The following is a 228,857-nucleotide window of genomic DNA, read 5'->3' as shown; positions in this document are numbered from 1 at the left end:
TCGACGACCGCTTCTGGATAAACATCCAGATCGACTACGACCTCGAAACCGAGCGAGACCTCCACGCCGACGACTTAGCCAGGGTCATCACCCTCGTAGCCAACTGAAGTCGGGGCATTCCCCGGGAGTGTCCGATTAACGGTGGATCCGATATCGGCTTCGGTGAGTTACCGTTCGGGGTGATACGTCCTTCGAAGGTACGTGGCCCGCGGAAGACACACGCAACTTCCTCGCGGCGTACTTCACCTCAAAGAATGCGCAGCGCGAGGAGCTCGCTGTCCTTCTGACGCGTTGTCGCTGGCGAAATGTGTTCGATTACTTGATCTCCCACGAAAACGTGCCCACCGACGCGCGAGTGACGCTCGTCAACGCCGCCCTGGTAGCTTCGACTCCAGCGCTTCTTACGAACTCGGTGAGGATGTATGCGACTTCCTGACCGCGAATTACCGAATCATGTCCGTTTTCACTGGCGAGTCTGAAACAGCGAATACTCCACCTGCGCCTGAAATTGTCGCCGAAGGCAGCGACCTGTTCGCACTTCTGATCGACGAGGGCCTCGTCAGTGACGACGCAGAGACCTTCACGCACCTACGTGCCGGAGGCTGGGCCGCGCTGCGCCCCGCCATCGTCGCTTCTGCAGGAGTGGGTTCCTTCCTCAGCGCTACTCTCCTCGACGGCATGGTCGACAACGCGCTGGCTGACGGCGCTACGTCGGTCGAGGTTGCGCAGAAGGACCTCGCGAACCTGACCGAATACGTCCCCGAGGACGACTGGGCGTCGTTGCAGGCGTCGACGTCTACGCCGACCGGCACCGACTATGGGCGTGCGTCACCTCACCGCACTTCAGAAATGGAATATCCGTACTTGCCCCTGAGATGGCGAAGCACTCGCACCGTTAGCATAGGTGTTCGATTCGCGTTAGCGTGGAGTACGCGAGTCGCGGTGAGGAAGGAAAGCCTGGATCGCGTCCCGCGACTACGTTCAGGAGGGTTTGTGGAGCTGTCCCGTCGCGGGGACCGGTGCTCGCAGCGTGGATTTCGACACCAGTCCTGGCCAGGCATGTCCGGGTGTGTCATTCTATGGCCGTGACCGTCACAAGCCTTCTCGACCGCCAGATCTACCTCTACAGCGAGGTCGATCACCTTGTCGGGCTTCGGTCAGGTACGGCTCGACGGTGGATCAATGGCTACACCAGGTCGGGACGGGACTATGCACCCATCTTGCGTGAGCAACCGCAGACAACGGAATGGGTGACCTGGGGCGAGTTCGTTGAGACCAGAATCCTGGCCGAATACCGCGATCAGAAGTCCGTTCCGACAGCGCACCTGCGAGCGGCTGTGTTTACCCTGCGTGAGCAGTTCGGGCTGGAATACCCGCTCGCAACGATGCGGCCGTACCTCGTCGCGGGCAGCGAGGGCCTCGAAATGGATCGCCAAGCCGTAGAAGGTGTCGACGGCCGACTCGTCGTGCACACTGGCCAACTGATTCTCAGTGACGGCTTGCCCGTAATGGAGCGTGCAGTGCTCGCCGAGACCGAGTCCGGTGACCAGATCGCCGAACAGCTGACCGACGGAGAATTCCCGGGAATCGTGATGCATCCCGCCCGGTTCGGTGGCCAACCGACATTCCTCGGGCGACGGGTGTCCGTGGCGACCATCGCGGGCATGGTTGCCGATGGAGATCCAGCGGAAGCGGTGGCTGCGGACTACGGGCTCAGTATCGCCGAGGTTCGCTCGGCGATAGCGTACGCAGCTCAACACCGTCTCTCGGCGTAGTCGAGAACGACGGTGCCGGCCAGATCGATCGAGGCTGTCCGGATAGTCCTCGACGAGAATTTGATTGGCCTTGCAAAAGGTCTGATGCCGCTCCGCAGTGATGCGACCGTGTTTGGGCACCCACTGATCGAGTCAATCATTCCGACAGGGACCCTCGACGTCGACTGGATCACCGAGGTCGGTCAGCGCGGTTGGGTCCTGGTCACCAACGACCGTCGGTTGCGAACCCGACCCGACGAGGCCGCCGCAGCGGTCGCCACAAGCTGAAAGTGGTTCACCTCCACGGTTCGGCCGGCACCGCAAAGGCGTGGAGTCAAGCCGAGCGAGTTTTCCAGAGGTGGGCAGCAATCGAGCAGCAGATCAACACAGCACAAGTCGGTCCCTGGTGGCTCTCGATCGAGTCGACACGCCATCGGCTGCTCAACTTCCAGCCCGGTTTCCCCCAGCGGTAAGCAAACGCAGGTGGTACACAAGCCCGAAAAATATTCGCAGCTCAAACAGTATTGAGCCCAGGATGCAACACTCCCCCAAGACCTTGCGCAAGACGAAAAGTCTGTCGAGTTTCCACACCCGATTGTCGCCCGCGCTACACACGGCCCCGACGTCAGACTGAACCGCACCGGCGAGCACGTCAGGTCGGTCAGTGCATGGATCTTCGTGGTGAATCCTCCGCGAGATCGACCCAACGCGTGGTCAGCGGGTTCGTCGACGGATTTCTTGTAATTCGACAAGGCCCCCTGTGAGAGTGTCGGCTCGCGCACCGGCCGCATGCTGATGCGCCCGGACGCTGGTCGAGTCGATCGAGAGCACCGCCCCGATATCGCCGCCGAGTTCTTCCGGGTCGAGACCGAACGCCTCGGCCACCGCGGCAAGCATCTCGTCGTAGGTGCCATCGAAGGACCATCGGTGGTGGCGTTTCCACACCGTCTGCCACGGACCGAAGTCCTCCGGCAGATCTCGCCACGGACACCCGGTACGGAATCGGTATGCGATGCCCTCCAGAATTCGCCGGTGCTCGGCGAACCGCCGCCCACGTTTTCCCACGTCGGTGGGTATCACTGGCTCGACGATCTCCCAGAACTCGTCACTGATCACTCCCACGCGCGTCATCGAAATATCATCGCTGACAGCACCTCTCAAATTTGGGAGACACGCTCTAATCGCTCAGCCCGGACGGACTTCGCCGCTCACCCAGCTCGATAGCATGCCACCTAAGTGGCAACGACTCTGCATTCATGATCCAAATCCAGAGAATCCTCAACCGCGGACCGTCGCCGCTCTCGGTCGTCCCTACATGATGACTTGTGCGATGCCTTTGGCGCGTGAGTGAATCACCCCGGCGTGTCCGGAGACTTCGTTCTTTGGGAAGGATGGAGTCATGTCGTCAGGATCGCAGAAGAGGTACCCGCCGGAGTTGCGTGAGCGTGCGGTGCGGATGGTCGCCGAAATCCAGCACGAACACACCTCGGAGTGGGCGGCGATCGAGTCGGTCGCGGGCAAGCTCGGCATCGGGACCGCGCAGACCTTGCACAACTGGATCCGGAAGGCTCAGACCGATACCGGCCAGCGCCCCGGCGTGACCAGTGAGATGGCGGCGGAGATGAAGAAGCTCCGTGCAGAGAACCGAGAACTCAAGCGCGCCAACGAAATACTGAAGTCGGCGTCGGTTTTCTTTGCGGCGGAGCTCGACCGCAACAACAAGTGATCATCGACTACATCGAAAACAACAAACAGGAGTACGGCGTCGAGCCGATCTGCAGGGTGCTCACCGAGCACGGCTGCCCGATCGCGCCGTCCACCTACTACGAGGCCCGCAGTCGTGCAGCATCGAAACGAGCCGTACGTGATGAACAGCTGAAGGTCGAAATCAGCCGGATCCATGACGAGAACTACTCGGTCTACGGCGCACGCAAAGTCTGGCTGCAATTACGACGAGAGGACGTCGATGTGGCCCGCTGCACCGTTGAACGACTGATGAGCATGCTCGGCCTCGAAGGGGCGCGACGTGGCAAGAAGAAGCGCACCACCATCGCTGACCCACAGGGGCAGCGGGCGGATGATCTGGTGCAACGCAAGTTCAACCCAATCGGACCAAATGTGTTGTGGGTAGCGGACTTTACGTATGTCTCGACGTGGTCGGGGTGGGTGTATGTGGCGTTCGTGATCGATGCCTACTCCCGGCGAATCCTCGGGTGGCGGACTTCGACCAGGATGACCACCCCTCTGGTTCTCGATGCGATCGAACACGCGATCTGGACGAGACGACGGGACGGCATCACAGACCTGTCGGGACTGATTCACCACCACGACCGCGGCTCGCAATATGCCCCCGCGAGCGGGAGGGACCCCCACTCGATTGCCTTCACCGAGCGGCTGACTGAGGCCGGCATCGATGCCTCGATCGGAACGACCGGGGACAGCTACGACAACGCCCTCGCGGAGACGATAAACGGCCTGTACAAGACCGAACTGATCAAGCCGCAGGGACCGTGGCGAACGGTCGAACACGTAGAAATCGCCACGTTGGAATGGGTGGACTGGTTCAACCACCGCAGACTGTACGAGCATTGCGGAGACATCCCACCAGCGGAACTCGAGGCCCTCTACTACGGTGAACACGGAACTCAGCGCATCGCGGAGTTCTCAAACTAGAAAGTCTCCGGACACGCCGGGGTGATTCAGTTGCTTTGCGACCTGTTTGGGTGCTTGATCGCCTTTGTGGCTCGCAGCTGTACTGGCAAACCTTCTTTGCTTTCGGCACCGAAAAGGATCCGCGTGGCGAGCAGTTCAGCCTGGCCTCGAACTATGTCTTTGAAGACACCATCGGATACCTTCTTCGTCGAGCGACTCGAAGAGCTCGGCCGACGATCAAACTGATTACCGAGCGGGAGATGCAGCAAGCATGGAAACAGAGGGGCGACAAGCCGTCCGTCTGCGACTGGGTACTGGCTTCCGGCAAGTACTGCCTCTTGGTCGACGCCACCAATCACTGGCTGGACGAGAAAGCAGCGCAGGGCTTCGCTGATGCCGAGGACTACACCGCGGATCTCGAAGACACATTCGTCAGGAGGAAGTTTCTACAGCTGAGGTCAACAATCGAGCTGCTTGCTCAGCATGGCTGGGAGGGCCGCACCTTCGACGAGCAGACGGTATTCGTACCCATGGTCGTTGTGCCGAACGGAGGTATTCCGCCGAATGTGCTCTCTGATGTTGACCTCAAGCTGCGGTCGCACTCCGTCCTCGGGGAGCTCGGCAGGTTCGTAACATCGCCTGGAATCTTGACTTACAGCGAACTTCAAGTCTTCGAGGGAGTGTGCGAACATCGCGGGCCGCAGCTATTCGTCGAAATCCTCGCACGCTGGCGTCTGATGTGCACTGGGGGGATGCCAGTTCGGCCTCAAACCTTCCTCGATGTTTCTGGTGTTGATCGACCGATGGGCAAGTACCCGACGATTGCGCGATCGATGCTTATGCAAAGGCTGTAGACGCACAGGCAGGCACCATTATTCTGGTGCCAAACCACTTAGCGTGCTCGAAGAAGCTAGGAACCGCTTCGCAGGTAGCGGGCGAACCCGAAGACGTAGACGTCCTCAAACCGACTCCTGGTCTACAGACCGATTTCGTTGACGGCGTTCCCGACGCGGGGTGCATGTTCGCGACGGTAGACCTCCACCGGAGTCGAGGCTGGCGTGTCCGGTTTGGCGGGCGATGGCTGGACCGCCAGCGCCGTTGCGGGTGCCTTGGGCGACGAAACCAGCTCGTAAAGAGTGTCCGCCGAGTTTGGCCAGGCGTGGTCATAGCCGGCGTACTCGGCGCGGCGTCGGATGGTTCGGTGGATCGCCGCCCCGCACAGCACTGTGGCGCCGAGGTTGCCGTTCTTCGCGATCGCCCTCAGCAGCGGTGCGCGGGCGGCGGTCCGGGGAATTCCCCATGGCAGACGCGGTCGGTGAACGGTGCCGGCTTCCGTAGCGGCCGGGTGATCGAGGGGCGGCCACCGGTGTCGAACGCGGCGAAGATCTGTGTACATCGAACACCGGACATACGCGCAGAGCGGGAAGGTCTCGTGGGAGTCGGTGAACGGCAGCGCCTTGACCGCTTCCCCTGCCTTCTTGGTCGGCCTTCGACTTTCGTAGCTGCATGTGCAATCCGTCGTGCCGATGCACGGTCACGTCCCCGCATGAAAGTTCCGAGAGCTCGCTGCGCCGGAAGGACCCGGCGAACTCCGTAGCAGAATCGCCGAGTCGCGGCGTTCGAGGACATCGTCGGCATGTAGCGATCCGATGTGAACGAATCGAAGGTCTGGCAAGTCCACGCACGTCGATTCACGACCATCTGGATGCTCACGAGGCAGTTGTGACAACGTTGTGACACCGAGACCGAACGCCACAGAGCTCGAAGCCTCTGACCTGCGGAAACGAAATTCTTGGCCTGCGGAAATGTCGATTACCGCGGATCTGAAATCCGCTGTCTCGGTTGTCCACTCAGATCCGTGGGAAGCCACCAAAGTCCACGCTACCACCCCAAAAGCACTGTCCTGGTCCAGAAATCTGGATCCATATGGACTCCGGTGCCCCCAGTCGGACTCGAACCGACACTGTGCGGATTTTAAGTCCGCTGCCTCTGCCAATTGGGCTATAGGGGCCACCACTGGAGCTGGGCTCCGGCGGTGACGATCATATCGGTCTCCTACTGCCCCGGGATCACCGGCGGCACGAACTCGAAGGTCATACCGAGCAACCAGACGAGCAGCAGGACCACGGGAAAGTGGAAGATGAACTGCAGGAACGTGAATCCGATCAGATCACGGGCTCGCAGACCCAGAACCGCCAGCAGGGGAAGCATGAAGAACGGGTTGCTCAGGTTCGGCAGAGCTTCGGCGACGTTGTAGATCTGGACGGTCCAGCCGAGGTTCATCTGCACATCTGTCGCCGACTGCATGACGTACGGCGCCTCGACGAGCCACTTGCCGCCACCGGAAGGCACGAACAGCCCCAGAATCACGGTATAGACGGCGATGACCACGGCGAATCCCCCTCCACTGCCGATGTCGGTGAAGAAGTTCGCCAGATGCTCGGAGATCGTGACGCCTCCCCTACCTTCCGCCTTGGTCAGGATGGCGGCCATCGACGCATACAACGGAAACTGCACCAGAATGCCCGCCGTCGCCGGAACAGCCCTGGTGACCGCATCCAGGAATCGCCTCGGCGTTCCGTGCAGCACCAGACCGAGCATGAGGAACACCAACAGGTAACCGTTCAGCGAACTGACCACGGACAGCACAGGCAACGTCAACAGTTGCGAGACAAGCCAACCCAGCGTCATGGCACCGGCGAGGAGCGGCAGAATTCGGCTGTACTCCAACCACTCGCCCGGCCTGGTACGTGGAGCAGGCGCCTTGATGGTGTCGTCGAGATCGACCTCCATACTTTCCGCGGTCTTGATCGCTGCACCCTTGGGCGCCGACAGGTGCGCTATGACGACGGTGATCACGGTGATGATCAGGCACGTCAGCAGCGACTGCCACGTGAAGATGGTCTTGCCGAAGTCGAGTACACCGGTGACCGACAGCAACGTCGGAGGCAGCGACGCGGCGGTGGCCTGCAACTGTGCTGCGGACGAGGACATTCCGAGCGCCCACACGGCGCCGAGGCCCATGAACGCGGCTGCACCCAACGCGCGGTAGTCGACGCGAAGATCGTCGCGACGCGCAATCGCACGAGCGAGTAGACCACTGAAGACGAGACTCAGTCCCCAATTGAGAAACGACACCGAACACGACAGCAGCGCTACGAAACTCACGGCACTGCTGGGGCTATTCGGCATCAGAGCCAAGCGGGTGATCAGCCGAGCAACGGGCGGCGACGTCGCGACCACGTACCCGGTCAACACCACCATCGCCATCTGCAGCGTGAACGCCGTCAGATCCCAGAAGCCGTTGCCGAAGGCGTCCACCACGTTCTGCGGCGACGATCCGTTCGCGAACGCGGCAACCGCAACGACGATGACGCCTACCAGCGCGAAGATATAGGCGTCGGGAAACCATTTCTCGGTTGCTCGGGCCAGGGCCTGCGCGGCGCGCGCGAGCCCCTTCTCCGGTGGTGCCTGCGTATCACTTGTCGTCATCGGTGATCCTTACCTCGCGCGAGAGCTGTGATGCCAGCCACAACGAGTAAGGCTTCACCGATCTGCGCTGTGATGCAAGGCGCATCACCGCAGGCGCGACCTGCAGATCTGCAGGATCATTCGGTTGCGGCTACTTCACCGACAGTGCAATCCCGTCGAGAATGTCGTGCTCGCTGACCACCAGGGTGCTCACAGCACCGCGCCGCTCGAACTCCTCGGCGAGTACGCTGCACACGATCGATCCACCGCCGATGACGTCGACCCGCCCAGGATGCATGGGGCCCAACGCCGCTCGTTCTGCGCGCGTCATATTGACCAGTCGGTCGCAGACCTCGAACAGCTCACTGAACGGCACCCGCGTCAGGTGCACCTTCTCCGCGTCGTACTCCTGCAGTCCCGACGCGATCGCGGCAATCGTCGTCATGGTGCCGGCGACCCCGACCCAGCTCGACGCATCCCCGATCGGCACATCCTCGAACGCCTCGTACAGCTTCTCCCGCGCATACGCTCTCGCTCCCGCGATCTCCTCGGCGGTGGGCGGATCGCTGTGCAGGAATCGTTCGGTCAACCGGACGCAACCGATGTTCGCCGAGAATGCGGCACGAACACCTTTCGTATCACCGAGCACGAGCTCGGTAGAACCGCCACCGAGGTCGACGACCACGAAAGGCGCACCAGCAGCATCGAGTTCGCCGACAGCACCCGTAAACGACAACCGCGCCTCCTCGTCGCCGGTGATGACCTCCGCCACCGAACCGGGCACGATCGGATCGAGAATCGCGCGCGTCATCGCGAAGAAATCCTCGCGGTTCGACGCATCCCGCGTGGCGGAGGTTGCAACCATCCGCAGCGCAGATGCACCACTCTCACGGATCATGCCGGCGTACTCCTCGAGCGCCACGCGCGTGCGCTCGATCGCCTCTGGTGCAAAGGAACCCGTCGCATCGACGCCCTGCCCGAGACGTACCACCCGCATCTCGCGAACCACGTCGGTGAGCACACCGTCCTTGATGTCGGCGATCAACAGCCTGATCGAGTTGGTACCGCAGTCGATGGCAGCTACCCGAGTCATGAAGTCTCTCCGCGAAGTTCAGCGATGGTAGGCCAGTCGGCCGGAATTGCGGTGCCGCGCAACGAGGTTTCAGCGGCGAGCGCCACCGACTCATCGCCGAGGGGGTTGAGTCCAGGCCCCTTGGCGAGTGAATGCGCGATGAGAACATGCAGGCACTTGACGCGATCGGGCATGCCTCCACCGGTGAAATCGGTGTCGAGGGATTCGATTTCGTTGCGTTCGGCGAGGTAGGACTCGTGGGCGCGGCGATAGCCGGCAGCCAACTCCGAATCGGTCCCCAAGCGCTCGGTCATCTCACGCATGACCCCAGCGGATTCCTGACGGCTCGCCTCGGCCGTCAACCGGGGATCCGTCAGATAGAACAGTGTCGGGAACGGAGTGCCGTCGGGCAGCTTGGGAGCGGTTTTCACGACGCCGGGGCGACCGTCGGGAGATCGGTACGCAATCTCCAGTACACCGCGAGGCTCACGTCCGAGTTGAGCCGCTACGGCGTCGAGATCTTCTTTCGAGACTGCCGAGCTCACCCGACCGGTCCTCCTTCGATTTCGGGGGCCGGCTCGGGAAGTACAGCCCGGTCCGGCACCAATTCTGGTTCTTCCACTGATCCCTGCGGTTGGACCGCAGATTCCCACAGGTCCCGGTACCAGGGACCCTCGGACTTCTTGGCGTCGTCGGCCTCTTCTTCGGTCGGTCCGACGTCACCCGGCAGCTGGACCGTGTACGGCGTCTCCCCCGGCATGACCCATCGCAGACGAGTTCGAGCCTCGGCTGCGATGCGCGTCGGGTCGTTGAGTTGAGCTTTCTCGAGTTCGAGAGCCGCTACCTCTTCGACGAGGTCGTCGTGCTCCGCTGCCACCTGTTCGAGCTCGGCGCGCTGCGAGAAATACGTCCGCAAGGGCATGGCGAGTGTCAACGCCAGCGCGCACACCACGACAGCGAGGATGACCGCTCGTGCCGTCGACAGTCCGAAGAACGTCCGCTCGCCACCGCCCGAGGAGGCGCGAGCACTGACCCGCCGGGGCGCCGCGCGTCCAGCGACGACCGCGTCACGCGCCTGGTCCGACGGTTCGGGCGCCGGCTGACCGGAGCTGCGTTGGTCTCCCGACGCAGCTCCCGTCGACCGACTGCGAGATGACTTACGGCCACGAGGCCCGGGATCACGTCCGTTCGGACTTGTCCCAGGTCGTCCTCGTCGTGCCGCCATGTCCCACCTTCACAAAAGAGCTCGAAACTATCCCTCGTAATTGAACCGGGGGAAAGCCAGCTCGCCCGCGTAACGCGCCGCGTCACCGAGAGCTTCTTCGATTCTCAGCAACTGGTTGTACTTGGCGACGCGCTCGCTACGAGCCGGGGCACCGGTCTTGATCTGGCCGCTGCCGACGGCAACTGCCAGGTCAGCGATGGTGGTGTCCTCGGTCTCGCCGGAACGGTGGCTCATCATCGTCTTGTAACCGTTGCGATGCGCGAGCTCGACCGCGTCGAGGGTCTCGGTGAGCGTGCCGATCTGGTTGACCTTCACCAGCAGCGCATTGGCAGCACCCTTGACGATGCCGTCTTCGAGACGCTCCGGGTTGGTGACGAAGAGATCGTCGCCGACGAGCTGCACCTTGTCACCGATTGCCTCGGTGAGCGCGACCCATCCGTCCCAGTCGTTCTCGTCGAGCGGATCCTCGATGGAGACGAGCGGGTAAGCGTCGACGAGTTCGCCGTAGAACGCCGACATCTGCTCGGCCGACTTGGTCTCACGCTCGAAGGCGTAGCCGGTACCCGCGGTGTAGAACTCGGTGGCCGCAACGTCGAGCGCAAGCGCGATGTCCTGACCGGGCTTGAGACCGGTCTTCTCGATGGCTTCGAGGATGAGGTCGAGCGCAGCCTTGGTTCCGGCCAGGTCGGGAGCGAAGCCGCCCTCGTCGCCGAGACCCGTCGACAGGCCCTTTGCCTTGAGGACGCCCTTGAGCGAGTGGTACACCTCGGCGCCCCAGCGCAGGGACTCCTTGAACGTCGGTGCACCGATCGGAGCGATCATGAATTCCTGCACGTCGACGCCACTGTCTGCGTGGGCGCCACCGTTGATGATGTTCATCATCGGGACGGGCAGGATGTGTGCGTTCGGGCCACCGAGGTAGCGGAAGAGCTCGAGGCCTGCGGACTCGGCTGCAGCCTTGGCAACAGCAAGCGACACGCCCAGCAGGGAGTTCGCGCCGAGGCGGGACTTGCTCGGGGTGCCGTCGAGATCGAGCAGAACCTGGTCGACAGCGCGCTGCTCGATGGCGTCGAGGCCGATGACGGCCGGGGCGATCTCGTCGAGAACTGCGTTGACTGCCTTCTCGACGCCCTTGCCGCCGTAGCGCTCGCCGCCGTCACGAAGCTCGACGGCTTCGTGCTCTCCGGTGGATGCGCCGGAGGGGACTGCCGCACGGGTCAGGGTTCCGTCGTCCAATGCGACCTCGACCTCGACCGTGGGGTTGCCACGGGAGTCGAGGATCTCGCGAGCTCCGACCTGCTCAATGATGGCCACGAATGCTTCTCCTAGTAACGGGGACGGGCGGATTGTGCCGGGTGTCAGACTAGCCGCTCGGGGCATGTCCCCGCAGACGAGGCAGGAGCGGAGCCTGCGGAGTGACCAGACGAGGCAGGAGCGGAGCCTGCGGAGTGACCAAAAGGAGCTTCCCGACGTTAGGCGCTGGTTCCGACGGAGTAGGCCGCGGCGGCGTCGCGAACATCCCGGAGGTAGACGCCGGATTGGTTGTACGCCATCAGCGCTCGTTCCCAGCCCTCGGCGGTGGCCAGATCGCCGCCGCGCGCGCACAGGTATCGAGCGGCAGTGAGGGCCGCGTCGTCGAGATTGTCCGGGTCGGCGATTGCGTCGCCGTTGGCGTCGACGCCCCACTTCTTCCAGGTCTCGGGGATGAACTGCATCGGTCCCATCGCACGATCGTGGACGGTGTCGCCGTCGAGTACACCGCCATCCGTGTCCGGGATTTCGGCGATTCCGGGACCGCCGTCGAGTGGTATTCCGCGGATCACGGGGAACACGGTGCCATCGGGCGCGACCGTCGAACCCTGGTAAGTGCCGTGCCTGCTCTCGATGTATCCGATGCCGGCGAGGGTCGTCCAGGCGATGCCGCATCCCGGCGAGGTATCGGACATGATTGCCGCAGCGTGGGCGTATGCGGCGAGTGCCGGTGCCGAGATGTTCAGGGCGTCCGCCTGCGGATCGGCCCAGGCGAGCAGCAGATCGGCCGTTCGGCCTTGCGCGTTGAAATCTATTTCCGGGACGGGTGTGCCGGCCCCGGGAGGGATGCCCTCGGGAATGTCGCGCGGCGGTTCCGTCGAGCCGCACGCCGCCACGATCAGTCCCGCGGACAGCACGGTGAGCACCCAGCCCAGACGACTCTTCACTCTTCCCATCCTGCACATCAAAAGTAATAAAAACCTAAAGCGTGACATATGCGCAGGTCAATGCGGTCATTGCTCTGAGTAGAGGGTGTATGTTCTCCTCATCCACATGAGGGTCGCCTACCCTTGTTTTCACCGCCCAGGAGCATTTCTCGTGTCCGTACTCGCCGCCGGTTCGGCACCTTCGATCGCCACACAGATGTTCGGCAGTGGTTTGATCGGGCTTCGCGAAGGGCTCGAGACCGGCATCGTCGTCATGATCCTGGTGGCGTTTCTCGTCAAGGCCGACCGCCGCGACGCCCTGAAGTGGGTGTGGCTGGGCGTCGGAATCGCCGTCGCGATGGTTGCCCTGATCTTCTTCGTCATCCACTACGGCACCTCGACGGTCACCGGCCTCACCGCCGAGATCATCGCCGGACTCGCCTCCCTCGTGGCCGTCGCCATCGTCACGGCGATGGTGCTGTGGATGCGCACTGCAGCCAAGGACATGTCGGGCGAGCTGCGTTCCGGGATGGAGCGGGCACTCACCGTCGGGCCGATCGCCGTTCTGACGTTGTCCTTCTTCGCCGTGGGTCGCGAAGGCGTCGAGACCGCATTGCTGATGGTCGGCTACGCGGAGAACACGAACGGAAGTCTCTGGCCGCTGCTCGGGTTGCTCGTGGGCATCGTCGTCGCTGCAGTACTAACGGTGTTCCTGTACTTCGGCGCCATTCGAATCGACTTCGCCGTGTTCTTCAAATACACGGGCATCTTTCTCATCGTCGTCGCCGCAGGAATTCTGGCGTACGGCATTCGGGCGCTCCAGATCGGCGGTCTGCTTCCAGGCGGCAGTTCCATCGCATTCGACATCACCGCTCACTACGACGCCTCGAGCTGGTACGGGACCGTACTGGCCGGCATCTTCAACTTCCGACCCGAACCCACTGTCCTTCAGGCCGTCGGTTGGCTGCTCTACCTCGTCATCGTTCTGTTCCTGTTTCTCCGGCCGGTTCGCGTTCCCGAGCCTGCACTCACCTCATGAAAGGCGTCGTCTCGATGCGTCGTACCACGTTCGCTTTGGCCGCAGTCGCGGTTCTACCCCTGGCCCTGGCCGGCTGTACGGAGAAGTCCTCGTCCGAGGCCAGCGCCGAAGACATCGCCGTGACGGCCACCGACACCACGTGTGAGGTCGGGAGCGCAGAGGGAACCACCGGCAACTCCACGTTCCAGATCACCAACAACGGCAGCAAGGTCACCGAGTTCTACGTCTACGGCGAAGGCGACCGCGTCATGGGCGAGGTCGAGAACATCGGACCGGGCCTGACGCGTCAGCTCATCGTTGCCCTCCCCGACCCCGGCACCTACCAAACCGCCTGCAAGGCAGGAATGGTCGGCGACGGTATTCGCGCAGACTTCGTCGTCACCGGCGACGCCGTGCGTCAGGCCGACGAGAACGGACTCCTCACAGAAGCTGCGACGGGTTACAAGCGCTACGTCGTCAGCCAGGTCGACGCGCTGCAGGAGACCACCGCGTCGTTCGTCGCCGCGGTCAAGAGTGGCGATATCGAGTCCGCCAAGGCTCAATTCCCCATCACCCGTAGCTACTACGAGCGCATCGAGCCTGTCGCCGAAAGCTTCCCCGACGATCTCGACCCGCGCATCGACCTGCGTGAACCCGACGTAGAGCCCGGCGCCGAGTGGACCGGCTTCCACCGCATCGAGAAAGACCTGTGGACGCAGGGACTTCAGCCCGACACCAATGCAATGGCCGATCAGCTGCAGGCCGACATCGCCGAACTCGCCGAGAAGGTCAAGGCCGACGACTTCACCATCGACCCGATCCAGGTCGCCGGTGGCGCTCAGGGACTGCTCGACGAGGTCGCGAAGACCAAGATCAGTGGTGAGGAAGATTTCTTCTCGCACACCGACCTGTGGGACTTCCAGGCCAACGTCGACGGCTCTCAAGCTGCCGTCGCAGCCGTCCGCCCGATCATCGACCAGAACGACGCCGAACTCGGCACTGCGATCGACGCCCGGTTCGCCGAGCTCGACGCCGAACTGGCCAAGTACCGTAGCGGCGACGGCTTCGTGTTCTACGACACCGTGACCGAACCACAGCGCCAAGAACTTTCGAACAAGATCGACGCGCTGTCTGCCGAAGTGAGCCAGGTACAAGGTGTCGTTGCAGGACAGTAATCCCCCACAGAACTCGGGCTTCTCCCGACGGCGCCTCTTCGGTGCCGTCGGGGCCGGAGCTGCCCTCGTCGGCGCGGGCGCCGTCGGTGGGTACGCGGCAGGTTCTTCGTCCTCCGATGCGGTATCGGACGTCGTGGACTTCCGCGGCGATCACCAAGCCGGCATCGTCACGCCAGCTCAGGACCGTATGCACTTCGTCGCATTCGACATCACCACCGATTCGCGGGACGACTTCGTCGCGTTGCTTCGGGAGTGGACCGAGATGGCCGAGCGAATGGTCCGCGGCGAAGAGACGTTCCCCGACGGCGCCATCGGGGCTGGTGAATACAAGCCACCCTCCGATACCGGTGAGGCACTGGGCTTGTCGGCGTCGTCGCTGACGCTGACGATCGGATTCGGGCCGGGTCTGTTCGACCGCTTCGGTCTCTCGGAGTTTCGTCCGGCATCGTTGGCCGATCTACAGCATTTCCCGGCCGACAACCTCGACGCTCGTCGCTCCGGCGGCGATCTGTGCATCCAGGCGTGCGCCAACGACCCGCAGGTCGCTGTCCACGCCATCCGCAATCTGGCGCGCGTCGGCTTCGGAACCGTGTCCGTCAAGTGGTCGCAACTCGGCTTCGGACGCACGTCGTCGACGTCGACAACCCAGGCGACACCACGAAACCTGTTCGGCTTCAAAGACGGAACGGCGAACTTGAAGGCCGAGGACCCCGCGATGCTCGACGAGCACGTATGGGTCTCACCGACCGACGACCAGGAATGGATGGGCGGCGGCTCCTACCTCGTCGCCCGGCGGATCCGAATGCTGATCGAATCCTGGGATCGCACAGTGCTCAACGAACAGGAACGAGTCATCGGGCGCAGCAAGGGCTCCGGCGCACCGATGGGCCTGAAGGACGAATTCGATCCGCTCGACCTGGACTCGAAAGGGCCCAAGGGATTGCTCATCGACGAAGCAGCCCACGTGCGCTTGGCGTCGAAGGAAGAGCTCGGCGGTATCCAGATCCTCCGTCGGGGATACAACTTCACCGACGGCTCCGACGGCTTCGGCCACCTCGACGCCGGACTGTTCTTCATCGCGTACTGCCGGGATCCGCTGACCCAGTTCGTGCCCATGCAGCTCGCCCTCGCCCGCAAGGATCTGCTGAACGAGTACATCCAGCACGTCGGGTCGGCGGTCTTCGCCTGTCCCCCGGGGTTGGGTGAATCGGATTACTGGGGTTCGACGTTGTTTGGTTGAGGGTGTGTTTCCCGTCCCCCTCATCGCTTGCCCCCTGATCGCTGGCCCCCTCATCGCTTGAATGGTCCATCCATACGATCAGATGGCGTGGGTGCGACATCCAAGCGATGGGCCCCCGGTCCCCTGATCGCTTGAATGGTCCATCCATACGATCAGATGGCGTGGGTGCGACATCCAAGCGATGGCCGCCGGGCCCCCGATGAGTTTCCGAGCTCGGCCCGGTCTACACCCCGTACGATATCGACGACGGCGGGAGCACACATGACACAGCTACTACGAGTTCAGAACTTCAGCATCGCCAGCGACGGAGTTGCGGCGGGTGTCGACCAGAGCTTCGAGAGTCCGTTCGGGTTCGACCATCGTGACCTGTTCGCGTGGTCCGGCGCCACCGCAAGCTGGCCCAACCGGACCGAGCCCGGCGGTACGCGTGGACTGGACGACTACTTCACCCGCGACTTCACCCACAACATCGGCGCCGAAATCATGGGCCGAAACAAATTCGGATTTCAGCGCGGCCCCTGGGTCGATCACGAATGGCAAGGCTGGTGGGGTGACGAGCCGCCGTTCCACACGCCGGTTTTCGTGCTCACCCACCACGAGCGCCCATCGATCACGCTCAGCGACACCACCTTCCACTTCGTCGACGGTAGTCCTGCCGAGGTGCTGAGCAAGGCGAAACAAGCTGCGCTCGGGAAGGACGTCCGGCTCGGCGGTGGTGTCACCACAATCCGAGAATTCCTCGACGCCGACCTCGTCGACACCATGCACATCGCGGTCGCACCCGTCGAAATCGGGTCTGGACTGAAGCTGTGGGAATCTCCCGACGAGCTCGAGGACCGTTTCGAACACGAGGTCGTCCCCAGCCCGAGCGGCGTCGCGCACCACCTCTTCTGGCGGAAGTAGAAACCCTCGGAGTCACATACCAACCATGGTGACCGAATGTCTCATTCGGTCACCATGGGGCAGCGCCCCAGCACCGCTCGGATGGTCCATCCATACGATCAGATAGCTCCGAAGGTCCATTCAAGCGGAAGGAGGGGGGAGGCCAAACTACCCCCGACCCCAGTTCTCTATCCACTCGATGGCCGTGAGCTTGCCCGGCTGAGCGCCGTGGACCTGGGCGGATGTTTCGGCCCCACGGATGCGCCGGGCGAAGTCCAACACGTTCCGCCGCAGCAGGTCTTCCGCGCTCTCGCCGCCGTGGCTGTGGTCGTCGCCGATGTGCACGACGCGCAACTCTTCGGGGACGAGTTCGTCCGGCAGACCTGCCTTTTTCGCGCGGGAGACGATTTTCTGCGTCAGGGCGAGGGCGGGCTGGGCGAGCGCGATTCCGTCGAGGCAGGAGCCCCGCGCCTTTTCCGAGGCCTTCTTCTCTTCCCATGCCTTCTCTTGCGCTGCAACGTCGATCGGGCCGGTTGAACCGTCCGTCAGGTGCGGGGTCCGGTGGGTCAGCTTCGCAACGAGACCCGCTGCCACGTCGTCGACATCGAACGAATTCTCTGCCGCATCCTGAGCGATCCGCGAGTGGAACAGCACCTGCAACAGGATGTCGCCGAGCTCTTCCTCGAGGTCGACGAGGTTGCCACTGTGAATGGCATCGAGAAGCTCGTACGTCTCCTCCAACAGATAGCCGCTCAAGGATGCGTGCGTCTGCTGCGCTTCCCACCCGCCGATCGTCCGCAGCCGATCCATCAGGACAACCGCCGCAATGAGGTCGTCGCCTGGCAACTTCGGCGACGCGATGACGCGCTCGCCGCGCCGGACCCTCTCCTGCACATCGAGGTTCGACGGATCGGTACTGACCAGAACCTCGGCCGAACCATCCCCGTGTGCGGTCCCCGAGAACAACCACCGCGTGCGCACCGGTACCTCTTCGGTGAACTGCACGACACCGCTGAGGAATTCGATCGCTTCGGCCGGAACCATCGTCGGCCGCACGGGATCGAGCAGAACAACCGTCATCACACCCCCACAGTCTGCTCCAGCAACACCGAACGCGACGGCTTTCCATCGAGTGAGAGCATGAGATCGGCGATGTACTGGATCAGTTCGACGTCGCGAACTCGTGCCGCACCGACACCGCCACCTTCGACACGCGGAAGCGGTAGTTGCACCACACCGGTCGTCGCACGGTAAGCGGCATTCGGGTACAGACGCTTGAGGCGGATCTGCTTCGAATCCGGCAGCTCCATCGGAGCCAATTTGATCTGAGTTCCGGAGACGTTGACGTCGGTGAGGCCGTACTCCTTGGCGATGAGACGCAACTTCGCGACCGACACGAGACGTCCCACTTCTTCCGGCAGCGGACCGTAACGGTCGACCATCTCGTCGATGACAGCAGCGATGCCCTCGGAATCGGCTGCAGCAGCGAGCTTCCGGTATGCCTCGAGACGAAGTCGATCACTGGTGACGTAGTCGGGCGGGATGTGCGCGTCGACCGGAAGATCGATGCGCACTTCCTTCGGCGCCTCGTCCGTCGTGATCGGCTTTCCATCCATCACTGCCCGGTACGCCTCGACCGCTTCACCGACGAGCCTGACGTACAGATCGAATCCGACGCCCGCGACGTGACCGGACTGCTCGGCACCCAGAACGTTGCCTGCACCGCGGATTTCGAGGTCCTTCATCGCGACGGCCATGCCCGCACCGAGATCGGAGTTCTGCGAGATGGTCGCCAGCCTGTCGTAGGCCGTTTCGGTGAGCGGCTTCTCGGTGGGGTACAGGAAGTATGCGTATCCACGTTCGCGGCTGCGCCCGACGCGGCCACGCAACTGATGCAGCTGCGACAGTCCGAGCGAATCACTTCGCTCGACGATCAACGTGTTCGCATTGGAAATGTCGAGACCCGTTTCGATGATGGTCGTACACACCAGAACGTCGGTCTCACGCTCCCAGAATCCTTGCACCGTCCGCTCGAGTGTCTCCTCGTTCATCTGGCCGTGCGCGGTGGCGACACGGGCCTCGGGAACCAGATCGCGAATCTTCTTGGCAGCCTTGTCGATCGAGCTGACTCGATTGTGCACGAAGAAGACCTGACCGTCACGAAGCAACTCACGGCGAATGGCCGCGGCAACCTGCTTGTCGTTGTAGGCACCGACGTAGGTCAGGACCGGGTGCCGCTCTTCGGGCGGAGTGAGAATGGTCGACAACTCACGGATACCCGCGAGGCTCATCTCCAGAGTACGAGGAATAGGCGTCGCCGACATCGTCAGAACATCGACGTGAGTTCGAAGCGACTTGATGTGCTCCTTGTGCTCGACGCCGAAGCGCTGCTCCTCGTCGACGATGACCAACCCGAGGTCCTTCCACGTGACACCGGTCTGCAGCAGCCGGTGAGTACCGACGACGATGTCGACGGTGCCGTCGGCAAGGCCTGCCATGACCGCCTTCGAGTCGGCCCCGTGTGTGAAGCGCGAGAGCCCTCGGACCGTGACCGGGAACGCAGCCATTCGAGCGGTGAACGTCTGCAGATGTTGCTGAGCCAGCAGGGTTGTCGGCACCAACACGGCGACCTGCTTACCGTCCTGGACAGCCTTGAATGCCGCACGAACAGCGATCTCGGTCTTGCCGTAGCCGACGTCGCCGAGAATGACGCGGTCCATCGGGACCGGCTTCTCCATGTCCGCTTTGACCTCGGTGATCGCGGTCATCTGGTCCATCGTCTCGGTGAATCCGAACGCGTCTTCCATCTCGCGTTGCCATGGCGTGTCGGGGCCGAAAGCATGACCGGGCGCTGCCTGGCGCGCCGCGTATAGCTGCACCAGTTCGCCGGCGATCTCTCGAACTGCCTTGCGCGCTTTGCGTTTGGTGTTTGCCCAATCCGATCCGCCGAGCTTGCTGAGCGAAGGGAGCTCGCCTCCCACGTAGCGAGACAACTGGTCGAGCGAGTCCATCGGTACGAACAGACGGTCACCCGGCTGCCCACGTTTGCTCGGTGCGTACTCGATGACCAGGTACTCACGACGAGCACCTCCGACTGTCCGTTCGATCATCTCGACGAACCTGCCGATCCCGTGTTGATCGTGTACGACGCTGTCGCCGGCGACCAATGCAAGCGGGTCGACCTGGTTCCGCCTCTTGGCGGGCATCTTTCGGCCTTCGGTTGCTGCGACCCGGTTGCCGGTGAGGTCGCTCTCGGTGACGACCACCAGCTTGGCGTCGGGAAGAATCAACCCTTCGTGCAACGAACCGCATAGAACGCTGACGACGTCGGGAGCCGGCTCTGCGCCCGATTCGATATGCACTGCAGGCACTTCGGCTTCGCCGAGTCGCTCGATGATCCGCGTCGCCGTGCCTGCACCGGCAACCGCGATCACAGCGCGACCTCCGGTGGCGACATGCGCCCGCAGCATCGCGTAGACACCCGTCAGCAGCTCCTCGGAGCCGCGGACCTCGGGGACCGTCTCGACGGCCAGTTCCACTTCCTCGCCGCTGCCCGACGACAGTGGGCTGATGGTCCACCACGGCCGCCCCAGCGATTGGGCCGATTCGCGGATCTGCCGCAACGACCGGTATGCCGACGCGCCGAGGTCGAGGCTCACGCCGCCCAGACTCTCCGTGTTGACAGTCGACGTGTCGAGCGGAGCGGCGCCTCCGACCGACGCCGCCGTCCACGACGCCTCCAGGAACTCCTGTCCGGTTCGAACCAAATCTGTTGCGCGCGTCCGGATCCTTTCAGGATCGCAGAGTAGAACGTGTGATCCGTCGGGAAGAACGTCGGCGAGCAGCTGCAACTCCCCCGGCTGCAGCAGGGGAAGCAACGCCTCCATTCCCTCGACAGGGATGCCCGCGGACAGCTTGTCCAGCATCTCGACGAGAGCGGCGTCGGCTTGATTGTCGGCGGCGAGGACAGCCGCACGATCGCGGACCGTCTGCGTGAGAATCAGCTCGCGGCACGGAGGCGCGATGACGGAGACGATCTCTATGTCGGGGATCGAACGCTGATCGGAGACCGAGAACGCACGCAACTCGGTGACCTCGTCGCCCCAGAATTCGACGCGCACCGGATGGTCTGCCGTCGGGGAGAAGATATCGAGGATGCCGCCTCGGACCGCGAACTCACCGCGTTTGCCGACCATGTCGACCCGCGTGTAGGCGAGTTCGACCAGACGGTGGATCAACCCGTCGAAGTCGATTTCGACTCCCACCTTCAACCCGATCGGTTCGATCTCGCCGAGGCCGGGCGCCATGGGTTGAACCAGCGAACGGACGGTGGTGACGATGACCTGCAGCGTCGGACCGTAGTCCTTGTCATCCGGGCGAGCCAACCTACGCAAGACCTCGAGCCGACGGCCCACGGTGTCCGCACTGGGTGAGAGGCGCTCGTGCGGCAACGTCTCCCACGACGGGAATTGGACGACGGCGTCGCCGAGGATCTGTTGCAGCTCGGTCGTCAGGTCGTCGGCTTCGCGACCGGTGGCCGTGACGACGAGTACCTGCGCTCGCTGCGCGATCGCGGCGGCAACGAACGGCCGTGAGGAGTTCGGCGCGACCAGGATGCGCTCGGGGGCACCGACCGCGTCGGCGACGGCCACCATCGACGAATCCGTCAGCGCGACACTGGCCAGACCCGAGAGTTGCAGAGCCGCGTCGGGAACGACCGGGGCCGACCGAGAACTGGAAGCGGCAGGCAAAGAATCGGAAGACAACAGCAATGCTCCTGAACGTGTCGTGGGCGACGGCTGCGCGCGGACAATCGTGGTCGAGTCTATGGGAGCACACCGACACAGGGGCAGGCGGGAGAGTCGATGACCTCCAGGTCACCTCAGAGCGGCGTCGAGCATCTCGACAAGCGTTTCTGCTGCGGCAGCCGAATCATATGGGGGGTCGTGCAGGCACTCGGTGACGATGGCGTCGATGGCGCCGCCGATGATGATCGCGAGCGAGCGTGAGTCGACGGCGTGCGAGCCGCGCGCTGCGACCGCCGAGTCGATGACGTCGGCAAGAGGTCGCCACCTCTGATCCGGGGTGTGACCGTGGGCGGGGTTTCCGAGGGCCTCGATCATCATGCGCGTGTGCCGAGGGTTCTCGCGCAGATGGCCGATCATCGACCTCACGTACGCCTGGGGACCGTTCTGTGCGTCGACCGACTCGACCGCCCGGGCAACATCGTCGACCAGAGCGGTGAGAACGAACTGGTACGCGGCGTCCATCAGTGCATCCTTGGTCCGAAAGTAGTACAGCACAGCGGCTTTGGTGATGCCGACACTCTCTGCAATGCGGGCGAGCGAGACCTTGGCGTACCCATGCTCGGCCACCGCGTCGATCGTGACGTCGATCAGCTGAGCGCGTCGGGCCTGTTCGATGAAGCTCGGTTTCTCGGTTGCCACACTCGAAACCTTACCGTACGGTCAAATTACTTACCGCGTGGTTAGGAGTGGCATGAGCGACCAGCCCAGCAAGCCCCGACGCAGATACCTACGCATCGCCGCAGGCGCTGTGATCATCGGCGCGGTCGCCGTCGCGTTCGTCATGCGGTCGCCGTCACCCGTCGGACACTGGAACAGCGCGGACGACCAAGATCGATTCCTCACCGCATACGACCGGGCTTTCCAGGACCTTCCCGCTCCGGCCGAGACACTGGACATCCGCACCGACTACGGAGTCGTCCGCGTGTATCGGTTCGACGGAACCGGGACGTCGACGCACCCGCTGTTTCTGCTGCCCGGCCGCTCCTCGGCCACTCCGGTGTGGGCAGACAACCTTCCTGGCTTGCTGACGATCGGAGACGTGTACACCGTCGATCTGCTCGGTGAACCGGGGCGCAGCATCCAGGAGCGTCCGATCTCGGGCGACGACGACCAGGCTGCCTGGCTCGACCAAACGCTGACGGCCCTGCCCATCAGCAAGGTTCACCTGGTCGGACTGTCCATCGGCGGGTGGACTGCGGCTAATCTCGCGCTCCACGACGACTCGCGCATCGCCACTCTGACCCTGATCGATCCTGTGCAGGTGTTCGCCGACATCCCGTGGAGCACCGCGATCCGCGCACTACCCGCCGCTGTGCCGTGGCTTCCCAAATCGTGGCGGGACAGCTTCAACTCGTACACCGCCGGTGGCGCAGAGGTCGAGAACGTCCCCATCGCTGACATGATCGAAGCCGGCATGCATGCGTACTCGCTGAAGTTGCCGCAACCGACGCGGATTACCGAAGACCGCCTCGCGGCACTCGACGTGCCGGTTCTGGCCGTCATCGCCGGACGGTCGGTGATGCACGACGCACAGGAAGCCGTCGACACCGCAGAGCGGGCGCTGCCCAACGGAACTGTGCAGCTCTACCCGGACGCGTCACACGCCGTCAGCGGTGAATACCCTGACCGGCTGCGGGACGACATCGCCGAACTGGTCGACGACAACAACGACAGGTGACGCTAGTGCCGGATGACGCGCCGGGCCGCGAACTCGCGGAAGTACTCGACCTTGCCCGCCGTGACGAGAGAAGGCAGCAGGTAATACCAGAGCCGTTCCATCCGTGATGGCAACTCGTCGGTAGTGCCGGTGGCGACGGCCACCATGTGCACTCCGGTCAGGATTTCGAGGACCAACGCCCCGATGGTGTTGGGATCTGCATCGGCGGCGAGGTCACCTTGCTTGATCGCTTTGGCCGCCAGTGCGTTGAACGACTCGCTCCACCCCGCCATGACGTTGCCCTGGGTTCCGCGGTAGTCGCCGATCTGGTGGCTCAAGCGCAGCATCGCTGACACCATGGGGTCGCTGACCGCCATGTCGACGACGATGTACGAAATACCGATGGCAGCTTCGAGGGCCGGAATTCGACCGTCGTTGAACTGCTGGCACGCCGACGTGAGCCTGGCATTGCCCTCGTCGATGACCGCCCGCGCCAGCTCTTCCTTCGAGCCGAAGTGGAAGTACAGAGCACCCTTGGTGACCTGTGACTGGGAGATGATTTCACTGAGGCTCGCGTTCGCGTAGCCAAGGCGCAGGAAAACATTCGCGGCACCCGACAGCACGGTGTCGCGCGTGATTTCGGCGCGTGCCTGTCTGACCATTGGATCCGCCTTCGCAATACTGGACTGCCACTGCGCAAATTACGAGCGAACGGTACCACCCAGTGGCATTCTTACCTCGGCCAACGTGCTTATGGTCCGAACCGGTTGTTCATGGACCCTGTGAAGTTGCTCTCAACGTCCAAAGCAAACGCTACCCCCTCTTTCCCCCACAGGTGCGCAAAACGTCGGCTCATTCGCGACCCAATTTCGGCGCTGCCTCCAGATTGGTCAATCCGTTCCAACACAAGTTGACAACGTGAGCGGCAACCACCTCCTTCGGCGGCTCTCGCACGTCAAGCCACCACTGCGCCGTCATTGACACCATTCCGACGAGCGCTTGCGCGTACAGCGGCGCGAAGCCGGCGTCGAAACCTCGGCGAGTGAAATCACTCGCCAGAATGTGCCCGACCTGACCGACTGCGTCGTTCAACAACGACGAGTATTTGCCGTCGGGAGCGGCGACGGGCGAGTCGCGCACGAGGATTCGAAACCCGTCGGTACGTTCCTCCACATAGGTCAGCAGCGCGAGGGCGACACGCTCGACCCGGATCCTGGATCTGTTCTGCGACAGCGAGGACGTGATCATCTGCAACAGAGTGGACATCTCGCGGTCGACGATGACCGCGTACAGGCCCTCCTTGCCGCCGAAGTGCTCGTAGACGACGGGTTTCGACACATTCGCGCGCCCGGCGATCTCCTCCACCGACGTCGCCTCGTATCCCCGTTCCGCGAACAGAGACCTGCCGATCTCGATCAATTGCTCACGGCGCTGCGTACCCGTCATGCGGACGCGCGGCGCCCGCTCGGGTTCGGACATCGATGTACCTCCCACTAGATAGGCCGTTCAGCTCAGGTCCCCGCCGACCGGCGACGAACGGTCTCACCACCCGAGCCTAATGGGACGAATGACACCGATCGGAGGGAGCGGTTCGACCTACGGCCACATCTCATGCGAGACTCGTTGCGCTCGGCGGGAGACCCGTGGCCGTAGTCTGTTCGTTGCAGGCACCGGCCATCGGTGAAACCGCTGGTCCATGATCCGCCGTGGTGTAATGGCAGCACCTCTGATTTTGGTTCAGATAGTTCAGGTTCGAGTCCTGGCGGCGGAGCGAGAAACATCTGCCTTTCACGTTGTAGTCAAGCGAAATGTCGCCGAGGAGCTCAGTTGCCATTGCACACCGCCGTGGTCGTTCTCGCAGCTGGTGCAGGCACCCGGATGCGCTCGAAGACCCCGAAGGTTCTGCATCCTCTGGCCGGTCGCACGATGCTCGCCCACGCCCTACATGCAGCTGCCGACCTGGGACCCGACCATCTCGTCACCGTCGTCGGCCATGATCGCGAGCGGGTCACCGAATCCGTCGCCGAATTGAGCGCCGAACTCGGTCGAGATATCTCCACCGCCGTTCAGAACGAACAGCTCGGCACCGGCCACGCAGTGCAGTGCGGTCTTCGCGCATTGCCGGACGACTTCGAAGGCACCATCCTCGTCACGGCGGCAGACGTCCCGCTGCTCGACGGGCACACCCTGAAGGCCCTGCTCGACGAGCACCTCAGCGCCCCACTGCCTGCGGCTGCGACGGTCCTCACCTTCGTACCCGAGGACGCCAACGGGTACGGCCGCATCGTTCGGACGTCGGACGATCAGGTGGCCGAAATCGTCGAGCACGCCGACGCCACCCCGGCGCAGATTCTCATCGACGAGGTCAACTCCGGCGTCTACGCCTTCGACGCCGCAGCGCTGCGCTCGGCGCTCGGCAAGCTGAGCACGGCCAACGCTCAGCACGAGCTCTACCTCACCGACGTCGTCAAGATCAGCAAAGTCGACGGTCTTCCCGTGTACGGCACGCAGCTCGCAGACCCTGATCTGGTGATGGGCGTCAACGACCGCGTGCAGCTCGCGCACGTGACGAGGGTGCTCAACCGCCACATCGTCGAGCGGCACATGCGCGCCGGGGTGACGGTCGTCGACCCGGCAACCACGTGGATCGACATCGACGTAACCCTTGGATCCGACGTTCGTCTCGAACCCGGCGTCCAGCTGCTCGGCAGTACCCACATCGGCGAGGACGCGGTCGTCGGACCGGAGACGACGCTGCGCGACGTCGTCGTCGGTGATCGCGCGTCGGTCGTGCGCACCCAGGCAGACAAAGCCACCATCGGGCCCGGCGCTTCCGTCGGGCCGTTCGCATATCTGCGTCCAGGATCCCAGATCGGCGTCAGCGCCAAGATCGGCACGTTCGTGGAGACGAAGAACTCCACGATCGGCGACCATTCCAAGGTCCCGCATCTGACGTACGTCGGGGACGCGACGATCGGCGAGCATTCCAACATCGGAGCGTCCAGCGTCTTCGTCAACTACGACGGTGTGAACAAGAGTCGGACCATCGTCGGCTCGCACGTACGGACGGGATCGGACAACATGTTCGTGGCCCCCGTCCGAGTGGGCGACGGCGCCTACACCGGAGCCGGAACCGTGCTCCGCAACGATGTACCACCGGGGACGCTCGCCGTCTCCGCTGGGGCCCAGCGCAACATCGACGGCTGGGTCGAGAAAAAGCGTCCAGGCACCGCAGCAGCGGAGGCTGCCGCGCGTGCCCTGGCAGCCGAGTCGGCACAAGCGCACGAATCAAAGGACGGCGAACAGCAGTGAGCACCCCGAATTGGATCGACAACCAGAAGAACCTCATGCTCTTCTCGGGTCGAGCACATCCCGAACTCGCCAAGCAGGTGGCGAAGGAACTGGGAATCGAGGTAACCCCACAGACCGCGCGCGACTTCGCCAACGGAGAGATCTTCGTTCGCTTCGAGGAATCGGTTCGAGGCTCCGACGCCTTCGTACTGCAGAGCCACCCGTTCCCGCTCAACACCTGGCTGATGGAACAGCTCATCATGATCGACGCGCTCAAGCGCGGATCAGCCAAGCGGATCACCGCGATCCTGCCGTTCTACCCCTACGCCCGCCAGGACAAGAAGCACCGCGGCCGTGAGCCGATCTCGGCACGCCTCGTCGCCGACCTCCTCAAGACCGCAGGCGCCGACCGCATCATCACCGTCGACCTGCACACCGATCAGATTCAAGGCTTCTTCGACGGCCCGGTCGATCACATGCACGCGCACAGCCAGTTGGCCGATCACATCCGCGGCAAGTACAGCCTCGAGCACATCACCGTCGTCTCCCCCGACTCGGGCCGCGTACGCGTCGCCGAGAAGTGGGCCGACAGCTTCGGTGGCGCACCGCTGGCGTTCATCCACAAGACTCGTGATCCCCTGGTGCCCAACCAGGTCAAGTCGAACCGGGTCGTCGGTGAAGTCGAAGGCCGCACCTGCATCCTGATCGACGACATGATCGACACCGGTGGCACCATCGCCGGCGCAGTGAAGGTCCTCAAGGAAGCAGGCGCAGGAGACGTCGTCATCGCCGCCACCCACGGCGTGCTGTCCGACCCCGCTGCCGACCGCCTCGCCAACTGCGGAGCCAAGGAAGTCGTCGTCACCAACACCCTCCCGATCACCGACGAGAAGCGCTTCGAGACACTCACCGAGCTGTCCATCGCACCGCTCCTCGCCCGCACCATCCGCGAGGTATTCGAAAACGGCTCGGTGACAAGCCTGTTCAACGGATCTGCATAGGTCGTTCCGCGGGCTCCACTCCCACGGATCTGCATAGGTCGTTCCGCGGGCTCCACTCCCACGGATCTGCATAGGTTCTGCATAGCCCTTACAGTCTGTTCGGTTTCTTTACACCCGCTCCGCCACCGCCTCCCCGCTGCAATGAACTTGGTCACTACCACGGCCGATAACCGCAGTTCACCGGGGAGGGGGTGTGCGGAGCGGGTTGCGTTGTACCCTAAGATGACTCGTCGTGATCGACGCGCAAACATTGGACAGTCCTGCAGCAACTTCTACCGTCCGTATCGCACGTTGGACCCCGGGTGGGTGCGTCTGGTGCGGGAGCACCGATTCGATCGAGACCTATCGCAACGAACCGCGCTGCGGCCTCTGCCGCGAAAAAGAATCCATCATCGACGATGCGAAGCACTTCATCGGAATGTACGGTCTGCGTCCACTCGGCGGCACTCTCGCATCCGAGGACGAGGAAGAGCGCGAGTTCCGCGTCAGCGCCCGTGATGCGCGTGAGGTCCTCAACCGCATCCGCCTGGAAAAGCTGCCCGACCCGGCGGCCGTCCGCAAAGCGTTGCGCCCGAGGGCCGCTGCGGCTGTAGCTGCTCCCCCGGCCACCCGTCCCGGATCTACCGGTGCGACAACGGCAAAGGCCGCACCGAAGAAGTCCCAGGCCGGTGTCAGTGGGATCGACATGATCGAACTGGAGTCCCGGGTCCGCAAACTCCTCGACCAGCTTCAGAGCGTCGACGAGCAGATCTCAGCTCTCGATGGCCAGCAGGGCCTCCCCGCCCGCGCCCGCATGAAGGATCTGGACAGGCAGCGCACCACCGTGCTGAGCACGTTGGCCGCCCTGGAGAAGGCGCGCCGCCGGGGCTGACTATAGATCGTGGGCAGGGAGGCACAGTTGCGCTCCGTAGAGCTGGGATCCCGCTCAATTTTCGCGCAACTGTGCCTTCACGCCCACACTCACTAGTGGTCGACGGTCGATCCGTAGTCTGGTCGAGTGCTGCGCAAACGACTGACGTCACCTCAGGCGGTCGACATCGTCTACGCGGTCGTGTTCGTGCTGGTCCTGTTCCAGGCCGCTGTTCGAGGGGTGTCCGGCACGGCAGGACTCTTCGTTCTCCTCGGATTCGGTGTCGCCCTCGCCATCCGTCGACGATCACCCCGATGGTCGCTGGCCCTCGCCTGGATTTTGGCCCTGGTGCAGATGGCCGGTTCCGTACTCGTTCTGGCCAGCAACGTCGCGATCTTCGGCATCCTCTACTGCTCCGCGGCGTACGGGAGCAAGCTGCTCCGGCAGGTCGGACTCGGATCTGCCGTCGTGGGCGGCATCATCGCTGCGTGGTATCTCACGTATGTCAGCGAGGACCCGTTCGCCAGCGGAACCGAACCCTTCCGCGATCTGCAGCAGTTTCTCGTCATTCTCGCGGCCCTGTGGGCAGTCCTCGGGTTGTCGTGGGCACTCGGCAGACTGTCCTATGCCCGACGCAGCGCGATCGAGGCCGCACATGCCCAGGAACTCGCCGAGCTCCAACAGGCCCGAGCCCAGAACGACATCGCAATCGAGCAGGAACGCAACAGAATTGCCCGTGACATGCACGACATCGTGGCGCACTCGTTGGCCGTGGTCATCGCGCAGGCCGATGGCGCGCGGTACGTTCGCGCCGTCGACCCGGACGCTGTCGACTCGGCGTTGACGACAATTTCCGCGACTGCCCGTGAGGCGCTCGGGGACGTCAGAGTTCTCCTGGCTCAACTGCGACACAGCGAAGACGATCTACCCACGCCCGCGGTCACCGACATCGGACGACTGATCGAACGAATGCGGGCCGCAGGGTTGCGCATCGATGCCACGATCGCTGATCCTCCGGCTGCCGTCGGTGCCGCTGCCGGGCTCGCTCTGTATCGCATCGCGCAGGAATCGTTGACCAACGCACTGCGTCACGGCGACGTAGCCCAGGATGTCACCGTCACACTCGTCAGTGACTCGGCCGGGGCGGAACTCGTCGTAGCCAACGCACTTTCCTCGTCGAGCCAGACGGCGAGCCACCACGGTCATGGGGTCGTCGGGATGCGCGAGCGGGCTGCCCTGTCCGGCGGTGTGTGTACCGCAGGCGGCGCCGACGGACGATGGACAGTCCGGGCATGGATTCCCACAACGAAGGGAACGTGAGTGAACGACTCCCCCATCCGGGTGGCACTCGTCGACGATCAGCAGCTGTTCCGAGCCGGAATCAGAATGTTGGTGTCCTCGCAGGCCGATCTCGAATTCGTCGGCGAGGCCGGCAACGGCCGTGAAGGTGTCGAATTGGCGGCGGCCACGTCGCCGGACGTCATACTGATGGACATCCGAATGCCCGTGCTCGACGGCATCTCTGCGACGACCGAAATCGTGACGGCCATGGCGAGCCCACCGAAAATTCTCGTGCTGACGACGTTCGATCTCGACGAGAGCGCGGCCCGGGCGATCAAGGCCGGTGCCAGCGGGTTCGTGCTCAAGGACGCTGATCCCGAGTTCCTACTGGCGGCGATTCGGACCGTCCACGCGGGCAATTCGGTCATCGCCGCATCAGCGACGACTGCGCTGCTCGGTCACTACACCGACACACCCGCCGAGCCGGTGATCCCGGAGCGGTTCACTCGCCTGACCTCCCGCGAGCAGGAGATCTTTCGGCTCGCCGCGACCGGCATGAGCAACTCTGAGATCGCGGCGAGCGAATACCTCAGTGAAGCAACGGTGAAGACACATCTCAGTCGGATCTTCACCAAGCTCGACCTGCGCGACCGGGTCCAGTTGGTGGTGTTCGCCTTCGAGCACGGCCTGGCACGCTGACGTCGGTCAGGGGACGAGGTTCGATTCGTAGCATGCGGTGATCGCGGCAGCACGGTCGTACAGTGCGGCCCGAAGCGACTGCGGTTCGAGCACGTGCGCATCGGTGGCGAGTTGCCACAGAGCCCATTCGGCGTGGCGTGCATCTTGGAAGGTGACTTCCAGCCGCAGCCAACCGTCTGCGTCCGATTCCTCGGCTAGGACCGCCAACGCGGTGTTGATCAGCTCGTCCCGTCGCCTCGGATTCACGCGGACCACTGCGCTCACTCCTGTGCCCTCGCTCCTAAACCGCGTGCTGCGTTCCCGCCACAGTCGTTCGAGATGGATCCGATCCGGGCGCTGTGCCGGTTCGGACAGCGCTTCGGCGTCCAGCAGCCTCGACAACCGGTAGGTGCGGTCCGCCCCGTCTCTCGTGGCCAGGAGGTAGCCGCGGTCGCGAACAGTGACCAGTCCAATCGGATCCACCGTTCGCCACTGCGCGTCTTTCCCTTCCGGTGCGTAGTGGATGCGCAACTTGTGTCCAGCGAGCACTGCGCGCCGCACCTCGACCATGACGGCGGCAGGTACGAGCTCGATGTCCGATCGACGCGACAGGAGATCGAACTCCGGCTCGATCAGAAAGCGATCGGCCGCATCGCTCGCGGTGTTTCGGTTCCCGTCGGGCAGCGCGTCCATCACTTTGCGCAACGCCGACGCGAGCGCCGATCCGAGGCCGAAGACCTGCTGACCGCTCCCCGACCCTGCGGCCGCAAGCAGCGCGAGTGCCTCGTCGTGATTGAGTCCGGTCAGTTCGGTGCGGAAACCGGGCAACAGCGCGAACCCGCCGTGGCGACCACGCTCGGCAGACACCGGAACACCTGCCACCGAGAGCGCCTCGACGTCGCGGAGAACGGTGCGGGTCGACACTTCCAGCTCGCGGGCAAGGGCATCCGCCGTCATTCGCCCGCGCTGGCGCAACAGCAGTACCAGCGAGACCAACCTGTCGGCGCGCATGCCGCGAAGAGTACCGAAATACATGACCAAGGATGTCGTGAATTGTTGCGAGGCTGTTGTGCGTACTCGAATTGCACGCGAGATGAATGGAGCACACTTTCGATGGAACGAACTGCGATCAATCCGGTGACGTGGTCGGTGGACATGGGATTCAACCAAGCCGAGTTGGTATCCGGGCACACCAAAACCCTGTATTGCTCCGGCCAGACCGCGACCGACACCGACGGCGCACCCCGGCACGACGGGGACATGGCGGCCCAGCTCGCGCTGTGTCTGGACAACGTCGAAGCCGTACTCGTCGACGCCGGAATGACCCTCGCGCATCTGGTCCGGCTGAACGTCTACACCACAGACGTCGATCAGCTGTTTCAGCACTACGGCGTCCTCGCAGCAAGATTGGGTGCTGCCGGAGCGGCCCCGGCGACCACGATGCTCGGAGTGACGCGGCTCGCACTAGCCGGTCAGATGGTCGAACTCGAGGGGACTGCGGTCGCCTGAGCCGCTGACCTGCCCGTGCGCCAAACGAATACGACCCATGTCATCATTTGCGCGCGGACAGGTCATCCTCGGGATGTACGAACCGACTACTCCAGCCTGATTCTTTGCCGAGCCGACGCTCATAACGTCGTAGCCATGACGAACACAACTTCCCCCGTCGCTCGCGTACACCGAGTACGTAAGAGCTACGGTGACACCACGAACATCGTGCACGCACTCGACGACGTGTCCTTGGACGTGCATCGAGGCCAATTCACTGCCATCATGGGCCCGTCCGGCTCCGGCAAATCCACGCTCATGCACATCATGGCCGGTCTGGATTCCGTCACCTCCGGCCAAGTCGTGCTCGCGGACACCGACATCACTCGCCTCGGCGACGACGCCCTCACCGAACTTCGACGACGCCAGATCGGCTTCATCTTCCAGGCCTTCAATCTCGTTCCGACGCTCGATGTCCGCGCCAACATCATGCTTCCGTTCGAGCTCGACGGACATGCACCTACCGAATCGGAATCGGCATGGGTGGCGCAGCTCATCCAGACGCTCGGTCTGAGCGAACGGACCGGTCATCTACCGCACCAACTGTCCGGCGGGCAGCAGCAACGAGTCGCCATCGCCCGAGCGCTCGGCTCCACGCCACACCTGATCTTCGCCGACGAACCGACGGGCAACCTCGATTCCCGCACCGGCCGAGAGGTTCTCGCACTCCTGGCCGCTGCTGCCGAGGAATACGGGCAGTCGATCGTCATGGTCACCCACGACCCGATCGCCGCCAGTTACGCCGACCGTATTGTTTTCCTCGCCGACGGACGCATCGTCGACGAGCGGCGCCGGTCGACTCCAGAGCAGATCTCGGGTTACATGCTCGCGATGGAGAAGGTCGCGTGAGGGCCGCGACCGGTTCGACCGCACGCAACGACCACGGTTCGAGCATCCTGGTGACGGCACTGGCGTCGTTCTTCGGTGTGGTACTGATCCAGGCGACTGCGTTCCTGCTCGACATCTTCGGCGAGGACGGTCAAGGCGCCGTCGCCGTCGCGCTGTACTGCGTGGCGATGGTGTTCATCCTGCTGGCGCTCTACGTAGCGTCGGTCGTCACTGCCAACACGTTCTCCACTATCGTCGCGGGTCGCACGAAAACAATTGCGCTGCTGCGGCTTCTCGGCGCCTCCGGTCGCGAACTGCGACGCTCTGTCTCCCGCGAAGGTCTGTCGGTGGGGTTGTTCGGCGCCGCCGTCGGGCTTGTGGTCGGCGTCGCGCTGAGCCACCTCGCGCGAGCTGTCGCGGTCTCCGCCGGCAAACTCCCCGACGTTGCCTACACGACGGTTCAGCCGCTGGTTGCGTTGCCGGTCGTCATCGTCGTCGGGACCACGTGGGTAGCGTCCTACGTCGGGGCAAAGCGAGTCCTCGACGTGACGCCCATTCAGGCCACCGGCGCGATCGTCGAAACCCACGACGGCGGTGCTCGTCGGCGCAGAGCCCGAACGACGTTCGCCATCGTCCTGATCGCGGGCGGGGCGATGCTGCTCGGACTCGGAGTCATCGTGGGAACCATGACGCCCGCAGGTGTTCTGGTCGCATTCGCCGGTGGCGCAGCGTCCTTCACCGGAATCATGGTGGGTGCCCACCGGATCGTTCCGTGGATCCTCCGCCATGTCGGACGCCTGTTCGGCAATGCACCCGCGGCACGCTTGGCCTCCGCAAATGCAACGAGATACCCGGAGCGCAGCACTCGAACGGCGCTCGGTTTGTTGATCGGCGTCACCCTCGTCGTGACCTTCGCGGTGGCGATGTACAGCTACCGGTCGATGCTGCAGAACGAGTTCAGCGAGGAATCTCTCGATCAGGTACTGACCGTCACCGTCGGCATCATGACCGGTCTCATCGGCTTCTCCGGCGTCATCGCCGCAGTCGGGATGGTCAACAATCTCTCGCTCAGCATCATGCAGCGCACCCGCGAACTGGGATTGCTACGCGCACTCGGGTTCACCCGCAGACAGATTCGAGGAATGATCGTGTCCGAAAGCGCCCAGATGGTGATTGCGTCGATGGGATTCGGGCTTCTCCTCGGCATCGTCTACGGGTGGGCTGCCGCGCAATCGCTGCTGGGATCGATTGCCCAGTCAGGTATTCAGTTGCCGACGCTACCGTGGGCCGTCATCGTAGGAACCGTTCTGTGCGCCGCGCTTCTCGCACTCGGCGCGTCGCTGATTCCGTCGCGGCGAGCGAACGCCATAGCGCCGGTGGTCGCTCTCGCCGACGCATGAGCGAGGTGACCTCAATGACGCTCAGCGAGTGTCGCTGCGCCGAGCCAGGATGAGGGCGAACCGTTCCTGCGGATCCGTCCAGAACTCGTCGATGCGGAATCCCGCGTCGACGAGTTCTCGTTGGATCCCCTCGCGCCGGAACTTGGCCGAGATCTCGGTGCGGAGTTCTTCGCCCTCGTCGAAGGTGACGTCGAGATCGAGGTCCTCGATACGAACCTGCTGAGTCCGCGTGGCGCGCAACCGCATCTCGATCCACTCCGCGTCGGCGTTCCACAACGCGACGTGTTCGAAGTTCTCGCTGTCGAAGTCGGCGCCGAGTCGGTCGTTGAGCACGGACAGCACGTTCGCGTTGAACTGCGCGGTAACCCCTGCCGCGTCGTCGTACGCGGGAACCACGACATCCTCGTCGATGACGAGCCCGACACCGAGCAGCAAAAACTCACCCGCGATGAGAGCCTGTGCGACGTCGGCCAGGAAGACGGCTCGCTCGTCGGGAATGAGATTGCCGAGAGTGCCGCCCAAGAAGGCGATGGTACGGCTCCCGTCGGCAGGCAGATTCTGGAGCGTATCGGTGAAATCGCTGACGATTCCCTGCACTTCGAGCGACGGAAACTCTTGCGTGAGCTGGCCTATCGCCCCTTCCAAAGCCGACGGTGACACATCCTGCGGTACGTACTTGCGCAGCGACCCGTGCTTGGTCCCGGCGGCGATCAGCAGCCGTGTCTTCTCCGAGGATCCCGAACCGAGTTCGACGAGAATAGCTGCGTCGGTCCGTTCGGCGATGTCGTAGGCATGCGCCTCGATCAGCGCCCGCTCGGTGCGCGTCGGATAGTACTCGGGCAGCTCGGTGATCTGTTCGAACAGCGCACTGCCTGTTGCGTCGTAGAACCATTTGGGCGAGAGCCACTTCGGTGACGCCGTCAGGCCCTGCCGCACGTCTGTGCGGAGGTCCTCCAGGAGCCTCTCCGGTGAAATGTGCACATCGAGTGCGATGTCCGACACGGTTTCTCCTTCAATCGAGGTCGGTGATGTCGACGTGGCCGGGGCGAGCGACAACGAACTTGCGGTCGCCGATCGCCTCCCACCCGGGGCTGTCGTCGAGAGGTTCGGATGCGACGGTGACCGAGTCCTCGGTCCGCAGAACGGACAACGCGTGGTGCCGCGTGGTGGCGTACAACGTGGAGCCGTCACCGAGGAGAAGGTTCAGACGTGGCCCAGGAGAAGACTGCTCGACGCGTGCGACGAGCATCCGCAGCGCCTTCTCCGGCTCGTGTTCGGCCAACAGGTGCCGGAGCACCACCCACAGCGCCGCGGAATCCGTCGGCGCGGGGAGGGTCAAGAGGTCTTTCGTGGGCACCTCCGACACCAGATCAACCATGGCGTCGGGCCACCCGAAAACGACGCCGTTGTGGCTGAAGGCCCAGGTGTCGTCGATGAACGGCGCACAAGCACTCCGCTCGACCGGCATCCCGACCGTGGCCGAACGGACGGCGGCTACGACGGCAGTCGACGAGAGTCCGGTGAGCACATCGTCCACGGCCGGATCCGACCAGATCGGCATCGAATTGCGATAGCTCGACAACCCGGTCGTTCCGCTGGTCCACCACGCGGCACCGAAGCCGTCTGCATTGATGGTCCCGCCGCCGCGCATGTCCTTCGGCGCCCAGGACTGCACACGCAGTGAGTTGGACCCCTGTGTCAGGACCTCACCCACGCTGCGTGCCGGACCGAGATAGCCCAGGTGTCTACACATCTCGTGCGCACCTGAAGCCAGCGAAGATCTGCCTCCGAATCGGGTGGTCCCAGTTGCGGAATGTCCCGCGGCACGCAACCTCGTCGGTACCGAAGGATCCGCCGCGCAAAACCCGGTAGTCACCGCGCAGAAACACCTCGGAGTACTCCGCGTACGGGAACGGAGCGAAGCCCGGATACGGCCCGAACTCCGAGGATGTCCACTCCCACACGTCGCCGATCAACTGGTGCACGCCGTGCGGTGACGCGCCTGCCGGGTATGCGCCGACATCGGCGGGTTCGAGGTGGCGTTGCCCCAGGTTGGCGTGCAGTTCGGTCGGTTCGGCGTCGCCCCACGGGTACTTGCGAACACTCCCGGTGGACGGATCGAACCGTGCCGCCTTCTCCCATTCTGCTTCCGTCGGAAGACGTTTGCCTGCCCAGTTGGCGTACGCCTCGGCCTCGAAGAAGCACACATGCACCACGGGCTGGTTCGGCTTCACCGGTTCCGTCACCCCGAATGCCCGACGCCACCAGCTTCCGTCTGCATCGACCTCCCAGAACTGTGGTGCGCGGAGACCTTCGCTTGTGCGGTGGGCCCAACCGCGCTCGCTCCACAGTTCGGGCCGGTCGTACCCGTCATGTGCGATGAACTCCGCGTACTGACCGTTGGTGACGGGCGCGACGTCGATCGCAAACGTCGGAACGTACGTTGCATGAGCGGGGCGTTCGTTGTCGAGTGCCCATGGGTCGAGGGTGGTTCCCATGGTGAATTCGCCACCTTCGATGATCGCTTCACCGGTTGCACTGACGCGTGATCGCGGCGGCTGCGGGGCGTGCAGAACAGCAGGGCCGGTGCGGAGTTGGTGGGTAGCGAGCATCGTCTCGTCGTGCTGTTGTTCGTGCTGCGCGACCATCCCGAAGGCGAAGCCGTCCCGTTCGAGCCTGCGGCCGTCGAGCGGGCTGTTACCGAGGACGTCCCACACCTTCTCCCGGACCGTCGACACGTACTTGCGTGCCTCATCGGGAGACAGCAAGGGCAGCGCGCGCCTGCTGGACCGGGAATGCTTGAAGGCGTCGTACAGTTCGTCGATGTCCTGGCGCACCGGTTCTCGGCCGCCGACGTCGCGAACGAGCCAGAGTTCTTCTTGGTTTCCGATGTGCGCCAGATCCCAGACGAGAGGGCTCATCAGTGGAGAATGCTGCGCAGTGAGGTCGGTCTCGTCGACGCACTCGGTGAGGGCAGCGCTCCGTGCCCGGCTGCGCGTCAGAACGGTCTCGACCTTGCTCCTGAGGTCTTCGATGCTGGTCACACCGACTCCTTTGTCGTAGCCGCGTTGTTGCTGAATGTGGGCGGTTCACCGGTGCGACATCGTTCGGCGGCTTGTGCCACGACGTCGCCGTACGCGTCGGAATTGGCTGCGGCCAGGTGCAGCAGGTCCTCGGCAGCCGAGCGCAGGCAGTGATCGGCCAGTCCGTGCCGTGCCGCGTCGACCCAGCGGCCCGCAGATCTCCGCGCAAGGTCGGTGGCGTGCGAGGTGATCGCTGGATCGGACAACAACGCGTCGAAAACCGCAGTGGGGACGACCCACTGACCGTCGGGTTGCGCGTCGAGGTATCTGACCTCGAGATGCCCGCAGGCCCGCACGTGGGGAAACAGCGTCGTCAAGTGGTAGCCGAGATCGGCAGTGGTCGGCGACCGGCCGACGAGTTCCTCGTCCTCGATCCACTGCGCGAACGTCGTTCCCGCCGGTGCATCCCAGCTCTCACCGTCGCTGCGGATGCACAGCAGAGGTACATCCAGGGCCCAGCGCGCGTAGTCGGTCACCGGGTCAGCGGTGGCCGGGACTTCGGTTCTGCTGTCATCCAATTCGAGCCAGGTGCGCATGCGTTGCGACGCCCAGTGCCCGGCGGGAGCACCGCGAAGCGTCGGTGAGCACGCGAACGCTGCTACGAGCGCCGGCCCGACGGTCTCGAGCATGGTCCACCGCCGCGCGACGTCGGCGCGATCGGTTCCGGCGTCGACGCTCACCTGCGCGGCCGCGGTATTGCACATCATGAGCTTGCCGAACGGCCCGATGGTGGTGAACCGGTTCTCCATCGCGCAGTACCGCGGCAGAACCAGCAGGCGCTGAGGGTCCCTGTCTTGATCGGCCGGAGCCGACGCCATGCCGAGGTGGCCGGCGTCCATCAGCGACGCCAGCATTTCGGCGTCGGCATCCAATGCCCGTTGAAGTTCCTGCACGGAGGCGTGCGGTGCGCTGGACAGTTCGATCTGGCCACCGGGTTCGATGGTGACAGCACTACCGCCCGGCAACGTCAGGGCGGGTGAATTCGGTGCGATGCTGCGCGGTGCGTACTCGCCCAGCGCAGTGGCAATATTGTCGAGCGACGGCCTGTCGCCGTTCTTCGTGTAGGTCAACCATTCGAGTTCGGCACCGATGAGTTGCGGTGGTCCGAGCTTGAAACACACTTTGGACACGTACGCCTCGGCGGCCGGCCGCGAGCTCAGATTCAGTGACTTCTCGTTGGACGACACATCCGCCTCCTTGTGTTCCGAGCACATCTACCCTGACCGGTTCGCGCCGAAACGCCGCGCTTGTGGCAGCCTTGCTTCGACAGTAGCCACGAGTCCACCACAGCGCACCGACAATTCTTCGTCCAGGAAGGCGCCCACATGTTCGACCTCGACCGGATCCGTCGCGATACTCCCGCTGCCGCCAGTGCAGTATTCCTGGACAGCGCCGGATCATCGCTCCCACCGGATCCCGTCGTCGAGACCGCCGTCGCGCACCTTCGTCGGGAAGCGGTTGTCGGTGGCTACCGGGCCGCGAACGAAAGGATGGCCGATCTCGCGGCCGTCAAGAGTTCGATCGCGAAGTTGATCGGCGCGCAGGCGTCGGACATCGCGTTGAGCGACAGTGCAACTCGATCGTGGAGCGACTTCTTCTATTCGGTCCCCCTGTCCCCGGGTGATCGGATTCTCCTGTGCGAAGTCGAATACGCGTCCAATGCGATCGCGGCGCTGCAACGAGCTGCCACGGTCGGCGCAATCGTGGAGTTCGTGCCGAGCGATCCCTCGGGGCAGATCGACTTGAATGCGTTGGAACGAATGCTCGACGATCGTGTCCGAATAGTCTCACTTGTTCACGCCCCCACCAACGGTGGCCTGATCAACCCGGCACGCGAGGTCGCTGAACTCGCGCACCGCCACGGCGCGTTGGTGCTGCTCGACGCATGCCAGTCGATCGGACAGGTGCGCGTGGACGTCGGCGAGCTCGGCGTCGATGCACTCAGCGCGACGGGCCGCAAGTGGTTGCGCGGACCACGTGGAACCGGCTTCCTCTATCTGCGTCCGGAATTGGCGGCGTCACTGGAACCCCCTGCGCTCGATCTGCACAGCGCGCAATGGATAGCCAAGTCGGAGTTCCAACTTGCTGCCGACGTCACGCGGTTCGAGTTCTGGGAATGCGATGTCGCGGCTCGCCTCGCACTCGGTAGGGCTGTCGACTATCTGCTGGACATCGGAATCGACGCCGTCGAGGAAGCGGTCCGGGAACGGGCCACATACCTGCGCGCGCAATTGCGGGGAGTCGACGGGGTGACCGTGCACGACCTGGGCGAGCGCAAGAGCGGCATCGTGTCCTTCACTGCGGACGGCAAGATCCCCACCGACGTGCGCGACGCCTTGGCCGAGCGGGGCATCACCGTGACGGTCAGTCATCGTCGGTCGACTCTTGTCGATATGAACCAACGGGGACTGGACGCGGTGATTCGGGCGTCGCCGCACTACTTCGTGACGTTCGAGCAACTCGACGAGATGGTCGCGGCCCTTCGTTCGTTGTAGGCGCTCCGCGCGGTGGCCGGGGCGCTCCGCGCCAGTGGCACGAAAGAGCGTCCCAGAGTGCACTTAACCATGCCACTGCGGCGGAGCCGCCCAGCCATCCAACTGCGGCGGAGCCGCCCAGTCCGGCGAGGGTGACGGCGAGGCCCGCCACTGCCAGCCACGTGATGCGGTCGTCGAACATCATCCATGCCCACAGCATCGTGGTCGCCGGGGTCAGTTACAGCAGCGCACTGACCCGCGTGGCGCCGCTGCGGCGCAGGACGAACAGGTACGTCCCGTACGCACCGAAGGTCGAGAACACCACCACCCACGCAACCGCCGCCCAGAATCCCGTCGTGAGCGGAGGCGTCGCGTCGCCGGCGATCAGGCTCCACGCCATGAACAGCACCCCGGACACGGCAGCTTGGATGCACAACGCAAGCGGGATGGGCTCGGTCGTCCCGAGCTTGCGTTCGAGGACCGTGCCTGCGGACAGAGCCAACGTTCCGAGCAGCGGAAGTAGATATACCGGCCACGCTGCCGCGCCGCCGAGATCTCCCGCGACGACGAGCACGACTCCGGTGAATCCCACCGCGAGCCCGATCCGTCGACTCGCCGGGAACTCCTCGCCGAGAAATCGACTCGACAGGGCCGCGACGACAAGCGGCTGCAGGGCGGCGATCAGAGCGGCTGTTCCGGCCGGAACTCCGAGGCCGACGCCGGTGACGAGACAACCGAGGTAGAGGAACTGACAGAAGAACCCGAGCACTGCCTGACGCTTGACACCGCGCAATGTGGGTCGCAGCCGGCGATACCAGCACCACGCAGCCAGAATCACGACAGCGACGACGTACCGCCACGCGAGCAAGGTGTGCGCAGGGGCCTGGGCGGTGCCGAGGTCGGCACCGATGAATCCCGAGCTCCACAGAATCACCAGGGATACAGCTGCAAGATTGTCCACTCGGGTCATGAGATCGAGGTAACCATACAGGTCTGTATACTTGCAGTAGACCTGTGATCGGAGACACACATGAGTATCGCGACGAAACCGCTGACCCCCGCGGGCGAACGCATCCTGACCGTGGCCAGCGCGCTGTTCTACGACCGCGGAATACGCGCCGTCGGTGTCGACCTCATCGCCGAGGAAGCCGGAACGACGAAAAAGACGCTGTACGACCGGTTCGGCTCGAAGGACGGCCTCGTCCTGCGCTATCTGGAACGACGCTTCGAGCGCTGGTGCGCGTTCGTCCTGGCACATCTCGAGAATTACCCCGACGACATAGAGCGGATCCTCGGCGTCTACGACGCCTTGGAGGCATGGATGCGGGCGAACGACCGCGGCTGTGGATTCGTCAACGCCTACGCAGAATTCGGCGGCACCGACCATCCCGCGCTCGACATCATCCGCACAGAAAAAGAGTGGACGCGGTCGCTGTTCGTACGCCTCGCGACCGAAGCTCGGTTCTCCGACGCCGAGGCACTCGGGTCCGAGCTGTCCGTGATCCACGAGGGCGCAGTGATCATGAAAACGGCCGGTGGCCGCGGTGACGCCATCGACGTGGCTCGGTCGATTGCTCGCTCCCTAGTGGCACGGTAAAGCGCACCAGGGTGCACATAGTCGTGCCACTGGCGGCGAAGCCGCCTCCTCCGATGGTGTAAAGTCTCCTAGGTTGTCTCGGCGAGGGTAGATCCGAACAGGATCTACCGTGATCGACGCGGCTCGGCCCCTGGCCCTGCTCGTACGTGTCCGCCCCGACGAGTCTTGTCCACAATTGATCCAGGAGCTGAAGAGTCACATGGCAAACGAAGTAAACAAACTCGAGGCGATCGTCCGCACCGAATTCGGCAAGGGCGCTGCTCGCCGCACACGTCGCGACGGCCAGGTTCCTGCCGTTCTCTACGGACACGGCACCGACCCCCAGCACCTCGCGCTCGACTCGCGCGCCTTCGCGGCTGTTCTGCGTAACCACGGCACCAACGCCGTTCTGACGCTCGACATCGAAGGTGCGGAGCAGGTCGCACTGACCAAGTCCGTCGTGGTCCACCCGATCAAGCGCAGCATCGAGCACGCCGACCTCCTCGTCCTCAAGAAGGGTGAGCGCGTCACCGTCGAGGTCAACGTCATCGTCGAAGGCGATGCTGCGGCCGGAACGCTCGTCTACACCGACTCGACCTACGTCGAGATCGAGGCCGACGCGCTGTCGATCCCCGAGCAGATCGAGGTCTCGATCGAGGGCGCCGAGATCGGCACCCAGATCCTGGCAGGCACGCTGGCATTGCCGGAGGGCGTCACGCTGATCTCCGATCCCGAGCTGCTGCTCGTCAACGTCGTCGAGGCTCCGTCCGAGGAAGACCTCGAGGCCGAGGGCACCGAGACCGGCGACGCCGAAACTCAGGCAGAGGCCGCATCGGACGAGGGCAGCTCCGACGAGAGCTAGTCTCCACCTCAGCACTCCCCTTCGGCGCGTCGTTCCCTTCCCAGGGAGCGGCGCGCCGAAGGCGTCTCACTCGAATGGGAGCATGAACACTGTGACTGCGCTGATCGTCGGCCTCGGCAACCCGGGGTCGCAGTACGAGACGACTCGCCACAACGCTGGCTTCATGGTCGCCGACGTGCTCGCAGATCGGATCGGTGCGAAGTTCTCCTCGCACAAGAAGTCGAACTCCGATATCGTGACGGCCCGACTCGGCGACCAGTCGGTGATCGTAGCCAAGCCCCGCACGTTCATGAACCTCTCCGGTCAACCGGTTGCATCACTGGCGCGCTTCTACTCCGTGGAACCGGCAAATATCGTGGTGATACACGACGAACTCGACATCGACTTCGGCACGATCCGACTGAAACTCGGCGGCGGCGAGGGCGGACACAACGGATTGCGTTCCATCACACAGCATCTCGGAACCAAGGACTATCTCCGAGTCCGAGTCGGCGTCGGGCGGCCACCGGGGCGAATGGATCCGGCGTCGTACGTGCTCAAGCCGTTTTCGTCGGCCGAACGCAAGGACCTCGGAGTGATCTGCGAGGAGGCTGCCGACGCCGCAGAACTGGTCCTCCGTGTCGGCTTGGAGGCCGCACAGAATCAGGTGCACCCGCGGTAGCTGGCGACCATCCTGAGACCCGCTAGCCCAGCAGCGAGGCCGAATTCGACCGGCGCAGCTTCCCGGACGACGTCTTGGGGATCGAGCCGGGCCCGAGGACGGCGACGGTTCGCGGACGGACGCCGACCTCGGAGTGCACCGCATGCACCACCTCGTGCTCGATTCGTTTGACCTCGTCGGGATTCTGGAAGTCGTTGGTCTCGACGGCAACGGCGAAGCTCTCGCGCTTGTCGCCCGCATCGAGCCGGATAGCGACGGCATTGCCCGGGCGCACACCGCGTACCGACCCGGCGGCGCGTTCGATATCCGTCGGATAGATGTTGCGGCCGCCCATGATGATGACGTCCTTGATGCGCCCGCAGACGACCACGAGCCCTTCCTCGGTGAAGTAGCCGACGTCGCCGGTGTCGAGCCAGCCGTCGGCATTCTGCGTGACGACCGGACCTTCGACGGTGATGTAGCCCGGTGTCACCGCTCTACCGCGTACCTCGATGATCCCGACGCCACGCGCGTTCAGGACTTGACCTTCCTTGTCGACCACGCGCCCTTCGAGATTGGGCACCATCTTGCCCAACGTCGCGAGCCTGCGGAGATTGCCTTTGGTCGCGGGCACCGCGCGGCCCATCGCCTCGAGCAGATCGGCGTCGACGACGTCGAGTACCTGACCTTGATTCGGGTCCGGAATAGATACGGCGAGCGTCGTTTCCGCCATGCCGTATACCGGGGCGAGCGCCAACGGATCCAACTTGTACGGTCTGCCGGCCTCGGCAAGCGACGTCATCGTGTCGGGGTCGACCGGCTCGGCGCCGTTCCAGGCGTACCGCAGCGAGCTCAGATCGAGATCGAGATCGTCCTCGGCTTGCGACAACCGCCGCGCCAGCAGTGAGTACGCGAAATTCGGTGCTGCCGTAACGGTTCCGCGATACTTGTGAATGAGCTTGGCCCACAACAACGGTGACCGAAGGAAGTCGAGCGGAGTGATGCTGACGACCTCGGCGCCGACCTGCATCGGAACGGTCAGGAAGCCCACCATGCCCATGTCGTGGAACAGTGGCAGCCACGACACCATCACGTCCGAATCGACGTCGAACTTGATGCGGTCGATCATCGCGTAGGCGTTGACGTAGAAGTTCTCGTGCGTGATCCGCACGGCCTTCGGGGACCCGGTGGAACCGGACGTCAACTGCTGCAACGCGATGTCGGATTCGTCGGTGTCGACGGGGTCGATGTCGCGTCCGCCCCGCATGTCCTCGATTTTCAACACGGTGATCCCGCGTTCCTCGAGAATCGGAGCGGCGATATCGAACGGTGCACCCAGAATGACGGCTTTGGCCTCGATCATCCGCACGACCGTCTCGGTGTCGGTGCCCCATACAGCCAGATCGGTCCGCGGCGTCGGTTGGTGCAACATCGTGACCGAACCGCCGCGCATCCAGGTCGCCTGGCAGGCCGGCGCGATGTCGACGGGCTGGCCTGCCAGGATGCCGATGGCATCGCCACGATCGATTCCCGCGTCGGCGAGTGCCCCGGCCATGGACCTGGCCACCCGGTGGATTTCTCCCCAGGACTGACGCAGCGCCTCATCGGGCTCGCCGGTGACCAGCCCACGCTCGCTGGTGCGAGCCGTCGCGAACATCTCTTCGGTGAACTTGCTCAATGCTCATCTCCTGTGAGGAAAATCCCGACCCCCTCCACGCTATTGAATCCGCACCCGGACGGTAACCGTTACCGCCGAATACGTCCGAGTACCCTGGTACCGGCAACACGCCCACATTGAAGTAGAAGAGGTTCGCTTGAGTACGCCCGATTCGGTAGACACCGGCACTACCCCCACCGAGTCGGCCCCCAAAAGCGTTCACAAGGAGCTTGCCGGCGAGGTCACGCGTCGCCGCACGTTCGCCGTCATCTCGCATCCCGACGCCGGTAAGTCCACGCTGACCGAGGCGCTCGCGCTGCATGCTCGCGTCATTTCCGAGGCCGGCGCAATCCATGGCAAGGCAGGCCGACGCTCCACCGTCTCGGACTGGATGGAAATGGAAAAGGCTCGCGGCATCTCGGTGAGCTCCACGGCGTTGCAGTTCAACTACCAGGTGGACCCGACGGTCGACGAGATCAACGTCATCAACCTCGTCGACACCCCTGGCCACGCGGACTTCTCGGAAGACACGTACCGGGTGCTGACGGCCGTCGACGCCGCGGTGATGCTCATCGACGCAGCCAAGGGCCTCGAACCCCAAACACTCAAGCTGTTCCAGGTGTGCCGCCAGTTCGGCATTCCGGTCATCACCGTCATCAACAAGTGGGATCGCCCGGGTCAGTCGCCGCTGGAACTCCTCGACGAGATCGAGACGCGCATCGGACTGACGCCGACGCCGCTGTACTGGCCGGTCGGCATCGCGGGCGACTTCCGTGGACTGCTCGACGTCCGGGAAGGCAACTACATCCGCTTCACCCGTACCGCAGGCGGGGCCACCATCGCCCCCGAGGAACTCATGGACGCCGACGCCGCTGCCGCGCGCGAAGGCGCGGACTGGGAGACTGCGCTGGAGGAGAGCGAGCTGCTCGTTTCGAGTGGCCAGGGACACGACCAGGAAATGTTCCTCGCAGGCCAAACGTCGCCGGTTATCTTCGGATCTGCGATGCTGAATTTCGGCGTCCGACAGATACTCGACACACTCGTCGCATTGGCGCCGGCTCCGGGCCCTCGCGACGACGTCACGGGCGGTGTTCGCGAGGTCACCGATCCGTTCAGCGCCGTCGTGTTCAAGGTCCAGGCCGGGATGGACACCGCGCATCGTGACCGATTGGCCTTCATGCGCGTAGTATCCGGTGTATTCGAACGCGGCATGGTGGTCACGCACGCCCAGACCGGAAAACCGTTCACGACGAAGTATGCGCTCACGGTCTTCGGCCGCGAGCGGACCACAGTCGAGAACGCGTACCCGGGAGATGTCGTCGGCCTCGTCAACGCGACGACCCTCGCTCCCGGACATACGTTGTTCAGCGAGAAGAAGGTCGAGTACCCACCCATTCCGTCCTTCGCCCCTGAACACTTCGCCGCATTGCGCGTCGACAGCGCGGACAAGTACAAGAAGTTCCGGCGCGCAGTGGAACAGATGGACTCCGAAGGCGTTGTCCAGGTGTTGCGCAACGATATTCGCGGCGACGCCTCCCCTGTGCTCGCCGCCGTCGGACCGATGCAGTTCGAGGTCGTCACAGCCAGGATGAAGACCGAGTTCGGCGTCGACGCCCGGCTCGAGCCCCTCGGTTACTCGGTGGCCAGGCGTACCGACGCAGACTCGGCTGTCGAGCTCGGCCGTCAGCGCGGCGTGGAAGTCTTCACGCGCACCGATGGGGCGCTGCTCGCTCTCGTCAGCGACAAGTGGCGACTGCAATATTTGGAGAAAGAGATGCCCGAGCTGACGTTGGAGCCGCTCGTCGCCGCAGGCGAATAGCTCTGATCCAACTGCTCGACGCTCAGGTTCATGGGGTGTGGCTGTGCGATGCCTGTCCGCGTGCAAAACGGACACAATATTCCCAAGATATCCCCATAAACCGGTGAAGTGTTATTCTTCGGTGGTCCGAACGGACTTCGAGTATGTTTCTCGGCAGTCGCGGGGTTCACGTATCCGAAGAGCTTCAAACATCCGATGTGGGGTTGGCAATGACACAGGGTTCGCTATGACGCAGGGATCCAGCTATCCGCTGGCGGGAATCAAGATCGGTCAGGCACCGGCTCATCGTTTGAGCACGCCTACGCCGAAGTTGGCCGTCGGAGTGTCACCGTCGAAGTCGGACGCACCCGAGGAGAAGGCGGAGGCCGCAGCCACCGAACCGACCGACGATGCGACAGCAGTTCCACCCGAGACCGGCGAGAAGACCGCATCGAAGACCGTGACGAAGCACGACCCCAGCACGACGCCAAAGCAGCCCTCCAAGGATTCGAACGAGGTTGAAGTGACTACTAGCGATCAGATCTCCGAGCACGGCCTGCCTACAAACGGCCGTTCCACTCATTCGTCCGCCGCCAACGCAAGCGCCACCCCCACGGGCACCGGACGCGGCGGCGCTCCGGACCGTCGTACTGCGATGGGCGTTGCATCGGTGCGAATCGCCGGCCGCCTGACGCAGAACGAGCTGGGCAGCCGCACCGGCGACATCCGTACCCCCGACACCTCGGTCGGACCTGACGAGCTCCTGCAGCTTCTGGGCGAATACCTCGTCTCCGGTGGCCTTCAGAACCCGGAGATCCACGTCCGGTCCAACGGTCAGACCATCGTCCTCGATCTGCTCAACCCTGCCAAGGGCTACCGCTGATCCTGTAAGACTTGGCGTCGGAACGCCTCTGGCTGGGCTAGTTCCAGTACCAGAGGGTTCCTTGCTGTGCCCGAATCATTCTCGCTCGACGAGCCGGGACGGCACTGCATCTTCGGGGATCTCCGACGCTGTGCACGAGCGGTCTTCTGCCGTGAACCACCCGTGATAATGGAACAGCGTGCCGAGTGTCTTGCTCGTCACGTCGATTCGAATGCGGTGGCGCTGCTCGCTCTCGTCCCACCATTCGCGAGCCGACGTCAGCGCCGAAGCGAATTGCGGGATACGAACACCGAGGACTCGCGGCGCGTCACTGTCGAGCACCAGACTGCCGTCGCTGTCGACGCTGCACTGTGTGTGGACGATCATGTCCGAGGAGTACCCGAGGTAGTCGAGCGCGAAGTCAGGTGTCGCTGTGCGAGCAGGAGTCACCATGATCGAGTTCATTCCCTGCGGCTTGCCGGCGAAGGCGAACCTGCGTACGAACGCGAGCGTCTCCCGGCCGATGTCGTCGACGTAGGCGTAGTTCGCGATGGTGAACGGGACGTCGTTCGCCTTCCCTGCCGGGAACAGGCCGCGTCGGGCTCCGAGCCACAGAACCGGGGGCGGCACCAGTGCGGAGTGCCGCATCTCTTCCATGACCCCGACGCCCAGCTGGCACCTGTTGTCCGCGGAGGACAAACCGAAACGCCACTGAACCTTCGGGTGCAACTTGTCGAAGTCGGATCCGAGCGCTGTTCTGACGACGGAACTTGCCGTCGTGTGCGATCCAGTTCCCATCCTCACACCGTACGTATCGATCGCAACCGGCGGCGCTAATCCAGCTCAGCGGCCAATTCCATCCAGCGCTCTTCTGCGACATGCTTATCGGCGAGCACCTTCTTGAGCTCGGTATCGAGTTCGAGTAGCTTGCCCGAATCCGACGCAGCCGTCACCAGTTCGGCATGCAGCGCGATCTCGCGATCGGACAACCGGACGACGAGCTTCTCGAGCTTGCTCAGCTCCTTGCGTGCCGCCCGCTCCGAGGCCGCGTCGCGCACGGCCTTCTTTGCGGTTCCGCCCGTAGTGAGTGAATCGGGGGTTGCATCGGCCGCGATGACGGAACGCCGACGCAGGTACTCCTCGATGCCACCGGGCAGGTTGGTCAGTTTTCCGTCACCGAACAAGGCCCACGTCGAGTCGCAGATGCGCTCGATCAGATACCGGTCGTGGCTGATGACGACGAGAGTGCCCGCCCAACCGTCGAGGATGTCCTCGAGCTGCTGCAGGGTGTCGATGTCCAAATCATTGGTGGGCTCGTCGAGCAGCAGCACGTTCGGCTCGGCCATCAACACGCGAGTCAGCTGCAGCCGACGACGCTCACCGCCGGAGAGATCTCCGACCGGGGTGCGCTGACGCGCCGGGGTGAAGCCGAGCCGCTCCGCGAGTTGCCCAGCAGAAATCTCTTTGTCGCCCAGGGTGATCCGCTCGGCCACTTCCTTGACCGCATCGAGAACACGCAGCTTCTTGGGAAGGTCGTCCAACTCCTGCTTCAGCCAACCGATCTTGACCGTCTGGCCCTGGATGCGCTTACCGGCAGCGGGCTGCAGTTCACCGGCGAGCGTGCGGAGCATCGTCGTCTTACCGGACCCGTTGACGCCGACGAGACCGACGCGCTCACCGGGAGCCAGACGCCAGGTGAAGTCCTTGACCAATTCGCGGCCGTCAGGGGTCTCCAGGCGCGCGTCCTCGAGCTCGATGACGACCTTACCCAGCCGGCGCTGAGCAAACGAGGACAGCGCGACGGAGTCACGCGGGGCGGGAACGTCGGCGATCAGAGCCTCGGCCGCCTCGATGCGGTACTTCGGCTTGGAGGTACGCGCCGGAGCGCCACGGCGCAGCCAGGCCAGTTCCTTGCGCGCGAGGTTGCGTCGCCGCTCCTCGGATGCGTCGGCCTGGCGGGACCGCTCGGCCCGCGCGAACACCCAGTCGTTGTAGCCACCCTCGTAGGCCTCGACACCGCCGCCGACCACTTCCCACGTGCGATTGGCGACGGTGTCGAGGAACCATCGATCGTGAGTGACGACGACGAGCGCGCTGCGACGCGACACCAGGTGCGCGGCAAGCCATTGCACACCCTCGACGTCGAGATGGTTGGTCGGCTCGTCGAGTACGAGCAGATCGAGATCCTGAACCAGCGCGGCTGCCAGAGCGACACGGCGACGCTCGCCGCCGGACAGGTTGTCGATCGGGGCGTCGAGACCCGAACTGCCTGCCGGTCCGAGGTCAGCGATTCCGATGCCCGTCAGGATGTTTCGGACGCGCGAGTCCCCGGCCCACTCGTGCTCGGCCATGTCGAGCGGGTCGAGCACTACCTGCCCGACGGTCGACCCGGGCGGCAATACCCCGCGCTGCGTCACGACCGCCATGCGGAGTCCGCCCACGCGGCTCACGCGACCGGAATCGGGTGGTTCGATGCCCGCGAGCACTTCGAGTGTCGTCGTCTTGCCGCCGCCGTTGAGGCCGACCATGCCGATGCGTTCGCCCTCCTGGACGCCGAGGGACACGCCGTCGAGCAGCGGCTTCACGCCGAAGGACTTGGAGACGTTTTCGAGATTGACGAGATTGACCATCAGGGGAAACCAATCGATTCACTAGTAACAACGCGAGCACCGGGAACGGGACCGCTCGCGACACGCACCGTGCGGCAGACACCCGCACCGGACAGTTCAGCGCTGACCGACACAGCGGTGTCGGCGTCGGCGCACAGGAATGCACACGTAGGACCGGAGCCGGACACGATTCCGGCCAGCGCCCCCGCAGCCACGCCCGCGCGCAGCGTTCGGCGCAATTGCGGAAGCAGCGATGTCGCCGCGGCCTGAAGGTCGTTGCCCAGCAATGGCGCAAGTGCGTGCGCATCACCGCTGGCGAGCGCCTGCATCAGCGCGTCGGGCGCGCCGATGCGAGGCGGGCTGCCCTTGGACCTGAGTTCGTCCAACTCGCCGAACACCGCCGGAGTCTGCAATCCGCCCTTGGCCAGCGCAAGAACCCAATGGAACGTGTTGCGGGACAACACCGGGAGCAGCTTCTCGCCGCGCCCGGTTCCGACCGCGGTGCCGCCGTGCAGAACGAACGGGACGTCGCTTCCCAGCTTCGCGGCGAGGTCGGTCAGTTCGCTACGGGATAAATCCAACTTCCACATCGCGTCGAGTGCGACGAGAGTGGCGGCCGCATCGGAGCTACCACCGGCCATGCCACCCGCAACCGGAATGCCCTTGTCGATGGTGATCTCGACGAGTGGTTCACGACCGACCGAGTCGGCCAGGAGCACGGCGGCCTTCCATACGAGGTTTCGCTCGTCCGTCGGGACCTTCGTGGCATCGGCGCCCTTGACGTTGACGCGCAGACCCTGCGACGGCACCACCGAGATCTCGTCGGACAGCGACAGGGCCTGGAACACCGTCGTGAGTTCGTGATAGCCGTCGTCACGCAGATCACCCACCGACAGGTGCAGGTTGACCTTCGATGGAGCCCGGACAACGACGGGGCTGTGGACGACTGATAGCACGGTAGTCAACAGTATCGGAGAAACAGGGTCGGCAAGAACCAGCATCGAGGACAGGAACAGTCCGCAATCGATGTCAGTATCTATGTATGCGGGAAACATCGGCGCGATTGCTCAAGTTGTTGTCTCTGCTCCAGACACGTCGAGACTGGGCGGGTGCGGACTTGGCCGAACGGCTTGCGGTGACACCTCGGACGGTGCGGCGCGACGTCGACAAGCTGCGCGAGATCGGGTACCCGGTCAACGCGACGGCAGGAGTCGGAGGCGGCTATCAACTCGGAGCGGGCGCCGAGATGCCGCCGCTGCTGCTCGACGACGACGAGGCCCTCGCGGTGGCGTTCGGGCTGCAGTCCGCGGCAACCGACTCGGTCGCAGGCATCGGAGAGGCTTCGTTGCGGGCTCTGACGAAGCTACGTCAGGTCATGCCGTCGCGCATCCGGCACCGGCTCGACGCCCTACGTATCGATGTCGTCGAAAGGCCCCCACGATCTGCGGTGGACGCGTCGGTCCTGTCGGTCGTCGCCGGTGTCTGTCACAACCACGAACGTCTGCGATTCGACTACCGCACGCACGACGGAACCGAAGCCCGCCGCGAGGTGGAGCCGTACAGCCTCGTTCGGGCTGGTGCCCGCTGGTACCTGCTCGGATGGGATCTTATGCGCGAGGACTGGCGATCCTTCCGCGTCGACCGACTGCAACCGAAGATCCCGACGGGCCCTCGCTTTTCCCCGCGGGAACTTCCGACCGGCGGCGCCGCGGCATTCGTCGCCGCCGGAATCGACCGCGCATTCAGCCAGGTGCAGGCGAGAATAAAGCTGCACGCCTCGATCCAGACCATCGCGCCGATGGTCGACGAGGAGTGGGGAACCCTCGAATCGAGCGGCGACGACGCCTGCACCATCATCTTGTCCGGGGATTCGCTGCCGTCGATCGCGCGGTGGTTGTCCGCTTTCGACACCGACTTCACCGTCCTCGATCCGCCGGAGCTGCGTGAGGAATGTGCTCGGATGGCGGAAAGGCATGCGCTGCTCAGTCGGCGGTACAGCTCTGCCCTCGAGCTGCCCGCTTGAATGAACCACGGAAGCTATCTAACCGTATGAATGGACCATTCAAGCGATCAGGGGCCGGCCAAGGCGATCAGAAGGCCGGCGGCCAAGGCGATCAGGGGCGCGTTCCCGCCAACCTGACGAACGCGGCGGCGTCGAGTGTCTCCCCGCGTGCCGAGGGGTCGATGTCTGCCTCCCGAAGACGCCGCTCCGCCTCGACGGGCGATCCGGCCCAGCCAGCGAGTGCGGCACGCAGTGTCTTGCGGCGCTGCGCGAAGGCAGCGTCGACCACGGCGAAGACCTTCCGTCGATGGGCGTCGTCCATCGACCATGGTGGCTCGGCGTACCGATCGATCCGAACGAGCCCCGACTCCACTTTCGGCACCGGCCAGAACACCGAACGGCCTACCGAACCTGCGCGTTTCACGGTTCCGAAGAAGTTCGCCTTGACGCTGGGGATGCCGTAGATCTTGCTACCCGGATCGGCGGCCAACCGGTCGGCTACCTCTGCCTGGACCATCACCATGGCTGTGCGCAGGGAGGGCAGTTCGGAGAAGAGGTGAAGCAGAACTGGGACGGCCACGTTGTACGGCAGGTTCGCCACCAGCGCCGTCGGCTCACCCGGGATGTCCGACGCGGTCACTCGGAGGGCGTCGAACTCGACCACCGTGAGTTGCTCGGTATGCGAGGGGGCACGCTCGGCTACGGTCTGCGGGAGCCGCCCGGCGAGCTTGGGATCGATCTCGACGGCGATGACGGCGTCGGCGACGTCGAGAAGCGCGAGCGTCAGCGATCCGAGACCCGGGCCGACTTCGAGAACGGTGTCCGCTCCCCCGACGCCGGCGGAGACGACGATGCGGCGCACGGTGTTGGCGTCGTGGACGAAGTTCTGTCCGAGCGACTTGGTGGGCCGTACGTCCAACTCGGCGGCGAGAGATCGTACTTCTGCGGGACCGAGCAGCGCCGCAGGTTCCCTCACATGTTCAAGCACTGTGAAAACTCTACGCACCTGTTCCAGACCCGGGGCCCGCGGAGTGAGTGGGTCATCGGTAGCCGAGGCGAGCGGTGCATGCGGGCCATGCACCCCAGCCCTGGGACTTCTGCGTCACCGATGCGATGGCGATCTGCTCCTCGCGGGTGGCGAGGTCGGCGCGTGGTGCGTACTTGAGGCCGCCTTGGCGCTCCCAGGTGTTCTGATCGAACTGCACGCCACCGTAGAAGCCGTTGCCGGTGTTGATCGCCCAGTTGCCAGTTGCCTCGCACTGAGCGAGCGCATCCCACGTCGCACCGTTCTCGACGGGCGGGACCTCTGTACCCGGCTTCGCACCGACGCGGACGACCTTCGGTTGCGCCGGAACCTTGACGTCCTCGTCGACCTTCTCGCGGCCGACCTCGGCGCCGTTGACGGTGTTGATCTCCCAGGTGATGTCGGAGAGTCCGGGGGCACCGGGGTTCTCGACGACGGTTCGGCTCATGTTCATCGTCGGATCCTCGATGCGCTGCTCCGGCGGGTCGACATCGGTGGTCTCGGTCTTCGTTTCGGTGCGGTCACGGGTGACGACGATCTCGACGCCGTCGGCAACCTTCTCGTCAGGGCCCGGTGTGACCGAGTCGGCCTGTTCGAGCGGCGTGCCTGCTTCTTCGAGCAATTCGCGCACGGTAGGCGCAGCCAGCGTCACGGGAGTGGCCGGAGCGGCGCCGTCGACGAGCGAGACCTGCTTGGGGAGCGCGACGTCGAGTTCGGTGCCTTCGAGTGGAAGCCGCTCGCCACGCGAGGCCGACACGTGCACGTCCTCGGCGAGGTTCATCTGCTGAAGTGCCTCGTCGACGGTCAATGCCGTCGTCCAGATCTGTTGAGGCTGGCCGTCCACCGTCACGTTCAATTCGCGAGCGCGCCGGTAGACGACCGTCTCACCATCCGACAGAGGTTCTTTGCCCGAGGGCGCTACGAGATCCTTGTCACTTGCTTCGTATCCGGCTGCCTGCAGCGCGCCGTCGACGTCCGAAGTCATCGTGCTGAGCGTGATCATTTCGCCATCGACGTCGATCGTCACCGTTTTGTGACGAGCGACTGCGGTGGCGCCCCCGACAATCAGCGTTACCAGCAGCGCGGCCACCACCAGGTACAACGTGAGCGACCTGGTGGAGTTGAGGCGGGCGATACTAGACACAAGTGATTCCTGAGATCGTCGGCGTTACCTTTGCGCGGAACGTTTGCCGGCTGGATCACGGTACGGTAACGAATCGGTGGACATCCCGCAACTCTGCGCCGCACTACGCAGACGATCACCTCAGGCAGTCACTGCTTACTCAGGGCCTGCGACCTGCACGGCGGTGAGCGCGTACACCCTCTCCGCGTTCGCCGTTACCTTCGCCGCCAACTCCACCGGATCTCGATCACGAATCGCCGCGAGTGCACGCGCGGTGTATGGCAAGCAGTAGGGCTCGTTCGGCGCACCGCGGAAAGGATGCGGCGTCAGGAACGGCGCATCGGTCTCCACCAGCAACTGGTCGTCGGGAATCAACGCAGCGGCTTCGCGGAGCGCATGCGCATTCTTGAAGCTGACCGTCCCCGACAGGCTGAGCACGTACCCGGCGTCGATACACGCACGCGCCATGTCCGGACCGGACGAGAAGCAATGGAAGATGACGGTCTCCGGCGCTCCCTCGGCTCGGAGCACCGCCAGCAGATCGTCGTCGGCCTCGCGGTTGTGAATCATCAGCGGCTTCTGGAGCCGCTTGGCCAAGTCGATGTGCCAGCGAAAGCCGTCGTGCTGCTCCGACACGCTCGCGCACCCGTCGAGCTTCCCCGGCCAGTAATAGTCGAGCCCGGTCTCCCCGACTGCGACCACCCGGGGATCCGACGACAGTGCCTCGATCTCGGCCTTGACATCGTCGGTGAGCACGTTGGCGCGCGTCGGGTGAATCGCGGTAGCTGCCCAGACGCGAGAGTCCCAGTGCGCCGCGTTCACAGCGAAACGTGCAGCCTCCAGGTCGTCGGCAACGGTGACGACTCTCCCGACACCGACGGACTCGGCCCGGTCGAGGATCGCAGTGACACTCGCGGCGTCGGAGGCACCACAAGCGTCGAGATGGGTATGGGCGTCGACGAGGCTGTCGAGACGTTCGGGCAATGGTGGTGCAGGACGATCTTTGGTCACGTCGTTAGAGTAGGCGCACCATGACTGCGCCAGCTGATGCCTCACGGCCCCCCTTCTATGTCACGACCGCGATCGCGTACCCGAACGGCGTGCCGCACATCGGACACGCCTACGAGTACATCTCGACGGATGTGATCGCCCGATTCAAACGACTCGACGGCTACGACGTCATGTTCCTGACGGGAACCGACGAGCATGGGCTGAAGATGCAGCAGACGGCCGTCAAGGAAGACATCGACGTCCGAGACCTCGCTGCCCGCAACTCGGACGTGTTCAAGAAGCTCGACGAGACTCTCGGGATTTCCTACGACCGGTTCATTCGCACCACCGACGCCGATCACCACGAGGCCAGCAAGGCCATCTGGGCCAAGATGGTCGAGCGCGGCGACATCTACCTCGACGCGTTCGCGGGTTGGTACTCGGTTCGCGACGAGGCGTTCTACACCGAGGGTGAGACGACCCTGGCCGAGGACGGCACCCGAATCGCGACCGAAACCAGCACGCCCGTCGAGTGGACCGAGGAGGCGTCGTATTTCTTCAGGTTGTCCGCCTATCAGGACAAGCTGCTGGAGCTGTACGACAGCAACCCAGGCTTCATCGCACCGAATACCCGTCGCAACGAGATCGTCAACTTCGTCAAGAGCGGTCTGCGGGACCTGTCGATCTCGCGAACGACATTCGACTGGGGTGTCCAGGTCCCGAACGATGCCGACCACGTCATGTACGTCTGGGTCGATGCGCTGACCAACTACCTCACCGGCGTCGGCTACCCCGACACCGATTCGGAGAAGTTCCAGAAGTATTGGCCCGCAAGCCTGCACATCATCGGCAAGGACATCACCCGCTTCCACACGGTCTTCTGGCCCGCATTCCTGATGTCCGCCGGAATCGAACTGCCCCAGCGCGTGTTCGTGCACGGATTCCTGAACAACAAGGGCGAGAAGATGTCCAAGTCGCTCGGCAACGTCGTCGACCCCTTCGCACTCGTCGACGAGTTCGGTCTCGATCCGCTGCGCTTCTTCCTGCTGCGCGAGGTCTCCTACGGCCAGGACGGCAGCTACAGCGCCGAAGCAATCGTGACGCGCATGAACGCCGACCTGTCCAACGAGCTCGGCAACCTCGCGCAGCGCTCACTGACGATGGTCGCCAAGAACCTCGACGGAAAGGTCCCGACGCCAGGCCCGTTCACACCCGACGACGAGGCTCTGCTCGCGCGCGCCGACGCTCTGCTCGACATCTGCCGCAAGGAATTCGACGTGCAGGCACTGCATACTGCGCTCGAAGCGATCTGGTCGGTGCTCGGCGAAACGAACCGCTACTTCTCGCAGCAGGAGCCATGGGTGCTGCGCAAGACCGATCCGGATCGGATGGCGACAGTGCTGTACGTGACGCTCGAGGTCCTGCGCATCGTCGGCATCCTGGTGCAGCCCGTCATGCCCGGTTCAGCAGCCCGGATCCTCGAACTGCTCGGCGATCCAGCCCACGAGTTCGTCGACATCGCCACACGCATGGTGCCGGGCGAGGCGCTGCCCGCGCCGTCTCCGGTGTTTCCGAAGTACGAGGTCAAGACCGCTTGAATGGTCCATCCATACGGTCAGATAGCTAGCGAGGCGCATTCAAGCGAACAGAACCATCGCTTGAATGCGCCATCCATACGATCAGATAGCTAGCTGGGTCCATTCAAGCGGAAGCAGCAACCGCCTTCTCCAACTCACCGAGCGAATTCTCGAGGTGCGTCAGGATCCGCTGCAGGTGCGGAACGCTTCGTCGACACCCGATGAGCCCGAAATTCATCGAGTCTCCGTTGCTGGCGACGGTGATGTTGAGCGCCATACCGTCGGCCACGATGGAGGCCGGGTAGACGCCGTCGAGACGCGCTCCGTTCCAATACAATTCATCCTTCGCGCCGGGCACGTTGGAGATGATCACGTTGAACGGCGGCGGCGTGTTGTTGACGAATCCTGGGACCGGCCCGAACAGCAGGGGCAACATCGTCGCGGCCCCGAACACCAAGGACTCGAGAGTGTTGAACTCCCGCATCATGTCCTTGCCTTTGACGGTGGAGTCGGTGATACACGCCAGCCGATCGAGCGGATCCGATTCGTGCGTACCGAGATTGCACAGGATGGTCGACACCGAGTTACCCGCGCCTCTGTCTTCCCCAGGCTTGCGAAGAGACACGGGAACCATTGCGATCAAAGGTGATTCGGGGAGCTCATCCTGATCGATGAGGTATCCGCGCAAGGCACCGGCACACATGGCGAGGACGACGTCGTTCAGGGTCACATCCAATGCCTTGGCCACCTTGGTCATTCGCGTGATCGACCAACTCTCGGCGGCGAACCGTCGAGCGCCGCCGATCGGCACATTGAACATCGTTCGAGGTGCGCGCAGCGGCAGCTGGGCGCCCTCGTTCTTCAACGCGCGCACACCCAGGCGCGCAGCGGCCGGTACGAAGTCCGCCAAGTCGCCGACAAGCTTGCGCCCCAACGACAGGCTGCCCGCCACCGTCTCGAGGGCGGTCGAGGGCTTGGGGGCCGGTTTCGCACGGAACAATGACGGATCCCACGTTGCGACGCCGCCCCGATCGTCGGGATCGGTCGTCAGAGTGTTCATCATGAGTTTCAACGCCGAAACACCGTCGACGAGCGAGTGGTGCACTTTGGTGTACAGCGCGATTCGCCCGTCCGCGAGCCCCTCGATGATGTGCAGTTCCCACATCGGCCGGTAGCGGTCCAGCGGGGTGCTGTGATTGAGGGAGATGAACTGAAATAGCTCGCGGATACGTCCGGGCGCAGGCAGGACCACGCGTCGAACATGATATTCGAAGTCGATATCGTCCTCGCGTGACCAGGCGAGCGAGCCCATGACGTTGACGGGCCGCCCAGGACGCTTGCGAAACAGCTCGTGCACCTCGCCCGTTGTGAACTGTGTGTGGATCAGCTCGGCAAGGTCGTGAGGTTCCCCAGCAGGTACGAATAACTGCAGTCCGCCGACGTGCATCGGGTGTTCTCTGGACTCAGCGATCAGAAACACGGATTCAGTAACGGGCATGAGCGCCATGTGCGATCACCTTTGCGCCTAGTTTCGATCACGGTGTGACATCGAACACGATCTCACGTTTAGACAACCTAGGTCACAGGATATTGTCTGTTACAGAGGGTCCCAAGAAAGTTGACGAGAGGAGGCGAGGACGATGAACACCGTGCTCTCCGCACTGAAACAGCCTAATTCGTCGCCGATCGGTGCCTCCACCAGGGTCGATGTCCGCGGCCGCAGCGTGAGCTCACGCGCTCTCGCGATCTACCTGCAGCTCACGGTCCGGCCCTTCCTGACCGTGTGGTCGAAGGCGCCTGGACTCCCCTGGCCCATGGGACTCGTCGACTACGCGGGAATGCTGGTCCCGCCGTTGAAGGGCACCGAATATCGGTCCGTGATGTTGGCCGAGTGCGAGGCGGAATGGATCCGCGCCGAGGGCGTCGGGAACGACCGAGTCGTGTTGTACCTGCACGGCGGCGCGTTCGTCTGCTGCGGCCTGAACACGCACCGACGGCTCACCTCTCGCGTCTCCCAGAGCGTCGATGCGCCCGTGTTGTCCGTGGACTACCGCATGATGCCGCGCAACCCGATCTCGCACGCAGTGGAAGACGGAGTCGAGGGCTACCGGTACCTCCTCGATTCCGGGTATCGGTCGGACCAGATCTTCATCGCAGGCGATTCAGCAGGAGGCTACCTGGCCTTCATGGTCGCTCTGATGCTGCGCGATCTCGGCTTTCCGACGCCGGCGGGCATCTTCACGATGTCCCCACTGACCAACATGGATCCGACGGGCAAGCTGGAGCACGACAACGCCTCCCGATGCGCCGTGTTCCCCGCAGGTGCAGTCCCCGCGCTCACGGTGTTGGCCGACCGCGTCGAAGCCCGAATCGTCGTCGAGGGCACCCGCGGCCCACGGGTGTCGCCGGTCGACGCCGATCTGACGGGCCTTCCGCCAGTTCTCATTCAGGCAGGCTCGACCGAAATCGTGCTCGCCGACGCAGAACTCATGGCCGACCGACTGGTGGCCGCAGGCGTCGATTGCGAACTACAAGTCTGGCAAGACCAGGTCCACGTGTTCCAGGCCGCCGACTTTCTCCCCGAAGCGCAGCGCGCTTTACACACCATCGGCCAGTTCGTTCGGTCGCGTAGCGCGATTCGGGTTGCGCAGGACTCCGCCTGAGTTACGTTGTCCCCATGGCAGTCACAGCAGACAAACAGGTCGACATCGAGGCCGATGCGGCAGCAGTACTCGAAGTGCTCGCAGATGTCGAAGGAATACCGTCGTGGTCACCCGTCCACAAAAAGGTGGAGGTCGTCGACCGATTCGACGACGGAAAGCCCCATCACGTGAAGATGGAGGTCTCGATCCTCGGAATCAACGACGAGCAGACCGTCGAGTACACATGGTCGGACAACAAGGTGATCTGGGCTCTCGTCGAGAGCACCCAGCAGAAGGCTCAGCACGGTGAGTACACACTCACCCCGACGGCCAAAGGCACGCACGTGAAATTCTCGCTGACCGTCGACCCGAAGATCCCGATCCCGGGGTTCCTCGTGAAGAAGGGCACCAAGACAATTCTCGAGGCCGCAACCGAAGGACTACGACAGCAGGTCCTCGGCTAGTCACTCCACTCACCATCCGTGTCATTCCGCTTCGCTACACTCCTGCCGACCTGGATGCGAGAACAGCCTCGTAGAGCTCCCTCTTACTGACGCCGCCGACAGCCAGCTGCGCGCATGCATCCTTCAACCGCATGCCCGACGCCACGAGCTGTTCGACGTCGTCGATGAGATCTTCCGGTTCCGATGCCACCGCTACGGCACCGGCAAGAACGACGGTGATCTCGCCGCGCACGCCGTCTTCGGCCCACGCGGCGAGTTCCCCGAGGGTTCCACGCTTCACCTCTTCGTATGTCTTGGTGAGCTCCCTGCAGACCGCGGCCCGCCGATCGGGACCGAGAACTGCGACGGCGTCGGCGAGGCACGCAGCGAGGCGGTGGGGGGCTTCGAAGAAGACGCATGCGCGCGACTCGGACTTCAGCGACTCGAAGAACTTGCTTCGCTGGCCCTGTTTGCGCGGCGGGAACCCGTCGAAGCAGAAACGCTCGACGGGCAGGCCGGACAACGCCAGCGCCGTCGTCACCGCCGACGGGCCGGGCAGACACGTCACCGGGAGGTCGGCGTCGACGCATGCAGCGACAAGACGGTATCCAGGATCACTGACCGACGGCATGCCCGCATCCGTGACCAGTAGGACCGACTTGCCGTCTCGGACGGCGTCGACCAGACCTGGAAGGCGCGCCGTCTCGACCTGGTCGTAGAAGCTGACCACCTTTCCGGTGATCGTCACCCCGAGTCCCGACGCCAGGTGTTTGGTCCGGCGGGTGTCTTCAGCTGCGACGACATCAGCTGTGGCCAGCGCGTCGCGTAGTCGCTGGGACGCGTCACCCACGTCGCCCATCGGGGTAGCGGCAAGGATCAGCATCCTCCCAGTCTCTCGCACTTCCCACCGCCCCCTACGATCGGTACGTGGCCTTGTTGACCGAGCGGTTCGTCGTCAGTCCCGGCCCGAGCGCACCCGCGGCCGACTTCTATCGCGACACCGACCGTCGACGGGGTTGGATCGTGACGCTCGTCATCACGGCGATCGCGGCGATCACCCGGTTCTCGATGCTGCGCTACCCGACCGATGCGGGCACTCCGGTGTTCGACGAGAAGCACTACGCCCCGCAGGCTTGGCAGGTATGGACCGGAAGCGGGATCGAGGACAACCCCGGCTACGGTCTGGTCGTCCATCCACCGGTCGGCAAGCAGCTCATCGCGGTCGGCGAAGCAATCTTCGGCTACAACGGGTGGGGCTGGCGTTTTTCCGCTGCGCTTGCCGGAACCATGCTGGTGCTGATCGTGATTCGCATCGTCAGGCGCTTGGCCAGATCGACGCTCGTCGGGGCCATCGCGGGAATCCTGTTGATCGCCGACGGAGTCACGTTCGTCTCCTCGCGGATCGGGATGCTCGACATCTTCCTCGCGTTCTTCGTCACCGCCGCACTCGGTTGCCTCGTGGTCGACCGCGACGACGTCCGACGACGCATGGCAACGGTCCGCAGCGAAGGCCGAATGCACGCAAGTCGATTCGGACCTCGAATGGGCGTGCGCTGGTGGCGGTTCGGTGCCGGAATACTGCTCGGCCTCGCCTGCGGAACCAAGTGGTCCGGCCTCTACTTCATCGCGTTCTTCGGACTGCTCTCCGTCGCCTTCGACGTCGCGGCCCGTCGCGCGAACGGCGTCCAGCGTCCCTGGATCGGCACAGCCGTCCGGGACATCGGCCCCGCGCTCTACGCGCTCGTCGTCATCCCCGTCATCGTCTACCTGTGCACGTACGCAGGGTGGTTCGCAAGCGAGACCAGCGTCGACCGCCACGCCGTCGGCAATCAGATCGGCACCGACGGACCGTTCTCGTTCGTGCCGGGGGCGTTGCGATCGCTCTGGTACTACAGCGGCAACGTTCTCACCTTCCACGAGGGTCTCACCAACTCGGCAGGCAACATTCACCCATGGGAGTCGAAGCCGTGGAGTTGGCCGATGGGCCTGCGGCCGATGCTCTACTACTTCGCCGAGGGTGACACCGTTCAGGGCTGCTCGACGACCTCGTGTGTCAAGGCGATCATGCTCATCGGAACACCGGCGATGTGGTGGCTCGCAGTCCCCATGCTGCTGTGGTCGCTGTGGATGATGCTCGTGCGTAGAGACTGGCGATTCGCGGTGGTTCTGACCGGCTACGGCGCGGCCTACCTCCCCTGGTTCGCGACGCTCGACCGGCAGATGTACTACTTCTACGCCGTCGCGCTAGCGCCGTTCATGGTCATGGGATTCGCGCTCGTTCTCGGCCAGATCATCGGCCGAGCCCGAGCGTCGGCCGAACGTAGAGGCACCGGCTTGATGCTCGTATGCCTCTACCTCGGCCTCGTGATCGCGAACTTCATCTGGCTGTGGCCGATTCTGACGGGCATGCCGATCACGCCTGAGATGTGGCAGCGGCAGCTGTGGCTACCCAGCTGGCGCTAGCGTGCTACGCGCGCGCCTTCACAAAACTGGTCTTGCCACCGAACACGCCGTCGAGGCTGAATCGTCCCGCGCCGGTTGCGGCGAGGAGAAGTGCGCCGACGCCCAGTGCGACAACCAGTTCGTAGCCGCCTTCGGAGACGAACACGCCCAGGTCGTAGTGCACGAACAAGAATGCGCCGAGCATGTTCAGAAACAGCAGGATGCCGACGATCGGGGTGAAGATGCCCAGAACGAGAGCCACGCCGCCTACCAGTTCGACGAACGTTGCGAAGTAGGCGGATATCGCCGGAAGCGGGACGCCCATTCCTTCGAAGCCTGCCTTGGTGGCGTCGATTCCGTTGGTGTTCAGCTTCTGCCAGCCATGGGCGATGAATACGATCCCGAGGCCGACACGGGCCACAAGGGTTGCGATGTCGCGGAAGATGGACGAGTTCATGTAAGGATCCTTCGGGCACGGCAACAGGACGGCACAACCCTGACACAGTTCGGTTGAAGCGTCAACCTAACTGCGCAAGGCCGTCTCCAGCAAGGCCCGGGCCTTGTCGTCCGTGAGCCCGAGCGAGCGGAGCTCTGCTACGTACGCCATCGCGGCACGGGCGGCGTTGTCCTCGGTGGGATCGCCGCCCGAGGCGATGAACGTGCCGAGCCGTCCACGAGCTTCGATGACACCCTGCGCTTCGAGTTCCTTGTACGCCTTTGCCACTGTGTGCGGGGCAATACCCAGCTCCTCCGCCAGCCCTCGGACGGTCGGAATCTTCGTTTCCGCGATCAACTCGCCGCTGCGAACCTGGTCGAGTATTCCAACACGTACCTGCTCGAACAAAGGAACCTTCGATGCTGCATCGATGTGAACACGCATCCGCAGTGTCTATCAGACGCCGGCGACAGCGTCCTCGATACTCGCCTTGCCTGACGTCAACATCAACGTCTTCCCAACCGCCGAGGGCGTCTCGATCAACGCAGCGATCACTGCAGCGACGTCGGCGCGAGGCACCGTTCCCCGATCGAGGGGAGGCGCGGACAGCGTGACCCGTCCCGTCGGTTCGTCGTCGGTCAGACCACCAGGGCGCAGAATCGTCCACTCGAGCGCGGTCCGGCCCTTCAGGTCCTCCTCCGCTGCAGTCTTGGCCGATATGTACGCCTTCCAGGTGCCCTCGGCGTCGTCGTCGACAGCCTCACCGGCGCCGAACGAGCTGATCTGAACGAACCTCGTCACACCCGCCTTTTCCGCAGCGTCGGCCAACAGCACCGAAGCTGCGCGGTCGACGGTGTCCTTCCGTTCGATTCCGCCGGAAGGACCTGCCCCTGCGGCGAAGACGGCCGCATCGGCGTCGTGCAGAAGCGCCGCGACGTCGTCCACCGACGCGCTCTCCAGATCCACGACCTCCGGCAACGCACCCAGGGCGGTAACGGCGTTGGTGTGCTCCGGATTTCGAATCAACGCAACGGCGCGGTCACCCTGCGCAGTCAGTATCTGAATCAGGTGCTGGGCAATTTTTCCGTGCCCTCCGGCAATCACTACTCGTCGATCAGTCATTGCTTTCGCCTACCCGACACACTCGGTTCACAAACAATGGCACTATCTACGACCATGACTTCCACTGCGACGATTTATCACAACCCTCGGTGCAACACTTCCCGAACTGTGCTGAAAATGATTCAGGAAGCCGGGATCGAGCCCACGGTCGTCAAGTATCTCGAGACGCCCCCCAGCAAGGACGGACTTCGAAAACTGCTCGACGACGCGGGTATGACTGCGTCGCAGGCTATTCGAAAGAGGGAAGCCGTATACAAGGAGCTTGGCCTGAAAGACGCTACCGAGGACGAATTGATCGCAGCAATGGTCGACAATCCGATCCTCATCGAGCGGCCGATCGTGGTGACGGACAAGGGGACCGTTCTCGCGAGGCCCGCGGACAAGGTACGCGAGGTCCTCTGACATCCCCGTGCGCGCGGTCACCATCACGATCGCACAGGCTCCATCGCCGCACTGTCCCTGGCAACCGGACACGACATGCACCTGGGGCCACCTCGGCCAGAGCCGAGTTCCGATCCGCTGATCCGCAACACCTCTATTCCCGACGCCTCGAGCCGTGCGTTCGTCTCGACGTTGCGCTCATAGGCGACGACGACGCCCGGGGCGAGTGCGAGAGTGTTGTTGCCGTCGTCCCATTGCTCGCGTTCTGCGGTGACAGTGTCGAGACCCGTGTCGATGACGCGGAGCTTGCCGATGCCCATCGCGTCCGCGGCGGCTTCGAGGAACGGGTCGGCGCCGCGGATGGTGACCCCGGCATCACCCTTGTGGATAGTGAACGCGGACAACGTATCCTGAATCGCCGGATACATCACGACCGCATCGACGTCGACCATCGTGCACACGGTGTCCAGGTGCATCGACGCCCGCTCCTGCGCGATGGGAACGACCAGCACAGTGTGTGCAAGTCCATCCTCGAACAGGCTGCGAGCCAGAGCTTCCGCTCCTGCGGGCGTCGTACGCTCACCGACACCGACCGCCACGACCCCGGGGGCGAGCAACAGCACATCCCCGCCCTCGACCGGCGCCGTGCGCGATTCGTATGCACGTCGAACTCCGAGAAAACGCGGATGAAACGCGTAGATCAGATCCGTCAACGTCGTCTCTCGCAGTCTCGCCGGCAATGCCAGCGACGTGATCGCCACCCGGTTGCCGATCCAGAACGAGGAGTCGCGGGTGAACAGCAGGTTCGGCAAGGGGTCGATGACGAAGTCGCCTCCGTGATGCATGCGCCGAACCAGGGACGCACCAGGCAGTTCCGGCTCGCCGGACTCCGCAGCGAGGAGCTCGTCGAAGGTCATACCGGCCATCAATATCGATGCCAACTGCGGCGCGGGCACACCGCGCAGGTGGGCAGCCAGATCACGGGCCAGGGCACGGCCGAGGCGTCGCTCGTTCACGGCCGCGGAGATACCCTGCATGCGCGCCGCACCGCTGACCGTCATCGCCTCGGTAAGCAGATCGGCCAGCAGAAGCACCTCGACGCCGCGGCTGCGCAGGAGTTCGGCGAACGCGTCGTGCTCCTGCTGCGCTCGGTCGACCCACGGCACCCCGTCGAACAGCAGTTGGTCGTTGTTGCGCGGCGTGAGGCGCCTCAGCTCGTCACCAGGTCGGTGCAGCATCACCGTACGCAGGGTTCCGACCTCCGAGTCGGCGCCAAGTTCCGCAGTCATCGCTCAACCGTATGCGCTCAGAGCCCGGTGCGCGCGTGGTTGCTGCAGGCCGTAGCCCTTCACTCGCCGGGCCAAGCTGAAGTAATGTCGAGCTATGCCGATGCCCGACTGGAAAGTCCGCGAACTCACTCCCGCGCAGCTTTCCGAACGCAGCGGAGTTGCCGTGTCCGCTTTGCACTTTTACGAGAAGCAGGGCCTCATCACGAGCAGACGCACGTCCGGGAACCAACGTCGGTATCACCGTGACACGCTGCGGCGAGTCGCGTTCATTCGCATCTCGCAGAAAGTCGGCATACCTCTTGCCCGGATCCGCGACGCCTTGGCCGACTTGCCGGAGGAACGAACCCCGACGAAACGCGACTGGGCCAAACTGTCGCAGCACTGGCACACCGACCTCGACCATCGCATTGCCCAACTGGTCCGCCTGCGCGACGACCTGACCGGGTGCATCGGCTGTGGATGCCTGTCACTGTCCAGCTGCGCACTGGCCAATCCGGGAGACGAACTCGCCGGGGCAGGCCCGGGCGCTCGCAGACTGGACGTCGATCTATGACGGCTTCTTCAACAGCCTGCTGAACTGGTCGTTGGCTTTCTGCAGGACGAACTCGTACGGCGGGGCGAACTTTCGTGCCCACCAGTACGCGAACCGAATGTCGTTGGACGAATACACGAGGTAGCGATTCTTCTGTATTCCGACAATGATGGCGTCGGCGACGGTCTCGGGTTCGACAGCGCGCTGCTCGAAACGATGCTGCAACTTCTGCACTCGCGGATCGTCGCGGTCGACGCCCGCGATTTCCAGGGTGTTCACCAAACCCGTCTTCACGCCCCCCGGTACGACGAGGCTGACACCGATGCCGTGCCGCTTCAGGTCGTAGCGCAGCACTTCCGATGCGCCACGAAGGCCGTATTTGCTCGCGCTGTACGCCGCATGCCAGGGCAGCGGAATCAGACCCGCCGCAGAGGACACGTTGACGAGATGGCCACCGCGACCGGCTTTCACCATCGGGGGCAGGAAATTCTCGATCACGTGGATCGGTCCCATGAGATTGACGTCGATCATCGACTTCCAGTGTCGATGCTCGAGATTCTCGACGGTTCCCCACGCAGAGATTCCGGCGACATTCATGACGATGTCGAGACTGTCGACCGATTCGTGTACCTCGGTGGCGAATGCAGTGACGGCGTCGTAGTCGGACACATCGAAGGCAGCGGACTTCACCACCGCCGAACCTGCAGCCGCGACGGTCTCTTTCAGACCCACTTCGTTGATATCCGTCAAATACAGCTCGGCGCCTTCTCGTGCAGCAGCGAGGGCGGTTGCGCGTCCGATACCGCTCCCGGCGCCGGTGATGAACGTCCTCTTCCCCCGAAGGTCCTTGATTGCCATCTCGCGCCGTTCTCCCCCACAGTCGAAGAAACTTCCGTTTCTCGCACTTTACGCGCCGGTCGAGTTGTCGCTGGTGGTCCGGCCGGAGCACACTGTATCGATGGCGATCGTCTCGAAAGGGTTCACCGGCAAGCGCCGAGGCAACGAGTCCCGCACTCCGCCCGGCCAATATCTGACGGACGACTTCCCAGTGCTGTCTGCAGGTCCTACTCCCCAGGTGCACACCGAGCGATGGCAATTCAGCATCGTCACGGAAATGGGCGACAAGCGTCAGTGGAATTGGAACGAGATGCTCGCGCTCCCTGCAGAGAAGCCGACCGTCGACATCCATTGCGTCACCAAGTGGTCCAAGCTGGATACGACTTGGCGCGGCGTCTCACTCGACACGTTGCTGAGTGACGTCGACACGACAGCCACGCACGTGATGGCCCACGGTTTCGACGGGTACACCACCAATCTGCCTCTCGACGAACTTCGTCAGGGAAAAGCCTGGCTGGCATACGAATTCGACGGAAAGCCACTGCACCCCGAGCACGGCGGACCTGCCAGGTTGCTGGTTCCGAACCTGTACTTCTGGAAATCGGCCAAGTGGGTGGAAAAACTCACCCTCCTGGTCCGTGACGAGCCGGGATTCTGGGAGAGAAACGGCTATCACGACTATGGCGATCCTTGGCAAGAACAGAGGTATCAGGGAGATTGAAGTGGCGTGTTGCGACCCTCACCGACAAACGAGCGGAAACATCGACTGCGACGACGCTGACCTTCGAGGTGGACGAGTGGCCCGGTCACAAGCCCGGACAACACGTCGACCTTCGTCTGACGGCCGAGGACGGCTACAGCGCGCAGCGTAGCTACTCGATGGCAACTCCGGCGGACGGAAACAAAGTCGTCCTGACGATTCAGACCGTGAACGACGGTGAAGTGTCGCCCTACCTCACAGAGATGCTCGAAGTGGGCGATCGGATCGAACTTCGCGGACCGATCGGTGGCTGGTTCGTATGGGATGCCTCCAATCCCGCACCCGTACTTCTACTCGCAGGCGGATCGGGCATCGTGCCGTTGATGGCCATGGTTCGCGCCCGAGTACGCGGTGAGCGCCGAACTCCGTTCCGGCTCATCTATTCGATACGTTCATCCGAGGAGCTGATGTACGGTTCCGAGCTGAGAATGCTCCCCGGTGGGATCGATGTCAGCTACCGCTACACACGTCGGGCCCCCGACGGCTACCGAGGACGGGTAGGCAGGCTCACTCCACGAGATCTCGTCGAGGACGGGTGGCCGGCCGACTTCGCACCGGCGTGTTTCGTGTGTGGGCCGACCGGCTTCGTCGAGGCAGCCGCGGACATGCTGGTCGCCGACGGGCATCTGCCGCCGCGCATCAAGACCGAACGGTTCGGACCGACCGGTACCGCCTGATCTAGTGTCTCCGCGACATTTCGTCGCGATAGTCCGCAACCGTGCGCTCGATCCGTGTGGCGTCGTCGTCGTCGCCCCGACGGCGCGCGTCGTCTGCTCGACTCTGCAGAGTCTTGATCGCCTTGCGGAGCTCGGCGTCGGACATCCTGTGCTCTGTAGCAATGTGGTTCATATCACACAGTGTCCGCTCGGGGCCGAGACTCCGCAAGCCTGGACTCAGACGTGTACGGACTCTCCGACGAGATCGGCAGACGGAACGAAGCTGGAAAGGCTGCGAGCCGCGAATTCGCGGAAGTAACCGAGTTTGCTCGGAGGTACCAGCGACGGCAGGACGGTGTTCCACACCTTTTCCATGCGTGCCGGTGCACTGTCGAGGGTGGATTGCGCCTCGGAGACCATCAAGACTCCGGCGAGCATCTCGCAGACGAGCAGCGCAGCGTTTCCCGAATCCAAATGGTCGGCGACGTCACCGTGCTCGATCGCACGATCGAAGAGATGCTCGAAGATGTTGCCCCAAGTCCCGAACACGCTTCCGCGCGCAGTCTCGGAGCCGTCGATCTCCATCTGCAGGCGGTACATCACCCGCACGAGCGGGTCGGATGCTGCTAGTTCGAGCACCGAGTACGAGATGCCGATGACCGATTCGAGGGCCGGCGACCTACTGTCGACCAGGCCTGCGCAGGCGGTGGACACTCGCTCGTGACCCTCGTCGACGATCGCTCGCGCCAGCTCCTCCTTGGAGGCGAAGTGGAAGTACAGCGCGCCTTTGGTGACGCCGGACTGCGCGGAGACCTGACTCAGCGTTGCATTCGCATGCCCTACCTCGAGAAAAAGATCTGCAGCCGCGCGCAGTGCAGCTGCACGTGTAGCTTCTGCTCGCAATTGTCTAACCATGAACGATCACCCCTGACCAGTTGCCTACGATGACTCCGACGCCGCCTTAGCTCCAGACCGCAAAAGGCCTGTTTGAATCCGTTTTCTCGAATTCACGAACCCCGCCGACGGTCCGGTACGCAGGATAATACTAACCACAAACGTATCTAAATTGTGATTTTCGAGTGACAACTAGGTGACACGTTGCCCGATTAGATAACGATCGAAATATAAAGTTCCACTTCGCCGGAATTTGTAACGACTTCGATGTCCTCTTTATAAGCGCGGAACAGTTCACCATTCGAGGTGGCGTCGTCGACCTGCGTCCATACGTCTTCGACGGGATCTCTGATCAGTCCGTCGGGGACGAATACGGCGTATACCCCGCTCGGAACCTGCACGAAAACGTCTCCGACAGGAACCTCGCTCGGCGACACGTACGGCATCGCTACCACTGCGTTGTAGTCACCTGCAGAGTCCGGCACGAACACAGTCGTGACGTCCACCTCACGGCCGGGGTGACGGTCTCGGATTCGTTCGCGAAGAAACCTGAAGAGCTCACTGGTGCTCGCGTCGGCTCCTGGCACTATGCGGGGCGCCACAAGGCCACCGAACAATTCCGCGCTTCTCGCGGTCACCCGATGCGTCATGCCGCCGGCCCTGCATGCTCGATCGACAGATACAGATCGATCTTGTAGGCATGCGGGTAGCACTCGTAGTCCGCGGTGAATGTTCGAGTGATCTCACGCTGTTCCTCGGCGTGGTCGATCTGCTGCCACAACCGCACCATGACGTCCGGAAAGTGGCCGACCGCCGAAAACCTTGCGTAGCGAGCGCGCGGAACCCGTGCGATCAAGTGCCCCCGTGCGACCTGGGCCAACGTAGAACACTGGTAGCCGACGATCTGTGTGTTGTACGACCCGATACCCGGCGCGAAGTCCGTGTAGATCGAGGCCAGTGGACCGCCGATGTCCTGCTTGAGGACGGACGACCACGCCAAATCGAGTGCCGGATCGTTCAGCCGGCCCAGCGCCCGCTTGGGGCTGCGGACAGGAAGACCAGCAACCCACGTCTCATCGAGGTCGACAATCTCGAAACCCATACACAACTCCACAACCTCAGGGCCGCGACACGAATGTCCGCGGCCGGGGTGACGCTTCCCCAGTAGACGTCGACCATCAACTCTGACTCAGCAACTGCTCGGCAAGCCTACCGGTCGGCTGCGGCCCCGGCGCGCACACCCAGGGGTGATCCCGAAGTCGCGAAGAGAGTAGGGCGCGTGGTGACGCGAACACTACGGTCGCGGCTCTGCCCCCAAGGGCTACTGCACTATGCACCTTTGCTAAACCGGCAAATAGTTTGCAACACGCGCGTAAAACAATTCACCCGGATGGTAAATCACTGTTTATTCCGGATCGGCAACTGCTCGAAAAGCAAACAGAACGTAGCTTGAACAGAACCGATTTGTTGAATAGGCGATCGCTGATAGCTGCGATCAATTGACTGTCGGAATTGCGAGGAACCGAAATACCGCGAAACGGCGTACGTCTGGATCGGATTCCGCGAACCAAGTGTGGTGGAGCTGAGGGGAATCGAACCCCTGACCTTCTCGATGCGAACGAGACGCGCTACCAACTGCGCCACAGCCCCTTCTTGCGGCCCTGCTGCAACCGCTGCGCAACCCTATCAAAAGATGCGCGACGCCTGGGACGTCAGGCCCCCGATGCTCGTCGGATGTCCTCGCTCACCGGAGCCTGCTGCTGGAACGGCTCGTCGTAGTGGTCGAGGTGATCGAACTCCGGGTCCTCGTCGTCGATTTCGAGCACGACGGCGCCTGGACGGCGCAGGCGCTGTGGGACGAGCTTCAGTTCGTCGTCGGTGCGCGATTCGACACCGAGTCGCGAGCGACCCATCCGAGTCATGCGGCGACGCCGGATCTCCTCCTCGATCTGCACCTGACGACGGAGGTAGTACAGATATGCAGCCATGGCCACCACGGACAGACCGCAGACCCACCACAGCAGCCCGGTTACGATGACCGCGAGAGCAGCCGACGTGATGGCAGCGAACACGAGTCCGAGTACGGCTCGCTGACGGAACGAGTAGCGAGCTGCACGCGCGATGGCGTCGGCCTCGGGGTCGAAACCTCCGCGGCCGCGACGGTTCGGAACGTAGTCCCGCTCGCGTTCGTCGTCCTCGTCCCTCGAATCGGTGTCGATCTCGGTGCTTGCGTGAGTGTCCATCGGGTCCTCCGCGTCGGTGCTCGGTGCTGTGCGGCCGAATACGACGCGGGCGGGTGCCGATACACGCTCGTCGTACTCGGGGCGCCAATCTGGGTCGCTCGCATGTCCGGCGGCAGGACCGCGTGCGGTTCTCTTGGACCCACCGCGGTGTAGAACGCGGGTGGCCAGGGCTACATCGGAGGTCTGCATGATGCGCGGACGCTTGCTCATCATCATCGGAAGCAGAACGAACAGCCAGATGACAACCAGACCGATCCAAATGATCGAGTTGGGCATCGTTCGCGCTCTCCTTCGACAACAACAGGCTGGTTACATCGGTGACGTGATCAGGCTATGCGGAAGCTTCGGTCGAACCGCGTAGACGCGCCGACCCGAATTACACACACGTCACTTTAGTCACACGAGTCTCGAGAAGGACGAGAGATGTGGGCGTCAGGCCCAGGCAGCCCGGCCCGTTCGCACCAGCCGGTCGGCGACCGATCCCTGCACTTCGCCCGACGTCATCGCGACGAGGACGTGATCACGCCACCGACCGTCGACATCGAGATAGTTCTTCAGCAGGCCCTCTTCTCGGAAACCGACATTGCGCAGCACGGCCTTGCTGGGGAGGTTCTCGGGCCGAACCGTCGCTTCGACGCGGTGAAGACCGACGCCTCCGAAGCAGTGGTCGAGCCCGAGCGCCAAGGCTGCCGTCGCAACACCTCGTCCGTTGACCTCCTTGGCGACCCAGTAACCGATCCATGCGGACCGCAACGCACCCCGGACGATGTTGCCGACGGTGAGCTGACCGCAGAAGTGCCCGTCGAGTTCGATTGCCATCGGCAGCATGTGGCCTTTGCGCGCCTCGGACTTCAGCCCTGACAGGAGAGCCGGCCATGCGGAGATGTGATGGCGTGCCGCCCAGGAACCTTCACCGGTGGGTTCCCACGGTTCGAGGTGTGCACGATCGGCGAGCCTGATGCGGCTCCACGCCGCCCCATCACGTAGCCGGACAGGACGAACGGTCACGTTGCCCGCAGCAACGGTCAGAGGTCCCAGTTTCGCTGGCCAACCAGGGTGGCTCGACCACGTGCTCGGCATCTGTCGACATTAGCGCCTCCGGCGCAGTGGCACGAAAAAGCGTCTTCTGGTGCACTCAACCGTGCCACTGGGCCGAAGGCCCGCCAGCCGCGTGCCGCCTCAGCCCCGCTGCGCGAGGAACGAGACATCCACTTCTTCACCGGTTCGGATCTCGGTGACATCCGGATCGATGACGACCAGGCAGTTGGCCTCTGCCAGCGTGGCGAGCAGGTGCGAGGAAGATCCAGGCGCTCCGCCGAGAGCTTGGACGAGATACTCCCCCGTCTCCTCGTCGCGCATCAGCTGACCGCGAAGAAACCCTTTGCGGTCTTCGATCGAGGTGATGGGCGCGACGGTTCGCGCGGTCACGGTTCGGCGCATGGGCTGTCGGCGCCCGAGCGCGATACGGATCAACGGACGAACCATGACTTCGAACACGACGAGCGCGCTGACCGGGTTGGCCGGCAGAAGGAACGTGGGTACTTCGTCTCGGCCGAGCTGACCGAACCCCTGAACCGAACCGGGGTGCATGGCGACGCGCTCGACTTCCAGTTCGCCGAGGTCCGAGAGTGCTTCGCGCACACTGTCGGATGCCCCGCCGCCGACCGCGCCTGCGATGACGACAATCTCGGAACGGATCAGCTGCCCCTCGACGACCTCGCGCAGACGCTTGGGATCGGTGCTGACAATTCCCACACGGTTGACGTCGGCGCCTGCATCGCGAGCTGCCGCGGCAAGCGAATAGGAGTTGACGTCGTAGACCTGCCCTGGACCGGGAGTGCGGTCGGTGTCGACCAGTTCTCCGCCGACGGAGATGACTGACAACCGTGGGCGCGGATGCACCAGCACCTTGTCGCGTCCGACCGCCGCCAACAGACCCACCTGCGCGGCTCCGATGATCGTTCCCGCGCGCACGGCGACATCACCAGGTTGGACGTCGTCACCGATCTTGCGGACGTAGTCGCCCGACCGGACGGGACGGTGAACCTTGACACGGGCACGCCCGCCGTCGGTGCGCTCGAGCGGTAGGACAGCGTCGGCGAGGGTCGGCAGCGGCGCGCCGGTGTCGACCCGAACGGCCTGCCTCGGCTGCAACCGAATGGGTTGACGCGAACCTGCGCTGACTTCGCCGACGACTGGCAAGGTCAACTCGATACGCTCGTCGTCCTCGTTCCGCAGATCCGAGCCCGCGTCGACCACATCGACACTGCGTACCGCATAGCCGTCGATCGCCGCCTGGTCGAAACCGGGCAGGGGGCGTTCGGTGACGACTTCCTCGGCGCACAGCAAACCCTGCGCTTCCGAGATCGCGACCCGAACAGGCCGTGGGGCGACTGCAGCCGCAGTCACCCTGCTCTGCTGATCCTCAACCGAGCGCATCTGGCCCTTCCTCGAAAATCTTCACTACTCGTACTTGGTGAGTTGCGGCGCCCAGTCGTCACTCAGACGCTCGGTGAGCCACTCGCGCAACGACGGACCGTAATCATCGCGTTCGAGTGCAAAGTCAACCGCAGCGCGCAGGTATCCCCCGGGATTTCCGAGGTCGTGTCGGGGACCGCGATGTACGACGACGTGAACAGGATGACCCTCGGAGATGAGGAGGGCGATGGCGTCGGTGAGCTGAATCTCGCCGCCGGCGCCCGGCTCGATGCGTCGTAGCGCGTCGAAGATCGACCGGTCGAGGAGGTATCGCCCGGCAGCGGCGAACAGCGAAGGCGCGTCCTCACGCTTGGGCTTCTCGACCATTCCGGTGACTTTGAGGACGTTCGGGTTGACGGCGTCGGGAACCGTCTCCACCTCGAAGACGCCGTACGCGGAGACATTCTCCTCGGGCACCTCGAACGCGCACAGCACTGTTCCCCCGCGCTTGGCGCGGACCCTCGACATCACATCGAGTACGCCTCGCGGCAGCACGAGATCGTCGGGCAGCAGGACGGCGACACAACTCTCGTCGTCATCGAGAACCTCCTCGGCGCACGCGACTGCGTGACCCAAACCCAGCGGTTCCTGTTGGACGACGGACTGGACGTCGAGCAGCGCGGGAGCGACCCGGACCTTTTCGAGCATCTTGAGCTTGCCGCTTGCCTCGAGCTTGCTCTCGAGCACCAGGTCCTCGACGAAGTGCGCGACCACACCGTCCTTGCCGGGCGAGGTCACGATCACGAGGCGCTGCGCACCGGAGTCTGCCGCTTCTCCTGCAACCAGTTCGATCCCTGGCGTGTCGACTACCGGCAGCAGTTCTTTCGGGACAGTCTTGGTAGCAGGCAGGAAGCGAGTTCCCATGCCGGCCGCCGGAACGATTGCAGTCCGAAAGTGCCGTGTCAGCCCGGTCTGGGATTCTGCCGGCCCATTCTCGGAGTCTGTAACCTCTGTCGCGGCTTGTGTCATGCTGCCCACCCTATCCATGCTCGCTGCGGATCTACTCCGCGTGTAGTGACGATTCCCAATGGTGTTTAAGCTCGCTTGCGTGACGCCCAGTGATTCCGTGACGCCGGCCTCCAAGGAGGAATGGCGTCGCCACGTACTGGCTAGGCGACGTTCCATTGCCGCCGAGCAGCGGACCGAGGAATCGAAGAAACTCTGTCATGCTGCGGCGGAATCGGCGCGTGGAGCGACAGGGGTGGCGGCATACGTGCCGGTCGGGAGCGAGCCTGGTTCATTGGATCTGCTCGACGCTCTCCGCCGTGAATCCCCCGTGGTCCTGGTGCCGGTGGCTCGAGAACCAGGACCTTTGCACTGGGCAGAATACACAGGCCGCACGACCCTACGGGCCGCTCCCTACGGATTGTCCGAGCCCACCGGGCCCGTGTTGGACCCCGAGTCGGTGAAGTTGTGTTCCCTCGTGTTCGTTCCCGCTCTCGCAGTGGATTTACGGGGAATCCGACTGGGTAGGGGCGCCGGGTTCTACGACAGGACGCTCGACCTCGTCGATTCGGGCATTCCGATCATTGCCATAGTGCGCGACGAGGAACTCGTCGAGGAACTCCCCGAGGAACCTCACGACCGACGGTCCTCGCATGCACTGACTCCGAACCAGGGCCTGGTCGCACTGAACCGGGAATAGCCTTCCGAATGGCTACGTTGGCAGTCAAGACTGTAGAGTGCTAATGCTCTCTCTTGTCAGAGACAGTGGAACAGCACGGAGGAACATCGATGCCCACATATTCGTACGCCTGCACCGAATGCGACAACAAGTTCGACATCGTGCAGTCGTTCAGCGACGACTCCTTGACCGTGTGCCCACAATGCACGGGCAAGCTGCGCAAGCTGTTCAATTCCGTCGGAATCGTGTTCAAAGGCACGGGATTCTACCGGACCGACAGCCGCAGCGGATCGAGCACGGTCAGTGAGAGTTCGAGCGATTCCAAGAGTGAGTCGACGCCGGCAAAGAAGGAGTCGACGACGACGTCTGCGTCCTCGACCAGCGAGTCTTCTTCTTCCAGCTCGTCCACCAGCTCGTCGACTTCGTCGGCGAAGGCCGCAGCATCCTCGTAGTAGTTTCCCGGTAGTCCACAGGCCCAGGCGCTATCCACAGCCTGGGCCTGTTTCGGTCGGTGGGTGAGGCGACAGACCGCTAGCTTTGGCTCCCATGCCGCAGACATCCGAACGCCGGGGATACACCCGCCTCGATGCCACCCTGCTGGACCGATTCACTGCCCGACCGAGTTGGGCCAGAACAGTGCTGCTCCGACGCATAGCCGCGGGTGTCCTCGCCGTGCTCGGGGTCGTCATCTTTGCCCGCGACGCTGTCGCCGAAGATCACATCCGAATTGTCGTCGCGGCCCGCGACCTCGCGCCCGGAGTCCGACTCGACACCGCCGATGTGGAGTACCGGGACTTCGACCCGGCGACGGTTCCCGACGGGACCCTGAGCGAGTTCGAGAACGTGCTGACACACACCGTCGCAGGGCCGGTACGTGCCGGCGAGCCGCTCACCGACGTGCGGCTGCTGTCCTCGCATCTCGCGGAATCGATGATCTCCGAACCCGATGCTCGTGTCGTTCCCGTGCGACTCAGCGACGCAGGCGTGACCGAACTATTGCGGTCGGGCGATACCGTCGATGTGTTGACTGTCGGAGATGGTGACAATGATCGGGTTGCGCGTGTACTGGCGACGAAGGCTGTGGTGGTTCTGGTCTCGGCCGAATCCGCACAACAACGGAGCCCCGATCGCGTCGTTCTGGTAGCCATGTCAGCCGAGGACGCGACGGCCGTTGCCGCCGCATCTCTGGTCAGCGCGCTGACCGTGACCTTCCACTAGATGCTCGCAGCAAGCCCTGTGTTGCGCTGCTCGGTAGGCGCTGCGTCTTCCACCTGAACTACTGGAGTCTCCAGTCGGCCGACGAATGTCGCGAAGTTGGTGAAGACCATCGCGCCGATCGAATCGGTGAACACAACTCGCAGCCCGAAAACATCTGCGTCATCGTCGTGGACGTGCGTCTCGATGAACACGTCGCTGTGCAAGACGTCATCGGAACGCATCGGACGGTGCTCGACTACTCGCTGTTCGGACAGGCGGAGCACGTAGGAGTCGAAATCTGCGAACACATCGCGAATAACATGCAGCGCAGCCGAGGTACCGAGATTGCGATAGGCCTCGTCTCGATGCGCGTAGTCCGCCACGTCGGCTTGGGTGGGGAACAGCATCAGCAGCACAGACCGATCGTGCGCCACGACCGGGTCATGAAATCCCGACAGGCGATGCCGCTTGCCGAGCGCGTCGTCGATCCAGTCGCGTGACGGTGCAGCATCCCCTGCTCTGTGACGGCCCATAAGGCAGATAGTATCGCGCCAGCTCATCCAGTACTAACTCTGTGAAGAATCACAGCAAAATTACTACCCACGGGTACATCAGCCGATACTAAAGGGCTGTCCCCACAGCGTGACCGTCGAGGACACTGCGTCGTTCTCGATCGTCACGTTCACGTACGAACGTGCTTCGGCGAATCCAGCGCAGCCCGACACACCGATCGTTTCATCGGCGTACGTGAATCCGCCGCCATTGCCGGAGAAGTCGAAGTCGTTCGAGATCTCCGTCGCAACCGTGACGCCGTCGATCTTCGCGTCGGTCTCGTCGGCGACGAGCTTGATGTCGTTGAGCTGCCCGGGAGCGAGATCGAGGTTGACGCCAGCGCCGATGTTGTATTCGTTGGGCTGAGTACGAGTGATGGACAGGTCCAGGGTTCCCGGCGGGAGGCTGATGGTGTTGCCCTGTCCGAACGATCCTTCGACGCCACCGCTGATGCCTGCCGAGAAATCGACCTGGCAGCCGACCAGGAAGCCCGGCTCGATGGAGCCACCACCGGGATTGGACGTCTCGACGGTGTAGTTACCGGTGACCCAGACATTGCGCTGCGTCGGCGTTGCGCCCATGGACGGCGAGATCAGACCACTCTGGCCGAAGCCCTTGACCGTCACTGTGGTGCCGTCGACGAGCGTCTTGGAAATCTCGTTGTCCGCGAGCGGCACGAACGTATCCGCGCTTGCAGCTCCTGCCGACCAGAATCCGATAGCGATGGCACCTACCGCGCCGAGCGCGGCGATCCGAGCCGCAGAAGTCCTGTTGTTCGTCAACGTACTTGTTCCCCTCGTAAAGTCCTGCGAAGTCATGTGAGGTCGGCGCTCATTCAGCCGAGGCTGAACGGCTGGCCGTACAACGTGCCCTTGTAGCGGTAGTCACCGGTGAGCTCGAGTGTCGTGTACGAGCGCGCCTGCGCGTATCCACCACAGTTGGTCACCGAGATCGCAACGTCCTGGTACTGGATTGCCGTGACGGGTCCCTTGACGTCCTTCGACGCGATCTCCACGGCCGCGACTTCGCGATCCTTCAGCGGAACGTCGAACGACACGCCACCCTCGATCTTGTTGGTGGTCTCACCCTCGCCGCCGATGAGGAACGGGATGGGGAACAAGGTGATGATGTTGGTGTTGCCGCCCTCGATGCCCGCACCGAGGTCGAGGCCGAAGCTCAGGTCGTCCATGTCGAGTTGGCAGCCAACGAGGTAGCCGGTCTTCAGTGTTCCGGTGGCCCCCTCGGGTACCTCGGACATCGCAGTGCCGGTGGCCCAGGCATTGCGGTTGAGCCCGTTGAATGCGATCTGCGGTGCAACCTTGGCCGACTCGTCGAAGTGCGCGATCTTGTACGGACCGGCGACCTTCTCTCCGTTGGCGAGCGGGACGAACGTTTCGGCATTGGCCGCTCCGGGGGACATCAGTCCGACGGCGACCGATGCGACCGCGCCGAGAACAGCGACTCGGCCGACTCTGCGCATCACGGAAAAGCGAGACTTGTTCATGGTTCCCCTCGTAAAGCACCGAATTCAGGCTGCCTCGATATCGCCACCGAGACTCATTCTCCGGGAAGGATACACAGATAAAGGCCTCATCGTTATAACAAGTCCAGATGATTTTTGTGTGTACCCCTCACATACATTCACTTTCAACCGCCTCGCTCCTCCGGCTGGTACGGACTCACTTCGACTAGCCTGACCTCCTAGCGATACACAAAAGTCCGATCGATCAGTTTCGAGTTCACCTAGGGAGGGCTCATGCTCAAGGGGTTCAAAGATTTCCTTCTTCGCGGAAACGTCGTCGACCTCGCCGTCGCCGTGGTGGTCGGCGCAGCGTTCACCGCAATCGTCACCGCCTTCACGACCAACATCGTCAATCCACTCGTGTCAGCCATCGGCGGTTCGAACGAATACGGCTGGGGGTTCCAAATCACTTCCAGCCCAGAGACTTTCATCAATGTGGGCGCTGTCGTCACTGCGATCATCAACTTCATCATCATCGCGGCGGTGGTCTACTTCGTACTGATCCTGCCGGTCAATACCGCCAAGAAGCGCTTCGTCAGCCAGCCCGACAAAGAGCTGAGCGACGTGGACGTGCTGGTACAGATTCGCGACATCCTGGCCGGCGGCACCGATGTCGGCCAGAAACTCTCGACCCCGTCCGACAGCACCGGCGGGAGCGGCGAGGCGATCGGGGATTCCGATAACCCGAGCGGCGGACTGCACAGCAAGCCCTGAGTTCTTCCCACACGAAAAAGCCCGCCACTTCCGTGAAAGCCGGAAATGGCGGGCTCTTTCGTTGCCGAAACATACTGCGGGTTTGTACACGGAAATCTCTCAGCATCTCAGAGGGTGCAATTCACCGCCAGAAATACCGTGTACTCGTCGTCGTCCTCGTAGATGTCTCCATCCTTGATGACCTGCTTGTAGTCCGACACTGCGCTCTGATTGAAGACGACACAATCCGGTCCGCCCCCATTGCGCGATATCACCCACGGCGAGTATCCGCCACCCTCTAATTCGGCGATGGCCTCATCTTCGGCCAACCCCACCGTGGACGGCGGAGGCAATATCGGAATTGCCGCAGCGGCAGTCCACGAACCCCCAACCGCTATGCCGCATGCAATACATGCAACGCCCAAACCCCTGATCAACATTGCCGCTCCCGTTACCCGACCCAAGATGGATAGAGCCCTAAAACGAGAAAAGTGTAACTCAGATCACATGGCAGGTAGGCGTCCCCCGAGCAATCGTCTCAGAAATCCTGGATCGGGAACTCCGCGAGCGTGACGGTTGTGCCATCGCTGCCACACGAGGACACGATCGCTGCCGAATTGTCGACGAACGCTTGCCCACTCTCGCTACCCGGTTCGGCAAGTTCGAGCGAGTCGGCGGGAAGTGCGGTCACCAGGGTCTGCAAACCCGACTGGACGTCGCCGCTCGCCTGATCGGCCAGGGGCGCGAACTTGGCCACCGCGGAATCCTTGGCTGCGGTCCACTTGTCGACATCACCGTCCGCGGGTCCAGCGGCGGTGAGTGCGGTCAACTCGTCGTGAGCAGCCGCGAACTGGGTACAGACATCCGCATTGGCGCCGGACGCGGTATCGCCGCCGTCGCTACTACATCCGACGAGCGTGATCAGCGCGGTGATCGCCACCGCCGAAATCAGTGTGGAGCGCATCGAGTATCAACCATTTCTCGCACGGTCGACCGCCTGAGCCGGCCGCAGTGCGCTATCGAAGATGGAGTGGGAACACAGATCGGGCCCGCCCGGAATAATCCGGACGGGCCCGATCGGGTTCAGCGCATCAGCGCCGAGGTGAAGCTGTACTAGCTGATCTCAGATCAGTTGAAGACCCACGGGACACCGTAGGTGACTGCAACATCACCGGTGGAGCTGGTGACCGAGACGTACGGGCGAACGCGGACGTTGCCGAGGATGCCGGTCGCGGTGCCGTGAGCGTTGGCGATCTGGATGGTGCCCGAAGCGCCTGCAGCGTCGCCACTGGTGCCCTGGATCTCGCCCGAAGCTGCAGTGGCATCGACGATGCCGGGTCCGGGAGCGATCTCAGCCTCGAAGCCGGCGCGCGGCAGGAGGTCGTCGACGCCGCCGGAGACTGCTCCGTCGCTGCCGATCTCGATGTATGCCTGGGGGGTCTGGTACGAGAAGGTGATCTTGCCACCGAGGCTGGCCGGGTAGCCGACCTGGTAGCCAACAGCAACGGTGCCTTCGAAGTCGTCAGCGTCAGGTCCGGTAACTTCCCAGCCTGCAACGCCGTTGGCGAACCACTCACGGGTGAGCGGGTTGCCGTCGAGCGGCGGAACGCTGTTGACGAACGTGTCGGACAGCGTCACGGTGATGAGGTTGCCGTTGGCATCCACAACCGAGTTGGAGCTGTCGACTGCGGCAGACGCGGTACCCGTACCGAGCACCAGGCCGACAACCGAAGCGCCGGCAACAACTGCAGCGCTCATGGACTTGAGTCCGCGGCTACGCCGTGACTTCTGGATCTCCGTCATTTATTCCTCATCATGTTCAGTCCCAGCGCAGTCGCACGGGAAGCTTGTGGCTTACACCCACGGTTTTTCGCCGGCAACTTTGCCGAGAATCCCCGAGCAGAACTAGATCCGTGGATCAGGTTCGTAATGTCAGTTCCGACAGACCGAGCTAGAGCGTGTTGCTCACACCCGCTCTGTAGGAAGCTGAGGGGAACATTAGAGGAGTTGCCGGATCGTGACAATCCCTACGATCGGGCGTCGTACATGTCCGAATCGTGATGTGTTTCGTGCATGTGAACGGCTTTCGCACCATACCGGCAGGTAACCCCGATCACATTTTTTGCCGTCGTGTCCGGACCGTTATAAACCTCACCGTGATGTAAACATGCCCTGAAATGCACAGACTCCGCCTCGGCACCGGCCCCGCGTAGACACGTCAATCCCGTCACCGAGTTTTCAATCGCGATGATCAGAAGCCCTCGAGTCCGAAGTGCGCACCTACTACCGCTAACGGCGAGTAAACAAATTACTAACAGCACTGTGATTCACACATAAAAATGTGTCGTGGATCACATCAGTAGTGATGCGGTGGACGCTCGCGTTCGAACCATTCCGACGACCGAGAGCCGTCGTCGAGTCGGTCGTCCGACGTCGCCTCGGGAAGGACTTCGCCGAAAACACGAGCGAGCCGGGCACGTTCTGCTCGGGCCCGGCTCGCTCGTTCGTCCACCGGCAATTCGGTGTCCTTCTGTACCTCGCTGTCCTTCTGTATCTCGTCGTCGGACATCACCTGTGGCTAGGCGTCCAAACCGGACAACTCGGAGATGACCTGACTCGCCAGCGGCGTCAGCGTGGCCATCCCGTCGCGAATCGCGGCGCGTGAGGAGGCCAGATTGACCACCAGGGTGCTACCCGAGACACCTACCAGCCCGCGAGAGAGTCCGGCGTCCAGTGATCCCGCAGCGAGCCCGGACGAACGCAGCGCCTCACTGATACCTGGGATCTCTCGATCGAGCACCTCGGCGGTCACGTCCGGAGTCACGTCACGCGGGGAGACGCCGGTGCCACCGATGGAGACGACCAGGTCTACTCCCCCGATGACAGCGGTGTTGAGCGCGTTGCGCACGTCGACCTCGTCCGAAGTGACCGCGACCACACCGTCGACAAGGAACCCTGCTTCGGTCAGCAGTTCCGTCACCAGAGGGCCGGTCGAATCTTTTTCGTTACTGTGCGCGGTCCGATCGTCGACGATCACTACCAACGCTCGCCCAGCCAGAGGTGCCTCGAGTTCCATACTGCCCACCGTAGTAGTACGGGCCGATTCGGATTCACGCTGTGCGTAAATCGTTGCAACCGTCGCAAGACGCTCGGTGTCGATGGTCATCATCGGCCACCGGGGAAGCCGGGGATCTGCAGCGGCGACTGGGGCTCCGACTGCGACCGTGACGGGGCCTGTACCGCGGCCGTCTGCGGCTCGGCAGTGCCGAGCTCGACGTCCACGGTCTTGTCGCTGCCGCCGTCGGTGTAGGTGATCTTGACCGTGTCACCGGGAGCATGTGAACGCACCGCAGCAATGAGAGCGTCACCGGTGGAGACAACGCGATCGTCGACCTTGGTGATCACGGCGCCCTTGGGAATGCCGGCCGATGCCGCAGGGCCCCCGTCCGTCACCTCTACGACTGTTGCTCCGTTCGCGCCGTCCTGGGACGGCACTTGGACGCCGATCATGGCTTGCGTCGCCTTGCCCGTAGTGGCCAATTCGTCGGCGATGCGCTTCGCCTGATCGACGGGGATGGCGAATCCGAGACCGATCGATCCGCTCTGGGACCCTGACGCCTGGCCGCCACCGAGTGATGCGATGGCGGTGTTGATGCCGATCAACTGGCCGTCGGTGTTGACCAACGCGCCTCCCGAGTTGCCCGGATTGATCGCGGCGTCGGTCTGGATGGCGTCGATGACGGAGTTCTGGTTGCCCGACTCACCGCTCGTCGACACCGGGCGGTTCAGTGAAGAAACGATGCCCGTCGTCACCGTTCCCGCCAGACCGAGGGGTGATCCGATCGCTACGACCTGCTGGCCGACCTGGAGATTCGACGAGGTTCCCAGCTCGATCGGTGTCAGACCCGTCTTGCCCTCTACTTTGATGACTGCCATGTCCGAGACGGCGTCGGCACCGACGAGCGTCGCATCCGCGATCGATCCGTCCGAGAAGGCGACCGACAGCTTGCCGTTGGCACCGGCACCGGTGGCAACGTGGTTGTTCGTGAGAATCAGGCCATCCGAGGACAGGATCACTCCCGAGCCCTCGCCCTCGGCCTGGCTGCCTTTGACCTGGATCTGCACGACGCTCGGCAGAACCTTGTCGGCGACCGCCTGGATGGAACCGTCGGGCATGTTCGCTGCGGGCTGAGCTGCCGTCACTGTCGACTGGAGCGAATTCGTTGCAGTGCCTGTGCCGTTGGTACCACCGGCCGCGAGAACACCTACAGCGCCGCCGATTCCGCCGCCGACCAGGACCAGTGCGATCGCTCCCGCGGCGAGCGTTGCTCTGCCTGGACGCCTCCGGAGTGCCTCGGGCGCATGCTGCACCGCCTCATGGTGGGTGGGAGCTGCATGCGGCTGATGCTGGCCGTATCCCTGCGCGTACGGGTTCTGCCCGTAGCCGGCAGGTCCGTACTGACCCGGCTGCCTGTACTCCTGGCCGGGTACCTGCTGGGTGGGGAACTGCTGAGTCGGGTTGTGCTGGGCCGAGTTCTCCTGCGTCGGGACAGAATCATTCTGCTCGGAGTTTCTACGGTCGTCGGTCATCTGCAGTCGCTTTCACTAGAAACCTTGCTACGAGCAAGGTCGCCCGCTTTGTTAACGACTACCTTGCACGGCCGGACTGAGAGCGTGCTGAGATGCGCCTATACGTTTGCCGTGACTGTGAACTCATGTCCGCAGATCTTTCTCACTCCGCCGGTGCTACAGCGGGTTCTCCTGGCAGAACGATGCGAATCAAGGTACCGCCCCGTTCGGATACCTCGACACCGATCGTGCCGCCGTGCTTGACGACGACTTGCCGAACGATCGCGAGACCGAGCCCGGATCCCGGCATCGAGCGCGACGCCGTCGACCGATAGAACCGCTCGAACACCAATTCGCGGTCCTCCTCGGGAATTCCGGGGCCGGCATCGTCGACGGTCAGTTCGATGAGCCCGTCGCCGATCTTGTGCATGACGACCCGCACCTCGGCGCCCGTCGGACTCCACTTGGCGGCGTTGTCCAGCACGTTCAGCACCGCACGCGATAGCCCTGCCTGGTCCCCGTAGACAAACCACGGCTCCAGCGACGCATCGAAGTCGATCTCGTTACGACGACGACGAGCACGCTCGAGACTCCGCTCGACGGCGTCGGCCAGATCGACTCGCTCGAACACCGTCTCCGGCGCGTCCTCACGCGCCAGGTCCACGAGATCGCCCACCAGAGTGGAGAGCTCCTGAATCTGCGCGACTACGTCGGTGCGCAGTTCCGCCATGTCCTCCTCCGGAATGGACGGCGCCCCTGGACGACCCGATGCGATCAGCAATTCCATGTTGGTGCGCAACGACGTCAACGGGGTTCGGAGTTCATGCCCTGCGTCGGCCACGAGTCGACTCTGACGCCCTCGCGATTCCGCCAACGCACGCAGCATCGTGTTGAAACTCTCGGTCAGACGGGCCAATTCATCGTCGCCGGTGACGGGAATAGGCGTCAGGTCATCGGTGCGTGCCACTCGTTCTGCGGCAGCGGTCAATCGGGCAATCGGCCTGAGTCCGGTTCGCCCCACCGCCATACCCGCTCCAGCCGCCAGCACCACGCCGCATGCCCCGACGATCAGAAGCACCCAGGCCAGTCTGTCCAACACAGCACCGGTGGGTGAAAGTCGTTGCGAGATAACGATTGCACTGCCGTCTTGGGCTCGCTGACTGAGCACCCGCTGGTCGTCGACGGTGCGGAGCGAGACGTCGCTCAGACCCTCGGCCACCGCGATCTCCTGGTCACCTATCGGCACCTTGGACCCTGGCGGAACGTATTTCGTCAGATCCGGGTAGATCAACGCCACCGACACATCGGTGCTGTACAGCGTCGCACCGGCTACATATCGCGGATCGAAACTAACCAGATTGCTGTTGACGAGGGCGTCGGCACGTGACCGCAACTGGGTGTCCACGTCACCGTAGAGCGCGCGCGAAACGACCGCGTAGGCGGCGATGGCCATGACTGCCACCGCAATCGCCACCACCGACGCTGCCAACAAGGTCACCCGCCACCGCAATGACACGGTGCGAGTCAGCGGCATGGGTGGGCGCATCACCGACGAATCACTACCCGCCGACCGACGCCCGAGGGGCGCAACCATCACGGGGGCGTCTCGCGGAGTACGTAGCCCACTCCGCGAACGGTATGAATCAAACGCGACTCGCCTTCAGCTTCGGTCTTGCGGCGCAGATACCCGACATACACCTCGAGCGCATTTCCCGACGTGGGAAAGTCGTATCCCCACACTTCCTCGAGGATCCGGCTGCGAGTCAGTACCCGCCGCGGATTCATCATCAGCATTTCCATGAGCGAGAACTCGGTCCGCGTCAGGCTGATCGACCGCTCTGCGCGAGTCACCTCACGCGTGACCGGGTCGAGGGAGAGGTCGGCGAAAGTCATCGCCTCCGACTCACCTTCGGCATCCATCGCAGTGCGGCGTAACAAAGCCCGCAGACGTGCAAGCAACTCCTCGAGCGCGAAGGGTTTCGGTAGGTAGTCGTCGGCACCCGCATCGAGACCTGCGACGCGCTCGGAGACCGAATCGCGGGCGGTCAAGACCAGGATCGGCAGATCGTCCCCGGTGCTGCGCAGTCGACGACACACTTCCAGACCATCGAGCCGCGGCATCATCACGTCGAGCACCAAGGCATCCGGCCTCGCCGAGGCGACCTTCTCCAATGCGTCGAGACCGTCGACGGCCAGTTCGACCGTATAACCGTTGAAGGTGAGTGACCTCCGGAGCGAGTCACGGACCGCTCGATCGTCGTCGACAACCAAAATGCGCATTGTCACAGTTTGACCTGATGGACTGAGATATGTCTGAGAAGGGTCCCCATCAGAGTTCATCCGCAGCGGGCAACCGCCTGGCAATCGGCAGATTCCAGCGCCGCCACAGCGCGAGCACCCGCAGTCCTGTTGCCGCGACCGTGCCGACGACCAGGCCGATGTCGCCCGGCAACCCCGAACCTTCGACGACCGCGACGACGGTGGAACCCAACAGCGCAGGGACCGCGTACAGATCACGGCGAAGCAGTAACGGCACCTCGTTGACGAGCATGTCGCGAATCACACCACCGGCAACGGCAGTCGTCGCTCCGATCAGGCATGCCGACAGCGAGCTTCCCCCGCTGGCCAGCGCGATCGTTGCACCCGTCGACGCAAACAAGCCCATTCCGAAGGCGTCGAGCAGCAATACTCCACGCCAGATTCGGTTCATCACCGGATGTGCGAGGAACACGATCAAGGACGTCACCAACGCGACTGTGAGGTTGGGCCACTGGTCGAGCGACGTCGGGGGATGAATCCCGAGCAGGACGTCGCGGATGATGCCGCCGCCAATTCCCGTAGTGATCCCGACGACGCAGACTCCGAACAGATCGAGGCGCTTCCGCACGCCGATCAACGCGCCGGATGCCGCGAACGCGACGATCCCGACAAAACCCAACACATCCACCAGCACGAGACAAGGGTCGCACGGGCACCTCGAGCCAGGTCAGGCCAGACCGATCGGCGAGAGCTACAGCTCCGCCAACCGGACCGTCCCGTCGGCGTCGATACTGAAGCCAGGATTGTGGCAGACCTCCCAGATGACGCCACTCGGGTCCGTGAAGTGACCGTGGTACCCACCGAACGCTGCCCGCCTGGGCTGCTTGATCACGGTGGCTCCCGCTTTCGCCGCGGCCGACACGACAGCATCGACCGCCTCGGGGGAGTCGACATTGTGCGAGAGCGTCAACCCGCCCACGGATGCAGGCCCGCCGTCCTGCCCGAGGTCCTCGGTGAACTTCTGTGCATCGAACAGCCCGAGGACCAAGCCATGCGCGATCTGGAAGAACACAATCTCACCGGGTACATCGAGCAGCGGACTCCACCCCAGTCCGTCGATGTAGAACGTCCGCGAGGCGTCGAGGTCGGTAGTTGCGAGTGTAAGGAAGTGCGCGCGTTGATCCACCGACCCATTCTGACGCTTCCGACCGAGATCTGGCAGGCTTCTTGCTGGCCAGAGAAAAACCTTCGAGAGACAAGGCAACACGTTGCCGATCGTCGACAACGCCGTCTACGTCGACGGCAAACGAACACTCACACCGGACAGCCTCGACAGCACCTGCGAGGCCATGCGCGAGCATCACGGGATGGCGTGGATAGGGCTGTACCGTCCCGGGATCGAAGAAATCAATTCGGTCGCAGCCGAATTCGGACTCCATCGATTGGTCGTCGAAGATGCCATCGACGCACATCAGCGCCCCAAGCTCGAACGGTACGGTGACCAACTGTTCGTGGTTCTACGACCCGCGCGCTACAACGACGAAACCGAGAAGGTCGAGTTCGGCGAGCTGCACGTATTCCTCGGACCTGACTTCGTCATCACGATCCGCCATGCCGAATCTCCCGAACTGGCAATCGTCCGTACCCGGCTCGAGAACTCTCCCGATCTGCTCAAGCTCGGGACGGACGCGGTTCTGTACGCGCTGCTCGACCAGGTCGTCGACGAGTACGAACCCGTGGTCGAAGGACTGCAGAACGACATAGACGAGATCGAGGACCAACTCTTCTCACGCGACCCCGAAGTGTCTCGTCGCATCTACACGCTCTCCCGCGAGGTCACCGAGTTCCAACGCGCGACGGGCCCCCTGGTGTCGATGATCGAGTCGCTCAAACTTGGTGAGGACAAGTACGACGTCGACATCGAATTGCAGCGCGACCTGCACGACGTCCTCGACCACTGCGTCCACATCGCCGAGCAGGTCGAAGCCTTTCGCGTCAACCTCCAGAACGCGCTGTCGGTCAACGCAACGCTCATCGCACAACAACAGAACGACGAGATGCGGGCGATGACCCAGGTGAGCCTCGACCAGAACGAGCAGGTCAAGAAGATATCGTCCTGGGGTGCAATACTTTTCGCCCCGTCACTGGTCGCAGCGATCTACGGAATGAACTTCGAGGACATGCCGGAGCTGAAGTGGCACCTCGGCTATCCGGCGGCAATAGTGGCGATGGCAATCTGCTCGAGCATTCTCTATATCGTCTTCAAGCGTCAGAAATGGCTGTGACCCGGCGGTTGTGAAGCGCGAACGCCGCCCACGACGACCCCACGAACAGGACGCCCGCCACGATAGTTGTTATCGGCCAATACAATGCGGTGTTGTTCCCCAACGATCCGGCGCCGAACATCACCGCCGGCGCACCCAACCCGAGTTTGAAGTCGAGCGCCCTGGGCCTGACCGCGGGTGAACCGAACCACGGTATTCGACGGCCGCGATTCTCGGCGAGAATCCTCGCAGTCGACTGAACGCACAGCACCGCGCCGCCGACCACCATGACCACAGCGAGCGCGATAATCCACCAGGAGCCGTTCCTGGTCGCCGTCGTCGCACCGAGCGCTACGACGGCCACGAAGGCCAGCGCCACCTTCCACCACGGCGCAGTACTGCGAGGCTCGTCCGGCGGGACACTCACCGGGCGCATAGGAGGTAGATCATCCATGCCCCGACCCTCTCATACCGACCGGTCGCTTGGGAATGTGAGTGGCGCGACCGAGCACACGTCAGTGCACTCAGCCGCACCACTGGACTGCTACGTCCCCTTGACGTTGAGAATTTGCCGCAACTCGTGCTCGATCGACACGAGATCGACGGCATCGGCCATCACGACGTCGATGTCCTTGTACGCATCAGGAATCTCGTCGACGAACTCCTCTCCGTCCCGGAACTCGATTCCCACCATGCGTGTCCGCAGATCATCGAGCGTGTACCTCTTCCTGGCCTCGGTCCGCGAGAACCTCCGCCCAGCCCCGTGCGGAGCCGAGCACAGACCGGCGGCGCTCCCCTTACCGACAACGACGTACGACCTGGTTCCCATCGAGCCGGGAATGATCGCCTTGACGCCCTCGTGCGCATCGACGGCACCCTTACGCGTCAACCAGACATCCTTCTTTCCGTGCTTCTCCTTCACCGTGTAGTTGTGATGGCAATTGATCCTCTCGAGCTCTCGGTGGTCCTCGGTGCCCATCCACTTGGCGAACACCGCTCCGAACCGGTCCATCATTTCGGCCCGATTGAGAAACGCGAACCGCTGCGCCCACTTCAGATCCGTGATGTACCGGCCGAATTCGGGCACGCCTTCCGGCAGGTAGGCGAGATCTTTGTTCGGCAGATCGATCCACCACTGCGAGCACAGCCGCTGCGCGACCTTGATGTGCTTCTGCGCGATCTTGTTTCCGACACCACGCGATCCACTGTGCAGGAACAGCCACACCTGATCGGTCTCGTCCAGGCACAGTTCGACGAAGTGATTGCCGCCACCTAGTGAACCCAGCTGCTCCCGCCACTTCGGTGAGTGGTCGAGGTTCACTGCATTCGACGCGGCGAGACCCTCCAGTTCGGCCAGTTTGGGCGCAGTGAAGTCCCACTCGTCGACGCCGATGTTGTAGTTGCCCGGCGACAGTGGGATACTCGCTTCGATGGCGTGTCGCAGAACTGCCAGGTCCCCACCCTGGACGTCTGACTTGGTGAAACCGGTTCGTACACCGATCATTCCGCACCCGATGTCGACCCCAACGGCAGCCGGGATCACTGCACCGAGCGTCGGGATGACGGTGCCGACAGCGCTGCCCATTCCGCTGTGTGCGTCGGGCATCAGGGCGACGTGCGGATGCACGAACGGCATCGACGCCGTCTCCCGTGCCTGAGCCAATGTGTTGTCTTCGATGTGGGAAGCCCAATTGAGCAGCTTCGAGCCCGCCTTCTTCGGGGGCATGATGTGTCCTCTCAGCCCCCTCGGTTGAAGGAGGCGCTAGTGGAAGAGTTGTTTCACGAACGGAATGGAATCCGCCTGCGATTGAAGTAGTGCACCGCTGTGATCGGTCGGATAGGTGTGCAACGTGACGTCTTGGCCGTTCGCTTTCATCTGGGCAACCAGCGAAAGCGCAGCGGGCGCAGGCACATCCACGTCGGTCAGACCCTGGCCGATGAACACCGGTCGGTCGTAGCCCGAGGTGGGCACGCCCATGTAGTCGTTGACAAGACCGTAGAAATTCGGGATCTGATTCAGTGGTCTGCTGAACAGATCACCGGAAACAGTTCCCTCGAACTCGTCCTCGGCGTCGAGCACACAGACCTCTTCCGCGCGGTCGACGAGTTGTCTTCCCTGCTCGGTGAGGTACGAGTTCAGCTCGATCTCCGGATGCGCGTATCGCAGACCCGCCAGGATGTACAGCAGGTACGTCGTGAGCCCTTTGCCCATCGCGACTGGCAGAACACCCGGACCCAACGGCAACAGAGCAAGTTCGATGTTCGCGGGAACACCGGTTCCGACGGCTCCTCGGTAGTCCAGTTCGGGCCCACCGTATTCCGTCGCGTAGCGGGCGGTGGTGATTGCCGCGCCGCCGCCCTGGGATTGGCCGATGACCACCCATTTGTTGGACAACGACTCCTCGACCGCGCCCGCGGCCTTGACCGAGTCGACGACATTGTGGGCAGAGACCTTGCCGTCGAGATACGGCATCAAGCCGGGTGTACCGAGACCCACGTAGTCGGTGGCGGCAATAGCGTAGCCCTGACCTAGCCACGTCCCGAGGTACTGACGGTCTCGCTCGGCGTCGGCAGGGCCGACCAGCGACGGGGCACAGTCGTCGTCCAAGCCCGAGGTGCCGTGCGCCCAGCCCACCACGGGCCAGCCGCCCTCGGGCGCTTGGCCTTCGGGGACAAAGAATGCACCGGTACTCAACGCGGGGTTGCCGTCGGATCCGACAGTCCAGTACGTGATCCGCTTGGCTTCGGCCGTTCCGGGAAGCCACAGGTCGGCGGCCAACTCCTCGACCTTCACGACGGTCCCCGGCGTCGTGTCGACCTCGTCCGCTGCTGCGACCGAGACACTCAGAACAGATGCGCCCAGCACCAGGGACGCCGCCCCGACGGCAGCGATCAGCGAACGGAAGTGAGTCGGCATGAGAGACACAATAACTCTCCGGGCACGAGGAACGCGCGCGAATTTCCTTCAGACGCCTCCACCGACCAGCACTCCCAACAGATAGGTCACTCCCGCCGCCCCGTACCCGATTGCCAACTGTCGCAGAGCGCGCTTGACCGGCGGGCCTCCGCTGAGCAGTCCGACCACCGTTCCTGTCCCGAGCAGAGCGATGCCCACCAGCACTGCGGCAACCACCAGCGCTACAACACCTTCCAGTCCTACGAGATACGGCAGCACCGGGATGACCGCACCGGAGGCGAAGAAACAGAAGCTGGCCATGGCGGCACCGATTCCGGTTCCAACCGATTCGTGAACACCGGACTCAGCGGCCATCGCATCCTCCGAAGACAGATTCTCGAGCACACGGGATGCCTTGGTCTCGGCATCATCGGGCGACATGCCACGCGCACGGTAGACCAACGCCAGTTCGTTGGAGTCGACGTCGAGATGGTGGACGGCCTCGCGGGCGGAACCGTCGGGTGCCGACGCCTCGAGCAACTCCCGCTGCGAGCGAACCGACACGTACTCCCCCGCGCCCATCGACAGGGCACCGGCAAGTAGCCCGGCGAGTCCGGTGACCAGAACGATGTTGTTGGACACGCCACTGCCACTGATGCCGAGGACGAGCGCGAGATTGCTGACGAGTCCGTCGTTGGCCCCGAACACTGCGGCTCTGAAGTTGCCGGACAGACGGTTTCGTCCGCGCGTCGCAAGCCCGCGAACCACCTCGGCGTGGATCTGTTCGTCGGCGATCATCGCGTCGGTGGCACCGGACTCCGGCGTATAGGGAGACCTGGTCTCGGCGCGCTGCGCGAGTGCGAGCACGAACACCGACCCGAACCGTCGGGCCATGACTCCGAGGCCGCGGGTGCGGAGGCTTCCCTTCAGCGGCATGCCCACTCGATCACCGAGCAGGCGTCGCCAATGCGCCTCATGACGGCCCTCTGCCTCGGCGAGCGCGAGGAGGATCTCGCGCTCCTCGCCGGTACGACGCCCGGCGAGGTCGCGGTAGACCGCAGCCTCGGCCCGTTCGTCGGCGAGATAGCGTCGCCAACGCTTGACGTCCTTGGCCGAGGGCTCTGTCATAGGCTCAACCTACCGCTAGCTGGGGTCGTACACCCCCGTCTGCACGGCCTTGACGAGCCGGCGAGGGACTCGATACTCCACCCCCGCGACGCGGACGGTCACCAGATCCGGCGCTGTCGCCTTCCACTGCGCCCGACGACTGCGGGTGTTGGATCGCGACATCTTCCGCTTCGGTACAGCCATGACTCAGACGTCCTTCCGCGTGCGGCGGCCGTAACGCTTCTCGAACTTCTCGACGCGGCCTTGGGTGTCCATGATGCGGCTCGCGCCGGTCCAGAACGGGTGCGATTCGTTGGTGACGTCGACGACGACGAGCGGGTAAGTGGCCCCGTCCTCCCATTCGATCTCACGAGATGAGGTGATGGTGGAGCGGGTGAGAAATTTCGTCCCCGTGCCCGCGTCCTGGAAGACCACCGGGTGGTAGTCGGGGTGAATTCCTGATTTCATTCTGTTGCCTCTCGGTGTGTGTCCTGATAGGGCGATTCGCTTGTTTCACAGGGGTCTTCGTGCCACTGCCCGAACGGGTCGTTCCAGTGCTTCCAGGCATTGCGGTCTTGCATCTCGTCATCGGAGACCAAGGCCCACTGCAGAGTTCGATCGATCTCCGACGGGTCCGCCGCATGAACGAGGACCACGAGTGAGGTGTCTCGATCACCGAATTCGTCGTCCCACCGCAGTGCGGCCATCGCCCGACGGGAGGTGTCGACGCCGTCCTGCTCCTCCGGGGTCATCGCCGCCAACCATTTACCGGCACTGGCGACACGCAGTCCCCCGCCCGCGGACTCGATCCACAGCGCTTCGTCGGGCTGCGTGGCCACCCAAGCTCGTCCGCGCGCAGTGACGACGCCGTCCAGAAGGACATCGATCGCTTCGTGCAGTCGTTCGGGATGGAACGGCCGGGTCGCGGTGAACTCGACAAGGCTCACCCCGCACTCGCCGGTCAACGGCGGCTGCCCCCGAAGCAATGGCGAGTGGGCATCGGTGACCTCGCCGCGCCTGGCGTCGAATGGCACTGCAGCGACGAGAGCTTCGGCGTCGAGTGTGTCACCCCGGCCGACCCACGCAATCGGCGCACCCGGCGCCAGTCGCTCGAGAACTGCCGTGAGTTTGGCACGCTCCCACGGCTCGACGTCGGGGTCGACAGAAACAACGAGCGCATCTGCGTAGTCGACCTGCCCGACGACGACTTGTGCGACGGTTCGATCGTCGTCACCGCTGGCGACTATGCCTCGATCGGCGAGCGCGTCGTCGCCAGTGGCGTCGGCGAGCCAGGTTGCGGCGTCGAGACAATCGACGACGGCGTCGATGCGAACATCTCGCGAGGCCGGCCCGTCGACCTGCCCGACGACACCTGCGACCACGACGTTCTCGATCGCCCAGCACAGCGCCTCGGGTTCGAGGGCCGGGTCCATGGCAAGCACGATGCGTTGTACCGAACTGCGCGCCGCGAGCCGGCGCAGCAGTGGCAGCAAGTCCTCGCGCAAGGTGCACGAGACGCATCCGTGGGCCAGTTCGAGGATCGTTTCTCGCGGCGGTTCGGCGTTCGCGTACAGCGTCCGGCGGACCACTCCTTCGTGCACCCGGCCAAGTTCGTGTCGGACAGCGGCGGTTCCTGGCGTCAGTAGCGAGGCCACTACCGCGTCCATGGCACCCGTCCAGCCCGATACGAGGACGACCGGCGTGCGACGGTCCACTGGATAGTTCACGAGCACCCTTCTTTCGACAACGATTGTCATTTGCTACGGATGCACGCTACATTCCTCGAAGCGCTTTGTCGAAAACGATTGTCATAACAGCTAGAGAGGAGCGCGTATGTCCGCGCACTGCCAGGTGACCGGGAGGAAACCAGGATTCGGCAAGTCCGTGTCCCACTCCCATGTGAGGACCAACCGTCGCTGGGATCCGAACATTCAGAAGAAGACCTACTTCGTGCCGAGCCTGCGTCGCCGCGTCACGTTGACGCTGTCGGCAAAAGGCATCAAGACCATCGACCGCGACGGCATCGATGCGGTCGTCGCAACACTGCTCGCGCGGGGGGAAAAGTTCTGATGGGCAAGAGCACGGACGTCCGTCCGATCATCAAGCTGAAGTCGACTGCCGGAACCGGCTACACGTACGTGACCAGGAAGAACCGCCGCAACGACCCCGACCGGATCGTCCTGAAGAAGTACGACCCCGTCGTCCGCAAGCACGTCGATTTCCGAGAAGAGCGCTGACATGGCCAAGAAGTCGAAGATCGCCAAGAACGAGCAGCGCAAGGTCGTCGTCGCGCGGTGGGCGACGCGCCGGGCCGAGCTGAAAGAGATCATCCGCAAACCGTCGACCTCCGATTCCGAGCGTGCCGATGCTCAGGCGGCACTGCAGCGTCTGCCGCGCGACTCGAGTCCGGTACGATTGCGCAATCGTGACGCTGCGGATGGACGTCCGCGCGGCTACCTACGGAAATTTGGACTTTCCCGCGTGAAAATGCGCGAGATGGCTCACCGCGGGGAGCTGCCCGGCGTCCACAAGTCGAGCTGGTAAGGAACAGGGAAAAAACAGATGGCAGTCAAGAGAGCACCGTCGAAGAAGGTCCGCGCAGAGGCAGGGCGTCGACCCAAGAAGAATCCGTTGAACGCCGCCAAGGTCACCACGGTGGACTACAAGGACATCAACCTTCTTCGTCAGTTCATTTCCGACCGCGGCAAGATCCGCAGCCGCCGCGTAACCGGCCTCACCCCGCAGCAGCAGCGTCAGGTTGCCGTCGCGGTGAAGAATGCCCGTGAGATGGCTCTGCTGCCGTTCACCAGCCGCTAGAAACTTCGCTAGCAGAAAGGCCACGCACCGCTCGGGTGCGTGGCCTTTCTGCGTGCGCACTAGAGTTAGTCTCCTCCTCGTCGCCTACACCAGAATCGAGAACCTGAGCCCTTCATGTCCGGTGTTCTCGAGGGCTTCACTGTCATCTTCATCGTCATCGCATTGGGGTATGTGCTCGCCCGTTTCGAGGTTCTGGGCGAACACGGCCAGTTCGTACTGAGCCGACTGGTCTTCTTCGTGGCCACACCGGCCTTGCTCTTCGTGACGCTCGCTCAGTCGGACCTGGCGGTGATCCTGTCCCCCGTTCTTGTGGTTGCCGGGGTGACTGCGCTCCTCGTGGGCGCGATCTACTTCGCGATCGCGAAGTGGGCACTGAAGCGTGCGGTGCCGGAGGCGACCGTGGGCGGACTCGCAGCCTCGTACGTCAACGCCGCCAATCTCGGCATCCCCATCGCGGTCTTCGTCCTCGGTGACGCCAACTTCGTCGCGCCTCTGCTGCTGTTTCAGATCATGATCTATTCACCTCTTGCTCTGACCGTCCTCGACCTGTCGACGATGGGAAAAAAGGCGTCGATTCGCGCAATCGTCGTCACTCCATTCAAGAATCCGATCGTCCTGGCCGGCGCTGCGGGTCTGCTGCTCTCGGTCACCGGTATCGAATTACCGGAGTCGATCATGCAGCCGTTCGATCTCGTCGGGGGCGCCGCGGTGCCCGGTGCGTTGCTCGCGTTCGGACTGTCGCTCTACGGCGCGCGCGTTCTACAAAAGGGCACGAGTCCACGACGTGACGTCATCCTCGCGTCGACGTTGAAGATGGTGCTGCAACCGGTCCTCGGTTTCTCGATGGCGTTGGCGATGGGACTCGCCGGTCACGAACTCTTCGCCATCACCGTCATCTCCGCACTCCCGACGGCGCAGAACGTCTTCGTGTTCGCCAGTCGCTACAACCGCGGCGTCGTTCTTGCGCGCGATACTGCATTCGTCACGACCCTCGTCTCGATTCCCGTGATCGCACTCGTCACCGCGCTGCTGGCCTGAGCGACACGATGGCCGACCCAAAGGTTCTACTCAGCTCCCACAGCTACCTTGGAGACATGAGGTTTCTGGCCGCGGGGCTACTGCTGTGCGTCCTGCTGGTCGGCTGTAGCGAGAACGCGGCCGGCAGCAGCGAGAGCGTCGAAACCACCAGTAGCACTGCCCCCGACGACACGCTGCACAGCCCGAGTGCTCCGCCCGTCCCGGTCGAGGTTCCGGTCGGCGAGGTCGGCACGATGTTCGAGTCGACCACTGGCCTGGTCAGAGCCGCCCCGACGCCGTTCGAATCGTGGAGCCAAATCTCCCCCAACACCATTGCCATCCATTTCGTCACCGGCACACCCGAGTGCTACGGAGCCGAAGTCGAGGTCACCGAGTCCGACACCGAAGTCGTCGTCGCACTCCGGACCGGCACGCTCCCGGAGGCCGCGGACAAGGTCTGCATCATGGTGGCCGTCTACGGAACGATGCAGATGACCCTTCAGTCTCCGCTCGGAGACCGAGCCATCGTCAACGCAGCCTAGTAACGTGAGCCCGGTGAGCGATCACTTACCCGAACAGCAGCGAGCATCGGTGCGCGCGGCCGATGCCGATCGAAATCTCGTCGCCAAGCTTCTCAGCGACGCACTCGCAGACGGACAATTGAGCCTCGCCGAGTACGACGAACGGACCGCGGCGGCCTACAAGGCGAAGACCTACGGCGAGCTCGACGTGCTGACGAGCGACCTTGCCCCTGCTCCGCCCTCCTCGGTTCAGTATTCCAATGCAGGGCCCGACGTCGATCGCGCGCTCGCCATCATGAGCGGCTTCGTACGCAAGGGCGAATGGACCGTGGCGCCGCGTATCGAGGCGATCGCGTTCTGGGGTGGCGGTGAGATCGATCTGCGCCACGCGCACTTCACGGTCCCCGAGGTGACGATCAACTGCGTAGCGATCATGGGCGGAATCGAGATCACCGTTCCGCCGAACATCGGCGTCGAGGTCCGCGGGGCAGGCATCATGGGCGGCTTCGATCACATCGCCCAGACCGGTGCGCCGAACGCGCCGCGCATCATCGTGACCGGATTCGCGTTCTGGGGCGGGGTCGGTTTCAAGGTCGAGAAATAGCGCTCCGCGCCAGTGGCACGATTAAGTTCACCAGGGTGCACTTAATCGTGCCACTGGGCCGGAGGCCTCACCCTTTCCTGCGGCGCTTCAGATAGTCGCTGACCACCGCGGCACCGAGTCCGTCGAGGTCCGGAGCAATGACCCGCCCACCCACGCGCTCGGCCATGCGATCGACCACCCGCGCGAGCCCCGGATCGTCGCCCAGCCTGAAGATGGTCACCTGCGCGCCGAGTTTCGCGATGGTGTCCAGTTCGCGCACCGTCAGCCCCAGTGTGCGCGGCGACGGCGGATAGTCGAAGAACGCATGACCGTCAGGTTCGAGATGCGCTGTCGGCTCCCCATCCGTCACGATCAACACCACCGGTTGAGCGTTCGGATGACGACGCAGATGCCTGGCCGCCAGCAACAACGCATGGTGCAGGTTGGTCCCTTGGTCGTAGGCACCGTCGAGACCCGCCAACTCCGACGCCGTCAACTTCTGCGCATGCCGACCGAATCCGATGAGTTGCAGGTCGTCGCCCCGGAACCGGGTACTGACAAGGTGATTGAGCGCGAGTGCAGTTCGCTTCATCGGCACCCATCGTCCGTCCATGACCATCGAGAACGACGTGTCGACCAGCAACGCGACGGCAGCCTGCGTCCTGGTTTCGGTTTCGCTGATCTCGACGTCGGTGACCTGCAACTGGACTGGGAACTCCCCGCCCGACGCCGCAGTCCTCAGTACTGCATTGTTGACGGTCCTCGTCACGTCCCACGGCTCGGTATCGCCGAACTCCCAGGCTCGCGATGCGCCCGTCGGCTCCCCCATCGCGCCTGCTCGACGGGTATCCCGCTCGCCACCGCGTCGGGAAATCTTGCCTGCCACGTCCTTCAACGCGGACTGACCCAACTGACGCATCGCCTTCGGAGACAGACGCCACTGCCCGTCTGCACCCTTGTCCATGAACCCTTGCTGCTCCAGCGCCTTTTCGAGCTCCGAGAGCATCCGCGCATCCGCTGCTGCCTCGGGACCCAACTGCTTCAGCAGTGCTTCCGCATCGATGTCGTCGAGCGCGGCGCCGTTGTACTGCTGCGAAAATTGGTTGCCGAGGTTCTCGAGCTCCGCGATGTCCTGGAGTGCACCGGTTCCGTCGCCGAGCCCCATGCCATTCTCGCCACGGAAGTTCTGCGAACCGTCCCAATCCTCGCCGGGCCTTGCTTGTTGGAGGTTCTGGTCGAGCTGATCCAGTTGTTGGAGCAAATTCGAATCACCGAACGCCTGCTGCGCCAGTGCATCGAGCTCTGCTCGTTGCTCGGGACTGAGTGAGTTGCGCAAACGCTGAGCCGCTGCAGCTCGCTGCGCGAGCGAGTCGAGGAGCTCGTCCACATTCTGCGGATTCTCCGGGAAGTGCTGCCCGTGCTTGCGCATGAAGTCGGCGAACTGCTCGTCGGTGTCCTCACCCCGATTGTGCTTGTCGAGCAGCTCGTTCAGGTCCTTCAGCATCTCGCTGATCGCCCGACGGTCTTCGTCCGTGGCATTTTCCAGCGCATTCTTCATACCGGCGAAGCGTTGATCGAGCATCTCGCGGCCGAGCAGATCCTTGATCTTCTCGAAGTTCTCCCGCGCCTCGGACGAGCGCCAGTCGTAGTCGGCCAATTCCTGCACGGCCTGCGCAGTCGACGGCGACAGGTCACCGATCTGCATCTCCTGAAAGCGAGCGTCGTCGTCGAGAGCTCGGGCGAGGGTCTTGCGCTCCTCGAGAACAGCCTTGTCGAGGAGCTCGCGCACTTCCTGCAACGTCCCGTCGAGGTTGTTCTTCCGCAGAAGATCTCGTCGACGACGGTTGGCCTCGGCCGCAAGATCGTCGAGACCGCGCATGTTCTGCGTTCCACGACGAAGCATCTCCTGCATCGCGCGCTTGGGCGACGCGCCCTCCAGGACGTCGTTGCCGATGGACTCGAGAGCTTCTCTCAGGTCGACGGGTGCGGCCAGCGGATCAGGTCCTCCGTGATATCGCCCGTATCTGCTGGCCGGCATCAGCTGTACACCGTCTGACCGTCGTCGTCGGGGTCCTTGGCTATACGTCGCGCCAGATAGAGGCCTTCCAGCGCCAGTTCTGTTGCCGCCGCGCGTTCGCCGTCGGTGGTCGCGTCGAGCCGCTCGTCGATCTCTTGCAGGACCTCCAGGTCGGGCAACTCTCCGATCAGTGTCTTGGCTGCGATGCGATCACCGGTCACGACCGGATCGCCCTCTTCGATCGCGGTGACCAAGGGCGCCAGGTTGATTCCACCCAACCGCTCGCGGACGGTATCAGCGGTCGCACGCCGCAGGAGGTGTTCGAGGACCTCCGTTTCGCGGCCTTCCTCCCCGGATTCGAATTCGACCTTGCCTCGGAGTACCTCGATGATGGTCCCCAGGTCGACCGGACGCGCCACCGCGTCGCTCTCACCGAGCACGGCTGCGCGGTGAACTGCTGCAGCAGCGATGGTCTCGGCAGCTGCGATAGCGAACCGGGCAGAGACGCCCGACCGCTGATCGACCGACGGTGACTCGCGAAGCAGTCGGGTGAAGCGAGCAAGAATCTCGAGCAGATACGACGGCACAGCCGCGGGCAGGTTGGCTTCCTGCTCGATCACCGAGATCTCGTCGTCGAGGGCGTGCGGGTAGTGGGTGCGGATCTCGGCACCGAACCGGTCCTTCAGCGGGGTGATGATCCGCCCACGGTTGGTGTAGTCCTCGGGGTTGGCGCTCGCCACGAGCACGACATCGAGCGGCAGCCGAAGCGTGTAACCGCGGACCTGAATGTCGCGCTCTTCCATGACATTGAGGAGCGACACTTGGATGCGCTCGGCGAGGTCGGGTAACTCGTTGATGGCCACAATTCCGCGATGGCTGCGCGGAACCAGACCGAAGTGAATGGTCTCGGGATCACCCAGGCTGCGTCCCTCGGCCACCTTGACAGGGTCGACGTCGCCCACGAGGTCGGCAACCGACGTGTCCGGAGTCGCGAGCTTCTCCGCGTACCGCTCGTTGCGGTGCCGCCACACGACGGGGAGTGCATCGCCTAATTCCTTCGCGCGCCGCTTGCTCGCCGGGGTGATGGGTTCGTAGGGATGCTCGCCGAGCTCGGAGCCCTCGATAACCGGGGACCACTCGTCCAGCAGGAGGTGAAGCGTACGGAGCAATCGAGTCTTGCCCTGACCACGTTCGCCGAGAAGAACGACGTCGTGGCCAGCGAGGATCGCGCGTTCGAACTGCGGGAGCACGGTCTTGTCGAAGCCGAGTATCCCCGGCCACGCGTCGCGGCCTTCGCGGAGAGCGTCGAGCAGATTTTCCCGGAGTTCGTCTTTGACGGAACGCTGCACGTGTCCGGACGCGCGCAGCTCGCCGACGGTGGTGATGCCAGGTTGGGTAGGGGTCACCTCTCCACGCTACGAGCGTTCGCACGTTTGTGCACCCTCGTCGAGTCCGCACTTCCCGCCGAGATCGAAGCTATGCCGCGATTGTGTGCGAATTTGCGCCCTAACCTCGATCTGGGCGACGGGGCTAGCACAATCCCCCGTACATAGCTTCGATTTCGACGACTGTGGATGAAATATTCGTTCATCCACAGATCGACAATCGGCCGAGAAACGCGACCCGTGGCCTGTGATCGTTAATGGATGGACAACGCACCGTTCCTCGGATCTGAGGCAGTGAGGGACGGGCTCCTCACCCGCGCCGAACTTCGTCGCGACTACCTGAAGATCTACCGTGACGTCTATATGCGTCGCCCCTGCGAGATCGACGCAGCAACGAGGGCGTGCGCCGCATCGGTGTTCTCGAGGGGTAAAGCCGTCGTTGCGGGACCGAGCGCGGCGGCTCTGCACGGAAGCAAGTGGATTTCCGCGGAGCACAAGGCCGAACTGATCTGGCACGAACACCGACAGCCGTACGCAGCCATTCTGATCAGAGCAGATGAACTTCTGACAGGTGAAGTAGAGACGATCGATGGCATATCCGTCACCAGTGCCGCAAGAACTGCATTCGACCTGGGCCGAAAGGGAACATTCGCGAACGCTCTGGCAATGGTCGACTCACTATGCAACGCAACATCACTGCAACCGGGTACCGTCACGCTGCTCGCCGACAAGCACCGAGGAAGCCGTGGCATCGTGCAACTGCGGCAGGTTCTCCAGATCGCCGACGGCGGATCCGAATCGCCCCAGGAGTCGAGGCTGAGGTTGTTGATTCACGACGTTGGACTTCCCCGGCCCGAAACCCAGATCAAGGTGCATGGAGCCGACGGCAAGGTATTTGCGCGAATCGATCTGGGATGGAAGAGGTGGAAGGTCGCAGTCGAGTACGACGGCGAGCACCATTGGTTGAACCCGGAACAGCGTGCATGGGACATCGAGCGGACCTATCGGTTGGAGCAACTTGGCTGGAAGGTGATTCGGGTCAGCGCACAGCAACTACGGCGAGGCGGAATTGCTCTCGTTGCCCGAATCCGCGACGCGTTGCGCGCAGGCGGTGCGCCAGTCTGAGCCCCGCCGAGATCGAAGTTGGGTCGCGATTTCCACAAGAATCCGTACATAACTTCGAACTCGGCGGAAGGGTCAGTGAGCGAAGTGCCGCGAACCCGTGAGGTAGAGGGTGACCCCGGCGTCCTGAGCTGCCGCGATGACCTCGTTGTCGCGCACCGACCCACCGGGCTGCACCACAGCCTTCACCCCTGCAGTCAGCAGGACCTGCAGGCCGTCGGGGAACGGGAAGAACGCGTCCGAGGACGCCACCGAACCCTCGACGCGGTCGCCCGCACGCTGGACTGCCAGGTGCGCGGCGTCGACGCGGTTGACCTGTCCCATGCCGACACCGACGGAAGCGCCGTCCTTGGCCAGCAGGATCGCGTTGGACTTCACTGCACGTCCTGCGCGCCAGGCGAATACGAGGTCCTTCATGGTCTGCTCGTCGGCGGGATCACCGGCGGCGAGGGTCCAGTTGGCCGGGTTGTCGCCGTCGGCGTCGATCGCGTCACGCTGTTGCATCAGGGTGCCACCGGAAATCGGCTTGAGCTCGACCCCCTGAGGCGACGGCGGTGTAGCCAGCAGAACACGAACGTTCTTCTTGCGCTGCAGAACTCCGAGCGCACCGTCCGCGTACGACGGGGCGACGATGACCTCGGTGAAGATTTCGGCGACCTGCTCGGCCATGTCGACCGTCACCTCACGATTGGCCGCGATGACGCCGCCGTATGCGCTGACCGGGTCGCAGGCGTGCGCCTTGCGGTGTGCCTCGGCGATGTCGGCGCCCACCGCGATGCCACACGGGTTGGCGTGCTTGATGATTGCGACGGTCGGTGCCTCGTGATCGAACGCCGCACGCCATGCAGCGTCGGCGTCGGTGAAGTTGTTGTACGACATCTCTTTGCCATGCAACTGCTCTGCCTGCGCGATACCGCTGCCGGTGGGACTCACGTACAGCGCTGCGGCCTGATGCGGGTTCTCGCCGTACCGAAGCACCGCGGACCGATCCCACGTGCCGCCGACCCACTCAGGGAACTGCTCGTCGGAGTCTACGAGCACACTGCTCATCCACGACGCTACTGCGACGTCGTATGCGGCGGTGTGCTGAAACGCCTGTGCAGCAAGCGAAATACGCTCCGCCAGAGTGAACCCACCGCCTGCGACGGCACTGAGCACATCCTCGTAGCGGGCCGGATCGACGACCACAGCAACGGACGGGTGATTCTTGGCCGCGGCGCGAACCATGGACGGTCCACCGATGTCGATCTGCTCCACGCACTCGTCGGGGGTAGCGCCGCTGGCAACTGTATCGGTGAACGGATAGAGGTTCACCACGACGAGCTCGAATGCCTCGATACCCAAGTCCTCGAGCTGTGCGAGATGCTCGGGCCGCCGGGTGTCGGCGAGCACGCCTGCATGCACGCGCGGGTGCAGCGTCTTGACTCGGCCGTCGAGCGTCTCGGGAAAACCGGTCAGATCCTCGACCTTGGTGACCGGTATCCCGGCGTCGGCGATCTTGGACGCGGTCGACCCGGTGGAGACCAGAGCGACGCCTGCGTTGTGCAAGCCGGTCGCGAGCTCGATCAATCCGGTCTTGTCATAGACGCTGACCAGCGCGCGACGCACTGCTTTACGTTCACTCATGGTTGGATGTGAGCCTTTCGTCCATCGGAGACAACACCTCGGGTGGCAACCGCAGCGACCACGTCGACCAGCAGCCTGCGTTCCACGGTCTTGATTCGCTCGTGCAACGACGATCGATCGTCGTCTGGGTGCACGGGCACAGCTTCCTGGGCCAGAACCGGCCCGGTATCGACACCCGCGTCGACGAGATGAACCGTCGACCCGGTCAGTTTGACGCCATACGCGAGCGCGTCCTCGACAGCATGGGCTCCGGGGAAGGCCGGGAGCAGCGCGGGGTGTGTGTTGATGATCCGGCCGGCGAAGGCGTCGAGAAAGCGGGGTCCGAGGATCTTCATGAACCCCGCCGTCACCACGAGATCGGGCTCGTGTTCGAGTACGGCTTCGGTGAGAGCGGCGTCCCACGCATCTCGATCCGCATGATCGCGCAGGCCGATACGGAAATGCGGAATGCTCGCCGAGTGTGCGTGCCGGGCCGCGTCGCAGTCACGATCGACCCCGACCGCCGCGATCCGGGCAGGATAGGCGTCGCTCTGCGCGGCCGTCATAAGCGCCAGCAACAGAGAGCCCGCCCCCGATGCGAGGACGACGACCCGAGCGGGTGTCTCACGCGAGGCAGTCAGCGCACTTCTCCTGATATATCGAGGCGGAACACCCGTCGGTACCGAACCGGGGCAGCATGAACAGTAGTCGCAGCGGTCAGCACCGCCGTCAGCCAGGTCCTGTCATGGGGTGGTCCGGTCAGGGCTTGTCGTCCCCGTCCGGGGTCGCCGCAGTCTCGGTATCGACCTCGTCGCTTGTCTGCTCGTCGTCCGGGACCTCGACGACCTCGGCGTCGACGATGTCCTCGGCCGGATCGTCGGCGGGCTGGTCGACGACTGCCGGTGCCGCCTCGACCATGTCCGGCTCCTCGACAACCTCCGCGTCGACCGCCCGCTCCTCGTGGACGACGGGCGGGCCGATCGCGGCGACTGCCACAGCTCCTGCCGGTGCGACGTCGGGAACCGGAAGCTCCTTGGATCCTCCGCGCCACACAGTCACTGCCGCGGCGATGGATCCGACGACCGCAAGCCAGGCGAACACGAGAAGGCCGAACGACCAGACCGTGACCTGCACGGTTCCGAAAGTGCCGAGGTTGCCACCTGCCGCGAACCCGAGGACTAGGGCGCACAGGCCGATGACTGCTGCGCCGAGCCATACCGAAGACAGCGCGTAGTGGACGTCGACCGACCGCCGCGCGCACTCACGCCCGAGGAGTATGCCCGCGCAGATGGGGACGATCAGCATCAGCATCCACGCGGTCTGTGCAGCGCCCTCGGGTAGGACGGACAGGATCGGCAACGGGGGGACCGGGCCACCGACGGACTGAAAGAGGCTCACTGTCACGTCACCGATGTGCGACGAGGATCCGACTGCGACCGCAAGAGAACCCAACACGACGTTGGGAAGGTAGAGAACGGACAGCACTGTCAGCCCGAGGAAACCTACGAACCCGTTGCCGGATTCGAGCAGCATTTCCATCGTGGACCAGGAGGCGATCATGGCCACCAGCACGATCGCGCCGCCGCCTGCGACCAGAACCGACGCGGCTCGAATCGTCGGCGTGACGATTTCTCCGATCCACGTCGGCACACGCTCTGCGACAGCGTCGGAGTTCCAGGTCCCGACGCAAACTCCGATACCCGCCGACACCGCATGTACGCCCGCCACCCACGCGAATGCGACCAACGCATGGGGACTCGACAGCCCGATCGCTGCCGACGCATCCGCAGCGACCGCCAGCGCCAAGGCCGTCACGACGAGCGGACCGAGTACTGCGGCGCCGACGATCCACGCACAGTCGCGGCGGGTGGTCGTCTCCGTCATGGTCCTGGCGATGCGGCGGACGACCACGGCCGCGACCACCAGGGTGGGCAATAGCGGGAAGACACCGAGGGAGGTGCCCGCGATGCTCAGCGGAACCAAGTGGACCGCGAACCACAGGCCTGCGATGGCGCCGAAGGTGCCGGTGAGTTCACTGTTGACCGACACGAGCGTCACCAGCACGACCGTCGTGATGATCGCAAGAAGAACACCTGGGACGCGGAAAGCGACGCCGATCAAGGTTCTGGACTGGGCAGGCGAAAGGACCTGTCGACGCTCCGGCGGACGAGGGGTGCGTCCGGTGCGCTTCTTCTCCTGATTCAGTACGGCGCTCATCGGCTACGAGCGTTGCACCAACAGGCGACCGGTTCGATCAGGCGCGCCGAGCAGAGCTCACTTCTTGTCCTCATCCGACGGTGTCTGACCGAACGCCTGCGTCGGAGCACTGTACGGAGGCGTGCTCTCGTCCCCGGAATCATCGGTGCGCTCACTCGGCGCGTCCGACGGAACAGCGTGCTGCGGAGCACCGTAGCCACCCGAACCTACCGGCGGTTGGCCGTACTGGGGCTGGCCGTACGGAGAGTTCTGTCCGGCAGGACCGGTGAGTCCGCTGGGCGAGGACTCTGGCTTCGAGGTGCCGACGGGATAGCCGAGGCCGCCGGTGGTGTTCTGGTTCGGCTGATTCTGCTGCCCCTGTGATGGTCCGGTGTAGCTGGGCGGAACATAGCCCTGACCGGGGACGCCGTAGTTCTGCTGTGTCGGTTGGGCATAGCCGCCATAACCCTGGCCCTGGCCCTGACTCTGCTGACCGTAACCGGGAGCCTGCTGACCGTAGCCCTGGAAGTTCGTCTGCCCGTACGACTTCGGCTTGGGCTGCGGCGCTTTGATCACACCGGCGCCGAACAGGGTCGCGGCGACTGCGAGGACCGACTGCACGAATCCCAGTACGAGGACGATCATTCCGCCGACCCCGAGCTCGATGGATGCGCCGATCGGGCCCGCATCACCGGTGTTGAAGGACTGGAACACCAACACCAACCAGCCGGCTACCGACAGTGCCGCAGCGACGCCCATCGTGCCCGCTTGCTTGGGCAACAACCCACTGGCCGCGACGAGTCCGCCTGCCAGCAGGAGGGCGATCGACGTCGGGTCACCGGTCTGAACGAAGAAGAAATTGACCGCCTCGCCCGGAACTTCGTATTGTCCGGCCAGTCCGACCAAGAAACTGAGAACGCCGAGACCTGCAACGACGAGAGCCAGAATCCGCGGAAGCGGCGACGGCCGGTCCGATGCGAGCGGCGGGGAGTACTGGCCGGTCGGTGACGGAGACGACGGCTGCCCGAACTGCGACGGTTGCTGCGGTTGTTGTGGTTGCTGCGGCTGGCCGCCGTATTGCTGACCGGTCGGGCCGTAGCTGCCGTAACCGGGCGTCGAGGGCCGGGAGCCTTCCGGCGAGTAGCCACTGCCATAACCGCCGGAACCGGGTCCCGACGAACGCGGGCCTTCGGGTGAAAAGGTCATGACACTCTCCTGAAATAGCACTGAATCGGGTCCGTAGACCACGCTAGTCTACGGACCCGATTCGGTGTTTCGCGCTCGATTCAGACGGCCCCGACCAGCGCCGGAGCAGATTCCAACTCTCTGACCAGTGGCAAGACGTTCGCGCCGAAGTACTCGATCTCTTCCTGAAAGTGCAGGAACCCACCGAGGATCAAGTCCACCCCATGCTTGCGGTACTCGACGATGCGGCGGGCTACCTGCTCGGGAGTTCCGATCAGCTGGCTCTTGAAACCGTCGTTGTACTGAACGAGATCCTCGAATGTCGAATCCGCCCACATGCCCTTGCCGTCCTTCGTCGACGATCCGGCCTGCTGGACTGCGCCCCTGAACCCCTCGACGGCCGGCTTGTTCGCCTTCTCGATGATTTCGCGAAGCGTGTCCTTGGCTTCCTTTTCCGTATCGCGGGCGATGATGAAGCCGTTGAGACCGAACTTGACCTCACGGTCGTGCGATCGCGCAACCCGGCGAATGTTGTCCAGTTGCTCGGTGACGCCGTCGTAGTCCTTGCCGTTGCTGAAGTACCAGTCCGAGTAGCGGCCCGCGTTCTCCTGTGCAGCAGACGAATTGCCGCCCTGGAACAGTTCGGGGTTGGGCCGATCGGGAGTGTTCAGCGGCTTGGGCTTCAAGGTGAAGTCGTGGATACGGTAGAAGTCGCCCCGGAAATCGACGTCGTCCTCGGTCCAGATCTTGCGGAGCACCTGGAGGAATTCTGCACTGCGCCGGTATCTTTCGTCGTGCTCGAGCCACGGCTCCCCTAGATGGGTGAATTCGTCCTTGAACCATCCGCTGACGACATTGACCGCGAAGCGTCCGTTCGACAGGTGGTCGGCGGTGGCACCGAGCTTGGCCAACACCGCCGGCTGCCACAGACCCGGGTGCACCGCCGCAATGACCTTCAATCGTTCCGTCGCCAGCAGCAACGCAAGGCTGAAGCTCGTCGACTCGTGCTGAAATTCGGCCCCGTAGCTTGCCTCGTAGCGAACCTGACTCAACGCATACTCGAAGCCGTTGTTCTCCGCCGTCTGCGCGAGCTTCTTGTTGTATTCGTAGTCCCAACTGGTTCTCTGCTCGATGTCGCTGGTGACGAGACCACCGCTGACGTTCGGGACCCAGTATGCGAACTTTATTGCGTCGGCAATCTTTTCGGTGCTCATTGTCTTCCTTCTACGAGAATGTTCTACGAGTACCAGGTCGGCTCGGGTAGCTCTCCGGTCAGAACCCAACGACCGACCTCACGACGCTTGTAAGCGACGGGATCATGCAGGGTGTGAGTGCGCACGTTGCGCCAGAAGCGATCGAATCCGTACTTACTCGCCGTAGCACGCGCTCCGAGTGCCTCGAAAACAGTCGAGGTGATTTCGAGCGACACCTCGGTCGCGCGGGCTTTCAGAGCGGCGACGCGGACCTCGTGATCGCCACGCTCCTCCGCCGTCACGTTCCACGCATTGCTGTGAATCTTGTTCCCTTCCAGGGCAACTGCATCGGCAAGCGCCTCCACGGCCCACAGCTTGGACGTCAGATCACCGTAGATGTCGATGATGTACGGCTCGTCGACGGCCGAGTCGACGGTGCTGTGCAGCCAGGCGCGGGTCTTGGTCTTGGTGTACGCCGCGGCCTCCTCGAGTGCGCCCCGCGCGATACCGAGATAGAAGTTGATGAATACCAGCTGGATGGTAGGAACGTTGAGGGTGTTGTAGACGCGGGGCGCAAAGGCCTTGTCCACGAATCCCGCTGCGCTCGACCAATCGACACGGACCTTGTCGATGGTGACGCTGCCGCTCTCGGTCTGACGCAAGCCGATGTTGTCCCAGTCATCATGGAACGTCAGGCCTTCGATGTTCGACGGCACGATCGCGAACACATGCTGACCGTCCTGCAACGCTCCTTCGAGCACCGTGACGTCCGAGACACGACTTCCTGTCGAGAAGGACTTCGCGCCGTCGAAGACGATCGTGTCGCCCTCGTCGGTGACCGCTACGTCATTGTCCCGCGGGTTGACGGCACCGCCGAAGAACCACTTGTTCTTCGTGGCGTCTGCTTCGACGGCCTCGATCTGCTCGGGAGTACCGACGAGACGGGCGGCCCAGAACCACAGCAGGTGGTATCCGAGAAGCTGGCCGATGGAACCGTCGGCTGCAGCAACGGTCCGGATGACCTGGTAGGCGGTAGGCCAGTCCTGGCCGCCGCCACCGTGTTCGACGGGTCCGAGCAGCGTGACGAGCCCGGCATCCTTCAGCAACTGAACCTCGGCGGCGGGAAGGTCCCGGCCCTTGTCGCGGGCGACGGCATCGACAGCGAGGAGCTGCGCAACCTCACCTGCCCTGGCGATCCATCCTTCGGGGGACGTCGGTGCGTCGGGCCAGCTCTTGGTCGCTACGGAGTGGTTCTCGGTGGTAGTCATGAGGATCAGTGAAGCCGTTACGCGGAGTAATGGACACAGTTCTATTCACCGTGATTCTGAGAATCCGCCGTGCCCCGCATCGCTCGGCCTCGCCCCCCGCATCGCTTGAATGGTCCATCCATACGGTCAGATAGCTTCCGTGGTTCATTCAAGCGGACAACCGGCGAACCCAAGCGGCCCGGCGAACCCAAGCGGCCCGGCGCACCCAACACAAAAGGGCCCGCCACAGCAGTCGTGGCGGGCCCTTCCGATGTGAAAGCTACTTCACGGACATCGATTCGAGGATTTCGCGCGCGAGGGCAGCGGTCTCGGACGGCGTCTTGCCGACCTTGACGCCTGCGGCCTCGAGTGCGTCCTTCTTGGCCTGCGCCGTTCCCAGCGAGCCGGAGACGATGGCGCCTGCGTGGCCCATGGTCTTGCCCTCGGGAGCGGTGAAGCCTGCGACGTAACCGACGACCGGCTTGGTCACGTTGGCCTTGATGTAGTCGGCGGCGCGCTCTTCTGCGTCGCCACCGATTTCACCGATCATGACGATCAGCTTGGTCTCGGGATCGGCCTCGAACGCCTCGATGGCGTCGATGTGCGTCGTACCGATGACGGGGTCGCCGCCGATTCCGATGGCGGTCGAGAAGCCGAAGTCACGGAGCTCGAACATCATCTGGTAGGTCAGCGTGCCACTCTTGGAGACCAGGCCGATGGGGCCGGTGCCGGAGATGTTGGCGGGCGTGATGCCGACGAGAGCTTCACCGGGAGTGATGATTCCGGGGCAGTTCGGGCCGATGATGCGGGTCTTCTTGCCCTTTTCCACGTTGTAGGCCCACGCGTACGCGGAGTCCTGCACGGGGATGCCCTCGGTGATGACGACGAGCAGAGGGATCTCGGCGTCGATCGCCTCGACGATGGCGTCCTTGGAGAATGCCGGCGGAACGAACGCGATGGAGACGTCCGCTCCGGTCTTCTCCATGGCCTCGGCGACGGTCGCGAAGACCGGGAGTTCGATGTCGTTGCCGTCGGCATCGACATGCTTGACCGTGGTTCCGGCCTTACGTGCGTTGACGCCGCCGACGACCTGGGTTCCGGCCTTGAGCATCAGGGCGGTGTGCTTGGTGCCTTCGCCGCCGGTGATGCCCTGGACGATGACCTTGTTGTCCTTGTTCAGAAAGATTGACATGGTTTCCTCTACTTCGCTGCCAGCTCGGCGGCCTTGTCGGCGCCCTCGTCCATGGTTCCGGCGAGCGTCACCAGCGGGTGCGCGGCGTCGGCGAGAATCTTGCGGCCCTCTTCGACCTTGTTTCCGTCGAGGCGGACCACGAGCGGCTTGTTGGCGTCGTCGCCCAGCTTCTTCAGCGCGCCGACGATGCCGTTGGCGACTGCGTCACACGCGGTGATACCACCGAAGACGTTGACGAACACGCTCTTGACCTGCTCGTCGCCAAGGATGACGTCGAGGCCTGCGGCCATGACCTCGGCCGAAGCGCCGCCGCCGATGTCGAGGAAGTTGGCGGGCTTGACGCCGCCGTGTGCCTCGCCCGCGTATGCGACGACGTCGAGCGTGGACATGACCAGCCCGGCACCGTTTCCGATGATGCCGACCTGTCCGTCGAGCTTGACGTAGTTGAGGTCGTTCTCCTTGGCCTTGGCCTCGAGGGGATCGGCTGCGTCCTTGTCCTCGAACTCGGCATGGCCGGCCTGACGGAAGTCTGCGTTGGCGTCGAGCGTCACCTTGCCGTCGAGGGCGAGGATCTGATCGTCCGGGGTGCGAACCAGCGGGTTGACCTCGACCAGGAGAGCGTCTTCATTGATGAAGACCTCCCACAGCTTCTGGATGGTCACCGCAGCGGCGTCGAGCACCTCGGCGGGAAGCTTGCCCTTTTCGGCGATTTCACGAGCAAAAGCAAGGTCGACGCCCTTGACGGCGTCGACCGGGATACGTGCGAGTGCGTCGGGGTTCTCCTCCGCCGTCACCTCGATTTCGACGCCACCCTCGACCGAACACATCGCAAGGTAGGTGCGGTTGGTGCGATCGAGCAGGAAGGAGATGTAGTACTCCTCGGCGATGTCGGAGGCTTCTGCAACGAGAAGCTTATTGACGACATGGCCCTTGATGTCGAGTCCGAGAATCGCTTCTGCGTTCTCGGTGGCTGCTGCGACGTCCTTGGAGTACTTGACGCCACCGGCCTTGCCGCGGCCACCGACCTTGACCTGCGCTTTGACCATCACTGGCTTGCCGATTTCTTCGGCAATCTGGGTTGCTCCGGCGACCGTGTCGGTGACACGACCGGCGGAGGTGGGTACGCCATGCTTGGCGAACAATTCCTTCGCCTGGTATTCGAAGAGATCCATCAGCTCACCGTCTCGTCTACGTTGACGCCCGCTCAAGGGGTGTGAGCGGGTCTGGTGATGGACTTTATCCAGGTGCCCAGGCGGCGCATCGGGCGCATGGATGCTATGTGGTCTATCTCACCGGCTCATGGTGTGTGTCCCACGCCTCACTGGCTGCGGCGTCGGGCCGAAAGAGCTGCCGCCACAGCGAGAATCACACACCCGAGCGCGCCGACGAACGAACCGGCTCCGATAGCAGGGTCCAGCACACGCGCTTGTGTCAGCGGCCAACCCAGCACATAGACGACCATGGCGACCGCGCACCCGACGAGAAGGGCGGTCCCTCTGGCGGGCCGCGAGCGTGACGCAAGGAGGACGGCCACCACCACGGTCACCGCCATCGCTGCCTGGCCCCAGGCATCCCAACCCCAGGGGAACTCCGCGAACGACGCAGCCGAGGTGTCGACGCCCCGATAGAGGGGCAGTCCGAGAGCTACTGCCGACACGATCCCGCCGAGCCACGCCACCGACCCCACGTTGCCGTCGGTGCGCATGTCGGATGTGTCGACGTCGTCCCGCTCGGAACTACCCGCGAGGAGCACCCCGAGTCCGCAGACGGCCGCGGCGGTTGCCCCGAGAGCAGTCGCAATGCCGCCGATACCAAGGCCGATGCCGTCGATGTCGGCGGCAAGCACCACCGACTGCAGGACGCCGGTCGAGGCCATGATCGCAGCGACGGCGATGATCCCGAGCGCCGGACGGACGGTGCCGGCGAACAACGAGAAGAACATCGGAACGGACGCGATCACGAGTAGGAACCCCGCGATGAGCGCAGTGCGCGTCGCGAGAATCGTCGGATTCGGCATGCCGTCGGGAACATCGAGTATCGGCAGGAATCCAGCGGCACTCAGGAGAACTCCCCCGGCAACCCCCGACATCCCGGCGACGACGTGCCACCGCATGGACGAACTCGGATCCTGCAGCTTGCGGTCACGCCCCGTCGTTCCCCCGGCGTCGCCCCGCCGGTCGCGGACAGCAGAGATGGGGAGTGCGAGAACTCCGACGACGGTCAGCACGATCCCCCCGACCGCGCCGATCCAAGAACCTGCAGACGCGTCGACGCCAGGACCGGACGCAGATCCCGCGACGCCCCGGCTGCCGAAGATCCCGACGATCCCCAGACCCGCTGCAAGTACCGCGCCGGCAGCAACGGGCGGGGAGATCGATGCGAGCGCTGCTGCTACGACGATCACCACGGCCAGCGCCAGCGCTCCCGATCCGAGCGCGGTCGTCAGGGGCGATTCGACGACTGCCCGAACCAGGACGATCGAATCGGTCGAGACATACGGCGGTGTCCACATCGCGGCGGCCGCGACGAGCGAGGCCACTACCGCGATCACCGACAGGGTCGCTCCGATTCGAACTGCCGACGACCGACCGGTCAGCTCCGCTCGGGGCGAATGGCCGTAGCCATCGTCGAACGAAGCCCTACCGACGGCGACGAGACCGAGCACACCGCCCACCACGGCGAGGGCATGGGCGGCGATCAACCCGTAGGCACCGAGCTCCGGTTCGAGGGCTTCGGCAGTAGTCGGCCGGAACAGCTCGAGCCGATTGGCATCGATCGGCGAACTGACCAAACCGAGATCAAGTAGGACCAGTCCCACCGAGATGGCGCCGTACCCGGCCGTCAGTGCGCCGGCGAGCGCAGGCCGAGCAATGACGGTGAGAATCGCCAGAATCGCCACTGCGACGACAGGAGCAACCGCAACGACCGCCCCCACAACGACTCCGGTTTCCGGACCAACGCCCTGGGCCGCTCCGACGGGCGCCAGAGCCAGGGAAGCGAGGGCGATCAGCGCCGCAATCGACGTTGCTGCGGTTGCGGCAAGAGCCGCTGCGCGGGAGCTCGCGCCATCCGGTGATCGACCCTCGATCACGCGGGGAGGGACTTTGCCTGTCTGTGAAGGAGAGGACACGTATCAGGACGCTATCGCTCGTCCGCGATCTTCTCGGCCGCCACGCGGTTGGTAGCCATTTTTGTGACCTGTCGGAGATCACAGTCGATCTCCGCAAAACGCCTGCTCGCCTTGTGAGCCATCTCACATATGAGTCGGTTTAGGTCGATTAACTTGCGCGTACCGCAATCGTTTCGTTACCGTCTGCCGAGTCTTAAGTCACGAGCAGATCACGGAAGTGGGAGGTCGCTAGTCTTGTCGCAACACCGCGCGTCCTTCACCACCAGCCGGTTCGTAAAACCGGCAGCGGTAACCGAAAGCGCGCCCACCGTGTTCACGACTCAGACCAGCTGGGGAACCGAAGCGGAAGACTTCGATACGACCGGCTACGACTACTTCGCAAGCAACTACGGCTCTGCCGAGAGCTACCACGACAGCGAGCTGCACAGCATCTCCGAAGTGGATGTCTCGGCGGAGCCTGATTTCGTTACAGAGGGTGTTCCTGCAAACGAGATCGCTGTTTCTCGTCGGCGTGGCGCGCATCGGATCCCGACGCCTCCCACCGCACTCAAGGGCCGCGCCGCCGTCCTGGCAGTCGCTGCAGGTGCCGTCGTGGCTGCAGGCCAGGCCGTCATCGACCACGGACCTTCCGCTCCGAGTATGTCCGAGGAAGTTGCTCTCGCTGCAGGCGCAGCGCCAGCAGCCCCGGGCGTCGCCGCTACGGCCGTCCCGCAGGCAGCCAATTTCGCCGCTGACACCACGACCGACGTTTCTGCTTCTTCGGCTCCACAGATCCTGAATGTCGCGAACCCCGTCGATCTCAGCCAGTTCAACGACCTCCTCGCCAAGGGGCAGCGCTTCAGCGAAGAGCGCGCCGCACGTGAGGCTGCCGCCCGCCGACCGCTGTTCGTGCTTCCCGCAGTTGGTACGTACACCTCCAACTTCGGTCAGCGCTGGGGAGTTCTCCACGCAGGCGTGGACATCGCCAACGCTATCGGCACACCGATCCTCGCGGTCGCCGACGGCAAAGTCATCGACGCGGGCCCCGCGGCCGGTTTCGGAATGTGGGTTCGCCTGCAGCACGCCGACGGCACCATCACCGTGTACGGGCACATCGACAGCGCGAACGTCACGGTCGGCCAGGAAGTCATGGCCGGAGACCAGATCGCACGTATGGGCAACCGTGGTTTCTCCACCGGACCGCACCTGCACTTCGAGGTCCACCTCCCGGGCGACAGCAAGATCGACCCGCTTCCGTGGTTGGCTTCCCGAGGCATCGGCCTCGGACCCGAAATGGACTGACAGTTCGACGCACTCCCCGCCGCGCACCCGACTATTCGGTGCGCGGCTTTCGTCTGTTCAGAGCTTGGTCATCGGCACGCCGCCGATGAGCATCATCTTCACGCGTCCCGACGTACCGAAGTCGACCAACACCATGGCAGAAGTACCGGTGCCGGTGGACTCGAGAACAGTTCCCAGACCGTACTTGTCGTGATTGACGCGGTCGCCCACGGCGAGAACGAGAGCGTTGTTGCGTGCGCGCGCGGAGCCGAAGCTCGGCGTCGATTGCTGCCCGCGACGCTCGCCGAAGCCACCGCCACCGAAACCACCGCCACCCCCGAAGCCGCCGCCACCGAAACCACCTGATCTCGGCCGTCCACCGATGCCTGGATCCTCACGTTTCCAGTCGATCAGCGATTGTGGAATTTCTTGCAGGAATCGCGACTCCGGATTGTTGATCGGCTGACCCCATGCCGAGCGCATGATCGCACGCGTGAGGTACAGACGATGCCGTGCACGAGTGATACCGACGTACGCGAGCCTGCGTTCTTCCGACAATTCGTTCGGGTCGCCGAGTGCGCGCATGTGCGGGAATTGCCCGTCCTCCCACCCGGTCACGAAGACGACGGGGAATTCGAGGCCCTTCGCGGTGTGCAGCGTCATCAAGGTGACGACACCCGTTCCGGAATCCGGTATCTGATCGGTGTCGGCGACAAGTGACACCCGTTCGAGGAACGCTGCGAGCGAACCGGGTTCGGGAGTGCCTTCCTCTCGCTCCACCTCTACGTCGGCTTCGGCTTCCACTGCGGCGAGGTTGCGCGCCTCCGAGGTGAATTCTCGTGCCACGCTGACGAGCTCGTTGAGGTTGTCGAGCCGCGCACCGTCCTGGGGGTCACTGCTGGCTTCGAGTTCGGCGCGATACCCGGTGCGATCGAGTACAGCCTCGACGACGTCGCCGATGTCCGCGATGTCGTTGCCGTCGTCGTCGGTGCTGTTCAGTATCGAGCGGAGTTCGTCGAGTAGTTCGAGGAACTGGCCGATCAACTTCTGCGAACGCGAATTGAGCAGTGCGACCTTGCCTGCTGCGGCGTCGTGGAGTGCTGCGGAGAAGCTGATGTCGCGCTGCTCGGCATGGACGGCGACGCATGCTTCGGCACGGTCACCGACCCCCCGACGCGGCGTGTTCAAGATTCGTCGCATGCTCACCGTGTCGTCTTCGTTGGACAACACGCGCAAGTACGCGACCATGTCGCGTACTTCCTTGCGTTCGTAGAATCGCACCCCGCCCACGACCTTGTAGGGCAACCCGAGGCGGATGAAGATCTCCTCCAGCGCACGCGAGGAGTTGTTGGTTCGATAGAAGACCGCTACCTCGTCGTAGCGCACGTCGTGGTTGTCGACGAGCCTGTCGATCTCCGAGGCGACGAACGACGCTTCGTCGTGCTCGTTGTCGGCCACGTAGCCGACGATGAGCTCGCCCTCCCCCGAGTCCGTCCACAACCGCTTGTCGCGCCTGCCGGTGTTGCGGGAGATGACCGAGTTGGCTGCGGACAGGATGTTCTGTGTCGAACGGTAATTCTGCTCGAGGAGGATGGTTCGGGCGTCCGGGTAGTCGCGCTCGAACTCCTCGATATTGCGAATGGTGGCGCCACGGAACGCGTAGATCGACTGATCCGCGTCGCCGACGACGCACAGCTCGCCTGGCGCGATGGTGCCTTCGAGTGCTCCGTCGGAATCCTCGCGGCCGACCAGCTCACGAACGAGCATGTACTGCGCATGGTTGGTGTCCTGGTACTCGTCGACGAGCACATGCCGGAACCGGCGACGGTAGTACTCGGCGACCTGCGGAAACGCCTGCAACAGGCCGACGGTCTCGCCGATCAGATCGTCGAAGTCCATGGCGTTGGCCGACCGAAGCCGTTGCTGGTAGATGCCGTACACCTGCGCGACGAGCTTGGGCAGCTCGACCATCTGCTTGTCGGCGTCGGCGGCAGCGTCCTCAGGTCCGATGAGTTCGTTCTTCAGATTCGAAATCGCTGTCGAGAGCAGCCGCGCCGAGAACTTCTTCGTATCGATCTGCAGGTCTTTGGAGATCATCGTCAGCAGTCGGCGTGAATCGTCGGCGTCGTAGATCGAGAAGTTCGAGTTGAGCCCGGGCAGCAACGACGCCTGGTTGCGGAGGATGCGCACGCAGCTCGAGTGGAAGGTCGAGACCCACATGCTGTTGGCCCGGGGGCCGACGAGGCCGGCGACGCGCTCACGCATCTCCGCGGCGGCCTTGTTGGTGAAGGTGATGGCCAGAACCTGGCCCGGCATGACCCCGCGCTCGGCCAACAGGTACGCAATACGACGCGTCAGAACAGCCGTCTTTCCCGACCCTGCCCCGGCCACGATGAGCAGCGGCGATCCCGAGTGCATCACAGCCTCACGCTGCTGGGGGTTGAGTCCCTCCAGCAGTGCTTCGGACTTTCCGGAAGCGGCCGACTTTCCGGGAACAGGTAGTGCCGTGAGGTTCGTATTCATCGCTTGCCCAGGCTACCGGCGCGCACCGACACCCCTTTACACGAACCCATGCGTGACTGCTGGTTGAGGACGCAGCACAAAACCGAACGGACGATTCGGCTCCCCGACTGACTTTTCAGGACTGCGAACAGGTGGCACACTGGATCGGTGATCGAAAATATCGTTCGTCGCTATGCCCTGTACGCAGCCGATTCTTCGGCGCGGGGTCGCGGGGGTTGTTCCTAGTAACGCGGTCCGTGGTTCTCCATCCCGGGGATTCGCGGGCCGAAAAGATGTGACTCAGCACACAGCATTACATAGTTCTGCGGCAAGTCCTCGAAGTTGGGGGGACGTAACGGTGTCGGATCGAACAACGATCCACACTTGTGACACGAGGAGACGAAATGGCATCTACGACAAAGATCGACACCGAGACTGCGTTGCCCTCTTCCGAGGCCGAAATCGATGCACTCCGCCAGGAGATCGATCGGCTGGACTCGGAGATCCTCGCTGCCATCCAGCGCCGCACCGAGGTATCACAGCTCATCGGCCGCACGCGCATGGCGTCCGGCGGCCCGCGCCTGGTGCACAGCCGTGAAATGAAGGTACTCGACCGCTTCAGCAGCCTCGGCCAGGAAGGCCACACGCTCGCAATGTTGCTTCTTCGCCTGGGTCGCGGACGACTCGGACACTAGAGACTTCCGTCGTGCATGCCACTAAGGCATGCACGACGAAGCAGTCAGGGCTGTCAGGTCAGGGCAATGTACTTGGTTTCCAGGTATTCGTCGATCCCCTCGGTTCCGCCTTCACGACCGAAGCCGGACGCTTTGACCCCGCCGAACGGCGCGGCCGCATCCGAGATGACTCCCCGGTTGACTCCCACCATTCCGCTGTCGATGGCGTCCGCCACCCGTAGCGCACGGTCGAGTCCACGGGTGTAGATGTACGACGCCAGTCCGAACTCGGTGGCGTTCGCCGCCGCAATTCCCTCTTCATCGGTATCGAAGCCGACGATCGGCGCTACCGGGCCGAAGACTTCTTCCTTCAGGATTCGCGCGTTCGCCGGCACATTCGTCAGGACCGTCGCCGGATAGAAGTACCCGTCCCCGCCAGGTGCCTCGCCACCGAGTGCAATGTTCGCCCCACACTGCACTGCGTCGTCGACGAGTTCTTTCACCGTGCCCAACTGATCTGCGTTGATCAGCGGTCCGAGCTTGGTATCAGGATCGATGCCTGGACCGAGTGTCATCTCCTTCATCCGCTCGACGAGCTTCGCGGTGAACTCTTCTCGCACGCTGTTCGCGACGTGGAATCGGTTCGCGGCCGTGCACGCCTCGCCGCCGTTGCGCATCTTCGCGAGCATCGCACCGTCGACTGCTGCATCGACATCTGCGTCGTCGAACACGACGAACGGCGCATTGCCACCCAGTTCCATCGAGGTTCTCAGCAACCCTCCTGCCGACTGCTCGATGAGCTTCTTCCCCACCTCCGTGGAACCGGTGAATGTCAGTTTTCGCAGCCGTGGGTCCTCGAGGATCGGCGCGCTCACCGCGCTGGACTTCGACGTCGTCAGCACCGACAGCACACCGTCGGGGAGCCCGACCTCGGCGAAGAGCTGAGCAAGGAACAACATCGTCAACGGCGTCTCACTGGCCGGTTTGACGATGATGGTGCATCCGGCAGCGAGCGCGGGGCCGATCTTGCGGGTTCCCATCGCGAGCGGGAAGTTCCACGGAGTGATGGCAAGAACCGGGCCGACCGGCATCTTGCTCACCAGAATGCGACCGTTGCCAGCAGGTGCAGGCGTGTATCGGCCTTCGATGCGGACGGCCTCCTCGGCGAACCACCGGAAGAACTCCGCGCCGTACTTGACTTCCGCTTTCGACTCGGCCAAAGCCTTGCCCATCTCGAGCGTCATGAGCGTCGCGACGTCGTCGGCACGTTCGGTGATCTTCTCGAATGCGGCACGAAGGTACTCACCGCGCTCGCGAGCGGGCGTCTTCGCCCACGACTTCTGTGCTGCCGCAGCCGCGTCGATCGCCTTCTTCGCGTCCGCAGCGCTGGCGTCGGCGACCCTGGTGATCGGCTTCCCGGTAGCTGGATCGTTGACCTCGAACGTCGCTGCGTTTTCGGCATCGACGGCGTGGCCACCGATCCACAGCTTCGGTTGGATGGATTCGACGAGTGAATTGGTCTCCATTCTTCCAGTGTGCCCCCAGGCTTCACGTGTGCCCAGAGGGTACGAGAAGACGCGCACAAGCCGGCGAAGCAGATTAGGGTTTGCAGACATGAGCGGTGACATCACGGGCAGCGACGCCTGGAGCAACCTGAAAGCACATCACGAGGCGATCGGCGAGAAGAAGCTTCGAGACCTGTTCACCGAGGACCCGGATCGCGGCCGAACCTTCACGATGGATGCCGGCGATCTGCACATCGACTACAGCAAGCACATCATCGACAGTGAGACAGTGTCTCTTCTGGTCGAACTCGCTCGCGCCGCGGACGTCGAAGGCCGTCGGGACGCGATGTTCGCCGGCGAACATATCAACACGTCCGAGGATCGGGCAGTCCTGCACACCGCTCTGCGGCTCCCCGCCGACGCGACGCTCGAGGTCGACGGGCAGAACGTCGTCGCCGATGTCCACGAAGTTCTTACGCGGATGGGCGAATTCACCGATCGATTGCGTTCCGGTGAATGGGTCGGCGCGACCGGTTCGCGAATCTCGACAGTGGTCAACATCGGTATCGGCGGCAGTGACCTGGGACCCGTGATGGTCTACAAGGCGCTGCGTCACTATGCCGACGCCGGAATCGATGCAAGGTTCGTCTCCAATGTGGATCCCGCCGATCTGGTTGCCGCGTTGGTCGGGCTCGACCCGGCGTCGACGCTGTTCATCATTGCCTCGAAGACGTTCTCGACGCTGGAGACGTTGACCAACGCCACAGCAGCACGGCGATGGCTCGTCGATGCCCTCGGCGAAGACTCGGTCGCCAAGCACTTCGTCGCAGTGTCGACCAACGCGGAGCGCGTGTCGGAGTTCGGTATCGACACCGCCAACATGTTCGGGTTCTGGGACTGGGTCGGCGGACGCTACTCGGTGGATTCGGCGATCGGTCTTTCGGTCATGGCCGTGATCGGCAAAGAGGCATTCGGGGAATTCCTCGACGGCTTCCACCGCATCGACGAGCACTTCCGCACGACGCCACTCGAACAGAACGCTCCGGCGCTGCTCGGCCTCCTCGGGCTCTGGTACAGCAGCTTCTTCGGTTCGGAAACTCGCGCGGTACTACCGTATTCCAACGATCTCTCACGCTTCCCCGCGTACCTGCAGCAGCTGACGATGGAGTCCAACGGCAAGTCGGTCAAGGCAGACGGCACTCCGGTGACGACGTCGACCGGGGAGATCTTCTGGGGTGAGCCGGGCACCAACGGACAGCACGCGTTCTATCAGTTGCTGCACCAGGGAACCCGGCTGATTCCCGCCGACTTCATCGGATTCGCCGAGCCGACGGACGACCTCCCGACCCGTGACGGCACCGGCAGCATGCACGACTTGCTGATGAGCAACTACTTCGCCCAGACCAAGGTCCTCGCGTTCGGCAAGACGGCCGATGAGATCGCCGCTGAGGGAACCGCTCCCGACGTCGTGCCGCACAAGGTGATGCCGGGCAATCGTCCGTCGACCTCGATCCTGGCGCCGAAGCTGACCCCGTCCGTCGTCGGGCAGCTGATCGCGCTGTACGAGCACCAGGTGTTCGTCGAGGGTGTGGTGTGGGGTGTCGACTCGTTCGACCAGTGGGGTGTCGAGCTCGGCAAGACCCAGGCCCTGGAGCTGACGCCTGTGCTGACCGATGAGGCGGCACCGGAGAAGCAGGGTGATTCGTCCACCGACGCTCTCGTCCGCTGGTACCGCGATCAGCGGGGGCGCGCGAAGTAGCTCAGCAGAGTCGATTTACTCCCCAGTTGTGCGCCGAGAAGCTATCGGAGCGCACAACTGGGGGGTAAATCGTGCAGCCGAGGGATCCATTCCACCGCCAAGTACGTCGAAGGGAGTATGGACTTCGACGGACTGTTCTCTCGCGCTGACGCACTGGCAGCCGGAGTCACCGATGGTCAGTTGCGGCGTGCACGACTACGCGGTGAACTCGTGGCTGTCCGACCTGGTGCGTATGTGACGGCCGAACACCTCGGGACCCTCGATTCCGAACAGCAGCACCTTCTCCTGGCCCGGTCGATGTCCGGCGAACGCACCTTGTTGCTCAGCCATCAATCCGCCGCAATTGCATGGGGAATGGATGTGTGGGGGCTGCCGCTGGCGCGGGTGCACGTGACATCCGGCCGAAGCATCGCAGCCAAGACGAGCCGCCGACGGATCGTGCACGGGACCGCGGTCGAATCCGTCGAATGTACTTCGCATCAGGGGCTTTCGTTGACCACTCCAGCGCGAACCGTCATCGACATCGCGCGATCCACGGATTTCGAGCACGCTGTGTGCGTCGGGGATTCCGCGCTGCGCCGCGGGCTCGTCACGATCCGCGAACTCGAGGAGGCAGTAGCGCTGGCCACGTATCGGTCCGGCGTTCGAAATGCTGCCGAAGCGGTCGCGGCGATGACGGATCGAAGCGAGAGCGTCGGCGAAACCCGCAGTCGATTGATTCTCGTCGCGGCAGGTCTGTCCCCACTACTCAATCAGTCCGTGTTCGACGCTGTCGGCAGATTCCTCGGTCGCGTCGACTTTCTGTTCGCCGGCCCGTGCGTCTGCTGCGAGTTCGACGGTCAAGGCAAGTACGGGCAGCGGCCGACCGAGGTCCGAAAGAACGTCCTCGCGGAGAAGCAGCGCGAAGATCGGATACGCGAGGTGGGCTGGTCGTTCGCCAGGTGGGGGTGGAGCGATCTTGCCGATCCCGAGGAACTGGTGAACCGCGTACGCCGCGCGCTGGCCCGTGCATCGCGACTACCCGAACCGGAGGGCACATTCCGCGCCGATCTACTCCCCTGATGTGCGCGCTGAGGCCACCACGGCGCACAACTCGGGGGTAAATCGTGCGGCCGAGGGATCCGAACGGACGGTCGGTACGTCCAACTCAGTATGGACTTCGATCAGAACCACATGTTCTCTCGTACAGATGCGCTGGCACGCGGCTATACCGACGACGATCTGCGACGAGGCCGGGCCAGCGGCGAACTCGTCACCGTCCGGCGCGGGCACTTCATCAGGGCGGAGGTCTACCGAACACTCGATGATCATCGACGGCACGCCGTCCTCGCCGAGGCTATTTTCGCGGAGTCGAGCGCCGACACGGTGTTCAGTCACGTGTCCGCGGCGGTGCTGCACGGGATGGAGACGTGGGATATCCCGCTGGACAAGGTCACGTTCACGATCAGTCGCTCGTATGCGGGCAAGCGCGGTCGACAGCGAGTTCTGCACGGATCGCCCGTGCCGTCCTCCGACCTGATGACGCTGAACGGGTTTGCGGTCACTACACCTACGCGGACGGTGGTCGATCTGGCCAGATCGCTACCGCTGCATCCCGCGGTGTGCGTCGGTGACTACGCACTTCGCGCCGGCCTGACAACGCACGCGCAACTGCTTGCCGCGCTCGACGATGCAAGGAACCGAACGGGTGTGGCAAAAGCTCGCCAAGCGGTCGGATCGATGTCACCGCGAAGCCAGAGCGCGGGAGAATCACGCAGTCGTATGCAACTCGACACGCTGCCGCTGCCGCCACCGCTGCTCGGGCAATGCCTGTCCGACGAATTCGGCCTACCCGTCGCCAGGGTGCCTTTCCTCTATCCCGATCACGGGGTGATCTGCATATTCCAGGGCCAGGGACTCTACGGGGCCGACCCTGTCGTCGCCGACGTGGAGTGCTCGCGACAGAGAAAGCGAATGCGCGATCTTGGATGGGTTGTCGTGCAATGGAACTGGGAAGACCTCGCGTCCCCCAGAGCGCTCACCGATCGGATCGCTCGGGCCTTCGTCCGCGCGGCCGGCCTGCCTGCTCCACGCGGATCCTTCACATGAAACGAGCCTAGATTCGGGCCAAGATCGCCGCGGTGTCCAGTCCCGTCGGCAGGGTCCCGAAGGCCGCGCCCCAATCCTCGCCGAGCCTACTGGCGCAGAACGCATCGGCCACCGCCGCGTCGCCATGCCGGATCAACAGCGAGCCTTGAAAAACCAACGCCATCAGCTCGACGACGCGTCGCGCGCGATATTCGATATCGGAACGATCGGCGAGCTCCTTGCCGAGACGAGACACCGCGTCGTCGAAGCGTGAATCCGCCCCTGCTGCAAGACCGACCTCGGTGAAGTATGCCTCGACAACGTCCGGTTGCTTGGCCAGCGCACGCAGAGAATCGAGTGCGGCTACGTTGCCCGATCCCTCCCAGATCGACATCAGCGGCGACTCTCGGAACAAGCGCGGCATCGACGAATCTTCCACGTACCCGTTGCCGCCGAGGCATTCCAGCGCCTCCGCGGCATGCGACGGCGCACGCTTGCACACCCAGTACTTCGTGACGGCGAGAGCGATTCGACGCAGTTCGGTCTCCTGACTGTCTCCCCGCGCCGACCGGTCCGTCGCCCCTGCCAGACGCATCATGACGGTCGTCGCGGCCTCGGACTCGACGATCAAGTCCGAGAGCACATTCCGCATCAACGGCTGATCCACCAGTTGCGCCCCGAACGCCGAACGATGGCGCGCATGATGGACCGCGCGGACCGTCGCGTTGCGGATTCCTGCCGCCGATCCGATGACGCAGTCCAGCCGCGTCATGTTGACCATCTCGATGATCGTCCGCACCCCGCGACCCTCTTCGCCGATCAGCCACCCGGTGGCCCCTCGATATTCAACCTCCGAGGATGCGTTGGACTTGTTGCCGAGTTTGTCCTTGAGTCGTTGCAGCGCAATACGATTACGAGTGCCGTCGGGCAATACCCTAGGCAGCAGGAAGCACGACAGGCCACCCGGCGACTGCGCCAGCGTGAGGAACATGTCCGACATCGGCGCCGAGGTGAACCACTTGTGTCCGACGATTGTGTACGTGCCGTCCGTGGATGGTGTCGCCGTCGTCGTGTTGGCGCGGACGTCGGACCCGCCCTGCTTTTCTGTCATCGACATTCCGGCGATGAGACCGCGCTTCTCGGTAGGAGTGCGAAGCCCGAAATCGTAGTGGGTCGATGCCAGCAGCGGCTCGTACAGATCGGCGAGCTGCGCATTGTGTCGCAACGCTGGCACTGCCGCATAGGTCATCGAGATCGGGCACATATGCCCGGCATCGGCCTGACCCCATACGTAGAACTTCGCCGCGCGGGCCACATGGGCTCCTGCCCGGTCGCATTGCCACGGCGTCGCGTGCAGGCCGTTCGCTACCGCCACCGACATCAGATCGTGCCAGTGCGGGTGGAATTCGACCTCGTCGATGCGGTTGCCGTATCGATCGTGTGTCCGCAGGATCGGCGGGTTCTCGTTGGCGAGGCGCCCCCATTCCTGAACTTCGACGCTGCCGGCCAGATCTCCCAGTTCGCGGAGTTCGGGGCGCGAGTACTGGGCACCTTCGCGTTCGAGTCCCTCGAGCAGCGAGGCGTCGTCGGATGTGTCGTATGGAAGCAGATCGGGGACCTGATTGAACACGCTGTGTGTGTCCGGAAAACTCATGACGTGGCTCCTAGTGAACGAAGGGCGAAGGCAACGAGATCGGGAACGACGTCGGCATCGTCTCCGGGGGCACGGTCTGGACGCAGCGGACCGACGAGGACCTCCCCCACCGCCCCGACGAGTCCTGCTGCCGCGAGGTCCACGTTCTGCGCTGGAATCTCACCCGAGGCGACGCCGGCGGCGATCGCTCCGGCGATCGCAGCCGTGAAACTGCGCCGGAACACGAGCCGTTCGGCGTCGACGGCAGGATCGACAGGCTCTGCCAACAGTGCGTACGCCATGGTGCGGTTCTTCATGGCGCGCCCGGCGAACGTCTCGACGATCGAGGTGACCCGCTGGGCAACATCGCCGGACGAGCAGGCGTCGGCGACGGCACGGACCTCGCGCCCGCATACCTCGCGGAATATCGCGACGACCAGGTCGGACTTGCTCTCGAAGTGGGTGTAGACACTACCGGCGGAGACCCCGGCAGCCGCGGCGACGGATGCAATAGACAGCCCGCGATAGCCCTGTTCGGACAGCACATCGATCGCCGAAGCGAAGAGTTTGTCGCGTCCGGCATCGAGTCGAGCTTGCACGGCCGTCGTGCGGCGGTACGGCATGGCAAGAAGTGAAGCACTGATTCATTGCTTCACACAAGCCCCCTCGAGTACCGTCGAGACCATGCCAGTGAGGATCGAACGCTCGGGGCCCGTCACCACCGTCATCCTGTCGCGACCGGAATCGAGGAATGCCGTCGACGGCCCCACGGCAGCCGAGCTGGTCGCTGCGTTCGAAGAGTTCGACGCCGACGACGATGCCGCCGTCGCGGTGCTGTGGGGCGAAGGTGGAACCTTCTGCTCCGGCGCCGATCTCAAAGCACTCGGAACGGAACGCTCCAACCACGCGACCGAACATGGCGACGGTCCGATGGGGCCGACGAGGATGCAGCTGTCCAAGCCCGTCATCGCTGCGGTCTCCGGCTATGCCGTCGCGGGCGGCCTCGAACTTGCCCTGTGGTGCGACCTTCGAATCATCGAGAAAGACAGCACGTTGGGCGTCTTCTGTCGGCGATGGGGCGTCCCGCTGATCGACGGTGGAACAGTGCGGTTGCCACGGTTGATCGGTACGTCGCGAGCGATGGATCTGATTCTCACCGGCCGTGCAGTCGACGCCGACGAAGCTCTTGCCATCGGCCTGGCCAACCGCGTCGTCGAAGTCGGTGGCGCGCGCGCCGCTGCGGAGGCACTCGCAGCCGATCTGGCACTTCTACCGCAGACGTGCATGCGCGAGGATCGCCTGTCGCTGCTCGAGCAGGACGGTCTGGAATTGGAAGCCGCTATCTCCAACGAGTTTCGGCACGGCGCGATCTCGATGTCCGCCGATGCAATCGGAGGTGCGCAGCAATTCGCCTCGGGCGCGGGCAGGCACGGCGCCAGCCACTCGAGACACACGCCGTGAGGCGAGATCGCCTGTCCGTCATCGACGATATCTTCTTGAGAACACACCGGGGGTTTGGACTGCCCATCGTCCTTCAGGGCATCTGGCGCAGCGACGAACGCGTCGACCGAGTGGATTTCGCTGCGGTGCATGCCAATCTGGCATCGGGTCAGCTCGGCCGAAAGATCGTCAGTCCTCGTGTTCCCGGTGCGCGACGACGCTGGACTCGCTCCACCGAGTCACACCCACTTCGCTACGATGCCGAACCACTGAGCGAAGACAAGGTGCTGAGCTGGGCGGACGCGCAAGGAGACATCGAGCTCGATCCAGAGTTCGGACCGGGCTGGCGGATGTCGGTGGCAGCGGTCGAGACGGGTGGGACCGTGATGTCACTGGTCTGCTCGCACACCCTGGCAGACGCAGCGGGTCTCATCGCGGCGGCGGGGAGGGCATTCGAGGGGAGTGCGCCGGAGTTTCGCGTGCGTCGAAGCTCGGATCTCGGCGACGCGGTCTCGCTCGCCGCGCGGGTTGCTGCGGGTTCGGTGCGGGCATCCGCGAGTCTTGTGCTCAGCCGAGACTCCCGGCGCGAGCTGACCGGATACGTTCGCTCGAGAAAGACCGTCGAATTTCACGACGTACACCCCAGTACCGCCATTTTCGACATCGAGGCGAATCTGTCCAACACGGCGTTCATTTCGCTGGTCGCCGAGATCGCCGCCTCCCTCGGGGAACGAGAGCCCATCAGCGTCAACGTGCCTTTTCGGTCGAATGCACGCGGCACCAACCGAATCGGTATGGCCACCGTCAGCGTGTCCGGCACCGACACCCTCGCGGACATCAAACGTGCAACCAAGGCCGCTATCGCGACCCCTGCGAACGCGCCGAGCGGCTTCCCGGCCGAGGCGGTCCAACTGATGTCCGACGCCAGGGCCGCGACGATGACGTCGTCGCTCGGAACTGCGCGCGTGTTGTGTTCGAACATCGGAGCACTCCCAGAGTCGATCGCGTCGATCTCTGGACATCGGGCCACCACCGTCGCGACCCGAGCAATCCACCCGAACGCCGGTCGATCGCGCACCAAGACGGTCCTGTCCGCATACATCTCGACGATGGGATCGACATCGACGCTCTCCCTCGTCGGGACCGAGAACCGGTTCGTCCCGATACTCACCGACCGTGCAGCCGCAGTGCTCACGCGCCGGGGGTTGCCCCACAAGTCGTGGTAGCAGGGATGCGGTACGTCGGGAAAGGGCTACCGTGGATGCATGAGCGAGCACGATATCTACAGCAAGATCGAGCAGCTGGTCGCAACCGAGCACAAGCTGCGGTCGCTGACCGAGGCAGGCGAGATCGATCCCACCGACGAGAAGGCCCAGTTGGCCTCGATCGAGCATGCCCTCGACCAGTGCTGGGACCTTCTTCGTCAACGCAGAGCGCGCCTCGACCGCGGCCTGAACCCGGACGACGCCGAAGTCAACAGCGTCGAGCAGGTCGAGCACTACCTGCAGTAGTGTGTCTCAGACCATTCGGTCGGTAAGCTCGTTCGGGAGGAAACGCAACGCAGCGTCGATACCCCGCCACTTCAGGCCGGGCAGTGCCGCGCGGCGCGGTTCCTTCTCGATCGCGGCGACCATGGCCGACACGCCTTCGTCGAGGCTGGCCGTCATCAACTTGTTGTCTCCGGCCTTCGCCGACATGTCGGTGGCGATGTAGCCAGGCAGCAGCGTCGTGACGACGATGTCGGTCTTCGCGAGTTCACTGGCGAGCGCCTCGCCCAGTGCCGCGACGCCGGCCTTGCTGGCCGAGTAGACGGCTTTTGGGCCCGGCAGGCCTCGGTCGGCGCTGATCGAGGACACGAGCACGAGGTGGCCGTACTTCTGAGCGCGGAAGATCTCGAGTGCAGCTTCTGCTTGGGACAGCGCTCCGATGAAGTTTGTCCGCGCGGTGGCCAGATTGGCATCTGCTCGTCCACTGCCGATCTTGGCGCCCTTGCCGATGCCTGCGTTGACGACGACACGATCGAGGCCCCCGAGTTCGTCATGGAGTTCACCGAAGACCCTGACCACAGCATCGTGATCGTTGACGTCGAGCGCCCGGATCGCCACCGTGACTCCCGGGTTGGCGATGATCAGCTCGTCCCGCAGTGCTTCGAGCCGGTCGAGCCGCCGTGAGCACAGCGCAAGGGCCTTCCCTTTCGCCGCAAACCGCCTGGCCATCTCCTCGCCGAGGCCCGAACTCGCGCCGGTGATCAGAATCTTGTTCCGTCTCTCGCCCATGGCATTGGACCCTATGTCACCCTGGAGAGATGACCGAGCAGAGTATGGACGAATTCGACGTCATCGTCATCGGCGGAGGCCCCGTCGGTGAGAACGCTGCCAGCTATGCGATCGCCGGGAGCGACCGCACCGCCGTGATCGTCGAACACGAACTCGTCGGCGGCGAGTGCTCGTACTGGGCATGCATGCCGAGCAAAGCGCTGCTCAGGCCAGGCGATGTCCTCGATATCGCACGACACATGCCGGGTGTGAAGGAACTTCTCGGCGACAAGACTCTCGATGTCGATGCCGTCCTGGCACGTCGGGAGTCGTTCACTCATTCGCTCGACGATTCATCCCAGGTGACGTGGGCCGAGTCGGCTGGAATTTCGGTTGTCCGCGGCCACGGGCGAATCAGCGGCGAGAAGACCGTCGACGTCGACGGTCGCACCCTGACGGCACGGCACGCGGTGGTACTTGCCACCGGAACGACAGCATCGGTACCGAAGACCCCCGGCCTACGCGAGGCGCTACCGTGGATCTCCCGCGATGCCACCAACATTCACGAGGTGCCGGCCAGAGTGGCCGTCATCGGTGGCGGCGTCGTCGCATCGGAGGCCGCTACATGGCTACTTGCGTTCGGCGCCGAGGTGACGATGATCGTCAGAGGATCGCGACTGCTCGCCAGTGGTGAACCGTTTGCGAGCGACCTCGTCGCCGAGGCATTGCGAAGCCGCGGCGCGAGAATCCTGTTCGACGCCGATCTGACCGCGGTGTCGAGGCCGGACGCGAAGGACACCGGCATCGGCAGAATTCACGGCGGCCCGGCCGAGCTGACCGTGGACGGACAGAGCATCACGGTCGACGAGATACTCGTTGCTGCGGGTCGCACACCGGCGAGCTCCGATCTCGGATTGTCGACCGTCGGACTCGACGACCGCGGATACGTCGAGACCGACGACCATCTCCAGGTGCGGGGAGTGCCGTGGCTGTATGCGACGGGCGATGTCAACGGCCGATCGCCACTGACTCACATGGGCAAGTATCAGGGCCGCGTCGCCGGTGACGTGATTGCGGCTCGCGCCGACGGAAAACCGCTGAACGGCAAGCGGTTCACTGCAAGCGCCGACCACGGTCAGGTCCCGCAGGTGGTGTTCACGCCACTGCAGGTCGCGTCGGTCGGGCAGACCGAGAAGCTCGCACGCGACGCCGGGATCGAGGTGGAGATTCTCGGAGTCGACATCGCAGTGGCAGGTTCCTCACTGCAGCAGGACAACTTCTCGGGCCACGCGCAGCTGGTCGTCGACACCGCGTCGGACACCATCATCGGCGCCACCTTCGTCGGACCGGGCGTGGACGAGTTGGTGCACGCGGCCACGATAGCGATCGTCGGCAAGGTGACACTCGAAGATCTGTGGCATGCCGTGCCGTCGTATCCGACGGTCAGCGAAGTCTGGCTGCGGCTACTGGAATCTCGACGGGCATAGCGAGCTCACGGATCGACCGGGTGCGGCGGAACCGCGCCGTTCGCCATCGCGGCCGCGTTCTCGGCGCACAAACGTGCCATCTCCGACCGCACCGACACCGTGGCACTGCCGACATGAGGGAGAAGCACAGTGTTCGGCAGCCCTGCCAAGCCGGGAGTGAGGGCCGGCTCCTCCTCGTAGACGTCGAGGCCGGCGCCGGCAATCACTCGTTCACGAAGCGCACGCACCAACTCCGCCTCGTCGACGATGGGACCACGTGCCGTGTTGATCAGGATCGCGGAATTCTTCATCGCCCACAGAACCTCTGCATCGACGAGGTGGCGGGTGGATTCGCTGAGCGGAACATGCAGCGACAGAAAGTCACTCGTGGTCACGAGCTCGTCCCAGGACACATGTTCGACACGACCGACGAACTCGCCGAGCTCGGACTCGGTCACCTCGCGATCCGAAGGTGGGCGAGGGCAGAACTTGACGGTCATCCCGAAACCGAGCGCTCGCCGAGCCGTCGCCCGTGCAATGCGTCCGAAACCGGCCAGACCGAGCACCTGCCCCGACACGTCACTGCCGAGTAGTAGTTCCGGTTCCCAGCCTGTGAATGCACCGGACCGGACGAAGTGGTCGGCCTCGATCACACGCCGCGCGGTGGACAGAATCAACAGCATCGCGATGTCGGCCGTCGAACTAGTCAGCACGCCCGGGGTGTTCGCGACGGTGATGCCGCGCGCAGTTGCCGCGTCGATGTCGATGTTGTCGAATCCGACTGCATAGTTGGAGATTCCAGTGATGCGGGCCGATCCGAGCAGCGCCGCATCGAAGCGATCACGCAACTGGGACACGACGACCGAGTACTCCCCCGACGCACATCGCTCGGCCAGTCGGTCGTAGTCGAGTTCGAGGACCTCGACCTCCCCCGCAGCGGCAAGGATCTCCATGCCCGGGGCTGGAATCGGCGTCGTGACGAGGATCTTGCTCATATGACCCACTCGAACGCTTCGGCAGTCGATCGCGCTCCCTGCACGGTTTTGGAGCGCATGGGTTCGCCCAGCTCGGCGAGGAGTTTCTCGGAGATCTCGACCATGCCCGCCAGCGTATCCGGGGTGAACCATTCGGGCCTCGTGGCGAACAGGATGTCCTCGCTCGAGGTGTTGCCGCTCGCTCCCGGCGCAAAGGGGCAGCCACCGAGACCGCCGAGGGAGCCGTCGACCATCGTTGCGCCTGCACTGATCGCGGCGAGTGTGTTCGCGACACCGAGGCCCCAGGTGTCGTGGCCGTGGAACACGATGCGACGGCTCGGCGATTCTGCTGCGACCCGCGCTACCAGAGACGACACCTGCGTGGGCACGGCCTGACCGAGGGTGTCGCAGATGACGATGTCCGTCGCACCCGCGGCGCGTTCGTCGTTCGCAATGGCCAGCACCCGATCTGGTGGAACGTGACCTTCGAACGGGCACGTGAACGACGTCGCGATGCACAACTCGATCTGCCCACCGACCGAGCGAGCGATGTCCACGGCATCGGGCATTGCTGCCAGAGAAACTTCGGTGGTGCGCCCGATGTTCGCCTCGTTGTGCGCATCGGAGGCCGAGAAGCAGTACTGGAAGTTTCGCGCCCCGGCCGCAGCGGCCTTCTCGACGTGCCGTGGGGTGGCGACCCACACCCAACAGCGCTCGAGTTCCTCCGCAGTGAGTTCGGCGATGACGTCGAGGGTGTTGGCCATGGGCGGCACCAGATCTCCCCGTGCCATCGATCCGATCTCGAGTGCGGGCACACCCGCCTGCAGGAGACTGCGGGCCACGTCGAGCTTGCGGTCGACGTCGAGCAGCTTGCCGGTCAGTTGCAATCCGTCGCGCAACGTGACATCGCGCAACTGAGCCTGCGGTTCGAATTCGTACATCAGGGCACCATCTCTTCGTCGGTCCTACCCAACAAGTTCTTCAGCACTTCCGCTGTGTGTTCGCCGAGATCGGGACCCACCGAGCGAATCGGAATCGACTTGCCACCGATGACGGGCACGATGCCGACGAAGCCCACATCGGCAGGCTCGTCGCCGCCCGTGTCCACCGGGAAGTGCTGGATCATGTCCCTGGACGCGTACTGCTCGTCGGCGACGATGTCGGCTGCGGTGTAGATGGGTCCGGACGGCACGCCTGCCGCGTCGAGCACCTCCAATACCGTCTCTCGGGTGCGCATTCCGGTCCAGGCGCTGATCGCGGCATCGAGTTCCTCGCGACGGTTCCACCGACCGGCGTTGCTCGCGAGTTCGGGATCGGCTCCGAGATCCGGACGTTCGATCGTCTCCATGTAGCGCTGGAAAATTGCATCACCGTTGCCTGCGATCACCACGGAGTGTCCGTCGTTGCAGAGGTAAGCGTTCGACGGCGCAATTCCTTCCATTCGTCCGCCGGTACGCATCCGCTCGACGCCGTACGCCAGATAGTCGGGGATGAGCGATTCCATCATCGACAGAATCGATTCGTTCAGCGCGACGTCGATCGACCGTTGTTCGAGCGACAGCGTCGCCGTCGAGGTCTGGCGTTGGAAAAGTGCCATCACGCAACCGAATGCGGCGTACAACCCGGCAATCGAATCGCCGATGGAGACCCCGACGCGCACCGGCGGTCGATCTGGATCGCCGACGAGATTACGGAAGCCCCCGTACGACTCGGCCACGGCCGCGAAACCGGGACGTTCCGACATCGGGCCGGTCTGGCCGAACGCGGAGATGCGCGTGATGATCAAGTCGGGGTTCTTCGCACTGAGAACCTCGGGCGAGAGACCCCACTTCTCGAGGGTCCCCGGCCGGAAATTCTCGAGGACGATGTCGCACTGCGCGGCCAGATCGATGACGTCCTGGCGTCCCTGCTCGGTACGGAGGTCGAGGACGATGGACTTCTTGTTTCGGTTGATCGTCCGGTACAACATCGAGGTGGTTCCGGAATAGAGCCGCCAGTTTCGGAGCTCGTCCCCGGTTTCCGGACGCTCGACCTTGATGACCTCGGCGCCGAAATCTGCCAGCATGCGCGCAGCCGTCGGCGCGGCGATGTAGTTTCCGAGCTCGAGTACGCGAACGCCGTTCAGTGGTAGAGACATCGAATCCCCTTCGGACCTCGTAGGACAGGTACTACGTATCATCGTTCACAGCGGCTGCGCCTTATCGGTCACAGTGGCTGCGCCCTCTTCACCGGAACCGCAGCCCTGGCCGCATCCAGTTCGACGGGCGACCGGACGACGACCTCGCCCAACCGCAGAACGCCGTCGGTGAGCGGTTCTGCGCGAAGCCCGCCTCGCCCGATGAGCGCCTTCCGAGCCCCCTGGGCAACCATCGTGTCCATCCACACGCACGGATGCGCTGGGCGCCCACCTCGAAAACGCACGGGACCGTCACCGGAGTCCAGGTCGAACTCTAGTCCCCGCAGCGGATCCAACTCCAGACCGCGAACGGCTACGTTTCGCCTGGCCACCGCAGCGTCGGGAACAGCTACACCCAGAGCCTCGCCGACGGCTTCCCACGCCTCGACGGCAAGGAACGTCACCGCAGCCTCGGTGTGCGCCTTCACCCCGAAGAAGCGGTCGCCGCGGATCCCCTTGTTCGCAACGATGTCCACACACTCGGCCAACTCGGTCGGCACGTCCTTCGCCGGACCGTCCTTGGCTCGGCCGAAATATGCGTGGGCAGGCGATACGAGCAACTGAACGATCTCGGCGCGGTATTCGAAGGCCATACGTCCGATTCTCCCTTCTTCGATTACCTACCCACCGGTAAGTTCGATAAGTAGACTCGCGAACATGTCTGCGAACACCAGAGTGACCACCTCCGACGGCATTGTCGACGGCAAGCCGGTGGGCGATCTGCTCACCTGGCGCGGAATCCCGTACGCGGCTCCCCCGGTCGGGCCGCTTCGCCTCCGCGCACCGCAGCCCGTCCAACCATGGGACGGCGTCCGCGACGCCACCGAGTGGGGCAACGCCTCGGTCCAGCACAAGCGCGGCACGATGCTCTCCATCGGCAAGTACCAGCCGTCGAGCGAGGACTGCCTGACGCTCAACGTGCTCGCCCCGAGTCGCCCCAGCGAGGGCCCCAGGCCCGTCATGGTGTTCATCCACGGCGGCGCGTACACCCTGGGCACCTCGGCAACCCCGCTGTACGGCGGCGGATCTCTAGTGCGTCGATCACTGCAGGACAGCGACGGCATCATCTACGTGTCGATCAACTACCGCCTCGGCGCACTCGGCTACCTGGACCTGACGCAGTTCTCGACGTCGGCAAGGAAGTTCGAGTCCAACCTCGGCCTGCGCGATCAGGTTGCCGCACTCGAATGGGTTCAGCGCAACATCGGTCAGTTCGGCGGCGACCCCGAGAACGTAACCATCTTCGGCGAATCGGCAGGCGGCAACGCAGTTACGACGCTGCTGGCCACACCAGCAGCCAAGGGCCTGTTCCGGTCGGCAATTGCAGAAAGTTCCGCACCCGGGCTGGTCGCAACTCAGGAACGTGCCACCGGATGGGCACAGGAGTTCGTGGGATTCCTCGGCGACGGCGGCAACGTGGCCGAGACCCTGGAGCAGGCCGATGTTGCCCAATTGGGCCGCGCTGGACACAAACTCGCGTACACCGTTCTGGATCGTACACCCGGACTCCACCCATTCGGCCCCGTCGTCGACGGTGACTACGTCCCGAAGAATCCGCTGGATGCCTACCAAGACGGCACGCACCGAGTCCCCCTCATCATCGGCACGAACAGCCGCGAGGGCACCCTGTTCCCGAAGGTCCTCGACGCGCTGCCCACCAATCCCGAACGCATCGACACACTGTTCGCCCTGACCGATCCGACAGCGAAAGATGTTGTCACCGAGGCTTATCCGGGGTATCCGAACGCGTCTTCCGCGATCGACATCGGCGGCGACTTCACGTTCTGGAAGCCGTCTCTCGAAGTAGCCGAGTCGCATTCGCGTCGGGCGCCGACCTACAGCTACCGTTTCGATTTCGCACCGCGAGTGATGAAGTGGCTCGGTCTCGACGCCACCCACGGCTTCGAGCTGTTCGCCGTGTTCGGGATCAGCGAGACGGCATTCGGGAAGATCATGACGATTCCCGGTGGCCGCCGAGCGTTCGCCGAGGTCACCGAGAACGTGCAGTCTCAGTGGCTCCACTTCGCCAGGACCGGTCAGCCACTGCCGACGTGGCCGAGGTACGACGAGCAGACCCGCGAGACGATGGTTTTCGACTCTCGCACCCGAGTTCAGCGTGATCCTCGGCGTGACCGTCGGCTGGCGTGGGAGGGCTACCGCGGCTACGCGAGCCAGAGGACCGAGGCTTCCTCTATTTGAGCAGGCGGGACATCCGGCGGTCGGCAAGGATCTTGCCGCCGGTCTGGCACGTCGCGCAGTACTGGAAAGAACGCTCCGAGTAGGAGACCTCTCGAACGGGGTCACCGCACACCGGGCACGGCAGTCCAACTCGGGCATGCACCCTCATGCCCGAGCGCTTCTCGCCCTTCAGCCGCGCGGCATCCTGCCCTTCGGATCGAGACACGGCGTCGGCGAGCACTTCTCGCATTGCGCGGTACAGCACCCCGGTAGCCTCCACGTCCAGCTTGTTCGAGGACGCAAAAGGAGAGAGCTTCGCGACGTGCAGGATCTCGTCGGAATACGCGTTGCCGATTCCGGCGATCAGCGACTGGTCGACGAGCGAGGTCTTGAGCCGAGCAGTGGTACCCGCGAGAATCTCGCCGAATTCGGGTTCGGTGACCGCAAGCGCGTCGGGGCCGAGACGCGCGACCCCCGGCACTTCCTTCGGATCATGCACCACCCACACCGCGAGGCGCTTCTTGGTGCCGGCTTCGGTGAGATCGATGGCTGGCGTTGATCCCTCGGGGGTGAAGAAGTGAATCCTCAGCGCAAGCGGGCCCTTGCCTGGTTTCGGCGGTGCCGCGGAGGGATTGTCGGCCCATCGCAACCAGCCCCCGCGCGAGAGGTGAGTGATGAGCCAGAGGTCACCGGCCTGCAGCGCGAGGTGTTTGCCGAACCGGGCAGCGTCGGTGACGTCCCTGCCCTGCAGCTCGGCGATCGGTGGGTCGAACGTCTTGAGCACGCTGAGAGCCGCGATGTCGATGCGGCCGATCACGGCACCGACAGCATGCTCGCGGAGGAAGCCTGCGAGCGCTTCGACCTCGGGTAACTCGGGCATGATCCCATTATGGTGGTGTCCGCACCGAAAATGCAGGACCTGTAGGCGGCGGCGCACACCGGCGGGCGCATACAATGACCCGCGTGATGGTTCCTACCCCGTACGAGGATCTGCTCCGACACGTGGCAGAGACCGGCACCGCGAAGTCCGATCGCACCGGGACGGGAACGACCAGCGTCTTCGGTCACCAGATGCGGTTCGATCTCAGCGAGGGCTTTCCGCTGATCACCACCAAGAAGGTGCATCTGAAGTCCATCGTGTACGAGCTTCTGTGGTTCCTCCGCGGCGAGTCGAACGTCACGTGGCTGCAAGACCGTGGTGTGAGTATTTGGGACGAGTGGGCCGCACCGGACGGCGAGCTCGGACCCGTCTACGGCGTCCAATGGCGCTCGTGGCCGACACCGTCGGGTGAGCACATCGATCAGATCTCGCAGGTCCTCGACATGCTGCGGACCGATCCCGATTCGAGGCGCATGATCGTCTCGTCGTGGAACGTCGGCGAGATCCCCCAGATGGCGTTGCCGCCCTGCCACGCGTTCTTCCAGTTCTACGTCGCGGACGGCAAGCTGTCGTGCCAGCTGTATCAGCGCAGTGCCGATCTCTTCCTCGGAGTTCCGTTCAACATCGCGAGCTACGCACTGCTGACGCACATGGTGGCCGCGCAGGTAGGCCTCGGTGTCGGCGATTTCGTGTGGACCGGCGGTGATTGCCACATCTACGACAACCATCGCGAGCAGGTGGCGGAGCAATTGACCCGCAAGGCCTACCCGTATCCGACATTGAATCTGGCACACCGTGATTCGATCTTCGACTACGAGTTCGAGGACATCGAGATCGTGGACTATCAGCACCACCCCGCGATCAAGGCGCCGGTCGCAGTATGAGTCCGTCCCACGTCGGATTGATCTGGGCGGAAGCTGCGGGCGGGGTGATCGGCGACGGCAACTCCATTCCGTGGCACGTCCCGGAGGACTTGGCACATTTCAAGGCGATCACTCAGGGACATCCAGTCGTCATGGGCCGCAAGACCTGGGACTCACTCCCCCCGCGGTTCAGGCCGTTGCCGGGGCGTCGAAACATCGTCGTGTCTCGTGACGCCGACTGGCACGCCGATGGCGCCGAGACTGCGAGCAGCGTCGAGGGCGCATTGGCATCGATCGACGAAAACACGGCCTGGGTCATGGGCGGCGGCGAAATCTACCGGGCAGCAATGCCGTTCGCCACCGAACTGCAGGTCACCCGAATCGATCTGGCGGTCGATGGAGACACGGTGGCCCCGAAAATTCCAGAAGACTGGACCGCGATCACCGGCGAGTGGATGACCAGCCGCGTCGACGGCATCAGATTTCGCTGGGAGCAGTACGGCAAGGCTTACCAAACTACTTGATCGGCACTGCCTTTCGGTCGGTTAAGCTCTCCGCGATCGGTCCGGTACGCCATACTGAGCGCATGGACAAGAAGTCACTTACCGCCCTTGCCCGACAACAATTGAAGCTTGCCGTGGGCGCCTCGAGTGGCCGTAGTTCACAGACTGTCTACGGGGGCCATCAGCGTCACCTTCGCCAGACCGTCGTCGCGTTGGCCGCCGGGAACAGTCTTGCCGAGCACGACCTCTCCGGCGAGTCGACCGTACTGGTCATCAGTGGTCAGTTGATGCTGGTCAGTGGCGAGAAGTCTTGGAAGGGCTCGGCGGGCGACCTCCTCGTCGTGCCCGATGCCCGCCACAGCGTCGAAGCGACCGAAGACGTCGCATTCCTGTTGACGGTGGCGGTCTAGCCTCCCCGGACCACGAGAACCGGGCAGTCGGCAGTGTTGATCAGCGCATAGCTCGTGGAACCGAGCATCATTCCGGAAAATCCGCCGCGCCCACGACTGCCGACGACGATCAACGACGCTTGCTCGGACAACCCTGTGAGAACACGCACCGGGCGGTCCTGAGCGACGACGCGTCGCACTTCGACGTCCGGGTACTTCTCCTGCCAGCCTGCAAGACTCTCCGCCAACACCGCTTCCTCGGATGCCGCGATGTCGTCCCATCCGAACGGCACGGCCGAAATCTGGGCGAGCGAAACGTCCGACCACACGTGCACGGCCACCAGCGTCGCACCTCGATGCGACGCTTCGTCGAACGCGATCGCGATGGCGCTCTGATTGACGGCCGAACCGTCGACGCCGACGACGACGGGCCCTGAGACGGGCGGTCGGCCGTCGATACTGCGTCCACGTACGACGACAACCGGTGACGATGCATGCGTGCTCAGCCCTACCGCTGCCGAACCGATGATGCCTGAATCCGATTCGCCGAGGCCGACGGCTCCCAGAACCACCATCGCACTGCTCGTCGACGCCGTCAGCAACACATCGATGACCTTGCCCTCGCGAAGCTCGGTCTCTATCCGCAGAGACGAGCCGTCGACGGTCGTTCGCGCAAGAGTTTCGGCTGCGACGAGGCGTGAGCGTGCCATAGCCGCGAACTCGGCAGTCTGTGCGTCGTCGAGATGCGCTGGAGTGTCGACCGCGGTGACTATCCGAAGCGTGAAGTCACGCCCGGCCGCTGTGAGCGCTGCCCAGACGGTCGCCAGGTCGGACGCTTCGGAACCATCGATTCCGACCACTATGGTGCTGCTGCCGCTCATGTGGGCTGCCTCCGCTCGGTGTGCCGCCCAGAGTAATCGACCCGAAGCAAAGAAGGGCGCAGTCACATGCAAGAACCCTCTCACCAATCACAGATGGCAATGCTGTCGGTGATTGGTGAGAGGGTGCTTTCCCACAGACCCCCCGGGGGCTTCATCACGCGCGTCGAGTTACGACGCGCGAAGCTTTTCTGCGTCGCGCGCGAGCGCACGCATACGCATTTGTTCGAAAGTCGCGGCCTGACACTCCAGGTCGTCGAGGAAGTCGGACAGCATCTTTCGATTCCGTTCCCCGCCCACGGTGTCGGTACGCTCGAAGATGCGCCATCCACGTAGTGCAGGGAGCAGAACCTCGTCGAGATGCCGTCTCAGGTCGTAGATTCCGTCACGGGCGATCAACATCGCGCTGCGCTCGAAGCCGGGTAAGCCACTTCCGGGCATCTGGAAGTTCATTACGACCTCGGTGATCGCTTTGAACGTCTGGGCGGGTGCAATTCCGAGGGCAGCGTCGACAACGCTTCGATAGAACCCGACGTGCAGCTTCTGGTCGGCGACGATCCGTTCGAGGACTGCGGTCGCTACCGGGTCCGCACATTCCACGGCTGTGTTCTCATGGCTGACCATCGTCGCCATCACGTCGACGGTGGAGTGCACCATCGATCGGAGGAGGTGATCACCTTCCATCGACGCTTCGATCCCGATGGTCGTGCATTGAAACCGAGCTCTATCCAGCGCAATCGGATCCACACTTCTGGTTGCGACGAGGTACTGCTGGATCGCGTCGGCGTGCAGTCGTTTCTCGCCGGTCCACTCGTGCAGCCAGGATCCCCACGACCCACGGGTGGCCGCGGGTGCGCCAGGTTCGGTGCGCGCAGTGTTGTTGTGAGTCAGCAGGGTCGTGACCAATGCAGCCTTCGCCGTTTCGGTCAGCGGCGACCGCCGCTGCCCCCAATACCGTTCCGGTCGAACGTACTGCGATGGATCCCATGTCTCAGCGGTTGCCAGGTGCCGACCGAGACACTGTTCGATCACCGGCTCGAGTTCTCGAAGCAATGCAATTTGACTCAGTGCTCTCACCACGCCCACCTCCTCGACACTCTCGGATCCCGCCGATCCGACCGATCGGCTGCGGACGACGCTAGGCCCACCACAGGGCAAGAGTGAACGTTCCGGTGATTGTTTAGGCAATGTCGCAACTGTTGCGTCGCCCGTGTTGAGAGCCTTCACAAATTGCTCGCGCCAAACACTGGATAACACGTTGATAACATCCTATGATCGAGTCTGTTATCAGCGTGGAAACAAACTCCAAGTTCGAAATCCGGTCAAATTCAATCGAATTTTGAACCGAACTTGCGTGGATAGGCAACAATACGCGTCAGTAACTTTTTTTTCGCCGGAGCTGACGTTCCTACATGAAGGGCTGATCTGTGACCGTTCACAACACGACGAGCCTCGGAATAATGGTTGCAGGACAGCCTGCATCTGCGCCGCTACGCGACTTCCGGGCCGTGGCACGGCTGTTGGTCGGCCACTTCGCGGCCAATACCCCGTGCGGATCCCTTCCTGGTGAGCAGCTGCACGGCGACGTCACCGAGTTCACCGTCAAATGCATCAGCATCGCTGTGCAGATGCTGGACGAGCGGCGCGCGCCGAACGAGAGCGATCTGGCGGAGCTGCGGGCGAAAGCCAGCCAGTGGGCACGCGAAGGCGTCCCCCTCGAATCGGTATTGACCGTCTACCACGAGGGCATCCAGATCGGCTGGAACCTCGTATCCAAGCGAGCAGGCGACGGGGACGCAGGCGATCTCATCGAAGCGGCTCGGATGTTCGTCCTGCTGTCGGAGAAGGTATCCATCGCTGCCTCGAAGAGCTACGTCGAAGAACTGCAAGCCGTTGCGAGCGAACATCACACGGCCGCCCATACCCTGGTGTCCTCGCTGCTGAGCGGACACAATGCTGTGGCAATCGCCCGGCAGTCCGGCATCGAACTCGCCGACAGCTACCTCGTTCTGGCGTTGTCGGTGCCGTCCCACCCGGACGAGAACGATCCTGCGATCCAACGGACAGTGGCCGCGCGCCGCAAGCTCCGCCGAGTCCAGGCGGAATTGGCGACCATGTGCGGACGCACTCCACTCTCCATGCTCAGCACCGAGGGCGGCACCGTTCTCATACCCGGCGTGCACGACGAGGAATGGGTGGAAGCACTCGTCCATCGCTTGAGTACTGCGGCCGAGGTACCTCTCACCGTCACCGCCGAACAGGCCGCGACCGCCGACATCCCGACGGCGGCCGATCAGGTCCACGAACTGCTTGCCCTGGCGCATCAGCTTCATCGCCCTTCCGGTCTGTACCGCATGGACGACCTGGTTCTCGAATACCAGCTGACCCGCCCCGGCCCGGGACGGCGACACCTCCGCCAGATTCTCGAGCCGCTCGATGCTTCACCGGAACTGCTCGAAACGCTCGAAATCCACATCTCGCACGACCTCAATCGTCAGCGGTCCGCCCGCCAGCTACACCTGCACACCAACACGGTCGACTACCGACTCAAGAGGATTGCTCAGCTGACCGGATTCGACCCGACACGACCGTCGGGAATCCGTCATCTGCAGGCTGCACTCGTCGCACGAAGGCTCGAAGCAGCGCAGGGCGCAGCATAGGGAATTATTCGTCCGGGGCGCTGGTTGGACACTTCGACAGCGTTCGATCCATGCCCCGGGTACCAACACAAATGCCGCTTCGAGCGGCCTCTTGCCGAGAGGCGCACTGGCGGACGCTGTCACTATTGAACCGTCCACATTCGTGTGGACGGTTCTTTACGTTCCAAGAGGAGTCGCATATGGCCACGCCCGCTCTCACGGTCCGCCTCGATGGCGTCGTCAAGGAGTATTCGACCGGGGAACAACCGGTACGAGCTCTGGACGGGATCGACCTCACCGTGTCGGGTGGCCAATTCGTCTCCCTGGTTGCACCGTCCGGAGCAGGCAAGAGCACCTTGTTGCACATGCTCGGCGCCCTCGACGTTCCCGACGCCGGAACCGTGGTCTTCGACGGCATCGACATCACGAAGCTCAACGACAACGAACAGTCGGACTTCCGGCGCCATCGCGTCGGGTTCGTCTTCCAGTTCTTCAATCTGCTGCCCACGATGTCGGCATGGGAGAACGTTGCGGTACCCAAGCTGCTCGACGGGATACCGATGTCCAAAGCCAAGGCCGATGCGATGCGCCTGCTCGACATGGTCGGACTGTCGGATCGCGCTGAGCACCGCCCGGCTCAGCTCTCCGGCGGTCAGATCCAGCGGGTGGCGATCGCGCGGGCTCTCGTCATGAACCCGGCACTGATCATCGCCGACGAGCCGACCGGCAATCTCGACTCGAAGACGTCGCACTCAGTACTCGACATACTCGCCGACATCGCACACGACAGCGATGACACCGGCGCTGTCGTCATGGCTACGCATGACCTCGAAGCTGCGCGGAGAACCGATCGCGTCATTTCCATGCTCGACGGTCGGATCGATACCGATGTCCTGTCAGGACAGGAAGTGTGATCGGGACGGCCGTCAGTCGCTTTCGGGTTCTCGGATTTCGAGACCTCCGTGCGCACTGGGTTCGATCGCTGGTATCGGCTGGAGTCGTTGCGGTCGCGGCCGCGCTCCTCGTTGCGGTGCTGGGGACGTACGGCTCCCTCACCGGTTCGGTCGAAAAGCTTGCGGTCTCCATCGCCGGTGACGCCGATCTCGAGGTCGTCGGTGTGACGGACACCGGTTTCGCTGCAACCGAACTCGACGTCATCCGCGCAGTACCCGGCGTCGAGGCGGCAGTACCGCTGCTGCGCGGCGAGATCGTCACCGGCAGTGGCTCGCTCACCGTCATCGGCGTCGACGCATCCATCACCGCCCTCGATTCGGATCTCCAGAGCGCTGTGTCGGGTTCGATCACCGACCTCGCGCGCCCGGGCGCCGTACTCGTCGGGCCGAACACCGGATACGCCGAGGGACAGACCTTCGAGGTAGCCGGACGCACTCTGACTGCAGTCGGCGTGGTGACCGGGGAGGGTTCGGAACGAATCGGCGGCGGCAATTTCCTGATCACTCCCCTGCCTGCCGCCCAGACCCTCACCGACCGAGCCGGACAGCTGGATTCGATCTTCGTCGTGGGCGATGCAGCCGACGCAGTCCGGGATGCAGTCGGTGGCCGAGTCGCCGTGATGAGCCCGGACTTTCGCGCCGAGCGAGCCGACACGGCCATGAGCCTGACACGAAACTCCACACTCATGGTCTCGTTGATCGCCTTCGTCGTCGCAGGCTTCCTGGTGTTCAACGTCATGAACATGGCAATTGCGAAGCGCCGACCGACCATCTCGGTGTTGCGCTCCATCGGCGGTCGGCGCGCCACGATCGTCCGAGACCTGCTGACCGAAGCTGCACTGGTCGGGCTCGTCGCAGGATCGATCGGCGTTCCGCTCGGGATCTTGATGGGGAACCTTGCAATCGACAGCCTGCCCCCGTTTCTGATCGAGGCGTTCGACGTCCGACTCGAATACGTGTTGCCGGTCTACGCAATCCCTTCGGCAATCATCCTGTGCGTGGCTGCGTGTGTGGCGGCGTCTGCTCTGGCAGCCGTGCAGGTGTATCGCATTTCTCCAGTCGAGGCTTTGGCCGTGGGTGGGTCGGAAGCCTCGTCGGGGCCGTCCGGTCGGTTCGCCCTCGGTGTCGGGATGCTCGGCGCTGCAGCGATCGCCGGGTCGGTCGTGTTGGCGGTGACGGTCGACGGAGAAGCGGCACTTGCTGCGGGCGCCGTGTTCCTCGTCGGCGTCGTCGCGCTGTGCGTGGGTGGGACCGGAATGATCGTCGGTGCGGCAGGCAATGTTCCGCGCCGCTGGGGTGGCGCTGGACGGTTGGCGAGCGCCACCATCGAACGCGCGCCGGGCCGAATCTGGGCAACCGTCATGACGATCATCGTGGCCGTCGGCGTCATCGTCGGCGTGTCAGGAGCATTGAACAATCTGACGAGCTCGGCGACCGAGTCGTTGTCGTCCCTGGGCCGCACCGACGTCTACGCGTCACTGACGTCCAGCTACGCGGTGCCCTCGGGCGCGACGTTGGATCCTGCAGTGGTGCAGCAGATTCGCTCGACCCCGGGGGTGACGAACGTCGTCGAAGGGCAGTGGGCGTACGCGGATCTCGGCGACGAACTCGTCGCCATCCAAGGCGTCGCCGCAGGCAGCAACGCCGTGACACTCTCGGTCCTCGACGAATCCGTGGAAGCCGCTGTGCTGCGCGGCGACGGCGTCGCCATATCCCGCAATCTTGGCCTCGCGCTGAATGTTTCAGCGGGAAGCACCATCGAGCTCCCCACTCCCACCGGAGTGCGCCCGGTGAAAGTACTTGCCGTGGTCGACTACCTCAATGCCGCCGGTGGAACCATGGCGATCTCGCTCGATTCCATGCAGGAGTGGTTCGAACGCCCAGGCGCTACCTATCTGGAGATCGCGGTCGACTCGGACACCGTCCAGAAAACGTTGGACGACACTCTGCCGCCCGAGATCAACATCTACTCCGGCACCCAAGCACTCGAAGGCGCGAGCGCATCCATCGCGCAGGCCGGTGCCCTCGCCGTGGCACTGCAATGGATCGTGGCCGTCGTCGCAGCTGTCGCGCTGCTCAACACACTGATGTTGTCGGTCCTCGAACGACGCCGAGAACTAGGCGTACTGCGAGCCATGGGCGCGAGCCGCGGAACACTCGGACGGATGGTGCTGAGCGAAGCGCTGGCAGTCGGCATCGTCGGCGGTGTGCTGGGGCTGGCAATCGGTGCCGCGCTGCAATACCTCAGCACCCTCATCCTCGGCGCGAGCACAGGCATCGCCATCGAGTACACGGCGGACCCGTCGATCCTGCTCTACGGACTCGTCGCGCTGCTCCTCGCCCTGGTCGGGTCACTACCGCCGGCCGTCCACGCCTCACGGTCGACCATCGTCGATGCTATTGCGGCCGACTGATCCAGCGACCGGTACACTCGTCCGTGCACAACTCGCCTTCGTAGCTCAGGGGATAGAGCAACCCTCTCCTAAAGGGTAGGTCGCAGGTTCGAATCCTGCCGAGGGCACCACCTAAAGGCGCAGGTATAGCGCCTGCGAGGCCCGATCCGAGGGGCTGAACCGACCGATCCAAGCCTGAAACGCGCGTGATTTACGCGTGAGCGACGGCTTACCTCACGTGTTCGCGCTCTCAGCTCGTCTACGACGCCGCTAGTAGGTAAGCAGTAGCCTGTCCGCCACTACTTCGGACTCCAGGGTCTGTCCGCTCATCTGGAACCGACGGAGCATGGACCTGCCACAGTTCACCATTACCTCGCTGACGAAAAGACCATCCGGGGCGGCATTGACGACGCTCTTTAGACCCGACTTCTTTGTTCCATCGATGCTGAGAGCCACCCGTACGCCGCGCGACTTGCATCTGTCGATCTCCGTAAACAGATCTTCAAGCAGGAACTGTTGTGCCCCGTAAAGGATTGCCTGGGTGTCCGTGTAGGGCGGGTCGCAGTAGACAAGATCGCCCGCCACAGCCGATTGCATCGCCTCCCGATAGTCGAGATGCGCGAACTTTGTCCCCTTCACGCGCTCTGACCAGGTGTCGACCCGCTTGCTGAATGACTCCGAGGATACGGGCTTGTGAACGCCGCAAGGCGTCGACAGGTAGTGGTCGGCCTTTCGGAACCTTACGACACCGCCGTAGCAAGAACGGCAGATGTAAAGAAGATCAGCACCGTTGGGCGTGAAGTTGTACGAAGCTTTGACCTTCTCGTAGACCTCAGACTTGTTAGTAAATTCCGGGTCAACAAGGTTGCGCCGTTCCGCGTACCACTCCTTCAGCAGTTCTGGATCTTCAGAGAGAGTCGTCCAGATCTCCGCGAGAGGACCCAGTGCGTCAGATGCAAATCCGCGGACGGGCGCATAGGTACCAAGTACCGCACCACTCCCGACAAAGGGTTCGAAGTACGTACCCACGTCCTGGGGGAAGTACGACGCGATCTCATGGGCGAAGCGTTGCTTGTTACCGATCCACTTCAGAAGCTGCGTCTTGAACGGTGCAATTGGCTCCGACACGTCAAACAAGGTCTCGGTCGTGGTCATCGTGAGAGCCTAGCAGGCAAGTATCCCAATTTCGGATACGAACACGGGCACTGGTCAACTCCGATCGTGGAAAAGTCGATCACCACTCGGGCATACGCCGAACTGCTGCGAGTCCTTCGCGAAGCACGTGCCGAGGCCGGATTGAGCCAGCAACAGCTGGCCGATCGACTCAACGAACCGCAATCGTTTGTCAGCAAGTACGAGTCCGGAACACGCCGTCTCGATCTCGTGGAACTCCATGCAATCGCCGCAGCACTGGACGTTTCTCTCGCTTCGCTGGTCAAGCGCTTCGAGGAGGACCTATGAAGGCTGACCCAAGATTTTTCGGTAATCCCACCAGTTTCTGGGCTTACGTTCGCGCTATCAGCGAATCACTCGGGTATTCGATTCGTGGTGCATCGACCGTCCGAAACCCCTCAATTGACGATATGTTCGCGGCCCTGAAGAAGCTCGGGCAACCCACAGAGACACTTGGAACTCCGACCAATCCAAGCCAATTCGCCTTCCTGCTAAGTGAGTACTTCACCTATCGGGCCGAAATTTTGAACAATCAGGTCCGTGTCGATCTGATGAACTCGGTCGAGGCCTTTGAGGCATACGACGAAGTAAAAGATTCTGTCGGGGCTCGAATGACAGGAAATCGGATCTTGAATAGCAAAGGAGAAGAGAGCGCCGTCGAATACCACGTTGGCGATTCGATCGTGAGAGTCCCGCTTAACAAGCAAAAAGACGAGAAAAAGAGAGAGTCATATCTGACTGGTATCGTCAATTTGATTGTTGCAGAACGGCTTAACGGCTTACCATGCGACTACGATCCCCGCAAAATGACTTCCGTCGATCATGACGGAAAGCTCTACCAAACGTTCTCACGTCGATACGATGGATCCTTTCCCTCGACCCGAAATCCGATCGCGATGTGGGAAATAAAAGAATATTACTACACCACCACGTTTGGCAGCAAAATCTCGGACGCGGTCTACATTACCAGCCTAGACGGCTACGAACGCGAGGAACTTGAGCGAGGCTCAGGAATCAAAATCCACCATCTCGTTATGGTGGACGCTTTTGAAACTTGGTGGGGAAAGGGTAGATCATACCTTTGCAGAATGGTGGATATTCTTAATATGGGACATGTAGACGACCTTCTATTCGGCAGAGAGGTAATTCGTGAACTTCCTCAAATTGCAGATGACTGGGCAAATCACTACATGACCGAATACGTAAAGGAGTCCTGACTGAGTTCAATCGCTGTCTACCAGGGTGCACCGCCTTCCTATCCCAACCGCCTACCAAAGAGCGGCACTACGTTCGAGGCTTGTGGGGCCGGTTGTTGGCGCGCCGGTTCCGCAAGGGGACGGGTCAGCGGGGCCTGCTTCCCACCTTCGTTCTCCGCGATGTAGTCAGCGTAGACGTTGAGCGTAGTCACGTAGGACGCGTGCCCGAGCCACTTCGAGACCTGCATGTAGTGCTCCCCCGCGCTCAGGCTCATCACCGCGAACGTGTGGCGGAGGTCATGCCAGCGGGAGTGCGGCAACCCGACCGCGCGTAGGGCGGGCTCGAAGTAGTGGTCAGCGACGTTGCCGGGGTTGATCGGAACGCTCCACTTGTACCCCTCGGACGGGGCGGGCCGAATGCAGGTCACCGTCGGGTCGTAGGTCGCGTTGCGGCGGTCGGCCGCTCCGTTCTTCCGACGTACCTCAGGGTCAACGACCGCCGCGCGCTCGGGTCGAATAGCGTCTTGGGTCAGGCCGTCCGGCATCGTCTCCCCCGTCGCATACCGACCAGGGAACAACGGCGCGTTCGGGTCGTAGTCCGCGTGGTCGGGGTTGCCGAACGGGTGGACCTCCGAGAGGTACCGGCGCAAGTCGTCCGCCAGCCACGCGTCAATCGGCACTGCCCTACGGCTGCGCTTGCTCTTCGGGGTGCCGGTCTCGAAGCCACCCCGAACGGCTCGCCTTGTCCGCGTCACGCGCAGAAACCCATTGCGGCCCTCAACCTCTGGCAACCCCACGTCCCCGACGTTAAGGCCGGCAAGCTCTCCCGCGCGGAGTCCGCTGTAGGCGCTCGTCGTCACTGCCAACGCGTAGATCGGGTAACCCTGGACGCGGGCGATGTGGTCGGTTACAGCACCTACCTGTTCGGCGGTGAGTGGTCGCGGCTCGAACTCGGGGGTGTCCGCGTCGATGGTGGTCCGACCGAGCGGCACCGAATGCACCGGGTTAGCCGGGATCGCCCCGTCCACGACCGCAACGTCCAAGATCCTCCGCAGCACGTCGTACGCAGGCTTGATCGTGGTCCTCGCCAACGTAACCATCTCCACCGGCTCGTCGGGTCGGTAGCTGCGCTTCGGTCGCGGACTCAGCAGATCAGCCCGGAACCGCCGTATGTCCGCGGCAGTGATCGAGGCGACGGCCCGCGTGGCAAAGGCGTCTGCGATGTAGCGCTTGTAGACGGCTTCGGTCTCCCGCGCATACCTCGGCTTCACTGCCCCGGCCAAACCCTCGAAGTACTGGTGAGCAAAGTAACCGAGCGCCTGATCTCCGAGCTTGCGGAGTTCCGACGGCGACGCGGCAACTACTTTGTGCCGCTGAGCGTTAAGTTCGTCGCAGTACTCCTGGGCTGCTTCCTTCGACCGGAAGGTGCGTTGCCGGTTGACCTCCTTGGCTCGTCCGTCGGGCCTGCCTGGGTTGAAAGGGATCGGTCGCCCGTGCTCGTCGCGTGCCTTCTCGGTCCACCGAACCCGATACGACGGGACTGGCTTGCCGTCCTTGGTGCGCTTGGTCTCGGCCTTCTCGATGTGGGGCATTGCTACTTCTTTCCGGTTCCGAAGATTGCGCCGATCACGATGAACGCGATGGGCAGGACGACCACGAGAATCAGGGCGAAGGTGTCCATCTCAGGCCACGCCCTCTCGCTGGAGCAGGCGGCGAATCGTGCTGGCCTGCCACTTTGACCCGCCACCGGGCGTTGGCACGCCGATCTGGTCGAGCCGTTCGGAGATGCGCTGCGCGCTGACCTTGTCCTCGGTACGAAGCGCCACAATCTCGGCGACGATCTCGGGCACAATTCTCGACGGGCGGCCAAGTTGCTTACCCTGCGCCCTGGCGCGGCGCAGTCCCTCCTTGGTTCTCTCGCTGGTCTTCCGACGCTCTTCGGCGGCCATCGAAATGCGAATGTCCGCGAGTAGGCGCTGGCTCGGATCACCGCTGTCGGCTCGCTCGCAGTCGAGTAGCCTCCAATTACGTTGCGCTGCTCGCTTAAACAACGCAGCAGCATCGAGCTGGTCACGTGAGATCCGATCCAGGGCGCGAACGAGAAGCGCATCTGCGAGACCAGACTCGATCGCTCGAATCGCTGCTTCGCGTCCCCACATCTTTTCACTGCTACCGCCACTGACCACGTCGTGCGTGACAGTCAGCAGGTTCAAATCATTTGCTGCACAGTAGCTTCGCATGTGGTCCAGTTGAGCGCCGAGACCGTGGCCGCGTTCACTCTGAGTGGCTGTGCTGACACGGGCGTATCCGATGACTCTGAGGCCCTTGAGTTTTGGTCCTGCGTGTTCGCGCTGGTCGAGCGATTGCATCGTCGTCATTTCGGTTCTCCTGGAGCGTCGGAAGTCGAGGCGGATAGGGCGTAAACGTTCGTATACGCCTCGAAGCGTAAGCGTTTCCGCCCCTAAACGCTACAAGCCCTGCTACAAACAGATTCCTCGAAGGGTTTCTTCCACAGTGCATTTCGTCCCTAACGACTTGAACCCCCGAGACGAGACGAGTCCCCCGATTCGCCGTCAACGCTGGGGAGCTGTGGAGCTAGGTGGGTGACAGAGCCATCATCGCTTCCCGTTCGGCCCGTACTTCGCGAGAGGTCGGTAGCGACGCCGACCCTGACCCTGTGACCACTGCTGAGGTCGGGTTGAGCTGATTGACGGAGGGTCCGGGAGGGTGAGGCTGACCGGGGAGACAAGCGCGTCCTGCAGCCAGAGTGAGTGATTATCGACCTCTGCTCAGAACCAGTCCCATCCCTCCTCAGGCGGCGCCGGCATCCGCGCACCAAAGTTCCCGACGTTCAACTTGCTCGGTGCTTTCCTGCGTTCTTCCTCGTCGGCCGCCATAGCGTCGACCTCGGCCCACATCTTCGCGTCTCGGCGTGCGTACCTGACGCGGTCGTTCTCCAGAACCACTGCTTCGTGCCGCGCAGTCCGCCGCTCACTCGTCCACGACTCACTCGCCATCACGTCCTCCCATCTTCTCGTCCAAGGTGATCCGAGTCGTCGATACTCGCTCCTGGGCCGAGGGAAGGCGGGTACGGGGGTACGCGTACCCCCGTCGGCGTCGTTCGGCCGATTCGCTTCCTTACCCGCGATTGATATTTTGTGTGTTGACCAGGCGTTTTACGGTCACTGCACTGCACGATTCCTCCACTTTTCACTTTCCTTCTCGCGCTAGGCGGGTACTTCGTACCCGCGTACCCGCCTAGAGCGTGTCTCCCAAATTTGAGAGGTGCTGTCAGCGATGATATTTCGATGACGCGCGTGGGAGTGATCAGTGACGAGTTCTGGGAGATCGTCGAGCCAGTGATACCCACCGACGTGGGAAAACGTGGGCGGCGGTTCGCCGAGCACCGGCGAATTCTGGAGGGCATCGCATACCGATTCCGTACCGGGTGTCCGTGGCGAGATCTGCCGGAGGACTTCGGTCCGTGGCAGACGGTGTGGAAACGCCACCACCGATGGTCCTTCGATGGCACCTACGACGAGATGCTTGCCGCGGTGGCCGAGGTGTTCGGTCTCGACCCGGAAGAACTCGACGGCGATATCGGGGCGGTGCTCTCGATCGACTCGACCAGCGTCCGGGCGCATCAGCATGCGGCCGGTGCGCGAGCCGACACTCTCACAGGGGGCCTTGTCGAATTACAAGAAATCCGTCGACGAACCCGCTGACCACGCGTTGGGTCGATCTCGCGGAGGATTCACCACGAAGATCCATGCACTGACCGACCTGACGTGCTCGCCGGTGACGATGCTGCTGACCGGTGGGCAAGCCGGGGACAATCCACAGTTGGTGCCGTTGCTCGATGCCCACCGAGCTGCCGGTGGGGACCAGGACTACCGATTGCTCGCCGACAAGGCGTACACCCATCCCAGTACCCGCACCGAACTGCGTCGCCGCAAGATCAAACACACCATTCCCGAGCGCAGCGACCAGAAGCAGCGACGGGCCGACAAGGGGTCCGCCGGTGGTCGTCCACCGGGTTTCGATCCGACGATGTACAAGCACCGCAACACCGTCGAGCGTGGCTTCGGGCGGCTCAAACAGTGGCGTGGTGTGGCCACTCGATATGACAAGTACGCCATGACATTCCTCGGGGGCGTTGTCCTGTGCGCGGCACTTCTGCACTCCCGCAACCACAACCACCGCCCGGCGATGAAAACGAAAACGGACCCAATTTAAGAGACACGCTCTAGACGCCCTCTTCCGACGCAGTCCTGCGATCACCCCGTCCAGGAGACCCGCACGCCCTTCGTTCCCTTGTATTCGAAGTCCTCCAGCTCAACGTCCCCAAGATCGACCAGAGCACCAAGCGCGTCCTCGACTAATTCCCGGTCTCGTTGAGCGACTCGCTTTTTGAGCTGATTCATCGTCATGGGGCTGGTCTTGCGTAGGTTGCCGGCGACTCGCTTGAAGCGGGCCGTATCGACCACCTCGGCCTTGACCAATTCGCGCTCGCCTTCGGTCTGGCCGCGGTGACGATTAAGCTGGGCAGCTTTGAAAGCCACGTCCTTCTGCACTTGTGCGCGCGTGCGGTCACTGACTGTCATCACCATGCCCGCCAGGTCCCAGTCGGATTCGTTGACCGCGTCGGTTCGCCCATCGAGAACCATGAGCGCCGCAGCCACCTTTAATCGAGCTAGGATTGCGTGCCCGTCGAGTCCGTCCCGCGCCCCTCCCCGCAACTTCACGAGGTGCGTACTGTGGATCAGGTCTACAGCGACACTTGGGAGTTGAAGCGCCTGAAGCTCGGAGTGCTTGACCGGATGTTGTAGACCGAGAACGTCAACCTCGATGAGATGGGTGACCTCGCCACCTTCCAGAACCGGCTGCGCCGAAGATGCCGATTCATGAGTAGCTACAACACCCCTAGGCCAACGGTGAAGCGCCAACGTACCCGGGTCGTCCGGGGCTTCATCAGGAGCGTCCGGGTCAGTCGTCGGCATCCACAAGAACCGTTGGGTGGTGCCGCCGTCGCTGTCCTCCAACAACGCGCGGGATCGTCCAGGCTGCACCCCGACCACCATCGTCATCCGGTACCGGTGATTGAGGATCGGAACCGCCTTGTCCGCGGTGGCGTAGCCGAAGCCGAGGCGTTCGCCCATCCACGCCTTCCGAAGCTCCGGCATCAACGTCGAGTTGGAGCGGTTGCCGAGGGCTGCGAGGGTGTCGATTTCGGCAACGGAGAACATGACGGAGTTGCGGAGGTTGACTTGTTTGCCGCTGGCTTTGTAGGCGTATTGCTTCGGTATGCCTTCCCCGCTGCCGGGCGTCGCAACGTACACGTCTGGGGTGGTGTCGATAGCGTCGGCAGCGGCACTCTCCGACGAGCCCTTTCCGTCGCCGGACGCAGCAACCAACGCCACGAAGAAATTGAGGCTGGCGTGACTGCCGATCGTAGGAGGCAACACGACCGACGGCGGGACGACGGCAAGCACGCGGGCTAAAACCGCTCCCAGCATCGACCACGGGCCGACTCGACGCGAACGGGCAAACATGCGCAGGTGCTGGAGGGAGGGCCGCGAATCCCAGAAGGCATCCTCATCGACAACCGCATGCGCCGGATCGTCGCGGTTGATCCGAGCTAGCGTCTCATCCGGACTAGCCACTGCCGCTTGTGCTGCGGCCCACTCGGCGGTTCTGCGGAACTCGTTCGGCCCCGGACTAGAGCGTGTCTCTTAAATTGGGTCCGTTTTCGTTTTCATCGCCGGGCGGTGGTTGTGGTTGCGGGAGTGCAGAACTGCCGCGCACAGGACAACGCCCCCGAGGAATGTCATGGCGTACTTGTCATATCGAGTGGCCACACCACGCCACTGTTTGAGCCGCCCGAAGCCACGCTCGACGGTGTTGCGGTGCTTGTACATCGTCGGATCGAAACCCGGTGGACGACCACCGGCGGACCCCTTGTCGGCCCGTCGCTGCTTCTGGTCGCTGCGCTCGGGAATGGTGTGTTTGATCTTGCGGCGACGCAGTTCGGTGCGGGTACTGGGATGGGTGTACGCCTTGTCGGCGAGCAATCGGTAGTCCTGGTCCCCACCGGCAGCTCGGTGGGCATCGAGCAACGGCACCAACTGTGGATTGTCCCCGGCTTGCCCACCGGTCAGCAGCATCGTCACCGGCGAGCACGTCAGGTCGGTCAGTGCATGGATCTTCGTGGTGAATCCTCCGCGAGATCGACCCAACGCGTGGTCAGCGGGTTCGTCGACGGATTTCTTGTAATTCGACAAGGCCCCCTGTGAGAGTGTCGGCTCGCGCACCGGCCGCATGCTGATGCGCCCGGACGCTGGTCGAGTCGATCGAGAGCACCGCCCCGATATCGCCGTCGAGTTCTTCCGGGTCGAGACCGAACACCTCGGCCACCGCGGCAAGCATCTCGTCGTAGGTGCCATCGAAGGACCATCGGTGGTGGCGTTTCCACACCGTCTGCCACGGACCGAAGTCCTCCGGCAGATCTCGCCACGGACACCCGGTACGGAATCGGTATGCGATGCCCTCCAGAATTCGCCGGTGCTCGGCGAACCGCCGCCCACGTTTTCCCACGTCGGTGGGTATCACTGGCTCGACGATCTCCCAGAACTCGTCACTGATCACTCCCACGCGCGTCATCGAAATATCATCGCTGACAGCACCTCTCAAATTTGGGAGACACGCTCTAAGCACAGTAGCTGCCGAGAACCTGACCCACCTGAGCGCGGAGATGCTCCGCGCAGCAGACACACCGACCGCAGACACCACCTCGATTTTTCGCGCCTGCCTAGCGTACGTTCGCGTCGCGTGGAAATACCCGAATCACTACCGCCTGGAGTTCGGCGGCGACTACGCGTTCAAACCGAGCGAAGTACTGAAAACCGCTGCCGCCGAATTCAACTCATACTTTCATGAGCTCGTAGTGGATGCTCAACGGAGCAGGCTATTGATCCCCGACGACCCCCGAGACGTCGGCCCGCTCCTCTGGGTCCTGCTGCACGGACTGGCCATGTCCAACCACCTCGTGGCGGAGGATGCAGGCAAGTCCAGCACTGCCTACGGAGTCGATGACCTGGAGCGTGTACTCGGTCTCGCCTTGCAGAACCTTTCCCCAGGCTGAGGCATTGCGCCCCACCCCCGGGGTTGCTACTATCGAACATATGTGCCCCTCCTTACGTTTGTGTGGGGAGTTTGACCTCGATTCCACCGAGGTTCAGGTAGATCATCGCCTTGAGTGATTCAGCGGAATGATGACCGTAACCACGGGCGTTGATCAGCCTGATCTTCGAGTTGATTCCCTCGATGAGAGCATTCGAAATGCCTAGCTCGATTGCCGCACAGATCGCCTCCGCTTTCTTCTCGATCATGCGGGCCAGTTGTACGAACGCGATGATCCCGCAGGACCGCGCTTCCTCGATCCAACGCCGTAAGTAACGCGCGGCATTGGGGGGAGCGACCTTGCGGTAGAGATCGCGGAACTGTTCCTTCAAACGCCACGCAGTCCCGACTTCGGTGTCGGCAGTGATGACCGTTCGCAGCAGCGACTTGTGAGTCTTGGTCAGCCGATTCTTACCCAGCCGCAACGCTGTTCGAGCCTTGCGCCATTGGGGCGCCTGCATCGTCAACGTACGACGAACCGACGCCGCATCGGAGAACACTCGGTCCAGAGCACGGTTGACCCACTGCATGACATGAAAGGGATCCATGCATTGGCGGGCGCGCGGGACGTGATGTTCGGCGGCGGCCCGGAAAGCCGGAGACCCGTCCATCGACACCACCTGCACCGCGCCTCGTTCCCGGGCGGACTGTTGCTCGAAAAATTCCGAAAACGACTCACGCCCTCGGCCCTCGGCGATGTACACGACCTTGCCGGTGTCGTGATCGCCGACGATGGTGAGGTACTTGTGCGGATGCCGATAGCAGATTTCGTCGACACCGATCCGATACAGCCTGTCGAGCCGACGCGAATCGATCAACGCATCGACCGCCCGCGTGACGATGGAGGTGACCGTACGCCACGCACAGCGCATCAACGTCGAGACCGAGGTGCGATCGGTACGCGTCACCAGCCACAGCACTGTGTCTTCGAAGTCCCGCGTGTGTCGTGCTCTCGGCCTTGCCCACGGCACGTCCTCGGTTCGAACGCCGCAGGTCGGGCACTCTATTCGGTGGATCGAGTAGACCAGCCACACCTTGTGGCGACCGAAATCGAGATGCCGCCACCGTCTGGGCGCCTGGTCGTACGATGCGGCAGTGGTGTACCCGCACGGACACTTCGACCGCCGCGCACGACGCCGCAACACGACCTCGACGGAGCTATCTGTGATCGACACATCCGATACCGATGCACCGGGAATCTGAAGCAGACGGTTAAATGCAGTACTGACGCGCACGTGTAGCGGCCCTCCGGGTTGAGGTTGGTGTAGGAACCCCGAAATCTAGAGGCCCAGCACGTGCGCGTCCCTCATCTCACCGGCAACTCGCCGAACACTGCGTCCAACAACACAACCCACCCTGAACAGCAGAAATGGCGCCCACACAAACCTCAGGAGCGCCACATATGTTCGAGAGATTCAGGGGGTCTCGTGGAAGCATCCGAAGTTCTGAAGTTGGTTGCGCAGCTGCAGCAGTCGACGGGCATCGTCGACGCCACTGCCGGGATCGACCTGATCTCTGCGCTCGAAACCTTGAAGTCGACCTGTTCGGCCGTTCAAGCCAGCGCAACCGATGGCGTGGCTACTGCGATCGCCGAGCAGAGGCGCGCAATCGGTAAACCGAAGGCGCAGTGGCGCGCTGGGGTTGCCTCACAGATCGGCCTCGCCAGGCGCGAATCGCCGAACAAAGGGGGCCGATTCCTCGGCCTTGCTCGTGCACTGATTCACGAAATGCCACACACGTATGCACGGCTGCTGGCGGGTGAGCTCAACGAATGGCGAGTGACGCTGCTCGTGCGTGAAACAGCATGCCTGACAGTCGAAGACCGACAGGTCATCGACAAGCGGCTGTGCTCGGACCCGGCAACTCTGAAGAACCTCGGCGACAAAACCATCGAGTCGAAGGCCAAAGTCTTGGCCGCCCAACTCGATCCGGCATCGGTAGTGAAGAAGAAGCAGAAGGCGTTCTCTCAGCGCCGCACCAGCACCCGCCCACAACCCGACTACATGTGCGAATTCAAGACATTGACGTCGATGGACCGCGCCGTCAGCATGTGGGCGACATTGCGTAAGGCCGCCGACTCGATCGTGGGCGTCGGCAGCGAAACACGTACCCGCGACCAGGTCATGGCCGACCTTGCGTACGAACGCATCACAGGCGCCACCACCGCGAAAGCCGGGGCCGCAGTAGCCGTCAACCTCGTACTGTCCGACGAAACCCTCCTGGCCGGCAGCAAAGAACCTGCCCACCTGGACGGCTACGGCGAGATTCCCGCATCGATCGCGCGGCAACTCGTCCGCGACGCGCTAGCCGAGGACGTACGAGTTACCCTCCGAAAGCTCTACGCGGAACCATCCTCGGGAGCACTCACTGCGATGGAATCGAAATCGCGGACCTTCCCGACTGCGTTGGCCCGACTCATCGACCTCAGGGACCGTAGATGCCGGACTCCGTGGTGCGATGCTCCAATTCGCCACCGCGACCACATCCGATCGTTCGCCCGCGGGGGCAAGACCACCGCGAACAACGGTGCCGGGCTGTGCGCAGCGTGCAACCATGCGAAGGAAGCCGATGGCTGGGAGTCGGGACCTCGGCCGAAATCGAAAGGCGTGGTCCACGTCTACGACTTCGAAACTCCGACCGGTCACGCTTACAGCTCGGAGGCACCGCGAATGCCGGTTGCACGCCGCTACTCGTCGTTCTTCGAACACGAACTCACTTTGAACATGACGGCAGCGTGAATGCCTGATGCATCACTCGGGGAAGGATCAGGACGGGTCAGCGGTTACACTCGGAGACGACGCGCGTAGCTGCACGTCAGACGTCGTGGAATGCTTCTACTTCCGCCCGGCTCCGGCCGCGTAGTCCATGTGCACCCTGCACAGGCTTTTCTTACGGCGATCGAAACTGCCCACCGGCAGTCTCGCCACCCTTGCATTCTCGGGCCATAGCCCATGGGTGCAACACCCTGCCCGAAAGGCGCAACCCATCACTATGACTACCTTTGCTTCACTCGGCGTACCGCACGCTCTCGCCGACGTTCTCTCTTCACAGGGCAAGACCGAACCGTTCCCCATCCAGGCCGACACCCTGCCCGACACCCTCGTAGGACGCGACGTCCTCGGGCGCGGCAAGACCGGCAGCGGCAAGACCCTCGCCTTCGCAATCCCCATGGTCGCCCGGCTCGCCGGACAGCTCCCCGGCAACCGCAAGCCCGGTCGCCCGCGCGGACTGATCCTCGCCCCGACCCGCGAGCTCGCAACTCAGATCGCCGTCGCCATCGAACCGCTGGCAGCGGCATACAAGCTCAAGGTCACCACCATCTTCGGTGGCGTCTCGCAGAATCGTCAGGTCTCGGCACTCAACGGCGGAGTCGACATCGTCGTCGCATGCCCCGGTCGTCTCGAAGACCTCATGAAGCAGCGCCACGTGAGCCTCGATGCAGTGCAGATCACCGTGCTCGACGAAGCCGACCACATGGCCGACCTCGGCTTCCTCCCGGTCGTGACGCGTATCCTCGCCGCCACACCGCAGAAGGGACAGCGTCTGCTGTTCTCCGCGACACTGGACAACGGCGTCGACAAGCTGGTCAAGCGCTTCCTCACCGACCAGGTCACCCACTCGGTCGACGAAGCCACCTCACACGTCGAAGCGATGACGCACAGCGTCTTCGAGGTCGACGGCGTCGAAGCGAAGAAGAAGCTCGTCCAGCAGCTCGCGTCGGGAACCGGTCGCCGGATCCTGTTCATGCGCACCAAGCACCAGGCTCGCAAGCTCGCCAAGCAGCTCACCGACGCCGGCATTCCGTCCGTCGACCTGCACGGCAACCTGTCTCAGGCAGCGCGTGACCGCAACCTGCTCGCCTTCTCTTCGGGTGACGCTCGTGTTCTCGTCGCCACCGACGTTGCCGCACGCGGAGTCCACGTCGACGATGTCCAGCTCGTCGTCCACGTCGATCCGCCCGCCGAGCACAAGGCGTACCTGCACCGCTCCGGCCGCACCGCTCGTGCGGGAAGCGCCGGAGACGTCGTCACGGTCGTCCTGCCCGAACAGCGCAAAGACACTGCAATTCTGCTGCGCAAGGCCGACATCAAGGTGACGCCCATTCGGGTCACTGCAGATTCGCCTCAGGTAGCCGAGCTGGTCGGTGAGCAGGCCCGTTACGTACAGCCTGCACCCAAGGCGGCGCCTCAGCCGCAGCGTCAGGGAACACCCCGTCCGCGCAACGGCGCTCCTCGCGGAGGCGGTCAGCGTCAGCACGCCGCCGTCGGTGGACGTCGTCGCCGGCCCGCAGGTCCAGCGGCAAGCCAGCGGACTCGCTGACCTACAGCGTTCGAGCAAAACACAGCGACGTCGGTTCATCTACGTAGGCGCCGAAGGGATCGATCTTCGAATACCCTTCGCGCTCGTAGAACCGAACGGCGTCCGGCTGACCTGGTCCGGTCTCGAGCTTCAGTACGCGAATTCCCAACCCTCGCGCACTGTCCTCGAGTCGGCGCAGGATTGCGACAGAAGCACCGCGTCCTCGTTGTGCGGGGACGACATACATGCGCTTGATCTCAGCTTCGTCGTTGCCGAGCAACCGGAGACCGCCGCACCCGATCCCGACGGCGTTGTGGTCACGCGCGACGACGAAGACGGCGATGTCGGCGACCGACGGCGCCGCGCCGGGTTCGTGATCGCTGGTGCCGTACCGGGCATCGAGCTCGGCTCGTTGTGCCGCCCGCAGCTGGGCGCCTACCGGGGTTTCCCATTGTTCTTCGTCGACGGTGATCACCGCGAGAGTCTAAGTCGCCAGCTGGCACACTGGACAGGTGACCGACAGCCCCGCAGACGCGACCACGCGAACAGCATTGACGCCGGCGGAGTTGGCGACCGCGGCGGTCATGAGCAGCTTCACAGTGGGGCTGTCGGTCGTCGCGATGGTCGTACCGATGGCCACCGCCCTACAGATCGTCGCGGCAGTACCGATGGCTGTGGTCGCGCAACGACACCGCACCCGTGCGCTGGTCGCAGCTGCTGCCGCCGGAGTTCTCGTTGCCTTCGCCGTAGCGGGCACCACCACGGCGTTCACCGTCGGAATGTCGGCGCTGCTCGGCGGTCTGGTAGGCAGGAGCAAGCGTAAGAAGCAAGGTCTCCTGTCTGTTCTCGCTACGTCCGCGGTGGTCGGACCCGCCATCGGACTCGTCAGCGTCGGTATCCTCTTCCTTCTGACCCCGCTGCGCGAGCTGTTTCTCCGGACGATCGAGAACACTGTCGAGGGTGTCGCAAGACTGATGTCGAGGGCCGAAATTCTGGTGTCCCCCGCAGACGTGTTGCGTGGCAGCGTCGGCGCGATCCTCGACAACTGGTGGTGGTGGATCCTCGGCACGACAAGTCTGTCCATCATCGTCGGGGCACTGTTCACGTGGCTGATTCTCGGCGCGGTCCTCGACCGACTGGCCACGATTCCGGTCGTCGAACATCTACCTACGTCAGGCGCCGGCACCGTAGCGCCCTTGCCGCTACAACTGACGGGCGTCGGATTTCGATACGGTGAATCCCGCACCGCCGCACTGACGGACATAAATCTCACCGTCGACTTCGGTGAGTTCATCGCAGTCGTCGGACACAACGGTTCCGGGAAATCGACGCTCGCTCGGATTCTCGCCGGCCGCGCTCCGACGTCGGGACATGTTGCCCGCCCCGGAGTGGCCGGGCTCGGTTTGATCGGCGGCACCGCAGTGGTCTCGCAGCGACCCGAAAGCCAAGTGCTCGGCAGCCGAGTATCCGACGACGTGGTGTGGGGACTCCCGCCGGGCCACGAACTCGACGTCGACGCGTTGCTCGCCGAGGTCGGTCTGACCGGGATGGGCGATCGCGACACCTCGTCGCTGTCCGGTGGCCAGCTACAACGACTCGCGGTGGCTTCCGCTCTGGCTCGCCAGCCTGCGCTTTTGATCGCCGACGAGGCAACAGCGATGATCGACGCCGAAGGCCGGACGACGCTGGTGGCCCTGCTCGCCGCTCTGCCGAAGCGCCATCGGATGTCGGTCGTCCTCGTCACCCACCAGGAGCTCGAGACGACTGCCGCCGATCGAGTGATTCATCTGCACAGCGGAGTCCAGGTCGACCATGTGCCCGAATGGATGCGTGCCCCGCTCACCGGATCGGCACGGCCCCTTCACAGCGGATCTCATCAGCGCACGGGACCGGCACTGATGCATCTGCGCGGCATCGCACACACCTACAACCGCAGAACTCCGTGGTCGCAGCGCGCCCTCGACGGAGTGGACCTGACGATCGCCACGGGTGACGGCATCCTGATCCTCGGCGGCAATGGATCCGGAAAGTCCACTCTGGCTTGGGTTCTCGCAGGCCTGACGAAGCCCTCGGAGGGATCCGCCGAATTCAACGGTAGCGACATCAGTCGCAACGTCGGAGCCGTCGGTCTCGCATTTCAGCACTCACGGCTGCAGCTGCAGCGGCGAACGGTTGCCGAGGACATCGAATCCGCCGGCGGTCCCGAAGTCGGCTCCGCAGCGGTGTCACGCGCCATGGATGCAGTCGGATTGGATCGGCTTCTTGCGGGCCGCGAAATCGACTCGCTGAGCGGCGGTCAGATGCGACGCGTGGTCATCGCAGGTCTCGTGGTCAACAAGCCGAGAATCCTCGTACTCGACGAACCCCTCGCCGGGCTCGACCCACCGGGACGGACCGAGATCACCGAGGTACTCGGAACGCTGCGCCGTCAAGGGATTGCAGTGGTAGTGATCTCGCACGACATCGACGGCATGGATCGAATCTGCGACCGGACCATCACCCTCGACACCGGCCGTATCGTGTCCGAACTTGCTACGCCGGGGGTGCCGTCATGACCACGGTCGTCCTCCGACAAGTTCCGCGTCCGTCGCCGATCCATCGTCTGTGGGCCGGAACGAAATTGATCGCGGTCTTGTTGATCAGTGTCACCATCGTCGTTGCTCCGTCATGGATTTCGATCGGCATAATCGTCGGACTTCTCGTCGTGACTGCCGCGATCGGACATATTCCTCCTACGGCGCTTCCCCGTCCGCCACTGTGGATCTGGGGATTGTTCCTGGCCGGCGCACTACTCAATCTGCCTCTCGGAGGCGATGCCGTTCTCCTCTTTCTCCGTACCACCGTGTTCGCGTTCGTATTGCTCGGTGCGTCGCTGATGATCGGGTGGACGACATCGATGAGCGATATCGCCCCGGCGATAACGGTGCTCGGGAAGCCGTTGACGAAGCTGCGGTTGCCGGTCGACGAGTGGGCCGCAACCGTCGCACTGTGCCTGCGATCCTTGCCTCTGCTGATCGAGGAGATGCGGACCATGATCGCCGCACGACGGCTTCGACCGAAGTCCGTACTGAACAGTGCCGCAGACAATTCCATCGTGGATCTCATCACCGCCACGATGTCGATCGCGATCCGGCGTGCCACCGAGATGGGTGAGGCCATCACCGCCCGCGGTGGATCAGGTCAGATTTCGGCACACCCGAGCAGACCGCATCTGTCCGACGCCCTTGCCCTCGTCGTCGTCGTGCTGTGTTGCGCCGCAGCTATCACGCTGACGTTCGTCTGATCGACGTCATTCCCCGCCGATTCGCTGCGTTCTGCTGTTCAGAGCCTGCACGAACACGTCGGGGATATCTCGTGGATCCTCTGCCACATAGCTGGTTCCGCCCGTCGCAGCCGAAATGCGCTGGAGAGCAACCGGATCTGCGTCGGTGGTGATACCCACCGTCACGATCACGACCGGCCGAACCGGATCCTGCTCTCGCTGCAGGGTATCGACGAGCTGATCGAGACTCGGGCTGCCCTCGTCCTCGTTGGTGCCATCGGTCAGCAGAATGACACTGTTGACGAACTTCGGGTCGTACCCCTCCTTGACCCGGCGAAATGCTGCCAGCGTGGTGTCGTACAAACCGGTTCCGCCACCGACGAGCGAGGGCAACGTTCCGATAGCCGCAAGGATGGCCTCACGCTGCGGAAGACCGTTCACCACGTTGGACACCGGGCCGAGCGGAACGAGCTCGCGGTAGTCCTGGTTGCCGCCGCCGAGACCGATCGAGAACGCCCACAGACCCATCTCCGTCTGATCACTGAACAGGGCATTCGCACCAAGGCTCGCCTCGACGGTCAGTGCCATCCGAGTCGAGTCACCTGACTTGGCCGCCATCGAACCGGACACATCCTCGACAACGAGGGTGCGCAGTGGCAGTGCCAGTACGGACCAGTCGCGCAACGTCGACTCGATCGCCAGAGGATTCTTCAGTTCCAACGACGCGACCGAGCCGACTCCCGCATTGTCGGCCAACGGAATGCCACTCGCCTGACGGAACCCCGCAGCAGCGAAAGCGTCCGTGGCCGTAGTCGTCGCAAGCACCGAGGACAGCGCGGTTCCGGCGTCCTTGACGCGGTCGTAGTCGGGTCCGGCAGCTGCGGTTATCGCAAGCGGGTAGTTCAGGAAGTAGCTGCCCGTCGGCGGAACCGTCGCCACCACCGGGGCATCCGGATGTGCTGAGTTGTAGGCAACGACGCTCTGTTCGGTCGCCACACTGCTACCGCCGTCGGTCGCGGCTTGCTCGACGAGGTCTGCCGTGTCGTGGGGTTCGTCGACGATGCGTCCGAAATCCTGCGCTTTCGGCACCAGAGCTGCGGACACTGCTTGGGCGTCGGAGATGGCTACTTCCGACTCGGCCAGGGCGCCGAGTATCGACGCGAGTGAGGCGCTGCTGTTCAGCGGATCGCCGATGCGCACCGCTGGAGCCTGCAGCACTTCGAGCCAGGTGTTCGCCGGAGTCGATTCACCCGCCCGGGTGACCACTACCGGCATGGTGTTGACGACCGAGGACTTGGTGACCTCCGGCAGCGCGCCGGTCGACCGGAGTGTCTTGAGCAACCACAACGTCGAGTCGGGAATCCAGAGATCGGGACGGTTCTCGTCGGTGCCAGCCAACTCGGTTGCGGTGTCGGTGGGGGCTTCCGCGCGTACTTCGAAGTCGGTGCAGCCACGTTCGACGACGTCGGAGGTGGAGAGGATGTCGGAGATGACGGGCGCAACGGTCGGATCCACCGCGAGCGAGACCTGGTCCACAGTGTCGCAACCGCCACCACCTGCTCGTACGGCCTGGACACCGAAGTAGCCACCGACCACCACGACCACAGCAACTACTGCCAGCGCAGCCCATGCGTAGGCCGGATTCCTTGGTGTCCCTGCTCCGTGACGCCCCGACATTTCCGTTGACTCCCCTTGATTCAGCGACATTCGGGCATCGAGCAGACTTCGATGCCAAAAGTAGCGGTTGATTCAGCGTCCCGCGCGGCTTTTGAGAGCATTCACAAACACGTTTGGAATTTCTGCAGGATTTCTCGCCAGAAAACTTGTTCCACCGGTTGCTGCCGAGATCTGCTGGAGGACGCCCGCGTCGGCGTCGTCGGTGATACCGATCGTCACGATGATCACCGGCTTGGTCGGGTCCTGCTCGGCGCGCAGGCTGGCGAGCAGTTCATCGAGCGAGATGCTGCCCGGATCCTCGTTCGAACCGTCGGTCAAGATGATCACGCTGTTGATGTAATCCGGGTCGTACCCTTCCTTGACCTGACGGAATGCAGCGAGTGTCGTGTCGTAGAGACCCGTACCGCCTCCCACCAGCCCCGGCAACGATCGGATCTGCTGGCGGATCAGCTCTCGCTGGGTAGTCCCGTCGACATTCTCGTATAGCTGCCGGATCGGGGCCAGTTCTCGATAGTCCTGACTTCCGCCGCCGAGGCCGATCGAAAACGCCCATAGGCCCAGTGCGGCGTTGTCGGGAAACAGCGCGCTGCCCGTTTCGCTGGCCTGGACGGTCAGCCCGATCCTGGTGTCGGCGCCGGCGCTGTAGCCCATCGAACCGGACACATCCTCCATCACCAGCGTGCGTGATGGCAGCGCAAGAACCTGATAGCGGCGCAACGTCGTTTCGGCGGTTTGTTGGTCGGTGATGGTCAGGGCAGCGACGTCGCCCAGCCCACGACCATCGCTCAACGGGGCATTGTCCGGTGCGCGGAAACCGGCCTCGGACAATGCCTGCAGCCCTGCTTCGGAGGCCAGAGCATCGGCGACAGCCAACCCGGCCGTCTTGGCAGCCTCCCTACGAGTCTCCTCCGGCTCGGTGACCGCGAGCGGAAAGTTGAGAAAGAAGGAGCCGGTCGGCGGCGCCGTCACACCGAATTCGGTACCGGTCGAGTCTTGGTAGCCGACGAGCGTCTGCTCCGACACCACGGAGACTCCCCCGTCCGCGGCTGTCTCCTCGAGACGCACGACGGGATCCGCTTCACCACGGGTGGCGGCCTGCGCCTGCGCGATCGGAACCAACGCTGCGGATACGGAATCGACGGCATCGGCGTCGGTACCTGCTTCGGCGAGCGCACCGAGGATGGCGGCGTCGGAAACCGTGTTGGTGAGCGGGTTTCCGATCCGAAGGCCCTTCAGCTGCAACGCCGTCAGCCACGAGTCGAAGAACGGGACCTCGTCCTTCCGTGCCGCGATGAGCACCGGCGAACTTGCGACGGACTGACTGGCAACATCGACGAGCGAACCCGTCGCTCGCACAGCCTTGCCCACCCACAGCGCGGAATCTGGAATCCACAGCGACGGGACGTCGACCCCCATGGACACTGCCGCGGATGCGTTGCCGGATTCGGTCGCGGTGACATCGACGTTCGCGCACCCGAGATCTTCCGCCGACGTGTCGGCGACAACCTGCTCGACGACATCTGCGATCGCAGGGTCAGCGGCCAAGGAAAAGGTCTGCGGGTTCTTGCAGCCCGACCCGAAAGCCTTCTGCGCGGCATAGACACCACCGCCGACGACGAGAAGGAGAACGACGGCAATTACTCCGTATTTCACCAGCCCTGTCGAGCCGGACGCCGAGGTGGGCGTCGCACTGTGTCTACCGGGCATTGTTGAACCTCTCCGTAGTGAGCGAGAGACTTCGTGAAACAGACTCCCGCTGTGCGGTTGCGCAAGATCGTAACGCGGCCGCAGGCAGCGAAGTGAGAACGCGCCAGAACTAGGCGTACAGGGACTCGAAGGTCTTCATCGAATTCTCGATGTCACCCTTGAGCGCTCGCGCAACACCTGAACCGATGGGACCGAACAGGGGCGCGCCGCCGAGCTCGACATCGAGCGACAGGTCCGAACCACCGTTCTTGGCAGCCGCCACCGACAACACGAGGCTGATCTTGACGCCGCCCTTACCGTTGCCCTTGAGCTTCAGCTTCTTCGGCGGGTCGAAGCTCTCGATGGTCCAGCGCACCCGATTGCGCATTCCCTTGACACTCGCAACCGATTCCAGGGTGGTGCCTTCCGACAACTGTTCGGGCAGCTCACAACGCCAGCCTTCGTGGATGGACAACCACTTCTCGTAGTCGGCGAGATCGGACGCGTGCGTCCATGCTGTCTCAGGGTCGAGGGGGACGTTGACGGATACCTTCAGCTTGGCCACGCAGGGATAGTAACCACAAGCGTCGAGTTTCCTGCGTGAGGTTGGCCCTATCAGCGCGCGCCGCACTGTGAGGAGTCACAATTTCACCGCTCTACCTCGACGCACGACGAGGGCGACCGACGTGTATGCCGGCCGCCCTCGTCGAGTGGAATTCTTGCCAGTAGAACTCAGTGAGCGCTTGCCTTCTCCGCACCGATACCGGTGAGCGAGCGGACCTCCATCTCGGCCTGCTTGGCGCGAGACTCGGAATCCTTCGACACAAAAGTGCCGACGATACCCAGGACGAACGCCAGCGGGATGGAGACGATGCCCGGGTTCGACAGCGGGAACCAGGCGAAGTCCGAGCCCGGGATCATCGAGGTCGGCGAACCGGACACTGCCGGTGAGAAAACGATCAGGACGAGCGTCGAGATCAATCCGCCGTACATGCTGCACAGTGCGCCGGTGGTGTTGAAGCGACGCCAGAACAACGAGTACACGATGGTCGGCAGGTTCGCGGCCGCTGCGACTGCGAATGCGAGTGCAACCAGGAAGGCGATGTTCTGACCGTTCGCCAGGATGCCGAGGCCGATCGCGAGAATGCCGATCACGACAGCGGTGATCCGTGAAACCTTGACCTGCTTCTTCTCGTCGACGTCGCCCTTTTTGATGACGCTCGCATAGATGTCGTGTGCGAACGATGCCGAGGCCGTGATCGTGAGACCGGCGACCACCGCGAGGATTGTCGCGAAAGCGACCGCGGAGATGACACCGAGCAGGATGACACCGCCGAGTTCGAACGCGAGAAGTGGTGCAGCGGAGTTCTGTCCGCCGGCCGACGCAAGGATTCGGTCGGGTCCGACGATTGCTGCCGCTCCGTAGCCGAGTACCAGGGTGAAGAGGTAGAACGCGCCGATGAGAGCGATGGCCCAGACAACGCTGCGACGTGCTTCCTTGGCGGTGGGCACGGTGTAGAAACGCATGAGAACGTGTGGGAGGCCTGCAGTTCCGAGCACCAGCGCGATGCCGAGCGACAGGAAGTTGAGCTTGGACATGTTGCTGCCGCCGTACTGAGCACCCGGTTCGAGCACGTCACGAGCAGCGACTGCCTGAGAGGCCGATCCGGAGACGGTCTCCTGCGCACTACCGAGAAGCTCGGAGATGTTGAACCCGAACTTCGCCAGCACCAGCACGGTCATGAACAGTGCACCGGCGATCAACAGAACCGCCTTGATGATCTGGACCCACGTGGTGCCCTTCATGCCGCCGACAAGGACGTAGACGATCATCAGCACACCCACGACCGCGATCACGATGGACTGGCCGGTGCGATCGGAGATATCGAGGAGCAGTGCAACGAGTCCGCCTGCGCCTGCCATCTGCGCGAGAAGGTAGAACAGCGACACAGTCAGAGTGGACAGCGCTGCTGCAGTCCGAACCGGACGTTGCTTCAAGCGGAAGCTCAGCACGTCGGCCATCGTGAATTTACCTGTGTTGCGCAATAGTTCGGCAACGAGGAGCAAAGCAACGAGCCAGGCGACGAGGAAGCCGATGGAGTAGAGGAATCCGTCGTAGCCGTACACCGCAATGGCACCCGCGATACCGAGGAAGCTCGCCGCCGAGAGGTAGTCACCGGCAATTGCGATGCCGTTCTGCGGCCCCGAGAATCCGCCACCCGCGGTGAAGAATTCGGATGCTGTCGCGTTCTTCTTCGATGCCCGGATGACGACGAACATCGTGACAGCGACGAAGGCGCCGAAGATCGCCATGTTGATCAGTGGTTCGCCGACGGTGGTGTCCGCGGCTTCTTGAGCGAATAGGCTGATCATGACAGCTTGGCCTCCTGGGAGGTGATCATCTCGGCGCGCAGCGCTTCGGCGCGCGGATCGAGTTCACGGTTCGCGAACCTCACGTAGATTCCCGTGATCGCAAAGGTGGTGACGAACTGGCCGAGCCCGAGTAGCAAGCCGATGTTGACGTTGCCCCATACCGGGGTCGACATGAAACCCGACGCGTAGGTACTGAGCAACACGTAGATGACATACCAGATCAGGAAGAACGCGGTCATCGGAAATACGAAGCTGCGCAGTCGTCGTCGCAACTCCTGGAATTCCGGACTGGCTTGCATGTCGATGAACGCTTGCTCGTCTGGTAGCGGAGGCGTATCCGGTGTGCTCACGTCGCTTGCTCCCTCTTCTTCCCTATCACGGGCTGTGATTGGAACCGATGCCTGACGTTAATGAGAGCGTGGTCACAAAGATATGGAGTGGTGCCAGTCACACGACCAGCAGTCGGACTCTGCGCCGAGCGGTCACCTGACGACGATGAACGGAGAACCCGTTCGGGCTAGAGCTCGCGCTCCCGATCACGGCCGACACCGAGACGTTCCGGCGCATGAAGCCGGGTCAAAATGCGTCCGACGTCGCTCGGAACGGACCGCGAGGTGGCCTTGCTGACCGTATACATCAGGCCGAAGGCGAGCGGAACACTGACAGCGGCCGGATATCCCAGGATCGCGGCCGCCCAGCCGTCGAGCCAGGAATCCGGAATGCCGAACACCGACAACGACGCGGCGGTCAGCGACACCGCTCCGCCCCCGATCAGTCCGGCTGCTGCTCCTGCGGCGGTCAAACCGCGCCACCAAATGCCGAGCACCAACAGGGGACACAGCGTCGATGCGGCGACCGCGAACACCAGTCCTACCGTTCGAGAGAGATCGAGCGAGACCAGCCCGAGGGACAGCACCAGCGGCACGGCCCCCGCCAGCACCGCAGCGATCCGAAAGTCGCGAACTCGCCCCTTCAGCACGTCCGTGCTCAGTACCCCGGCGATGCTCACCAACAGCCCCGACGACGTCGACAGGAAGGCCGCGATGGCACCGGCTGCGACCAACGCTGCGAGCAATTGACCGCCTACTCCCGAGAGCACCGAACCTGGCAGCAACAAGACCGCAGCGTCGGAGGTCCCGGTGATCAGCAGCTGGGGCACGTACAACCGTGCAAAGACACCCAGCAACGTCGGGAACAGGTAGAACATGCCGAGCAGGCCGAGAACGGTGAGCGAGGTCAGCCTCGCTGCGCGCCCATCCGGATTGGTATAGAACCTGACCAGGACATGCGGCAGGCCGAGCGTGCCGAGGAACGTTGCGAGGATCAGCGAGTAAACCTGGTACAGGGGGTGCATTCCGCCGAGACCACCACCAGGCGTGGCCCATTCACGATCGGTGGGCGGCGCACCGGCCACGACGGGTACCGGTGAATCCGCGTCGAGAATCAGGGACGTGCCCTCACCGAGCTCGTGGGTCCCGGCACCCAGCGCGATTCTGCCGTCGACGCCCTCGCCGTCGACCGTGCCGCGCACCGTCACCTCGATGGGCGAATCCACCTGCACGAGAACGTCGGTGCTGATGTCTACGGTCGTCACACGGTCCACCGTCGGCGGGGCAGGACTACCGACGGCGCGATCGTCGGCGAAGAAATGCAGTGCGAGAACGACGGCCGGCACCGCGACTGCAGTCAGTTTCAGCCAGTACTGAAATGCCTGGACGAACGTGATCGATCGCATGCCGCCGCCCACCACGTTCGCAATGACGATGATGCCGACGACGGCCGCACCGACCCACCCGGGCACGCCGAGCAGAATATTGAGCGTCAACCCGGCGCCTTGAAACTGCGGAACCAGGTAGAGCGCGCAGATGATGACGACGACGAACATGGCGAGCTTGCGGAGCTGCAGCGATCCGAGCCGGAATTCCGCAAAGTCGGGGACCGTATACGCTCCGCTCCGCCGCAGCGGGGCAGCCACGAACAGCAGCAGACCCAGGTACCCGGCGGTGAACCCGATCGGGTACCACAACGCATCGGCGCCGTACTTGGCGATAAGCCCGGCGACCCCCAGGAACGATGCAGCCGAGAGATATTCGCCGGAAATCGCGGCCGCGTTCCACTTCGGCCCCACCGTGCGAGAAGCCACCAGAAAATCCGAGGTGGTACGGGCCAGCCGGACCCCGTAGATTCCGATGGCGACCGTCGCAACGGCCGCGATCAACAAGGCAGCGACCGTTATCCATGGAACGTACGTCATGGCTAGTCGTCCACCAGGTCGACGAACTCCTGCTCGGTGCGCTCCGCCTGCCGCACGTACACCCAGCCGACGCCGAGGAGCAGGGGGTAGACGGCGATACCGAGAATCAACCACGGCAACCGAATTCCGAACAGCGTGGCGTGAGAATAGGCGGGAACCAACAACCCGACGAGTGGAATCGCGAAGAGAATGCACAGGGTCAGCGCAGCGAGCCGAACCGACAGCCAGAGTTGCGCTCGCACCAAAGAACGCACCATCGCGTCGCCGACCTCGGTCTGTTCCTGTACTTCGACGCGGGTGCGAACGATTCGAGCACCACGACGACGCGCCAGTACGACGCGTTCCCGGGGGAGCTTTCGACCCTCGGTCACCGACTCGACCAGGACTGCAACGGCCCTCGGACGAGCCGATCCTTCAGCTCACGGGTGTGCCGCCGACTCACCGGTAGCTCGACAGCGGCCAACGCGCCCTGTCCCCGCAGGCACACCACCAGCCCCGATCCCACGCTCTTGATCCCCGTCACCAGCGAAAGCGATACCAGGTACGACCTGTGCACTCGAAGGAAACCGACGTCTGCCCAACGGCTTTCGAGAGTGGAGATCGGAATCCGCACGAGATGCGAACCGCTCGTCGTGTGGAGTCGGGCGTAATCGCCGTCGGCTTCGACCCACCCCACACTCGCCCGCTGCACGAGCGTCGTCGTACCCCCCAGTTCGACGGGAATGATCTCGTCCGACAACGTCGGCTCCTGCGTCTCGGTGCGTCGCCCCGCAGCGACGATACGACGCACCGACTCGGTCAGGCGGTCTTCACGCAGCGGCTTGAGCAGGTAGTCGACGGCACCGAGATCGAACGCGGCAACCGCGCGATCGTCGTGCGCAGTCACGAACACCACCGCGGGCGGCCGCGTGAAATTCGCGAGAATGCCCGCAAGCTCCAAACCGTCGAGACCCGGCATGTTTATGTCGAGAAACACCGCGTCGATCGCCGGCGACGACGGACCCACCGGATGCTGGAGGCGTCGCAAAGCAGTGGTCGCGTCGGAAGCGGTGTTCACCTCGGACACCAAGTCCTGCCGGTTCAGCAGGAAGGCCAGCTCGTCGAGAGCAGGCTTCTCGTCGTCGACCGCGAGAACGACGAGACCGGACACATCAGTCATGCTCGAATCCCCGCTCTGAACTTGGGCACCCGCATGCTGACCTTGGTCCCCGAGCCGAGTGCAGTGTCCACTACGAGACCGTAATCGTTGCCGAATGCCGCGCGCAATCGATCATCGACATTGGACAAACCGACGTGCGCCGCTTCCGCCGAATCGAGCGTCCCCGAGCGCAGGAGATCCGGGTCCATGCCGACACCGTCGTCCTCGACGCTGATGAGGCAGTCCGTTCCCTCGTCGGCGGCGACGATCGTGATGGTGCCGCCACCTTCCCGCCCCGACAGTCCGTGCCGCACGGCGTTCTCCACCAGTGGTTGCAGAGCAAGAAACGGCAGCGCAACGCTCAGCACTTCGGGCGCCACCTGCAGTGTGACCTGCAACGAGTCCCCGAAACGTGCGCGCTCGAGCGTGAGATAGCGGTCGATGTTGCGTAGCTCGTCAGCGAGGACCGTGAACTCGCCCGAGTTCCGGAACGAATAGCGAGTGAAGTCCGCGAACTCGAGCACCAACTCCCGCGCTCGATCCGGATCGGTACGCACGAACGAGGCAATCGTTCCGAGCGCGTTGTAGATGAAATGCGGACTGATCTGAGCGCGGAGTGCGCGCACTTCGGCTCGATCGAGCCTGGCACGGGATGCGTCCAGTTCGGCGAGCTCGATCTGTCCGCATGCGTACCTCGCGACCTCGGAGATGGCACCGAGCATTCCGGGACCCGGGACCGACCTGGTCACGACGCCGAGCACTCCGACGACCCCGACATCCTCGACAAGAAGTGGCTGCGCGATCAACGCACGCACCGTGTCGTCGCTTCCGAGTGGGCCCGTCAGAAGCACGCGGCGTTCACCGTCGACTGCGCGCTTCGCGGCCGCAGTGAATGTGTCGATCAGCTCGTCGTAGGGGCCGTTCCAAGTCAGCAGTCCGGCGTCCGCATCGGCGAGCCCGAGAGCGTCACCACCGGTCAACGCGCGCAGATATGGTGCAGCCTCGGCGGCCGACTCTGGGTCGAGTCCTCGGCGCAGCGACCGCGCAGCCATCGACGCGGTGTGCAGCGTCGCATGCACGGCACGCTCTTCCGGCGTCGTCAGGTCACGTCGACCCCGGAGACTGATGATGGCGACGGCGACGATCGCACCTGCAACCAGTACCGCGAACCACAGCAACGCGGATGTCATTCAGCCCCCCGAGCAGCTGTTCGGTGCGGGCAGGCCCGCGAACCGATCGGACAACCACGTCACCCCGGCGTACACCGCAGCCTGGTCCGAATGCCCTTGGCTCGGCTCCAGGCGTTCGGCGACGACGTCACCCATCGAGCATGCCTGCCCGACGGCGTCACGTGTCCACTTCGGATCGATCAACTGATCCTGCTCCCCCACCACGACGAGCAGCGGTACCTCGGACGGCTCTCGAGGAAGGGCGACAGAGGTCAACCAGTCGACCATCCGCAACCGCGACGCCTCGGTCTCGGGTGTCGAATCGCTCGGGACGAGCCGCGCCGCAGCGTCCGCCTTCTGTACTCCCAGCAGGTCCGTGCACGCAGTCAGTGCCCGCTGATCGCTGACCAGTGCACCGCGAACGAACTCGGACTCCACGACGTCCGGCTGCCGGTACTGCAGCCCTTCCACCAGAAACGGTGTCAACAATGTCTGTGGCAGCGTGTTGCTGTGTCCCGCGTCGAACATCGGTGCCATGTTCATCACAGGAGACAACGCTGCGCTACCCACGAGTTCGAGCCCATCGCCGTAGCCGCGCTTTTCAGCGGCAGCCCAGACCGCCTGTCCCCCTTGCGAATTACCGATTGCACCCCAACGGGTACCCGCGTCGGGAACGATGTTTCTCGCTGCACGAACAGCGTCGACGACGTTGTATGCCGCTGCATCCGGATCGAGGTACGGATGCGGTCCTGGCGTGCCGACACCTTCGTAATCGGTGACGGCAACGACCATTCCACGTTCGAGGAACGGAGCGACCATTCCGATGGTGCCCAACAGATTCGGGTACAGCGACGGTGCACATTCATCGGTGACACCGGTGGTGCCGTGCCCGACGGATACGATCGGCCAACCGCCCTCGGGCGGAACACCACGGGGTGTGAAAATCACCCCGGACACCTCCGTGCCACGATCGGCGCCGCGGGAGGTGGATCGGTACACGACGCGCGTGGCCGACGCGCCGAGGAAACGTACCGCAAGATCGGTATGCCCCATCTCCACTCGGGAGATGATGTCACCGCGCTCGGCACCGACGGGCGCCGCCGGTGCCGATTCGGCGGGTGGCGTCGTAAGCGCCTGTGGCTGTGCGCAACTGCCGACAAGACAAACCGCGGCCAGGACTACCATGAGGTTACGAGAAGTCCGCACTATCTGTTCCGCCGTTCCAGGCGCGCTTCCGCGGCCGCCTCTTCCACATCCAAGCCGTCGAGCACCGCCCGCAACACTTCGTCGTCCAATTCACCAGAATCTCGGGCCTTGACCAGAGCATCGCGCTGAGCCGAAAGTACATTGCGACGTAGGGTGTCGAACAGTGCACCGGCGGCGGCGATCCGCTCTTCACGATCCTCCGCCTCATCGGCGTCGAGCCTCGCCCGTACCGATCTTCGGACCCGTTCGAGTACGGCCTGCACCGAGTCCGTGCTGGCTCCTGGGATTCCGTTCGCCGCAGCATCGGACAGATATTTCTCGGCCGCCGAGCGTGAAATCGCCCGTGCCAATGCCTGCTGCTCGTCCGTCTGCTGTTGTTCGAGCGGATCCGCGACGTCGAGTCGACGAATCAACAGCGGCAAGGTAAGCCCCTGAATCAGCAACGTGCCCACTGCGACGACGAATGCGACGGCTTGGATGACTGCTCGGCCGGGGAACGGATCGCCCGCGACAGTGGCGAGTGGAACACCGGATGCCGCTGCCAACGTCACGACCCCACGCATGCCTGCCCAGGACAGAACCAAGTTCTGCTTCCAGGTCAGACCCAGCGCATCGGACTGGGTGGTGCGTTTTCGGCGAACGGTCTTGCGCGTCATCGCTCGCCTGCCGGTGTTGACGAATATCCATGCGGGGCGGACGGCGATCACCACCGCAAGAATCAGCAGGGCGTACGCGAAGATGTGGAGCACCGGGAGTCCGTCGCGTTCGACCTCCTGGATCACCGACTTCAGCTGCAAGCCCATGTAGGCGAACACGAACGCTTCGAGCAGCAGATCCATCAGCGGCCAGACCTGACGCTCCTGGATACGAGTCGTCACCGCGACGTCGGCGGTGACCCTGCCGAGGATGAATCCGGCGGTCACGACAGCCAACACACCCGACGCATGAATCTCCTCGGCCGCCAGATAGGCAGCGAACGGAAGAACAAGGCCGAGAACGGTTTCCAGCGCCGAGTCCTGGATGCGGGAGCGCACGAAGCGTACGATCCTGGCCAGGATGAGCCCGACAACGACACCACCCACGATCTCGTAGGCGAAGAACACCACGGGTGAATCGATCTCGATCTTCTTCCCCGTCACCGACGCCACCGCAAGGGTGAACAAGGTCAGCGCGGCAGCGTCGTTGACGAGGCTCTCCCCGGTGAGAATCGCCATCATGCGCGACGGTAGTCCGAGCTTGCGTCCGACGGCGATCGCCGCGACCGCGTCCGGCGGAGCGACCACCGCGCCGAGAACCAGGGCAGCACCGAGAGTCAATTCAGGCACGAGCCAGTTCGCGAAATAGCCGACTGCGACGGCGGTGACGATCACCATCACGACACCGAGCCGCAGAATGTGACCGAGGTTCTTCCGGAAGCTGACGAACGAGAAGTCGAGGGCGGCCGAATACAGCAGCGGGGGCAGCACCACCCCGAGAATCAGCTCGGGCGCCAGCGTCACCTGTGGGACACCGGGCACGAACGACGCAATCGATCCGGTCGCGACGAGCACAAGCGGTACCTGCAGGTCCAGGCGCTTGGCGAATCCCGCAACCGCGACGGCCGCGATCACGACGAGAAGTAATACCGGTCCGTCCACAGCTAGATTGTGCCGTCAGCTGTACTCGGACGCGCAGCTGACGCGCACATACGATCCCCTCTACTTGTCCGGGATCGCCTTCTTGGCGGCTTCCTGCGCCTTGTCGACCTTGTCGACGTACTTTCCACCGGTCTTGTCGTCGATGAAGTCACCGGCCTTGTCGACTACGTCCTCGATCTTGTCCGAGTTCTCGGCGGCAAGCTGCTTGCCTTTGTCGACGAAACCCTTCATGTTGTCTGCGAAACTCATTTTTCGCTCCATCTCGTTGCGTGAAAGGACTGGCGAGACGCCAGCTTACTTCGTACCTGCTACCGGCATAGCGCCGAAGAGTCGACGTTTCTCGCCATGCAGAGCCGCGCTGATCCACCAGGCACATTCGACTGCGACGATGCCGATCGCACCGATGACGACCGCCGACGTCGTCAAGGCGATGTTCGACGGGTCGAGTTTGAAGAAGGTTCGACAAAACGGGATGGTGAACAGCGCCAGGTAGCCGACGACCGATCCCGCGATCAGCAGAATCTTCCACCACACATAGGGCCGCGCTACGACGGCGAGCACCCACACAGCGATCATGATCAGGGTGATCAACGCCGTCGTACTGGCCTGCGTGACCTGCTGTTCGGTGGCGCTTGGCCCCTGATATGCGAGCAGATAGGACACGAATGTCGCGACACCGACGATCACTCCCGACGGCACTGCCAGGCGCATGACGCGGGGCACGAACCCCGTGCGGGCACGTTCGTTGTTCGGCGCCAACGACAGGACGAAGGCTGGAATGCCGATGGTGAACCACGCCGCGATCGTCACGTGCCGCGGGAGGAACGGATACGGCAACGGCTCGAAATCGAAGACCTGCGACAGCACACCCGACAGGCCGATGAGGAACGCCAACAGCACCGAGTAGACGGTCTTGGTGAGGAACAGATTCGAGACCCGCTCGATGTTGCCGATCACCCGTCGTCCTTCACCGACGACGTAGGGAAGGGTGGCGAACTTGTTGTCCAGCAACACGATCTGCGCGACGGCTCGGGTCGCTGCACTTCCCGACCCCATGGCGACTCCGATGTCGGCGTCCTTGAGTGCGAGCGCGTCGTTGACTCCGTCGCCGGTCATCGCGACGGTGTGCCCTCGCGACTGCAGGGCCGCGACCATCCGACGCTTCTGGTCGGGACGCACCCGCCCGAACGTCGTCGAGTTCTCGACGGTGTCGGCGAGTTCCTCGATCTCCTCGGGCAGGTCCCGAGCGTCGATCGGATGCCCGTCCAGACCGAGCGAACCGGCGACCGCTCCGACGGATACAGCGTTGTCCCCGGAAATGACCTTGACCGCAACAGACTGGCTCGCGAAGTACTCGAGCGTCTCGCGGGCATCGGAACGCACCTTCTGCTCGAGAATCACCAGCGCCCGAGGCGTCACGACACCGGGTGCGGTGTCGTGATCTACCGGGAGGTTGCTGCTGGCGAGCAACAGAACGCGCAGACCCGCGGACCCTGCATCCTCGGCCTGGCGCGCGATGTCGGTGTCCGGGTCGAGCAACACGTCGGGCGCACCGAGCAGCCAGTTGCCGTGCTCGCCGTACGACAGCCCGCTCCACTTCTTCGCCGACGAGAACGGCGCGACCGCGCTCTCGGTCCAGCCCGGGTCGTCTTCGAATGCTTCCCCGATGGCGAGAACGCTGGCATTGGGACGAGGGTCGTCGGCCGCGAGAGCCGCAAGTACCGACGTCAGCGTGCTTGTATCGCCTTCGTCGACGACGCGGAGCTCGGCGAGGCGCATTCCGTTCTCGGTCAGAGTGCCGGTCTTGTCTGCGCACACGACGTCGACGCGTGCAAGGCCTTCGATTGCAGGAAGTTCCTGTACGAGGCACTTGCGTTGACCGAGGCGAATGACGCCGACTGCAAACGCGATGGACGTCATCAGAACGAGACCTTCGGGCACCATCGGCACGAGCGCGGCGACCATGCCGTTGAGCGCCGGGCCGAGTGACTGCCCCGAGGAGAACAGCTGGTTGTAGATGATCAGCGCCCCCGCCGGAATCATCAGGTACGTGATGAACTTCAGGATCTTGTCTATACCGCTGCGCAGTTCCGAATGGACGAGCGTGAACTTGCTTGCTTCCTCGGCCAACTGGGCAGCGTAGGCATCGCGGCCTACCTTGCTCGCGCGGTAGGCGCCGCTTCCCGCGACGACGAAACTGCCGGACAGAATCTGATCCGCCTCGACCTTGTTGACCGCGTCCGCTTCGCCGGTGAGCAAGGACTCGTCGACCTCCAGGCTCGACGCCTCGATGACGATGCCGTCGACGACGATCTGGTCTCCGGGGCCGAGTTCGATGACGTCGCCGAGGACCACCTCGTTCGGCGCGATCTCACGTGCCACCCCATCGCGTCGGACCACGGGTTTGCTCTGCCCGACGATCGCGAGCTCGTCGAGAGTCTTCTTCGCGCGAATTTCCTGGATGATGCCGATGCCGCTGTTCGCGACGATCAGCAGACCGAACATGCCGTCGACGATGGAACCCGTCGACAGCACGATGATCAGAAGGACACCCAGAATCGCATTGATTCGAGTGAAGACATTGCCTCTGACGATGTCCTTGACCGAGCGACTTGCGCGCGCCGGGACGTCGTTCGATTTTCCTTCGGACCGAAGCTGCGCTACCTGCGCCTCGGTGAGCCCGATATCCCGCTGTGCGTCCGCCTCGATCGACATGGGGGTAAGCCTAGGTGCTCGTGCGCTCGCCGAGGCGAGCCCACCATCGATCGTCGTGTGTGCGGCGAGAGCCGTCGATACGCTGACCCGGCATCGGCACAGCGGTGTCGACGCTGCCGTCGTGCGCTGCAGCTTTCAGCCGGACTATCGGCTCGGACCACGGATGAAACGCGAGGTTGAACGTGGCCCAGTGGATGGGAACCAGAAGTCCGCCGCCGAGATCGCCGTGTGCTCGGACCGCCTCTTCCGGGTTCATGTGAATATCGGCCCAGCGTGGATCGTATGCGCCGACCGGAAGCAGAGTCAGATCGAACGGGCCGTACTGCGCACCGATCTCGGCGAACTTGACCGTGTAGCCGGTGTCGCCGCCGAAGAACACGCGGTGTTTCGGTCCTGCGAACGCCCACGACGCCCACTGCGTCAGGTCGCGCTTGAGTCCGCGACCGGAGAAGTGCCTGGCCTCGGTGCAGGTGATGGTGAGTCCGGCCACCTCGGTCTGCTCGTCCCAGTCGAGCTCGATGATCCGGTCCTCGGGAATTCGCCAATGCCGCAGATGCGCGCCGATTCCGATCGGGACGACGAACGGCGCGCTCTGCAACGACGCCAACCGCTGGATGGTCGTCTTGTCGAGGTGGTCGTAGTGGTCGTGCGAGATGACGATGGCGTCGACGGCCGGCAGCGCGTCCAACCGAACCGGTGTGGGGTGCAGCCGCGAGGGCCCGACAGCCTGTGACGGAGACACTCGATTGCTCCACACCGGGTCGGCGAGGATGCGTCGACCGTCGAGTTCGACCAGCACCGACGAGTGGCCGTACCAGGTCACTGCTATCTCACCGGCGTTCACCGGCGCCACCGCAGGTGCGAGCGGAATGGGTCGCAGCGGCTTGCCCTGCGAACGACGCCGGAGGAACGAGACGAGAATCGACTCGCCACCGCCACCGGTGAAGCTCGAACTCGGTTCGGTGTTGTGGAACTTTCGGTCGCGATACCGAACGGAATTGGCGGCGTATGGCGCGATCTTGGCGGTGCCGGCGCCGATTTGTGTCGGCAGACCCCATGCGGCCCGAGCGACCCAGGCCGCACTCAGTACGCTCAGCGCGATCGGCACGATCTTCGAGTTCGTCACTCACTCCACAGTAGGCGAGGTACAAAGCGGCGAGGCCTCGGAGCCGGGCGTGTTCTCGCACGGCGTAACGCTGGAGAATGGGTAGCGGGAGACGAGTCCCGCAGCGTTCTCGCCGCAGCTCGCAAGTAGACTGCTTGCGACGGTTTTGCTCTAGAAGGAGATCGCACACACTCATGACCACCGAACAGCGGGAGTTTCAGGCCGAGACGCGTCAGCTCTTGGACCTGATGGTTCACTCCATCTACTCGAACAAGGACAGCTTCCTACGGGAGCTCATTTCCAACGCGTCCGACGCCCTCGACAAGCTGAGGCTCGAGTCGTACCGCGACAAGGATCTCGACGTCGACGTCTCCGACCTTCATATCGAGGTCGACATCGACAAGGAGGCCAGGACGCTCACGATCCGTGACAACGGCATCGGTATGTCGCGCGATGAGGTCATCGACCTCATCGGCACGCTGGCGAAGTCCGGTACCGCCGAGGTACGCAAGAAGCTCAAGGAAGCCAAGGATGCGGCCGCATCCGAGGAGCTGATCGGCCAGTTCGGCATCGGCTTCTACTCGACGTTCATGGTCGCCGACAAGGTCACACTCCTCACCCGCAAGGCAGGCGAAGCCACCGCAACACGATGGGAGTCCTCCGGCGAGGGCACCTACGAGATCTCCGACGTCGACGGCGCGCCGCAGGGCAGCTCGGTCACGTTGCATCTGAAGCCGACCGACGAAGAGGATCACCTCTACGACTACGCGTCGGAATCGAAGATCAAGCAGCTCGTCAAGAAGTACTCCGACTTCATCGCGTGGCCCATCCGGATCGACGTCGAAAAGCGGGTGAAATCGGAAGAGGAAGGCGCCGAGGACACCGTCACGATCGAGACCGAGACGATCAACTCGCAGAAGGCTCTGTGGACTCGCCCCAAGGACGAAGTGTCCGAGGAGGAGTACAAGGAGTTCTACAAGCATGTGAGCCATGCATGGGACGAGCCGCTCGAGGTCATCCCGTTCAAGGCCGAGGGTACGTTCGAATACCAAGCGCTCCTGTTCATTCCTTCGCAGGCACCGTTCGACCTGTTCATGCGCGAGGGCAAGACCGGCGTGCACCTGTACGTCAAGCGCGTCTTCATCATGGACGACTCCGAGGAGCTACTCCCCGAGTACCTCCGCTTCATCAAGGGTGTCGTCGACGCACAAGACCTCTCGCTCAACGTCTCTCGCGAGATCTTGCAGCAGGACCGTCAGATTCGCGCGATCCGTCGTCGTCTGACCCGCAAGGTGCTCTCGACGATCAAAGAAATGCAGAGCGAGCACGCCGAGAAGTACCAGACGTTCTGGTCGCAGTTCGGTCGGGCACTCAAGGAAGGCCTGATCTCCGATTCCGACAACCGCGAGACGCTGCTGACGGTCTCGTCGTTCGCCTCGACCAACAGCGAAGAGGGGTTGACCACGCTCGCCGAGTACGTCGACCGGATGAAGGACGGACAGGAGCAGATCTACTACATGACGGGTGAGTCTCGTCAGCAGATCGAAAGCTCGCCGCACATGGAGGCCTTCAAGGCTCGTGGCCTCGAAGTGCTGCTGCTGACCGACTCGGTCGACGAGGTTTGGGTCGGCAATGTTCCCGACTTCGACGGCAAGTCCTTCCAGTCCATCTCCAAGGGCGAGGTCGACCTCGACACCGAAGAGGAGAAGAAGGACGCCGAGTCCAAGCGCGAAGAGCAGGGCAAGGAGTTCGAGGACCTACTGAAGTGGATGAGCGAGACGCTGAGCGAGGACGTCAAGGAAGTTCGCCTGTCCTCACGTCTGACCACCTCGCCCGCCTGCGTCGTCGGTGACGAGTTCAGCTTCTCCCCTCAGCTCGAAAAGATGTACAAGGCGTCGGGACAGTTCATTCCGACGTCCAAGCGCATCCTCGAGCTGAACCCGACGCACGATCTGGTCACCGGGCTCAAGAAAGCTCGCGAGGATCGCAGCGACGACCCGAGCCTCGCCGAGACAGCTGAGTTGCTCTACGCCACAGCGCTTCTCGCCGAAGGGACCGAGCTCAAGGATCCGGCCAAGTTCTCCCGCCTGCTGGCCGATCGGCTGACCAGGACGGTCTAGTGCCGGGGGCTCCGCCCCCAGTGGCACGGTTAAGTGTGCTCCCGCATACTTAACCGTGCCACTGACCCGGAGGGTCAGAACGTGTTGCACTATTAGGCATGACCGAACCGCTGTTGATCGAACGCCGTGACGACGTCCTGCTCTGGACGCTGAACAATCCGGACGCCCGGAATCCGATCTCGGAAATCGAGACGATCGATGCCCTCGAAGACGCGGTGCTGGCCGCGAACCGCGATCCCAGCGTGCGCGTCGCGATTCTGACTGGGGCCGGCTCGGCGTTCTCCTCCGGCGGCAACGTCAAACACATGCGCGACAAGGAAGGGATGTTCGGCGGGAGTCCGGCGGAGCTACGGCAGGGCTACCGACACGGAATCCAACGCATTCCGAAAGCGCTGTACCACTGTGAGATCCCGACGATCGCGGCCGTCAACGGCGCTGCGATCGGCGCGGGTTGCGACCTGGCCTTGATGTGCGATCTGCGCATCGCGTCGACGACGGCCAAGTTCGCCGAGAGTTTCGTCAAAGTCGGCATCATCCCCGGCGACGGCGGCGCATGGCTTCTCCCCCGCGCAGTCGGGATGGCAAGAGCGAGCGAAATGGCCTTCACCGGTGAGGCAATCGACGCCGCGACGGCGCTGGACTGGGGACTGGTATCACAAGTTGTCGAACCCAACGAGCTTCTTGCCGCTGCACACGCCTTGGCCGATCGCGTAGCTGCCAACCCGCCGCAGGTTCTGCGGATGACCAAGAAGCTGCTGAGGGAAGGGCAGCACCAGAGCCTGGACAGTCTCCTGGAGCTCTCCGCGGCATTTCAGGCCATTGCGCACACGACGTCGGATCACTCCGAGGCTGTGAACGCGATGCTCGAACGCAGGGATCCGAGGTTCGAGGGTAGGTAGCTCCAGTGGCGCGGTTCAGTGCACCCCAACACACTTAACCGTGCCACTGGCGGCGGAGCCGCTCCTAGTTCTGCTCCGGAAGAATGTGCTCCCCCGTCTTGTCGGTGCTCAGGGAGAGCGACGAGATGTACAGGATCTCCCCTTCCGGACCCGTCTTCGCCGATCGGATCATGTCCGGCCGCTCGAACTCCATACCGGAAACGTGGCAGAAAAGCGTTGCATCCGAGGGATTTCCGTGTTCGTCGAACATCGGGAGGTCGATCCCGTCGTCGGTGCGACGCAAGTAGTACTTCCCTTTGGTCGCAACGGCCAGGATCGGCGGCATGACGATGGCGATGACGAGTGCGACGATCGGCGAGTACGGCTCGAGAGCACTGCCCAATCCGCCGAAGAATGTAAGGATCGCCAGTCCGGCCGCGAGGAGCATCGACACGAATCCGACGGGATTGAAGTTGTAGAGCATGCCGCGTCGGAACTCGGGCACCTTCGGCGACAGCTTCAGGATGTACTTGTTGAACACGATGTCCGAAGCGACGACCGCGATCCATGCGATGCCGCAGTTCGCGTAGAACCCGAGGATGTCGTTGAGGAAGCTGAACATGTTCGCTTCCATCAGAATCAACGCGATCGCGAGGTTGAACAGCACGAACACCATCCGTCCCGGATAGGTCTTGGTGACGCGCGTGTACGCGTTGGTCCACGCGAGCGAACCGGAGTACGCGTTGGTCACGTTGATCTTGATCTGACTGATCACGACGAGGATCACCGCGAGCGTCATGGCGAGCCAACCGGGCATCATGTTCTCGTAGATCTCCAGGAACTGATGTACCGGCTCGTTCGCGATGGAGGCTCCGTCGGCGACGTTCGCGATCAGGTAGACCGCCAGGAACAGCCCCACGATCTGCTTCAACGCGCCGAAGATGACCCATCCGGGGCCCGCGAGCAGTACCGCGGTCCACCAGCGCCGCTGGTTCTCCGGCGTCTTGGGCGGCATGAACCGTAGGTAGTCGATCTGCTCGGCGATCTGCGCGATGAGCGAGAGACACACTCCTGCAGCCAGCATGACCGAGCCGAAGTTCACGCCTTTGCCCTCGGCACCGTCGGCGCCGCCGTAAGCCAAGAAGGTGCCCACCGAATCTGGATGCGCTGCGACCAGATAGATGAACGGGAACACCATCAGCACGAGCCAGAGCGGCGTCGTCCAGACCTGCAGCTTTGCGAGCGCCTTCATCCCGTATATGACCAAGGGTATGACCATCAGGGTGGACACTGCGTAGCCGATGGGCAACGGTATGTTCAGCCCCAACTGTAAGCCCTGCGCCATGATTGAACCTTCGAGCGCGAAGAAGATGAACGTGAACGTTGCGAAGATGACGTTGGTGACGACGGAGCCGTAGTAGCCGAATCCGCTTCCACGAGTGATCAAGTCGAGGTCGATGTTGTATCGTGCGGCATAGTAGGCCAACGGCAACCCGGTAAGGAAGATCACGACCGCGAACACCAGAATTCCCCACAGCGCGTTTCCGGTGCCGTAGGAGATTCCGATGTTGGCGCCGATCGCGAAGTCGGCGAGGTAGGCGATTCCGCCGAGCGCGGACGTGGCGACGACGCCGGTGCCCCACTTACGGTAGCTACGCGGCGCAAAGCGCAGCGTGTAGTCCTCTAGCGTTTCCTTCAGTGCCGTATCGGTCGGCGCGGGCTGCACAGCGGTCATGGAACGACGGTAGAACCGTCACGTGTCGCCCACGTCACGCGAGGTACAGGTGCTGTTACGCGAACGGACAATACCGGCTAATCGGACGCGTCGATCGTGCGCGGACCTCCCCCACAGGCGTCGACCAACAGTTGCAGAAACCATCCGAGAGCCGGCGCGCGCATCGTCCACCCCACCAGCGCCCACCCCAGCGACACATGTTCGAGCGCGGCTGCGACCGCGCGGGTGCCGGTCAGCGTGACCGCTCCCTCGTATCGCACCCGGGTCAACGCGTCGGAATGAGTTTCCGCTGCCGCGACGACGAGTCCGACCGGCGCCCTGCGTTCGAACCATGGTCCGACGCTCGAACACGGGTCGCACGTGACCGATGCGTACAGGGTTGCCGGCGCCAGGCCCACGGGTGTCCATCGCGGTCTCCACTCTCGGACGGACGCGCGGTACTCGAGCCACGCCGAACCGAATCGGTCGTCGAGCTCGGTGCGCTCGTGCCAGGCCGCAAGACCTGCACTGAAAGCAACGCCGATGACGGCGGCCACGGCGATCGAGGGTTCCCGAAACAGAGCCGCAGCGATCACGAGAAGTGCGACGGCAGAGAGTTGCATCGGGTTGGTCACGTACGCGTACGGCCCGGTGACCACCATTCGTTTCGGCGGATCCCACGGGAACGGAGTACCACCGCCCACTGTCGCGAATTCGGCGACGGCACGCAGCGCGAGAATCGATATCAGGACACCGAATTGAATCAGGAGCCAATCGAACACGCCGCCCACCTCCCGCAGGCGGACGAACCAACCGGTTCCACTGAGCTCGAACGCCACCGTGGGAATCACAAAGCCGATCAGCGTGCCGAAAAGGACGACCTGCAGACTCGCCCGCACTCGAAGTGCGCGCTCGCGCACAGTCAGAACCCCGAGTACGACTCCGGGCACCAACGCGACCGAAACGGCAAGCATCTCGCCCCACCACCACGTCGACTCCAGCGCGACGAGCGGACGTAAACTCCCCATCGCCAGGACGTCGGCGACAACCAGGACACACACGGTGACTTCGGGTCTCACCCACTCCATCGACAAGATCGGCACTGCGCCCCACAGCGCAGCCCATCCCAGAACCACATCTACGGCCACCGCAGCCCACATAGTGCCCTCGGTGCCGAAGCTCCACCACTGTTGCTGAACGGCAAGAGCATTCACCAGAAGCAGCGCCACGAGGTTCCACAGCAGCGCCAGGAAGGCGGCCCCTCGGACCCGAGGAGTCGCAGTCAGCCACAGCGCCCCGGCGAGCAGCATCGGCACCAGGGCAGCGAAAGAACGGAGCGCTGCGACGGACAGACCGGTCTCGACACTCACGGTGTCGGGTCGAGCGAATCGATCAGATAGTCCGCTGCCCGCTCGACGACGGCTTTCTCGATCGGGCCGAAGTACCAGGCGGGGGCCAGTTCTCGGGTGTAGGTCAAGTCGAGTTCGACGGCGGTGTGCGAGGCATCGACTGCGCGCCAGGTGATGTCGGCCATATCCCACGTCAACCACGACGAGATGGGACTTGTGTCTTCGACGATACGAAGCCTGGCCGAGGTCGGTGTTCGGTCCGCGACTTCGAAGCTCAAATCGGTGATGTGCTCGCCCCAATGATGGTCGGCGACGAACAACGGTCGATGGTGCGCGCCGGTGAACGACACGGTGCGGCGCTCACCCACCTCCAACGCTCCGCCGCTGTCGGACCGCGGTTGCGGAAATCCCCACGACAGCACTCCCGGGAGCGCCGTGCCGTCGAAATCCAACGGCCGTTCCCACGCAGCCTCGACCTCGGCAGGCGCGAGATCGAGGACCTTGGCTGCCGATACCGTCGTCGGGCCCGCGAACGTCGTGGCCGGTACGACGCCTTCCAGCGAGGCGAGAACGATCAGTGTCGGCACCACAACGATCTTCAGACCGGTCTTGTCGTCGCGCCCAGGGACGATCTTCTCCACGGCAATCGCGACGAGAGCACCGACCAGATAGAAGATGGGTGCCGCGATGATGACGCAGATGAACCCTTCGCCCAACAGCATCATCGACATCAGCAGAAGAACCGTGATCTCCTTCATCACGATGCCCACGGCACTGCGCCCAGGGGCGGACAGCACGACGATCACGGCAATGACTGCGGGAATCCCGACGTAGAACGCTGCCGACTGTGCAGCACCGGACTCCTGTAGCGCCTGCCGCAGGAACACCGCTACCGCGAATGCGAGTACGACGCCTGCAACAATGGCCTGGGCAGGGGTCGGTCTCCGCTTCAGCCGACCGGAATCGTGCTCGTCGCCGTGTTCCATGTGCTCAGCGAAGCATACCGATCAGTCCGCGTCGATTCCGGGTCAATGGACGAATAGGCGAATGGACGAGGACCTCACGCCGTCAGCAACGAAAAGTTCGACAGTTCCGCACGCAGCTGATTCATGGCGCGGTGCTGCGCGACTCGAACTGCGCCCGCACTCATTCCCAGGGCTCGACCGGTCTGGGGGGCCGTCATTCCCCATATCACCCGCATCAGAACGATCTTTCGATGCCTCGGCGGCAAGGTGTTCATCAAAGCCTGTGCATGGGTTCGCAATTCGCCTTCGACGGCATGCGACTCCGGGGACTCCTCGGTGAATGGCTCCTCGATCACCAATTCGAGCGAATACGCACGACGTGACGCGGCTTTTCGTCCGGCATCGGCGATCTTGTGCGCTGCAATGCCGTACACGAACGCCATGAAGGGCTTGCCGACGTCGCGATATTTCGGAATCGCCGAGACGAGAGCGAGACAGACATCCTGAACGACGTCGTCTGCCACTACCTCCGAATTACTCACGCGAGTCGCGCAGTAACGCTTCAGCTTGGGCCTGACCAACCCGATCAAGTCGGAGAGAGCTGCCAAGTCCCCGCCCACCGCGAGTGGAACCCGCGCCTCGAGCATGTCCACGATGTCGTCGTTCGTCATCGCCCAGTCCTCCCTGCTCACCCTGCGCTTCTTGTGTGATTCGATCCTGTTTCACCTCCGGCTTGGTCGGTACCCACCCCAGGGTGAAGAAAGCTACCCCTCAGGGCGGACATCTCACACTCTTCGGGAGGGTCCCGACGCGAAGGCGCGCGAGCAGAATATGAACATCACGTAACGCGACGCTTGACGGCGGCGAAAACCCTTACACACCTGCAGCGCATCGGAGACGAGCATGAGCGAGCGAACACGCAGTAGAAGCCGCGGTCGATCCACAGTGGTCACCGACGACGGCACCGCTCTCGCCGTGTACGAAACAGGCGCGCAGGATGCCTCCATGACCGTCGTCTTCGTGCACGGCCACTGTCTCGCCAAGGAGTCGTGGCTCGACGTGGCCGCGGCGCTGGAGAAGACGTGGGGCGAGGACATTCGCATGGTCTCCTACGACCACCGCGGCCACGGTTCGTCCTCTGCCGCCGATACCGGCTCGTACACCATCGAGCAGCTGGGACGCGATCTCGGAGCGATCGTCAGAACGATGATTCCCACCGGAAAATACGTCCTTGTCGGCCATTCCATGGGCGGAATGACGATCATGTCCTACGTCCGGCAGCACCTCGCAGAGCTCGGCGATCGTCTCGTGGGCGTCGGGCTGGTGGCGACGGCAGCACACGGTATCGCCGAGGAGGGAATCGGCGCGTGCCTAGCGCATCCGGCGGTCTCACTGTTCCGAACCGTCGTGCGACGGGCGCCACGAGTGATGGGCGCATCGAAGCGCCTGAGCAGGGGAATTTGCGCACCGATCGTGCGCGCGGCCGGCTGCGGATCACGTCGAGTGAGTCCCCGAGTCGTCGCATTGGCGTCGGCGATGCTCAACGAGACGTCGGTCGTCACGATGGCAGGCTTCCTGGGCTCACTGCACGATTTCGACGAATCGAAGTCTCTGTCGGCTCTCGCCGTCGTGCCGACAATGGTCCTGTGTGGGTCGGACGACCTCATGACCCCACTGCTCCACTCGAAGGCAATCGCCGACAGCCTCCCCGCCGCTCGACTGGTCACGGTCGACAAAGCCGGACACATGGTGATCCTCGAGCGTGCGACGGAGGTCGCCGAAGCGATCGGTGTACTCCTCGACCAGACGTCCATGCGAGCCCAGACGTCCATGCGAGCCCAGACGTCCGTGCGAGCACCGCTAGAGATCGCGCTGTGAGATCACTCCACTCTGGATCGCGCGCTCGGCCAGTCTGACCCGCTTGACGTTCTGCGGCAGATCCTCGACTCCGAATTTGGCGAACAGCACCCGCAGGTGTGTCTTGACGGCGTCGACGCTGAGGAATATCTCGGTCGCGATCTGTTGATTCGACGCCGGGTTCGCGAACGTTGCGTTGTGTTTGTACGGGCGACACAGCGCAACGAGAACTGCCCGCTGTGTCTCGGTGAGCGATCGAGTGTCCGGCATCTCCGACGCGATCCGGGTTGCCTCGTCACCGATGCCGGAGAAGTCGTGGAACGTGAGCAGGGACGTGCCGATGCGAATGGTGTCGCCGTGCCGCAGCCGTCGTCTACCGGTGAGCCTGTCCCCGCCCACGTAGGTGCCGTTGCGCGAAAGGCCGTCGTCGACGATGGTCCAGTGCCCTGCCATCCACTCGACCGCCGCATGCAGCCGGGACACCTCGCTGTCGTCTGCGAACGAGATGTCTGCCTGCGACGATCGGCCCAGGGTCAGCCGGGCGCGATCGGGTGAGAGCAGCACTTCGCGCCGCACCCCGCCGTCACCCTCGTACTGCAGACGCGCGCTCTCCCGGTCACCAAGAACCACCGCTACATCCTGCTCCGGCACAGAGGCCGGAGCAAGACGAAGAGCGTTACTTCTTGACGGGCGGTGCGTTCAGCAGCGTGATGAACGGTCCCGCATTGCCGGCGATGGCACTGAGGCCGCCGATGGCGGTACCTGCGAGCGATGCGGTGGATCCGAGAAGCAAGGCGCCACCGATGCATCCCGCGATCGGTCCTGCACCGAACAGCAGTGCTGCCGGCGCAGAGACGACGCCGACGGCGAGGGCCCCGAGCAGGCATCCACCGACGAGACCTGTTGCAGCACCGAGGAATCCGCCGACCGATGCGGAGAGTCCGATGTTGTCCTTCGTTCCAGCGACCGCCGCGGGAAGATCGACCTGCTGCAATCCAGGAATCTGCGTCGAGACCGGGGTTGCGGCTGCCGGTGACACATCGGCGGTCAGAACGGCGTGATTGCCGTCGATATCCGCTGCGACCGGGTGCGCGAGTCCGTCGAACGCGATGGACAGCGGAACCGAGTCCACCAATGCGCCGCCGGCGTCGCGGACGACCAGGTGGTTGTTCTCGTTGCTGAGCGTTCCAGCGGAAGTATCGACGATGACCTGGTCACCGGCGGCACTGACGTTCCAACCCACCGGCGCGGGGGCGGGAGCCGGGTCCGCATACGAGGTACCCATTGCGGTCGTCATGGCCGCGATCACCAATGCCGACGTTGCTGCGAATTTTCCGATCTTCATGTTCCCCGTCTTCCAGGTGTGTACGTGCGCGCACCCAACTGGGTGCGGCGCACAGCTAACGGGCCTGCGGGGACCGAAAATTGGCCGACCGGGGCACGGAACACGACTACAGGGTTAACAGTGGAACAGCTCTACCCTTAAGGGACAGAACGGAATTGACGATATTCAAGGGCAGGTAATCGGCAACCGTCACCTTGCCATGGCGATCAACGTCCGAGGAACTTCGGCTTGCGTTTCTCTTTACGCGCGAGGCGCGCTTCCTTCATGTCCTCGCTCGTCCACGCAGCACCGAACGCGGCCCACTGATCCGGCGTCGGCTCGTCGTGGGAGCCGTCGTCGTTGAACACGAGCTTGAGATGCCTCAACGCCAGGGGCGCGAGTTCGGTGATCGCCGACGCCCATTCCAGTGCGACGGCCAGATCACCGCGCTTGTTGGCGAGACCACTGACGAAGGCGGCATCGGCGTCGAGACGCTCACCGCCGATCAGAATGGTCCGCGCGACGCCCCCGCCTGCGAGCGATGCCAGCCTCTTGATGGTCCAGTTGTTGACCGCGATACCGAGCCGAGTCGACGGAATTTCGAAGAATGCACCGTCGGCGACGACCCGCAGATCGCACGCGATGGCGAGCTGCGTCCCGCCGCCGACCGCCGGGCCGTTGACAGCGGCAACGACAGGCACGGGGGCGCTGTCGACCGCCCTGAGGAGCCGCTCCAGCGCCTCGGGGAACTCCTCCGGGAAACTGTCACCCTCCAGATCGGCTCCCGCACAGAAGCTCGAACCCTGGCCGGTGATCACGATGACACGCGCGCCGGATTCGACGGCTGCCTCGACTCCCTCGCGGAGCTCGACGCAGAGGGCGGTGTCGAGTGCATTGCGCCGCTCGGGACGCCTGAGTTCTAGGGTGACGACGTCGCCGTCACGAGACTGTCCGATCATGGACACAGACGTTACTCATGGGTAGATGCGACCGGTGCCCGCGGGCTGATGTACTGACAACCGTGATCGAAACAGATGTGGCCGTCATCGGTGCCGGACAAGCAGGACTGTCCGCCGGCTATCACCTCCGCCGGGCGGGTCTTGCCGCTGGATCCGGGTTCGTCATGCTCGATCGCTCCCCCGACCCAGGTGGCGCCTGGCAGTTCCGCTGGCCGTCATTGACACTGAGCACGGTCAACGGAGTCAACGACCTACCCGGCATGGAATTCGCGGACACACTCACGGGCGAGAACCCCGACGACGTCACCGCGGCCGAGGCCGTTCCGCGGTACTACCAGGCCTACGAGGAGAAATTCGACCTTCAGGTTCGACGTCCGGTGACCGTCACCGTAGTCTGCGATCGAGAGCCTCGGTTTCGTGTCGAAGCCGACGAACTCGTGGTGTCCGCCCGTGGCCTCATCAACGCAACCGGGACGTGGGAAAAGCCGTTCATCCCGTCGTATCCGGGCGCCGAGACGTTCGGTGGACGTCAGCTGCACACCAAGGACTACCGGACCGCCGACGAGTTCGCGGGCAAGCATGTGGTCGTCGTCGGCGGGGGAATCTCGGCCGTGCAGCTGCTCGACGAAATTTCGCTCGTCACCTCGACGACGTGGGTGACGCGTCGGAAGCCCGAGTTTCGGGACGGAAGCTTCGGCCCCGATGCCGGGCGCGCGGCCGTCGCGATGGTCGAAGAACGCGTGCGGGCCGGTCTTCCGCCTGGATCGGTTGTCTCGGTGACGGGCCTCCTGCTGACCGAGCGCTTGAAGGCCGCGCGTGATCGCGGTGCACTGGAACGACTCCCGATGTTCTCGGAGATAGTTCCCGACGGGCTCCGCTGGGCGGACGGCACGTCTCTGCGGGCAGACGTCATTTTGTGGGCCACCGGCTTTCGCAGTGCGCTCGACCATCTCGCACCGCTGCGCCTCCGCGGTCACGGCGGTGGCATCGTCATGGACGGACGGCTCGCGACGCGCGTCGCCTCCGACCACCGAGTGCATCTCCTCGGCTACGGCCCATCAGCCAGCACCATCGGCGCCAACCGTGCCGGCCGGGCAGCGGTGGCGGAGCTGATGACAACGCTCGACATCGGGTGACGGCGCAACGCGCCTGGATCGCTACTCGAAAGTAGCTACGCGGGATCGAGAGCTCCACGTACGAATTTCCGGCGAATCGCCTACTTCTGCACTGAGTGTCAGATATGTTTCTTGTCATGTCCTCCACCTTGGACATCCTGCCGCGAGACGCATCGCTGCCCGATGCGAAGCGTTCTGCGCTCGTACCGATTTCACTCGAATCGACCAAGGAAGTTCGATCATGGGAAAGCTCGACGGGAAAGTTGCATTCATCACCGGCGCTGCGCGTGGTCAAGGCCGCAGCCACGCGCTCAAGTTGGCTCAGGAAGGCGCCGACATCATCGCGATAGACCTGTGCGCCCAGGTCTCCAGCGTGGGTTATCCGCTTGCTACCGCTGAGGATCTGGCCGAGACGGTCGAGCAGGTCGAAGCTCTCGACCGCCGGATCGTCGCGTCCACCGCCGACGTCCGAGACACCGCACAGCTGAAGAAGGCAGTCGACGACGGTGTCGCCGAACTCGGCCGCCTCGACATCGTCCTGGCCAACGCCGGGATCGCGAGCTTCGCACCCATCGAAGACCTCACCGACGAGGCCTGGGACGACATGATCGACATCAACCTGACCGGTGTCTTCAAGACTGTTCGCGCCGCGGTGCCACACATCAAGTCCGGTGGCCGCGGTGGTGCGATAGTACTGACCAGCTCGACGGCAGGGATCAAAGGTCTCGCCAACCTCGCGCACTACGTCGCCGCGAAGCACGGCGTCGTCGGCCTGGTGAAGACACTCGCAAACGAACTGGCACCGTTCGAGATTCGCGTCAACTCCGTGCACCCGACATCGGTCGACACCGACATGATCCATAACGCCCAGACTTATGCGACGTTCATGCCGGACAACCCCGATCCGAAACGGGAGGATGCAGCCGAGGCGTTCAAGACTCTCAACGCATTGCCGATCGAATGGGTCGAACCCGTCGACATCTCCAACGCGATCGCATTCCTGGTCTCCGACGATGCCCGCTACATCACCGGCGTCCAACTTCCCGTCGATGCAGGATCTGTGATCAAGTGACCGGCAAACTCGACGGCAAGGTCGCATTCATCACCGGTGCCGCGCGCAGCCAGGGACGCAGCCACGCACTTCGGCTCGCCAAGGAGGGTGCCGACATCATCGCAATCGACCTGTGCGCTCCCGTCGACACAATCGAAATGTACCCCGGTGCAACGGAAGCCGACCTCGCTGAGACGGTGAAACTGGTCGAGGACCTCGACCGCAGGATCGTCGCCACCAAGGCCGATGTCCGAGATTCGGCCGCCGTGAAAAAGGCCGTCGACGACGGCGTGGCCGAACTCGGCCGCCTCGACATCGTGCTCGGCAACGCCGGTGTATTCGAAATCGCGCCTGCTCTCGAGATCACCGACGAGGCCTGGCAGACCATGCTCGACGTCAACCTCACCGGGGTGTGGAACACGTGCCGTGCGGCACTGCCCCACCTTGTCGCCGGCGGACGGGGTGGTTCGATCCTTTTGACGAGTTCGACAGCAGGGCTGAAGGGAACACCGAACACCGTGCATTACACCGCAACCAAACACGGTGTCGTCGGAATCATGCGTACGCTGGCGAACGAATTCGGTCAGCACAGCATTCGTGTCAATACCGTCCATCCCACCGGAGTCGACACGGTGATGATCCAGAACCCCAAGACATGGGGATTGTTCCTTCCCGACGATCCGAACCCGAGCAGGGAAAAGGCAGAGGCGATATTTGCAACGACCAATACCCTGCCGATTCCGTGGGTCGAACCGATCGACATCTCCAACGCCATCGCGTTCCTGGTCTCCGACGAGGCCCGATACATCACCGGTGCAACGCTTCCCGTCGACGCTGGCTACACGATAAAATGACGGTCGTTCTGTCGATCGCCGAGGTGCGTCGCCGTATCGCGACGCACCTCGTCGGTCGTAGCCATGAACTCGACCTAGTCCTCGCGGCGGTCGCGGCCGGGCGGGACCTGCTGATCGAGGGCCCGCCCGGCACCAGCAAGAGCACCTTGCTCGGCGCTATCACCGCGGAGTGGGGCATTCCCCTTCTGTTCGTCGAGGGCAATGCCGACCTCACCCCGGCACGAATCGTCGGACACCACAATCCAGCTCGGGTTCTGCGCGAGGACTACAGCGAGGACAACTTCGTTCCCGGCCCACTCGTCGAGGCGATGCGCACCGGCGGATTTCTGTACGTCGAGGAGTTCAACCGCGCGCCGGAGGACACGCTGAACACCCTGTTGACCGCAATGGCCGAGCGAAGAATAGCCATTCCACGCGTCGGAACCGTGCACGCATCGCCGACTTTTCGAGTCGTCGCGTCGATGAACCCCTACGACAATGTCGGCACCACACGACTGTCGACAAGCGTCCACGACCGCCTGTGCCGCCTCGCGATCGGCTATCAGGACGCCGAGTCCGAGCGCGGAATCGTCGCATTGCGAACAGAATCCGACTCGATCAGGCTCATCGCCGATTCGGTCGCAATCACGCGCGCAACCCGTGAGCACGAGGACATCGCTCAGGGCAGCAGTGTGCGCGGGGCGATCGATCTGACCCTCGTCGCGCAGCAGTTGGCGGATCTACGTGAAGTACCGATTCCGGAGGTACCCGATATCGATCCACCGCGGAATCTCCCCGAGCCGTACCAGCAGGTAATGCTCGACGCGATCTACGTTGCTTTGTCAGGGCGCATCCATGTCGACGAAACTGCAGAGGCGACACCGGAGGGCGTTCTCTACACAATCTGGCAGGACCACTTTCTGCTGAAGCCGGCAGCCGCAGCACCGGGTTGAAGAGCAGTCGAGCCCGATTCTCCGGTACGCAGGCCCGGCTCGGGATCCTCGACCCGAACCCTGAAGCCGTTGCGCCGCAAGCCCAAGCAACTCTCCGAGGCGCCGTCTGTATTCCGCCCGGGTGGAAGCGGTGTTGCCCTGGTCGCCGACAGCCGCAGCAACGCCGCCAAGGCTTCGTCGGAGAACAACCCGTCGGCACCGGGGTTCACCGACGAATCCGCGGAGGTGATCTCGCTCCGCGAGGCCACCGAAGAGGAGTCGACGGCCGACGCGAAGACCCGCGCTCTCGCCCGGAAGATCGCCGCGAAATTGGCGGTTCGACGCCCCCGCCGTGATCTTCGCGCGCGACGTGGCGTCGGCGAGCTGACCTCGCTGCGGTACCGGGACGGTTCCGACGAACTCGACATGGACCGCACCATCGACGTTCTCGCTGCGGACCCGTTCCCCGAGGACGACGACATCATCGTTCGAGAGCGCCTGCACACTGCACGGTCCATCGTTCTCGTCGTAGACATCTCGGGATCGATGAAGGGTGAACGTGTCCGGACGGCCGCCGCGACGGTAGGCGCTCTGGCCGGTGAACTGAGCCAAGACGATCTGGCGGTTGTCGCGTTTTGGTCCGACGCGGCAGTGCTGAGCCGCTTCGGTGACCCGATGACGCCGCTGGGCATCCTCGACACCGTGCTGAGCATTCCCGCGCGCGGCCTGACGAACGTGCAGTTCGCCCTCGAGACCGCAGCGGGAATGCTCACCGCAGTGTCCTCGCCGGACAAGCGGGTCCTGCTGTTGTCGGACTGTGTGCACAACGCCGGGCCCGACCCTCGGTACGTCGCGGCCTCGATACCTCGGCTCGACATTCTGCTGGACACGTCCGGCGAGAACGACACCGAACTGGGCCGCGATCTCGCGCGTCTCGGCCACGGCCGTATCCGCACGGTGCGCACCTACCGTGACGTGGGACCTGCGCTGACGGCATTCTTCGACGGGTGACCGTGCACCCGCAGGTAGTCGGCCTCGAACTTCCTCCTGCCCAACACTCTCCACGCGATGCGCGCTGGGAGTGGACTCTGGGCCAGGAAGTATGCGCGCTGGCTGTCGGTGGCGCTCAGCAGAATGTAGCCGAGGAATACCAGCATTCGATCCTTCGGGATCGATGCGTGCCCGATCTCGCCGACGTGAGCCCATTCATCCACCGTCAGATGCTTCTCGACGAGAGGCAACGCCACCGTTTCCTCGTCGTCGAGATGGGTGTTCAGCGCTGTCGACAGCGCCGTCAGGGTTGCTGCCAGTTGCTCGCCCCGATGCCCCCGTGCGGACGTCCGAAACGCCGAGGCCTGGGCCAGGGCACGGTCGATCAGCTCACCGATCCGCTCGTGCTGTTCCTCCATCGCCAGGATCGTCGAGGTGTCGTCCACCCTGTTCAGCAACAGCGGCCAGAGGGCCTCGTCCTCGGCTACGTGGTGATAGTGGAGCGCTGTCGTCAGTTCGATGAGAAAGTCGACCAGAACTCCTGCGCGCGCGGTATCACCGTCGGGCACGTCGGTGATCAGCGGCGGGATTGCCGCGAATCGGTCTCGGAAGCATTGGTGGATGATGACCATGTTGTCGGTGTTGGGCTGGGTAGTAGTCATGATGAGTACGCTCGCGCGGCACACTAGTAGTTCACTTGGAGCCCGCTAACTGCTCTACGCTGTTCGCGTGCAGGTGACGGTGCTCGGGGAGACGAGTGCGGAGGGATCGGCCGGGCAGATCAACCTCGGAGGCCCCCGGCAACGAGCGGTGCTCGCAATTCTGCTCATCGCTCGCGGTGACATCGTGTCCGTCGACCGGCTCACCGATGACCTGTGGAACGGGGAACCTCCCCCGCGAGCGATCGGTGCGCTGCAGGCGTACATCTCCAACCTTCGCCGGGCTTTGGAACCCGATCGCGCCCCTCGCACCCCGTCCTCGATCCTGGTCAGCAAGGCGCCGGGGTACGCGATCCGCTTGCCGACCGAGTCCGTCGACGCCTGGCATTTCGATGCATCGATCCGCGACGCCGACGGCCGAGAGCCATCGATCCGGCGACGCATTCTCGCCGATGCGCTCGCTCTGTGGCGCGGTGACGCGTACGCCGAGGTGGCCGGTGAGCCGTGGGCGGAAGCCGAGATCGCACGCTTGAACGAACTGCGAACCATCGCCAGGGAGCGTCTCGTCGCAGCAACACTGCAGTGCGGCAACGCTTCCGACGCTGCACTGGACGCTGCGACCCTGACGCGCGAGCATCCCCTGCGCGAGGAGAGTTGGCGCTTGCTCGCGCTCGCGCTGTACTCGAGCGGCAGGCAAGCCGACGCCCTCGCCGCACTACGACAGGCCCGCTCGATACTCGGCGATGAGCTCGGCCTCGATCCTGGTCCCGCCCTGATCGAGCTCGAAGCAGCGGTCCTGGCACACCGAGTAGCGACGCCCGGCACGAGTCGATCCGACAGCACTGCCGTCGTCGAAACGCCTGCACCTGTGGCCGACAGAGAGACGTTCTTCGGTCGCACCGACGAGCTTCGCCGACTGACCGACCACGCGTCGTCGATCGTTCTGGTTGCAGGGGAGGCCGGTTCGGGCAAGAGCGCGCTGCTTGCAGCCTCGATATCGGCGCTCGAACCCATCGGTTGGACGTGCTTGCTCGGACACTGCCCCGAGGCCGACGGCGCCCCACCGGCCTGGGCGTGGACGGAGATACTGCGTCGTGCCGCAGCCGATCACGACATCGGAGTCCATGCCGAGAAGCTTGCACCCCTTCTCACTGACACTGCAGTGACGCAGCCGGGCAATCGATTCCGCCTACTTCGAGCCGTCGTCGACTATTTGACCGGCGTCACCGCTGTCACCCCCGTCACGGTGATACTCGACGACCTGCACCGCGCGGACCCGGAGACGCTTGCGCTGCTGGTCGCACTCGCGCGCGCGTCCGGGCCGTCACTGCGCATTCTCGGCGCGTACCGTCCCGACGAACTCGGACCGGACCATGAGGCCATGCTGGCGGCACTGGCTCCGCTGTCACCAGTGCGACTTCGGCTCACAGGCCTGACCGACGACGAGGCCGCCGAACTCGTGCAGTCCGTGTCCGGTCTGACACCGGCACGAAGCACGATGCGCATCCTCACCGAGCGGACAGCCGGAAACCCGTTCTACCTCAGAGAAAGTGCGCTGTTGCTCAGCAGCGAGGGAGACGTGGTCGCAACATCCGAGGTGCCCGAGGGTGTGCGCGACGTGCTGCGCCGACGCTTTGCCCGACTCCCCGAACTGACGATCTCGATGATGCGCCTCGCGTCGGTGTTCGGGCGGGAAGCCGACCTCGAGGTTCTGCTGACCGTCGCGCAACTCGACACCGACACCGCGCTGGACGCACTCGAATCCGGCGTCGTAGCCGGGCTGCTCGACGACACCGATCCGTCCAGGCTTCGGTTCACGCACGTCCTCGTCCGCGACACGCTGTATTCCGACCTGACTTCGATGCGTCGCCGCCGGTGGCACGCACAGATCGCGGGGGCACTCGAACAACGTTCACCACAGGACTTTTCGGCACTTGCACTGCACTACGGACAACTGCACGGCGACGCACACTCACGCAAAGCCCTCGCCTTCGCGGTCGCAGCTGCCACCGAAGCCGACGATCGATTCGCGCACGCATCTGCCGCGCTGCTGTACTCCGACGCCCTCGCTGCCTGGAGCAGGCTCGATGGTGGTTCCGTCGACGAGCAGGTCGAACTGTTGGCGAGAAAGACATCTGCCCAGGTTGCCGCCGGATCGAGCATTGGAGCGGCCGAGTCCCGTCGGCAAGCGGTGTCGATAGCCGAGCGCACCGGCCGCGCCGATCTCCTGATCCGCACGCTGACCGCCGGAGAGCTTCCAACGACCTGGCTCAAACGCGAATACGGCATGTACGACGCCGAACTCGCCTCGTTGATCGAGCGCGCCCTCACGTTCGAGATCGACGAGGACTCCCGGTGCCGACTGTTGTGCGCCCTCGTCGACGAGATCCGTGGGGAAGTGGACGAGCGCGCGATGGAGGCGGCCGAGGAGGCGTACGCGCTGGCACGCACACTGTCGAACCCGGAGGTACTCGGGCTGGCGACGAATGCACTGTGGAACCTCGTCGGTGCCGACCTCGATCCCGAGCGTCGAATGTCGTTGTCTCTGCAGCTCATCGAACTGGGAACCACGCACGATATGCCGGTCTTCACGATGATCGGACATCACGGATCGTTTCTGGTCGACGCAGCCGAACGCCGATTCGACTCCATGCGCGAGCATCTCGACGAGGAGTTCGCGCTCGCCGAACGGTACAGCTGGCAGCAGTCGCTCGCCACGTGCCTGCTGTCTCGGGGAATGTTGGCCCACGCTGCCGGCGACATCGATGCGGCACATCGTCACTTCGATGCGGGCGGAACCGCGCTGCGTTCGAGCGTCGCCGTCAACGCCGAAGTCATCCATGCCCTTGCATACGTCACGACGGCTGTCTCGTCGGGAACTCTCGGGGCGTTCGAGGCCGGTCTGCGCACGTTGTACTCGCAGTACCCGGCGGTCGCAGCGGATCTACTGGCGCTGGCGTTGGCCGAACTCGGCAGAGTGGGCGAGGCTGTCGAGATTCGCCGCGCAGCAGGACCGATCCGGCACGACTTCTTCGAGTCTCTGTTCCTGGCCATCCGCGGTATGGCCGTCCTCGAAACCGGCGAACTCGACGAGGCCGCTGCAGTCGCGCAATCGCTGTCCAGATTCACCGGCCAACTCGCCGGAATAGCAACCGGAACCTACGTCGTCGGTCCCGTCGACACCGTTCTCGCCCAACTAGCGGCCGCGCTCGGTGACACCGAGCGTGCTGCCGACTACCAGGTTGCGGCGCTGGAACTGGCCCGAGCGTGGGGCAATCCGCACTGGATTCTCACGGCTACTAGAAAACCGCAAGAACACTCCAAGTGACTGCGTCCACGCTGTGTTCACCACAGACGAAGGAGCTTTCACATGAGGATCTTGCTCGCCAAACTCGGCGCGATCTGCACCGATCACCCGTGGCGGACGCTAGGAGTATGGGTCGTGCTGTTCGCCGCGACCATCGGCGCAGCGGCGGCATTCGGCGGCCAGATGCAGGACAACTACCACGTCGAGGGACTCGACTCGATCGCCGGAAGCGAGTTGCTCGCCGACCGATTTCCCGACCTCGCCGGGACCGATGCTCGGGTCGTGGTGCACGACGACGTGGCACTCGATCCGGGGGTTCTCACTTCCCTGCAGAGCAGACTTCAGACGTTGGACGGTGTCGGCACAGTCTCGCCGGCGCGCATCTCCTCCGACGGCGATACCGCATTGATCTCGGTGCAGTACCGCATTCCGGTCACCGACTTTCAGGGCACCGACGGTATCGACGCGCTTCGGTCTGCCACCGCGCCACTCGAGCGCGAGGGAATCCAGGTCGAGCTGGGAGGGCAGGTAGCGGAGAACATCAGCTCGCCCGGTGGTACCGCTGAAGCCGTCGGAATCGTCGTAGCGCTGGTGATCTTGCTGCTCGCTTTCGGGTCCGTCGTCGCTGCGGGACTTCCCATCGTCGTGGCGATCATCGGCGTCGGCATCGGTTCCGGCATCGTGGCCGTGCTGGCGTCGTTCACTCAGATCAGCCCGATGGCTCCGACGATCGCCACAATGGTCGGCATCGGCGTCGGGATCGACTACGCGTTGCTTCTCGTAACCCGGTTCGCCGACGGCCTTCGATCCGGAATGACATCGAAAGAGTCGGCTGCGCATGCAAATTCGACTGCAGGAGTGTCCGTCGTCTACGCGGGAACGACGGTCTTGCTGTGCCTGCTCGGACTCAGGTTGGCCGGTCTGCCGGTGTACGCGTCGATGGGTTACGCAACGCTCGCCGTCGTAGGCGCGGTCATGCTGACGTCGATCACCGTCGTTCCTGCGCTGTGCGCGTTGGCAGGGACGAAGTTGTTGCCGAGGATGCCGCGGCGCGGGGGCGGCCAGGCACGTACCGAGAAGTGGGCTCGCATGGTATGCCGCAGGCCGGCGGCCTGGACGCTGGCTGCATTGATGCTTCTCGCCGTCCTGGCAGCGCCCGTTCTCGATATGCGCATGTGGCCGCAGAATGCGGGGACACAGCCGACGTCGAACACCACGCGGCTCGCGTACGACCTGATCGACCACGAATTCGGACCGGGGGCGAACGGCCCCTTCATGGTGGCGGTCGATCTGTCCCAAGTCTCGACGAGCCGATTGGACTATTTGACAGAGGAACTCGCTCGGGATCCCGGGATTGCCGTCGTCGGTACGCCTATCACCAACCCCGAGGGCGATACAGCGGTGGTGATGTTCGAACCCACGACCGGACCGAGTGACGAAGAAACCGTTGCGCTCCTGACGCATCTGCGGCACGACGTGCTGCCCGAAGGCGCGATCGCGACCGGCGTGACACCGGTCTTCGCCGACATCACCGACCGAGTCGCCGAACGCATCTGGCTCGTCGTCGCGTTCGTCGTTGCATTGTCGGTCGTGCTGTTGACGGTGGTGTTCCGGTCGATCGTAGTTGCAGTCAAGGCTGCGGCGATGAACCTGATGTCCGTCGCCGCTGCCTACGGCGTGATGGTTGCGTTGTTCCAATGGGGTTGGGGCGCAGAACTACTCGGACTCCCCCATGCTGTTCCTGTATCCAGCTGGGTACCGATCCTGATGTTCACCATCCTGTTCGGACTGTCCATGGACTACGAGGTGTTCCTACTCTCACGGATCCGCGAGCTGTGGCTGCATTCCGGCGATGCCCACTCCTCAGTGGTGGACGGAGTGGCGTCGACGGGCCGCGTGATCACCAGCGCTGCAGCGATCATGGTCGCTGTATTCCTCGGATTCGCACTCGATGCCGACGTGACCATCAAGATGATGGGTGTCGGTCTTGCCACCGCAGTGCTCGTCGACGCGACGATCGTCCGGATGGTGTTGGTCCCGTCGACGATGACGCTTCTGGGACAGTGGAATTGGTGGAATCCGTTTACTCGCTCAGCTGGTCGACCACGTACGTCGCCAGTGACCCTAGCCGAGCCCGTTTCGGCATCGAAGTAGGGACACCGAGAGCATCGAGTGGTGCCGAGGTGACGGGCCCGACGCAGATCGCGGCGACGGGACCGCGCAGCGCAGCGAGGAATTCGTCGAGCAGGCCGTTGTCCTTCGCCGTCGACAGCAGCGAGGCGACCGCGGGAGCGCTGGTGAACGTGACCGCGTCGACCTCGTGGTTCAAGATTTTGGCCAACAAGTCCACGAGCGGCCGTTGATCGACCGGCCGAATCCAGCGGTACACAGAGAGCGCTCGGACCTCGGCGCCGAGTCTGCGAAGGGACTCGGCGAGGTCGATGGTCGGCTCCCACTCGGTGATGGTTCCATGCAGCTGGACGGCGACGTCGACGCCGACGATGCCCTCGGCCTCGAGGTGATCCGCCACCTCCTGGGACTCCTCGGTGGCCGGTGACCACACCTCGCGCAGTCCGGCACCTCGGATCGCGCCACGAGCTTTGGGGCCTCGCGCAATGATCCGCGAGGCCCCGAGTGCGTTCAGAAGTTCATCTCGTGAGTCCCAGGTGTCCGCGGCGTCGAGCCACCCGCGGAATCCAATGCCGGTGCTGATGACGACCAGTTCCGGTGGCTCGGCAATGATGCGGTCGGTCTGCGCGCGGAGATCGGAATCGTCGATCAGCGGAAGCACATGGATTGCTGCGACGTGCACCGTCTCGGCGCCGCGGCGCTCGAGCAGGGCAGCGAACTCGTCCGCTCGCCGCTCGGCAGTGAGCGCGATCGTCTTGCCTGTGAGCGGTCCCATGCCCGAAGCTTAGGCGGCTCCGCCCCAGGACCCTAGGCGGCTCCGCCGCAGTGGCATCAGGCGGCTCCGCCGCAGTGGCATCAGGCGGCTCCGCCGCAGTGGCATCAGGCGGCTCCGCCGCAGTGGCATCAGGCGGCTCCGCCGCAGTGGCATCAGGCGGCTCCGCCGCAGTGGCATCAGGCGGCTCCGCCGCAGTGGCATCAGGCGGCTCCGCCGCAGTGGCATCAGGCGGCTCCGCCGCAGTGGCACGGTTAAGTGCACTCAGCGGGCTGTCGCGTTTTGGGTGAGTGGTAGTTCGGTGTCGTGAAGGGGTGGCCCGGGTTCGTGCCCGGGTCGCCCCTTTTTTCTGCTCTCAGGCCAGGGCTGCGGTGGGTGCGGCGGCCAGGTGGGTGAGAATCTTGCTGATGTTGTGCACGGCGGCATGGAAGGACCATTCGCTCGTTGCTCGATCGAGCCCTCGGCTGGTGAAGCGCCGGAATCCGAGGTTGTGTTTGGCATGCCCGAACGGTGTCTCGGCGATGTGGGAGCGTTTTCGGTAGGTGTCGATGCCCTCGGCGGTGGCCAGCCGTTCGGCCATCCGAGTGATCGAATTGCCTGGTGCCGGTGCGTGATCGGATGATGGCGCCGCGGTAGCGGCGGCTTCGAGATCGCGGGACTTCCCGGTAGCGATCAACCGGTCCGGGCCTGGTGCGTCGAGGTTGTCGATCGAGCAGTAACCAGCATCGAAAAGCATGATCCCGATCGAGGGAGCCGGAGCCTGCGGCGGTGCATTCTCAGCGATCAGTGTCGCCGCATCGACTGCTTTGCGCACCATCTGTTGGTAGTAGGTGACATCAGCGGAACTGGTACCGACACCGGTGGCGATGATGATGCCGTCCTCGGCGGTGAAGGCTTGGCAGTTGTAACCCTGCACCCACCCGCCGCCACGCAGTGGTTGCATCGAGACTGCGGATCGGTGATGTTGCGGCGCAGCACCGGTGGAGTCTTGTGCTCACGGGCAGCCTGCTCGGCGGTCGCCTTCGCCACCGCCGAGCGTGCAGCGACGACACGATGATGCTCCTCGGCCGGAACCGGAACCTTGCCCTTCGCCTTCCCGCCGCTCGCCGCCGCGGCGCGGCCCGCTGCCGATACCGGGTCTCGACGACCTCACGGCGTGCGATTTCACGAGCGAGACGTGTCCGCGCAGCGTCCACACGCGCGGCGACCGGGACCCGCCCTACCGGGAAGCGTCCTGCATCGAGCTGCTCGAGATGACCTTCGGCGGCAGCGTTCCGCGCGCTCTCGCGGGCCTGCTCTTCGGCCTTGATCTGTGCCAATGCTTCGGCGATCCGCTTCGCACGTGAAGTCGGGTCGGCCAACTCTTCGGGCACCTGACCCGGCCCGGGATCGTCCTCGCCGTAGAGTTCGTCCTCGGCGGCATCGACATCGGCATGTGCTTGGACCGCTGCTGCAGCGATCCTGCGTGCCCTGGCCTGCGCCGCTTCGGCGTCGGCAGCAGCTCGTAGTCCCTCCGCACTGCGGTTGGCGTTGATCGAGGCGTTCGAGGCGATCTTGACGCCGTCGAGAGCGATCGTGCCCAACGACCCCAACCCGACCCGCGCGGCCACCGTCAACACCTGGGTGAACAGTTCCTCGCAGGCGCCGTGGTTGTCCTTGCGGAAACGCGAAATCGTGGCGTGGTCGGGGGCATCACCGGCGCAGATGACCCGGTAGGACACCACATCGGTGCAGGCCGATTCGATCTGACGTGAGGACCGCATCCCCTTCGACCAGGCCCAGATCAACAGTGTCAGCAGCATGTCCGGGTTGTAGCCGGCGCGGCCGACACCGCCGGTGCGTCGACCGGCATGAAAGACCGAGGTGTCCAGATGCCGGTCGACGATCTCGATCAGTGTCCACACCGGATGCGTCGGAGAAAGCCACTCCCGCATATCCGGTGGAATCAGAAACTGTTGATCACGATCGACCGGTCGATAACCCTTCGCCACCACCCCATTGTTCCCCACCACCGACAATGGGGTGCCTCGACACTCGAGACACCCCACCATCAAAACGCAACAGCCCGTCAGGTGAACTCAACCGTGCCACTGGGGGCGGAGCCCCCGGTGATCGGCCGACCTAGCTGCTGAACTTGTCCGGATCCGGGCCCGTGCGGCCGTCCGGGGTGTCGAGCGCATTGATCTGCTGGATCTCGTCGTTCGACAGCTCGAAACCGAACACGTCGAAGTTGCTCGCGATCCGCTCCGGCGTGACCGACTTGGGAATCACGACGTTGCCGAGCTGGATGTGCCAACGCAGGATGACCTGCGCAGGCGTGACGCCGTGTGCTTCGGCGATCGGAGCGAACGCCGGGTCGTCCAGAACAGTGCCGGAGCCGAGCGGGCTCCACGCCTCGGTCGCAATGCCCTGCGAGGTGTGGAATGCGCGCAGCTCTTCCTGGATCAGGCGTGGATGTAGTTCGATCTGGTTGATCGCCGGCGTCTCGCCGACAGCGTCGATCAGCTTCTCCAGCGTCGGAACCGTGAAATTCGATACGCCGATGGATCCGACGCGGCCGTCTGCCTTCAGCTTCTGGAATGCCTTGAACGTATCGATGTACTTGTCACGGTCGAGCTGCTGCCAGTGAATGAGGTACAGGTCGAGGTACTCGAGACCGAGGCGTTCCATGCTGGCGTCGAACGCTGTCAGCGTCGAGTCGTAGCCCTGGTCGTCGTTCCACAGCTTGGTGGTGATGAACAGCTCGTCACGGGCGATGCCCGATTCTGCGATGGCCTTGCCGGTGCCCGCTTCGTTCTCGTACACCTTTGCAGTGTCGATGCTGCGGTAGCCGACCTTCAGCGCTTCCGTTACTGCGGCCTGCGCACCGTCGTCGGGAACCTGCCACACGCCGAAACCGAGCTGGGGGATCGCGTGACCGTCGTTGAGCACGATGGTCGGGACAGTACTGGTCTCCGGTGAAAACGTCATATGAATGCCAACCGATGGCCGTCCGAGTCTGTTCCCACCCTGTCTTGGATACTGCAGAGGTGACTGCGACGCTCCGAATCGACGACCTTGCTGCATTCCACGGCGATCGCACCCTGTTCTCCGGGCTCGACCTCACCGTCACCGAGGGCGACGTCATCGGCCTCGTGGGCGCCAACGGCGCAGGTAAATCCACATTGTTGACGCTGCTCGCAGGCGTCGGAACCGCCGATGCAGAAGGCGAGATCCACCTGAGCCCGCCCGACGCCACCGTCGGCTATCTCGCGCAGGAACCCGACCGGATAGACGGGGAGACAGTCGAGGAGTTCGTCGGGCGACGGACCGGTGTCACAGCCGCCGAGCAGGCGATGAACGAAGCTGCCGAAGCGCTCGGCGCCGAGGACGGTGAGGATCGTTACACCCCTGCCCTGGAACGCTGGCTCGCCCTCGGGGGCGCCGACCTGAGCGAACGGACCGCGAAGGTGCTCGCCGAACTCGGACTCGACGTCGACGGCGGGGCACACATGACGTCGCTGTCCGGTGGCCAGGCCGCACGCGCGGGACTCGCGGCCATTCTCCTCGCCCGGTACGACATTCTTCTGCTCGACGAGCCCACCAACGATCTCGATCTTGCAGGTCTCGAGCAGTTGGAACGATTTGTCGTCGAGACAAGGGCCGCGATCGTCGTCGTCAGTCATGATCGTGAGTTCCTGGCGCGAACCGTCACCGGAATCGTCGAGCTCGATCGAGCACAGCACCGCATCGACGTGTACGACGGCAGTTACGAGTCGTACCTCGCCGAACGCGAGATCGCCCGAGCGCATGCGCGCGAGAAGTACGACGAGTTCGCCGACACCAAGTCCTCCCTCGAATCCCGCGCACAGATGCAGCGGAACTGGATGGAGTCCGGCGTTCGGAACGCACGTCGCAAAGCGACGGACAACGACAAGATCGGCCGCAAGACGCGAGCCGAGTCCACCGAGAAGCAGGCGGCAAAAGCCCGTCAGACACAGCGTCGTATCGAACGACTGGAAGTGGTCGAGGAGCCCCGCAAGGAGTGGGAGCTGCGCATGGAAATTGCTTCGGCACCCCGAAGTGGCACCGTTGTGTCGGTACTCAGCGGCGCGGTCGTGCGGCGTCAGGATTTCACGTTCGGTCCGGTGACGAACCAGATCGAATGGGGCGACCGGGTGTTGATCACGGGCGCGAACGGTTCGGGAAAGACCACACTCCTGTCGGTACTCCTGGGCAAACTCACTCCCGACGAGGGGACGGCCTCGCTGGGATCCGGAGTTGCCGTAGGCGAAATCGACCAGGCACGTGGACTTTTCACCGGAACGGAGACAGTCTCGGACGCATTGAGCGCCGCCGTACCCGAGTGGCCCGACGCCGATGTCCGCACGCTGCTCGCAAAGTTCGGCGTGCGAGGCGACGATGCGCTGCGGTCCGCTTCCTCACTGTCCCCCGGTGAGCGGACGCGCGCAGCACTGGCATTACTGCAAGCACGCGGGGTGAATCTGTTGGTTCTCGACGAGCCGACGAACCATCTCGACCTCCCTGCGATCGAACAGCTCGAACGCGCAATGGAGAACTTCGAAGGAACCCTGCTGCTGGTCACCCACGACAGGCGCATGCTCCACACCGTCCGGGCAACCCGCCGCTGGATCATGCAGGACGGTCGTCTCACCGAGGAGTAGCAGGCGCTCCGCGCCAGTGGCATAAAAGCGCTCCGCGCTAGTGGCACGGATAAGTGCACCCCAATGCACTCTTTCGTGCCACTGGGGCGTATCCACCGGTTGACAGATCGTTGGGTTTACACAACACTTTGTTCCATGAGCCCCGTAAAGCGTGGGAACACGCTCCCGATTTACAACCGGGTGGGAGTTCTGCGAGCCGAACGAAAGATGAGCCGAGCCCATCTGGCAGAGCTCATCGAAGTGAACCCACAGACGGTGGGCGCCCTCGAACGGGGCGATCACTACCCGAGCCTGGACCTGGCGCTGAGAATCTGCGACGTCTTCGACCTGCCCGTCGAGGCGGTGTTCTCCCGTACCGAACTCGGCCCACTGTCTGCCGAACTCTTCCGAAGGGCACCATGAACCTCCCCGAACCCACCATCCTTACCCGCTATCAGACCTACCGCACCCGGCGATTCCTGGAGAACGACAACAAGACTCGCCACTGGCTTCCCAAGTGGCGCACGCAGAAACGCCGACGCGCACTGTGCGTCGCGGTGATCGCAGCCCTTCTGATCCTTCTGGCCCTCTCCATTTCGTCGCTGTTCTGGAAGTGGGTGCCTCTCCTATTGATACCTATGACAGTCGTCTTCATCGTTGTGTGGACGATGCTGCAAACTGTGTCGGGCAGGCACAGCGACGCGCCCGTCGGCGCACTCGACGAATGGGAAGTACAGCAGCGCAACGAGGCTCGCTCGATCGGCTTGACGATCACACAGGGCCTGGTCATGGTCGCGGTATTCATCCTGATAGTCCTCTCCAGTGCCGTCGACAACGAGCGCCTCGCGTACGCCGGAGGGACGTGGACCTTGATTGCACTGACGGCCGGCATCTGTTCCCCGGCAATCATTCTCGCCTGGATCACCCCTGACCCCGATTCTGAAGACATCCTGACCGAAAGGGCACCATGAGCACCCTCACGATCGATGACATCTCGAAGAAGTACGGTGACAAGATCGCTCTCGAGTCGGTGAAGTTCGACGTCCACCCCGGCGAGTTGTTCGGATTCGTCGGTAGCAACGGCGCAGGCAAGACCACCACCATGCGCATCGTCCTCGGCGTTCTGTCCGCGGACTCCGGCCAGGTCCTGCTCGGCGGCAAACCGGTGGACCTCGACGTTCGACGCACCATCGGATACATGCCAGAGGAACGCGGACTGTATCCGAAAATGAAAGTCGGACTTCAGCTCGCCTATATCGCTGAACTACACGGACTTTCGTCGGCGCAGGCGAAGTCCGCCGTCACGACCTGGACCGAGCGACTCGGCATCGCCGAGCGACTGAACGACACTGTCGACGCACTGAGCCTCGGCAACCAGCAACGGGTTCAGTTGGCCGCAGCATTGGTACACGATCCTGCCGTCCTGGTTCTCGACGAACCGTTCTCCGGCCTGGATCCGGTCGCCGTGGACGTCATGAGCGAGGTACTCCGAGAGAAGGCGGCCTCCGGTGTCCCGGTCATCTTCTCCAGTCACCAGCTGGACCTCGTTCAGCGACTGTGCGATCGCGTCGGCATCATCGCAGCAGGTTCGATGAAGGCAGTGGGAACTGTCGACGAGCTTCGCGGCAGCGGAGACGCACAGCTCGAAGTACACGCACCGGCTGCGGCTGCCGGGTGGGCCGACGGCATCCCCGGCGTCCGCGAAATCAGTCACAGCACCGACCGAACGATACTGAGCGTCGCACCGGGAACCGATGACCAGGCCATCCTTCGAGCTGCCTTGGCGACCGGACCGGTACACGAATTCTCCTTCCACAAGCCATCACTGAGCGATCTGTTCCGAGAGGCCGTCGCATGAGCCAGCAAATGTCGTCCCGTCGCGCAATCGGTTTGATCGCCAAGCGCGAGTTCACTGTTCAGGTGATGAAGAAGAGCTTCATCATCAGCAACGTCATCATCCTTGCCGTCATCGTCGGCGGAATAATCGCGTTCTCCATATTCTCGGGTGGCGACGACGAGGAGCGAGACGTCGTCGGGGTCGTCGGCGACCAATCCATCGCTGCCGTCCTGAGCGCAACCGGGGACGCCGTCGGCAATCCCGTCGAGGTTCGCGAGATCGACGACGCGAACACCGCTCGCTCGATCGTCGAATCAGGCGACGTTGCAGTCGCTCTCGTCCCTACGGGCTCGGGCGCGTACACCGCCGTCACCGAATCCGAGCTCACCGGTGCACTGCGAGCCGTCGTCGAAGGAAGCGTCCAAGCCCAGGCGACCGACGCTGCCCTCACCCAGCAGGGCGTCGATCAGGCAACCCTCGCAGCGGAAACGGCGAACGCGGTCGTCACCGTCGACGCGATCGATCCGCCGGATCCCGAGGCGGGACAACGCGTTGCGTTGTCGCTCGCGGCTGTGTTCATCCTGTACGCGCAGATCATCGGCTTCGGAATGTATGTCGCGATGGGCGTCGTCGAGGAGAAGTCCTCGCGCGTCGTCGAACTGCTGCTCTCGACGGTGCGGCCTCTGCAATTGCTGTGGGGCAAGATCCTCGGCATCGGTGCAGTCGGCATTCTGCAACTCGCGGCGTACGGCGCAGCGGGAGTGGGCACCGGCCTCGCCACCGGCATGTTGACCGTGACCGGAACAGCGATCAGCGTGTTCGCCGGCACACTAGGCTGGTTCGTGCTCGGCTTCGCGTTCTTCGCAGTCCTCTACGCCGCCGGTGGATCGATGGTTTCGCGGCAAGAGGACGTCAACTCGACGACGATGCCGCTCCTGATCCTCATCATGGCGATGTTCTTTGCGGCGTTCTACTCGGTGGGTGATCCCGAGAGCACACTCAGCAACGTGCTGAGCTGGATTCCGCCGTTCTCCGCCGTCATGATGCCGCTGCGAATTGCGGCCGGAGTCGCACCGCTCTATCAAATTGTGGGCACCGCGCTCATCATGGCAGCCACCACTGCAGCGCTCGCCGTCGTCGCGGCGAAGATCTACCAGCGGTCGATCCTGCGTATCGGCAAGACCGTCACGTGGAAAGAGGCGTTTGCTCGCTAAGCTTCCTTCCATGAACACGCGAACGTCCGCCGCCGAGATACTCGATGCAGTTCTCGACGGCGGATCGTACGCGTCGTGGGATCGCACCCCACTCGACGTGTCCCCCGGCCCCGAGTACGCCGCCGACCTGGCACATGCTCGGGAGAAGAGCGGCATCGACGAATCGGTACTGACCGGACAAGGCCTGATCGACGGCAGACCGGTCGCGATCATCGCCTGCGAGTTCGCTTTTCTGGCGGGATCGATCGGCGTCGCGGCCGCCGAACGAATCGTCACCGCCATCGAAAGAGCCACTGCCGAAGAACTTCCGCTCATCGCGTCACCCACATCGGGCGGGACCAGGATGCAGGAGGGAACGCTCGCGTTCGTCCAGATGGTGAAGATCGCCGGCGCCGTGACCCTCCACAAGGAGGCCGGATTGCCGTACCTGGTCTACCTCCGCAATCCGACGACCGGCGGGGTGTTCGCATCATGGGGATCGCTCGCCCATGTCACGTTCGCCGAACCGGGCGCGCTGATCGGCTTCCTCGGCCCCCGCGTCTACCAGGCGCTGTACGACAAACCCTTTCCCGACGGTGTGCAGACTGCGGAAAACCTCTATCACCACGGCGTCATCGACGGCGTCGTCCCGGTCGGAAACCTTCGTCACCTCATGGTGCGTGCCCTACGGGTCGTCAGCGGCGACACCGAGACTCCGAGAGATCTCGACCCGGCACCCGCCGTCGCCGATATACCCGACCGCTCCGCATGGTATTCCGTGGAAGCATCCCGTCGCGCCGACCGCCCCGGTGTTCGTCAACTCCTCGAACATGCTGCCACCGAACAAGTTCCGCTGAGCGGTACCGGCCAGGGCGAATCGGACACCACTATCCTGCTGTCACTGTGCAGGTTTCGCGGCATCTCGTGCGTCGTGTTCGGAAACGACCGCAGCAGCCACAGCGTCACGGCGACGATGGGCCCAGGTGCGCTTCGCGAAGCACGCCGCGGAATGAAGCTGGCCGAAGAGCTCGGCATCCCGCTGGTGCTTGTCATCGACACGTTCGGTGCCGCCCTGAGCAAGGAAGCCGAGGAGGGCGGCCTCGCACCCGAGATCGCGCGCTGCATCAGCGATCTCGTCACCGTCGACACCCCCACTGTCTCGGTCCTTCTCGGCCAGGGAACAGGTGGTGGCGCGCTCGCACTGCTACCGGCAGACAGGACTCTGTGCGCCCAGAATGCCTGGCTCGCCCCGCTGCCGCCCGAGGGAGCGAGCGCCATCGTCCACCGCGATACCACCCACGCCCCGGAGATGGCCGAGGCTCAGGGCATTCGTTCGATAGACCTGTTGCGCGAGGGCATCGTCGACGCGATCGTTCCCGAGTATCCCGACGCGGCCGAGGAACCCGTCGAGTTCTCGATGCGGGTAGCCGGAGCCATTGCCCGCGAACTCGCGGGCGCCCAACGTGGTCACGGTGGCGATCGCGTCGCGAGGAGGATGGACCGCTACCGACATCTAGGTCTTCGGGATCACCGCTAGTACGTCGCCGGCACGCACGTCCGACGGCAACTCGATCTTCGTGTCGCCGAGGGCGAAGAACTCCCGCGGCGCGACGGAGTGCCTGCTGGCGATCTCGGCGTCCACCGGTCGCGCGCAGTCACCGTCGATACGCACGACACCCGCGATCACCGATCGCACCCGCGTGACGAGGACACCGTCGAGCACGCTCGGGGTGCCGTAGCAGTCGGCATGATCCTCCACGGCCACGCCGTCGAGCATGATGCGGCCCAGGTGATAGCAGGTCGACGGCGGCCACACGGCAGGATCGAATCGAGGTCGGCAGGCGGCCTTCAGAGAAGGCAGTAGTTCGAAGATGGTCACATCGAGAAGTCTCGTCGGTGCCGAACCGACGCCGCCACACTCTTGACGACATCCTTACGCCGATAGCCGCGACAGGAACGCCGCGGTGACACAGACGCAACGCGCACGCAACTCTTCGCTCCTACTGTCCGGGGAATGATCGGCACCAGCACTGGCTTGAACATCTCCGGCCTCGGTAAGACCTTCAGCCTCGGCCGAAAGTCGGTCGAAGCCCTCACCGACGTCACCCTGGAGACGCCCGAGGGGTCGTTTCTCTCACTGCTCGGCCCGTCTGGCTGCGGGAAGTCGACGGTTCTGCGGATCCTGGCCGGACTCGACACCCCGACCACAGGGACCGCACTCGTCAACGGCCAGTCCCCCGCCGAACTGCGCACCCGACACGAACTGGGCATCGCATTCCAGGACTCGGCGCTGCTTCCGTGGCGCAGCGTTGTTTCGAACATCACGCTGCCGTTGCAGGTCGCCGGGCTCCCGTCTGATCCAGAACTCATCGCCGATCTCGTGAAACTCGTCGGACTCGAAGGGTTCGAGAAGGCCAAGCCTGCGCAATTGTCGGGCGGTATGCGTCAACGTGTGTCGATCGCGCGGTCACTCGTCGTCAAGCCGAGCGTCCTTCTCCTCGACGAACCTTTCGGCGCACTCGACGACATGACCCGCCAGCGACTCAACCTCGAACTCCTGAGGATCTGGACCGAAAAACCGGCTACGACGCTGATGGTCACCCACGGCATCGCCGAGGCGGTGTTCCTGTCCGACGTCGTGGCCGTCATGACGCCCCGTCCGGGCCGTGTCCTCGAGGTCGTGCCCATCGACCTACCGCGTCCGAGAACCCCGGAGATGATGCGCACCCCGGAGTTCCACACGCTGCACGACTATCTGTCCGGCCTGCTGTTCGGAAGGGCGGGCGTCGCATGACGCTCGCAGATATCGAAAAGGTCACCCAGGCCCAGACCGAAACATCCACTCGCCGATCCTCTCTCGGCCGCCCGAAATGGCTCGGGGGCGCGATCGGCATCCTTGGACTCGTACTCGTGTGGTGGCTACTCGCCGCACTCGCTGTCGCCGGCGGCACGATCCCGAGCCCGTGGACCGTGCTGGCGACGATGTTCGACGACGGTTGGGCGCTCTACGGCCCGAACTTCTCGATCACCGCCGCCGGCGCCCTGCAGGGTTTCGTCTGGGGGAACCTACTGGCGATCGCGCTTGCGGTATTGGTCGTTCTGGTTCCACCCGTCGAATCGCTGGCCACTCAGCTCGCGATCCTCAGCTACTGCACGCCGCTGCTGGCATTGGGCCCGATCATCCTCGTCGTGTTCGGCGGACGCACACCCACGATCTTCCTGGCCGCGATGTACTGCTTCTTCACGACGATGGTCGGCACCCTGACCGGCCTGCGCTCAGCCGAGGTCGCCAGCCTCGATCTCGTGGCCGCATACGGCGGCGGGCGGTGGCAGAAGTTCCGGCGGGTGCAGTCGATCGCCGCGTTGCCGTCCATGTTCGCCGCGCTGAAGATCGCTGCACCGTCCGCCGTCCTCGGCGCGATCCTCGGTGAGTACCTCGGCGGCGTCGACAGCGGAATCGGCGTCGCACTCACCGCAGCACAGACGTCGTACAACGTCCCCCGAACGTGGGGCATGGCCTTGGCCGCAGCACTTCTCGCCGGGCTCGGGTATGCCATCGTCGCGATCATCGCCCGGTTCGTCACGCCGTGGACCTCAGGCAAGACAGCATGACACTCGCCCGCGGAGTGTTCCGCTTCGTTGCCCCGATCGGCATCGCCTTCGCTCTGTTGTTGGTCATCTGGGTCGTCTTCCTCGAAGCGTTCCCTCAGGTGGGGCCTCGCGTCGGCCAAACTCCCGCTGCAGTGTGGACGTACCTGTTCGGCGACGAGAAGTCCGCCGCACATCGTGAAACCATCTTCTCCAACCTCGAAATAACCTTGCGCGACGCCGGAGTCGGCTTCCTCGTCGGCATGGGCGCCGCGTTGATCGTCGCGTCCGTCTTCGTCGTCTCCAGAGCCGTCGAGCAGACGTTCATGCCGGTTGCAATGCTGCTTCGGTCAGTGCCTCTCGTGGCGCTGACTCCGATCATCGTCTTGATCTTCGGGCGCGGGATCGTCGGCGTGACGGTCATGGTCGCCATCGTCGTGTTCTTTCCTGCCCTCGTCATGATCATGGTCGGCCTGCGTGAAGCGCCCACGGGTGCACAGGATCTGATTGCGGCGTACGGCGGAAACCGGTGGATGGCCCTGCGCATGGTTGCAGTTCCGTCGGCGCTGCCATCGGTGTTCGCCGCAGCACGCATCTCCGTTCCCGGTGCGCTGATCGGCGCCCTCATCGGCGAATGGCTGGGCAGTGGGCAGGGTCTCGGGTCGTCGATGATCAAGGCAATCCCCCGGTACCAGTACAACGAACTCTGGGCGTCGATCGTCGTCATCACCGTCGTGTCGATCGTGCTCTACGCGATCGTCGGGTTGCTGGAGAACTTTGCGCTGCAGCGGATGAAATGAGTTCTTAACAGTAGGGCGCTTGCGAGCAATTCGATTGAAACGGAGGACACTTACAGTTCCGATTCATGAACCTTTCCTCACAGTTCGACCGACGGTCGCTGCTTCGCTACGGCGGTATGGCTTCTCTGGCCATCGGCGGCGCAACCGTCCTCGCAGCATGCAGCAGCGATTCGTCGTCGTCGAGCGGTGGATCCACCGACGACGGTTCGCAGTACGGAACCGTCGCGATGCAGCTGTCGTGGATCAAGAACATCGAGTTCGCCGGTGAGTACTTCGCGACGGAGAAGGGCTACTACGCAGACGCCGGGTTCGGCAGCGTAGAACTCATCGCCGGTGGCGCGGCCGGCACCGGCGTCGAAGCAGGCTTGGACACCGGAAAGGTATGGATCGGTACGTCTGCGCCGCAGCTGACGGCGCCCGCAGTACTCGGCGGGCTGGAGGCCAAAATCGTCGCGGCGACGTTCCAGAAGAATCCGTTCTGCATCGTCTCTTCCGCTGCGTCACCGATCAATTCACCGCAGGACATGGTCGGCAAGCGCATCGGGGTACAAGATTCGAACCAGCTGGTGTTCGCAGCACTGTTGGCGGCCAACGGGCTCGAAGAAAGCCAGATGACGATCGTCCCGGCGCAGTTCGACCCGAGCCCACTGGCCAACGGCGAGGTCGACGGCTGGGTGAGCTATGTGACGAACGAGCCGATCACACTCGCTGCCAAAGGTTTCGAGAACGCGAACTTCCTGTTCGCGGACTACAACCTTCCTCTCGTCGCGGAGACACTGACTGTCCTGCAGTCGACGATCGACAACGAACGCGACAAGCTCAAGGCATTCCTAAAGGCCGAGATCCAGGGCTGGCGCGACGCCGTTGCCGACCCGCGCGAGTCCGCGCGCCTGGCAGTCGAGGTGTTCGGCAAGGACCAGAACCTCGAACTCGAAGAGCAGGTACTCGAAGCGACGGCGCAGAACGACCTGGTCGTATCCGCCGACACCGAGGCGAACGGCTTGTTCACCATGACGCAGGCGCTCATCGACGAGAACATCGCCGCCCTCGCGACAGCTGGTATCGAAATCACCGCCGACGAGCTGTTCGACATGTCCGTGCTCGCGGAGGTCTACGAGGAGAATCCGGACCTCAAGTAGTGCAGGTTTGCACACTATCGTCGCCGATCGGTGATTTCCCGTCGATTCGTGACGATAGTGTGCAGTCAGATCCGGGGAAGCGTCCGCGATGACGAATCGATCGACTTCCGACGCCGACGCACGACGGTGATGATCTCCTCGACCACCCGATCGAGATCCGCATGAACCGTCGCCGCCGAGTACCGCAGCACAAGCCATCCTTCGAGGACGAGCTGGTTCTGGCGTCGGCGATCGCTATCGAACGTCGCCGGATCACTATGGAACATGCGGCCGTCGATCTCCACGATGACGCGCGCACGAAAGTCGACCAGGTCGCCGTAGAACTGGCCGACTCGCGCGTTGAGTTCCATGTAGAAGTTGCGTGCGGTCAGCGCCCTGGCCACGATCCGCTCGGGTTCGGACCGAGTCCCCGGGCAGCAGCGTCGCAGTTGTTCCCGGAGTGCTTTCATTCCGTTCATGCCCTTGGCCGTACCGACGATGAGCGCCACCCGTCGCCAGGGGATGTGATTGTCGATGACGCTGTCGAAGAATCTCTCCAATTCGGCCGTCGGCAAGGTCGCAGCCACGTCGACGAAAGCCTGCTCGATGGTGACGACACGGAGTCCGCGGAAGGTCGCAATCGTGGGCAGTGTGCGTCGGTAGAGCCGAATCCACTGCGGACAACGAGCCGAACTCGACGGATCGATGGTTGCCTCCACCCGATCCGGCTCGTGCTCCACGAGTCCCCATAGCCACGCCGCCGTGAGGTGACTGATCACCGCATCCGACTTCCAAAGCGTGACAGCCGTGCACAGGTCGACGAAATCGGGCTTGTCGGTCGCATAGACCTGAGGAAGCACCCTGGTCAGCGTTCCGGACTTCACCCGACGAGCGATCGCACCGCGGCTCATTCCCGACTCCACCAGCTGTGCGGCTGTTCGTACCCCCATGCGAACACCGTTGCCGATGGAGACCTCGGGCGGTAGGGGGCAATGCGGAATTGTGGATAACTCGAGTTATCCACAAGCTGAAGCGGACCTGGTTGCACACTATCGTCGCAGATCGGCCATTTCCCGTCGATTCACGACGATAGTGTGCAATCAGATCCGGCCGAAACTGCCCGCCCGCGCACTAGGCTTCCCCCATGAGCGGCGAGTATCGAAATGCATTCGACAGCAGCATCTCCGATCGGGAAGGTTTCTGGCTGGAGGCCGCCGGTGGTATCGACTGGACGACGCCTCCGACCTCGGCGTTCACAGGCGGACGCTGGTTCGCGGATGGCGAGCTCAACACGTGCGTCAACGCGCTCGATCGGCACGTCGACGCCGGGCACGGCGACCGGACCGCCCTGATCTACGACTCCGCGATGCTCGGCACCGTGCGCTCGTTCACGTACTCCGACCTTCTCGACGAGGTAGCGCTGTTCGCCGGTGTCCTCGTGAAGAACGGTGTGAACGTCGGCGATCGCGTCGTCCTATATCTGCCGATGATCCCCGAGGCCGTCGTCGCGATGCTGGCGTGTGTGCGCATCGGTGCGGTGCATTCGGTGGTGTTCGGCGGGTTCGCGGCCAAAGAACTCGCTGCGCGGATCGACGACGCCGAGCCGACATTGCTGGTCACCGCCAGCGGCGGCTTCGAACCGGGCAAGGTGATCGAGTATCTGCCGATCGTCGAGAAGGCCCTGGCCCTCACGAGAGCACCGAAACCGACCGTGATCGTCAGAGCACGCGAAGGCATCACGAACGAGCACAGCTGGCTCGACTGGGACGAGCAACTCGTCGATGCTGTTGCAGCCGAGCCAGTTTCGGTGCGAGCAACGGATCCGCTGTACATTCTCTACACCTCCGGCACCACCGGCAAGCCCAAGGGAGTGGTGCGCGACAACGGCGGCCATGCCGTCGCACTGATGTGGTCGATGCACAACATCTACGACGTCGGCGAAGGCCAGGTGATGTGGACGGCATCGGATGTCGGCTGGGTCGTCGGGCACTCCTACATCGTCTACGGCCCGCTACTCGCAGGTGCCACGACCGTTCTCTACGAGGGCAAACCCGTCGGCACTCCCGACGCCGGAGCGTTCTGGCGGGTGATCCAGGACCACGGGGTCCGTGCGTTGTTCACTGCACCGACCGCGCTCCGGGCGATCCGAAAGGTCGACCCGCACGCGAGCGAACTCGAGAAGTACGACCTCTCCTCTCTCGCTACCGTCTTCGTAGCAGGTGAACGACTCGACCCGGACACCTACGAGTGGGTCAGCCGCACCTTGGACCGTCCGGTCGTCGACCACTGGTGGCAGACCGAGACCGGCTGGGCTATCTGTGCCAATCTTCGTGGTCTGGAACCACTTCCGATCAAATCGGGATCGCCGACAGTGGCAGTGCCGGGCTTCCAGGTCGGGATTCTCGACGCGAGGGGCGCCGAAGTCGATGCGGGGACCGAGGGCAATATCGTTGTGAAGCTGCCACTTCCGCCCGGCACACTCGTCGGGTTGTGGAACGACGAGGACCGCTTCCGGCGCTCATATCTCGACACGTTCCCCGGTTACTACCTGACCGGCGACTCCGGTTACATCGACGCCGACGGATACGTCTACGTCCTCGGCCGCAGCGACGATGTCATCAACGTTGCCGGACACCGACTTTCGACGGGATCGATGGAGGCCGTCGTGGCGAGCCATCCGGCCGTGGCCGAATGCGCGGTGATCGGAATCCACGACGACCTCAAAGGGCAGCGCCCGAGCGGATACGTGGTTCTCAAGGCCGGGGAGACTATCTCCGAGGACCAACTGCGCACCGAGCTCGTCGCGATGGTGCGTGATCAGATCGGCGCTCTCGCGACCTTCAGGGACGTCACGATCGTCGGGGCGCTGCCCAAAACGCGGTCCGGCAAGATCCTGCGGAAGACGATGCGGCAGATCGTCGCCGGCGAGGAATACGGAGTGCCGTCGACGATCGAGGACCCGGCGGTGCTCGATGCCCTGGAGAAACTGCTACGCAGGTGACCTTCCGGGCTCAGTGGCACGGTTGAGTACGTCAGGGTGCACTTATCCGTGCCACTGGGCCAGCGGCCCACACGGCAGAAACCCGAGCAACAATGTCCGAAATCCGCGCGACCAGCACAGAGGCGTAGCGCTAGCGTGAGCGACATGACTGCGCTCGACACCACGAAGAAGACCGACTGGCTCGCACTGGGAGCCGTGACCATCACAGTGCTGGCATGGGCGTCGGCGTTCGTCGCGATCCGGGGCGTCGGGACGTCGTTCGGCGCGGGCCCCCTTGCACTCGGTCGTTTGCTCATCGGAACCGTCGCACTCGGTGCGATTCTCCTGCTCAGGGGCACGTGGGTCAGGCCGGGACGGACGCAGTGGATTCAGATCATCAGCGTCGGCGTGTTCTGGTTCGCGATCTACAACGTGGCGCTGAACGCCGCAGAACAGCGAGTCGACGCTGGTACGACCTCGATGCTCATTCAGATCGGACCGATCCTCGTCGCCCTGTTCGCCGGCCTTCTGCTGGGCGAAGGATTTCCGCGATGGCTCGTGATCGGGGCGGCTATCGCGTTCTCCGGCGCCGTCCTGGTCGGCGTCGTCACCGCGGTCACGACAACGGACACCACCAAGACCGACGGGGATTTCCTCGGCATCGCGCTGTGTCTCGTGTCTGCCGCAACGTACGCGATCGGCGTGCTCAGCCAAAAGCCGGTCCTCAGAAGCGTTCCTGGATTGCAGGTCACGTGGATGGCCTGCGCGATCGGCGCACTGTGCACGTTGCCGTTCGCACCCGCGCTGATCGAGGACCTCGGTACGGCGTCGGCCGGGGCGACCGGCGGATTGATCTACCTCGGCCTCGTTCCGACGGCCCTCGCGTTCAGCACCTGGGCGTATGCGCTGACACGAATGGACGCCGGGAGGCTGGGCATCACGACCTACGCCGTTCCGCCGCTGACGATCCTGATGGCCTGGATTCTGCTCGGCGAAGTCCCGCACTTTCTCGCCGTCGTCGGTGGCATGATCTGCCTCGTCGGCGTCGGTCTGTCGCGTCGGCGCTAGAGGGATTTGAACCGCGCGATGGCAACTTCGCGTTCGTGTTTGTGGTCGACGATCGGTTCGGGGTAGTCCTTGGGTCGCCCGAATTTGAGTGTGTGTACGGCTCTTCCTTCCTCACCGCGCAGCTCCGGCACCCACCGTCGCACGTAATCGCCTGTCGGATCGAACTTCTCACCCTGCGTTATCGGATTGAACACCCGGAAGTACGGTGATGCGTCGGTACCCGTTCCTGCCGTCCACTGCCACCCATGCTGGTTGCTCGCCAGATCACCGTCGACAAGGCGATCCATGAAGTACCGGGCTCCCCACCACCACGGCACGTGGAGATCCTTGACGAGGAACGACGCCACGATCATGCGGACCCGATTGTGCATCCAGTTCTCGGATTTCAGCTGGCGCATCCCGGCATCGACGATGGGAAAGCCCGTTCGCCCGTCTTTCCACGCATCGAACATCTCCTGGGCGTGCTTGCCCGTGTCGAGTTCGATCGCGTCGAACTTCTTGTCGTAGTTCTCGCGGGCACTGTCCGGCCGCTGAAAAAGAATGTCCGCGTAGAAGTCTCGCCATGCGATCTGTCGCCGATACGACGCGGAACCTTCACTGCGCAGCTTCCCCAGATCCGCCAGCATGGTACGAGGGTGAATGGTTCCGTACTTCAGATGTACCGACATACGCGACGTCGAATCCAGGTCCGGTCGGTTACGCTCGTCGTCGTAGCCCGACACTCGCTCGAGAAACTCCGCCCACGCGTCCGACGCCGCCTTCTCCCCTGCAGGCGCGTCCGACGCATCCTTCTCGGTCGGAATCTTCATGCGCTTCGGGATGCCCTTCACCTGGCTCGGATCGAGCCAGTCCACGGTGTCGGACGACGTATCTGCCGGGCCCCGCCACCCATGCTCCATCCACTGCCGGAAGTACGGGGTGAACACCCGGTACGGCTCACCGTCGCTCTTGGCAACCCTCCCCGGCGCAATCGCGTACGGCGACCCCGTCGGCACCAACCTCACGTGCTCACCCACGCGTTCGTCGCGAGTGCGCCCGTAGGGCCCGTAATCGGCGCTGACGTGGACCTCATCGGCATCGACGGCCTTGCACACCTTCGGCACCACCGACTCGGGGTCGCCCTTGACCACCAGCAACCGACCGTTCAACTGTTCGTCCAGTGCCTCGAGACTGCGAAACAGAAAGTCGCGACGCGGCCCGCCCGACGCCTTCAGCAGTACATCGTCGAGGACGAACAGTCCGAGTACCTGCCCGCCCGAGTCCGCTGCGGTCGTCAGCGTCGGGAGATCGTTCGTTCGAAGGTCGCGTCGAAACCACACCACAGTCATGGAACAAGTCATACCCGCCCAATCTCGGCACAATCCACTCACGCCGAGTTCTCACAGTTCTCCCATACTTGCCTCACCGGGCGCCCAATATTGTCTTCTACCTTGGGAAACATGAGAAACACAGCAACCCCGATTTTCCCGGGAGCTGCGTCGTTGGTGAACAGCACCTGCAGCTTCGAATCGTTCTACGCCAAGCTCTACGCGAATGCACCGGCGGTCGCGTGGACCCTCGACGCCGATCGCGAACGCCGCGAAGCGCTCGAAGAATTCTTCGCCAAATCGCCCGAGGAACGCCAGATGACAGTGGACAGCTGGGCGGCTTGAGAACATAGAGGCGTGCCCGAATCTGCCACAGTCCTCGTCGTCGACGACGACGCGGACGTGCTCGCCTCACTGCAACGCGGACTTCGCCTGTCCGGATTCACCGTCATCACCGCGGTGGACGGTGGACAGGCACTCACCGTCGTCGCGCAGCGCACTCCGGACGTCGTCGTCCTCGACATCAACATGCCCGTGCTCGACGGCGCCAGCGTCGTGAAAGCCCTGCGAGCAATGGGGAACGATGTCCCGATCTGCGTGCTCAGCGCGCGGAGTTCGGTCGACGATCGGATCTCCGGTCTCGAGTCCGGTGCCGATGACTACCTGACCAAACCGTTCGTGCTGGCCGAGCTCGTGGCGCGTATCCGCGCGATGCTGCGCCGGAGGTCGACGGCTCCCGCGGTGCCCGACAGCGGATCGGCCGTCGCCATCGGTGCCCTCCGCGTGGACATCCCCGGGTACCGCGCCCACGTGAACGATCGCGAACTCGATCTCACCAAACGCGAGTTCGAACTACTTGCCGTCCTTGCCCGTAACTCGGGCGTCGTCCTCACCCGTGAACGACTCCTCGAGTTGGTATGGGGCTACGACTTCGTCGCCGACACCAACGTCGTCGACGTGTTCGTCGGCTATCTACGACGGAAGATCGAGGTCGACGGCCAGCCACGCATCCTGCACACCGTCCGCGGCGTCGGTTTCGTTCTCCGGGCATCATCATGAAGGCATCATCGTGAGGTTCTCACTCCGTGCGCGAGTCGCCGCCGCGACAGCGTTGGGAGCAACCATCGTCGTTGCCACCGTCGGCATCGTCGCATCCGTCGCCATTTCGCGGAACAACGTCAGCAACCTGGACGAGCGCCTCACGACGGCATCCCAGGTCCTCAGCCCCAACTCGGCGAGCCTCGAGCTCTTCCTCGATCAACTCGGCAGTTCCGGCGCCTTCGCGGTGACGATTCGGACCGGCGACCTGGTGATCGCATCGACTCCGACGCAGCTTCCCGCGCTCGACGAAGGTTCCGCGACCGTCGACGTCGACGGCAATCTCTTTCGGGTGTACACCTCCGAGGCTGTGTCCGCGACGGACATCGTCATCTCGATCGGAGTCCCGGCGATCGAGGCCCAACGCGTCACCGACGACCAGCAACGCTGGGTCATCTTCGGCGGACTGGCAGCGGTGGCCGCGTCGACGGGACTTGGGTGGATCTTCGGCGGCCGCGCAGTGAAACCGCTGGTGACGCTGACGCAACAGGTCAGCGCCCAGCCTCCACGTTCACCTGCGACGAGGACCGGCGTCAAGGAGGCGGACGAACTTGCCGTCGCTATCGCCGACATGCTCGACCGTCTGGGGGAAGCGCAGGCCCGTACCAACGAGGCGCTCGGGACCGCTCGCGATTTCGCCGCGGTGTCGGCGCACGAACTGCGCACTCCGCTGACGGCGATGCGCACCGACATAGAGGTCCTCCGGACGCTCGATCTCGAGCCACCGCAACGATCCGAGATTCTCGAGGACCTGCAACGCACTCAAGGCAGGGTCGAAGCGACGCTGTCCGCGTTGGAGCGGCTTGCGTCCGGAGAACTGTCGAGCGAGAACGACCGCGTGCCGGTCGATGTCGTGGAAATCTGCGACATCGCAGCGCAGGACGCCATGCGCCAGAATCCTGAGCTCGACGTGCGCATCGACTCGGAGCCGTCGTTGGTGATGCAGGCGCTCCCTGCCGGTCTCCGGCTCGCGCTGGACAACGCGATCATCAACGCCGTCCGGCACGGCAATGCCAGTCAGGTTGCGATTGCCATCGCGCGGGACGATGCGTTGGTGCGGATCACCGTCGACGACGACGGAACGGGGATCCCGTCGGCCGAACGGGAATCGGTATTCGAGCGGTTCTACCGCGGTGCGTCGGCGACGAAGGGTGGGTCCGGTCTCGGGCTCGCGCTCGTCGAGCAGCAGGCCGAGTTGCACGGAGGCCGCGCCTACTTCACCGACAGTCCGCTGGGTGGGGCGCGCCTCGTACTCCAGCTCGCTGCACCGGTGAGCGAGTAATTGCCGAGGCGCAAACAAGGACTATTTACACCGAAGAAACCCACGGGTGCGATCGATATTGCAAAAATCGAACGATGTCGCTGACCCAGTTTCACGTACCGACGATCGATATCTCGCCCTACGTCGGGCACGGCACCGAAGAGAGCCGACGGGCAGTCGCGTCCGACCTGGACTACGCGTGCAGCGCAGTCGGATTCATGTCGATCACCGGGCACGGGATCCCCGAGTCCGTCCTCGACGGCCTTCGACGCGCAATCGACGGCTTCTTCGCACTGAATCCCGCCGACAAGGCGTCGTACATCATGCCGCCGGATGTCAATCGCGGCTACACGGCACCGAAGAGCGAATCGCTCAGCCTGAGCCTCGGGGTGGAGTCGGCGACACGCATGAACGACTTCTTCGAGGCGTTCAACGTCGGTACCGGCGACGGGGTCGACAATGTATGGCCGGCGGTCGACGGTTTCGTCGATGCCGTCGAGACCTACTTCGCGCACGCAGCACGGGTGGCGCGCACACTCACCCAGATCTTCGCCGACGCCCTTGGCCTTGCGCCCGACTTCTTCGAATCGATCACGAACAACTCACTCGACACTCTGCGAATGAACAACTACGCGCTTCCACCCGGGGAGATAGAGCTCGACGGCGAGTTGGACGGAATGGGCGAGCACACCGACTACGGCCTGGTCACCGTGCTCTGGGCCGACCAGGTGGCGGGGCTACAGGTAGTCGGCAGCGATCTGCGCTGGCACGATGTGTCACCCGCAGACGATGCGGTGCTGATCAACCTCGGGGACCTGACGGCCAGGCTCACCAACGATCGGTGGTTGTCCACCCTGCATCGGGTGCGGCCACCGGTCGTCGACGGAAACATCGTCCGACGTCGTTCGGTGGCGTTCTTTCACGACGGGAATCTGGACGCGACTATCGCACCGCTCGACTCGTGTGTCGAACCCGGAGAGGCACTTCACTACGAACCAGTCACCGTTGCCGAGCACATCGCCGCGAAACTGGCGGGTTCACGAGGCGGAAAGAGCAATACGACGGCAACGCGGGAGGCAGCCCGAGCACGGGCCGCCATCCCTGCATTGCGCTAGCTGGCCTCGAGTAGGTCGATCACGAATACGAGCGTCTTGCCCGACAGCCGGTGGCCCTGCCCTGCAGGTCCGTACGCCAGCTCCGGCGGAATGGTGAGCTGACGACGGCCGCCGACCTTCATGCCGGGGATTCCGTCCTGCCAGCCCTGAATCAGGCCCTGAAGCGGGAACTTGATCGACTCGCCGCGATTCCACGAGGAGTCGAATTCCTCTCCGGACTCGAACTCGACGCCGACGTAATGAACCTCGACATTGCCCCCGGGAACGGCTTCGGCGCCGTCTCCCTCGACCAAATCCACGATGACTAGATCGACGGGCGGGGGGCCTGCCTGGAACTCGATAATTGGCTTCGTCACGCGGTCCACCCTACTTCGCGGTCGTCAGCCGATTGGGGCAGGCATCAAAATTGTCCGGTATTCGCAGGTCAGCACGTTGCCGGTAGCCGGATCGCCCATCTCGACCTTCCAGGAATCGGCGAACTGGTCGACGCCCGGGTGCATCGAGATCGTGCCCGAAATCAGGATGGTTCCACGCTCGAACAATCCACGCTCACGGAGGACGTCGAGCCAGTACTTCGGTGAGAGCAGATCGGCGAGGGAACCCGTCTGAATCGGCGTCTCGCCGACCCAGGCTTTCAGGGTGATCTCGTCGATGCGATCGGCGACATCGGACAACCGCCACGCGTTGGTTCCCAGCACATCGGGGGATGCGTTCTTGCTCCAGGCGACGCTGTGAACTTCCAGCTCGCGGTCGGTGTGATCGCATGCGACGGTGAGCAGGACGTCGTTCTCTGTGTCACCGAGAATCACCAGCGCCCATTCGGCCTCTCCGGACGTGCGACCGTGCTGGACGTGCACCTCATCGGTCTGCTGCGCAAGGTACGGCGAAATCGGGTACATCGCCGGGGTGACGGTCGGAGCCGGAACACCGAGTTCTGCCAATTCGGCGATGTGGTGCGCCACTTCGTCCTGGTTGCGACCCGCGTAGCCGGCGTTGAGCAGTGTGCGAGGCTCGACCGTTTCGGTCGAACCGTCAGGGAGTGTGAACGTCAGCATCAAGGAGGGCCTCTCGTTAATTGATTGTTTCCAATACGCCGAAACACTTGCGCATACGTCTTGTATACATCAAGTATGGACATGGTACAACGGGACGAGTGACCCAAGGCACAGACGAAGGAGCCGCCATGACTGCGCAGACAGTCGACAAGAAAGGCCTGGCGAAGGCATTCGCCGCGAGCCTCACCGGCACGGCATTGGAGTGGTACGACTTTGCTGTCTACTCCGCTGCCGCTGCGCTGATTTTCCCGATCGTCTTCTTCCCCGACAGCGATCCACTGACGGGGACCTTGCTGGCGTTCTCGACCTACGCAGTCGGGTACATCGCCCGTCCCGTCGGCGGATTCGTCTTCGGACGACTCGGCGACGTGATCGGACGCAAGCAGCTACTCGTCATCACCTTGCTGTTGATCGGCGTCACCACGTTCGCCATCGGACTGATCCCCGGATACGACACGATCGGCATCGTCGCGCCGATCCTGCTTGTCACGATGCGTTTTGCCCAGGGAGTCGCAGTCGGCGGCGAGTGGGGCGGCGCAGTCCTGCTGTCGAGCGAATACGGCAACCCCAGCCAGCGCGGCTTCTGGTCCTCCGCCGCACAGATCGGACCGCCCGCAGGCAATCTTCTCGCCAACGGCGCACTCGCAGGATTGACGCTCGCTCTCACCGAGGAGCAGTTCGAATCGTGGGGTTGGCGTGTCGCCTTCCTGTTCTCGGCCGTGCTCGTCGGATTCGGTCTGTGGATTCGACTGAAGCTCGAGGACACACCGGTGTTCAAGGCGCTGCAGGAGAGCGGCGACCGATCCGAAGCGCCGATCAGTGAAGTGTTCAAGACGCAACGACGTCCGCTTGTCGCCGCAATCATGTCGCGCATCGCACCCGATGTCATCTACGCCCTGTTCACCGTCTTCTCGATCACCTACGGAACACAGAAGCTCGGGTTCGAACGAAGCGAAGTTCTGATCGCGATCCTCGTCGGCTCGACGTTCCAGCTAGGACTGATCCCACTGGCGGGAGCCCTGTCCGACCGGATCAATCGTCGGCTCGTCTATGGCGTCGCCGCCATCGGTGGCGTCACGTGGAGCGCCATCTTCTTCCTGATAATCGGTGGAAGTTCGCTACCGTTGCTGATTCTCGGAATCGTCGTCGGCTTGGCATTCCACTCGTTCATGTACGGGCCGCAGGCAGCGTTCGTGACCGAGCAGTTCACCGTCCGACTCCGCTCGACCGGCAGTTCGCTCGCCTACACGCTGGCAGGCGTGGTCGGCGGCGCGATGGCTCCGCTGATCTTCGTCTTCCTGTTGGACAAGACCGACAGCTGGGAACTGATCGTCGTCTACGTCGCCATAGTCGGCGTCCTCACGCTGATCGGACTTGCGTTGGGCAGGGGTCCCGACCGCGCCGAAGAAGAGGAGTACAAGGTCATGACGGGCGCTACGCCCGCAGCAGAATCTGCAGTGTGACTTCGAGATGATCGTCGATCGCTCGATGTACGAGGCCCTCGTCGCCCTCCTCCAGGGCGGCGACGATGGCCTCGTGTTCGGAGCACACGTTGCGTTGACGGTCCGCGGCAGCGAAGAGAGCGGTCAACCCGACCCTCAGTTGGCGAGCCCGGAGTCCGGCGTAGGTCCGCGAGAGCAGTTCGCTGCCCGCCGCATCGACGAGGATCTGATGAAACAGACCGTCCAGATCGATGAATTCCTTTGCCCCCTCGGCAGTTCGCGTGTCGGCGAGATGTTCCTGCCGGTCGAGCGCGTCGCGCATCTGGGAGACCGGCGGAGCACCTGCCTTCAACGACGCACTCGCGGCATGCCGCTCGAGTACGCCTCTCAACTCCATCAGCTCGCCGATCTGACGGCCGGACATCGCCGGCACGTGGGCGCCTCGCTTGGGTACCATTTCGACGAGCCCCTCGGCCTGCAGCATCAGCAGAGCCTCGCGAACCGGCGTGCGAGACACACCGATTCGGGTGGCGAGTTCTTGCTCGTTGAGAAACGTGCCGGTGGCGGCGGGTGACGTGAGCACTTGATCGCGAACGAACGAGTACGCCTTGTCCCGACCCGATAGCGATTGCATACGCTATGTATACCTCTGATAGCGATACGAAACCAGGAGATCAGCCGATGAGTACCACCATTCGAATCAGCCTCGCGCAGGTGACCAGCGGCACCGAACCGTCGGACAACCTGAAGATCATCGACAAGCACGCCCGCGCCGCCCACCAAGCGGGATCGACGATCGTCGTGTTCCCGGAAGCGATGATGCGCTGCTTCGGTGGACCCATTCGGACAATCGCAGAGCCACTCGACGGCCCGTGGGCCGATGCCGTCCGCGAGATCGCCAAGAGTATCGGCATCACCATCGTCGCCGGCATGTTCACCCCCGCCGACGAAGGCCGCGTCGCCAACACACTGCTGATCACCGGGCCGACAGTCGACGCTTCGTACGACAAGATCCATCTCTTCGACGCCTTCGGATTCGCCGAATCCGACACTGTCGCACCGGGATCGGAACCACTCACGGTCCAGATCGACGGAGTCACCGTCGGATTCGCCACGTGCTACGACATTCGCTTTCCGGCCCTGTTCCAGAAGCTCGGCGATCTCGGAGCCGAGCTCGTCGTCGTCCCCGCATCCTGGGGCAGCGGACCAGGCAAGGTCGAACAGTGGTCACTGCTCGCCAGGGCACGCGCTCTCGATTCCACCGCCTACGTCGCGGCGTGCGATCAGGCGGAACCAGCGGAAGCCGAAGGTACCGCGCCACTGGGCGTCGGGCATTCGGTCGTCAGCTCCCCCACCGGTGAGGTCCTCGGCGAACTCGACGCGACACCGGGGCTGCTCACCGTGGACATCGACACCGGTCTCGTCGACGCCGTTCGCAAGAAGCTCCCGGTGCTCGCGAATCGTCGACAGTTCTGACCCGACCGAGTCCGGGCAGATGACAAAAGAGCCGCCGTCCCCTGTCGGGTACGGCGGCTCTTTTCGTGCATTTCTCAGCGCGAGCTGACGTCCTTGTAGTCGCGCTCGGTGTAACCGGTGTAGATCTGGCGCGGACGGCCGATCTTCGTGGACGGATCCTCGTGCATCTCGCGCCAGTGCGCGATCCAGCCCGGGAGGCGGCCCATGGCGAACAACACCGTGAACATGCGCGGAGGGAAGCCCATCGCGCGGTAGATCAAGCCGGTGTAGAAATCGACGTTCGGGTACAACTTGCGTTCGACGAAGTAATCGTCGGTGAGCGCGGTCTCCTCGAGCTTGAGCGCGATGTCGAGCAGCTCGTCACCGTTGCCCAGCTTGCCGAGGATGGTGTGCGCGGTTTCCTTGACCAGCGTGGCGCGCGGATCGAAGTTCTTGTAGACGCGGTGCCCGAAGCCCATGAGCTTCACGCCGTCTTCCTTGTTCTTCACGCGACGCAGGAAGTCGGTGGCATCGCCGTCTTCGGCCTTGATCTTGTCGAGCATCTCGAGCACAGCCTGGTTGGCGCCGCCGTGCAGCGGTCCCCACAGTGCGTTGATGCCGCCGGAGATCGAGGTGAAGAGGTTCGCGTCCGAGGATCCGACGAGACGAACCGTCGACGTCGAGCAGTTCTGCTCGTGGTCAGCATGCAGGATGAGCAGCATGTCGAGCGCCTTGACGATCTCAGGGTCGACCTCGTAGGGCTCGGCCGGGAAACCGAACGTCATACGCAGGAAGTTCTCGACGAGGCTCTTCGAGTTGTCCGGGTACAGGAACGGCTGGCCGACCGACTTCTTGTACGCATACGCCGCGATTGTCGGCAGCTTCGCCAGCAATCGGATGGTCGACAGCTCGACCTGCGCCGGATCGTTCGGGTCCAGCGAATCCTGGTAGTACGCCGACAGTGCGTTGACCGCGCTCGACAACACCGGCATCGGGTGCGCGTTGCGGGGGAATCCGTCGAAGAACCGCTTGAGATCCTCGTGCAGCAGCGTGTGTCGACGGATCTTGTCGGTGAACTTCTCCAACTGGTCCTCGGAAGGCAACTCACCGTAGATCAGCAGATAGCTGACCTCGATGAACGAAGACTTACCGG

The 228,857-nt window shown here is 63.6% G+C and carries 220 protein-coding genes, 4 tRNA genes, 4 pseudogenes and 1 other annotated feature (2 of these 229 running past the window's edge); of the genes and pseudogenes, 101 read left to right on the top strand and 127 right to left on the bottom strand.

Annotation, left to right across the window (positions count from 1 at the left end):
• From WDS16_RS02125 to WDS16_RS02110, 4 genes are all read left to right on the top strand, one after another.
• Positions 1-107 carry the end of a HigA family addiction module antitoxin gene (locus tag WDS16_RS02125; protein ID WP_338890134.1) on the top strand. The gene continues 199 nt to the left of window position 1, outside the view, so only the last 107 of its 306 coding nucleotides appear in the window; its start codon lies beyond the left edge, outside the window; the stop codon is at positions 105-107.
• A gap of 346 nt (positions 108-453) precedes the next feature.
• On the top strand, positions 454-1,089 hold the full coding sequence (locus WDS16_RS02120; RefSeq protein WP_338890133.1) for a hypothetical protein: 636 nt from the start codon (positions 454-456) through the stop codon (positions 1,087-1,089).
• Positions 1,080-1,775, top strand: coding sequence for a DUF433 domain-containing protein (locus tag WDS16_RS02115; protein ID WP_338890132.1), 696 nt, complete (start codon positions 1,080-1,082; stop codon positions 1,773-1,775). Before WDS16_RS02120 ends, WDS16_RS02115 begins: the two co-directional genes overlap by 10 nt.
• Positions 1,776-1,787: 12 nt before the next feature.
• On the top strand, positions 1,788-2,042 hold the full coding sequence (locus WDS16_RS02110) for a hypothetical protein (RefSeq protein WP_338890130.1): 255 nt from the start codon (positions 1,788-1,790) through the stop codon (positions 2,040-2,042).
• Positions 2,043-2,371: 329 nt separating this feature from the next.
• Here the strand turns inward: WDS16_RS02110 and WDS16_RS02105 are convergent.
• Positions 2,372-2,885, bottom strand: a pseudogene (locus WDS16_RS02105) (IS5 family transposase); the annotation flags it as partial.
• A 268-nt stretch (positions 2,886-3,153) separates the two neighbouring features.
• Between WDS16_RS02105 and WDS16_RS02100 the strand changes: the two are divergent.
• A protein-coding gene (locus tag WDS16_RS02100) for an IS3 family transposase (protein ID WP_338890128.1) occupies positions 3,154-4,427 on the top strand; the annotation gives its coding sequence in 2 pieces (ribosomal slippage) (positions 3,154-3,442 and positions 3,442-4,427; 1,275 coding nt in all).
• Positions 3,441-3,569: a sequence feature (AL1L pseudoknot), on the top strand. (Overlaps the previous gene by 129 nt.)
• A gap of 50 nt (positions 4,428-4,477) precedes the next feature.
• Complete coding sequence (locus tag WDS16_RS02095; protein ID WP_338890127.1) at positions 4,478-5,260, top strand: hypothetical protein; 783 nt, start codon at positions 4,478-4,480, stop codon at positions 5,258-5,260.
• Between the two features lie 122 nt (positions 5,261-5,382).
• Here the strand turns inward: WDS16_RS02095 and WDS16_RS28190 are convergent.
• The 8 genes and pseudogenes from WDS16_RS28190 to WDS16_RS02055 form a co-directional block, all read right to left on the bottom strand.
• A pseudogene (locus WDS16_RS28190) lies at positions 5,383-6,042 on the bottom strand (integrase); the annotation flags it as partial.
• A gap of 301 nt (positions 6,043-6,343) precedes the next feature.
• A tRNA-Leu gene (locus WDS16_RS02085) sits at positions 6,344-6,417 on the bottom strand.
• A 44-nt stretch (positions 6,418-6,461) separates the two neighbouring features.
• Positions 6,462-7,898: a short-chain fatty acid transporter gene (locus WDS16_RS02080; protein WP_338890124.1), complete on the bottom strand. Its 1,437-nt coding sequence runs from the start codon at positions 7,896-7,898 to the stop codon at positions 6,462-6,464.
• 130 nt (positions 7,899-8,028) lie between these two features.
• Positions 8,029-8,970, bottom strand: coding sequence for a Ppx/GppA phosphatase family protein (locus WDS16_RS02075; protein ID WP_338890123.1), 942 nt, complete (start codon positions 8,968-8,970; stop codon positions 8,029-8,031).
• Positions 8,967-9,494, bottom strand: coding sequence for a DUF501 domain-containing protein (locus WDS16_RS02070; RefSeq protein WP_338890122.1), 528 nt, complete (start codon positions 9,492-9,494; stop codon positions 8,967-8,969). The genes WDS16_RS02075 and WDS16_RS02070 overlap by 4 nt, the downstream gene beginning before the upstream one ends.
• A complete protein-coding gene (locus WDS16_RS02065; RefSeq protein ID WP_338890120.1) occupies positions 9,491-10,174 on the bottom strand; it encodes a septum formation initiator family protein in 684 nt (227 codons plus the stop codon). Before WDS16_RS02065 ends, WDS16_RS02070 begins: the two co-directional genes overlap by 4 nt.
• 27 nt (positions 10,175-10,201) lie before the next feature.
• Positions 10,202-11,488 carry a phosphopyruvate hydratase gene (gene eno / locus WDS16_RS02060; RefSeq protein ID WP_338890119.1) on the bottom strand — a complete coding sequence of 429 codons (1,287 nt, stop codon included), beginning with the start codon at positions 11,486-11,488 and terminating at the stop codon, positions 10,202-10,204.
• Between the two features lie 158 nt (positions 11,489-11,646).
• Positions 11,647-12,381, bottom strand: coding sequence for a lytic transglycosylase domain-containing protein (locus WDS16_RS02055; RefSeq protein ID WP_338890118.1), 735 nt, complete (start codon positions 12,379-12,381; stop codon positions 11,647-11,649).
• Between the two features lie 142 nt (positions 12,382-12,523).
• Here WDS16_RS02055 and efeU point away from each other — a divergent pair, with 142 nt between their 5' ends.
• The 4 genes from efeU (at position 12,524) to WDS16_RS02035 (ending at position 16,687) form a co-directional block, all read left to right on the top strand.
• The gene (gene efeU / locus WDS16_RS02050) at positions 12,524-13,390 is read left to right on the top strand and encodes an iron uptake transporter permease EfeU (protein WP_338890117.1); all 867 of its coding nucleotides are present in this window, start codon (positions 12,524-12,526) and stop codon (positions 13,388-13,390) included.
• A gap of 14 nt (positions 13,391-13,404) precedes the next feature.
• Entirely contained in the window at positions 13,405-14,544 is a 1,140-nt protein-coding gene (gene efeO / locus WDS16_RS02045) for an iron uptake system protein EfeO (protein WP_338893227.1), read from the top strand.
• Positions 14,525-15,784, top strand: a complete 1,260-nt coding sequence (gene efeB / locus WDS16_RS02040) for an iron uptake transporter deferrochelatase/peroxidase subunit (protein ID WP_338890116.1) — start codon at positions 14,525-14,527, stop codon at positions 15,782-15,784. Before efeO ends, efeB begins: the two co-directional genes overlap by 20 nt.
• Before the next feature lie 261 nt (positions 15,785-16,045).
• Complete coding sequence (locus tag WDS16_RS02035; protein WP_338890115.1) at positions 16,046-16,687, top strand: dihydrofolate reductase family protein; 642 nt, start codon at positions 16,046-16,048, stop codon at positions 16,685-16,687.
• Positions 16,688-16,834: 147 nt separating this feature from the next.
• Here WDS16_RS02035 and WDS16_RS02030 read toward each other — a convergent pair whose 3' ends face one another.
• From WDS16_RS02030 to WDS16_RS02020, 3 genes are all read right to left on the bottom strand, one after another.
• Entirely contained in the window at positions 16,835-17,746 is a 912-nt protein-coding gene (locus WDS16_RS02030) for a MazG family protein (protein WP_338890114.1), read from the bottom strand.
• On the bottom strand, positions 17,746-21,321 hold the full coding sequence (mfd, locus tag WDS16_RS02025) for a transcription-repair coupling factor (RefSeq protein ID WP_338893226.1): 3,576 nt from the start codon (positions 21,319-21,321) through the stop codon (positions 17,746-17,748). Before mfd ends, WDS16_RS02030 begins: the two co-directional genes overlap by 1 nt.
• 222 nt (positions 21,322-21,543) lie before the next feature.
• The gene (locus WDS16_RS02020) at positions 21,544-22,113 is read right to left on the bottom strand and encodes a TetR/AcrR family transcriptional regulator (RefSeq protein ID WP_338890113.1); all 570 of its coding nucleotides are present in this window, start codon (positions 22,111-22,113) and stop codon (positions 21,544-21,546) included.
• Between the two features lie 52 nt (positions 22,114-22,165).
• Between WDS16_RS02020 and WDS16_RS02015 the strand changes: the two genes are divergently transcribed.
• The gene (locus WDS16_RS02015; protein WP_338890111.1) at positions 22,166-23,152 is read left to right on the top strand and encodes an alpha/beta hydrolase; all 987 of its coding nucleotides are present in this window, start codon (positions 22,166-22,168) and stop codon (positions 23,150-23,152) included.
• A 2-nt stretch (positions 23,153-23,154) separates the two neighbouring features.
• Here WDS16_RS02015 and WDS16_RS02010 read toward each other — a convergent pair whose 3' ends face one another.
• Entirely contained in the window at positions 23,155-23,793 is a 639-nt protein-coding gene (locus tag WDS16_RS02010) for a ScbR family autoregulator-binding transcription factor (RefSeq protein WP_338890110.1), read from the bottom strand.
• A gap of 190 nt (positions 23,794-23,983) precedes the next feature.
• Positions 23,984-24,610 (bottom strand): TetR/AcrR family transcriptional regulator, encoded by a 627-nt coding sequence (locus WDS16_RS02005; protein ID WP_338890109.1) that lies wholly within the window; start codon positions 24,608-24,610, stop codon positions 23,984-23,986.
• Positions 24,611-24,831: 221 nt separating this feature from the next.
• On the opposite strand from WDS16_RS02005, the gene WDS16_RS02000 reads away from it, so the two are divergent.
• The 6 genes from WDS16_RS02000 (at position 24,832) to WDS16_RS01975 (ending at position 30,253) form a co-directional block, all read left to right on the top strand.
• Positions 24,832-24,902, top strand: a tRNA-Gln gene (locus WDS16_RS02000).
• A gap of 56 nt (positions 24,903-24,958) precedes the next feature.
• The gene (glmU, locus tag WDS16_RS01995; protein ID WP_338890107.1) at positions 24,959-26,443 is read left to right on the top strand and encodes a bifunctional UDP-N-acetylglucosamine diphosphorylase/glucosamine-1-phosphate N-acetyltransferase GlmU; all 1,485 of its coding nucleotides are present in this window, start codon (positions 24,959-24,961) and stop codon (positions 26,441-26,443) included.
• Entirely contained in the window at positions 26,440-27,423 is a 984-nt protein-coding gene (locus tag WDS16_RS01990) for a ribose-phosphate diphosphokinase (protein ID WP_338890105.1), read from the top strand. Before glmU ends, WDS16_RS01990 begins: the two co-directional genes overlap by 4 nt.
• A 232-nt stretch (positions 27,424-27,655) precedes the next feature.
• On the top strand, positions 27,656-28,294 hold the full coding sequence (locus tag WDS16_RS01985) for a hypothetical protein (RefSeq protein ID WP_338890103.1): 639 nt from the start codon (positions 27,656-27,658) through the stop codon (positions 28,292-28,294).
• Between the two features lie 126 nt (positions 28,295-28,420).
• Positions 28,421-29,593, top strand: a complete 1,173-nt coding sequence (locus tag WDS16_RS01980) for a sensor histidine kinase (RefSeq protein ID WP_338890101.1) — start codon at positions 28,421-28,423, stop codon at positions 29,591-29,593.
• Complete coding sequence (locus WDS16_RS01975) at positions 29,594-30,253, top strand: response regulator transcription factor (RefSeq protein WP_338890100.1); 660 nt, start codon at positions 29,594-29,596, stop codon at positions 30,251-30,253.
• Between the two features lie 6 nt (positions 30,254-30,259).
• On the opposite strand, the gene WDS16_RS01970 is transcribed toward WDS16_RS01975, so the two are convergent.
• Positions 30,260-31,243 carry a transcriptional regulator gene (locus WDS16_RS01970; protein ID WP_338890098.1) on the bottom strand — a complete coding sequence of 328 codons (984 nt, stop codon included), beginning with the start codon at positions 31,241-31,243 and terminating at the stop codon, positions 30,260-30,262.
• A 102-nt stretch (positions 31,244-31,345) separates the two neighbouring features.
• Between WDS16_RS01970 and WDS16_RS01965 the strand changes: the two genes are divergently transcribed.
• The 3 genes from WDS16_RS01965 (at position 31,346) to WDS16_RS01955 (ending at position 34,008) form a co-directional block, all read left to right on the top strand.
• On the top strand, positions 31,346-31,741 hold the full coding sequence (locus tag WDS16_RS01965; RefSeq protein WP_338890096.1) for a RidA family protein: 396 nt from the start codon (positions 31,346-31,348) through the stop codon (positions 31,739-31,741).
• Between the two features lie 135 nt (positions 31,742-31,876).
• Entirely contained in the window at positions 31,877-32,629 is a 753-nt protein-coding gene (locus tag WDS16_RS01960; RefSeq protein ID WP_338890094.1) for an ABC transporter ATP-binding protein, read from the top strand.
• Positions 32,626-34,008, top strand: coding sequence for an ABC transporter permease (locus WDS16_RS01955; RefSeq protein WP_338890093.1), 1,383 nt, complete (start codon positions 32,626-32,628; stop codon positions 34,006-34,008). Before WDS16_RS01960 ends, WDS16_RS01955 begins: the two co-directional genes overlap by 4 nt.
• A 21-nt stretch (positions 34,009-34,029) precedes the next feature.
• On the opposite strand, the gene egtD is transcribed toward WDS16_RS01955, so the two are convergent.
• From egtD to egtA, 4 genes are read right to left on the bottom strand one after another with little or no spacing between them, the layout of a single operon-like run.
• Positions 34,030-35,010, bottom strand: a complete 981-nt coding sequence (gene egtD, locus WDS16_RS01950; protein ID WP_338890092.1) for an L-histidine N(alpha)-methyltransferase — start codon at positions 35,008-35,010, stop codon at positions 34,030-34,032.
• A gap of 10 nt (positions 35,011-35,020) precedes the next feature.
• Positions 35,021-35,761, bottom strand: coding sequence for an ergothioneine biosynthesis protein EgtC (egtC, locus tag WDS16_RS01945; RefSeq protein WP_338890091.1), 741 nt, complete (start codon positions 35,759-35,761; stop codon positions 35,021-35,023).
• Positions 35,754-37,052, bottom strand: a complete 1,299-nt coding sequence (gene egtB / locus WDS16_RS01940) for an ergothioneine biosynthesis protein EgtB (protein WP_338890090.1) — start codon at positions 37,050-37,052, stop codon at positions 35,754-35,756. The genes egtC and egtB overlap by 8 nt, the downstream gene beginning before the upstream one ends.
• A complete protein-coding gene (egtA, locus tag WDS16_RS01935) occupies positions 37,049-38,305 on the bottom strand; it encodes an ergothioneine biosynthesis glutamate--cysteine ligase EgtA (RefSeq protein WP_422395744.1) in 1,257 nt (418 codons plus the stop codon). Before egtA ends, egtB begins: the two co-directional genes overlap by 4 nt.
• Before the next feature lie 111 nt (positions 38,306-38,416).
• On the opposite strand from egtA, the gene WDS16_RS01930 reads away from it, so the two are divergent.
• On the top strand, positions 38,417-39,586 hold the full coding sequence (locus WDS16_RS01930) for an aminotransferase class V-fold PLP-dependent enzyme (RefSeq protein ID WP_338890087.1): 1,170 nt from the start codon (positions 38,417-38,419) through the stop codon (positions 39,584-39,586).
• Between the two features lie 217 nt (positions 39,587-39,803).
• Here the strand turns inward: WDS16_RS01930 and WDS16_RS01925 are convergent, their stop codons facing one another.
• Positions 39,804-40,535: a DMT family transporter gene (locus tag WDS16_RS01925; protein WP_338890086.1), complete on the bottom strand. Its 732-nt coding sequence runs from the start codon at positions 40,533-40,535 to the stop codon at positions 39,804-39,806.
• Between the two features lie 60 nt (positions 40,536-40,595).
• On the opposite strand from WDS16_RS01925, the gene WDS16_RS01920 reads away from it, so the two are divergent.
• The 3 genes from WDS16_RS01920 (at position 40,596) to pth (ending at position 42,664) form a co-directional block, all read left to right on the top strand.
• Positions 40,596-41,162 (top strand): helix-turn-helix domain-containing protein, encoded by a 567-nt coding sequence (locus WDS16_RS01920; protein ID WP_338890084.1) that lies wholly within the window; start codon positions 40,596-40,598, stop codon positions 41,160-41,162.
• Between the two features lie 199 nt (positions 41,163-41,361).
• Complete coding sequence (locus WDS16_RS01915; protein ID WP_338890083.1) at positions 41,362-42,003, top strand: 50S ribosomal protein L25/general stress protein Ctc; 642 nt, start codon at positions 41,362-41,364, stop codon at positions 42,001-42,003.
• Positions 42,004-42,085: 82 nt separating this feature from the next.
• On the top strand, positions 42,086-42,664 hold the full coding sequence (pth, locus tag WDS16_RS01910; RefSeq protein ID WP_338890082.1) for an aminoacyl-tRNA hydrolase: 579 nt from the start codon (positions 42,086-42,088) through the stop codon (positions 42,662-42,664).
• A gap of 22 nt (positions 42,665-42,686) precedes the next feature.
• On the opposite strand, the gene WDS16_RS01905 is transcribed toward pth, so the two are convergent.
• The gene (locus WDS16_RS01905) at positions 42,687-44,321 is read right to left on the bottom strand and encodes a fatty acyl-AMP ligase (protein ID WP_338890081.1); all 1,635 of its coding nucleotides are present in this window, start codon (positions 44,319-44,321) and stop codon (positions 42,687-42,689) included.
• 136 nt (positions 44,322-44,457) lie between these two features.
• Here WDS16_RS01905 and WDS16_RS01900 point away from each other — a divergent pair, with 136 nt between their 5' ends.
• Both WDS16_RS01900 and WDS16_RS01895 read left to right on the top strand, forming a co-directional pair.
• A complete protein-coding gene (locus WDS16_RS01900) occupies positions 44,458-46,119 on the top strand; it encodes a peptide chain release factor 3 (protein ID WP_338890080.1) in 1,662 nt (553 codons plus the stop codon).
• A gap of 226 nt (positions 46,120-46,345) precedes the next feature.
• Positions 46,346-46,981 carry a hypothetical protein gene (locus tag WDS16_RS01895; protein WP_338890077.1) on the top strand — a complete coding sequence of 212 codons (636 nt, stop codon included), beginning with the start codon at positions 46,346-46,348 and terminating at the stop codon, positions 46,979-46,981.
• Between the two features lie 75 nt (positions 46,982-47,056).
• On the opposite strand, the gene WDS16_RS01890 is transcribed toward WDS16_RS01895, so the two are convergent.
• From WDS16_RS01890 to WDS16_RS01880, 3 genes are read right to left on the bottom strand one after another with little or no spacing between them, the layout of a single operon-like run.
• A complete protein-coding gene (locus WDS16_RS01890) occupies positions 47,057-47,758 on the bottom strand; it encodes a DUF4166 domain-containing protein (RefSeq protein ID WP_338890076.1) in 702 nt (233 codons plus the stop codon).
• Between the two features lie 35 nt (positions 47,759-47,793).
• The gene (locus WDS16_RS01885) at positions 47,794-49,590 is read right to left on the bottom strand and encodes an ABC-F family ATP-binding cassette domain-containing protein (RefSeq protein ID WP_338890075.1); all 1,797 of its coding nucleotides are present in this window, start codon (positions 49,588-49,590) and stop codon (positions 47,794-47,796) included.
• On the bottom strand, positions 49,590-50,525 hold the full coding sequence (locus tag WDS16_RS01880) for a 4-(cytidine 5'-diphospho)-2-C-methyl-D-erythritol kinase (RefSeq protein ID WP_338890073.1): 936 nt from the start codon (positions 50,523-50,525) through the stop codon (positions 49,590-49,592). The genes WDS16_RS01885 and WDS16_RS01880 overlap by 1 nt, the downstream gene beginning before the upstream one ends.
• Positions 50,526-50,611: 86 nt before the next feature.
• On the opposite strand from WDS16_RS01880, the gene WDS16_RS01875 reads away from it, so the two are divergent.
• Complete coding sequence (locus tag WDS16_RS01875) at positions 50,612-51,592, top strand: YafY family protein (protein ID WP_338890072.1); 981 nt, start codon at positions 50,612-50,614, stop codon at positions 51,590-51,592.
• A 91-nt stretch (positions 51,593-51,683) separates the two neighbouring features.
• On the opposite strand, the gene rsmA is transcribed toward WDS16_RS01875, so the two are convergent.
• From rsmA to WDS16_RS01860, 3 genes are all read right to left on the bottom strand, one after another.
• Positions 51,684-52,559 (bottom strand): 16S rRNA (adenine(1518)-N(6)/adenine(1519)-N(6))-dimethyltransferase RsmA, encoded by an 876-nt coding sequence (gene rsmA, locus WDS16_RS01870; RefSeq protein WP_338890071.1) that lies wholly within the window; start codon positions 52,557-52,559, stop codon positions 51,684-51,686.
• 52 nt (positions 52,560-52,611) lie between these two features.
• On the bottom strand, positions 52,612-53,739 hold the full coding sequence (locus tag WDS16_RS01865) for a transglycosylase family protein (protein ID WP_338890070.1): 1,128 nt from the start codon (positions 53,737-53,739) through the stop codon (positions 52,612-52,614).
• 135 nt (positions 53,740-53,874) lie between these two features.
• Positions 53,875-54,729 (bottom strand): TatD family hydrolase, encoded by an 855-nt coding sequence (locus WDS16_RS01860; RefSeq protein ID WP_338890069.1) that lies wholly within the window; start codon positions 54,727-54,729, stop codon positions 53,875-53,877.
• 20 nt (positions 54,730-54,749) lie between these two features.
• Here WDS16_RS01860 and metG point away from each other — a divergent pair, with 20 nt between their 5' ends.
• Positions 54,750-56,306 (top strand): methionine--tRNA ligase, encoded by a 1,557-nt coding sequence (metG, locus tag WDS16_RS01855; RefSeq protein ID WP_338890068.1) that lies wholly within the window; start codon positions 54,750-54,752, stop codon positions 56,304-56,306.
• 103 nt (positions 56,307-56,409) lie between these two features.
• Here the strand turns inward: metG and WDS16_RS01850 are convergent, their stop codons facing one another.
• The gene (locus WDS16_RS01850) at positions 56,410-57,792 is read right to left on the bottom strand and encodes a wax ester/triacylglycerol synthase family O-acyltransferase (protein ID WP_338890067.1); all 1,383 of its coding nucleotides are present in this window, start codon (positions 57,790-57,792) and stop codon (positions 56,410-56,412) included.
• 133 nt (positions 57,793-57,925) lie between these two features.
• On the opposite strand from WDS16_RS01850, the gene WDS16_RS01845 reads away from it, so the two are divergent.
• Together WDS16_RS01845 and WDS16_RS01840 are read left to right on the top strand one after the other, a co-directional pair.
• A complete protein-coding gene (locus tag WDS16_RS01845; RefSeq protein ID WP_338890066.1) occupies positions 57,926-58,948 on the top strand; it encodes an alpha/beta hydrolase in 1,023 nt (340 codons plus the stop codon).
• A 14-nt stretch (positions 58,949-58,962) separates the two neighbouring features.
• The gene (locus WDS16_RS01840) at positions 58,963-59,391 is read left to right on the top strand and encodes an SRPBCC family protein (RefSeq protein ID WP_338890065.1); all 429 of its coding nucleotides are present in this window, start codon (positions 58,963-58,965) and stop codon (positions 59,389-59,391) included.
• Positions 59,392-59,425: 34 nt separating this feature from the next.
• Here the strand turns inward: WDS16_RS01840 and rsmI are convergent, their stop codons facing one another.
• Complete coding sequence (gene rsmI / locus WDS16_RS01835) at positions 59,426-60,253, bottom strand: 16S rRNA (cytidine(1402)-2'-O)-methyltransferase (protein WP_338890064.1); 828 nt, start codon at positions 60,251-60,253, stop codon at positions 59,426-59,428.
• Positions 60,254-60,297: 44 nt separating this feature from the next.
• Here rsmI and WDS16_RS01830 point away from each other — a divergent pair, with 44 nt between their 5' ends.
• Positions 60,298-61,833 (top strand): dolichyl-phosphate-mannose--protein mannosyltransferase, encoded by a 1,536-nt coding sequence (locus WDS16_RS01830; RefSeq protein ID WP_338890063.1) that lies wholly within the window; start codon positions 60,298-60,300, stop codon positions 61,831-61,833.
• A gap of 4 nt (positions 61,834-61,837) precedes the next feature.
• On the opposite strand, the gene WDS16_RS01825 is transcribed toward WDS16_RS01830, so the two are convergent.
• The 3 genes from WDS16_RS01825 to WDS16_RS01815 all read right to left on the bottom strand — a co-directional run bounded on the left by WDS16_RS01825 (position 61,838) and on the right by WDS16_RS01815 (position 63,370).
• Positions 61,838-62,269: a DoxX family protein gene (locus WDS16_RS01825; protein ID WP_338890061.1), complete on the bottom strand. Its 432-nt coding sequence runs from the start codon at positions 62,267-62,269 to the stop codon at positions 61,838-61,840.
• Positions 62,270-62,335: 66 nt separating this feature from the next.
• A complete protein-coding gene (locus WDS16_RS01820) occupies positions 62,336-62,692 on the bottom strand; it encodes a GntR family transcriptional regulator (RefSeq protein ID WP_338890060.1) in 357 nt (118 codons plus the stop codon).
• A 12-nt stretch (positions 62,693-62,704) separates the two neighbouring features.
• Positions 62,705-63,370, bottom strand: a complete 666-nt coding sequence (locus tag WDS16_RS01815; RefSeq protein WP_338890058.1) for an NAD(P)H-binding protein — start codon at positions 63,368-63,370, stop codon at positions 62,705-62,707.
• 54 nt (positions 63,371-63,424) lie between these two features.
• Between WDS16_RS01815 and arsC the strand changes: the two genes are divergently transcribed.
• Positions 63,425-63,772 carry an arsenate reductase (glutaredoxin) gene (gene arsC, locus WDS16_RS01810; RefSeq protein WP_338890057.1) on the top strand — a complete coding sequence of 116 codons (348 nt, stop codon included), beginning with the start codon at positions 63,425-63,427 and terminating at the stop codon, positions 63,770-63,772.
• 23 nt (positions 63,773-63,795) lie between these two features.
• Here arsC and arcA read toward each other — a convergent pair whose 3' ends face one another.
• Positions 63,796-65,040, bottom strand: a complete 1,245-nt coding sequence (gene arcA / locus WDS16_RS01805) for an arginine deiminase (protein ID WP_338890056.1) — start codon at positions 65,038-65,040, stop codon at positions 63,796-63,798.
• Between the two features lie 94 nt (positions 65,041-65,134).
• Here arcA and soxR point away from each other — a divergent pair, with 94 nt between their 5' ends.
• On the top strand, positions 65,135-65,593 hold the full coding sequence (gene soxR, locus WDS16_RS01800; protein WP_338890055.1) for a redox-sensitive transcriptional activator SoxR: 459 nt from the start codon (positions 65,135-65,137) through the stop codon (positions 65,591-65,593).
• On the opposite strand, the gene WDS16_RS01795 is transcribed toward soxR, so the two are convergent.
• Positions 65,588-66,430: an SDR family oxidoreductase gene (locus tag WDS16_RS01795; protein ID WP_338890053.1), complete on the bottom strand. Its 843-nt coding sequence runs from the start codon at positions 66,428-66,430 to the stop codon at positions 65,588-65,590. The two genes, soxR and WDS16_RS01795, sit on opposite strands and share 6 nt — an antisense overlap.
• 100 nt (positions 66,431-66,530) lie before the next feature.
• On the opposite strand from WDS16_RS01795, the gene WDS16_RS01790 reads away from it, so the two are divergent.
• Complete coding sequence (locus WDS16_RS01790; protein WP_338890052.1) at positions 66,531-67,130, top strand: sulfite oxidase-like oxidoreductase; 600 nt, start codon at positions 66,531-66,533, stop codon at positions 67,128-67,130.
• The gene (locus WDS16_RS01785) at positions 67,100-67,846 is read left to right on the top strand and encodes a ferredoxin reductase (protein WP_422395743.1); all 747 of its coding nucleotides are present in this window, start codon (positions 67,100-67,102) and stop codon (positions 67,844-67,846) included. Before WDS16_RS01790 ends, WDS16_RS01785 begins: the two co-directional genes overlap by 31 nt.
• 1 nt (position 67,847) lies before the next feature.
• Here the strand turns inward: WDS16_RS01785 and WDS16_RS01780 are convergent, their stop codons facing one another.
• From WDS16_RS01780 to WDS16_RS01740, 9 genes are all read right to left on the bottom strand, one after another.
• A complete protein-coding gene (locus tag WDS16_RS01780; protein ID WP_338890051.1) occupies positions 67,848-68,018 on the bottom strand; it encodes a hypothetical protein in 171 nt (56 codons plus the stop codon).
• Positions 68,019-68,062: 44 nt separating this feature from the next.
• The gene (locus tag WDS16_RS01775) at positions 68,063-68,728 is read right to left on the bottom strand and encodes a ScbR family autoregulator-binding transcription factor (protein ID WP_338890050.1); all 666 of its coding nucleotides are present in this window, start codon (positions 68,726-68,728) and stop codon (positions 68,063-68,065) included.
• Between the two features lie 203 nt (positions 68,729-68,931).
• Positions 68,932-69,369, bottom strand: coding sequence for an effector binding domain-containing protein (locus WDS16_RS01770; RefSeq protein WP_338890048.1), 438 nt, complete (start codon positions 69,367-69,369; stop codon positions 68,932-68,934).
• Positions 69,366-69,821: an effector binding domain-containing protein gene (locus tag WDS16_RS01765; RefSeq protein ID WP_338890047.1), complete on the bottom strand. Its 456-nt coding sequence runs from the start codon at positions 69,819-69,821 to the stop codon at positions 69,366-69,368. Before WDS16_RS01765 ends, WDS16_RS01770 begins: the two co-directional genes overlap by 4 nt.
• Positions 69,822-70,293: 472 nt before the next feature.
• Positions 70,294-70,369, bottom strand: a tRNA-Ala gene (locus tag WDS16_RS01760).
• 62 nt (positions 70,370-70,431) lie between these two features.
• The gene (glpR, locus tag WDS16_RS01755; protein WP_338890046.1) at positions 70,432-71,238 is read right to left on the bottom strand and encodes a gephyrin-like molybdotransferase receptor GlpR; all 807 of its coding nucleotides are present in this window, start codon (positions 71,236-71,238) and stop codon (positions 70,432-70,434) included.
• Positions 71,239-71,394: 156 nt separating this feature from the next.
• Entirely contained in the window at positions 71,395-72,042 is a 648-nt protein-coding gene (locus WDS16_RS01750) for a GNAT family protein (protein WP_338890045.1), read from the bottom strand.
• Between the two features lie 99 nt (positions 72,043-72,141).
• Positions 72,142-73,401: a gephyrin-like molybdotransferase Glp gene (gene glp / locus WDS16_RS01745; protein WP_338890044.1), complete on the bottom strand. Its 1,260-nt coding sequence runs from the start codon at positions 73,399-73,401 to the stop codon at positions 72,142-72,144.
• Between the two features lie 24 nt (positions 73,402-73,425).
• Complete coding sequence (locus WDS16_RS01740) at positions 73,426-74,409, bottom strand: UTP--glucose-1-phosphate uridylyltransferase (RefSeq protein ID WP_338890043.1); 984 nt, start codon at positions 74,407-74,409, stop codon at positions 73,426-73,428.
• Positions 74,410-74,488: 79 nt separating this feature from the next.
• Here WDS16_RS01740 and WDS16_RS01735 point away from each other — a divergent pair, with 79 nt between their 5' ends.
• The 3 genes from WDS16_RS01735 to WDS16_RS01725 all read left to right on the top strand — a co-directional run bounded on the left by WDS16_RS01735 (position 74,489) and on the right by WDS16_RS01725 (position 76,282).
• The gene (locus WDS16_RS01735; RefSeq protein ID WP_422395742.1) at positions 74,489-75,085 is read left to right on the top strand and encodes a 5-formyltetrahydrofolate cyclo-ligase; all 597 of its coding nucleotides are present in this window, start codon (positions 74,489-74,491) and stop codon (positions 75,083-75,085) included.
• An 89-nt stretch (positions 75,086-75,174) separates the two neighbouring features.
• Positions 75,175-75,516: an FmdB family zinc ribbon protein gene (locus WDS16_RS01730; protein WP_338890042.1), complete on the top strand. Its 342-nt coding sequence runs from the start codon at positions 75,175-75,177 to the stop codon at positions 75,514-75,516.
• Positions 75,517-75,610: 94 nt separating this feature from the next.
• Complete coding sequence (locus tag WDS16_RS01725; protein WP_338890041.1) at positions 75,611-76,282, top strand: SAF domain-containing protein; 672 nt, start codon at positions 75,611-75,613, stop codon at positions 76,280-76,282.
• Here the strand turns inward: WDS16_RS01725 and WDS16_RS01720 are convergent.
• The 3 genes from WDS16_RS01720 to WDS16_RS01710 form a co-directional block, all read right to left on the bottom strand.
• Positions 76,279-76,794: a hypothetical protein gene (locus tag WDS16_RS01720; protein ID WP_338890040.1), complete on the bottom strand. Its 516-nt coding sequence runs from the start codon at positions 76,792-76,794 to the stop codon at positions 76,279-76,281. The two genes, WDS16_RS01725 and WDS16_RS01720, sit on opposite strands and share 4 nt — an antisense overlap.
• 78 nt (positions 76,795-76,872) lie before the next feature.
• The gene (locus WDS16_RS01715) at positions 76,873-77,595 is read right to left on the bottom strand and encodes an MspA family porin (protein ID WP_338890039.1); all 723 of its coding nucleotides are present in this window, start codon (positions 77,593-77,595) and stop codon (positions 76,873-76,875) included.
• Positions 77,596-77,648: 53 nt separating this feature from the next.
• The gene (locus WDS16_RS01710) at positions 77,649-78,317 is read right to left on the bottom strand and encodes an MspA family porin (RefSeq protein WP_338890038.1); all 669 of its coding nucleotides are present in this window, start codon (positions 78,315-78,317) and stop codon (positions 77,649-77,651) included.
• Between the two features lie 252 nt (positions 78,318-78,569).
• Here WDS16_RS01710 and mscL point away from each other — a divergent pair, with 252 nt between their 5' ends.
• Positions 78,570-79,049 (top strand): large conductance mechanosensitive channel protein MscL, encoded by a 480-nt coding sequence (gene mscL / locus WDS16_RS01705; RefSeq protein WP_338890036.1) that lies wholly within the window; start codon positions 78,570-78,572, stop codon positions 79,047-79,049.
• Positions 79,050-79,156: 107 nt separating this feature from the next.
• Here the strand turns inward: mscL and WDS16_RS01700 are convergent, their stop codons facing one another.
• From WDS16_RS01700 to WDS16_RS01655, 10 genes are all read right to left on the bottom strand, one after another.
• Complete coding sequence (locus tag WDS16_RS01700; protein ID WP_338890034.1) at positions 79,157-79,468, bottom strand: hypothetical protein; 312 nt, start codon at positions 79,466-79,468, stop codon at positions 79,157-79,159.
• A gap of 98 nt (positions 79,469-79,566) precedes the next feature.
• The gene (locus WDS16_RS01695; RefSeq protein WP_338890032.1) at positions 79,567-79,992 is read right to left on the bottom strand and encodes a hypothetical protein; all 426 of its coding nucleotides are present in this window, start codon (positions 79,990-79,992) and stop codon (positions 79,567-79,569) included.
• 164 nt (positions 79,993-80,156) lie between these two features.
• Positions 80,157-80,831, bottom strand: a complete 675-nt coding sequence (locus tag WDS16_RS01690) for an MspA family porin (RefSeq protein WP_338890031.1) — start codon at positions 80,829-80,831, stop codon at positions 80,157-80,159.
• 553 nt (positions 80,832-81,384) lie between these two features.
• Positions 81,385-81,597: a hypothetical protein gene (locus tag WDS16_RS01685; protein ID WP_338890029.1), complete on the bottom strand. Its 213-nt coding sequence runs from the start codon at positions 81,595-81,597 to the stop codon at positions 81,385-81,387.
• Positions 81,598-81,606: 9 nt separating this feature from the next.
• Positions 81,607-82,104 (bottom strand): MogA/MoaB family molybdenum cofactor biosynthesis protein, encoded by a 498-nt coding sequence (locus tag WDS16_RS01680; RefSeq protein WP_197480869.1) that lies wholly within the window; start codon positions 82,102-82,104, stop codon positions 81,607-81,609.
• Between the two features lie 89 nt (positions 82,105-82,193).
• Positions 82,194-83,618 (bottom strand): S1C family serine protease, encoded by a 1,425-nt coding sequence (locus tag WDS16_RS01675; protein ID WP_338890028.1) that lies wholly within the window; start codon positions 83,616-83,618, stop codon positions 82,194-82,196.
• A gap of 142 nt (positions 83,619-83,760) precedes the next feature.
• A complete protein-coding gene (locus WDS16_RS01670) occupies positions 83,761-85,191 on the bottom strand; it encodes a HAMP domain-containing sensor histidine kinase (protein WP_338890026.1) in 1,431 nt (476 codons plus the stop codon).
• Entirely contained in the window at positions 85,191-85,883 is a 693-nt protein-coding gene (locus tag WDS16_RS01665; RefSeq protein ID WP_338890025.1) for a response regulator transcription factor, read from the bottom strand. Before WDS16_RS01665 ends, WDS16_RS01670 begins: the two co-directional genes overlap by 1 nt.
• Positions 85,884-85,926: 43 nt before the next feature.
• Positions 85,927-86,550 (bottom strand): trimeric intracellular cation channel family protein, encoded by a 624-nt coding sequence (locus WDS16_RS01660; RefSeq protein WP_338890023.1) that lies wholly within the window; start codon positions 86,548-86,550, stop codon positions 85,927-85,929.
• Positions 86,551-86,607: 57 nt separating this feature from the next.
• Positions 86,608-87,042 carry a VOC family protein gene (locus WDS16_RS01655; protein WP_338890021.1) on the bottom strand — a complete coding sequence of 145 codons (435 nt, stop codon included), beginning with the start codon at positions 87,040-87,042 and terminating at the stop codon, positions 86,608-86,610.
• Between the two features lie 82 nt (positions 87,043-87,124).
• Here WDS16_RS01655 and WDS16_RS01650 point away from each other — a divergent pair, with 82 nt between their 5' ends.
• Positions 87,125-88,141: a magnesium and cobalt transport protein CorA gene (locus tag WDS16_RS01650; RefSeq protein ID WP_338890019.1), complete on the top strand. Its 1,017-nt coding sequence runs from the start codon at positions 87,125-87,127 to the stop codon at positions 88,139-88,141.
• On the opposite strand, the gene WDS16_RS01645 is transcribed toward WDS16_RS01650, so the two are convergent.
• From WDS16_RS01645 to mrf, 7 genes are all read right to left on the bottom strand, one after another.
• A complete protein-coding gene (locus tag WDS16_RS01645; RefSeq protein WP_338890017.1) occupies positions 88,119-88,574 on the bottom strand; it encodes a hypothetical protein in 456 nt (151 codons plus the stop codon). The genes WDS16_RS01650 and WDS16_RS01645 overlap by 23 nt on opposite strands.
• Positions 88,575-88,664: 90 nt before the next feature.
• On the bottom strand, positions 88,665-89,846 hold the full coding sequence (locus WDS16_RS01640) for an RtcB family protein (RefSeq protein WP_338890016.1): 1,182 nt from the start codon (positions 89,844-89,846) through the stop codon (positions 88,665-88,667).
• Between the two features lie 36 nt (positions 89,847-89,882).
• Positions 89,883-91,037: a lipase family protein gene (locus WDS16_RS01635; RefSeq protein WP_338890015.1), complete on the bottom strand. Its 1,155-nt coding sequence runs from the start codon at positions 91,035-91,037 to the stop codon at positions 89,883-89,885.
• Positions 91,038-91,085: 48 nt separating this feature from the next.
• Positions 91,086-92,144: a VIT1/CCC1 family protein gene (locus WDS16_RS01630; RefSeq protein ID WP_338890014.1), complete on the bottom strand. Its 1,059-nt coding sequence runs from the start codon at positions 92,142-92,144 to the stop codon at positions 91,086-91,088.
• 15 nt (positions 92,145-92,159) lie between these two features.
• Positions 92,160-92,327 carry a 50S ribosomal protein L32 gene (rpmF, locus tag WDS16_RS01625; protein ID WP_338890013.1) on the bottom strand — a complete coding sequence of 56 codons (168 nt, stop codon included), beginning with the start codon at positions 92,325-92,327 and terminating at the stop codon, positions 92,160-92,162.
• Positions 92,328-92,330: 3 nt separating this feature from the next.
• Complete coding sequence (locus tag WDS16_RS01620) at positions 92,331-92,591, bottom strand: type B 50S ribosomal protein L31 (RefSeq protein ID WP_338890011.1); 261 nt, start codon at positions 92,589-92,591, stop codon at positions 92,331-92,333.
• On the bottom strand, positions 92,588-93,838 hold the full coding sequence (mrf, locus tag WDS16_RS01615; RefSeq protein ID WP_422395803.1) for a ribosome hibernation factor-recruiting GTPase MRF: 1,251 nt from the start codon (positions 93,836-93,838) through the stop codon (positions 92,588-92,590). Before mrf ends, WDS16_RS01620 begins: the two co-directional genes overlap by 4 nt.
• Positions 93,839-93,956: 118 nt before the next feature.
• Here mrf and rpmB point away from each other — a divergent pair, with 118 nt between their 5' ends.
• The 7 genes from rpmB (at position 93,957) to WDS16_RS01580 (ending at position 97,082) form a co-directional block, all read left to right on the top strand.
• Positions 93,957-94,193, top strand: a complete 237-nt coding sequence (gene rpmB, locus WDS16_RS01610) for a 50S ribosomal protein L28 (protein WP_338890008.1) — start codon at positions 93,957-93,959, stop codon at positions 94,191-94,193.
• On the top strand, positions 94,190-94,360 hold the full coding sequence (gene rpmG, locus WDS16_RS01605; RefSeq protein ID WP_170947607.1) for a 50S ribosomal protein L33: 171 nt from the start codon (positions 94,190-94,192) through the stop codon (positions 94,358-94,360). The genes rpmB and rpmG overlap by 4 nt, the downstream gene beginning before the upstream one ends.
• A gap of 1 nt (position 94,361) precedes the next feature.
• On the top strand, positions 94,362-94,667 hold the full coding sequence (gene rpsN / locus WDS16_RS01600; protein WP_338890006.1) for a 30S ribosomal protein S14: 306 nt from the start codon (positions 94,362-94,364) through the stop codon (positions 94,665-94,667).
• 18 nt (positions 94,668-94,685) lie between these two features.
• Entirely contained in the window at positions 94,686-94,940 is a 255-nt protein-coding gene (gene rpsR / locus WDS16_RS01595) for a 30S ribosomal protein S18 (RefSeq protein WP_008719028.1), read from the top strand.
• Between the two features lie 114 nt (positions 94,941-95,054).
• Positions 95,055-95,978, top strand: a complete 924-nt coding sequence (locus tag WDS16_RS01590; RefSeq protein ID WP_338889986.1) for an AEC family transporter — start codon at positions 95,055-95,057, stop codon at positions 95,976-95,978.
• Positions 95,979-96,034: 56 nt separating this feature from the next.
• Complete coding sequence (locus WDS16_RS01585; RefSeq protein ID WP_338889984.1) at positions 96,035-96,499, top strand: hypothetical protein; 465 nt, start codon at positions 96,035-96,037, stop codon at positions 96,497-96,499.
• A gap of 13 nt (positions 96,500-96,512) precedes the next feature.
• Positions 96,513-97,082: a DUF1707 SHOCT-like domain-containing protein gene (locus WDS16_RS01580; protein ID WP_338889983.1), complete on the top strand. Its 570-nt coding sequence runs from the start codon at positions 96,513-96,515 to the stop codon at positions 97,080-97,082.
• Between the two features lie 67 nt (positions 97,083-97,149).
• Here WDS16_RS01580 and WDS16_RS01575 read toward each other — a convergent pair whose 3' ends face one another.
• Together WDS16_RS01575 and WDS16_RS01570 are read right to left on the bottom strand one after the other, a co-directional pair.
• A complete protein-coding gene (locus WDS16_RS01575) occupies positions 97,150-99,099 on the bottom strand; it encodes a VWA domain-containing protein (RefSeq protein WP_338889982.1) in 1,950 nt (649 codons plus the stop codon).
• Positions 99,099-100,484 (bottom strand): sigma 54-interacting transcriptional regulator, encoded by a 1,386-nt coding sequence (locus tag WDS16_RS01570; RefSeq protein WP_338889981.1) that lies wholly within the window; start codon positions 100,482-100,484, stop codon positions 99,099-99,101. Before WDS16_RS01570 ends, WDS16_RS01575 begins: the two co-directional genes overlap by 1 nt.
• A gap of 240 nt (positions 100,485-100,724) precedes the next feature.
• Between WDS16_RS01570 and WDS16_RS01565 the strand changes: the two genes are divergently transcribed.
• Complete coding sequence (locus WDS16_RS01565) at positions 100,725-101,588, top strand: DUF559 domain-containing protein (RefSeq protein WP_338889980.1); 864 nt, start codon at positions 100,725-100,727, stop codon at positions 101,586-101,588.
• A 72-nt stretch (positions 101,589-101,660) separates the two neighbouring features.
• Here WDS16_RS01565 and purH read toward each other — a convergent pair whose 3' ends face one another.
• From purH to WDS16_RS01520, 9 genes are all read right to left on the bottom strand, one after another.
• Positions 101,661-103,211, bottom strand: coding sequence for a bifunctional phosphoribosylaminoimidazolecarboxamide formyltransferase/IMP cyclohydrolase (gene purH, locus WDS16_RS01560; protein WP_338889979.1), 1,551 nt, complete (start codon positions 103,209-103,211; stop codon positions 101,661-101,663).
• On the bottom strand, positions 103,208-103,756 hold the full coding sequence (purN, locus tag WDS16_RS01555) for a phosphoribosylglycinamide formyltransferase (RefSeq protein ID WP_338889978.1): 549 nt from the start codon (positions 103,754-103,756) through the stop codon (positions 103,208-103,210). The genes purH and purN overlap by 4 nt, the downstream gene beginning before the upstream one ends.
• A 193-nt stretch (positions 103,757-103,949) precedes the next feature.
• On the bottom strand, positions 103,950-105,407 hold the full coding sequence (locus tag WDS16_RS01550) for a DUF6350 family protein (protein ID WP_338889976.1): 1,458 nt from the start codon (positions 105,405-105,407) through the stop codon (positions 103,950-103,952).
• Between the two features lie 57 nt (positions 105,408-105,464).
• Positions 105,465-106,592, bottom strand: coding sequence for a DUF5336 domain-containing protein (locus tag WDS16_RS01545; RefSeq protein WP_338889974.1), 1,128 nt, complete (start codon positions 106,590-106,592; stop codon positions 105,465-105,467).
• An 80-nt stretch (positions 106,593-106,672) separates the two neighbouring features.
• Entirely contained in the window at positions 106,673-107,785 is a 1,113-nt protein-coding gene (gene sfnG, locus WDS16_RS01540) for a dimethylsulfone monooxygenase SfnG (RefSeq protein WP_338889972.1), read from the bottom strand.
• A 23-nt stretch (positions 107,786-107,808) separates the two neighbouring features.
• On the bottom strand, positions 107,809-109,032 hold the full coding sequence (locus WDS16_RS01535) for an acyl-CoA dehydrogenase family protein (protein ID WP_338889970.1): 1,224 nt from the start codon (positions 109,030-109,032) through the stop codon (positions 107,809-107,811).
• A 259-nt stretch (positions 109,033-109,291) separates the two neighbouring features.
• Entirely contained in the window at positions 109,292-110,203 is a 912-nt protein-coding gene (sucD, locus tag WDS16_RS01530) for a succinate--CoA ligase subunit alpha (protein WP_338889968.1), read from the bottom strand.
• An 8-nt stretch (positions 110,204-110,211) separates the two neighbouring features.
• Complete coding sequence (gene sucC / locus WDS16_RS01525; RefSeq protein WP_338889966.1) at positions 110,212-111,375, bottom strand: ADP-forming succinate--CoA ligase subunit beta; 1,164 nt, start codon at positions 111,373-111,375, stop codon at positions 110,212-110,214.
• A 146-nt stretch (positions 111,376-111,521) separates the two neighbouring features.
• Entirely contained in the window at positions 111,522-113,333 is a 1,812-nt protein-coding gene (locus WDS16_RS01520) for a hypothetical protein (RefSeq protein ID WP_338889964.1), read from the bottom strand.
• Between the two features lie 234 nt (positions 113,334-113,567).
• Here WDS16_RS01520 and WDS16_RS01515 point away from each other — a divergent pair, with 234 nt between their 5' ends.
• A complete protein-coding gene (locus WDS16_RS01515; RefSeq protein WP_338889963.1) occupies positions 113,568-114,614 on the top strand; it encodes a M23 family metallopeptidase in 1,047 nt (348 codons plus the stop codon).
• A 57-nt stretch (positions 114,615-114,671) separates the two neighbouring features.
• On the opposite strand, the gene pcrA is transcribed toward WDS16_RS01515, so the two are convergent.
• On the bottom strand, positions 114,672-117,116 hold the full coding sequence (gene pcrA / locus WDS16_RS01510) for a DNA helicase PcrA (protein ID WP_338889961.1): 2,445 nt from the start codon (positions 117,114-117,116) through the stop codon (positions 114,672-114,674).
• Between the two features lie 383 nt (positions 117,117-117,499).
• Here pcrA and WDS16_RS01505 point away from each other — a divergent pair, with 383 nt between their 5' ends.
• Positions 117,500-117,790 carry a chorismate mutase gene (locus WDS16_RS01505; protein WP_068377453.1) on the top strand — a complete coding sequence of 97 codons (291 nt, stop codon included), beginning with the start codon at positions 117,500-117,502 and terminating at the stop codon, positions 117,788-117,790.
• A gap of 53 nt (positions 117,791-117,843) precedes the next feature.
• On the opposite strand, the gene WDS16_RS01500 is transcribed toward WDS16_RS01505, so the two are convergent.
• Complete coding sequence (locus WDS16_RS01500) at positions 117,844-119,295, bottom strand: NAD-dependent succinate-semialdehyde dehydrogenase (RefSeq protein WP_338889959.1); 1,452 nt, start codon at positions 119,293-119,295, stop codon at positions 117,844-117,846.
• Between the two features lie 88 nt (positions 119,296-119,383).
• Here WDS16_RS01500 and pgi point away from each other — a divergent pair, with 88 nt between their 5' ends.
• The 3 genes from pgi to WDS16_RS01485 all read left to right on the top strand — a co-directional run bounded on the left by pgi (position 119,384) and on the right by WDS16_RS01485 (position 123,121).
• Positions 119,384-121,033 carry a glucose-6-phosphate isomerase gene (pgi, locus tag WDS16_RS01495; RefSeq protein WP_338889957.1) on the top strand — a complete coding sequence of 550 codons (1,650 nt, stop codon included), beginning with the start codon at positions 119,384-119,386 and terminating at the stop codon, positions 121,031-121,033.
• Positions 121,034-121,150: 117 nt separating this feature from the next.
• A complete protein-coding gene (locus WDS16_RS01490) occupies positions 121,151-122,095 on the top strand; it encodes a type IV toxin-antitoxin system AbiEi family antitoxin domain-containing protein (protein ID WP_338889955.1) in 945 nt (314 codons plus the stop codon).
• A 111-nt stretch (positions 122,096-122,206) separates the two neighbouring features.
• Positions 122,207-123,121 (top strand): hypothetical protein, encoded by a 915-nt coding sequence (locus WDS16_RS01485; protein WP_338889954.1) that lies wholly within the window; start codon positions 122,207-122,209, stop codon positions 123,119-123,121.
• Positions 123,122-123,128: 7 nt separating this feature from the next.
• Here WDS16_RS01485 and WDS16_RS01480 read toward each other — a convergent pair whose 3' ends face one another.
• Together WDS16_RS01480 and WDS16_RS01475 are read right to left on the bottom strand one after the other, a co-directional pair.
• A complete protein-coding gene (locus WDS16_RS01480; RefSeq protein ID WP_338889953.1) occupies positions 123,129-124,754 on the bottom strand; it encodes an acyl-CoA dehydrogenase family protein in 1,626 nt (541 codons plus the stop codon).
• Positions 124,751-125,356, bottom strand: a complete 606-nt coding sequence (locus WDS16_RS01475) for a TetR/AcrR family transcriptional regulator (RefSeq protein ID WP_338889952.1) — start codon at positions 125,354-125,356, stop codon at positions 124,751-124,753. The genes WDS16_RS01480 and WDS16_RS01475 overlap by 4 nt, the downstream gene beginning before the upstream one ends.
• Positions 125,357-125,417: 61 nt before the next feature.
• Here WDS16_RS01475 and WDS16_RS01470 point away from each other — a divergent pair, with 61 nt between their 5' ends.
• The 3 genes from WDS16_RS01470 to WDS16_RS01460 are packed head-to-tail and all read left to right on the top strand — an operon-like array spanning position 125,418 to position 127,684.
• Entirely contained in the window at positions 125,418-126,194 is a 777-nt protein-coding gene (locus WDS16_RS01470; RefSeq protein ID WP_338889950.1) for a crotonase/enoyl-CoA hydratase family protein, read from the top strand.
• A 35-nt stretch (positions 126,195-126,229) separates the two neighbouring features.
• On the top strand, positions 126,230-127,399 hold the full coding sequence (locus WDS16_RS01465) for a hypothetical protein (protein WP_338889948.1): 1,170 nt from the start codon (positions 126,230-126,232) through the stop codon (positions 127,397-127,399).
• A 39-nt stretch (positions 127,400-127,438) separates the two neighbouring features.
• Entirely contained in the window at positions 127,439-127,684 is a 246-nt protein-coding gene (locus tag WDS16_RS01460; protein WP_338889946.1) for a DUF2630 family protein, read from the top strand.
• Positions 127,685-127,690: 6 nt separating this feature from the next.
• On the opposite strand, the gene WDS16_RS01455 is transcribed toward WDS16_RS01460, so the two are convergent.
• A complete protein-coding gene (locus WDS16_RS01455; RefSeq protein WP_338889944.1) occupies positions 127,691-128,449 on the bottom strand; it encodes an SDR family oxidoreductase in 759 nt (252 codons plus the stop codon).
• A 29-nt stretch (positions 128,450-128,478) separates the two neighbouring features.
• Between WDS16_RS01455 and WDS16_RS01450 the strand changes: the two genes are divergently transcribed.
• Complete coding sequence (locus tag WDS16_RS01450) at positions 128,479-129,915, top strand: NAD(P)/FAD-dependent oxidoreductase (RefSeq protein ID WP_338889942.1); 1,437 nt, start codon at positions 128,479-128,481, stop codon at positions 129,913-129,915.
• A gap of 5 nt (positions 129,916-129,920) precedes the next feature.
• On the opposite strand, the gene WDS16_RS01445 is transcribed toward WDS16_RS01450, so the two are convergent.
• The 4 genes from WDS16_RS01445 to WDS16_RS01430 all read right to left on the bottom strand — a co-directional run bounded on the left by WDS16_RS01445 (position 129,921) and on the right by WDS16_RS01430 (position 133,637).
• Positions 129,921-130,889, bottom strand: a complete 969-nt coding sequence (locus WDS16_RS01445) for a D-glycerate dehydrogenase (RefSeq protein ID WP_338889940.1) — start codon at positions 130,887-130,889, stop codon at positions 129,921-129,923.
• Positions 130,886-131,809 carry a hydroxymethylglutaryl-CoA lyase gene (locus WDS16_RS01440; RefSeq protein WP_422395741.1) on the bottom strand — a complete coding sequence of 308 codons (924 nt, stop codon included), beginning with the start codon at positions 131,807-131,809 and terminating at the stop codon, positions 130,886-130,888. The genes WDS16_RS01445 and WDS16_RS01440 overlap by 4 nt, the downstream gene beginning before the upstream one ends.
• Entirely contained in the window at positions 131,809-133,005 is a 1,197-nt protein-coding gene (locus WDS16_RS01435) for a CoA transferase (RefSeq protein ID WP_338889938.1), read from the bottom strand. The genes WDS16_RS01440 and WDS16_RS01435 overlap by 1 nt, the downstream gene beginning before the upstream one ends.
• Before the next feature lie 68 nt (positions 133,006-133,073).
• The gene (locus WDS16_RS01430) at positions 133,074-133,637 is read right to left on the bottom strand and encodes a molybdenum cofactor biosysynthesis protein (protein WP_338889937.1); all 564 of its coding nucleotides are present in this window, start codon (positions 133,635-133,637) and stop codon (positions 133,074-133,076) included.
• A 64-nt stretch (positions 133,638-133,701) separates the two neighbouring features.
• Between WDS16_RS01430 and WDS16_RS01425 the strand changes: the two genes are divergently transcribed.
• On the top strand, positions 133,702-135,243 hold the full coding sequence (locus tag WDS16_RS01425; protein ID WP_338889935.1) for a carboxylesterase/lipase family protein: 1,542 nt from the start codon (positions 133,702-133,704) through the stop codon (positions 135,241-135,243).
• On the opposite strand, the gene WDS16_RS01420 is transcribed toward WDS16_RS01425, so the two are convergent.
• Complete coding sequence (locus WDS16_RS01420; RefSeq protein WP_338889934.1) at positions 135,236-136,102, bottom strand: Fpg/Nei family DNA glycosylase; 867 nt, start codon at positions 136,100-136,102, stop codon at positions 135,236-135,238. The genes WDS16_RS01425 and WDS16_RS01420 overlap by 8 nt on opposite strands.
• Before the next feature lie 83 nt (positions 136,103-136,185).
• On the opposite strand from WDS16_RS01420, the gene WDS16_RS01415 reads away from it, so the two are divergent.
• From WDS16_RS01415 to WDS16_RS01405, 3 genes are all read left to right on the top strand, one after another.
• Positions 136,186-136,986, top strand: a complete 801-nt coding sequence (locus tag WDS16_RS01415) for a thymidylate synthase (RefSeq protein ID WP_338889932.1) — start codon at positions 136,186-136,188, stop codon at positions 136,984-136,986.
• Complete coding sequence (locus WDS16_RS01410; protein WP_338889931.1) at positions 136,983-137,489, top strand: dihydrofolate reductase; 507 nt, start codon at positions 136,983-136,985, stop codon at positions 137,487-137,489. Before WDS16_RS01415 ends, WDS16_RS01410 begins: the two co-directional genes overlap by 4 nt.
• 62 nt (positions 137,490-137,551) lie before the next feature.
• Positions 137,552-137,878 carry a cupin domain-containing protein gene (locus WDS16_RS01405; RefSeq protein ID WP_068377512.1) on the top strand — a complete coding sequence of 109 codons (327 nt, stop codon included), beginning with the start codon at positions 137,552-137,554 and terminating at the stop codon, positions 137,876-137,878.
• Here the strand turns inward: WDS16_RS01405 and WDS16_RS01400 are convergent.
• Both WDS16_RS01400 and WDS16_RS01395 read right to left on the bottom strand, forming a co-directional pair.
• On the bottom strand, positions 137,875-138,738 hold the full coding sequence (locus tag WDS16_RS01400; RefSeq protein WP_338889930.1) for a universal stress protein: 864 nt from the start codon (positions 138,736-138,738) through the stop codon (positions 137,875-137,877). The genes WDS16_RS01405 and WDS16_RS01400 overlap by 4 nt on opposite strands.
• A gap of 168 nt (positions 138,739-138,906) precedes the next feature.
• Positions 138,907-139,812 (bottom strand): acyl-ACP desaturase, encoded by a 906-nt coding sequence (locus WDS16_RS01395; RefSeq protein ID WP_338889929.1) that lies wholly within the window; start codon positions 139,810-139,812, stop codon positions 138,907-138,909.
• A 350-nt stretch (positions 139,813-140,162) separates the two neighbouring features.
• On the opposite strand from WDS16_RS01395, the gene WDS16_RS01390 reads away from it, so the two are divergent.
• The 4 genes from WDS16_RS01390 to WDS16_RS01375 all read left to right on the top strand — a co-directional run bounded on the left by WDS16_RS01390 (position 140,163) and on the right by WDS16_RS01375 (position 144,851).
• Positions 140,163-141,395 (top strand): helix-turn-helix domain-containing protein, encoded by a 1,233-nt coding sequence (locus tag WDS16_RS01390; protein ID WP_338889928.1) that lies wholly within the window; start codon positions 140,163-140,165, stop codon positions 141,393-141,395.
• 179 nt (positions 141,396-141,574) lie between these two features.
• Positions 141,575-142,288 (top strand): ABC transporter ATP-binding protein, encoded by a 714-nt coding sequence (locus WDS16_RS01385; RefSeq protein ID WP_338889927.1) that lies wholly within the window; start codon positions 141,575-141,577, stop codon positions 142,286-142,288.
• The gene (locus WDS16_RS01380) at positions 142,285-144,741 is read left to right on the top strand and encodes an FtsX-like permease family protein (protein WP_338889926.1); all 2,457 of its coding nucleotides are present in this window, start codon (positions 142,285-142,287) and stop codon (positions 144,739-144,741) included. The genes WDS16_RS01385 and WDS16_RS01380 overlap by 4 nt, the downstream gene beginning before the upstream one ends.
• Before the next feature lie 34 nt (positions 144,742-144,775).
• Positions 144,776-144,851: transfer RNA gene (locus WDS16_RS01375), tRNA-Arg, on the top strand.
• A gap of 139 nt (positions 144,852-144,990) precedes the next feature.
• Here the strand turns inward: WDS16_RS01375 and WDS16_RS01370 are convergent.
• On the bottom strand, positions 144,991-145,875 hold the full coding sequence (locus tag WDS16_RS01370) for a DNA adenine methylase (protein ID WP_338889925.1): 885 nt from the start codon (positions 145,873-145,875) through the stop codon (positions 144,991-144,993).
• A 66-nt stretch (positions 145,876-145,941) separates the two neighbouring features.
• Here WDS16_RS01370 and WDS16_RS01365 point away from each other — a divergent pair, with 66 nt between their 5' ends.
• Positions 145,942-146,181, top strand: coding sequence for a helix-turn-helix transcriptional regulator (locus WDS16_RS01365; RefSeq protein ID WP_338889923.1), 240 nt, complete (start codon positions 145,942-145,944; stop codon positions 146,179-146,181).
• Positions 146,178-147,110, top strand: a complete 933-nt coding sequence (locus tag WDS16_RS01360; RefSeq protein WP_338889921.1) for a DUF7687 domain-containing protein — start codon at positions 146,178-146,180, stop codon at positions 147,108-147,110. Before WDS16_RS01365 ends, WDS16_RS01360 begins: the two co-directional genes overlap by 4 nt.
• Positions 147,111-147,148: 38 nt before the next feature.
• On the opposite strand, the gene WDS16_RS01355 is transcribed toward WDS16_RS01360, so the two are convergent.
• From WDS16_RS01355 to WDS16_RS01345, 3 genes are all read right to left on the bottom strand, one after another.
• The gene (locus tag WDS16_RS01355; RefSeq protein ID WP_338889920.1) at positions 147,149-148,681 is read right to left on the bottom strand and encodes a site-specific integrase; all 1,533 of its coding nucleotides are present in this window, start codon (positions 148,679-148,681) and stop codon (positions 147,149-147,151) included.
• A 90-nt stretch (positions 148,682-148,771) separates the two neighbouring features.
• Positions 148,772-149,467 carry a recombinase family protein gene (locus tag WDS16_RS01350; protein ID WP_338889918.1) on the bottom strand — a complete coding sequence of 232 codons (696 nt, stop codon included), beginning with the start codon at positions 149,465-149,467 and terminating at the stop codon, positions 148,772-148,774.
• 411 nt (positions 149,468-149,878) lie between these two features.
• Positions 149,879-150,106 carry a hypothetical protein gene (locus WDS16_RS01345; RefSeq protein WP_338889916.1) on the bottom strand — a complete coding sequence of 76 codons (228 nt, stop codon included), beginning with the start codon at positions 150,104-150,106 and terminating at the stop codon, positions 149,879-149,881.
• A gap of 291 nt (positions 150,107-150,397) precedes the next feature.
• On the opposite strand from WDS16_RS01345, the pseudogene WDS16_RS01340 reads away from it, so the two are divergent.
• Positions 150,398-151,325, top strand: a pseudogene (locus WDS16_RS01340) (IS5 family transposase).
• Positions 151,326-151,366: 41 nt separating this feature from the next.
• Here the strand turns inward: WDS16_RS01340 and WDS16_RS01335 are convergent.
• Together WDS16_RS01335 and WDS16_RS01330 are read right to left on the bottom strand one after the other, a co-directional pair.
• A complete protein-coding gene (locus WDS16_RS01335; RefSeq protein WP_338889914.1) occupies positions 151,367-152,641 on the bottom strand; it encodes a hypothetical protein in 1,275 nt (424 codons plus the stop codon).
• A 180-nt stretch (positions 152,642-152,821) separates the two neighbouring features.
• Positions 152,822-153,749: pseudogene (locus tag WDS16_RS01330) on the bottom strand (IS5 family transposase).
• A 91-nt stretch (positions 153,750-153,840) separates the two neighbouring features.
• On the opposite strand from WDS16_RS01330, the gene WDS16_RS01325 reads away from it, so the two are divergent.
• Positions 153,841-154,230, top strand: coding sequence for a TetR-like C-terminal domain-containing protein (locus WDS16_RS01325; protein WP_338889912.1), 390 nt, complete (start codon positions 153,841-153,843; stop codon positions 154,228-154,230).
• A 52-nt stretch (positions 154,231-154,282) separates the two neighbouring features.
• Here the strand turns inward: WDS16_RS01325 and WDS16_RS01320 are convergent, their stop codons facing one another.
• Positions 154,283-155,503 (bottom strand): ISL3 family transposase, encoded by a 1,221-nt coding sequence (locus WDS16_RS01320; RefSeq protein ID WP_422395740.1) that lies wholly within the window; start codon positions 155,501-155,503, stop codon positions 154,283-154,285.
• A 192-nt stretch (positions 155,504-155,695) separates the two neighbouring features.
• Here WDS16_RS01320 and WDS16_RS01315 point away from each other — a divergent pair, with 192 nt between their 5' ends.
• Both WDS16_RS01315 and WDS16_RS01310 read left to right on the top strand, forming a co-directional pair.
• Complete coding sequence (locus tag WDS16_RS01315; RefSeq protein WP_338889910.1) at positions 155,696-157,006, top strand: HNH endonuclease signature motif containing protein; 1,311 nt, start codon at positions 155,696-155,698, stop codon at positions 157,004-157,006.
• A gap of 253 nt (positions 157,007-157,259) precedes the next feature.
• Positions 157,260-158,588, top strand: coding sequence for a DEAD/DEAH box helicase (locus WDS16_RS01310; RefSeq protein ID WP_338889908.1), 1,329 nt, complete (start codon positions 157,260-157,262; stop codon positions 158,586-158,588).
• Between the two features lies 1 nt (position 158,589).
• On the opposite strand, the gene WDS16_RS01305 is transcribed toward WDS16_RS01310, so the two are convergent.
• A complete protein-coding gene (locus WDS16_RS01305; RefSeq protein ID WP_338889907.1) occupies positions 158,590-159,042 on the bottom strand; it encodes a GNAT family N-acetyltransferase in 453 nt (150 codons plus the stop codon).
• Positions 159,043-159,079: 37 nt separating this feature from the next.
• Between WDS16_RS01305 and WDS16_RS01300 the strand changes: the two genes are divergently transcribed.
• Both WDS16_RS01300 and WDS16_RS01295 read left to right on the top strand, forming a co-directional pair.
• A complete protein-coding gene (locus tag WDS16_RS01300) occupies positions 159,080-161,122 on the top strand; it encodes an ABC transporter ATP-binding protein (RefSeq protein WP_338889906.1) in 2,043 nt (680 codons plus the stop codon).
• Complete coding sequence (locus tag WDS16_RS01295) at positions 161,119-161,850, top strand: energy-coupling factor transporter transmembrane protein EcfT (protein ID WP_338889905.1); 732 nt, start codon at positions 161,119-161,121, stop codon at positions 161,848-161,850. Before WDS16_RS01300 ends, WDS16_RS01295 begins: the two co-directional genes overlap by 4 nt.
• A gap of 6 nt (positions 161,851-161,856) precedes the next feature.
• Here the strand turns inward: WDS16_RS01295 and WDS16_RS01290 are convergent, their stop codons facing one another.
• From WDS16_RS01290 to WDS16_RS01225, 14 genes are all read right to left on the bottom strand, one after another.
• The gene (locus tag WDS16_RS01290; RefSeq protein ID WP_338889904.1) at positions 161,857-163,506 is read right to left on the bottom strand and encodes a VWA domain-containing protein; all 1,650 of its coding nucleotides are present in this window, start codon (positions 163,504-163,506) and stop codon (positions 161,857-161,859) included.
• Between the two features lie 72 nt (positions 163,507-163,578).
• On the bottom strand, positions 163,579-165,144 hold the full coding sequence (locus WDS16_RS01285; RefSeq protein ID WP_422395802.1) for a substrate-binding domain-containing protein: 1,566 nt from the start codon (positions 165,142-165,144) through the stop codon (positions 163,579-163,581).
• Positions 165,145-165,322: 178 nt separating this feature from the next.
• Complete coding sequence (locus tag WDS16_RS01280; RefSeq protein ID WP_338889902.1) at positions 165,323-165,757, bottom strand: type II toxin-antitoxin system Rv0910 family toxin; 435 nt, start codon at positions 165,755-165,757, stop codon at positions 165,323-165,325.
• Between the two features lie 167 nt (positions 165,758-165,924).
• The gene (locus WDS16_RS01275; protein ID WP_338889901.1) at positions 165,925-167,565 is read right to left on the bottom strand and encodes a cation acetate symporter; all 1,641 of its coding nucleotides are present in this window, start codon (positions 167,563-167,565) and stop codon (positions 165,925-165,927) included.
• The gene (locus WDS16_RS01270; protein ID WP_338893222.1) at positions 167,562-167,864 is read right to left on the bottom strand and encodes a DUF485 domain-containing protein; all 303 of its coding nucleotides are present in this window, start codon (positions 167,862-167,864) and stop codon (positions 167,562-167,564) included. The genes WDS16_RS01275 and WDS16_RS01270 overlap by 4 nt, the downstream gene beginning before the upstream one ends.
• Positions 167,865-168,082: 218 nt before the next feature.
• Positions 168,083-169,819 carry a cation acetate symporter gene (locus tag WDS16_RS01265; protein WP_338889900.1) on the bottom strand — a complete coding sequence of 579 codons (1,737 nt, stop codon included), beginning with the start codon at positions 169,817-169,819 and terminating at the stop codon, positions 168,083-168,085.
• A 2-nt stretch (positions 169,820-169,821) separates the two neighbouring features.
• The gene (locus WDS16_RS01260) at positions 169,822-170,190 is read right to left on the bottom strand and encodes a hypothetical protein (RefSeq protein ID WP_338889899.1); all 369 of its coding nucleotides are present in this window, start codon (positions 170,188-170,190) and stop codon (positions 169,822-169,824) included.
• Positions 170,187-170,978, bottom strand: a complete 792-nt coding sequence (locus WDS16_RS01255) for a LytTR family DNA-binding domain-containing protein (RefSeq protein ID WP_338889897.1) — start codon at positions 170,976-170,978, stop codon at positions 170,187-170,189. The genes WDS16_RS01260 and WDS16_RS01255 overlap by 4 nt, the downstream gene beginning before the upstream one ends.
• Complete coding sequence (locus tag WDS16_RS01250) at positions 170,975-172,147, bottom strand: sensor histidine kinase (RefSeq protein ID WP_338889896.1); 1,173 nt, start codon at positions 172,145-172,147, stop codon at positions 170,975-170,977. The genes WDS16_RS01255 and WDS16_RS01250 overlap by 4 nt, the downstream gene beginning before the upstream one ends.
• Positions 172,148-173,311 (bottom strand): lipase family protein, encoded by a 1,164-nt coding sequence (locus WDS16_RS01245; protein WP_338889894.1) that lies wholly within the window; start codon positions 173,309-173,311, stop codon positions 172,148-172,150. It lies immediately after the preceding gene.
• A gap of 20 nt (positions 173,312-173,331) precedes the next feature.
• On the bottom strand, positions 173,332-174,969 hold the full coding sequence (locus tag WDS16_RS01240; RefSeq protein ID WP_338889892.1) for a Na+/H+ antiporter: 1,638 nt from the start codon (positions 174,967-174,969) through the stop codon (positions 173,332-173,334).
• Positions 174,970-175,029: 60 nt separating this feature from the next.
• Positions 175,030-175,218 carry an antitoxin gene (locus WDS16_RS01235; RefSeq protein WP_338889890.1) on the bottom strand — a complete coding sequence of 63 codons (189 nt, stop codon included), beginning with the start codon at positions 175,216-175,218 and terminating at the stop codon, positions 175,030-175,032.
• A 45-nt stretch (positions 175,219-175,263) separates the two neighbouring features.
• Positions 175,264-177,684: an HAD-IC family P-type ATPase gene (locus WDS16_RS01230; RefSeq protein WP_338889889.1), complete on the bottom strand. Its 2,421-nt coding sequence runs from the start codon at positions 177,682-177,684 to the stop codon at positions 175,264-175,266.
• A gap of 10 nt (positions 177,685-177,694) precedes the next feature.
• Entirely contained in the window at positions 177,695-178,810 is a 1,116-nt protein-coding gene (locus tag WDS16_RS01225; protein WP_338889887.1) for an MBL fold metallo-hydrolase, read from the bottom strand.
• 173 nt (positions 178,811-178,983) lie between these two features.
• On the opposite strand from WDS16_RS01225, the gene htpG reads away from it, so the two are divergent.
• On the top strand, positions 178,984-180,909 hold the full coding sequence (gene htpG, locus WDS16_RS01220; RefSeq protein ID WP_338889886.1) for a molecular chaperone HtpG: 1,926 nt from the start codon (positions 178,984-178,986) through the stop codon (positions 180,907-180,909).
• 98 nt (positions 180,910-181,007) lie between these two features.
• Positions 181,008-181,808 (top strand): crotonase/enoyl-CoA hydratase family protein, encoded by an 801-nt coding sequence (locus WDS16_RS01215; protein ID WP_338889885.1) that lies wholly within the window; start codon positions 181,008-181,010, stop codon positions 181,806-181,808.
• Positions 181,809-181,872: 64 nt separating this feature from the next.
• Here WDS16_RS01215 and WDS16_RS01210 read toward each other — a convergent pair whose 3' ends face one another.
• The 4 genes from WDS16_RS01210 to shbA all read right to left on the bottom strand — a co-directional run bounded on the left by WDS16_RS01210 (position 181,873) and on the right by shbA (position 186,486).
• The gene (locus WDS16_RS01210; RefSeq protein ID WP_338889883.1) at positions 181,873-183,522 is read right to left on the bottom strand and encodes a hypothetical protein; all 1,650 of its coding nucleotides are present in this window, start codon (positions 183,520-183,522) and stop codon (positions 181,873-181,875) included.
• 77 nt (positions 183,523-183,599) lie between these two features.
• Positions 183,600-184,871 (bottom strand): methyltransferase family protein, encoded by a 1,272-nt coding sequence (locus WDS16_RS01205; RefSeq protein WP_338889881.1) that lies wholly within the window; start codon positions 184,869-184,871, stop codon positions 183,600-183,602.
• On the bottom strand, positions 184,868-185,836 hold the full coding sequence (locus tag WDS16_RS01200) for a hypothetical protein (protein ID WP_338889879.1): 969 nt from the start codon (positions 185,834-185,836) through the stop codon (positions 184,868-184,870). Before WDS16_RS01200 ends, WDS16_RS01205 begins: the two co-directional genes overlap by 4 nt.
• Before the next feature lie 74 nt (positions 185,837-185,910).
• Positions 185,911-186,486, bottom strand: a complete 576-nt coding sequence (gene shbA / locus WDS16_RS01195) for an RNA polymerase sigma factor ShbA (protein ID WP_338889877.1) — start codon at positions 186,484-186,486, stop codon at positions 185,911-185,913.
• 232 nt (positions 186,487-186,718) lie between these two features.
• On the opposite strand from shbA, the gene WDS16_RS01190 reads away from it, so the two are divergent.
• Positions 186,719-187,693 carry an alpha/beta hydrolase gene (locus WDS16_RS01190; protein WP_338889875.1) on the top strand — a complete coding sequence of 325 codons (975 nt, stop codon included), beginning with the start codon at positions 186,719-186,721 and terminating at the stop codon, positions 187,691-187,693.
• Here WDS16_RS01190 and WDS16_RS01185 read toward each other — a convergent pair.
• The 3 genes from WDS16_RS01185 to WDS16_RS01175 all read right to left on the bottom strand — a co-directional run bounded on the left by WDS16_RS01185 (position 187,676) and on the right by WDS16_RS01175 (position 189,955).
• Complete coding sequence (locus WDS16_RS01185) at positions 187,676-188,302, bottom strand: FHA domain-containing protein (protein ID WP_422395739.1); 627 nt, start codon at positions 188,300-188,302, stop codon at positions 187,676-187,678. The two genes, WDS16_RS01190 and WDS16_RS01185, sit on opposite strands and share 18 nt — an antisense overlap.
• 46 nt (positions 188,303-188,348) lie before the next feature.
• Positions 188,349-189,017 carry a hypothetical protein gene (locus tag WDS16_RS01180; RefSeq protein ID WP_338889873.1) on the bottom strand — a complete coding sequence of 223 codons (669 nt, stop codon included), beginning with the start codon at positions 189,015-189,017 and terminating at the stop codon, positions 188,349-188,351.
• A gap of 206 nt (positions 189,018-189,223) precedes the next feature.
• Positions 189,224-189,955: an enoyl-CoA hydratase gene (locus WDS16_RS01175; RefSeq protein WP_338889871.1), complete on the bottom strand. Its 732-nt coding sequence runs from the start codon at positions 189,953-189,955 to the stop codon at positions 189,224-189,226.
• Positions 189,956-190,017: 62 nt separating this feature from the next.
• Here WDS16_RS01175 and WDS16_RS01170 point away from each other — a divergent pair, with 62 nt between their 5' ends.
• The 5 genes from WDS16_RS01170 (at position 190,018) to WDS16_RS01150 (ending at position 194,897) form a co-directional block, all read left to right on the top strand.
• Positions 190,018-191,091, top strand: a complete 1,074-nt coding sequence (locus WDS16_RS01170; protein WP_422395738.1) for an NAD(P)-binding domain-containing protein — start codon at positions 190,018-190,020, stop codon at positions 191,089-191,091.
• Between the two features lie 220 nt (positions 191,092-191,311).
• Positions 191,312-192,142: a mycofactocin-coupled SDR family oxidoreductase gene (locus WDS16_RS01165; protein WP_338889868.1), complete on the top strand. Its 831-nt coding sequence runs from the start codon at positions 191,312-191,314 to the stop codon at positions 192,140-192,142.
• A complete protein-coding gene (locus WDS16_RS01160) occupies positions 192,139-192,975 on the top strand; it encodes a mycofactocin-coupled SDR family oxidoreductase (protein WP_338889867.1) in 837 nt (278 codons plus the stop codon). The genes WDS16_RS01165 and WDS16_RS01160 overlap by 4 nt, the downstream gene beginning before the upstream one ends.
• Complete coding sequence (locus WDS16_RS01155) at positions 192,972-193,907, top strand: MoxR family ATPase (protein ID WP_338889865.1); 936 nt, start codon at positions 192,972-192,974, stop codon at positions 193,905-193,907. Before WDS16_RS01160 ends, WDS16_RS01155 begins: the two co-directional genes overlap by 4 nt.
• Before the next feature lie 69 nt (positions 193,908-193,976).
• Positions 193,977-194,897, top strand: a complete 921-nt coding sequence (locus tag WDS16_RS01150) for a vWA domain-containing protein (protein ID WP_338889863.1) — start codon at positions 193,977-193,979, stop codon at positions 194,895-194,897.
• Here WDS16_RS01150 and WDS16_RS01145 read toward each other — a convergent pair.
• On the bottom strand, positions 194,852-195,538 hold the full coding sequence (locus WDS16_RS01145; RefSeq protein WP_338889861.1) for a hemerythrin domain-containing protein: 687 nt from the start codon (positions 195,536-195,538) through the stop codon (positions 194,852-194,854). The genes WDS16_RS01150 and WDS16_RS01145 overlap by 46 nt on opposite strands.
• A gap of 67 nt (positions 195,539-195,605) precedes the next feature.
• Here WDS16_RS01145 and WDS16_RS01140 point away from each other — a divergent pair, with 67 nt between their 5' ends.
• Together WDS16_RS01140 and WDS16_RS01135 are read left to right on the top strand one after the other, a co-directional pair.
• Positions 195,606-198,863 (top strand): BTAD domain-containing putative transcriptional regulator, encoded by a 3,258-nt coding sequence (locus tag WDS16_RS01140; protein WP_338889860.1) that lies wholly within the window; start codon positions 195,606-195,608, stop codon positions 198,861-198,863.
• A 42-nt stretch (positions 198,864-198,905) separates the two neighbouring features.
• A complete protein-coding gene (locus WDS16_RS01135) occupies positions 198,906-200,996 on the top strand; it encodes an MMPL family transporter (protein WP_338889858.1) in 2,091 nt (696 codons plus the stop codon).
• On the opposite strand, the gene WDS16_RS01130 is transcribed toward WDS16_RS01135, so the two are convergent.
• The 4 genes from WDS16_RS01130 to WDS16_RS01115 form a co-directional block, all read right to left on the bottom strand.
• Entirely contained in the window at positions 200,926-201,747 is an 822-nt protein-coding gene (locus WDS16_RS01130; RefSeq protein WP_338889856.1) for a uroporphyrinogen-III synthase, read from the bottom strand. The genes WDS16_RS01135 and WDS16_RS01130 overlap by 71 nt on opposite strands.
• Positions 201,748-202,099: 352 nt before the next feature.
• Positions 202,100-202,660: a transposase gene (locus WDS16_RS01125; protein ID WP_422395737.1), complete on the bottom strand. Its 561-nt coding sequence runs from the start codon at positions 202,658-202,660 to the stop codon at positions 202,100-202,102.
• The gene (locus tag WDS16_RS01120) at positions 202,581-203,735 is read right to left on the bottom strand and encodes a transposase (RefSeq protein ID WP_422395736.1); all 1,155 of its coding nucleotides are present in this window, start codon (positions 203,733-203,735) and stop codon (positions 202,581-202,583) included. Before WDS16_RS01120 ends, WDS16_RS01125 begins: the two co-directional genes overlap by 80 nt.
• Before the next feature lie 130 nt (positions 203,736-203,865).
• Positions 203,866-204,714: an aldo/keto reductase gene (locus tag WDS16_RS01115; protein WP_338889854.1), complete on the bottom strand. Its 849-nt coding sequence runs from the start codon at positions 204,712-204,714 to the stop codon at positions 203,866-203,868.
• Positions 204,715-204,773: 59 nt separating this feature from the next.
• Here WDS16_RS01115 and WDS16_RS01110 point away from each other — a divergent pair, with 59 nt between their 5' ends.
• From WDS16_RS01110 to WDS16_RS01085, 6 genes are all read left to right on the top strand, one after another.
• Positions 204,774-206,408 carry an ABC-F family ATP-binding cassette domain-containing protein gene (locus WDS16_RS01110; RefSeq protein ID WP_338889852.1) on the top strand — a complete coding sequence of 545 codons (1,635 nt, stop codon included), beginning with the start codon at positions 204,774-204,776 and terminating at the stop codon, positions 206,406-206,408.
• Between the two features lie 135 nt (positions 206,409-206,543).
• Positions 206,544-206,810, top strand: coding sequence for a helix-turn-helix transcriptional regulator (locus tag WDS16_RS01105; protein WP_338889850.1), 267 nt, complete (start codon positions 206,544-206,546; stop codon positions 206,808-206,810).
• On the top strand, positions 206,807-207,358 hold the full coding sequence (locus WDS16_RS01100; protein ID WP_338889849.1) for a hypothetical protein: 552 nt from the start codon (positions 206,807-206,809) through the stop codon (positions 207,356-207,358). The genes WDS16_RS01105 and WDS16_RS01100 overlap by 4 nt, the downstream gene beginning before the upstream one ends.
• Complete coding sequence (locus WDS16_RS01095) at positions 207,355-208,245, top strand: ATP-binding cassette domain-containing protein (RefSeq protein WP_338889848.1); 891 nt, start codon at positions 207,355-207,357, stop codon at positions 208,243-208,245. Before WDS16_RS01100 ends, WDS16_RS01095 begins: the two co-directional genes overlap by 4 nt.
• Positions 208,242-209,438, top strand: coding sequence for an ABC transporter permease (locus WDS16_RS01090; RefSeq protein WP_338889847.1), 1,197 nt, complete (start codon positions 208,242-208,244; stop codon positions 209,436-209,438). Before WDS16_RS01095 ends, WDS16_RS01090 begins: the two co-directional genes overlap by 4 nt.
• Before the next feature lie 10 nt (positions 209,439-209,448).
• Positions 209,449-210,954, top strand: coding sequence for a carboxyl transferase domain-containing protein (locus WDS16_RS01085; RefSeq protein ID WP_338889845.1), 1,506 nt, complete (start codon positions 209,449-209,451; stop codon positions 210,952-210,954).
• Here WDS16_RS01085 and WDS16_RS01080 read toward each other — a convergent pair.
• A complete protein-coding gene (locus WDS16_RS01080) occupies positions 210,931-211,296 on the bottom strand; it encodes a hypothetical protein (RefSeq protein ID WP_338889843.1) in 366 nt (121 codons plus the stop codon). The two genes, WDS16_RS01085 and WDS16_RS01080, sit on opposite strands and share 24 nt — an antisense overlap.
• A gap of 135 nt (positions 211,297-211,431) precedes the next feature.
• Here WDS16_RS01080 and WDS16_RS01075 point away from each other — a divergent pair, with 135 nt between their 5' ends.
• From WDS16_RS01075 to WDS16_RS01060, 4 genes are all read left to right on the top strand, one after another.
• Positions 211,432-212,211 (top strand): ABC transporter ATP-binding protein, encoded by a 780-nt coding sequence (locus WDS16_RS01075; protein ID WP_338889842.1) that lies wholly within the window; start codon positions 211,432-211,434, stop codon positions 212,209-212,211.
• Positions 212,208-213,029 carry an ABC transporter permease subunit gene (locus WDS16_RS01070; protein ID WP_338889841.1) on the top strand — a complete coding sequence of 274 codons (822 nt, stop codon included), beginning with the start codon at positions 212,208-212,210 and terminating at the stop codon, positions 213,027-213,029. The genes WDS16_RS01075 and WDS16_RS01070 overlap by 4 nt, the downstream gene beginning before the upstream one ends.
• On the top strand, positions 213,026-213,805 hold the full coding sequence (locus WDS16_RS01065; protein ID WP_338889840.1) for an ABC transporter permease: 780 nt from the start codon (positions 213,026-213,028) through the stop codon (positions 213,803-213,805). The genes WDS16_RS01070 and WDS16_RS01065 overlap by 4 nt, the downstream gene beginning before the upstream one ends.
• A gap of 65 nt (positions 213,806-213,870) precedes the next feature.
• Positions 213,871-214,944 (top strand): ABC transporter substrate-binding protein, encoded by a 1,074-nt coding sequence (locus WDS16_RS01060; protein ID WP_338889839.1) that lies wholly within the window; start codon positions 213,871-213,873, stop codon positions 214,942-214,944.
• Positions 214,945-215,009: 65 nt separating this feature from the next.
• Here the strand turns inward: WDS16_RS01060 and WDS16_RS01055 are convergent, their stop codons facing one another.
• Positions 215,010-215,873 (bottom strand): DUF559 domain-containing protein, encoded by an 864-nt coding sequence (locus WDS16_RS01055; protein ID WP_338889838.1) that lies wholly within the window; start codon positions 215,871-215,873, stop codon positions 215,010-215,012.
• Positions 215,874-216,067: 194 nt separating this feature from the next.
• Here WDS16_RS01055 and WDS16_RS01050 point away from each other — a divergent pair, with 194 nt between their 5' ends.
• Together WDS16_RS01050 and WDS16_RS01045 are read left to right on the top strand one after the other, a co-directional pair.
• On the top strand, positions 216,068-217,924 hold the full coding sequence (locus WDS16_RS01050; RefSeq protein ID WP_338889836.1) for a propionyl-CoA synthetase: 1,857 nt from the start codon (positions 216,068-216,070) through the stop codon (positions 217,922-217,924).
• 144 nt (positions 217,925-218,068) lie between these two features.
• Positions 218,069-218,971, top strand: a complete 903-nt coding sequence (locus WDS16_RS01045; protein ID WP_338889835.1) for a DMT family transporter — start codon at positions 218,069-218,071, stop codon at positions 218,969-218,971.
• Here the strand turns inward: WDS16_RS01045 and WDS16_RS01040 are convergent.
• Positions 218,968-220,299: a deoxyribodipyrimidine photo-lyase gene (locus WDS16_RS01040; protein ID WP_338889834.1), complete on the bottom strand. Its 1,332-nt coding sequence runs from the start codon at positions 220,297-220,299 to the stop codon at positions 218,968-218,970. The two genes, WDS16_RS01045 and WDS16_RS01040, sit on opposite strands and share 4 nt — an antisense overlap.
• Positions 220,300-220,410: 111 nt before the next feature.
• On the opposite strand from WDS16_RS01040, the gene WDS16_RS01035 reads away from it, so the two are divergent.
• The 4 genes from WDS16_RS01035 (at position 220,411) to WDS16_RS01020 (ending at position 223,752) form a co-directional block, all read left to right on the top strand.
• Entirely contained in the window at positions 220,411-220,623 is a 213-nt protein-coding gene (locus tag WDS16_RS01035) for a hypothetical protein (protein WP_068377670.1), read from the top strand.
• A 12-nt stretch (positions 220,624-220,635) separates the two neighbouring features.
• Positions 220,636-221,337, top strand: coding sequence for a response regulator transcription factor (locus WDS16_RS01030; RefSeq protein WP_338889832.1), 702 nt, complete (start codon positions 220,636-220,638; stop codon positions 221,335-221,337).
• A gap of 10 nt (positions 221,338-221,347) precedes the next feature.
• Complete coding sequence (locus tag WDS16_RS01025) at positions 221,348-222,658, top strand: sensor histidine kinase (protein WP_422395735.1); 1,311 nt, start codon at positions 221,348-221,350, stop codon at positions 222,656-222,658.
• Positions 222,659-222,732: 74 nt separating this feature from the next.
• Complete coding sequence (locus tag WDS16_RS01020; protein ID WP_338889830.1) at positions 222,733-223,752, top strand: isopenicillin N synthase family dioxygenase; 1,020 nt, start codon at positions 222,733-222,735, stop codon at positions 223,750-223,752.
• Here the strand turns inward: WDS16_RS01020 and WDS16_RS01015 are convergent.
• Together WDS16_RS01015 and WDS16_RS01010 are read right to left on the bottom strand one after the other, a co-directional pair.
• The gene (locus tag WDS16_RS01015; RefSeq protein WP_338889828.1) at positions 223,749-224,108 is read right to left on the bottom strand and encodes an FKBP-type peptidyl-prolyl cis-trans isomerase; all 360 of its coding nucleotides are present in this window, start codon (positions 224,106-224,108) and stop codon (positions 223,749-223,751) included. The two genes, WDS16_RS01020 and WDS16_RS01015, sit on opposite strands and share 4 nt — an antisense overlap.
• A gap of 24 nt (positions 224,109-224,132) precedes the next feature.
• Complete coding sequence (locus WDS16_RS01010) at positions 224,133-224,807, bottom strand: DUF2848 domain-containing protein (RefSeq protein ID WP_068377683.1); 675 nt, start codon at positions 224,805-224,807, stop codon at positions 224,133-224,135.
• A 128-nt stretch (positions 224,808-224,935) separates the two neighbouring features.
• Between WDS16_RS01010 and WDS16_RS01005 the strand changes: the two genes are divergently transcribed.
• Positions 224,936-226,270 carry an MFS transporter gene (locus WDS16_RS01005; RefSeq protein WP_338889822.1) on the top strand — a complete coding sequence of 445 codons (1,335 nt, stop codon included), beginning with the start codon at positions 224,936-224,938 and terminating at the stop codon, positions 226,268-226,270.
• Here the strand turns inward: WDS16_RS01005 and WDS16_RS01000 are convergent.
• The gene (locus tag WDS16_RS01000) at positions 226,242-226,883 is read right to left on the bottom strand and encodes a GntR family transcriptional regulator (RefSeq protein ID WP_338889821.1); all 642 of its coding nucleotides are present in this window, start codon (positions 226,881-226,883) and stop codon (positions 226,242-226,244) included. The genes WDS16_RS01005 and WDS16_RS01000 overlap by 29 nt on opposite strands.
• Before the next feature lie 47 nt (positions 226,884-226,930).
• On the opposite strand from WDS16_RS01000, the gene WDS16_RS00995 reads away from it, so the two are divergent.
• A complete protein-coding gene (locus WDS16_RS00995) occupies positions 226,931-227,725 on the top strand; it encodes a carbon-nitrogen hydrolase family protein (RefSeq protein ID WP_338889819.1) in 795 nt (264 codons plus the stop codon).
• Positions 227,726-227,799: 74 nt separating this feature from the next.
• Here WDS16_RS00995 and WDS16_RS00990 read toward each other — a convergent pair whose 3' ends face one another.
• Positions 227,800-228,857: the 3' portion of a citrate synthase gene (locus WDS16_RS00990; RefSeq protein WP_338889817.1), read on the bottom strand. Its footprint extends 241 nt past the window's final position; only the last 1,058 of its 1,299 coding nucleotides appear in the window; its start codon lies beyond the right edge, outside the window; it ends in the stop codon at positions 227,800-227,802.

The organism is Rhodococcus sovatensis, assembly GCF_037327425.1.
Taxonomy (GTDB): Bacteria; Actinomycetota; Actinomycetes; order Mycobacteriales; family Mycobacteriaceae; genus Rhodococcoides; species Rhodococcoides sovatense.
The sequence above is the reverse complement of the archived record's forward strand: the minus strand, read 5'-3'. Positions and strand labels throughout refer to the sequence as shown.

Bases quoted from the DNA above. Each gene is read 5' to 3' on its own strand.
- WDS16_RS02120 (WP_338890133.1), top strand. From the start codon at position 454: ATGTCCGTTTTCACTGGCGAGTCTGAAACAGCGAATACTCCACCTGCG.
- WDS16_RS02115 (WP_338890132.1), top strand. From the start codon at position 1,080: ATGGCCGTGACCGTCACAAGCCTTCTCGACCGCCAGATCTACCTCTAC.
- WDS16_RS02080 (WP_338890124.1), bottom strand. From the start codon at position 7,898: ATGACGACAAGTGATACGCAGGCACCACCGGAGAAGGGGCTCGCGCGC.
- WDS16_RS02075 (WP_338890123.1), bottom strand. From the start codon at position 8,970: ATGACTCGGGTAGCTGCCATCGACTGCGGTACCAACTCGATCAGGCTG.
- WDS16_RS02065 (WP_338890120.1), bottom strand. From the start codon at position 10,174: ATGGCGGCACGACGAGGACGACCTGGGACAAGTCCGAACGGACGTGAT.
- WDS16_RS02055 (WP_338890118.1), bottom strand. From the start codon at position 12,381: ATGGGAAGAGTGAAGAGTCGTCTGGGCTGGGTGCTCACCGTGCTGTCC.
- efeO (WP_338893227.1), top strand. From the start codon at position 13,405: ATGCGTCGTACCACGTTCGCTTTGGCCGCAGTCGCGGTTCTACCCCTG.
- WDS16_RS02035 (WP_338890115.1), top strand. From the start codon at position 16,046: ATGACACAGCTACTACGAGTTCAGAACTTCAGCATCGCCAGCGACGGA.
- WDS16_RS02030 (WP_338890114.1), bottom strand. From the start codon at position 17,746: ATGACGGTTGTTCTGCTCGATCCCGTGCGGCCGACGATGGTTCCGGCC.
- mfd (WP_338893226.1), bottom strand. From the start codon at position 21,321: ATGGTGGCCGTCGCCGACGCGGTCGGTGCCCCCGAGCGCATCCTGGTC.
- WDS16_RS02015 (WP_338890111.1), top strand. From the start codon at position 22,166: ATGAGCGACCAGCCCAGCAAGCCCCGACGCAGATACCTACGCATCGCC.
- WDS16_RS02010 (WP_338890110.1), bottom strand. From the start codon at position 23,793: ATGGTCAGACAGGCACGCGCCGAAATCACGCGCGACACCGTGCTGTCG.
- WDS16_RS02005 (WP_338890109.1), bottom strand. From the start codon at position 24,610: ATGTCCGAACCCGAGCGGGCGCCGCGCGTCCGCATGACGGGTACGCAG.
- WDS16_RS01970 (WP_338890098.1), bottom strand. From the start codon at position 31,243: ATGCGCGCCGACAGGTTGGTCTCGCTGGTACTGCTGTTGCGCCAGCGC.
- WDS16_RS01965 (WP_338890096.1), top strand. From the start codon at position 31,346: ATGGAACGAACTGCGATCAATCCGGTGACGTGGTCGGTGGACATGGGA.
- WDS16_RS01960 (WP_338890094.1), top strand. From the start codon at position 31,877: ATGACGAACACAACTTCCCCCGTCGCTCGCGTACACCGAGTACGTAAG.
- egtC (WP_338890091.1), bottom strand. From the start codon at position 35,761: ATGTGTAGACACCTGGGCTATCTCGGTCCGGCACGCAGCGTGGGTGAG.
- egtA (WP_422395744.1), bottom strand. From the start codon at position 38,305: ATGTGCTCGGAACACAAGGAGGCGGATGTGTCGTCCAACGAGAAGTCA.
- WDS16_RS01930 (WP_338890087.1), top strand. From the start codon at position 38,417: ATGTTCGACCTCGACCGGATCCGTCGCGATACTCCCGCTGCCGCCAGT.
- WDS16_RS01925 (WP_338890086.1), bottom strand. From the start codon at position 40,535: ATGACCCGAGTGGACAATCTTGCAGCTGTATCCCTGGTGATTCTGTGG.
- WDS16_RS01920 (WP_338890084.1), top strand. From the start codon at position 40,596: ATGAGTATCGCGACGAAACCGCTGACCCCCGCGGGCGAACGCATCCTG.
- WDS16_RS01915 (WP_338890083.1), top strand. From the start codon at position 41,362: ATGGCAAACGAAGTAAACAAACTCGAGGCGATCGTCCGCACCGAATTC.
- pth (WP_338890082.1), top strand. From the start codon at position 42,086: ATGAACACTGTGACTGCGCTGATCGTCGGCCTCGGCAACCCGGGGTCG.
- WDS16_RS01895 (WP_338890077.1), top strand. From the start codon at position 46,346: ATGACGCAGGGATCCAGCTATCCGCTGGCGGGAATCAAGATCGGTCAG.
- WDS16_RS01890 (WP_338890076.1), bottom strand. From the start codon at position 47,758: ATGGGAACTGGATCGCACACGACGGCAAGTTCCGTCGTCAGAACAGCG.
- WDS16_RS01885 (WP_338890075.1), bottom strand. From the start codon at position 49,590: ATGGTCAATCTCGTCAATCTCGAAAACGTCTCCAAGTCCTTCGGCGTG.
- WDS16_RS01875 (WP_338890072.1), top strand. From the start codon at position 50,612: ATGCGGGAAACATCGGCGCGATTGCTCAAGTTGTTGTCTCTGCTCCAG.
- metG (WP_338890068.1), top strand. From the start codon at position 54,750: ATGACTGCGCCAGCTGATGCCTCACGGCCCCCCTTCTATGTCACGACC.
- WDS16_RS01850 (WP_338890067.1), bottom strand. From the start codon at position 57,792: ATGGCGCTCATGCCCGTTACTGAATCCGTGTTTCTGATCGCTGAGTCC.
- WDS16_RS01845 (WP_338890066.1), top strand. From the start codon at position 57,926: ATGAACACCGTGCTCTCCGCACTGAAACAGCCTAATTCGTCGCCGATC.
- WDS16_RS01840 (WP_338890065.1), top strand. From the start codon at position 58,963: ATGGCAGTCACAGCAGACAAACAGGTCGACATCGAGGCCGATGCGGCA.
- rsmI (WP_338890064.1), bottom strand. From the start codon at position 60,253: ATGCTGATCCTTGCCGCTACCCCGATGGGCGACGTGGGTGACGCGTCC.
- WDS16_RS01825 (WP_338890061.1), bottom strand. From the start codon at position 62,269: ATGAACTCGTCCATCTTCCGCGACATCGCAACCCTTGTGGCCCGTGTC.
- WDS16_RS01820 (WP_338890060.1), bottom strand. From the start codon at position 62,692: ATGCGTGTTCACATCGATGCAGCATCGAAGGTTCCTTTGTTCGAGCAG.
- WDS16_RS01815 (WP_338890058.1), bottom strand. From the start codon at position 63,370: ATGACTGATCGACGAGTAGTGATTGCCGGAGGGCACGGAAAAATTGCC.
- arsC (WP_338890057.1), top strand. From the start codon at position 63,425: ATGACTTCCACTGCGACGATTTATCACAACCCTCGGTGCAACACTTCC.
- arcA (WP_338890056.1), bottom strand. From the start codon at position 65,040: ATGACTGCGGAACTTGGCGCCGACTCGGAGGTCGGAACCCTGCGTACG.
- soxR (WP_338890055.1), top strand. From the start codon at position 65,135: ATGCCGATGCCCGACTGGAAAGTCCGCGAACTCACTCCCGCGCAGCTT.
- WDS16_RS01795 (WP_338890053.1), bottom strand. From the start codon at position 66,430: ATGGCAATCAAGGACCTTCGGGGGAAGAGGACGTTCATCACCGGCGCC.
- WDS16_RS01790 (WP_338890052.1), top strand. From the start codon at position 66,531: ATGGCGATCGTCTCGAAAGGGTTCACCGGCAAGCGCCGAGGCAACGAG.
- WDS16_RS01780 (WP_338890051.1), bottom strand. From the start codon at position 68,018: ATGAACCACATTGCTACAGAGCACAGGATGTCCGACGCCGAGCTCCGC.
- WDS16_RS01770 (WP_338890048.1), bottom strand. From the start codon at position 69,369: ATGACGCATCGGGTGACCGCGAGAAGCGCGGAATTGTTCGGTGGCCTT.
- WDS16_RS01765 (WP_338890047.1), bottom strand. From the start codon at position 69,821: ATGGGTTTCGAGATTGTCGACCTCGATGAGACGTGGGTTGCTGGTCTT.
- glpR (WP_338890046.1), bottom strand. From the start codon at position 71,238: ATGCCCAACTCGATCATTTGGATCGGTCTGGTTGTCATCTGGCTGTTC.
- WDS16_RS01750 (WP_338890045.1), bottom strand. From the start codon at position 72,042: ATGCCGAGCACGTGGTCGAGCCACCCTGGTTGGCCAGCGAAACTGGGA.
- glp (WP_338890044.1), bottom strand. From the start codon at position 73,401: ATGCGCTCGGTTGAGGATCAGCAGAGCAGGGTGACTGCGGCTGCAGTC.
- WDS16_RS01740 (WP_338890043.1), bottom strand. From the start codon at position 74,409: ATGACACAAGCCGCGACAGAGGTTACAGACTCCGAGAATGGGCCGGCA.
- WDS16_RS01730 (WP_338890042.1), top strand. From the start codon at position 75,175: ATGCCCACATATTCGTACGCCTGCACCGAATGCGACAACAAGTTCGAC.
- WDS16_RS01725 (WP_338890041.1), top strand. From the start codon at position 75,611: ATGCCGCAGACATCCGAACGCCGGGGATACACCCGCCTCGATGCCACC.
- WDS16_RS01720 (WP_338890040.1), bottom strand. From the start codon at position 76,794: ATGGGCCGTCACAGAGCAGGGGATGCTGCACCGTCACGCGACTGGATC.
- WDS16_RS01710 (WP_338890038.1), bottom strand. From the start codon at position 78,317: ATGAACAAGTCTCGCTTTTCCGTGATGCGCAGAGTCGGCCGAGTCGCT.
- mscL (WP_338890036.1), top strand. From the start codon at position 78,570: ATGCTCAAGGGGTTCAAAGATTTCCTTCTTCGCGGAAACGTCGTCGAC.
- WDS16_RS01700 (WP_338890034.1), bottom strand. From the start codon at position 79,468: ATGTTGATCAGGGGTTTGGGCGTTGCATGTATTGCATGCGGCATAGCG.
- WDS16_RS01695 (WP_338890032.1), bottom strand. From the start codon at position 79,992: ATGCGCTCCACACTGATTTCGGCGGTGGCGATCACCGCGCTGATCACG.
- WDS16_RS01690 (WP_338890031.1), bottom strand. From the start codon at position 80,831: ATGACGGAGATCCAGAAGTCACGGCGTAGCCGCGGACTCAAGTCCATG.
- WDS16_RS01685 (WP_338890029.1), bottom strand. From the start codon at position 81,597: ATGTCCGACGACGAGATACAGAAGGACAGCGAGGTACAGAAGGACACC.
- WDS16_RS01680 (WP_197480869.1), bottom strand. From the start codon at position 82,104: ATGGAACTCGAGGCACCTCTGGCTGGGCGAGCGTTGGTAGTGATCGTC.
- WDS16_RS01675 (WP_338890028.1), bottom strand. From the start codon at position 83,618: ATGACCGACGACCGTAGAAACTCCGAGCAGAATGATTCTGTCCCGACG.
- WDS16_RS01670 (WP_338890026.1), bottom strand. From the start codon at position 85,191: ATGGTTGCGCCCCTCGGGCGTCGGTCGGCGGGTAGTGATTCGTCGGTG.
- WDS16_RS01645 (WP_338890017.1), bottom strand. From the start codon at position 88,574: ATGGATGATCTACCTCCTATGCGCCCGGTGAGTGTCCCGCCGGACGAG.
- WDS16_RS01640 (WP_338890016.1), bottom strand. From the start codon at position 89,846: ATGCCCCCGAAGAAGGCGGGCTCGAAGCTGCTCAATTGGGCTTCCCAC.
- WDS16_RS01635 (WP_338890015.1), bottom strand. From the start codon at position 91,037: ATGCCGACTCACTTCCGTTCGCTGATCGCTGCCGTCGGGGCGGCGTCC.
- WDS16_RS01630 (WP_338890014.1), bottom strand. From the start codon at position 92,144: ATGACAGAGCCCTCGGCCAAGGACGTCAAGCGTTGGCGACGCTATCTC.
- rpmF (WP_338890013.1), bottom strand. From the start codon at position 92,327: ATGGCTGTACCGAAGCGGAAGATGTCGCGATCCAACACCCGCAGTCGT.
- WDS16_RS01620 (WP_338890011.1), bottom strand. From the start codon at position 92,591: ATGAAATCAGGAATTCACCCCGACTACCACCCGGTGGTCTTCCAGGAC.
- rpmB (WP_338890008.1), top strand. From the start codon at position 93,957: ATGTCCGCGCACTGCCAGGTGACCGGGAGGAAACCAGGATTCGGCAAG.
- rpsN (WP_338890006.1), top strand. From the start codon at position 94,362: ATGGCCAAGAAGTCGAAGATCGCCAAGAACGAGCAGCGCAAGGTCGTC.
- rpsR (WP_008719028.1), top strand. From the start codon at position 94,686: ATGGCAGTCAAGAGAGCACCGTCGAAGAAGGTCCGCGCAGAGGCAGGG.
- WDS16_RS01590 (WP_338889986.1), top strand. From the start codon at position 95,055: ATGTCCGGTGTTCTCGAGGGCTTCACTGTCATCTTCATCGTCATCGCA.
- WDS16_RS01585 (WP_338889984.1), top strand. From the start codon at position 96,035: ATGAGGTTTCTGGCCGCGGGGCTACTGCTGTGCGTCCTGCTGGTCGGC.
- WDS16_RS01575 (WP_338889982.1), bottom strand. From the start codon at position 99,099: ATGCCGGCCAGCAGATACGGGCGATATCACGGAGGACCTGATCCGCTG.
- WDS16_RS01565 (WP_338889980.1), top strand. From the start codon at position 100,725: ATGGACAACGCACCGTTCCTCGGATCTGAGGCAGTGAGGGACGGGCTC.
- purH (WP_338889979.1), bottom strand. From the start codon at position 103,211: ATGAGTGAACGTAAAGCAGTGCGTCGCGCGCTGGTCAGCGTCTATGAC.
- purN (WP_338889978.1), bottom strand. From the start codon at position 103,756: ATGACGGCCGCGCAGAGCGACGCCTATCCTGCCCGGATCGCGGCGGTC.
- WDS16_RS01550 (WP_338889976.1), bottom strand. From the start codon at position 105,407: ATGAGCGCCGTACTGAATCAGGAGAAGAAGCGCACCGGACGCACCCCT.
- WDS16_RS01545 (WP_338889974.1), bottom strand. From the start codon at position 106,592: ATGACCTTTTCACCCGAAGGCCCGCGTTCGTCGGGACCCGGTTCCGGC.
- sfnG (WP_338889972.1), bottom strand. From the start codon at position 107,785: ATGAGCACCGAAAAGATTGCCGACGCAATAAAGTTCGCATACTGGGTC.
- WDS16_RS01535 (WP_338889970.1), bottom strand. From the start codon at position 109,032: ATGACTACCACCGAGAACCACTCCGTAGCGACCAAGAGCTGGCCCGAC.
- sucD (WP_338889968.1), bottom strand. From the start codon at position 110,203: ATGTCAATCTTTCTGAACAAGGACAACAAGGTCATCGTCCAGGGCATC.
- sucC (WP_338889966.1), bottom strand. From the start codon at position 111,375: ATGGATCTCTTCGAATACCAGGCGAAGGAATTGTTCGCCAAGCATGGC.
- pcrA (WP_338889961.1), bottom strand. From the start codon at position 117,116: ATGAATACGAACCTCACGGCACTACCTGTTCCCGGAAAGTCGGCCGCT.
- WDS16_RS01505 (WP_068377453.1), top strand. From the start codon at position 117,500: ATGGCATCTACGACAAAGATCGACACCGAGACTGCGTTGCCCTCTTCC.
- WDS16_RS01500 (WP_338889959.1), bottom strand. From the start codon at position 119,295: ATGGAGACCAATTCACTCGTCGAATCCATCCAACCGAAGCTGTGGATC.
- pgi (WP_338889957.1), top strand. From the start codon at position 119,384: ATGAGCGGTGACATCACGGGCAGCGACGCCTGGAGCAACCTGAAAGCA.
- WDS16_RS01490 (WP_338889955.1), top strand. From the start codon at position 121,151: ATGGACTTCGACGGACTGTTCTCTCGCGCTGACGCACTGGCAGCCGGA.
- WDS16_RS01485 (WP_338889954.1), top strand. From the start codon at position 122,207: ATGTTCTCTCGTACAGATGCGCTGGCACGCGGCTATACCGACGACGAT.
- WDS16_RS01480 (WP_338889953.1), bottom strand. From the start codon at position 124,754: ATGAGTTTTCCGGACACACACAGCGTGTTCAATCAGGTCCCCGATCTG.
- WDS16_RS01475 (WP_338889952.1), bottom strand. From the start codon at position 125,356: ATGCCGTACCGCCGCACGACGGCCGTGCAAGCTCGACTCGATGCCGGA.
- WDS16_RS01470 (WP_338889950.1), top strand. From the start codon at position 125,418: ATGCCAGTGAGGATCGAACGCTCGGGGCCCGTCACCACCGTCATCCTG.
- WDS16_RS01460 (WP_338889946.1), top strand. From the start codon at position 127,439: ATGAGCGAGCACGATATCTACAGCAAGATCGAGCAGCTGGTCGCAACC.
- WDS16_RS01455 (WP_338889944.1), bottom strand. From the start codon at position 128,449: ATGGGCGAGAGACGGAACAAGATTCTGATCACCGGCGCGAGTTCGGGC.
- WDS16_RS01450 (WP_338889942.1), top strand. From the start codon at position 128,479: ATGACCGAGCAGAGTATGGACGAATTCGACGTCATCGTCATCGGCGGA.
- WDS16_RS01445 (WP_338889940.1), bottom strand. From the start codon at position 130,889: ATGAGCAAGATCCTCGTCACGACGCCGATTCCAGCCCCGGGCATGGAG.
- WDS16_RS01440 (WP_422395741.1), bottom strand. From the start codon at position 131,809: ATGTACGAATTCGAACCGCAGGCTCAGTTGCGCGATGTCACGTTGCGC.
- WDS16_RS01435 (WP_338889938.1), bottom strand. From the start codon at position 133,005: ATGTCTCTACCACTGAACGGCGTTCGCGTACTCGAGCTCGGAAACTAC.
- WDS16_RS01430 (WP_338889937.1), bottom strand. From the start codon at position 133,637: ATGGCCTTCGAATACCGCGCCGAGATCGTTCAGTTGCTCGTATCGCCT.
- WDS16_RS01425 (WP_338889935.1), top strand. From the start codon at position 133,702: ATGTCTGCGAACACCAGAGTGACCACCTCCGACGGCATTGTCGACGGC.
- WDS16_RS01420 (WP_338889934.1), bottom strand. From the start codon at position 136,102: ATGCCCGAGTTACCCGAGGTCGAAGCGCTCGCAGGCTTCCTCCGCGAG.
- WDS16_RS01410 (WP_338889931.1), top strand. From the start codon at position 136,983: ATGAGTCCGTCCCACGTCGGATTGATCTGGGCGGAAGCTGCGGGCGGG.
- WDS16_RS01405 (WP_068377512.1), top strand. From the start codon at position 137,552: ATGGACAAGAAGTCACTTACCGCCCTTGCCCGACAACAATTGAAGCTT.
- WDS16_RS01400 (WP_338889930.1), bottom strand. From the start codon at position 138,738: ATGAGCGGCAGCAGCACCATAGTGGTCGGAATCGATGGTTCCGAAGCG.
- WDS16_RS01385 (WP_338889927.1), top strand. From the start codon at position 141,575: ATGGCCACGCCCGCTCTCACGGTCCGCCTCGATGGCGTCGTCAAGGAG.
- WDS16_RS01370 (WP_338889925.1), bottom strand. From the start codon at position 145,875: ATGACCACGACCGAGACCTTGTTTGACGTGTCGGAGCCAATTGCACCG.
- WDS16_RS01360 (WP_338889921.1), top strand. From the start codon at position 146,178: ATGAAGGCTGACCCAAGATTTTTCGGTAATCCCACCAGTTTCTGGGCT.
- WDS16_RS01355 (WP_338889920.1), bottom strand. From the start codon at position 148,681: ATGCCCCACATCGAGAAGGCCGAGACCAAGCGCACCAAGGACGGCAAG.
- WDS16_RS01350 (WP_338889918.1), bottom strand. From the start codon at position 149,467: ATGACGACGATGCAATCGCTCGACCAGCGCGAACACGCAGGACCAAAA.
- WDS16_RS01345 (WP_338889916.1), bottom strand. From the start codon at position 150,106: ATGGCGAGTGAGTCGTGGACGAGTGAGCGGCGGACTGCGCGGCACGAA.
- WDS16_RS01335 (WP_338889914.1), bottom strand. From the start codon at position 152,641: ATGTTTGCCCGTTCGCGTCGAGTCGGCCCGTGGTCGATGCTGGGAGCG.
- WDS16_RS01325 (WP_338889912.1), top strand. From the start codon at position 153,841: ATGCTCCGCGCAGCAGACACACCGACCGCAGACACCACCTCGATTTTT.
- WDS16_RS01310 (WP_338889908.1), top strand. From the start codon at position 157,260: ATGACTACCTTTGCTTCACTCGGCGTACCGCACGCTCTCGCCGACGTT.
- WDS16_RS01295 (WP_338889905.1), top strand. From the start codon at position 161,119: ATGACCACGGTCGTCCTCCGACAAGTTCCGCGTCCGTCGCCGATCCAT.
- WDS16_RS01290 (WP_338889904.1), bottom strand. From the start codon at position 163,506: ATGTCGGGGCGTCACGGAGCAGGGACACCAAGGAATCCGGCCTACGCA.
- WDS16_RS01275 (WP_338889901.1), bottom strand. From the start codon at position 167,565: ATGATCAGCCTATTCGCTCAAGAAGCCGCGGACACCACCGTCGGCGAA.
- WDS16_RS01270 (WP_338893222.1), bottom strand. From the start codon at position 167,864: ATGCAAGCCAGTCCGGAATTCCAGGAGTTGCGACGACGACTGCGCAGC.
- WDS16_RS01265 (WP_338889900.1), bottom strand. From the start codon at position 169,819: ATGACGTACGTTCCATGGATAACGGTCGCTGCCTTGTTGATCGCGGCC.
- WDS16_RS01255 (WP_338889897.1), bottom strand. From the start codon at position 170,978: ATGACTGATGTGTCCGGTCTCGTCGTTCTCGCGGTCGACGACGAGAAG.
- WDS16_RS01250 (WP_338889896.1), bottom strand. From the start codon at position 172,147: ATGACATCCGCGTTGCTGTGGTTCGCGGTACTGGTTGCAGGTGCGATC.
- WDS16_RS01245 (WP_338889894.1), bottom strand. From the start codon at position 173,311: ATGGTAGTCCTGGCCGCGGTTTGTCTTGTCGGCAGTTGCGCACAGCCA.
- WDS16_RS01235 (WP_338889890.1), bottom strand. From the start codon at position 175,218: ATGAGTTTCGCAGACAACATGAAGGGTTTCGTCGACAAAGGCAAGCAG.
- WDS16_RS01230 (WP_338889889.1), bottom strand. From the start codon at position 177,684: ATGTCGATCGAGGCGGACGCACAGCGGGATATCGGGCTCACCGAGGCG.
- htpG (WP_338889886.1), top strand. From the start codon at position 178,984: ATGACCACCGAACAGCGGGAGTTTCAGGCCGAGACGCGTCAGCTCTTG.
- WDS16_RS01215 (WP_338889885.1), top strand. From the start codon at position 181,008: ATGACCGAACCGCTGTTGATCGAACGCCGTGACGACGTCCTGCTCTGG.
- WDS16_RS01210 (WP_338889883.1), bottom strand. From the start codon at position 183,522: ATGACCGCTGTGCAGCCCGCGCCGACCGATACGGCACTGAAGGAAACG.
- WDS16_RS01200 (WP_338889879.1), bottom strand. From the start codon at position 185,836: ATGGAACACGGCGACGAGCACGATTCCGGTCGGCTGAAGCGGAGACCG.
- shbA (WP_338889877.1), bottom strand. From the start codon at position 186,486: ATGACGAACGACGACATCGTGGACATGCTCGAGGCGCGGGTTCCACTC.
- WDS16_RS01190 (WP_338889875.1), top strand. From the start codon at position 186,719: ATGAGCGAGCGAACACGCAGTAGAAGCCGCGGTCGATCCACAGTGGTC.
- WDS16_RS01180 (WP_338889873.1), bottom strand. From the start codon at position 189,017: ATGAAGATCGGAAAATTCGCAGCAACGTCGGCATTGGTGATCGCGGCC.
- WDS16_RS01175 (WP_338889871.1), bottom strand. From the start codon at position 189,955: ATGATCGGACAGTCTCGTGACGGCGACGTCGTCACCCTAGAACTCAGG.
- WDS16_RS01165 (WP_338889868.1), top strand. From the start codon at position 191,312: ATGGGAAAGCTCGACGGGAAAGTTGCATTCATCACCGGCGCTGCGCGT.
- WDS16_RS01155 (WP_338889865.1), top strand. From the start codon at position 192,972: ATGACGGTCGTTCTGTCGATCGCCGAGGTGCGTCGCCGTATCGCGACG.
- WDS16_RS01145 (WP_338889861.1), bottom strand. From the start codon at position 195,538: ATGACTACTACCCAGCCCAACACCGACAACATGGTCATCATCCACCAA.
- WDS16_RS01135 (WP_338889858.1), top strand. From the start codon at position 198,906: ATGAGGATCTTGCTCGCCAAACTCGGCGCGATCTGCACCGATCACCCG.
- WDS16_RS01130 (WP_338889856.1), bottom strand. From the start codon at position 201,747: ATGGGACCGCTCACAGGCAAGACGATCGCGCTCACTGCCGAGCGGCGA.
- WDS16_RS01115 (WP_338889854.1), bottom strand. From the start codon at position 204,714: ATGACGTTTTCACCGGAGACCAGTACTGTCCCGACCATCGTGCTCAAC.
- WDS16_RS01105 (WP_338889850.1), top strand. From the start codon at position 206,544: ATGAGCCCCGTAAAGCGTGGGAACACGCTCCCGATTTACAACCGGGTG.
- WDS16_RS01100 (WP_338889849.1), top strand. From the start codon at position 206,807: ATGAACCTCCCCGAACCCACCATCCTTACCCGCTATCAGACCTACCGC.
- WDS16_RS01095 (WP_338889848.1), top strand. From the start codon at position 207,355: ATGAGCACCCTCACGATCGATGACATCTCGAAGAAGTACGGTGACAAG.
- WDS16_RS01090 (WP_338889847.1), top strand. From the start codon at position 208,242: ATGAGCCAGCAAATGTCGTCCCGTCGCGCAATCGGTTTGATCGCCAAG.
- WDS16_RS01085 (WP_338889845.1), top strand. From the start codon at position 209,449: ATGAACACGCGAACGTCCGCCGCCGAGATACTCGATGCAGTTCTCGAC.
- WDS16_RS01075 (WP_338889842.1), top strand. From the start codon at position 211,432: ATGATCGGCACCAGCACTGGCTTGAACATCTCCGGCCTCGGTAAGACC.
- WDS16_RS01070 (WP_338889841.1), top strand. From the start codon at position 212,208: ATGACGCTCGCAGATATCGAAAAGGTCACCCAGGCCCAGACCGAAACA.
- WDS16_RS01065 (WP_338889840.1), top strand. From the start codon at position 213,026: ATGACACTCGCCCGCGGAGTGTTCCGCTTCGTTGCCCCGATCGGCATC.
- WDS16_RS01060 (WP_338889839.1), top strand. From the start codon at position 213,871: ATGAACCTTTCCTCACAGTTCGACCGACGGTCGCTGCTTCGCTACGGC.
- WDS16_RS01055 (WP_338889838.1), bottom strand. From the start codon at position 215,873: ATGGGGGTACGAACAGCCGCACAGCTGGTGGAGTCGGGAATGAGCCGC.
- WDS16_RS01050 (WP_338889836.1), top strand. From the start codon at position 216,068: ATGAGCGGCGAGTATCGAAATGCATTCGACAGCAGCATCTCCGATCGG.
- WDS16_RS01045 (WP_338889835.1), top strand. From the start codon at position 218,069: ATGACTGCGCTCGACACCACGAAGAAGACCGACTGGCTCGCACTGGGA.
- WDS16_RS01040 (WP_338889834.1), bottom strand. From the start codon at position 220,299: ATGACTGTGGTGTGGTTTCGACGCGACCTTCGAACGAACGATCTCCCG.
- WDS16_RS01035 (WP_068377670.1), top strand. From the start codon at position 220,411: ATGAGAAACACAGCAACCCCGATTTTCCCGGGAGCTGCGTCGTTGGTG.
- WDS16_RS01020 (WP_338889830.1), top strand. From the start codon at position 222,733: ATGTCGCTGACCCAGTTTCACGTACCGACGATCGATATCTCGCCCTAC.
- WDS16_RS01010 (WP_068377683.1), bottom strand. From the start codon at position 224,807: ATGCTGACGTTCACACTCCCTGACGGTTCGACCGAAACGGTCGAGCCT.
- WDS16_RS01005 (WP_338889822.1), top strand. From the start codon at position 224,936: ATGACTGCGCAGACAGTCGACAAGAAAGGCCTGGCGAAGGCATTCGCC.
- WDS16_RS01000 (WP_338889821.1), bottom strand. From the start codon at position 226,883: ATGCAATCGCTATCGGGTCGGGACAAGGCGTACTCGTTCGTTCGCGAT.
- WDS16_RS00995 (WP_338889819.1), top strand. From the start codon at position 226,931: ATGAGTACCACCATTCGAATCAGCCTCGCGCAGGTGACCAGCGGCACC.